161 protein-coding genes and 1 pseudogene (1 of these 162 only partly in view) are annotated in these 190,660 nt (G+C 71.2%); 74 read left to right on the plus strand and 88 right to left on the minus strand.

What is annotated here, in order from left to right; translation table 11 throughout:
* The 6 genes from ACGFNH_RS11105 to ACGFNH_RS11130 all read right to left on the minus strand — a co-directional run.
* Positions 1-71 carry the 5' end (the start) of an ABC transporter permease gene (locus ACGFNH_RS11105; protein ID WP_393652749.1) on the minus strand. Its footprint begins 865 nt before the window's first position, so only the first 71 of its 936 coding nucleotides appear in the window; it begins with the start codon at positions 69-71; its stop codon lies beyond the left edge, outside the window.
* Positions 64-987: an ABC transporter permease gene (locus ACGFNH_RS11110; RefSeq protein ID WP_393652750.1), complete on the minus strand. Its 924-nt coding sequence runs from the start codon at positions 985-987 to the stop codon at positions 64-66. Before ACGFNH_RS11110 ends, ACGFNH_RS11105 begins: the two co-directional genes overlap by 8 nt.
* A 4-nt stretch (positions 988-991) precedes the next feature.
* Positions 992-2,608: an ABC transporter substrate-binding protein gene (locus tag ACGFNH_RS11115; protein WP_393652751.1), complete on the minus strand. Its 1,617-nt coding sequence runs from the start codon at positions 2,606-2,608 to the stop codon at positions 992-994.
* Positions 2,609-2,800: 192 nt separating this feature from the next.
* Positions 2,801-3,910 (minus strand): PP2C family protein-serine/threonine phosphatase, encoded by a 1,110-nt coding sequence (locus ACGFNH_RS11120; RefSeq protein ID WP_393652752.1) that lies wholly within the window; start codon positions 3,908-3,910, stop codon positions 2,801-2,803.
* A 204-nt stretch (positions 3,911-4,114) separates the two neighbouring features.
* Complete coding sequence (gene typA / locus ACGFNH_RS11125) at positions 4,115-6,022, minus strand: translational GTPase TypA (protein WP_393652753.1); 1,908 nt, start codon at positions 6,020-6,022, stop codon at positions 4,115-4,117.
* A gap of 216 nt (positions 6,023-6,238) precedes the next feature.
* Positions 6,239-8,290 (minus strand): ABC transporter family substrate-binding protein, encoded by a 2,052-nt coding sequence (locus ACGFNH_RS11130; protein ID WP_393652754.1) that lies wholly within the window; start codon positions 8,288-8,290, stop codon positions 6,239-6,241.
* Between the two features lie 312 nt (positions 8,291-8,602).
* On the opposite strand from ACGFNH_RS11130, the gene ACGFNH_RS11135 reads away from it, so the two are divergent.
* From ACGFNH_RS11135 to ACGFNH_RS11150, 4 genes are all read left to right on the plus strand, one after another.
* Positions 8,603-8,899, plus strand: coding sequence for a hypothetical protein (locus ACGFNH_RS11135; protein ID WP_393652755.1), 297 nt, complete (start codon positions 8,603-8,605; stop codon positions 8,897-8,899).
* Positions 8,900-9,007: 108 nt separating this feature from the next.
* Positions 9,008-9,850 carry a hypothetical protein gene (locus ACGFNH_RS11140; protein ID WP_393652756.1) on the plus strand — a complete coding sequence of 281 codons (843 nt, stop codon included), beginning with the start codon at positions 9,008-9,010 and terminating at the stop codon, positions 9,848-9,850.
* 27 nt (positions 9,851-9,877) lie between these two features.
* On the plus strand, positions 9,878-11,824 hold the full coding sequence (locus tag ACGFNH_RS11145; protein WP_393652757.1) for a fumarate reductase/succinate dehydrogenase flavoprotein subunit: 1,947 nt from the start codon (positions 9,878-9,880) through the stop codon (positions 11,822-11,824).
* Positions 11,821-12,621, plus strand: coding sequence for a succinate dehydrogenase/fumarate reductase iron-sulfur subunit (locus ACGFNH_RS11150; RefSeq protein WP_393652758.1), 801 nt, complete (start codon positions 11,821-11,823; stop codon positions 12,619-12,621). The genes ACGFNH_RS11145 and ACGFNH_RS11150 overlap by 4 nt, the downstream gene beginning before the upstream one ends.
* A 282-nt stretch (positions 12,622-12,903) precedes the next feature.
* Here the strand turns inward: ACGFNH_RS11150 and ACGFNH_RS11155 are convergent, their stop codons facing one another.
* The 7 genes from ACGFNH_RS11155 to ACGFNH_RS11185 all read right to left on the minus strand — a co-directional run bounded on the left by ACGFNH_RS11155 (position 12,904) and on the right by ACGFNH_RS11185 (position 22,401).
* The gene (locus ACGFNH_RS11155) at positions 12,904-13,713 is read right to left on the minus strand and encodes a methyltransferase domain-containing protein (protein ID WP_393652759.1); all 810 of its coding nucleotides are present in this window, start codon (positions 13,711-13,713) and stop codon (positions 12,904-12,906) included.
* A 58-nt stretch (positions 13,714-13,771) separates the two neighbouring features.
* Positions 13,772-16,417, minus strand: coding sequence for a SpoIIE family protein phosphatase (locus tag ACGFNH_RS11160; protein WP_393652760.1), 2,646 nt, complete (start codon positions 16,415-16,417; stop codon positions 13,772-13,774).
* A 202-nt stretch (positions 16,418-16,619) separates the two neighbouring features.
* Positions 16,620-17,063, minus strand: a complete 444-nt coding sequence (locus ACGFNH_RS11165; protein ID WP_393652761.1) for an ATP-binding protein — start codon at positions 17,061-17,063, stop codon at positions 16,620-16,622.
* Positions 17,064-17,191: 128 nt separating this feature from the next.
* Positions 17,192-17,581 carry a (deoxy)nucleoside triphosphate pyrophosphohydrolase gene (locus tag ACGFNH_RS11170; RefSeq protein WP_393652935.1) on the minus strand — a complete coding sequence of 130 codons (390 nt, stop codon included), beginning with the start codon at positions 17,579-17,581 and terminating at the stop codon, positions 17,192-17,194.
* 372 nt (positions 17,582-17,953) lie between these two features.
* Entirely contained in the window at positions 17,954-18,136 is a 183-nt protein-coding gene (locus ACGFNH_RS11175) for an SPOR domain-containing protein (protein ID WP_393652936.1), read from the minus strand.
* Positions 18,137-20,356: 2,220 nt separating this feature from the next.
* Complete coding sequence (locus ACGFNH_RS11180; protein ID WP_393652762.1) at positions 20,357-21,109, minus strand: GntR family transcriptional regulator; 753 nt, start codon at positions 21,107-21,109, stop codon at positions 20,357-20,359.
* A 98-nt stretch (positions 21,110-21,207) separates the two neighbouring features.
* Positions 21,208-22,401, minus strand: a complete 1,194-nt coding sequence (locus ACGFNH_RS11185) for an alpha/beta hydrolase fold domain-containing protein (RefSeq protein ID WP_393652763.1) — start codon at positions 22,399-22,401, stop codon at positions 21,208-21,210.
* A gap of 347 nt (positions 22,402-22,748) precedes the next feature.
* On the opposite strand from ACGFNH_RS11185, the gene ACGFNH_RS11190 reads away from it, so the two are divergent.
* Positions 22,749-23,048, plus strand: coding sequence for a hypothetical protein (locus ACGFNH_RS11190; RefSeq protein WP_393652764.1), 300 nt, complete (start codon positions 22,749-22,751; stop codon positions 23,046-23,048).
* 54 nt (positions 23,049-23,102) lie between these two features.
* On the opposite strand, the gene ACGFNH_RS11195 is transcribed toward ACGFNH_RS11190, so the two are convergent.
* Entirely contained in the window at positions 23,103-26,207 is a 3,105-nt protein-coding gene (locus tag ACGFNH_RS11195) for a SpoIIE family protein phosphatase (RefSeq protein ID WP_393652765.1), read from the minus strand.
* A gap of 382 nt (positions 26,208-26,589) precedes the next feature.
* Positions 26,590-27,048 (minus strand): annotated as a pseudogene (locus tag ACGFNH_RS11200) (ATP-binding protein).
* A 160-nt stretch (positions 27,049-27,208) separates the two neighbouring features.
* Here ACGFNH_RS11200 and ACGFNH_RS11205 point away from each other — a divergent pair.
* The 12 genes from ACGFNH_RS11205 to ACGFNH_RS11260 all read left to right on the plus strand — a co-directional run bounded on the left by ACGFNH_RS11205 (position 27,209) and on the right by ACGFNH_RS11260 (position 42,388).
* A complete protein-coding gene (locus ACGFNH_RS11205) occupies positions 27,209-28,096 on the plus strand; it encodes a helix-turn-helix domain-containing protein (RefSeq protein ID WP_393652766.1) in 888 nt (295 codons plus the stop codon).
* The gene (locus ACGFNH_RS11210; RefSeq protein ID WP_393652767.1) at positions 28,093-28,338 is read left to right on the plus strand and encodes a DUF397 domain-containing protein; all 246 of its coding nucleotides are present in this window, start codon (positions 28,093-28,095) and stop codon (positions 28,336-28,338) included. Before ACGFNH_RS11205 ends, ACGFNH_RS11210 begins: the two co-directional genes overlap by 4 nt.
* Before the next feature lie 350 nt (positions 28,339-28,688).
* Positions 28,689-28,958: a hypothetical protein gene (locus tag ACGFNH_RS11215; RefSeq protein ID WP_393652768.1), complete on the plus strand. Its 270-nt coding sequence runs from the start codon at positions 28,689-28,691 to the stop codon at positions 28,956-28,958.
* A gap of 124 nt (positions 28,959-29,082) precedes the next feature.
* Positions 29,083-30,438: a type VII secretion integral membrane protein EccD gene (gene eccD / locus ACGFNH_RS11220; protein ID WP_393652769.1), complete on the plus strand. Its 1,356-nt coding sequence runs from the start codon at positions 29,083-29,085 to the stop codon at positions 30,436-30,438.
* Positions 30,439-30,491: 53 nt separating this feature from the next.
* On the plus strand, positions 30,492-31,733 hold the full coding sequence (locus ACGFNH_RS11225) for a MinD/ParA family protein (RefSeq protein WP_393652770.1): 1,242 nt from the start codon (positions 30,492-30,494) through the stop codon (positions 31,731-31,733).
* 134 nt (positions 31,734-31,867) lie between these two features.
* A complete protein-coding gene (gene eccCa, locus ACGFNH_RS11230) occupies positions 31,868-35,893 on the plus strand; it encodes a type VII secretion protein EccCa (RefSeq protein ID WP_393652771.1) in 4,026 nt (1,341 codons plus the stop codon).
* A gap of 27 nt (positions 35,894-35,920) precedes the next feature.
* On the plus strand, positions 35,921-37,339 hold the full coding sequence (locus tag ACGFNH_RS11235; protein WP_393652772.1) for a DUF6177 family protein: 1,419 nt from the start codon (positions 35,921-35,923) through the stop codon (positions 37,337-37,339).
* A gap of 156 nt (positions 37,340-37,495) precedes the next feature.
* Positions 37,496-37,828, plus strand: a complete 333-nt coding sequence (locus ACGFNH_RS11240) for a hypothetical protein (protein WP_393652773.1) — start codon at positions 37,496-37,498, stop codon at positions 37,826-37,828.
* Between the two features lie 21 nt (positions 37,829-37,849).
* Entirely contained in the window at positions 37,850-38,161 is a 312-nt protein-coding gene (locus ACGFNH_RS11245; RefSeq protein ID WP_393652774.1) for a pore-forming ESAT-6 family protein, read from the plus strand.
* 93 nt (positions 38,162-38,254) lie between these two features.
* A complete protein-coding gene (locus tag ACGFNH_RS11250) occupies positions 38,255-38,611 on the plus strand; it encodes a DUF6507 family protein (protein WP_393652775.1) in 357 nt (118 codons plus the stop codon).
* Positions 38,608-41,511: a hypothetical protein gene (locus ACGFNH_RS11255; protein ID WP_393652776.1), complete on the plus strand. Its 2,904-nt coding sequence runs from the start codon at positions 38,608-38,610 to the stop codon at positions 41,509-41,511. The genes ACGFNH_RS11250 and ACGFNH_RS11255 overlap by 4 nt, the downstream gene beginning before the upstream one ends.
* A gap of 13 nt (positions 41,512-41,524) precedes the next feature.
* Entirely contained in the window at positions 41,525-42,388 is an 864-nt protein-coding gene (locus tag ACGFNH_RS11260) for an immunity 49 family protein (RefSeq protein ID WP_393652777.1), read from the plus strand.
* Positions 42,389-42,731: 343 nt separating this feature from the next.
* Here the strand turns inward: ACGFNH_RS11260 and ACGFNH_RS11265 are convergent, their stop codons facing one another.
* From ACGFNH_RS11265 to ychF, 3 genes are all read right to left on the minus strand, one after another.
* Complete coding sequence (locus tag ACGFNH_RS11265) at positions 42,732-43,199, minus strand: hypothetical protein (protein ID WP_393652778.1); 468 nt, start codon at positions 43,197-43,199, stop codon at positions 42,732-42,734.
* Positions 43,196-43,720, minus strand: a complete 525-nt coding sequence (locus ACGFNH_RS11270; RefSeq protein WP_393652779.1) for an ArsR family transcriptional regulator — start codon at positions 43,718-43,720, stop codon at positions 43,196-43,198. The genes ACGFNH_RS11265 and ACGFNH_RS11270 overlap by 4 nt, the downstream gene beginning before the upstream one ends.
* 270 nt (positions 43,721-43,990) lie before the next feature.
* Positions 43,991-45,079 carry a redox-regulated ATPase YchF gene (gene ychF / locus ACGFNH_RS11275; protein ID WP_393652780.1) on the minus strand — a complete coding sequence of 363 codons (1,089 nt, stop codon included), beginning with the start codon at positions 45,077-45,079 and terminating at the stop codon, positions 43,991-43,993.
* Between the two features lie 236 nt (positions 45,080-45,315).
* Between ychF and ACGFNH_RS11280 the strand changes: the two genes are divergently transcribed.
* The gene (locus ACGFNH_RS11280; RefSeq protein WP_393652781.1) at positions 45,316-45,888 is read left to right on the plus strand and encodes a DUF6542 domain-containing protein; all 573 of its coding nucleotides are present in this window, start codon (positions 45,316-45,318) and stop codon (positions 45,886-45,888) included.
* 203 nt (positions 45,889-46,091) lie between these two features.
* On the opposite strand, the gene ppgK is transcribed toward ACGFNH_RS11280, so the two are convergent.
* The gene (ppgK, locus tag ACGFNH_RS11285; protein WP_393652782.1) at positions 46,092-46,859 is read right to left on the minus strand and encodes a polyphosphate--glucose phosphotransferase; all 768 of its coding nucleotides are present in this window, start codon (positions 46,857-46,859) and stop codon (positions 46,092-46,094) included.
* Between the two features lie 132 nt (positions 46,860-46,991).
* On the minus strand, positions 46,992-48,074 hold the full coding sequence (locus tag ACGFNH_RS11290) for a 4-hydroxy-3-methylbut-2-enyl diphosphate reductase (RefSeq protein WP_393652783.1): 1,083 nt from the start codon (positions 48,072-48,074) through the stop codon (positions 46,992-46,994).
* A gap of 93 nt (positions 48,075-48,167) precedes the next feature.
* Here ACGFNH_RS11290 and ACGFNH_RS11295 point away from each other — a divergent pair, with 93 nt between their 5' ends.
* The 4 genes from ACGFNH_RS11295 (at position 48,168) to ACGFNH_RS11310 (ending at position 52,010) form a co-directional block, all read left to right on the plus strand.
* Positions 48,168-49,592: an APC family permease gene (locus ACGFNH_RS11295; protein ID WP_393652784.1), complete on the plus strand. Its 1,425-nt coding sequence runs from the start codon at positions 48,168-48,170 to the stop codon at positions 49,590-49,592.
* Positions 49,593-49,601: 9 nt separating this feature from the next.
* Entirely contained in the window at positions 49,602-50,810 is a 1,209-nt protein-coding gene (gene xseA, locus ACGFNH_RS11300) for an exodeoxyribonuclease VII large subunit (RefSeq protein WP_393652785.1), read from the plus strand.
* A gap of 35 nt (positions 50,811-50,845) precedes the next feature.
* On the plus strand, positions 50,846-51,154 hold the full coding sequence (locus ACGFNH_RS11305; protein WP_393652786.1) for an exodeoxyribonuclease VII small subunit: 309 nt from the start codon (positions 50,846-50,848) through the stop codon (positions 51,152-51,154).
* Positions 51,155-51,416: 262 nt separating this feature from the next.
* Positions 51,417-52,010 carry a malonic semialdehyde reductase gene (locus ACGFNH_RS11310; protein WP_393652787.1) on the plus strand — a complete coding sequence of 198 codons (594 nt, stop codon included), beginning with the start codon at positions 51,417-51,419 and terminating at the stop codon, positions 52,008-52,010.
* A gap of 213 nt (positions 52,011-52,223) precedes the next feature.
* Here the strand turns inward: ACGFNH_RS11310 and ACGFNH_RS11315 are convergent, their stop codons facing one another.
* Positions 52,224-52,751, minus strand: coding sequence for a DUF4245 domain-containing protein (locus ACGFNH_RS11315; protein ID WP_393652937.1), 528 nt, complete (start codon positions 52,749-52,751; stop codon positions 52,224-52,226).
* A 255-nt stretch (positions 52,752-53,006) separates the two neighbouring features.
* Here ACGFNH_RS11315 and glpX point away from each other — a divergent pair, with 255 nt between their 5' ends.
* Complete coding sequence (gene glpX / locus ACGFNH_RS11320; RefSeq protein WP_393652788.1) at positions 53,007-54,038, plus strand: class II fructose-bisphosphatase; 1,032 nt, start codon at positions 53,007-53,009, stop codon at positions 54,036-54,038.
* Positions 54,039-54,122: 84 nt separating this feature from the next.
* Here glpX and ACGFNH_RS11325 read toward each other — a convergent pair whose 3' ends face one another.
* Together ACGFNH_RS11325 and ACGFNH_RS11330 are read right to left on the minus strand one after the other, a co-directional pair.
* Positions 54,123-54,497, minus strand: coding sequence for a WhiB family transcriptional regulator (locus tag ACGFNH_RS11325; protein WP_360851750.1), 375 nt, complete (start codon positions 54,495-54,497; stop codon positions 54,123-54,125).
* A 149-nt stretch (positions 54,498-54,646) separates the two neighbouring features.
* Positions 54,647-55,372: a DUF1707 domain-containing protein gene (locus tag ACGFNH_RS11330; RefSeq protein ID WP_393652789.1), complete on the minus strand. Its 726-nt coding sequence runs from the start codon at positions 55,370-55,372 to the stop codon at positions 54,647-54,649.
* Positions 55,373-55,657: 285 nt separating this feature from the next.
* Here ACGFNH_RS11330 and ACGFNH_RS11335 point away from each other — a divergent pair, with 285 nt between their 5' ends.
* Positions 55,658-57,361, plus strand: coding sequence for a fumarate hydratase (locus tag ACGFNH_RS11335; protein WP_393652790.1), 1,704 nt, complete (start codon positions 55,658-55,660; stop codon positions 57,359-57,361).
* An 81-nt stretch (positions 57,362-57,442) separates the two neighbouring features.
* On the opposite strand, the gene ACGFNH_RS11340 is transcribed toward ACGFNH_RS11335, so the two are convergent.
* Complete coding sequence (locus ACGFNH_RS11340; protein WP_393652791.1) at positions 57,443-58,708, minus strand: cation diffusion facilitator family transporter; 1,266 nt, start codon at positions 58,706-58,708, stop codon at positions 57,443-57,445.
* Between the two features lie 18 nt (positions 58,709-58,726).
* Between ACGFNH_RS11340 and ACGFNH_RS11345 the strand changes: the two genes are divergently transcribed.
* Positions 58,727-59,083: an ArsR/SmtB family transcription factor gene (locus tag ACGFNH_RS11345; protein WP_393652792.1), complete on the plus strand. Its 357-nt coding sequence runs from the start codon at positions 58,727-58,729 to the stop codon at positions 59,081-59,083.
* Positions 59,084-59,177: 94 nt separating this feature from the next.
* Here the strand turns inward: ACGFNH_RS11345 and ACGFNH_RS11350 are convergent, their stop codons facing one another.
* Entirely contained in the window at positions 59,178-60,704 is a 1,527-nt protein-coding gene (locus ACGFNH_RS11350) for a ricin-type beta-trefoil lectin domain protein (RefSeq protein ID WP_393652793.1), read from the minus strand.
* 109 nt (positions 60,705-60,813) lie between these two features.
* Here ACGFNH_RS11350 and ACGFNH_RS11355 point away from each other — a divergent pair, with 109 nt between their 5' ends.
* The 5 genes from ACGFNH_RS11355 (at position 60,814) to ACGFNH_RS11375 (ending at position 68,309) form a co-directional block, all read left to right on the plus strand.
* Positions 60,814-62,214 (plus strand): class II fumarate hydratase, encoded by a 1,401-nt coding sequence (locus tag ACGFNH_RS11355; RefSeq protein WP_393652794.1) that lies wholly within the window; start codon positions 60,814-60,816, stop codon positions 62,212-62,214.
* Between the two features lie 153 nt (positions 62,215-62,367).
* The gene (locus ACGFNH_RS11360; protein ID WP_393652795.1) at positions 62,368-63,054 is read left to right on the plus strand and encodes a DUF402 domain-containing protein; all 687 of its coding nucleotides are present in this window, start codon (positions 62,368-62,370) and stop codon (positions 63,052-63,054) included.
* 190 nt (positions 63,055-63,244) lie between these two features.
* Positions 63,245-63,976 (plus strand): class I SAM-dependent DNA methyltransferase, encoded by a 732-nt coding sequence (locus ACGFNH_RS11365; protein ID WP_393652796.1) that lies wholly within the window; start codon positions 63,245-63,247, stop codon positions 63,974-63,976.
* A 288-nt stretch (positions 63,977-64,264) separates the two neighbouring features.
* A complete protein-coding gene (locus ACGFNH_RS11370; RefSeq protein WP_393652938.1) occupies positions 64,265-66,478 on the plus strand; it encodes a SpoIIE family protein phosphatase in 2,214 nt (737 codons plus the stop codon).
* A gap of 370 nt (positions 66,479-66,848) precedes the next feature.
* Positions 66,849-68,309 (plus strand): catalase, encoded by a 1,461-nt coding sequence (locus tag ACGFNH_RS11375; protein WP_393652797.1) that lies wholly within the window; start codon positions 66,849-66,851, stop codon positions 68,307-68,309.
* Positions 68,310-68,387: 78 nt separating this feature from the next.
* Here the strand turns inward: ACGFNH_RS11375 and ACGFNH_RS11380 are convergent, their stop codons facing one another.
* The gene (locus tag ACGFNH_RS11380) at positions 68,388-70,625 is read right to left on the minus strand and encodes a transglycosylase domain-containing protein (protein ID WP_393652798.1); all 2,238 of its coding nucleotides are present in this window, start codon (positions 70,623-70,625) and stop codon (positions 68,388-68,390) included.
* A 231-nt stretch (positions 70,626-70,856) separates the two neighbouring features.
* Between ACGFNH_RS11380 and ACGFNH_RS11385 the strand changes: the two genes are divergently transcribed.
* The 5 genes from ACGFNH_RS11385 to ACGFNH_RS11405 all read left to right on the plus strand — a co-directional run bounded on the left by ACGFNH_RS11385 (position 70,857) and on the right by ACGFNH_RS11405 (position 76,015).
* The gene (locus ACGFNH_RS11385; protein ID WP_393652799.1) at positions 70,857-71,777 is read left to right on the plus strand and encodes an SPFH domain-containing protein; all 921 of its coding nucleotides are present in this window, start codon (positions 70,857-70,859) and stop codon (positions 71,775-71,777) included.
* Between the two features lie 10 nt (positions 71,778-71,787).
* Entirely contained in the window at positions 71,788-72,096 is a 309-nt protein-coding gene (locus ACGFNH_RS11390) for a hypothetical protein (protein WP_393652800.1), read from the plus strand.
* A 330-nt stretch (positions 72,097-72,426) separates the two neighbouring features.
* Positions 72,427-72,951 (plus strand): PadR family transcriptional regulator, encoded by a 525-nt coding sequence (locus tag ACGFNH_RS11395; protein WP_393652801.1) that lies wholly within the window; start codon positions 72,427-72,429, stop codon positions 72,949-72,951.
* Complete coding sequence (locus ACGFNH_RS11400; RefSeq protein WP_393652802.1) at positions 72,948-73,634, plus strand: ABC transporter ATP-binding protein; 687 nt, start codon at positions 72,948-72,950, stop codon at positions 73,632-73,634. Before ACGFNH_RS11395 ends, ACGFNH_RS11400 begins: the two co-directional genes overlap by 4 nt.
* Positions 73,635-73,642: 8 nt before the next feature.
* Entirely contained in the window at positions 73,643-76,015 is a 2,373-nt protein-coding gene (locus tag ACGFNH_RS11405; protein ID WP_393652803.1) for an FtsX-like permease family protein, read from the plus strand.
* 122 nt (positions 76,016-76,137) lie between these two features.
* On the opposite strand, the gene ACGFNH_RS11410 is transcribed toward ACGFNH_RS11405, so the two are convergent.
* A complete protein-coding gene (locus ACGFNH_RS11410; protein WP_393652804.1) occupies positions 76,138-76,818 on the minus strand; it encodes an esterase/lipase family protein in 681 nt (226 codons plus the stop codon).
* A gap of 349 nt (positions 76,819-77,167) precedes the next feature.
* Positions 77,168-78,097, minus strand: a complete 930-nt coding sequence (locus ACGFNH_RS11415; protein WP_393652805.1) for a LysR substrate-binding domain-containing protein — start codon at positions 78,095-78,097, stop codon at positions 77,168-77,170.
* A 181-nt stretch (positions 78,098-78,278) separates the two neighbouring features.
* On the opposite strand from ACGFNH_RS11415, the gene ACGFNH_RS11420 reads away from it, so the two are divergent.
* Together ACGFNH_RS11420 and ACGFNH_RS11425 are read left to right on the plus strand one after the other, a co-directional pair.
* Positions 78,279-78,833 carry a peroxiredoxin gene (locus tag ACGFNH_RS11420; protein WP_393652806.1) on the plus strand — a complete coding sequence of 185 codons (555 nt, stop codon included), beginning with the start codon at positions 78,279-78,281 and terminating at the stop codon, positions 78,831-78,833.
* Between the two features lie 2 nt (positions 78,834-78,835).
* Positions 78,836-79,369, plus strand: coding sequence for an alkyl hydroperoxide reductase (locus tag ACGFNH_RS11425; RefSeq protein WP_393652807.1), 534 nt, complete (start codon positions 78,836-78,838; stop codon positions 79,367-79,369).
* A gap of 165 nt (positions 79,370-79,534) precedes the next feature.
* Here ACGFNH_RS11425 and ACGFNH_RS11430 read toward each other — a convergent pair whose 3' ends face one another.
* The 4 genes from ACGFNH_RS11430 to ACGFNH_RS11445 all read right to left on the minus strand — a co-directional run bounded on the left by ACGFNH_RS11430 (position 79,535) and on the right by ACGFNH_RS11445 (position 85,640).
* The gene (locus ACGFNH_RS11430; RefSeq protein WP_393652808.1) at positions 79,535-80,971 is read right to left on the minus strand and encodes an AI-2E family transporter; all 1,437 of its coding nucleotides are present in this window, start codon (positions 80,969-80,971) and stop codon (positions 79,535-79,537) included.
* Positions 80,972-81,094: 123 nt separating this feature from the next.
* Positions 81,095-81,814, minus strand: coding sequence for a transglycosylase SLT domain-containing protein (locus tag ACGFNH_RS11435; RefSeq protein ID WP_393652809.1), 720 nt, complete (start codon positions 81,812-81,814; stop codon positions 81,095-81,097).
* Between the two features lie 443 nt (positions 81,815-82,257).
* Positions 82,258-83,595 carry a PhoH family protein gene (locus tag ACGFNH_RS11440; RefSeq protein WP_393652810.1) on the minus strand — a complete coding sequence of 446 codons (1,338 nt, stop codon included), beginning with the start codon at positions 83,593-83,595 and terminating at the stop codon, positions 82,258-82,260.
* Between the two features lie 1,283 nt (positions 83,596-84,878).
* Positions 84,879-85,640, minus strand: a complete 762-nt coding sequence (locus tag ACGFNH_RS11445; protein ID WP_393652811.1) for an isoprenyl transferase — start codon at positions 85,638-85,640, stop codon at positions 84,879-84,881.
* A 121-nt stretch (positions 85,641-85,761) separates the two neighbouring features.
* Here ACGFNH_RS11445 and mgrA point away from each other — a divergent pair, with 121 nt between their 5' ends.
* Positions 85,762-86,799, plus strand: coding sequence for an L-glyceraldehyde 3-phosphate reductase (gene mgrA, locus ACGFNH_RS11450; protein WP_393652812.1), 1,038 nt, complete (start codon positions 85,762-85,764; stop codon positions 86,797-86,799).
* A 255-nt stretch (positions 86,800-87,054) separates the two neighbouring features.
* Here mgrA and ACGFNH_RS11455 read toward each other — a convergent pair whose 3' ends face one another.
* Complete coding sequence (locus ACGFNH_RS11455) at positions 87,055-87,963, minus strand: prepilin peptidase (RefSeq protein WP_393652813.1); 909 nt, start codon at positions 87,961-87,963, stop codon at positions 87,055-87,057.
* A 375-nt stretch (positions 87,964-88,338) separates the two neighbouring features.
* On the opposite strand from ACGFNH_RS11455, the gene ACGFNH_RS11460 reads away from it, so the two are divergent.
* Complete coding sequence (locus ACGFNH_RS11460) at positions 88,339-88,707, plus strand: DUF192 domain-containing protein (RefSeq protein WP_393652939.1); 369 nt, start codon at positions 88,339-88,341, stop codon at positions 88,705-88,707.
* Positions 88,708-88,787: 80 nt separating this feature from the next.
* Here the strand turns inward: ACGFNH_RS11460 and ACGFNH_RS11465 are convergent, their stop codons facing one another.
* The 20 genes from ACGFNH_RS11465 to ACGFNH_RS11560 form a co-directional block, all read right to left on the minus strand.
* A complete protein-coding gene (locus tag ACGFNH_RS11465) occupies positions 88,788-89,603 on the minus strand; it encodes an SDR family oxidoreductase (protein WP_393652814.1) in 816 nt (271 codons plus the stop codon).
* 162 nt (positions 89,604-89,765) lie between these two features.
* Entirely contained in the window at positions 89,766-90,143 is a 378-nt protein-coding gene (locus tag ACGFNH_RS11470; protein ID WP_393652815.1) for a peptidase inhibitor family I36 protein, read from the minus strand.
* 355 nt (positions 90,144-90,498) lie between these two features.
* Positions 90,499-91,488 (minus strand): hypothetical protein, encoded by a 990-nt coding sequence (locus ACGFNH_RS11475; protein ID WP_393652816.1) that lies wholly within the window; start codon positions 91,486-91,488, stop codon positions 90,499-90,501.
* A 146-nt stretch (positions 91,489-91,634) separates the two neighbouring features.
* Positions 91,635-92,396: an OmpA family protein gene (locus tag ACGFNH_RS11480; RefSeq protein ID WP_393652817.1), complete on the minus strand. Its 762-nt coding sequence runs from the start codon at positions 92,394-92,396 to the stop codon at positions 91,635-91,637.
* Positions 92,397-92,404: 8 nt separating this feature from the next.
* On the minus strand, positions 92,405-93,013 hold the full coding sequence (locus tag ACGFNH_RS11485) for a hypothetical protein (protein WP_393652818.1): 609 nt from the start codon (positions 93,011-93,013) through the stop codon (positions 92,405-92,407).
* Between the two features lie 32 nt (positions 93,014-93,045).
* Entirely contained in the window at positions 93,046-93,786 is a 741-nt protein-coding gene (locus ACGFNH_RS11490) for a pilus assembly protein TadG-related protein (RefSeq protein WP_393652940.1), read from the minus strand.
* Entirely contained in the window at positions 93,783-93,968 is a 186-nt protein-coding gene (locus tag ACGFNH_RS11495) for a hypothetical protein (RefSeq protein ID WP_393652819.1), read from the minus strand. The genes ACGFNH_RS11490 and ACGFNH_RS11495 overlap by 4 nt, the downstream gene beginning before the upstream one ends.
* A 132-nt stretch (positions 93,969-94,100) precedes the next feature.
* Positions 94,101-95,018, minus strand: a complete 918-nt coding sequence (locus ACGFNH_RS11500; RefSeq protein ID WP_393652820.1) for a response regulator — start codon at positions 95,016-95,018, stop codon at positions 94,101-94,103.
* Positions 95,015-96,793: a sensor histidine kinase gene (locus ACGFNH_RS11505; RefSeq protein WP_393652821.1), complete on the minus strand. Its 1,779-nt coding sequence runs from the start codon at positions 96,791-96,793 to the stop codon at positions 95,015-95,017. The genes ACGFNH_RS11500 and ACGFNH_RS11505 overlap by 4 nt, the downstream gene beginning before the upstream one ends.
* Before the next feature lie 108 nt (positions 96,794-96,901).
* Positions 96,902-97,786, minus strand: coding sequence for a DUF5936 domain-containing protein (locus ACGFNH_RS11510; RefSeq protein ID WP_393652822.1), 885 nt, complete (start codon positions 97,784-97,786; stop codon positions 96,902-96,904).
* A gap of 13 nt (positions 97,787-97,799) precedes the next feature.
* Positions 97,800-98,747, minus strand: a complete 948-nt coding sequence (locus ACGFNH_RS11515; protein ID WP_393652823.1) for a type II secretion system F family protein — start codon at positions 98,745-98,747, stop codon at positions 97,800-97,802.
* 6 nt (positions 98,748-98,753) lie between these two features.
* Positions 98,754-100,091 carry a CpaF family protein gene (locus ACGFNH_RS11520; RefSeq protein WP_393652824.1) on the minus strand — a complete coding sequence of 446 codons (1,338 nt, stop codon included), beginning with the start codon at positions 100,089-100,091 and terminating at the stop codon, positions 98,754-98,756.
* Positions 100,092-100,194: 103 nt separating this feature from the next.
* Complete coding sequence (locus tag ACGFNH_RS11525; RefSeq protein ID WP_393652825.1) at positions 100,195-100,575, minus strand: TadE/TadG family type IV pilus assembly protein; 381 nt, start codon at positions 100,573-100,575, stop codon at positions 100,195-100,197.
* 123 nt (positions 100,576-100,698) lie between these two features.
* Complete coding sequence (locus ACGFNH_RS11530; protein ID WP_393652826.1) at positions 100,699-102,339, minus strand: CpaE family protein; 1,641 nt, start codon at positions 102,337-102,339, stop codon at positions 100,699-100,701.
* Positions 102,336-103,052, minus strand: coding sequence for a Flp pilus assembly protein CpaB (gene cpaB / locus ACGFNH_RS11535; RefSeq protein ID WP_393652827.1), 717 nt, complete (start codon positions 103,050-103,052; stop codon positions 102,336-102,338). Before cpaB ends, ACGFNH_RS11530 begins: the two co-directional genes overlap by 4 nt.
* A gap of 109 nt (positions 103,053-103,161) precedes the next feature.
* Positions 103,162-104,028: a hypothetical protein gene (locus ACGFNH_RS11540; protein WP_393652828.1), complete on the minus strand. Its 867-nt coding sequence runs from the start codon at positions 104,026-104,028 to the stop codon at positions 103,162-103,164.
* Positions 104,029-104,605: 577 nt separating this feature from the next.
* Complete coding sequence (gene tgmC / locus ACGFNH_RS11545) at positions 104,606-105,829, minus strand: ATP-grasp peptide maturase system methyltransferase (protein WP_393652829.1); 1,224 nt, start codon at positions 105,827-105,829, stop codon at positions 104,606-104,608.
* On the minus strand, positions 105,735-106,694 hold the full coding sequence (gene tgmB, locus ACGFNH_RS11550) for an ATP-grasp ribosomal peptide maturase (protein ID WP_393652830.1): 960 nt from the start codon (positions 106,692-106,694) through the stop codon (positions 105,735-105,737). The genes tgmC and tgmB overlap by 95 nt, the downstream gene beginning before the upstream one ends.
* A gap of 10 nt (positions 106,695-106,704) precedes the next feature.
* Complete coding sequence (tgmA, locus tag ACGFNH_RS11555; RefSeq protein WP_393652831.1) at positions 106,705-106,944, minus strand: putative ATP-grasp-modified RiPP; 240 nt, start codon at positions 106,942-106,944, stop codon at positions 106,705-106,707.
* 292 nt (positions 106,945-107,236) lie between these two features.
* On the minus strand, positions 107,237-107,485 hold the full coding sequence (locus ACGFNH_RS11560; RefSeq protein ID WP_393652832.1) for a hypothetical protein: 249 nt from the start codon (positions 107,483-107,485) through the stop codon (positions 107,237-107,239).
* A gap of 145 nt (positions 107,486-107,630) precedes the next feature.
* Between ACGFNH_RS11560 and ACGFNH_RS11565 the strand changes: the two genes are divergently transcribed.
* On the plus strand, positions 107,631-108,992 hold the full coding sequence (locus ACGFNH_RS11565; RefSeq protein WP_393652833.1) for a hypothetical protein: 1,362 nt from the start codon (positions 107,631-107,633) through the stop codon (positions 108,990-108,992).
* Between the two features lie 141 nt (positions 108,993-109,133).
* On the opposite strand, the gene ACGFNH_RS11570 is transcribed toward ACGFNH_RS11565, so the two are convergent.
* Complete coding sequence (locus ACGFNH_RS11570; RefSeq protein ID WP_393652834.1) at positions 109,134-110,438, minus strand: Nramp family divalent metal transporter; 1,305 nt, start codon at positions 110,436-110,438, stop codon at positions 109,134-109,136.
* A 248-nt stretch (positions 110,439-110,686) separates the two neighbouring features.
* Complete coding sequence (locus ACGFNH_RS11575; RefSeq protein ID WP_393652835.1) at positions 110,687-111,076, minus strand: VOC family protein; 390 nt, start codon at positions 111,074-111,076, stop codon at positions 110,687-110,689.
* A gap of 660 nt (positions 111,077-111,736) precedes the next feature.
* Here ACGFNH_RS11575 and ACGFNH_RS11580 point away from each other — a divergent pair.
* Positions 111,737-112,765, plus strand: coding sequence for a chitinase (locus ACGFNH_RS11580; protein ID WP_393652836.1), 1,029 nt, complete (start codon positions 111,737-111,739; stop codon positions 112,763-112,765).
* A gap of 230 nt (positions 112,766-112,995) precedes the next feature.
* Positions 112,996-114,270 (plus strand): APC family permease, encoded by a 1,275-nt coding sequence (locus ACGFNH_RS11585; RefSeq protein ID WP_393652837.1) that lies wholly within the window; start codon positions 112,996-112,998, stop codon positions 114,268-114,270.
* Between the two features lie 99 nt (positions 114,271-114,369).
* Here ACGFNH_RS11585 and ACGFNH_RS11590 read toward each other — a convergent pair whose 3' ends face one another.
* A complete protein-coding gene (locus ACGFNH_RS11590; RefSeq protein WP_393652838.1) occupies positions 114,370-115,263 on the minus strand; it encodes a trypsin-like peptidase domain-containing protein in 894 nt (297 codons plus the stop codon).
* A 186-nt stretch (positions 115,264-115,449) separates the two neighbouring features.
* On the opposite strand from ACGFNH_RS11590, the gene ACGFNH_RS11595 reads away from it, so the two are divergent.
* Complete coding sequence (locus ACGFNH_RS11595) at positions 115,450-116,778, plus strand: M14 family metallopeptidase (protein WP_393652839.1); 1,329 nt, start codon at positions 115,450-115,452, stop codon at positions 116,776-116,778.
* A gap of 96 nt (positions 116,779-116,874) precedes the next feature.
* Here ACGFNH_RS11595 and ACGFNH_RS11600 read toward each other — a convergent pair whose 3' ends face one another.
* From ACGFNH_RS11600 to ACGFNH_RS11615, 4 genes are all read right to left on the minus strand, one after another.
* Entirely contained in the window at positions 116,875-118,350 is a 1,476-nt protein-coding gene (locus ACGFNH_RS11600; RefSeq protein ID WP_393652840.1) for a GntP family permease, read from the minus strand.
* 190 nt (positions 118,351-118,540) lie between these two features.
* A complete protein-coding gene (locus ACGFNH_RS11605; RefSeq protein WP_393652841.1) occupies positions 118,541-118,954 on the minus strand; it encodes a RidA family protein in 414 nt (137 codons plus the stop codon).
* A 79-nt stretch (positions 118,955-119,033) separates the two neighbouring features.
* Complete coding sequence (locus tag ACGFNH_RS11610) at positions 119,034-119,780, minus strand: IclR family transcriptional regulator (protein WP_393652842.1); 747 nt, start codon at positions 119,778-119,780, stop codon at positions 119,034-119,036.
* Positions 119,777-120,913 (minus strand): sugar kinase, encoded by a 1,137-nt coding sequence (locus ACGFNH_RS11615; protein ID WP_393652843.1) that lies wholly within the window; start codon positions 120,911-120,913, stop codon positions 119,777-119,779. The genes ACGFNH_RS11610 and ACGFNH_RS11615 overlap by 4 nt, the downstream gene beginning before the upstream one ends.
* Positions 120,914-121,162: 249 nt before the next feature.
* Between ACGFNH_RS11615 and ACGFNH_RS11620 the strand changes: the two genes are divergently transcribed.
* The 4 genes from ACGFNH_RS11620 (at position 121,163) to ACGFNH_RS11635 (ending at position 126,247) form a co-directional block, all read left to right on the plus strand.
* Positions 121,163-122,443: an amino acid deaminase gene (locus tag ACGFNH_RS11620; protein ID WP_393652844.1), complete on the plus strand. Its 1,281-nt coding sequence runs from the start codon at positions 121,163-121,165 to the stop codon at positions 122,441-122,443.
* 95 nt (positions 122,444-122,538) lie between these two features.
* Entirely contained in the window at positions 122,539-124,152 is a 1,614-nt protein-coding gene (locus tag ACGFNH_RS11625) for an amidohydrolase family protein (protein ID WP_393652845.1), read from the plus strand.
* Positions 124,153-124,249: 97 nt separating this feature from the next.
* Positions 124,250-125,461 carry a pyridoxal phosphate-dependent aminotransferase gene (locus tag ACGFNH_RS11630; protein WP_393652846.1) on the plus strand — a complete coding sequence of 404 codons (1,212 nt, stop codon included), beginning with the start codon at positions 124,250-124,252 and terminating at the stop codon, positions 125,459-125,461.
* A gap of 279 nt (positions 125,462-125,740) precedes the next feature.
* Positions 125,741-126,247, plus strand: a complete 507-nt coding sequence (locus ACGFNH_RS11635) for a hypothetical protein (protein ID WP_393652847.1) — start codon at positions 125,741-125,743, stop codon at positions 126,245-126,247.
* Between the two features lie 108 nt (positions 126,248-126,355).
* On the opposite strand, the gene ACGFNH_RS11640 is transcribed toward ACGFNH_RS11635, so the two are convergent.
* Positions 126,356-128,173, minus strand: coding sequence for a phosphoenolpyruvate carboxykinase (GTP) (locus ACGFNH_RS11640; RefSeq protein ID WP_393652848.1), 1,818 nt, complete (start codon positions 128,171-128,173; stop codon positions 126,356-126,358).
* Positions 128,174-128,452: 279 nt separating this feature from the next.
* Here ACGFNH_RS11640 and ACGFNH_RS11645 point away from each other — a divergent pair, with 279 nt between their 5' ends.
* Both ACGFNH_RS11645 and ACGFNH_RS11650 read left to right on the plus strand, forming a co-directional pair.
* Positions 128,453-129,199, plus strand: a complete 747-nt coding sequence (locus ACGFNH_RS11645) for a hemolysin III family protein (protein ID WP_393652849.1) — start codon at positions 128,453-128,455, stop codon at positions 129,197-129,199.
* Between the two features lie 660 nt (positions 129,200-129,859).
* The gene (locus ACGFNH_RS11650; RefSeq protein WP_393652850.1) at positions 129,860-130,483 is read left to right on the plus strand and encodes a TetR/AcrR family transcriptional regulator; all 624 of its coding nucleotides are present in this window, start codon (positions 129,860-129,862) and stop codon (positions 130,481-130,483) included.
* 325 nt (positions 130,484-130,808) lie between these two features.
* Here ACGFNH_RS11650 and ACGFNH_RS11655 read toward each other — a convergent pair whose 3' ends face one another.
* Positions 130,809-132,872 (minus strand): thioredoxin domain-containing protein, encoded by a 2,064-nt coding sequence (locus tag ACGFNH_RS11655; RefSeq protein ID WP_393652851.1) that lies wholly within the window; start codon positions 132,870-132,872, stop codon positions 130,809-130,811.
* Between the two features lie 132 nt (positions 132,873-133,004).
* Between ACGFNH_RS11655 and ACGFNH_RS11660 the strand changes: the two genes are divergently transcribed.
* Positions 133,005-136,295 (plus strand): tetratricopeptide repeat protein, encoded by a 3,291-nt coding sequence (locus ACGFNH_RS11660; protein WP_393652852.1) that lies wholly within the window; start codon positions 133,005-133,007, stop codon positions 136,293-136,295.
* 387 nt (positions 136,296-136,682) lie between these two features.
* Here ACGFNH_RS11660 and ACGFNH_RS11665 read toward each other — a convergent pair whose 3' ends face one another.
* Positions 136,683-137,015: a hypothetical protein gene (locus ACGFNH_RS11665; protein WP_393652853.1), complete on the minus strand. Its 333-nt coding sequence runs from the start codon at positions 137,013-137,015 to the stop codon at positions 136,683-136,685.
* A gap of 4 nt (positions 137,016-137,019) precedes the next feature.
* Positions 137,020-137,871 (minus strand): mycothiol conjugate amidase Mca, encoded by an 852-nt coding sequence (gene mca / locus ACGFNH_RS11670; RefSeq protein ID WP_393652941.1) that lies wholly within the window; start codon positions 137,869-137,871, stop codon positions 137,020-137,022.
* A gap of 150 nt (positions 137,872-138,021) precedes the next feature.
* Here mca and ACGFNH_RS11675 point away from each other — a divergent pair, with 150 nt between their 5' ends.
* Both ACGFNH_RS11675 and greA read left to right on the plus strand, forming a co-directional pair.
* Complete coding sequence (locus ACGFNH_RS11675) at positions 138,022-138,432, plus strand: DUF4307 domain-containing protein (RefSeq protein WP_393652854.1); 411 nt, start codon at positions 138,022-138,024, stop codon at positions 138,430-138,432.
* Positions 138,433-138,598: 166 nt separating this feature from the next.
* Positions 138,599-139,096 carry a transcription elongation factor GreA gene (gene greA, locus ACGFNH_RS11680; protein WP_393652855.1) on the plus strand — a complete coding sequence of 166 codons (498 nt, stop codon included), beginning with the start codon at positions 138,599-138,601 and terminating at the stop codon, positions 139,094-139,096.
* A 227-nt stretch (positions 139,097-139,323) separates the two neighbouring features.
* On the opposite strand, the gene ACGFNH_RS11685 is transcribed toward greA, so the two are convergent.
* The 3 genes from ACGFNH_RS11685 to ilvA all read right to left on the minus strand — a co-directional run bounded on the left by ACGFNH_RS11685 (position 139,324) and on the right by ilvA (position 142,861).
* A complete protein-coding gene (locus tag ACGFNH_RS11685; protein ID WP_393652856.1) occupies positions 139,324-140,187 on the minus strand; it encodes an ABC transporter permease in 864 nt (287 codons plus the stop codon).
* Entirely contained in the window at positions 140,184-141,233 is a 1,050-nt protein-coding gene (locus ACGFNH_RS11690) for an ATP-binding cassette domain-containing protein (protein ID WP_393652857.1), read from the minus strand. The genes ACGFNH_RS11685 and ACGFNH_RS11690 overlap by 4 nt, the downstream gene beginning before the upstream one ends.
* A gap of 377 nt (positions 141,234-141,610) precedes the next feature.
* Positions 141,611-142,861, minus strand: coding sequence for a threonine ammonia-lyase (gene ilvA, locus ACGFNH_RS11695; protein WP_393652858.1), 1,251 nt, complete (start codon positions 142,859-142,861; stop codon positions 141,611-141,613).
* Positions 142,862-142,986: 125 nt separating this feature from the next.
* Here ilvA and ACGFNH_RS11700 point away from each other — a divergent pair, with 125 nt between their 5' ends.
* The 3 genes from ACGFNH_RS11700 to ACGFNH_RS11710 all read left to right on the plus strand — a co-directional run bounded on the left by ACGFNH_RS11700 (position 142,987) and on the right by ACGFNH_RS11710 (position 144,358).
* Positions 142,987-143,517: a MarR family winged helix-turn-helix transcriptional regulator gene (locus ACGFNH_RS11700; protein WP_393652859.1), complete on the plus strand. Its 531-nt coding sequence runs from the start codon at positions 142,987-142,989 to the stop codon at positions 143,515-143,517.
* Positions 143,518-143,651: 134 nt separating this feature from the next.
* Complete coding sequence (locus tag ACGFNH_RS11705) at positions 143,652-144,110, plus strand: sigma factor-like helix-turn-helix DNA-binding protein (RefSeq protein WP_393652860.1); 459 nt, start codon at positions 143,652-143,654, stop codon at positions 144,108-144,110.
* On the plus strand, positions 144,107-144,358 hold the full coding sequence (locus ACGFNH_RS11710; protein WP_393652861.1) for a hypothetical protein: 252 nt from the start codon (positions 144,107-144,109) through the stop codon (positions 144,356-144,358). The genes ACGFNH_RS11705 and ACGFNH_RS11710 overlap by 4 nt, the downstream gene beginning before the upstream one ends.
* A gap of 355 nt (positions 144,359-144,713) precedes the next feature.
* On the opposite strand, the gene ACGFNH_RS11715 is transcribed toward ACGFNH_RS11710, so the two are convergent.
* Entirely contained in the window at positions 144,714-145,880 is a 1,167-nt protein-coding gene (locus tag ACGFNH_RS11715) for a cystathionine gamma-synthase (RefSeq protein WP_393652862.1), read from the minus strand.
* A gap of 126 nt (positions 145,881-146,006) precedes the next feature.
* Here ACGFNH_RS11715 and ACGFNH_RS11720 point away from each other — a divergent pair, with 126 nt between their 5' ends.
* The 3 genes from ACGFNH_RS11720 to msrA (ACGFNH_RS11730) all read left to right on the plus strand — a co-directional run bounded on the left by ACGFNH_RS11720 (position 146,007) and on the right by msrA (ACGFNH_RS11730) (position 148,786).
* Positions 146,007-147,122 carry a hypothetical protein gene (locus ACGFNH_RS11720; RefSeq protein WP_393652942.1) on the plus strand — a complete coding sequence of 372 codons (1,116 nt, stop codon included), beginning with the start codon at positions 146,007-146,009 and terminating at the stop codon, positions 147,120-147,122.
* A gap of 106 nt (positions 147,123-147,228) precedes the next feature.
* A complete protein-coding gene (gene msrA, locus ACGFNH_RS11725; protein WP_393652863.1) occupies positions 147,229-147,891 on the plus strand; it encodes a peptide-methionine (S)-S-oxide reductase MsrA in 663 nt (220 codons plus the stop codon).
* Between the two features lie 223 nt (positions 147,892-148,114).
* The gene (gene msrA, locus ACGFNH_RS11730) at positions 148,115-148,786 is read left to right on the plus strand and encodes a peptide-methionine (S)-S-oxide reductase MsrA (RefSeq protein ID WP_393652864.1); all 672 of its coding nucleotides are present in this window, start codon (positions 148,115-148,117) and stop codon (positions 148,784-148,786) included.
* Between the two features lie 34 nt (positions 148,787-148,820).
* On the opposite strand, the gene ACGFNH_RS11735 is transcribed toward msrA (ACGFNH_RS11730), so the two are convergent.
* From ACGFNH_RS11735 to ACGFNH_RS11750, 4 genes are all read right to left on the minus strand, one after another.
* Positions 148,821-150,152 carry an MFS transporter gene (locus ACGFNH_RS11735; RefSeq protein ID WP_393652865.1) on the minus strand — a complete coding sequence of 444 codons (1,332 nt, stop codon included), beginning with the start codon at positions 150,150-150,152 and terminating at the stop codon, positions 148,821-148,823.
* A gap of 347 nt (positions 150,153-150,499) precedes the next feature.
* A complete protein-coding gene (locus tag ACGFNH_RS11740) occupies positions 150,500-150,931 on the minus strand; it encodes a DUF4186 domain-containing protein (protein ID WP_393652866.1) in 432 nt (143 codons plus the stop codon).
* Positions 150,932-151,028: 97 nt separating this feature from the next.
* Positions 151,029-151,379: a hypothetical protein gene (locus ACGFNH_RS11745; RefSeq protein ID WP_393652867.1), complete on the minus strand. Its 351-nt coding sequence runs from the start codon at positions 151,377-151,379 to the stop codon at positions 151,029-151,031.
* A 229-nt stretch (positions 151,380-151,608) separates the two neighbouring features.
* A complete protein-coding gene (locus ACGFNH_RS11750) occupies positions 151,609-152,835 on the minus strand; it encodes a PP2C family protein-serine/threonine phosphatase (RefSeq protein ID WP_393652868.1) in 1,227 nt (408 codons plus the stop codon).
* Positions 152,836-153,160: 325 nt separating this feature from the next.
* On the opposite strand from ACGFNH_RS11750, the gene ACGFNH_RS11755 reads away from it, so the two are divergent.
* The gene (locus ACGFNH_RS11755) at positions 153,161-153,613 is read left to right on the plus strand and encodes a lamin tail domain-containing protein (RefSeq protein ID WP_393652869.1); all 453 of its coding nucleotides are present in this window, start codon (positions 153,161-153,163) and stop codon (positions 153,611-153,613) included.
* Positions 153,614-153,746: 133 nt separating this feature from the next.
* Here ACGFNH_RS11755 and ACGFNH_RS11760 read toward each other — a convergent pair whose 3' ends face one another.
* The 3 genes from ACGFNH_RS11760 to ACGFNH_RS11770 form a co-directional block, all read right to left on the minus strand.
* Positions 153,747-155,660: an LCP family protein gene (locus tag ACGFNH_RS11760; RefSeq protein WP_393652870.1), complete on the minus strand. Its 1,914-nt coding sequence runs from the start codon at positions 155,658-155,660 to the stop codon at positions 153,747-153,749.
* Between the two features lie 233 nt (positions 155,661-155,893).
* Positions 155,894-157,972 carry a bifunctional polysaccharide deacetylase/glycosyltransferase family 2 protein gene (locus ACGFNH_RS11765; RefSeq protein WP_393652871.1) on the minus strand — a complete coding sequence of 693 codons (2,079 nt, stop codon included), beginning with the start codon at positions 157,970-157,972 and terminating at the stop codon, positions 155,894-155,896.
* Positions 157,969-158,262, minus strand: a complete 294-nt coding sequence (locus tag ACGFNH_RS11770) for a hypothetical protein (protein WP_393652872.1) — start codon at positions 158,260-158,262, stop codon at positions 157,969-157,971. Before ACGFNH_RS11770 ends, ACGFNH_RS11765 begins: the two co-directional genes overlap by 4 nt.
* A gap of 1,164 nt (positions 158,263-159,426) precedes the next feature.
* Between ACGFNH_RS11770 and ACGFNH_RS11775 the strand changes: the two genes are divergently transcribed.
* The 3 genes from ACGFNH_RS11775 to ACGFNH_RS11785 all read left to right on the plus strand — a co-directional run bounded on the left by ACGFNH_RS11775 (position 159,427) and on the right by ACGFNH_RS11785 (position 160,632).
* Positions 159,427-159,603 (plus strand): DUF6191 domain-containing protein, encoded by a 177-nt coding sequence (locus ACGFNH_RS11775; RefSeq protein ID WP_393652873.1) that lies wholly within the window; start codon positions 159,427-159,429, stop codon positions 159,601-159,603.
* Between the two features lie 113 nt (positions 159,604-159,716).
* On the plus strand, positions 159,717-160,127 hold the full coding sequence (locus ACGFNH_RS11780; RefSeq protein WP_393652874.1) for a hypothetical protein: 411 nt from the start codon (positions 159,717-159,719) through the stop codon (positions 160,125-160,127).
* An 85-nt stretch (positions 160,128-160,212) separates the two neighbouring features.
* On the plus strand, positions 160,213-160,632 hold the full coding sequence (locus ACGFNH_RS11785) for an acyl-CoA thioesterase (RefSeq protein ID WP_393652875.1): 420 nt from the start codon (positions 160,213-160,215) through the stop codon (positions 160,630-160,632).
* A gap of 98 nt (positions 160,633-160,730) precedes the next feature.
* Here ACGFNH_RS11785 and ACGFNH_RS11790 read toward each other — a convergent pair whose 3' ends face one another.
* The 3 genes from ACGFNH_RS11790 to ACGFNH_RS11800 all read right to left on the minus strand — a co-directional run bounded on the left by ACGFNH_RS11790 (position 160,731) and on the right by ACGFNH_RS11800 (position 166,397).
* Positions 160,731-164,108 carry a S8 family serine peptidase gene (locus tag ACGFNH_RS11790; RefSeq protein ID WP_393652876.1) on the minus strand — a complete coding sequence of 1,126 codons (3,378 nt, stop codon included), beginning with the start codon at positions 164,106-164,108 and terminating at the stop codon, positions 160,731-160,733.
* A 247-nt stretch (positions 164,109-164,355) separates the two neighbouring features.
* Complete coding sequence (locus tag ACGFNH_RS11795) at positions 164,356-165,633, minus strand: Ig-like domain-containing protein (RefSeq protein ID WP_393652877.1); 1,278 nt, start codon at positions 165,631-165,633, stop codon at positions 164,356-164,358.
* Positions 165,634-165,995: 362 nt separating this feature from the next.
* Positions 165,996-166,397: a hypothetical protein gene (locus tag ACGFNH_RS11800; RefSeq protein ID WP_393652878.1), complete on the minus strand. Its 402-nt coding sequence runs from the start codon at positions 166,395-166,397 to the stop codon at positions 165,996-165,998.
* Between the two features lie 106 nt (positions 166,398-166,503).
* Between ACGFNH_RS11800 and ACGFNH_RS11805 the strand changes: the two genes are divergently transcribed.
* Entirely contained in the window at positions 166,504-166,848 is a 345-nt protein-coding gene (locus ACGFNH_RS11805) for a hypothetical protein (protein ID WP_393652879.1), read from the plus strand.
* 233 nt (positions 166,849-167,081) lie between these two features.
* Here ACGFNH_RS11805 and hutH read toward each other — a convergent pair whose 3' ends face one another.
* From hutH to ACGFNH_RS11830, 5 genes are all read right to left on the minus strand, one after another.
* A complete protein-coding gene (gene hutH, locus ACGFNH_RS11810; RefSeq protein WP_393652880.1) occupies positions 167,082-168,650 on the minus strand; it encodes a histidine ammonia-lyase in 1,569 nt (522 codons plus the stop codon).
* Between the two features lie 797 nt (positions 168,651-169,447).
* Entirely contained in the window at positions 169,448-170,566 is a 1,119-nt protein-coding gene (locus ACGFNH_RS11815) for a diguanylate cyclase domain-containing protein (protein ID WP_393652943.1), read from the minus strand.
* Positions 170,567-170,796: 230 nt separating this feature from the next.
* Positions 170,797-171,597: an enoyl-CoA hydratase/isomerase family protein gene (locus tag ACGFNH_RS11820; RefSeq protein ID WP_393652881.1), complete on the minus strand. Its 801-nt coding sequence runs from the start codon at positions 171,595-171,597 to the stop codon at positions 170,797-170,799.
* Positions 171,598-171,797: 200 nt separating this feature from the next.
* On the minus strand, positions 171,798-172,889 hold the full coding sequence (locus tag ACGFNH_RS11825) for an adenylate/guanylate cyclase domain-containing protein (RefSeq protein ID WP_393652882.1): 1,092 nt from the start codon (positions 172,887-172,889) through the stop codon (positions 171,798-171,800).
* A 172-nt stretch (positions 172,890-173,061) separates the two neighbouring features.
* Positions 173,062-173,952, minus strand: coding sequence for a biotin--[acetyl-CoA-carboxylase] ligase (locus tag ACGFNH_RS11830; protein WP_393652883.1), 891 nt, complete (start codon positions 173,950-173,952; stop codon positions 173,062-173,064).
* Between the two features lie 260 nt (positions 173,953-174,212).
* Between ACGFNH_RS11830 and ACGFNH_RS11835 the strand changes: the two genes are divergently transcribed.
* From ACGFNH_RS11835 to ACGFNH_RS11850, 4 genes are all read left to right on the plus strand, one after another.
* Positions 174,213-175,820 (plus strand): acyl-CoA carboxylase subunit beta, encoded by a 1,608-nt coding sequence (locus tag ACGFNH_RS11835; RefSeq protein WP_393652884.1) that lies wholly within the window; start codon positions 174,213-174,215, stop codon positions 175,818-175,820.
* A gap of 52 nt (positions 175,821-175,872) precedes the next feature.
* A complete protein-coding gene (locus ACGFNH_RS11840; RefSeq protein WP_393652885.1) occupies positions 175,873-176,079 on the plus strand; it encodes an acyl-CoA carboxylase epsilon subunit in 207 nt (68 codons plus the stop codon).
* A 110-nt stretch (positions 176,080-176,189) separates the two neighbouring features.
* Positions 176,190-176,318, plus strand: a complete 129-nt coding sequence (gene mmpB, locus ACGFNH_RS11845) for a morphogenic membrane protein MmpB (protein ID WP_393652886.1) — start codon at positions 176,190-176,192, stop codon at positions 176,316-176,318.
* A gap of 101 nt (positions 176,319-176,419) precedes the next feature.
* A complete protein-coding gene (locus ACGFNH_RS11850) occupies positions 176,420-177,037 on the plus strand; it encodes a nucleoside triphosphate pyrophosphatase (protein ID WP_393652887.1) in 618 nt (205 codons plus the stop codon).
* Positions 177,038-177,173: 136 nt separating this feature from the next.
* Here the strand turns inward: ACGFNH_RS11850 and ACGFNH_RS11855 are convergent, their stop codons facing one another.
* Positions 177,174-177,608, minus strand: coding sequence for a hypothetical protein (locus ACGFNH_RS11855; protein WP_393652888.1), 435 nt, complete (start codon positions 177,606-177,608; stop codon positions 177,174-177,176).
* Positions 177,609-177,998: 390 nt separating this feature from the next.
* Between ACGFNH_RS11855 and ACGFNH_RS11860 the strand changes: the two genes are divergently transcribed.
* Both ACGFNH_RS11860 and ACGFNH_RS11865 read left to right on the plus strand, forming a co-directional pair.
* Positions 177,999-179,765 (plus strand): acetyl/propionyl/methylcrotonyl-CoA carboxylase subunit alpha, encoded by a 1,767-nt coding sequence (locus ACGFNH_RS11860; protein WP_393652889.1) that lies wholly within the window; start codon positions 177,999-178,001, stop codon positions 179,763-179,765.
* A 379-nt stretch (positions 179,766-180,144) separates the two neighbouring features.
* Positions 180,145-180,708, plus strand: coding sequence for a TetR/AcrR family transcriptional regulator (locus ACGFNH_RS11865; protein ID WP_393652944.1), 564 nt, complete (start codon positions 180,145-180,147; stop codon positions 180,706-180,708).
* A 194-nt stretch (positions 180,709-180,902) separates the two neighbouring features.
* Here ACGFNH_RS11865 and ACGFNH_RS11870 read toward each other — a convergent pair whose 3' ends face one another.
* Together ACGFNH_RS11870 and ACGFNH_RS11875 are read right to left on the minus strand one after the other, a co-directional pair.
* Positions 180,903-181,919, minus strand: a complete 1,017-nt coding sequence (locus ACGFNH_RS11870) for a DeoR/GlpR family DNA-binding transcription regulator (protein ID WP_393652890.1) — start codon at positions 181,917-181,919, stop codon at positions 180,903-180,905.
* 98 nt (positions 181,920-182,017) lie between these two features.
* Complete coding sequence (locus tag ACGFNH_RS11875) at positions 182,018-183,466, minus strand: NAD(P)H-quinone dehydrogenase (RefSeq protein WP_393652891.1); 1,449 nt, start codon at positions 183,464-183,466, stop codon at positions 182,018-182,020.
* Between the two features lie 247 nt (positions 183,467-183,713).
* Here ACGFNH_RS11875 and ACGFNH_RS11880 point away from each other — a divergent pair, with 247 nt between their 5' ends.
* From ACGFNH_RS11880 to ACGFNH_RS11900, 5 genes are all read left to right on the plus strand, one after another.
* On the plus strand, positions 183,714-184,151 hold the full coding sequence (locus ACGFNH_RS11880) for a gamma-glutamylcyclotransferase (RefSeq protein ID WP_393652892.1): 438 nt from the start codon (positions 183,714-183,716) through the stop codon (positions 184,149-184,151).
* Positions 184,152-184,401: 250 nt separating this feature from the next.
* Positions 184,402-185,217, plus strand: a complete 816-nt coding sequence (locus tag ACGFNH_RS11885) for a purine-nucleoside phosphorylase (protein WP_393652893.1) — start codon at positions 184,402-184,404, stop codon at positions 185,215-185,217.
* Between the two features lie 105 nt (positions 185,218-185,322).
* Positions 185,323-187,023, plus strand: coding sequence for a phospho-sugar mutase (locus ACGFNH_RS11890; protein WP_393652945.1), 1,701 nt, complete (start codon positions 185,323-185,325; stop codon positions 187,021-187,023).
* 231 nt (positions 187,024-187,254) lie between these two features.
* Positions 187,255-187,866, plus strand: a complete 612-nt coding sequence (locus ACGFNH_RS11895) for a TetR/AcrR family transcriptional regulator (protein WP_393652894.1) — start codon at positions 187,255-187,257, stop codon at positions 187,864-187,866.
* A 29-nt stretch (positions 187,867-187,895) separates the two neighbouring features.
* Positions 187,896-188,858: a phytanoyl-CoA dioxygenase family protein gene (locus ACGFNH_RS11900; protein WP_393652895.1), complete on the plus strand. Its 963-nt coding sequence runs from the start codon at positions 187,896-187,898 to the stop codon at positions 188,856-188,858.
* 32 nt (positions 188,859-188,890) lie between these two features.
* Here the strand turns inward: ACGFNH_RS11900 and ACGFNH_RS11905 are convergent, their stop codons facing one another.
* Together ACGFNH_RS11905 and ACGFNH_RS11910 are read right to left on the minus strand one after the other, a co-directional pair.
* Positions 188,891-189,532, minus strand: a complete 642-nt coding sequence (locus ACGFNH_RS11905; protein ID WP_393652896.1) for a PH domain-containing protein — start codon at positions 189,530-189,532, stop codon at positions 188,891-188,893.
* Positions 189,529-190,185, minus strand: a complete 657-nt coding sequence (locus tag ACGFNH_RS11910; protein WP_393652897.1) for a hypothetical protein — start codon at positions 190,183-190,185, stop codon at positions 189,529-189,531. Before ACGFNH_RS11910 ends, ACGFNH_RS11905 begins: the two co-directional genes overlap by 4 nt.
* Positions 190,186-190,660 lie beyond the last annotated feature (475 nt).

Raw genomic sequence — 190,660 nt, forward strand, 5'->3', positions numbered from 1 at the left:
GGCCCGGCCGCATCGGGACCGCCCGGGACGTCGGCGGGGCCGGTGGGGCGCTCGAGCGTCTCCTCAGGCATAGCGGATCCTCGGGTCGAGTACGGCGTAGAGGGCGTCGACGAGAAGGTTCGCCAGCAGGAAGACGATCACGAGGATGGTGACGAAGCCGACGACGGTCGGCGCGTTGTTGCGCAGAATGCCCTGGTAGAGCTGGAAGCCGACGCCGTGGATGTTGAAGATCCGCTCGGTGACGATCGCGCCGCCCATCAGCGTCCCGATGTCGGTGCCGATGAAGGTGACCACCGCGATCAGCGAATTGCGCAGCAGATGGCGGGTGATGACACGGCGCCGCGGAAGTCCCTTGGCCACGGCGGTCCGTACGTAGTCGGCCCGGACGTTCTCGGCGATCGAGGTCCGGGTGAGCCGGGTGACGTAGGCCAGTGAGACCAGGGCGAGGACGAGGCCCGGCAGCAGCAGCTCGCCGACCGGCGCCTCGGGGGACACCGACGGTCGGATGAGCCCCCACTGGACGCCGAAGACGAACTGCAGCAGATAGCCGGTCACGAAGGTCGGCACCGAGATGACGACCAGCGTGAGGAAGAGGACACCGGTGTCCACGGTGCGCCCGCGCCGCAGGCCGCCGACGACGCCGAGGACGACGCCGATGGTCAACTCGATGGCGACGGCGACGAGGGTGAGCCGCAGGGTGATGGGCCAGGACTCGGCGATCAGTTCCGTGACCGGCTGGCCGTTGAACGCGGTGCCGAACCGGCCCTGGAAGATCTGGCCCATGTAGTGCACGTACTGCCGCCACAGCGGCTGGTCGAGAAAGAGTTCGTGGCGGATGCGGGCGGCGGTGGCCGGGTCGGGGGCCCGGTCGCCGAACAGCGCGGCGACCGGGTCGCCGAGCGCGTAGACCATGAAGAAGATCAGGAAGGTGCTGCCGATGAACACCGGGATCATCTGCAGCAGCCGCCGGATGACGTAGCGCCCCATGCGCTCAGCCGACCTCGATCTCTTCGTAGACGGGGACGCTGAACGGGTTGAGGATGACGCCGGAGAGCCGGTCGGTGTAGCCGGCGCTGCCGTTCTGGTACCAGAGCGGGATGGCGGGCATCTTCTCGGCGAGGATCTTCTCGGCGTCCTGGAAGGTGGAGACCGCCCGGTTCTGCACGCTGTGCGCGTTGGCGTCGTTGACGAGCCGGTCGAACTTCTCGTCGCTCCACTTGCCGTCGTTGGACGAGGCGTCGGTGTAGTAGAGCGGCTGGAGGAAGTTCTGGATGAGCGGGTAGTCCATCTGCCAGCCGGTGCGGAAGGGCCCGGACATCCTGCCGCTGTGGATCCGGTTGCGGTAGTCGGCGAAGGTTCCCACCGGATTGACCGTGCAGGCCCGGTCGTTGCCGAGGGCGTTGTTGATGCTGTTGCAGACGGCGTCCATCCAGGTGCGGTGCGAGCCGGTGTCGACGTTGGAGGTGAGCGTCATCCTCCCGCGGGGCAGGCCGCCCGCCTCCTTGATCAGCCGCTTCGCCTCGGCCGGGTCGTACTCGCAGGCCTCCCCGCACAGGCCCGCCTTGTACCCGCCCTGTCCGCCGAGGACGGGTGAGGTCCAGTCGCTGGCAGGGGTGCGGGTCTTCTGGAAGATCTGCTCGGTGATCTGCTTGCGGTCGATCGCCTTGGAGAGGCCGATGCGCAGCTTCTCCTTCCCCGCACCCCAGTTCTTGTCGTAGAAGGGGAAGGCCAGGGTCTGGATGATGCCGGCCGGCTGGTTGATGTAGCGGTTGCCCAGGTCGCGGCGGACGTTCTTGAGCTGGGAGGCCGGGATGTCGTCGGCGAGGTCGAGGTTGCCGGCGAGGAGGTCGGTGTACGCCGCGTTGTTGTCGGTGTAGACCCTCAGATCCACTCCGGCGTTCTGCGCCTTGTCCTCACCCGGATAGTCCTCCCACTTCCGCAGCCGCATCGCGGAACCCTTGGCGTAGGACTGGATCGCGTACGGGCCGTTGCCGACGGGCTTGTCGAGCCAGGCGTCGTGGTCGTCGAAGAAGGCGCGGGGCAGCGGCGCGAAGGCCGGGTAGCCGAGGGTCTCGGGCCAGGTGGAGAACTTCTGGGTGAGCTTGACGGTGAAGGTCCGGTCGTCCTTCACGCGCAGCCCCGACAGCGTTCTGGCGCTCGCCTTCCCGGACTCCGGGTGGACCCGGTCGTAGCCGTCGATGTACTCGAAGAAGTACGCGTTCTTCTGCTGGTTGTCGATGAGCGCCCCGTAGTTCCAGGCGTCGACGAACGAACGTGCCGTGACCTTCTCGCCGTTGCTGAAGGTCCAGCCGTCCTTGACGGTGACGGTGAAGTTCTGCGCGTCGGAGGTCTCGATGCGCTCGGCGAGCATGTCCTTCGCCTCGCCCGTCCTCGGGTCGTACCGTTTGAGCCCGCGGAAGACCATGTCGAGGACCTTGCCGCCCTGCACCTCATTGGTGTTGGCCGGCTCCAGCGGGTTCTGCGGGTCGCCCCAGGAGGAGCTCAGGACCGCCGAGCCGCCGCCTGAACCGGCGCCGCCGCACGCGGTCACGGTGAGAGCGAGGGCCACCGCACCGGCGGCCCGTGTGGCATAGGTGGCTCGGCGCATGGTGGTGCCTCCTCGGAAGACCGGTCACTGATCTCCAAATAACACCCCGAGATGCCGCATACCGCCCTTGGCCGTGGCGCCCCGCGCGGGTCGCGACCCAGAACCCCCCGGATGCGGGAGCGGTCGTCCCCCGCACAGGCCACGGGGAGCGCGCGGGACGACCGGCGGGATCGCCCGGACCCGGCCGCCGGGTTACGACGTGATGCTCTGCAGGCGCCGGACGACGAGCACCGCGATGTCGTCCCGCTGCTCCCCCTCCGTGTACCGGAGCACATCCGCGCGCAGCGTCTCGGCCAGCCGGTCCGGCCTCAGCCCCCGCCAGCCGTCCAGGCGCTCACCGAGGGGATAGAACGCGCCGTCCGGATTCCGTGCCTCGGTGATGCCGTCCGTGCACAGCACCAGGCTCGCGTCGTCGGGGAACGCCAGCCACTGGACCGTACGGGGCACCGGGGACAGCGAATCCAGTCCCAGCGGCACCCCGGCCTCGTCGAGCGGGACCGGGCCGCAGCGGTCGCGCATCATCAGATACGGCTCCCCGTGGCCGCAGTTGACCGCCTGGGCCGCCGCACCGGAGTCGACGCTGAGGACGAGCGCGGTGACGAACCGCTCGGGCTCGCCGGTCGCGGTGGCGAACTCGTTGTGCCGGACCACCGCGCTCTCCATGGCGTCGACGACCGCCGACAAGGTGGGCTCGCGCTGCGCCGCCTCCCGGAACGCGCCGAGCACCGCGAACCCGGCCCCGATGGCGGGCAGTCCCTTGCCCTGCACGTCACCGATGAGCAGCCGCGTCCCGTACGGCGAGGAGACCGCCTCGTAGATGTCCCCGCCGACCAGCTTGTCCTCCTCCAGCGGTGCGTAGAGCCCGCACACCAGTACCTGGTCGGTGCGCAGCGGAAGGGGTCGCAGGATCTGGTGCTGGAGCGCGACGGCGGCGGTGCGGACACGGGTCAGCTCGGTCTCCCGGCGTACGCGCTCCGCGGCGGTGGCGACGGCCAGCGCCCCCAGCCCGCCGGTGATGAGAAACGCGGTGACGGTGTTGGTCTCGTCCCCGCGCGGGCCGACGAAGGACCCCGACACCAGGAGCGTCACCCAGACGGCCGCGACGGCGGTCTGCCGCACGGTGCCGACGCCGGCGGCATAGGCGGGCAGGAAGACGAGCACGGTGGCGAGCCGCGAGACATGGCCGAGCGCGTAGCCGACGACGATGATGACGGCGCTCAGCCCGATCATCCACAGGACGAACGTGCGCGGGCTCGGCAGGTACTTCCGCGTCTGCCGCGGAATGATCGCGCTCTGGGCCACCGCCCCAGTCCACCGCAGCGCCCGTACGCCTGCATGCGGAAGGACTCCGGTTGGGCGTGCCTCGGGAACGGGACGCCCGGCGGCAGGCGATGTCCGGGAACGACGGTGGGCCCGCCCGGCAACCGGTGCCGGACGGGCCCACCGAGGTCTCTGACGGGCCGTTCGCCCGAGCCGCGCGTCAGGCGGGCCCGGGCGGGCGGGGGATCAGCCGTGCTTGGCCCGGGAGGCGGCGCGGGCACGCTCCCGCTGGTCCAGGGCGACCTTGCGGATGCGCACGGACTCCGGCGTCACCTCGACGCACTCGTCGTCCCGGCAGAACTCCAGCGACTGCTCCAGCGAGAGCTTGCTGGGCGGGACGATCGACTCGGTCACATCGGCGTTCGAGGACCGCATGTTGGTGAGCTTCTTCTCCTTGGTGATGTTCACGTCCATGTCGTCGGAGCGGGAGTTCTCCCCCACGACCATGCCCTCGTACACCTCGGTGCCCGGCTCGACGAAGAGGGTGCCGCGCTCCTGGAGGTTGGTCATCGCGAAGGCGGTGACCGCGCCGGAGCGGTCGGCGACCAGGGAGCCGGACGCGCGGGTGCGCAGGTCGCCGAACCACGGCTCGTGGCCCTCGTGGATGGAGTGCGCGATGCCGGTGCCGCGGGTCTGGGTCAGGAACTCGGTGCGGAAGCCGATCAGGCCGCGGGAGGGAACGACGAACTCCATCCGCACCCAACCCGAGCCGTGGTTGGACATGTTGTCCATCCGGCCCTTGCGGATGCCCATGAGCTGGGTGACCGCGCCCATGTGCTCCTCGGGCACGTCGATCGTCATGCGCTCGACGGGCTCGTGGACCTTCCCGTCGACCTCCTTGGTGACCACCTGCGGCTTGCCGATGGTCAGCTCGAAGCCTTCCCGGCGCATGGTCTCGACGAGGATGGCCAGCGCCAGCTCGCCGCGGCCCTGCACCTCCCAGGCGTCCGGGCGCTCGGTGTCCAGGACGCGCAGCGAGACGTTGCCGATCAGCTCGCGGTCGAGGCGGTCCTTGACCTGACGGGCGGTGACCTTGCGGTCCTTCACCGCGGCCTTGGCGTCCGCGCCCTTGCCCGTACCGCCGCGGCCGACGAGCGGCGAGGTGTTCGTACCGATGGTCATGGAGATGGCGGGCTCGTCGACCGTGATCAGCGGCAGCGCCACCGGGTTCTCCGGGTCGGCCAGGGTCTCACCGATCATGATGTCGGGGATGCCGGCGACGGCGCAGATGTCGCCGGGGCCCGCCACCTCGGCCGGCTTGCGGGTGAGCGCCTCGGTCATCATCAGCTCGCTGATGCGGACGCTCGCGATGGTGCCGTCGCGCTTGATCCACGCCACCGTCTGGCCCTTGCGCAGCTCGCCCTGCTCGACGCGGAGCAGCGCGATACGGCCGAGGAAGTTGTCCGCGTCCAGGTTGGTGACGTGCGCCTGGAGCGGGGCCGACTCGTCGTACTGCGGCGCCGGGACGGTTTCCAGCAGCGTGGTGAAGAACGGTTCGAGGCTGTCGCTGTCGGCCGGGACGGTGCCGTCCTCCGGCTTGGTCAGCGAGGCGATGCCGTCGCGGGCGCAGGCGTAGACGATCGGGAACTCGATCTGGTCCTCGTCCGCGTCCAGGTCGAGGAAGAGGTCGTACGCCTCGTTGACGACCTCGTCGATCCGGGAGTCCGGGCGGTCCGTCTTGTTGATGCACAGGATGACCGGCAGCCGGGCCTGGAGGGCCTTGCGGAGCACGAACCGGGTCTGCGGCAGCGGGCCCTCGGAGGCGTCCACGAGCAGCACGACCGCGTCGACCATCGACAGGCCGCGCTCGACCTCACCGCCGAAGTCGGCGTGGCCGGGGGTGTCGATGATGTTGATCGTGACCGGCTCACCCCCGGACTTGGGGTGGTACTTGACCGCGGTGTTCTTCGCGAGAATGGTGATGCCCTTCTCGCGCTCCAGGTCGTTCGAGTCCATCATGCGTTCGTCGAGGTGCTCGGCGGCGTGGGCGGCGAAGGCCCCCGCCTGCTTCAGCATGGCGTCGACGAGGGTCGTCTTTCCGTGGTCGACGTGGGCGACGATGGCGACGTTGCGGATGTCGTGGCGCGTGGGCATGGGTCGCTTGCGCTTCTCTCGGATCGTGGGATGCGGCGTCTCATTCCTCGTACGCCCCGCCGGGCGGACCCGCCTCGGCTCATCCCATGGTACGGGCCCGGCCCGCGTCCCCTCCCGGCGGCCATGTACGGCAGCGCTCCCGGCCGGTCCGTGGACCCGCCGGGAGCGCTGGTGCTCCGTCGTTCCCGCGCCCGGCGACGACGCCGGGCGGACGGGTCACTTCTTGAAGCCGATGTCCTCGTAGCGCGGGGTGGCGAAGCCGAAGGCACCCACGTTCACCAGCTTCGAGTCGACCGCCACGAGCTGCGGCCGCTGGTAGAGCGGGATCGATCCGGCCGCGGCCCAGATCCGGGCGTCGGCGCGGCGGACCAGGGCCCTGGACGCCGCCGAGTCCAGCTCGGTGACGGCCTGGTCGAAGAGCTGGTCGATGTGGTCGGTGCCGACCCGGGTGTAGTTCTGCTCGACGATCAGGGAGCCGTCGGGCGCGGGCTGCGGCTTGGCGAAGATCGGGCGGGCGTCGGTGGCCGGGTAGGCGCTGGCGGGCCAGGACCAGAGAGCGAGGTCGTAGTCGCCGGAGGCGATGTGGTCCTTGAAGTAGCTCTCGTCGGCGACCTTGGTGACCTCCGTACGGATACCGATCTTCTCCAGCATCGTGGAGATACGGTTCCCGGCCGTGCGCAGCGGCTCGGTGCCGGGCCCCGTCGGGAGGACGAAGCGCAGGGTCAGGGGCTTGCCGTCCTTCTGCAGGGTGCGGACGTCGGCGGGCTTGGCGTTGCCCGCGCCCTTCTCCCCCGTGTCACCCTTCTCGTCCTTCTCGCTGCCCCTGTGCCCGGCGAGCCCGCCGCGGCTCTCGCGCCAGCCCGCCGAGGTGAGCAGGGCCTGGGCGGCGGCGGTGTCCCGGCTGCCGAGGGCGGCGCTGTTGTCCCGGTACCCCTGCTGCCCGGCCATCATCACGTGGCTGCCGAGCGTCTGCACGGGCAGGCCCAGCGGCTGGAGCACGGCCTTGGCGATGGCCTGGCGGTCGATCGTACGGGCGATCGCGCGCCGCACCCGCTCGTCCGCGAGCGGACCGGTGGAGCCGTTCAGCGCGAGCTGGGTGTAGGCGGGCTCCAGCGACCGGCGGACCGCGTAGCCGCGGAGCGCCGCCGCGCGGGCCTGACCGGCCTGGCGGGCGTTCTCCTGGCGCTTGCCCTCCGCCCTCTTCTCGGTCCTCTCCTCTTCGTCCCCGTCGGCCTTGCCGTCCGTGCGCTCGTGCGCGTCGCGGGCCCGGTCCTCGGCCCCGGCCGCGCCGCGCTCGCTCTTCGGGATCTGCTGGCCGCCGCCCTTGGGCTTGGACGCGCCTTCGATCTGCTCCACGACCGGCCGGTCGACCTCGGCGACGTCCAGCCGCCCCTTGGCGAGCTCGTCGGCCCGCTTGTCACGCGGGACGGCGGCGAAGACGAGCTTGTCGAGCCTGGCCTTGTCGCCCCACCAGTCCGGGTTCCGTACGAGCGTGACCGAGCCCTTCGCCTTGCTCTTCAGCTCGAAGGGGCCGGCGGTGGCCTCCAGCTTCTTGCGGGCGCCGTCGTTGAAGGCGTCCGGGCTGCCCATGACGGCCTTCGGATAGAGGGGGGTGAAGAGCGAGCGCCAGTCGGTGTACGGCTTGGCGAAGGTGACCCGCACCTCCTGCGGGCTCTTGCCCCGCTCGATGCTCTCGATCCGGTCGTAGCCGGCGTTGCGCGCGGTCCAGTAGGCGCGGTCCTTGCCGCTGAGTGCCTTCCACTGGGCCACGAAGTCGGCGGTGCCGAGCTTCCGCCCGTCGCTCCAGGTGGCCTCGCGGTTGAGGCGGTAGGTCACGATCTGCTTCGGCTCACGCTCGGTGACCTCGGCGGCGCTGAGGTAGTTCTCGTTCCGCGCCGGCTTGCCGTGCTCGTCCAGGGTGAACAGCGAGGGCAGCACGGCACCCGCGATGCGGTCGCTCGCGGCGTCGGCGTCCGACTGGAAGGTGTTCAGCGTCGCGGGCACCGCGTCGATGGCCCAACGCAGGGTCCCGCCGTCCTCGACCCTGCCGCGCCCCGTCATGGCGACGTCCTTCGGTACGGCCGTGGCAGTCGGCGTGCTGGGGGAGTCGCTGCACCCGGCCAGGACGGGCAGCGGGACCAGCACACCCGCGGCGAGCAGTGCGATCGTGCGGCGCCGGAGACGTGCGTCCGGCCCTGATCGCGATGCGCGTGATGCACGTGGGGTACGTGATGCCGCCCGGCCGCCGCTGACGCCGTAGATGGACATGACCTGAAAACCTCCGTGCCGCACACTTTTGGGTGCTTATGCCGCTCATCACATCTATTCCTGGACCACTGAAATCGACTGGTTCCACTCGGGCACGGCGACACGGCACGGAAGCCCGGATTCCCACCCGTACGGCGGCAGGCGGCACATGTGTCGCATCGGCTCACAGGGGGCGCACGGCAGCGCCCGTTCCCGACACGAAAGGGCAATGTTTGTAGATCCCTAGCCAAGGCAGGATGTGACGCGCGACACTCACAGGCGCATCAGCGTTGGCAAGCGTTGGCCCGCAAGCGCGGAAGTGGAGGGCAATCCATGTCCGTATCGGACGATCTGAAAGCCGCACAGCGCTCGCTCGACGAGCTGACTCGATCCTTGGGCCGGCTGGAACAGCAAGTCGGTGGCAGCCTCGAAGTCCGCCGCGTGCGCACCGACGCGGCCCACCTGCGCGAGAGCCTCGCCCTGCTGCGTGACAGCGCGGGGCAGGGGCGGACACAGGCGCCGGCCCGCCACCCGGAGATGGTCACCATCCCGGACACCCCGTACAACAGCGCCCTGTGGACCGATGCCGAGGACGAGGGCCTCGGCGCACGCGACCGTCACGCGCCCTAGCGCGTCCCGTGGTGGTGCGACGGGCCCGCGCCGGGTCCGTCGCACCACCGCGTCACCGCCGTCGCACGCGTTCACAGCCGACCCTCACTCCTACTCGGAGTCATTGAATTGGCCACTGGTACCGAACCCCGAACGGGCACCGACGAACCCAGTGACGCGCGTGGCGGAGTGCACTCCGCCACGCGCGCCGCCATCCCCGCGCGCCATCTGCGGACCGACCGCTGGTGGCTGACACCGGCCGTCACCGCCGCCGGGCTGCTCGCGTTCGTCGTCTACTCGTCATGGCGCGCCTTCGCGAACAGCGACTATTACGCGGCGCCGTACGTCTCGCCCTTCTACTCGCCCTGCCTCGCGGAGAACTGCGAGACGATGCGGGGCGGACCGAACTGGGAGATCCTCGGGAGCTGGTGGGGTCTCTCCCCCGCCCTGCTGATCCTGATCTTCCCGCTCGGCTTCCGCCTGACCTGCTACTACTACCGGAAGGCGTACTACCGCGGCTTCTGGGCGTCGCCCCCGGCCTGCGCGGTGGCCGAGCCGCACCGGAAGTACTCGGGCGAGACGCGCTTCCCGCTGATCTTCCAGAACATCCACCGGTACTTCTTCTACGCGGCGCTGCCGGTGGCCGGGATCCTCACGTACGACACCGTGCTGGCGTTCCGGAACTCCGACTACGAGTGGGGCCACATGGGCCTCGGCACGCTGGTCTTCCTGGCCAACATCGTGCTGATCTGGGCGTACACCCTGTCCTGCCACTCGTGCCGGCACATCGTCGGCGGCCGCCTGAAGCACTTCTCGAAGCACCCGGTGCGCTACCGGATGTGGGGCTTGGTCGGACGGCTCAACGAGCGGCACATGCAGCTCGCCTGGGCCTCGCTGATCAGCGTGGCAATCGCCGATTTCTATGTCTATCTGCTCGCCACCGGCGCCTTCGCCGACCCGCAGATCTTCTAGACCGCTTCTGAGAGGGATCCAAAGACGATGACGCAAGTCGACCGGCAGGCGTGGGACGTGGTCGTGGTCGGCGCCGGCGGCGCGGGCCTGCGCGCCGCCATCGAGGCCCGCGAGCAGGGCATGCGCACCGCGGTCATCTGCAAGTCGCTGTTCGGCAAGGCCCATACGGTCATGGCCGAGGGTGGCATCGCGGCGAGCATGGGCAATGTCAACGAAGGCGACAACTGGCAGGTGCACTTCCGCGACACGATGCGCGGCGGCAAGTTCCTGAACCAGTGGCGCATGGCCGAACTGCACGCGCGCGAGGCGCCGGACCGCGTGTGGGAGCTGGAGACGTGGGGCGCGCTCTTCGACCGTACGGCCGACGGGAGGATCTCCCAGCGCAACTTCGGCGGCCACGAGTACCCGCGCCTCGCGCACGTCGGGGACCGTACGGGCCTGGAGTTGATCCGCACCCTGCAGCAGAAGATCGTCTCGCTGCAGCAGGAGGACTTCAAGGAGTTCGGCGACTACGAGGCGCGCCTCAAGGTCTTCCAGGAGTGCACGATCACCCGCGTGCTGAAGAACGACGGCAAGGTCGCCGGAGTCTTCGGCTACGAGCGGGAGTCCGGACGGTTCTTCGTCATCGAGTCTCCCGCGGTCGTGCTCGCCACCGGCGGCATCGGCAAGTCGTTCAAGGTGACCTCGAACTCCTGGGAGTACACCGGCGACGGGCACGCGCTCGCGCTGCTGGCCGGAGCCCCGCTGATCAACATGGAGTTCGTGCAGTTCCACCCCACCGGGATGGTCTGGCCGCCGTCGGTGAAGGGCATCCTCGTCACCGAGTCGGTGCGCGGCGACGGCGGGGTGCTGCGCAACAGCGACGGCAAGCGCTTCATGTTCGACTACATCCCGGACGTCTTCAAGGACAAGTACGCGCAGAGCGAGGACGAGGGCGACCGCTGGTACGAGGACCCGGACAACAACCGGCGTCCTCCCGAGCTGCTCCCCCGCGACGAGGTCGCGCGCGCCATCAACTCCGAGGTGAAGGCGGGCCGCGGATCCCCGCACGGCGGGGTGTTCCTGGACGTGTCGACGCGTATGCCCGCCGAGGTCATCAAGCGCCGACTGCCGTCCATGCACCACCAGTTCAAGGAGCTGGCGGACGTCGACATCACCGCCGAGGCGATGGAGGTCGGCCCGACCTGCCACTACGTCATGGGCGGCGTGGACGTCGACCCGGACACGGCGGCCGCGAACGGCGTACCCGGCCTCTTCGCCGCGGGCGAGGTCGCCGGCGGCATGCACGGCTCGAACCGGCTGGGCGGCAACTCGCTCTCCGACCTGCTGGTGTTCGGCCGCCGTGCCGGGCTCCACGCGGCGGAGTACGCGGCCGCGCTCAGCGGCGGCGAACGGCCCGCCCCGTCCGACCTGGACATCGATACGGCCGAGGCGGAGGCGCTCCGGCCGTTCAGCGCGGAGGGCCCGGACGCCTCGCACCCGGACGGGCGCCCGGCCGAGAACCCGTACACGCTCCACCAGGAGCTCCAGCAGGCGATGAACGACCTCGTCGGGATCATCCGGCGGGAGGGCGAGATGGGCGAGGCACTGCACCGGCTGGGCCGGCTGCGCGCCCGGGCACGCGTCGCCGGTGTGGAAGGCCACCGCCAGTTCAACCCGGGCTGGCATCTGGCCATCGACCTGCGGAACATGCTGCTGGTCAGCGAGTGCGTGGCACGTGCGGCCCTGGAGCGCACCGAGAGCCGGGGCGGCCACACCCGCGACGACCACCCGCAGATGGACCGCGACTGGCGGCGGGTCAACCTGGTCTGCTCGCTCGCCGACCCCACGGGTTCGGTCGCCGCCTCCGACCCGGAGCGTGGCCAGATCCGGCTGGAGCGGCGCGAAATGCCGCCGATCCGCGCCGACCTGCTGGGCCTCTTCGAGAAGGAAGAGCTGGTGAAGTACCTGACGGACGAGGAGCTGACCCAGTGAGCGCGGACACCACCCCCCAGCAGACCGCAACAGGCGCGTACCAGGCGCACTTCAAGGTCTGGCGGGGCGACACGGACGGCGGCGGTCTGGAGGACTTCCGCATCGAGGTGAACGAGGGCGAGGTCGTCCTCGACATCATCCACCGGCTCCAGGCCACCCAGACCCCCGACCTCGCGGTCCGCTGGAACTGCAAGGCGGGCAAGTGCGGTTCGTGCAGCGCCGAGATCAACGGGCGGCCGCGGCTGATGTGCATGACGCGTATGTCGGTCTTCGACCGCGACGAGACGATCACGGTGACGCCGCTGCGGGCCTTCCCGGTCGTACGGGACCTGGTGACGGACGTGAACTTCAACTACCAGAAGGCGCGCGAGGTTCCGTCCTTCGTCCCGCCACCGGGGGTGGCGCCGGGCGAGTACCGGATGCAGCAGGAGGACGTCGGGCGTTCGCAGGAGTTCCGGAAGTGCATCGAGTGCTTCCTGTGCCAGGACACCTGCCATGTGGTGCGCGACCACGAGGAGAACAAGACCGCGTTCGCCGGTCCGCGCTTCCTGATGCGGATCGCGGAGCTGGACATGCATCCGCTGGACGCGGCGGCGGAGTCCGGCCTCGACCGCAAGGCCACGGCGCAGGAGGACCATGGTCTGGGCTACTGCAACATCACGAAGTGCTGCACGGAGGTCTGCCCGGAGGGCATCAAGATCACGGACAACGCCCTGATCCCGCTCAAGGAGCGGGCCGTGGACCGTAAGTACGATCCGCTGGTCTGGCTGGGCAACAAGATCCGCCGCCGGACCTGACGGCACGGCGAGGCCGCGTCGTTCTCCCTGGCGCGTGAGGGGGACGACCGCACAGCAGCGGGAGGATCGGCGGTGTCCGACCGGGCGAAAGCCCGGCAGGGCACCGCCGATCCGCGTCGGGGCGGGGGGGCGGGGCGCGGAGTGCGGGGGCGGGGGGCGGGGTGCGGGGTGCGGCTCGCACCGGCGGCGAACATGGCTCCCGCGCCGTGGCATGGAGCTGTACGGTCCGCTGCTCGGGCGGAGCGCCCTTCAGACCGCGGCTCAGCGGGAACCGGTGGCGCGCTACGGTCCGTCGTCGAAGGGGCGGCGGCCCCAGGCCGAGATCATGGGCGCGGTGGCGAGATCGAGGCGGCCGGCCGCGATGTTGGCGAGGTGCCGCTCGATCTCCTCGTCCGTGGCGAGGCCCGCGGCGGTGAGCTTGTCACGCACCTGGTGGACGGTGGCCGCCTCCAGGACGTCGCACTGCGGCGAGGTGATCGGGAAGTAGGCGTCGGCTTCGACCTCCGCGAGGCCGGCCTCGCGGAGCAGCCGGGGCAGCTTGCGTCCGTAGGCGAGGTCGGCGCCGCGCTGTTGCAGCAGCTGACGGAAACCGCGGCGCAACCGGTTGGCGAGCTCCTGCTCGGGGCCGTACTCGTCGGGGCAGATCAGCGGCTGCAAGGCGGGGTCGGCGTCCTCGATGAGCAGCCGGCCGCCGGGGCGCAGCGCCTGGACCATGGAGCGCAGCGCGGCATCGCGGTCCGCGACGTGGACGAGGAGCAGGCGGGCGTGGATCAGGTCGAAGGGCCCGGCGGGAGGTTCGTCGAGGGCCACGTCGTGGCGGAGCACCTCGACCCCGTCGGCAGCGGCCCTCTCGGTCCAGGAGACGTCGATGTCGGTGGCGAGCACGCGCCCCCGGGGCCCGACGCGCTCGGCGAGCCACGCGGGGACGGTCGGCCCACCTGCGCCGACCTCCCAGCACTGCCACCCCTCGTCGATCCCGACGGCCTCGAAGTGGCGGAAGGTGGAGGCGTCGAAGAGGGCCGACAGCGCGTCGAAGCGTGCGCCCGCCTCGGCCTGCCGGTTGTCCAACAGGTATCCCTCGTCCTGGCCCATGAGCCGATCCTGTCACGGCCGGAGGGTGGTGCGGTTGCGCGTCGGTCGTGCCCGGGACCTAGTACAGGCTCAGCAGGGCTTCGACAGGGTCCGCCGCCGGGGTCTCGCCGTCGGGGAGGGCGAGTTCGAACCAGACCGTCTTGCCGCGCGGGGTGCGGCGGCTGCCCCAGCCCGCGCTGAGCAGGCCGACCAGTTGCAGCCCGCGGCCGCCCTCGTCCGTGTCACGGGCGCGGCGGCGGCGGGGCTGGACCAGGCCGCCGTCCCACACCTCGCACACCAGCGTGGTGTCGAGCAGCAGACGCAGACGGATCTCCCCGCCCGGCTCCCCGAGGGGGATTCCGGCGCCGTACCGCAGGGCGTTGGTGACCAGTTCGCTGACGAGCAGTTCGGCGGTGTCGACGAGTTGCTCGTGGCCCCAGGCGGTGAGCTGTTCCCGCGTCAGTTCGCGGGCGCGGGCGACCGACTTGGGCTCGGTGGGCAGCTTCCAGTCGCCGACCGACTCCGCGGGCAGGCCCTGGACGCGGGCCATGAGAAGCGCGATGTCGTCCTCGCCGTGGCGGGTGTCGAGGCTGGCGAGCACCCGGTCGCAGAGGTCCTCCAGCGGGCTGGAGTCCTCCGTTTCGGCGGACGGCGGCCGGTCCGTGAGAGCCGTACGGAACGCCTGGAGGCCCTCGTCCAGCGGATGGTCGCGGGACTCGACGAGACCGTCGGTGTAGAGCGCGAGGAGCGCGCCGTCCGGGAGCTCGACCTCGATCTCCTCGAAGGGCTCGCCGCCGACGCCCAGCGGCATGCCGGTCGGGACCTCCAGCATCAGCGCGGACTCGCCGGGCTCGACGAGGACGGGCGGCAGGTGGCCTGCGTTGGCGAACGTACAGCGCCGGGTGACCGGGTCGTAGACCGCGTACACGCAGGTGGCGAGGTAGACCTCGGAGAGGTCCGAGGAGCGCGAACCGGCGGTGGTGCTGCGCTTGGTACGGGTGTCACCGTACGCGCCGGCAGGGGAGCCGAGGCCGCGCGCGATCTCGTCGAGCTGCGAGAGCACTTCCGCGGGCTCCAGGTCGAGGAGCGCCAACGTCCGTACGGCGGTGCGGAGTTCGCCCATCGCCACGGCCGCGCGCAGGCCGCGGCCCATCACGTCGCCGACGACCAGGGCGGTGCGGTGGCCGGGGAGCTGGATGACGTCGAACCAGTCGCCGCCGACCTCGGTGGCGGTGTTGCCCGGCAGATAGCGGCAGGCGATGTCGAGCCCCGCGGCCTCGGGGTCGCCCGGCGGCAGCAGGCTGCGCTGGAGTATCAGCGCGCGCTCGTGCTCGCGGCGGTAGAGGCGGGCGTTGTCGATGCAGACCGCGGCACGGGCGGCCAGGTCGACGGCGAGGGCGGTGTCGCGCTCGCCGAACGGCTCGCTGCCCTTCGTACGGGAGAACTGGGCCAGTCCGACGACGGTGTCGTGGGCAACCATCGGGACGGCAAGGGTCGACTGCACCACGGCGGCGCCCAGTTCGGGCGCCTCGTCGCCGTCGCGGCCGGGGACGACCTTGGGGTGCGCGGTGCGCAGGGCGTCGGCCCAGGCGGAGTTGAAGGGGAAGCGGTGGACCGCGCCGACCTCGATGGCGTGCGGCTCGCAATTCTCGCCGCTCGCGCGGGTGGGGAGGGTGACCGGGGCGTCGGCCACGGCGCTGGCGAAGGCGACGCGGCGCAACTCCGCGCTGCCGTCGGCGAGTCCGGGCGGGGTCTCATCTCCGGTGAGCAGCCCCTGGTAGAGGTCGACGGAGGCGAGGTCGCAGAACTGCGGCACGGCGACGTCGAGGAGTTCGCGTGCGGTGGTCTCGAGGTCGAGGGAGTTGCCCATCCTGGCGCCGGCGGCGTTGAGGAGGGCGAGGTTGCGCCGGGCGCTGGCGGCTTCGCGCTCGGCGTTGCGGCGCCGGGTGACGTCGGTGGCGAGACCGGCGACCCCGATCGGGCGGCCGCTGCCGCTGTGCAGGCGGTAGAGATTGACGGACCATCGGCGGCGCTCCGATTCGCCGGGGACGGTTCCCATCAGCTGAAGGTCCGTCACCGAGCTTCCGGTGTCGAGGACTTTGCGCAGTGCCCCGTTGAGGCGGTCCGCCTCGACCGGGGTGAGGTAGTCGTGCGGGGCCGCGCCGCGGTGGGACTCGGCGGTGCCGCCGAACACGGCCGCGAAGCGTTCGTTCGCGCGGAGGATCTTCAGGTCCGTGCCGAACAGCAGGAATCCCATGGGAGATTGGCCGAAAACTGCCTGCGAGGCGGCCAGGTCCGTCTCGATGCCGCGCAGGACCCGGGCGTCCACGACGATGCAGACCGCGCCGCGGCCGCCGCCTTCGGCCTCGGCCGGCATCACGTAGACCTCGGCGAGGCCGTGGGGCCGGGCGCCCGCGCTCGTACGGAAGGGGAGGAGGCCGACCCACTCGCGTCCGTCGAGGATCTCGGCGACCTTGCGCTGGCCGTGGTCGCGCAGCTCGGGCGGGACGAACGCTTCGACGGGGTCCTTGCCGATGGCTTCGGGGGCGGATATCCCCAGGAGCTCGGCGGCGCGCTCGCTCCACTGGTCGATGCGACCGTCGGGGCCGAGGGCGAAGGAGGCGACCCTGATGTAGTCGTATATCGACCCGGGCGGGCTGCTCTGCCACACGGGGGCATCTGCCGACTCATCGGGCGTCCCCGCCCCGGCTGGTATGTCGCTCACGCGCCCGTCCCCTCCAGCTCACCTTGCCCGGACCGGCCTCCGCCGAGTATCCAGCACCTCAGCCATCCGGAACACGGCCTTCACGATCACAGCACTGTCTCATTCGAGGGTCAGCGGACAGCCCCCGGAAGGTCACAGCCATGCATCACGTCGGAGAAGCTGCGGCCCGAATCAGTCCCGTGATCAGCACTACTCCTTTCTTCTAACCGGGTAGACCGAGCTCGAACCACACCGTCTTTCCCGCGCTTTCCCGTCGCGTCCCCCAGCGACGGGACGTACGCGACACGAGCTGCAGACCGCGCCCCCCTTCGTCGTCGGGCCTCGCGTCCCGTTCCCTGGGCAGATCGGGCATCGGGTCGGACACCTCGACGAGCAGTGCGTCGTTGCGGATGCGCCGGATGCGGACACCGATCGGCCCGGTCGCATGGCGCAGCGCATTGGTGACGAGTTCACTGACCAGCAATACGGTCACGTCGCTGACTGCGTTCAGACCCCACTCATTGAGGGTTGAACGGACCAGGGCTCGGGCGGCCCGGACGGCCCCCGCCTCGGCCGGAAAGCTCCACGAGGCCGCAGGCTCGGGCGTGGTGTGCGCAGCAGGAGGTCTCGCTCGGGGAACCCCTGCAGAGTCGCTCACGCCGACCACATCCAGATCACTGGCAGACCCCGGTGTCCGGTTTCGGGGGATTTTGGTACGCCTACAGACGGCATACCCGATATCGAGGTCCGCTATAGACGCATTTGGCGCACTGTGGCATGAAATGACTTATCGGACTAGCCTGCGGCTCGCCCGAGCAGACGCACTGCTTCCGCCACCGCGGGCCGGTCCTGGTCCAGCCAGTCGACCTCGTCCACCCGGTCGGGTGTGAGCCAGCGGAGTTCGTCGTGGTCCTCCAGCGGCCGCGGCTCGCCCGCGACCAGACGGGCGGTCCAGACCCACAGCACATAGCCCGGCTTGAGGGGCCATGCGCCGGGAACCCGTACGAGGGGCTCGACTTCGACGCCCAGCTCCTCGCGAAGCTCGCGGACCAGAGCCGCCTCGGGCGTCTCGCCGGGTTCCAGCTTGCCGCCGGGCAGTTCCCACCGGCCGGCCAGCTCGGGCGGCGCGCTGCGCCGCGCGGCCAGCAGCCGCCCGCCGTCCAGTACGGCGCCGCCGACCACGATCCGCGTCTCGTCTCCGGTCACCCGGGAACCCTACGACGGTGGTACGGCTCGCCGGTGCGGGGCAGCCTCACGGGCGCAGCAATCCCGTCGGCGTACGGCTCAGGTCGGGCCGGAGCCTCGCGTGGGTCCTGAGGCCCGAGGCACCATCAGGGACCGTCCACCCAGGGGCGGGAGGGGGACAAATCTGGTGCGCGGAGGTGCGGTCCGATGCGCAGGGGTGCGGCCGGTGCACGGAGGTGCGGCCGGTGCACGGAGGTGCGGCCGGTGCACGGAGGTGCGGCCGGTGCGCGACTGCGGGTCCCCGCCGCAGCCCGGCGGAGGGGAGGGTTCCGATATGCGACTGCGACGCCCGCGGCGGGGCGGGGCCGACGCTCAGGACGGGGTGCGGCGGCCTATGCGCTCGACCGAGTAGAGCTGCTTGTGGCCCTTTGCCTCCAGGCCGGCGGCCACCCGCTCGGCCTCGGCCCTGGTGGCGTAACGACCGACGCGATAGCGATTGCCGTTCTCGTCCTGGCGTATGACGAGCCATGGCAGCACGGCGCCGCTGTCGCTCATCGCCTCGCCCCTCGCGCCGTCGCGCATTTCCACGCGCGCAGCGTTCTGACCTGTGAGGAAATCGCGATCCGCATATGCCGAGCCTACGCCCGACCTTCACGCAACGGATACGTCTTTTCACAAAGAGGTACCGTTCCGGCCACGCGTTCGGGCTCGGGCCGCTCCGTCCCGGCAGAACCGGCCGCACCCGGGCACCGGCAGGCACCGCAGCGGCGGAGGTCGCGTCGGGATGATCGTGAGCGCGGGACACAGTACCGGGTGCGGCGGACCGCGCCTCAGGGGGTGCCGCCCACCCACCGGTGAGCGACCGGGCGACGCGTAGAGCGGTGGGACTGCCGCTTGAAGTCCCCACTGCCCGGCAGGTCGTACGCGATACCGCGTACGACACGGGCACGGCCACGGGTGCCACGTACCGCGCGGGCCCCGTGATGTACCGCCGCGCAGAAAACGTAGGCTCTGGCGGCCCGACAGCCCGACGGCACGGCGGATTTCGCGCCGCGGTGGTGGTCGCGGTCGAGGTGCGGCGACTCTCGCGGCGCGGTGGCGTTCGCGGTGTGGTGGCTTTCGCGGGCGGTGGCCCCTCACCGTGCGGCGCTGTGGCTTTCTGGGACACGGCGGCGTTCGCAATGCGGCGGATCTTGCGGTCGGTGGCTCTCGTGGAGCGCGGTGGTGGGGCGGTCGCTCGGCTCGGGTGGGGATTGATGTCCTGGTGGCGACCCGGTGGTGGGTGTTTCAGCATCCGGGCGGCCGGGGACGTGGCTGCGCCGGGTACCGGAAGTACGGCCGTCGTCCGGTTCCGCGACAGACCGGGCATGGCACCCCGCCTGGGTCGTTGATTGAGCCCGACCCCGGGAACTCGTTGTCGAAATGCTTGACCGGAGGCAAGCAACTCCACAACGGGCGCCGCAGAAGAGCGCGCGGACCCTGGGCGCCTGCTGGAACCTGCCGTGTCACCGTCCCCTGCCGCGGACACGGACTTCGGCCGTGCCCCCTGCCCGCCCCGATGCTCGCTCCGAGCGCCGCAGGCGCGAGACGAGACCGGTGAGCCGATGGAGCCGTTGTGCATCGTGATGGTGGGGCGGTCTGCCTGTTCGTGGGGTGGGGACGTTGCCCGGATGGCGGCCATGGTGTGGGTGGTTGAGCATCCGGGCGGCCAGGGACCCGGCTGGGCCGGGCACCCGGAGGTGCGGACGTCGTCCGGTCGCACGACAGACCGGGCAAGGCATCCGGCCCAGGTCGGCGATTGAACCGGACCCGGGAACCCGTTGCCGAAATGCTTGACCGGAGGCAAGCAACTCCACAACAAGTGCCGCACACGCGCAGGACCCCCAAGCGCGTCTATGAGAACCCCACCGTCACACCCCCCGCCCGCGGACCTCGGCCGCGCCCCTGCCGCCAGATGGTGGTGGGCGGGCCTGCCTGATTGGGGTGGGGTGTCCGGGTGGCGGCCCGGTGGTGGGTGGTTGAGCATCCGGGCGGCCAGGGACCCGGCTGGGCCGGGCACCCGGAGGTGCGGACGTCGTCCGGTCGCACGACAGACCGGGCAAGGCATCCGGCCCAGGTCGGCGATTGAACCGGACCCGGGAACCCGTCGTCGAAATGCTTGACCGGAGGCAAGCAACTTCACGACGAGTTCCGCAAACGAGTGCAGGACCCCCGAGCGCCTGCCGGAACCCACCGTGTCACCGTCCCCCGCCGCGGACACGGACCTCGGCCCCGACCCGCGCTACCCCGATGCTCCATCTTTGCGCCGCAGGCGCGAGACGAACCGGCAGCCGACGTCCGACGGAACTCCGGCCACCCATGCGGGAACCCGCCGTGCCCCCTGCCACGGACACGAACCTCGGCCCCGACCCCCGCCACCCCGATGCTCCATCCCTGCGCCGCAGGCCGGACGAGACCGGGAGCCGGTGGAGCCGTGGGACAACCGTGGTGGTGGGGCGTCTGCCTGCTTCGATTGGCGGGTTTTCTGTCCGGAAGTCAACACCCTTGCCGCTGGAGCGACTTGGCGGGTCGCCGATCGACAGCGGGCAGCCCACCGGGCACGGACGGCAGCAGGCAGCAGGCAGCAGGCAGCAGGCAGCAGGCAGGAGGCAGGAGGCAGGACGGATGATGGACCGTCACAGGTCCGTCATCCGACACGCGGTCAGCTCTCCTGACGGACGGCCGACTCCCCCTGCGCCACAGAAGCCGGCGCGCGCGAGACGGCCGTCGCCCGCGTCAGCGCACCGGCAGGTGGTACGCGATGCGGTATCGATCCGCCGGAGCGACGACGTCCGCCGTCTCGACCGGCCTCCCGGAGGCGTAGAACGTCCGGGCCACCACCAGCACCGGGTGCCCCGGCACACCGCCCAGCGCAAGCGTTTCCTCAGCCAGCCCGGGCCGGGCGCCGATCTCCTCCAGCACGTTGTCCACGATCACGTCGATCGCGGCCATGCGCTCCACCACCCCGCGTCCGGCCAGCGGCCCCTCCTCGGGCAGCATCACGGGCGTGCGGCCGGTGACCGAGAGCGGCTCCCACGACGTGGAGATCATGGCCGGCTCACCCTCGGCCCGGAAGAGGTAGCGGGTGCGCATCACCCGCTCACCCGGCTCGATGTCCAGCCGGGCTGCGATCGCCCGGCTCGCCCCTTCCTGCTCGCTGCTGGACTCCCAGGTGCCCTTGACCCGTTCATCGGCCTGTTCCTGACGGAACGGGGTGGAGTCGGCGGCGGACTGGTAGCCGGAGCGGGCGATCCGCCGCGGCACGGGCCGCTCCCTCACATACGTCCCCGAGCCTGAGCGCCCCTCGACGAGGCCCTCGGCCATCAGCACCTTGCGCGCCTCCAGGGCGACCGTGTCCGAGACGCCGTAATCCTGACGGATGCGGGCTTGGGACGGGAGCCTCGTGTGCGGCGGCAGGGAGCCGTCGACGATCTTCTGCCGCAGGTCACCGGCGACCCGAAGGTACGCAGGCTGCTCACCGAAAGGCACGTGCCCCTCCCACAGGTTGACAGACTGCAACACCCTGGCAACCGAGGGTTGTCGACCGCAAGTAGGGGCCAATGATTCACTCGAAGTGATGATCTTGATCAGCGCTCGGCATGAAGCCGCAGGAAGCGGGCCAGAACCGGCCGCGCGATCTGGGTGCCCCAATTGCCCCAGTTGTAGTCGAACGCGTGGTCCGCCCAAGGGATCTCGACGTACTCGTGCACCGCACCCGCCCGCGTCAGACGCGTATTCAGCTCACGCGCCTGCTCGACCGGGACGAGCCGGTCGTGGCTGCCGTGCAGCAGCAGGGTCGGCGGCACATCGCGCCGTACGAGCCGGACCGGCGAGCCCAGCCGGAAGCCCGCGGACGCCGTCATCAGCGAACCGCCCATGAAGCGGCGCACCCTGGGGTCCGTGCGGTTCGCGCCGCCCGCGATCATCCCGGCCATGTCGGTCGGCCCGTAGAACGACACCACCGCACGGACCGAGGTGTCGCCCAGGGTGCCGCAAGAGGGACGGGGCCGGTTGTCGTGGGCGGTGTAGGCGGCGGACAGGGCGAGGTTCGCACCGGCGGAGGTGCCCGCGAGAACGATCCGTGAGGGGTCGACGGCGTACCGCTCGGCGTTGCGCCGCACCCAGCCGATGGCGCACTTCACGTCGCCGATCTGCTGGAGCTGGGTGGCCCGGGGCGCGAGCCGGTACTCGATGTCGAAGACGGCGTACCCGCGGTCGTTGAGCCACTCGTTCCAGCGGGGGGTCTGGCTGCGGTGGCCCGACTCCCATCCCCCGCCGTGCACCCAGACGACGGCGGGGCGCGCGGCCCGCTGCCGTCGGCCGTCCGGGAGCCATACGTCCATCTTCATCCGGTGCTTGCCCACGCGCGCGTACACCAGGGTGCGGTCGCGCTCCGGCTCCCGGGAGTAGTTGAGACCGGCGAACTGCCCTGCCAGGGACAGCCCTTCACCGTGGACGCGGGCCGTCGCCAGGGCAGCGGCGTACGGCGCCAGCGCGCTCGCCAGAGCGATGGCCGACATGGACAGCGCGATCCAGCCGGCCCAGCGGGTGATGCGGACGGCCCGGGTCCGCCACAGCGCGCGGACGACCCCGAGGCCGAGCAGGGCGGGAATGCCGAGGACCGCCGTGCACCAGGACGTGGCGAGCACGGAGGCGGCGGCGACGAGCGGTCGCCGGGGCAGCGGTACGAACACCAGCACCAGGAGCAGGACTTCCAGGGCGGCGAGCAGGAGTAGCAGCGCGACGATCAGCCATCGTCCGATCCCTCGCGCCACTGGCATGACCGACCTCCTCGCACAGGCCCACCACGGCCCAGCACTTCCCGGCCGGACCGAAGTCGTCCCGCCGACTGGGCCGTTCGGCGCAGCGGAGCGTCGTCGGAGGGGGACGCCGGGCTCCGGCGCGAGGTCCGCCGGGCGTGCCGGGGCGCCCGACGCGCGGTCCGCCGGGAGCCGGCGGGTGTGGCGCTGGACCGAGCGCACGGCGCCGTGCCGGTCAGGTGTCACGTCCGCGGCTTTTGCGACGCCGTCCGCGCGGAGGGACGCTGGAGGGGAGAGCGCGATCGAGGCCCATCCTGAGCGCGTACGGCATGCGCCCGACCCCGGTCCGCCCGGGAGAGGTGAGGGGCATGCGCATGCTCATGAAGGCCCGGATGAACACCGAGCTGGCGAACCAGGCGATCAAGAACGGCACGCTGGAGAAGACCCTGCTCTCGGCGCTGGAGGGGCTGAAGCCGGAGGCGGCCTACTTCGTCACCGAGGACGGCGACCGCTGCGCCGTGGTGGTGTTCGACATGCAGGAGTCCTCGCAGCTCCCCAGCGTCTGCGAACCGTTCTTCCTCGAACTCGGCGCAAAGATCGACGTCGTACCGGCGATGAACGTGGACGACATGCAGAAGGGCGTCACCGACGTCATGTCCCGGCGCTGACTGCCACGGGACAAGGACCGGAGGGCTTCGCCCCGCTCAACCGCCGAGCCCCGCTCAACCGCCGACGAAGCCGGTTCCGGCGCTGCCGCCGCCGCGGAAGGACTCGTCGGCGGCTCCGGTGTCGCCGACCCGAGCGGTGTCGTCGGCCCGGGCCGTGTCGCCCGCCTGAGCGGTCTCGTCCACCTCGGCCGTGCCGCCGACGTACGCGGTGAGCAACAGCGCGACGTCGTCGGGCCGCTCCGGGGCGATACGGGCCTGCTGGACGACACTCTCCGCCATCTCCTCCAGGGCATCGGCCCCGGTACCGGCGAGGACGGCCCGCATCCGGTCGACGCCCGCGTCGATGTCGTGGCCCGGCTGCTCGACGAGACCGTCGGTGTAGAGGGCGAGGACACCGCCGACCGGCAGCGTGAACCGCGTCACCGGGTACGTGGCCCCCGGATCGACGCCGAGCAGCGTTCCGCCCGGCAGGTCCAGCACCTCGGTCGACCCGTCGGGGTGGCGCAGCACGGGCTGCGGATGACCCGCGCGTACGGCGCTGGCCGTCCCCGTACGCGGATCCAGTTCGATGTAGCAGCAGGTCGCGAAGACGCCGGCTTCGAGCTGGGCGAGCATCCGGTTGGTGCGGCAGACAACGTCCTCGGGGGAACTGTCGCTGGAGGCGAACGCGTTGACGGCGCTGCGGAGCTGCCCCATGACCGCGGCCGCAGCCACGCTGTGGCCTTCGACGTCGCCGATGACGAGCGCGACGCCCCGGCTCGTCTCGATCACGTCGTACCAGTCGCCGCCGATCTCCATGCCCTGGGTGCCCGGGAGGTAGCGGCCGGCCGTGCGGAGTCCCTCGACCGGGGGCAGCCGGTGCGGCAGCAGCGCGTCCTGGAGACCGCGGGCCAGGGTGAACTCGGCGTCGTAGAGCCGGGCGCGTTCCAGCGCCTGCGCCACCAGTCCGCCGAGGGCGGTCAGCGCGGCGCGCTCGTCGGCGGTGAACACGTGCGGGGCGTCGTAGCCGAGGATGAGCGAGCCGACGGGGTGGCTTGAGGCGATCAGCGGCAGGAAGGCCCAGGAGTGCATCCGGTCCAGGGCGATGCCGGGGTAGGCGGCGGACAGGTGGCCGGGCGACTCCAAGAAGATGGGGACGCCGGTGGTGAGGGCCTCGACGCCGGGGAGGTGGGCGTCGAGGGAGACGCCCTCGAAGCGGTCGAGGAAGCCCTCGGGATAGCCGGACTCCCAGGCCAGATACATGCGCCGGTCGCGGACGACGTACAGCGCGAGCTCCTGACCGCCGAACGCGGGCAGGAGCTGCTCCGCGACGGCCACGCACACCTCGCGTACGGACACGGCCTCCGTGAGCACGCTGGCCATCTGGACGACGTGGTAGAGGACGCCGGGTCGGGTGAGCGCGACGGGCGTGTCGCGCGGCACATGGAACCGGGGTTCCGGGACGGCCTCCTCCTCGCCCTCGGCGGCGCGGGGCGGCGGATCGCTGGGGAAGATCCGGCCGGTCAGGCCGTGCACATCGGGATAGAGGACGAATCCCAGCCATTCACCGGCGGGGTGGTGCACGAGGAACGACGAGGGCTCCTGCGACAGCATGGCGGCGCGATAGCGGTCCTCGTACGCCGGGTCCGACAGCCAGGTCAGGACGTGCCACGGGTGGCGGCCGAGCAGCTCCTCGCGGTCGCAGCGGAGCAGTTCCTCGCAGTGGTGGTTGACGTAGGTGACGCGGCCGTCCTGGTCGAGCGAGAAGACACCCTCGGGCAGGCGCTCGGCCGCCTCGGCGGCGGTGCTGCCGGACGCGGCGTCGAAGACGACGCCGACGAGGCGGACGGTGGCGGCGGGCAGGCCGCCGGGCTCGGACGGGGCGAGGCCGGGGGTGGGCGAGGCGACACCGGGGGTGGGGACGCCGGGCGTGAGCGCGGCGAAGTCCTGCTCGTCGGCGGGCGGGGTCGGTGGCGCGGCCGTCCCGGCGGGGGTGCGGGGGGCCGTGGTGCCCGGGCCGGCGGCGGGGTGGGGGACGCCGGGCGGACGGGCGCCGGGGGGCGAGGCGGCGGGGGGCGAGGCGGCGGTGCCGGGGTGACGGGCGGCCGGTGACGTCCTCGGAGGTACGGCCCGTGGCGTGCCCGGCGGCGGGGCGAGGGGGGCCCTACCGGGTGCGGGGCCCTCCACGATGCGCCCCCACAGCTCGACGGGCCGGTAGCGGACCTCGTTCTCCGTGGCGTCCTGCAGATCGCGCACATCGCGGACCCGGAACTTCCGCGCCCGGACCCAGCCCTTCTCGTCGGCATCCGCGGCGCAGGAACGCAGCTCATGCAGATCGTCGGCGATGATCAGGTCCTCGACGTCGGCGACCGTGCCGCCGAAGGTCGCCGGGGTGGTGCCGAGCACCGCACACGCGTCGTCGTCGGCGGCGAAGGCGCCGGTGCCGAGGTCCCAGTCGACGAGCCCGACGCGTATCCCCGTGGTGAGGGCGGCCGGGGGCCGTACGCCGACCGGCTCGTCGTCGTACTCGACCCGGCGGTCGTGGGCGTCCAGCTCCCCCAGGGCGGCACTGATCGAGTCGACGGCTTCGAGGAGCGGCTCATGGTTTTCCGCGAACGCCCCGCTGTCCTGATCGCTACGGCGGCCGCCGGTATCGGTGTCGCCGATGCCCGCCTCGCCGATGCCCGTTTCACCAGTGCCGGCTTCGCCGGTGCCCGTGACGCCAGCGCCATGGTCCGCGAGGGACTTCAGGACGACCAGGACGCCGACGACCTCGCCGTGGGCGCGTACGGGGATGTAGGCGGAGGCGAAGGCGTACGGCAGCCCGGCCGCCATCTGCGGAAAGCGGCGCATGGTCTCGCCCTCGTCCGACAGATGGACGGGCTTCTCGGTGCGGTACGCCTCGGAGGTCGGGAGGGCACCGCTGACCGGCATCCGCCACCAGGACTTGATCAGCGAGCGCGGCACCCCCGCGACCATGGCGAGCACCAGGGAGCGGCGGTCCCGCGAGCGCAGGTAGATCCCGCCCCCGTAGCCGCCGCCGGCCCGGATGGCCTCGGTCAGGACGGGTGCCAGGGCGGCGGCAAGGGCACTCTCGGTCCCTGCCCCGCGATCACGGGAACCGGTGCCGGGGCCCATCGGCCCCGTCCCGGCCCCCGTCGGGGCTTCCTCGCCCACCATGTCGCGTCCTCCCGCTACGGACGCCCGCACGTCGTATCACCAGGATGTGCCAAGCCGCGCCCAAAGGCGCGGTGGGCGGACCGGCGAATTCGGCAGCGGGGTCCTGTTCCTCAGGCAGGCCATGTCGCCTCCCGGCACATGCCTTCCTGCTCGGCGGAGGGATTGCTCGGCCCGACTCCGAGCACCCGGGGGCGATACGAGCAGCGGGCGATCGATAGCGCACCGACCGGCGGCCACCGAGGGACAGGCCATACGGGGACGGAGAGCGGTGGGTCGATGACCGACGGTGTTCAGCCCCGGGGAACATCAAGCCGCCTGGCTGCCGTCCTGTGCCCGCGGGAGGCGGCGGAGCTCGGCCGGGGTCCACGCGGGCACGGGGCGGTCAGCATGGCTGGGGCGGCAGATCCAGCTCGGCACGGACGGTTTTGCCGACCGGTACGCGGTCCAGCACTGCCACCGGTCCGCGAGCGCTTCGACGAGGACGAGTCCGCGGCCGGACTCCGCGAGGTCCTGCAAGGGCGAGACCTCTCCCGGGGGGGGAGGGCGGGCGCCGCTCGGTACGGGTGTCGGAGACCTCGATCCGCAGGGTGTCCGCGCCGATGTCGATCCGCAGCTCGAAATCCCGGCCCGGCACGCGGCCGTGGGTCACGGCATTCGCCGCCAACTCGGCGACGGGAACGGCCGCCGTGTCGGAGACCTCCGTGCCGTGCGGGATGCCCCAGCCGTGCAGCTGGTTCTGCGCGAGGTGCCGGGCGAGCCGGGCACCTCGCGGGGTGGAACTGAAGCGCTGGATGAACGCACGTACGGTGACGGGCCGTTGGTGGGCGGACGGTGCTGTCATACGGCCAATGTGGCGTGCGGAAGAGGCCGTTCACCAGCTGGGACCCGCGTACGCTGCGTCAGCGTACGGGCACGAGGGAGTGGACCGTACCCGTAACCGAACGTGACGCTGGCCAGGTTGAGTGTGTGTCGCGGAGGGCACGTGCGGGAGGGGACCGGAGATGGCCGATGACACGGTCGGTACGGATGGCGGGGCGAGCACCGACGGGCTGCCACCGGGCGGTCCGCCGCCGGGCAGTGGCGAGCCGGATCCGTCGGACAGTCTGCGGATGTTCGGGGCGGTGGTTCAGGCCCTGCGCGAGCACGCGCGGCTGAGCCGGGAGCAGTTCGCCCCGCTGGTGCGCTTCTCCAGGCACACGGTCGCGTCGGTCGAGCAGGGGCGGCGCATGCCGGATCCTTCGTTCGTGGAACGGGCGGAGGAGGCGCTGGGGAACACCGGGGCGTTGCGGAACGCGGTACGGCACATCGCCCGGCGGCCGGGACTGGCGGCCTGGTTCCGCCAGTGGGCTCGGCTGGAGGCGCTGGCGATCACCCTGTACACATACGAATGCCGCCTGATTCCTGGTCTGTTGCAGACGGAGGCGTACGCGCGGACGCTGTTCACGAACCAGTTGCCGCCGCTGGCCGACGACCAGATCGAGGCCCAGTGGGCAGCGCGGTCGGAGCGACAACGGCTGCTGTGGGAGCGGCCGAACACGGCCTACAGCTTCATCCTGGAGGAGCAGTTGTTCCTCCGGCGCACGGGTGGGGTGGAGGTGACGCGGGCTCTCATGGACCATGTGCTGGAGGTCGCCGAACTGCGGAACGTCGAGATCCAGGTCATGCCGCTGGTGCGGGAGAAGCATGCGGGGCTGGACGGCCCCATGCAGCTGCTGGAGACCCCTGAGAACCGTTGGTTCGCCTACAACGAGGGCCAACGTGGCGGGCTGTTCATCTCCGACCCGAAAGAGATCAGCGTGCTCCAGAGGCGGTATGCCAGGATGCGCTCACAGGCTCTCACCCTTGAGGATTCCGTGAGCCTCTTGCAGCGGATGCGAGGAGCGCTATGAGCACCAGCGAACTGGTCTGGTTCAAGTCCAGCCACAGCAGTGGCGGCGACGGCGACTGCGTCGAGGTCGCCCTCCCCTGGCTCAAGTCCAGCCACAGCAGCGGCTCCGGCGATGACTGCGTCGAGGTGGCCGCATGCCCCGGTACGGTCCACGTGCGCGACTCCAAGGACAAGCAGGGCCCGCAGCTCACCTTCTCCCCCGCCGCCTGGTCCAGCTTCGTTTCGTTCGCCCGCGAACTCTGACGCCTCGGCGCGGCGCCCGGCACCGGTCCGGATCCGGTATAGGGCACCTGCTTCGTCCAGGCGGGGAACGTTCCGTCAGCCGGCGAGGGCAGACCTCCTGCGACACGCGTGACTCGCCCATGCTTTATGTTGCGGAGGGGCGGGAGCCGCGCTTGCACACGCCGGGGAGACGGAGCAGCCATCGGTGGAGCACAGCAGCCGTTGGGCCGTAACCGGCAGCGCCGTGCACGGGGCAGGGGCAACCGACTCGTCCCGGCTGCGGGGCTTCGGGAGTGGCGCGGCCCGGCAGCCGATGCGTGACCGCCGGCGACCGGCGGTTCACCGGCGAGGACGGAGGCAACGGAAGGCGCATGGCACGGGATTACGACAGTCAGCTGCTGGAGTCGGTGGCGGTACGCCGGCACAGGATGAGGGACGCGCTGCTGTTCGGCGCGCAGCGGGCGCGGCGCGTGGCGGACGAGCGGCTCGGGAAGGTGTTCGCGGGAATCGCCATCGCGGCCGTGATCTGCGCGGGGTGCGTCGGGTGGTCTTTCGTGCAGCACACCCTGGCGAAGCAAGAAGCCGAGCAGCAGAAACAGCAGCAGCGGTACGAACAACCGGCGAAGAGGCCGGGGCCGTAGGGACTCATCGGTCCGGCCCGACGGTCCGGTCCGACGGTCGGGCCCGACGATCCGGGGGGCGACGAAGCTCAGCCATGTCCGATTACCCGAAGGTTCCGGGCGCCGCGATGATAGGTTCCCGCAAGTGGTGAGCACAGCAACGACTTCCCGGGCGCGGCTGAGCAGAGTGACCCTGGTGGGCGAGCGGCGCCGGGCCGACATCGTTCTGCCGTCCGACACTCCTCTTGGGCAACTGCTCCCGGACATCCTGCATTTGCTGGACGACCGGGCGGCATCACGCCCGATGACCCGGCAGTTGATCACGTTCGACGGTTCCGTCCTGCCGCACGGCAGCACGCTGGCCTCGGCGGAGATCGCCGACGGTGCCGTGCTCCGGCTCGTCAGGACGCACGCCGCGCCGCCCGCCCCCGTGGTGCACGACGTCACGGACCAGGTGGCCGACGATCTCGACCTGCGAGCCTGGCGCTGGCGTCCCGCTGCGCGCCGGGTGAGTGCGGGCGTGGCGACCGTGGCCTTCGCGGTGACCGCCGCGCTGCTCGCACGCCGTGAGTTCGCGCTGGACTCCCTCGCGGGCGCTCTCGGGGTCGTGACGCTCGTCCTCCTGGGGGCAGGTGCGCTCGTCACCCGGATCGGCCAGGGCAACCGGGGCCTGGCGACCGCACTGCTGCTGACGGCCGGCGGGCTCGGCGTGCTCAGCGCGTGGACGGCCGCCGATGCCTACGACTGGCCGGGGGCGGCGCGGATGGGCGGCGTCGCGGGCGCGCTGGTCCTCACGCTGGTTCTGCTCGGCTGCTTCTCGCCGCTCGGCCGCGGAGGGCTCATCGGTGGAGCGGCCACCGCCGCAATCAGCGTCGTGTGGGAGGCCGTTGCCGCCGTCCAGGCCGAACCGGCCCGGCTCGGTGCGGTCATGGCCGTCCTCTCCGTCGTGCTGCTCGGTCTGCTGCCACGGCTCGCCCTGATGGCGTCCGGGCTCACCGCACTCGACGACCACCGCTCGTCGGGCGTCTCCGTCAGCCGTCACCAGGTGGACAACGCGCTCGCGGCCACGCACCGGGGTCTCGCGCTGGCGACGGTGGTCACCGCGGCCTCCGCGGCCGCCGCCGGCTGGCTGCTCACCCTGGCCGGGAAGCCGACCGCATGGACCGTGGTGCTGTCGTCGCTCGTTGCCGTGGTGCTCCTGTCCAGGGCACGGGCCTTCCCGCTGGTCGCCGAGGTCGTGGCGCTCCTCGTCGCCGCGGCGTTCCTCGTCGTACGGCTGGTGATGCTGTGGATGGAGCACGCCGGGGGCGCGAGGCCGCTCACCGTTCTGTGCGCGGCCGCGGTGCTGCCGCTGCTGGTTCTGGCGGTGCAGCCGCCCGAGCATGTGCGCGTGAGGCTGCGGCGCACTGCCGATCTGGTCGAATCCATCGGCATGGTGGGGCTCTTCCCGCTCGCCGTGGGGGTGTTCGGCGTGTACGGACAACTGCTCAACAAGTTCTGAGCCGATGCGCGGGTGCTCCGGAAGGAGCCGTGGGGCGGACGAGAAGGACACACATGCCGAACGGAGACAACAACTGGCAGGGCGATCTGCTGCGCGACCTGAGGGACGGCCCTCAGGGTGCGCAGGGCGCCGGCGGGCAGGCACACGGCACGCCGGTGCCGAACCCCGGCCTCCCCGCGCAGAGCCCGCCGCCCGCCCCTCAGGGGGAAGGCGCGCCCGGGCAGGGGGAAGGCGCGCCCGGGCTGGCCGGTCACCCGTACTCGCCGGAGGAGCCGGAGGTGGTTTCCCCCGGCAGTCACCCGTACCCGAGCGGCTCCCGGAACTCTGCACAGCCGCCCCGGGCCCAGGCCGCGTACTCCACGGGCACCCGGCACACGCCCGATTCCCTTCCCGTGGTCGACCACGAACTGGCCGGCGCGGCACGCAAGCCGCCGCACGGCGAGCCGTTCACCGCGCGTGCCGTGCGCGCCCTGCGCCGGGCCGTTTCCTCGTCGGCCGCGCGCGAGGTCGCCGAGGCCACCAGCACCGCCCAGGCACTCAAGGGACCGGTGACGACGGGCCGGCAGATCGCCGTCACCTCCATCCGGGGCGGCGCCGGCAAGTCGACCGTCGCCGCGCTGCTCGGCACCACCTACGCGCACTACCGCCAGGATCCGGTCCTCTTCGTCGAGGCCGATCCGGCGCTGGGTTCGCTGCCCTTGCGGCTCGGGGCGGAGAGGCTGCGCTGGACCACCAGCGATCTCGCGGACATCGTCCAGCCGCAGATGTCGCTGCTGGACATCACCGGCTACCTCGTCCAACTCCCGGGCAATGCCTGGCTGCTGCCCGGCAGTCAGGGCCGGATCGGCGCCATGCTCGACATCGGGACGTACGAACGCGTCATGGTCGCGCTGCGCCGCTACTTCGGTGTGACGGTCGTCGACTGCGAGACGCTGCCCGCCGAAGTCGCCCGGTCCGCCCTCTCCGCCGCCCACGCCCGCGTCCTGGTCGCGCCCGCCAGCCTGGAAGGCATCACGAGCACGTACGCGGTGCTCCAGTGGATGCGAGGGCTGCCGCCGCACGTGATCGCCGGCACGGTCGTCGTCCTCACCGAACTGGTGCCGCGCTCGGGCGTCGACCTGAGCAAGGCCGCCCGTACCCTCACGACGAGCGGGGCGACCGTCCATGTCCTGCCGTACGACCGGCATTTGGCGGCCGGGGGCACGATCCGTACCGAACTGCTCGCGGAGCCGACCAGCAAGGCCGCCGCCCGTCTCGCCGCGGACGTCTTCCAACTCTCCCAGAAGCGCCGCTGACCCCGGGGGCCCGATGCCGAATCAGGCCGTGAACGACCGACGACGCAGACGCCACGAACAACGCGAACAACGCGGACGACACGGACGACACGGACGACACGAACGATGAGCGGATCGACGATGAGCGGACCACGATGAGTGCCCGAATGATCCACCGCCCGGCCAGGACCACCAGGCCCCCTGCCGTCCCCGAGGCACGCGTCATCGAGGCCCCGCCCAACCTTCCCGAGGGGAAGGGGGGCAACATCGCCATGTCGCTGCTGCCCGTGGCCGGTGTCATGTCGTCGGTCGTGATGATGACGGTCATCCGCAGCAGCCAGTTCGCCGCGCTCGGCGCGATCATCCTCGTGGTCACCATCATCGGCTCCGTCGTGCTCGTCTTCTCGCAGCGCGGCAAGGCCCAACGCACCCGCCGCACCCAGCGCGAGGCCTACCTCGCCTATCTGGAGGATCTGCGCGAGGACCTGGCCGCCGAGGAGCGTGAACGGCGCGAGCGGGCCGACGTCCTCAACCCGCCACCGCAGGCGCTGTACGACATCGTTCGCGATCCGGCCCGGCTGTGGGAGCGCCGCCGGCTGGACGGGGACTTCCTGCGGATACGGGTCGGCACCGGCGAGATGCCCGTACGCGATGTGACGATCGCTCAGCAGGGCTCGACGGTCCTCACTCCCCCCGACCTCTTCATGCTCAACGAGGCGTCTGCGCTGAGGGCCCGCTTCCGCACCGGATCCGAACTCCCGCTCACCGTCCCCCTCGACCGCGTCGGCAACATCAGCGTCATCGGCGCCCGCGAGGACTGCCTGCGCATCGCACGCGCCCTGCTCGTCCAGACCGCGACCCTGCACGCACCCGACGACGTGGGCGTCGCGCTCGCCGTGCCGGGCGACCGGCTCGCCGACTGGGAGTGGGCCAAGTGGCTGCCGCATCTGCTGGACACCGAGCAGTTCGACGGGCCCGTCGCCGCGCGCCGCACCGCGCCTTCGGTACCGCAGCTCGCCCGGCAGCTCGGCCCCGAACTGCGCCGCCGCGCCTCGTACGCGGCCGAGGTGCGCCGCGGTCTGTCCGGCAACGACGCCCTGTCCATGACGTCCCGGCTGCTCGTCGTCGCCGACGGGCACGGCGAGGACGCGATCGACCTGCCGCGTCCCGACGAGGCGGTCGGGCTGCGGGAGATGGGCGTCACCGTCCTCCACCTGCTGGAGCGGCGGGTCCAGGAGCCGGGACACGTCGGCGTCCGGATCACGGTCGAGGGCGACCGGGTGGCCATCGAGGACCTGCGCGAGCGGGAACCCATCGGCGCGCACGGCACCGTGGACGAGGTCGCCGTCCCCTTCGCCGAGGGCCTGGCCCGGATGCTGGCGCCGCTGCGCCTGTCCGCCGAGTCGCTCGCCGACGCCCCGCTGTCCGGGCCCGTCGACTTCGCCGAACTGCTCGGCATCGAGGACGTGGCGCGGCTGGACCTGGCACGTCTGTGGGCACCCCGCGGCGAACGCGCCTTCCTGCGCGTGCCCATCGGCATCAACGACGCCCATGAGCCGGTGCTGCTGGACCTGAAGGAGTCCTCCGAACTCGGCATGGGCCCGCACGGCCTGTGCGTGGGCGCCACGGGCTCCGGCAAGTCCGAACTCCTGCGCACCCTCGTCCTCGCCCTCGTGGCCGGGCACCCCCCGGAGGACCTCGCCCTGGTCCTGGTCGACTACAAGGGCGGGGCCACCTTCGCGCCGTTCGCGAACCTCCCCCATGTCGCCGGTGTCATCACCAACCTGGAGAACCAGGCGGGCCTCGTCGAGCGCGTACACGCCTCCCTCGCCGGCGAGGTCAAGCGGCGCCAGCAAGTCCTGAAGGACGCGGGCAACGTCGCCGACATCGGCCACTACGACGCGCTGCGCACCGAGAAGCGGCCCGACCTGGACCCGCTGCCGCACCTCTTCATCGTCATCGACGAGTTCGGCGAACTCCTCACCGCCAAGCCGGACTTCATCGATCTGTTCCTGTCCATCGGCAGGATCGGGCGCTCCATCGGCGTCCACCTGCTGCTGTCCAGCCAGCGCATCGAGGGCGGCAAACTCAAGGGCCTGGACACCTATCTCTCGTACCGGCTCGGCCTGCGCACCTTCTCCGCCGACGAGTCCCGTACGGTCCTGGACACCACGGACGCCTTCCACCTGCCGCCGCTGCCCGGGTTCGGCTACCTCAAGGTCGACACCAGCCACTACGAGCGCTTCAAGGCGAGCTATGTCTCGGGCACCTACCGGGGTCCCGTACGGCGCGAGGACGAGGACACCGGGCCCCTCGCCCTTGCGTACGAGGCCTACAACACCCTGGCGGAACCGGATGATCCGGGCACGGGCGAGCCGCTGGTACGCCGCCGCGAGACCGGGCCGACCGAGCTGGGCGTCATGGTCGGACAGCTGGAGAGCGCGGCCACCGACCGGGTGCGCCGGATCTGGCTGCCCCCGCTGCCCGACGCCGTGGCCCTGGACAGGATCGCCGGTCCCCTTGGCGTCGGCCCCAGCGGCATGCAGTTCTCCCGCCCGTCGCCCGACCGCCACCCCCCATCGAGCGCTGCGCGCGCCCCTGCCGACGGCCGCGGCCCGCTCCAGGTGCCGCTCGGTCTCCTCGACGACCCGACCAAGCAGTGGCAGGGCCAGTGGTACCTGGACCTCACCGTGGCGGGCGGCCACGTCGCCGTCATCGGCGGCCCGCAGTCCGGCAAGACGACCCTCCTGCGCACGCTCGTGCTGGCGCTCGCGCTGACCCACACTGCGCAGGAGGTCGGCGTCTACGGCCTCGACCTGGTCGGCGGTGGCCTGGCTGCCCTCTCGTCCCTGCCGCATGTCGGCGGTATCGCGGGCCGGGCCGACCGGGAGCGCGCGGCGCGCACCGTCGAAGAGGTGCGGACCATGCTCGCGCTGCGCGAAGAGCTCTTCCGCGAGCACGGCATCGACTCCGTCGAACAGCTGCGGTCCCTGCACGCGGCGGGCCGGTTGCCCGCTTTGGTCTCGGCGGAGATCGTGCTCGTCATCGACGGCTTCGGCGCGCTGCGCGACGACTTCGAGGAGCTGGACGACGCCGTCGTCGACATCCTCAAGCGCGGCGGCGGATACGGCATCCACGTCGTCGCCGGCATGCTCCGGTGGAACGACGTCCGCATCGCCACCCAGTCGAATTTCGGCACCCGCATCGAGCTGCGCCTCAACGACCCCACCGAGTCCAGCATCGACCGCAAACTCGCCGAGACCCTGTCGCCCGACGAGGCCGGCCGCGTCCTCACCGACGCCAGGCTCTTCGCGCAGGTTGCGCTGCCCCGCACGGACGGGCTCGCCGACGACTCGGAGCTGGGCGCGGTCCTGGAGCGCACGGCCCGTACGATCCGCGCCACCTGGAACGGCGAAGTCGCCCAGCCCGTACGGGTGTTGCCGCACGTCCTGGAGCCCGGCCTCCTGCCCGGACCGGTCGCGGAACCCACGCGGGTGCCGGTCGGACTGGACCAGACGGCGCTCGAACCCGTGCTGCTCGACCTGTTCCAGCACGATCAGCACCTCCTGGTCATGGGCGACAGCGAGTGCGGCAAGACGAACCTGCTGAAGGCAGTCGTCGGCGGCCTCATCGAGCGCCACGGCGAGGACGACCTGGTCTTCGCCGTCATGGACCCGCGGCGCGGTCTGCGCGGCGTGGTGCCCGAGGAGTTCCTCGGCGGCTACGCGTACAACGCCAAGCTGTGTGCCGGTCTCTCCGCCGGGATCGCCACGGAGCTGGAGAAGCGGCTGCCCGACGACGGCGCCCGCCCCGAGGACCTGGAACCCGGAAGCTGGGGAAGCGGTCCGCGGATCGTGGTCCTCGTCGACGACTACGACGTGCTCACCACCGCCGGCCAGGCACCGCTCACCCCCTTCCTGCCGTACATCCCGTCCGCGATCGACATCGGGCTCCACTTCGTCCTGACCCGTCGGGTCGCGGGCGCGTCACGCGGCATGTACGAACCGCTGGTGCAAGGACTTCGCGAGTCGGGCGCCACCGCGATAGTGATGGCGGGCGACCGCGGCGAGGGCCAGCTCTTCCCCGGCGTGTACGCCTCCCAACAGCCCCCGGGCCGTGGTGTGCTCGTCCGCAGGGGCCAGTCGAGCCGCCTGATCCAGACCGTGTACGCCTCCGGGTGACGCCGACGACGAAGGACCGGACGACCCATGACCAAGGACGTCATAGCCCTCACCCCCCGCATGCCCGACCCGTGGAACGTGCTCGCGGGCCTGCTCTCCGGAGGTCCCGACAAGCTGGTGGGCGCGACCGGTGAAGGCGCCGTCGTACAACTCTGCGACCAGGAGGGCCGGCCCCTTGTCTCCGTCGAGGCACCCCTGTTGGTCCAGGTCGAGGGCGAGGCCGAGCGGCTGCTCGGGCCCGGCGCACCGCAGGTCCCGTTCTGGTGGACCGAGGCCCGCGCCACCACCGGCGTCGAGGAGGCCGAGCGGCTGGCCGGCACCTTCGCCGCCAGGCTGACCTCCCTCGCCGGCGGCTCCGCCTGGCCGCCGGAGGCCGCGCGCTCCCTCGCCGTGGTGAAGACCGACGGGGTGAGCATCGCGCCCGCGCCCGCCGCGGCTCAGCCCGCCGTCGACGTCCTCACCGACAGGACCGCCGTCGTCATCCAGGACCGCCCGGTGGTCGCCATGACGGCCTGGCTCTCCGATGCGTTCCGGGCCGCCGCCGAGGCAGGTATCGGCCTCCAGGTCGTCAGCCCGGCGGGCAGCAGGCTCTCTCCGGCCGTACGCAGCAGCCTGGGCGGCTGGCCGTCGCGCTGGGTCGTGCAGGACGAGAGGGACGGCTACTACGACGGCCTGTCCGGCGCCGTACTGCGCTGGCAGGAAGGCATGTTCGCGCCGGTGGCGGGGGCCGACGCGACCGAGGACGACCCGCGCACCCCGGTGGCCGCCTCGTATCAGGAGGTCGCGGACACCGGCGAACGCCAACTCGCCCTCTCCTTCCGCACGGTGCACCCCGCCGATGACCGGCTGGTGCTCGGCGGTGCCCTGGAGACGGTGTGGCGCGAACTCACCGGCGGCCCCCCGGCCGGGTGGGGAACCGCGGAGCCGGCCAACCTCCCCTGGTCGCTCCGTGCACTGACCGACGTCGCCCATGAGCGGTCGCCCGAGCCGACCTGGACGGTGGTGGTCGGCAACCCGGCCAGGCCCGGCCTGGCCACGGTCCGCATCAGCCGTACGACGGCGGGCGTGGAGGAGGACGTGACGCTGGCGTTCGGCTACGGAGCGGACGAGGAACCGCCGCTGGACGCCCTCACCCGGGCCGCCGAGGTGCTCGCGACACGCCACCACCTGCAGTCGATGCTCGTACAACTGCGCAAGGCACGCCGCGACCTGGCGGTACCGCCCCGCTTCGAAGGGCCGGGCGTCCCGCTGGCGTTCGTGCTCGGCGCGGAGGAGGTCCGCGAGATGCCCGGCGACCGCGCCCGGCGCACCCCGCTTTCCGAGGCACCGGTCCAGCTCGGCCCGAAGACCCGTCCCGCGCTGTACTACCCGCTGCCGGGCGACCCGTCGGATCTGTCGGGCTGGCAGGACTTCGAGCGCCTGATGCGGCATCTCAAGGGCGCGTGACCAGTCGCTGCCGGACCTGCCCCGGAACCTGTGAACCTTCAACTCCTTTGACTTTGTTATGAGTTGGTCACGGCTCGAGAAGCGGATTGCGACAGCGACGGGAAAACGGAGAGCATGGGGGGCACACCATCGACCGTTCTCGCCGGGGGAGTTGAGATGAAGTTCGACATGGGATCGCAGGTTCTGTCGAACCTGATGTCGCAGTCGCGGGGGTCGAGTGACGATCTCGGCTCACTGATCCGCCAGCTGATCCAGGCGGCGCAGCCGCTCGAGGGGAAGTTCAACGGCTCGGGCAAGGCCGCCTTCGACCAGTTCAAGATGAACAGCGATGAGATCACGGCGGCGCTGAACGGCTCCCTGGGCGCGATCCTGGGAGGCCAGTCCGGGATGGAGACGTCGTTCGGCACGGGCGACCAGGAGTCGGCGGACAACGCACGCTCGAACATGGCCGCCGCCAACTTCGACGCCGCCCGCTTCGGCGGCCGCTGAATACCAGGGGGATGAGGACACATGGCCGGCAACGCTGACCGCCGCTCCTACGACATCGGCGCCTCCTCGGACGCGCAGGGCAACATCCAGGCCGTGATCGCCCGCCTGGAACAGGTGATCACGGATCGCGACCGCCAGGTCAAAGCGGCAATGACCGACTTCCAGGCCGACGGCGTCTCCGACGCGTACCACGACAAGGAGCTGCGCTGGAACCGCGCCTCCCAGGAGGTGCGCAGCATCATCCAGCTCCTGAAGACCACGCTGGAGAAGAACGACGGCACCGCCCAGCACACCCTTTCCCGGGCCAAGTCCGCCGTCGACGGCATCGGCTGACACACCGGCACGCGGACAAGGACCGGCGAGGCGATCGGATCACAGGGGGAACGCATGGGCGGGTGGGATCTTCAACCCCAGGGCATTCAGGGTGTGTTGAAGACGACCGGTGAGGTCGCCGGGCACTTCGAGGGCCAGCTGAAGGCGTACAGCACGCACCTGGAATCGGCCGCGACCCACGCCGGAACCATCAGCGGCGAAGGCGAGGGCGGGGGTGGCGGCGGAGAGAACGGCGGCAAGGGCCTGGTGGCGCTCGCTCTCGCCGAGTTCGCCAAGGCCACCACCGGCGATCTGAAGTTCATCGCCGCACGCGCCGGCAAGTCCCTCGCGGGCGCGGTGGAAGCCACCACCGCCTATCTGGACGGTGACATGGAGATGGCCGCCGAGGCGCAGCGCAAGGCGCTGGCCGAGCCGAAGATCGACATGCCCAAGGGCGGAGGGCAGAAATGATCAGCCCGGGTGCGATCCCCCAGTTCACCGGCAAACTCGAGGAGTTGGAGAGCGACGCGGGCGGCCTGAAGGGCGACGCCGGAAAGATCCGCAAAACCGGCTCGGACATTCACTCCAAGTTCCAGGGGCTCTCGGCGTACTACAAGGCGCCCGAGGCCGAGCAGTTGTTCGCGACCACCAAGCCGGTGGCCGACAAGGCGGACGCCTTCGCCGACGACCTGGAGAAGGTTTCGTCCGCGCTCACGGAATACGCCACCGAAGTCCGGCCGATCAAGGCGAAGCTCGAGCAGCTGAAGAACGACGCCACCAACTTCGTCGAGATGACGAAGGAGGACGACGAGTGGCAGTACGACGGCGACAAGGTCGAGGAGCACAACCAGCTCCGCGACGACATCACCGCCGCGGTCGCTGCGTTCTGGGCCGCAGAGCGAAGCTGCCACAACAAGATCACAGCACTGGTCAACGGCACCCAGATGGTCGCCGGGGACGGATCCGACCGCAAGAACCAGTACGGGTTCGACGCGGAGGACATGAAGAACGCCAAACTGCCGTGGGGCGACCCGGTCGACGAGAAGCACCACTGGTACGAAGTCGGCCACTGGGTCAAGTCCTTCGTCTGGGACGGCGTGATCGTCGACGGCGTCTGGGGCACCCTCAAGGGCCTGGGCACCCTGGTCGGCTTCGGCGGCTGGGAAGCCTTCAAACAGTCCTGGACCGGCCTGGCCAAACTCGCCACCGGCCTCGCGCTGACGGCCATCCCCGGCGTGGGCACCGCGTTCCTGACGCTGCCGGACGACAAACTCCCCTCCTGGATCCGTGACTCGCGCACCGCGATGAAGGAGACCGGCAAAGCCCTGGTCGCCTGGGACCAGTGGGGCAAGAACCCCGGACGGGCCGCGGGCGCGGTCACCTTCAACGTGGTCACCACCGTCGTCACGGGCGGAGCGGGCGCCGGCGTATCCGGCGCGGGCAAGGCCGGCGCGGTCGCCAAGGTGCTGTCCACGGCGGGGAAGGCCGGCCGGTTCATCGACCCGATGACGTACATCACCAAGGGCGCGGGCGCGGGCCTGTCCAAGATCGGCGATGTGATGGCCGGCCTGAAGGGCGTCGGCAACATCGAGGTGCCGACGCTGCCCGAAGGCGCCATCTCGCTGCCCGAGGGTGCGGTCAAACTCCCTGAGGGCACCGTCAAGTTGCCCGAGGGAGCCACCCTTCCCGAGGGTGCGGTCAGGATCCCCGAGGGCGGCGCGATCAAGCTCCCCGAGGGCACACCCATCCCGGCGGGCGCGACCGACCTGGGCAACGGCGCGGTCAAACTCCCGGAGGGCACCCCGATCCCGGAGGGCGCGGTGAAGCTGCCCGAGGGCACGGTCAAGCTGCCGGAGGGCGCGACGGTGGTCCCGGAGGGCGCGGTCAAACTGCCCACGGAGGCGGGCGCCCCGGCCCAGTACCTGGACAACCAGGGCAACATCCTCGACGACCAGGGCAACCTCATCCAGCACGCGGACGGGGCACCGAGGGGCGCCGATGACGCGAACGCCAGGCCGCCGGCGGAGATGCCGCGCGTGGAGACACCGGTACGGGAGCCGGCCTTGGTGGGCGCCCATGTGTCCGACAACGCGGCCCACATGGGCGACAACGTCGGCGACTCCGCAGGCCGTTTCGACGACGCGCTGGGTGGGTTCGCCAATCACACCCCCGGCGGCGGTGTTACCGACCTGCCAACCAAGAACCTGGACAACGCCGTTCCGGGCGGCAGGGCCCACGCGCCGTCCAACGGCCTGGACAATGCCGTGCCCAGCGGCGCCGCGGACACTGGCCTGCGCCCGGGCGGGCCCGGCGGTCCCCTCCTCCCCAGCAACCTGGACGACCTCGCCGGCCGCTTCGGCGATGACGCCTTTGGCGACGCTGGTCGGTTCGGCGACGATGCTGTGGGCGACGCGGGCCGGATCGGCGACGAGGCAGGCACGCCCGCGAACCAGGCGGACGAGGGCAGCGGTACCGCCGAAAACGGGCAGCGGGAACGGACGGCCGCAGAGCAGGAGCGGGTGGTCGAGGAGCAGATCCTCAAGGCCAACGAAGACCCCACCTGGTTCGAGAAGCACTATCGCCCCGACGGTCACCGTTGGAGCATCAAGGCCGTTGACGAGAATCAGAATCCCCTTCCCATACTTGCGAAGGACTCGGACGGGAACTGGATCGCCCGGGACTCCATGCCCTCTAGGCCGGGCGAAACCAGGCTGGCTCCGGCGACTCCCCTGGGACGGGACTCAGTCCCCACCCAGCACCTCAGTCACCTGGATGACGTGGCGATGAACCGCAGGGTGGCCCTGGACCTGGAGAGCGCCGAGCGGGCCTTCAAGAACGACTCATCCCATGAGATGGGGGACACCCTCAAGGACGCGCAGGATGCGTACCACGCGCAGCTCGGCGACACACCCAACAACAGCTCTATATCCGAGCAGCTCGGTGAAGACGCCGCGAAGTTCCACGTCATCCCCGAGAAGTTCCCAGATGCCCAACCGATCCCGCTCCCCAAGACGCCGAACGGCGCCAATATGTTCGACCAGTTGTACAAGCTGGATGACGGGAGCTACCTCGTCGTCGAGGCCAAGGCTCCCTCCGGGAACCTCATCTGGCGCCAGGGAGCCGGCTCTGCCAAGGGCTTCATGGTCCAGCAGGGCACCAAGCATTACGTTCACGCGATCATCGCCGAGATGCAGCTGCGCTCCGGTCTCAAGACGACCGATGCCGTAGGAAACACAATCATGAACGGCGATTTGGCGCGCGACCTGCTTGACGCTCTCGACAGTGGCAAGCTGAAGTACGTCCTGGTCAAGGCCAACGACAACACGGGCACCTACGCTGGGGCTAGCCTGGAACACTTCAAGATCGGCTAGAAGGAGAGAGCCAGTGGTCACGAGCGTCGCCCGCCATGGCTACCCCACGGACGTCGCATCCGACGGATTGGCGTCTCTCGACAAGACCGCGGACTGGGTGCTCAAGCGCATCGAGGGCTCGGAGGTCGCCCGCACCCAGGCGCTGGACACCATGCTCGCCCTTGCCACATCACGCTGCGCGACGGATACCGAGGCGGTGCAGTTCGAAACCTGGGAAGCGTGGATCATGGCCATGCAGACCGGGTCCGCGCTCTTCGCGGCGGCCACCGCAGCCGAAGGAACCAGCGTGACATGCCGGATCAGAGAGCAGGAGAAGATCATTCCTGCCACCGGCGCGCAGCCCCATGTGAACGCGGGCACCTGGATCACCGCCTTCTACCTGGCGATGATCTGCCGCGAGAACGAGCGCCTGAAGCAACTCGCCGACGTGCCCGTCTCACTGCTGCGCGATTCCGGCGCGGTCTTCGACGAATACATCTACTCCTGGGTGGAGACCCTGCAGAGCTTCTGGCTCGGCCGCCAGGACATCGGCGACAAACTCGTCGCCGCCGTCGACGGCACCGCCCCTGAGGCGGCCCGACAGTCCGACGCGGAGTTGATGTCGAAGATCCTTTATCCGCCGATCATCCTGTTCTACCGCTACCTGCGACAGGACCACGAACAGTTCAACATCGCGCTCAGCGACGCGCTGCGCTGGCACAAGGACTACTGGAGCGCGACCGAGGACCGCGCCATGAGCAGCGACGGCCTCGTCGCCCTCGGCCCCCTTGCCATCGCCTGCCTCGCTCGCGATCAGGGCTTCCCCATCGAGATCGAGTCCGAGTACCTGCCCAAGGCGCTCCTGGAGTACGCCTGGGTCGACGAGATCGGCACCTGAACCGCCATCGAGCCGTCGGTGCGGGCGCGCAGGCTGCGCCCGTAACCAGGATGCTCCCGCGTCACCTGTTGAAGCGGCACATCGACGACTCCGCTGTGACCAGGAACTGGCCCATGAAGCCCGCCCGGCCTTCGATCTGGCTACCCAGCCCATCGACCTGGCCTCGTCCGTAGCGACCGTGAACGGACCTCTCGCGATCCGTCTCGCCATGGGCATCCTCAACTCGACCGATCGCCCTCGCGCGCTGACCTACGCGGTCCTGATTGTCCAGCACTCGCAGGCACCGGAGAATCGCCCCCGTGACGTTCTCAAAGGTCTGGATGCCGAGAAGACGATCGAGGCCTCAATAGCGTGGCATGTTCGGGATCGCCTTCTCCGCGAGCTCGATGAGCGCCTCCACCTTCTTCAAGTCGGCCGCAACCTCCTCCGGCGTCACGGTAGGGGCCTCCGACGACCGGTACTCGACTTCGTTGCGCCGGGCTCGCATGCGGTTGAAAGGCCGCAGTACAGACCCGAGCGGCGGATCGAGCTGTGCTCGCAGGGCCTCGTAGATGACGGTGTGGCCGCCGCGGCTGGTGCCGCGTAGTCCCTGGTTCTGCAGTACCGCGGCCAGCGCTCTGCGCGCGGCGTCATAGGCCAGCGTGTACGCGCCCTCCGGGTCCGTCGCCAACAACTGCCCCGCAGAGCCGACATGTGTACGCGCCCGGACGAGTTCCGCTTCCGCGGCCTGCCGGGAGGCGGGTACCCGTTCGAGATGGCCACTGCCGATGAGTGCGTCGACCGTCGACCGCCCTTGATTCCAACGCGTCATTCCGACTCCAGGTCAAGGTTCAACCGCACCAGCGGACGTTCGCGAACGCTGGTGAGGAACGGATCATCCCTGCCGGTCTCCCACGCCTCCACGGAGACCCGATGGACGTTGACCTCACGACGCAGTCGGCGAGACGCCTCCTCGGCAAGGTCGAAGAGCGCGTCGGCATCGGGCTCACCCACCACGAGGACATCGACATCAGCCGGCGGCGGCCCTGCCTCGCCGTTGTACCGGGCAGCCCAAGAGCCGTAGATGTAGGCCTGCTTCACACCTTCGAGGCCCAACAGTGCGTCGGTGAGCACTGACAGGGGGCCGAACGAGACGGACATGAGATCGCTCAAGGGACGGTACAGCGGCGTATCCGTACGCGCCTTGACGAGGCGACTGCGTCCGACTCGCCGATCGGTCAGGATGCCACCGCCGGTCAACCGGTCGACCTCGCGCAAGACAGCTGTGGGCGTCACTCCGACGTCAGTGGCCAGCTCAGTGATGCTGTATTCGCGCTCCGGATGCAAGAGCACGAGTGCGAGGAGCTCTCCTTGCATACGGGATCGGAGAATAGGAAGCAGACTCGGCGATACTTTCATTGGACGCAGGTTATCAAGCGCCCAATGAAAGTAACAATCAGCAGCAGGACCATCACTACGGCCACATAGGCGCCTCCCGCGAGGCGCAGCCGGGGCCGGCGCCACATCTCCCTGGGAACGGCGAAGGGGTCAGGCCCGCAAGAGCCTGACCCCTTCTGCGCGCACGCGTCACGGGCCTACCTGACGCTCGGCATGCACGCAGGGTCACACGTTGAAGCGGAACTCCACCACGTCCCCGTCCTGCATCACGTATTCCTTGCCCTCCATCCGGGCCTTGCCCTTGGCGCGGGCCTCCGGGATGGAGCCAGTCTCGACCAGGTCCTCGTACGAGACGATCTCGGCCTTGATGAAACCCTTCTGGAAGTCGGTGTGGATCACACCGGCCGCCTCCGGGGCCGTGGCGCCCTTCTTGATCGTCCAGGCTCGGGCCTCCTTCGGGCCCGCCGTGAGGTACGTCTGGAGGCCGAGGGTCTCGAAGCCGACGCGCGCCAGGGTGGCGAGGCCCGGCTCCTCCTGGCCCATGGCCTGGAGGAGCTCCAGCGACTCCTCGTCGTCGAGCTCGATCAGCTCGGACTCGATCTTGGCGTTGAGGAAGATCGCCTCGGCCGGGGCGACCAGCGCGCGCTGCTCCGCCTTGAAGGCCTCGTCCGTGAGCTCGTCCTCGTCGACGTTGAAGACGTAGAGGAACGGCTTGGTGGTGAGCAGGAAGAGTTCGCGGAGCAGCTGTCCCTGCTCGGTCTCCTTGGTGATGCCCGCGGAGAAGAGCGTGCGGCCCTCTTCGAGGATCGCCTTCGCCGATTCCACGGCGCCGAGGACGGCGGCCTTGTCCTTCTGGAGGCGGGCGTCCTTCGTCAGCCGCGGCAGGATCTTCTCGACGGTCTGGAGGTCGGCGAGGATCAGCTCGGTGTTGATCGTCTCGATGTCGCTCTTGGGCGAGACCTTGCCGTCGACGTGGACGACGTTCTCGTCCTCGAACGCGCGGATGACCTGGCAGATCGCGTCGGACTCGCGGATGTTCGCCAGGAACTTGTTGCCCAGGCCCTCGCCCTCCGAGGCGCCGCGCACGATGCCCGCGATGTCGACGAAGTCGACGGTGGCCGGAAGCTTGCGCTCGGAGGAGAAGATCTCGGCCAGTTTGTCCAGACGCGGGTCGGGGAGGCCGACGACGCCGACGTGGGGCTCGATGGTGGCGAACGGGTAGTTGGCCGCCAGCACGTCGTTCTTGGTCAGGGCGTTGAACAGGGTCGACTTGCCGACATTCGGCAGACCGACGATTCCGATCGTGAGCGACACGTGGCGACTTCCCGTAGCGAGAATGTGTGAAGGGACCCGGCCCGGCGTGCGGGCACGGTCATCCAGTCTACGGGCGTCGCCGAGGGTCTCTCGTACGCGGTGGGGACAGGCCGCTCCGGGCGGGCGAGCGGCGCCGCGGCCGGGGCGGACGGGCCGCGGTCGAACGCAGGATCAAGGCCCGGCCAACGGCGTGTCCATATGCTGATTCCACCTGCGCCGCGACCTACGTTGTTCCCGTGGATCATCACAGGACCCGTAAGCCCCAGGGCGAACCCCGCCTGCCCGAGCAGGAGTCGGCGACCGTCTACCGCGCCGCGCCCCCGCGGTCCGCGCCTCCCGTACTGGCCGCGCTGCGGCGGCTGCGACGGCTCGAGCGCGTGCCCGGCCCCCGCTTCACGGGGCTGGGGTGCGGCCTGCTCTCCATGTTCATCATGTTCACCACGGGTGCCCTGGACGAGTGGCTCCTCGACGGATCGCCCTTCGTCTACGGCCTGGTCTTCGTCCTCCTCGGCGTGGCCGCCGGCCTCTGGGTGCGCCCCGCCGACCTCATCGGGGCGCCGGTCAGCGCGCCGATCGCCTTCACCGCAGGGCTGCCGCCGATCAGTGGGGGCGAGGGCGGCCTCGGCGGCCATGTGATGGCGGTGTTCACGCAGCTCGCCCTGCATGCGGGGTGGCTGTACGGCGGAACGCTGGCGGCCTGCCTGACCGTCGGCGCGCGCAAGGTGCTGCGCATGGGGGACAGAGCGGCCCAGCAGGCGCAGAGCACCCCCGCGGGCGCCCAGTCCACCGAGCGCGCCCAGCGCGCCTGAGCGGGCGCCGGATCTGCACGGACACCGGGACTGAGTGAGGCACCGAGCTGAGCGGGCGCCGCGCCTGAGCACGGCGCCCGGCCTGCACCTGCATCGGGCCTTCACTGGCACCGGCACCGGCACCGGCACCGAACGAGCACTCGGCCTGGGCAAGGCACCAAGCCCGTACCAGTACCGGTCCCGGTCCGGCTCCCCGCCGTCCCCTACGCCACCCGCGCCGCCGGCGCCGCATCGCCCCGTTCCGCCGCCGCCATCGCTGCGCCCACGATCCCCGCGTTGTTCTGGAGCTGCGCCGGTTCGATCGCGGCCCTGATGCCGTTGATGTGCGGCAGGAACTTCTCCGCCTTGCGGCTCACCCCGCCGCCGAGGATGAACAGCTCCGGCGAGAAGAGCATCTCCACATGCGCCAGGTACTTCTCGACCCTGTGCGCCCAGTGGTGCCAGCCGAGGTCCTCGTCCTCCTTGGCCTTGGTGGACGCGCGCTTCTCCGCTTCGTGCCCGCCCAGTTCCAGATGGCCGAGTTCGGTGTTCGGCACCAGCCGGCCGCCGGTGAAGACCGCGCTGCCGATGCCCGTACCGAGGGTCAGCAGGATCACCGTTCCGTTGCGGCCGCGGCCCGCCCCGAACGCCATCTCGGCGACCCCGGCGGCGTCCGCGTCGTTCAGCACGGTGACGGGGAGCCCGAGCAGGTCGGCGAGCATGCCTTCCGCGTCCCGGTCCACCCAGCCCTTGTCGACATTCGCGGCCGTACGGGTCGTGCCGCCGGTGACCACGCCGGGAAAGGTCACGCCGACCGGGCCCGACCAGCCGAAGTGGTCCACGACCTCCTTGACGCATCCGGCCACGGCTTCCGGGGTCGCCGGATGCGGGGTGAGCACCTTGTGCCGTTCCTCGGTGAGGCGGCCCCGGTCCAGCTCGACCGGGGCGCCCTTGATGCCCGACCCTCCGATGTCCACGCCGAAAACATTCATGTGCTCAACGCTACGGCGAGGAGCGCAGGCGCACGTGCCGGACGCGGAGGAACCCCGGGATGAGGCCGGGGAACCCCCGGGGACCAGACGGAGCGACCCTTGCGCTGAGGTGTGGCCGGGCTCGGCCGAAGCCTAGGAGGACGAGGGCGAGGGCGACGAGCCCGGCGAGGACTGCGCGTCACCGGCCCGGGCCGTCAGCGCCGCCGCCTCGGACCGCAGGTCCCGCCGCAGCTCCTTCGGCAGGGAGAACGCGATGGACTCCTCGGCGGCCGTCACCGTCTCCACGTCCTCGTAGCCGCGCAGGGCGAGCCACTCCAGCACACCCTCGACCAGGATCTCGGGGACGGAGGCGCCGGAGGTGACGCCTACGGTCCTCACGCCCTCCAGCCAGGACGCGTCGATCTCGTCGGCGAAGTCGACCAGGTGCGCGTCCTTGGCGCCCGCACCGAGCGCGACCTCGACCAGGCGGACGGAGTTCGAGGAGTTCTTGGAGCCGACGACGATGACGAGGTCGGCCTCGGCGCCCATCTGCTTGACGGCGACCTGCCGGTTCTGGGTGGCGTAGCAGATGTCGTCGCTGGGCGGGGAGAGGAGGTTGGGGAAGCGGCCCTTGAGGGCGTCGACCGTCTCCATGGTCTCGTCGACCGAGAGCGTGGTCTGGGAGAGCCAGACCACCTTGTCCGGGTCGCGGACCTCGACGTTCTTCACGTCCTCCGGGCCGTCGACGAGCTGGATGTGGTCCGGGGCCTCGCCGCTGGTGCCGATGACCTCCTCGTGGCCCTCGTGGCCGATGAGGAGGATGTCGTAGTCGTCACCGGCGAAGCGGACGGCTTCCTTGTGGACCTTGGTGACGAGCGGGCAGGTGGCGTCGATGCTGGCGAGCTTGCCGCGCTGGGCCTCCTCGTGGACCACCGGCGCGACGCCGTGGGCCGAGAAGATCACGATGTTGCCCTCGGGGACCTCCTCCGTCTCGTCGACGAAGATGGCGCCCTTCTTCTCGAGGGTCTTGACGACGTACTTGTTGTGGACGATCTCGTGGCGCACATAGACGGGTGCGCCGTACTGCTCCAGGGCCTTCTCGACCGCGATCACGGCACGGTCCACGCCCGCGCAATAGCCCCGGGGGGCTGCGAGCAGGACGCGGCGCCGGTCATCGCGGTGCGAGACGTCTCCGCTGGGGGCACTGGCGGGCGACGGGCTGGGCGTAGCAGTCATGCGCACCATCGTAAGGCCGTGCCGCCGAGCAATTCGTTCGGCTCGTGCCCAGACTGGGACCGGGTCGCCACCGGTGGCCGACGAGGAGGAACGATGGCCGGCGGGCAGAGCGGCAGCGGCCCGGACCGGCAGGGGGGCGGGGGGCTGCGGCGGACACTGGGGGTCCGCGACCTCGTCGTCTACGGGCTGCTGTTCATCGCGCCCATGGCGCCGGTCGGCATCTTCGGCACGCTCGACGCCAGGAGCCACGGTGCGGTCGCGCTGGTCTACGTGGTGGCGACGGTCGCGATGGCGTTCACCGCATTCAGCTACGCCCTGATGGTCCGGGTGGTCCCGCGGGCGGGCTCGGTGTTCGCGTACGCCCGGGCGGCCCTCGGCGAGCTGCCGGGCTTCGTGGCCGGGTGGATGGTGCTGCTCGATTACCTCCTGATCCCCGCGGTCGCCTATCTCTTCTCCGGCATCGCGATGGAGGCGTTGGTTCCGGAGGTGGACCAGTGGGTGTGGACGGCGATCGCGGTCGTCCTCACAACGGCGCTGAATCTGTCGGGCGTATGGGTCGCTGCGCGCGCCGGTCTCGCGGTGCTGGCCCTGGAGATCGCGGTGCTGTGCGTCTTCGTCGTCTCGGCGCTGGTGGTGCTTGCCGGGGGCGGGGCGCAGCGCGGCTGGCTGTCGCCGCTGACGGGCGACGGAACGCTGGGCTTCTCCGCGGGCGCGGTGGTGGGGGCGGTGTCGGTGGCGGTGCTGTCGTATCTGGGCTTCGACGCGATCGCCTCCTTCGCGGAGGAGGTACGGGGAGACGGGGCGCGGGGGAAGGGGGCGCCCGGGGTGGCGGCCGGTGGTGCGGAGCGGGTGGGGCGCGCCGTGCTGTTCTGTCTTGCGCTGGCGGGCGCGCTGTTCGTGCTGCAGACCTATCTGGCTGCTCTGCTGACGCCGGTGTCCTCGGCCGAACTGGCCGCGGACCCGGCCCTCCAGGGGCCTGCCTTCTACGCGGCGGTGGACGCCGGCGTCGGCGACTGGCTGCACGATCTGATCGCGGTCGGCAAGGCGATCGGCGCGGCCTTCGCGGCGCTGGCCGGGCAGGCGGCCGCCGGGCGGCTGCTGTTCGCGATGGCCCGTGAACGGCGGCTGCCGGCCGGGCTGTCGGCGGTGGAGGGCCGGACGGGCGTACCGCGGCGGGCGCTTCTGCTCTCCGCGGTGGTGACGCTGGGCGCGGCCGTGTGGGCGGCCCGGGAGGACGACGGGCTCGACCACCTGGTGTCGGTGGTGAACGTGGGCGCCCTGTGCGCCTTCACGCTGCTGCACGCCTCGGTGATCGGCTGGTTCGCCGTACGGCACCGGGGCCCCGGGTTCGGCGTGCTCCGGCACCTGGTCGTCCCGTTGCTGGGCATGACGGTGACGACCGCGGTGATCGTGGAGGCGTCCGGGTTGGCGCTGGCGGCGGGCGCGGCCTGGCTGGCGGCGGGGCTGCTCGGGTACGGGTTCCAGCGGGCGCGCCGCGGTGTCGGCGGGGGCGGCTAGCCTGCCGGTATGGGTCTCAACACCTCGCCGGACGCGCCCATCCCCGTGGGCCAGGTGTCACGGCTGATCGGCGGATGGATCGACCGGCTCGGCTCGGTATGGGTCGAGGGTCAGATCACGCAGCTCTCGCGGAGGCCGGGCGCGGGTGTGGTGTTCCTGACCCTGCGCGACCCCTCGCACGACATCTCGCTCTCGGTGACCTGCTATCGCCTGGTCTTCGACCGGGTCGCGGACATCATCTCCGAGGGCGCGCGGGTCGTCGTGCACGCCAAGCCGGAGTGGTACGCGCCCCGTGGCCAGCTCTCGCTCCGCGCCACCGAGATCAGGCCGGTCGGCGTCGGCGAGCTGCTGGCCCGGCTGGAGCAGCTCAAGAAGGCGCTGGCGGCGGAAGGGCTGTTCGCTCTCGACCGGAAGCGGTCGCTGCCCTTCCTGCCGCAGCTCATCGGGCTGGTCTGCGGGCGGGCCTCGGCGGCGGAGCGGGACGTGCTGGAGAACGCGCGCCACCGCTGGCCCGCGGTCCGCTTCGAGATCCGCAATGTGGCGGTGCAGGGTGTGCACGCCGTCCCCCAGGTCGTCCAGGCGGTGAAGGACCTGGACGCACGGCCGGACGTGGACGTGATCGTCGTGGCGCGCGGCGGCGGCAGCGTGGAGGACCTGCTGCCGTTCTCGGACGAGCAGCTCGTACGCGCGGTTGCCGACTGCCGTACGCCCGTGGTCTCCGCCATCGGGCACGAGCCGGACGCCCCGCTGCTCGATCTGGTCGCCGACCTGCGCGCCTCCACCCCGACCGATGCCGCGAAGAAGGTCGTGCCGGACGTCGGCGAGGAGTTGATCCGCATCCGGCAGCTCCGCGAGCGGGCGCTGCGCACCGTCACCGGGCTGCTCGACCGCGAGGAGCGGGGCCTGGCGGCCGCCCGCCACCGGCCGTGCATGGAGCGGCCGCAGCGCATGGTCGAGGACCGGGAGGAGCAGGTCGAGGCGATGCTGCACCGCGGCCGCAGGACGCTCGGGCACCTGCTGGACCGGGCCGACTCGGAGCTGGCGCACACCCTCGCCCGGGTGGTGTCGCTCTCCCCCGCCGCCACGCTGGAGCGGGGGTACGCGGTACTGCAGCGGCCCGACGGCACGGTGGTGAGGGCCGCGGACGAGGTCACGGCGGATGAGAAGCTGCGGGCGCGGGTGGCCGACGGAGAGTTCACGGTCCGCGTCACGCCGTGACCGGTCCTGTCACAGGCCGCCTCTAGGCTGGACGCATGACCACTACGGACGAGAAGGCCGGCGGCGCGGGTGGGCCGGCCGCGCCGCCCGACTCGACGCTCGGCTACGAGCAGGCGCGGGACGAGCTGATCGAGGTCGTGCGCAAGCTGGAGGCCGGAGGGACGACCCTGGAGGAGTCCCTCGCGCTCTGGGAGCGCGGCGAGGAGCTGGCGAAGGTCTGCCGCCGGTGGCTGGAGGGTGCGCGGGCGCGGCTCGACGCGGCCCTCGCGGAGTCCGGGGAGGGCGACGGGGACGGCGCCGGGGAGACGGGCGGGGACGACGAGGCCGGTCCGGGGAACGGCTGAGCCGGTTCGGCGCCACCGGCCGACCGGCCACCCCTCAGCGCGGCGCTCGTCGCGTGTACGGCGATCATGCCCGTCCGGCGAGTACGTCCCGTACAGCGTCCGCCCCGGTGCCTGCAACCTGCGTCGCCGATGACCCTCGATGGTGAAGACGGCCCTCGATTGTGAAGCCGGTCACAGATCGCGCATTGGTTGAATATTCACCCACCCCCCGTGGTTACACGGCTCAGCAAGGAACACCGCGCCAGCCTGGAGAGATGCCCCCATGACCCTCGCCCTCGACACCACCGCGCAGGACCTCCTCTTCCGTGAGGCCCGGACCGCCAACACGTTCACCGACGAGCCGGTGAGCGATGAGCAGATCCAGGCGGTCTACGACCTGGTGAAGTACGCGCCGACCGCGTTCAACCAGTCCCCGCTGCGCATCGTGCTGGTCCGCTCCCCCGAGGCCCGCGAGCGCCTCGTCCAGCACATGGCGGAAGGCAACCGGCCGAAGACCTCCACCGCGCCGCTCGTCGCGATCCTGGCCGCGGACCATGAGTTCCACGAGGAGCTGCCCCGGCTCTTCCCCAAGTTTCCGCAGGCCAAGGACGCCTTCTTCAGTGAGCGCCCGGCTCGCGAGAAGTCCGGTTCGTTCAACGGCGCGCTGCAGGTCGGCTACTTCATCATCGGCGTCCGCGCCGCCGGCCTGGCCGCGGGCCCGATGAGCGGCTTCGACGCCGAGGGGATCAACAAGGAGTTCTTCCCCGAGGGCGACCACGCGGTGCTGGCCGTGGTGAACATCGGCAAGCCGGGCGACGACGCCTGGCAGCAGCGCAGCCCGCGCCTGGCGTACGACGAGGTCGTCACGACCGTCTGACGGAGCCGTCGCGACCGCCACGACCGTCACGACCGCCACGACTGTCCGGCGCGTCCGGTGCCGGTCCGGTGCCGGGTCAAGCCGAGCCGAGCCGCCGGGCCGGGCCGGGCCCCCACAGGATGTCGGGGCTGGCGCACAGGAAGTCGGGCCATCGCCCGCGGACAAGACCGGAGGGCTCTCGCCTCGCGAGAGCCCTCCGGCTTGTCCGATGCGTCAGCCCGCGCCCTGCGACGTCTGCAGCGCGGCCGCCATCTTCGCGAGCTGCCCGTACGACGCGGTGCCGGTCACGACCGTGGTCACCCCGCGCTCCTCCCGCACCAGCGCGTCGTACTTCTGCCCCTCGTACCGGTCCCAGCTCGTGTCGCCGATCCGTTGCTCCCGGCCCGTCTTCTCGGCGCCGTGGCTGACCTTGGTCACGAACTTCGACGCCCGGCCGTTGCTCTGCTCCACGGCCACGTACTGGTCGTCCGGGTCCAGGAAGCCCAGGTGCCACGCGGCGCCGTCCGGGTTGCCGCCGTCGTACCGGACCGAGGTCGCGCGCCAGGGCTTGGGCAGGCCCTCGGGGGCAGCCACCGGATAGGGCGCGGCGCGGCGGGCCGTGTCCAGCTCGACCCGGTAGCTGATCGGCTTGACCGGGTCCTTCGAGGGGTCGTGCGGGATGAAGAGATAGATCCCCGCGACGACGGCCCCGATGACCGCCATGGAGAGCACCATGTCCCGAACCGTCTGCGTACCGCGCATGCCTGCCACGCGGCCCATGGTCCCTCATCGCCGGAGGCACGATTCCGGCACCCCCCGCGGGGCACTCGGTCCTCACCATCCCGAACCATCCGGAACCACCCCGACCGCACCCGTGACCCGACCCACCGCCGCGCTTCCGGCCGTCCCCCCGAGGCCGCTCATGCGTGGGGCCCTCTGCTCACATTCGCGATGAACGGATAAAGTCACAGGCACCCTCTTCATTCCGGCCGTCGTCGTACAGAAAGGTGCGCTCCGATGACCGATCATTCTCTGCCGTCCCAGCTCGAGGTGAGCCCGGAGGCTCCCGACCGCAACCTCGCCCTGGAGCTCGTCAGGGTCACCGAAGCCGCCGCGATGGCCGCGGGGCGCTGGGTGGGCCGCGGCGACAAGAACGGCGCCGACGGCGCTGCCGTGAACGCCATGCGGACCCTCGTCAGCACCGTGTCGATGAACGGCGTCGTCGTCATCGGCGAGGGCGAGAAGGACGAAGCCCCGATGCTCTACAACGGGGAGCGGATCGGCGACGGCACCGGTGCGGAGTGCGACATCGCCGTGGACCCGATCGACGGGACCACGCTCACCGCCAAGGGCATGCCCAGCGCGATCGCCGTCCTCGCCGCCGCCGACCGCGGCGCGATGTTCGACCCGTCCGCGGTCTTCTACATGGACAAGCTGGTCACGGGCCCCGAGGCCGCCGACTACGTGGACATCACCGCTCCCCCGTCGGTCAACATCCGCCGCGTCGCCAAGGCGAAGCACGGCGCGCCGGAGGATGTGACGGTGGTCATCCTGGACCGGCCGCGCCACGAGTCCCTGATCAAGGAGATCCGCGAGACAGGCGCCCGGATCAAGTTCATCTCGGACGGCGACGTCGCGGGCGCGATCATGGCCGTGCGGGAGAGCGGCGGCATTGACATGCTCATGGGCGTCGGCGGGACGCCGGAGGGCATCATCGCCGCCTGCGCCATCAAGTGCCTCGGCGGCACCATCCAGGGCAAGCTGTGGCCGAAGGACGACGAGGAGAAGGCGCGGGCGCTGGACGCCGGCCACGACCTCGACCGGGTGCTGCACACCGACGACCTGGTCAAGGGCGACAACGTGTTCTTCGTGGCCACCGGCATCACGGACGGCGAGCTGCTGCGCGGTGTGCGGTACCGCGCGGAGACCGCCAGTACGGAGTCGCTGGTGATGCGCTCGAAGTCCGGCACGATCCGGAAGATCGACTCCACGCACCGGCTGTCGAAGCTGCGCGCCTACAGCTCCGTCGACTTCGACCGGGCACGCTGACCGCAGCGGCGACAGGCCGGCGCAGAAGCGCCGGCATACGCCGGGGACGCCCCTGCATCGGCAGGGGCGTCCCCGGCGTATGTGTCACCCGGCCGCTGCGATGTGCGGAACGGCGGCGGAGCGCGCAGCCTTCTGCAGCTCCACCTCCCTGCGCCGGCGACGGGCCAGCACGACCCGGCGCTCGGCCGCGGTCAACCCGCCCCACACGCCGTACGGTTCCGGCTGCAGCAGTGCGTGCTCCCGGCACTCGACCATCACCGGGCACCGGGCGCAGACCCGCTTCGCGGCCTCTTCACGCGACAGCCGGGCGGCTGTCGGTTCCTTGGAGGGGGCGAAGAAGAGCCCGGCCTCGTCGCGGCGGCACACCGCCTCCGAGTGCCAGGGCCCCGCTTGATCCCGAGCGGGGATGCGCTGCGGCGGCACGGCGGCCTGCAGGGGCTGATGCGGCGGTTGCAGCACGGTCTACTCCTGACGACGGCATTCGCGAAAGAGTCACCCTTGCCCGTCTCCCCCACGCACGGCCGTGTCCCAACCCCCATGCCGCACAAGAAGACGATGGGGCAGTCCCTACCCGCTGTACGCGCGCCTATGCACACCGTTGCATTTTGCTAGTGCCCGAGATGTTTGCGCGGCGAACCATCCACCCGTTCGTGGGAGTTACCCCTGAGGCGGGCGTGCAGATCACGCAGGCGTTTGCCCCTCTTGGGGCGCGCCTCGATGCTGCCGAACACCGCCCAACCGGAGACCACGACGACGGGAGCGCCAGGTTCCGCCGACTCCTGGGTGTCGACCTCCACATTGCCGAAGACGCCCGTGCCCGAGCCGCGCAGCGTGACATTCTCCGGGACCCGGATCTCCACGCTCCCGAAGACCGACGTCGCATTGATGACGACCTGCTGCTGCTCGAAGACCGCCTCGGTGAGGTCGATCTCGACGCTGCCGAAGCAGGAGAAGGCGTTCGTACGGCCGCCGACCCGCCAACGCCCCCGGCGCACCGAGGCGCTGAAGACGGCGACCAGGTTGACGGTCGGCACCGGAAGACCGTCCTGCACCGGGTGGGCGGGGCCGGGGGCGTGCGTACGCGGGTCTGCGGTCGGCAAGTCCCGTACCAGCGGCTCGAGTTCGCCCAGCGTCTTGGCGCGGTAGACCCCGTCGATCCGGTCGGAGTGCTCCTCCGCGGTCAGCCGCCCCTCGGCGACGGCCTCGCGGAGGATGTCCGCGAACCGGTCGCGGTCCGCGTCGGACGCGCGGATCTCCCCCTCGGCGACAGGCTTGGCCGCGGGGGCCGTCGCGGGCTTGGTCAACGGCACCGGCTGCTGCTCAGGCTGATTCACCGGCCCAGCGTACCGAAACGCGATAGATCGCGACCAGGGTCCGGCCCCCACGACCTGCCGGACCGTGCGCCGCAGCGCCGACCGCGACGCCCGCGACGCCTGCCGGCCAGTGCCGGCGCCCGGCGCCCGGCGCCCGGTGCCCGCAGCCCTCAGCCCTCAGCCCTCAGCCCTCAGCCCTCAGCCCGCTGAGCCTTACCTCACAGACTCGGCCGCCCCGGCTCGTTCTACGCTTGTCAGCGCTGTCATCGAAGCCAGCCGCCGTCTGCCGAGTGAGGAATGGCAATCATGCCCCCTGCCCCCCGCCCGACCCGCCCAGAGTTCGCCTACACGGATCTGCTGCCCCTGGGCGAGGACACCACGCCGTACCGCCTGGTGACCTCGGAGGGCGTGAGCACCTTCGAGGCCGACGGGCGCACGTTCCTCAAGGTCGAGCCGGAGGCGCTGCGCGCGCTGGCGGCCGAGGCGATGAAGGACATCTCGCACTATCTGCGCCCGGCTCACCTCTCCCAGCTCCGCCGCATCCTGGACGACCCCGAGGCGTCCTCGAACGACAAGTTCGTCGCCCTGGACCTGCTGAAGAACGCGAACATCGCGGCGGCGGGCGTGCTGCCCATGTGCCAGGACACCGGCACCGCGATCGTCATGGGCAAGCGCGGCCAGAACGTGCTGACGCAGGGCGGCGACGAGGAGGCCCTCTCGCGCGGCATCCACGACGCGTACACGGAGCTGAATCTGCGCTACTCGCAGATGGCCCCGCTGAACATGTGGGAGGAGAAGAACACCGGATCCAACCTCCCGGCGCAGATCGAGCTGTACGCGACCGACGGCGGCGCGTACAAATTCCTCTTCATGGCCAAGGGCGGCGGCTCGGCCAACAAGTCCTTCCTCTACCAGGAGACGAAGGCCGTCCTGAACGAGTCCTCCATGATGAAGTTCCTGGAGGAGAAGATCCGTTCGCTCGGCACGGCCGCCTGCCCGCCCTACCACCTGGCGATCGTCGTCGGCGGCACCTCCGCCGAGTACGCGCTGAAGACCGCCAAGTACGCCTCCGCGCACTACCTCGACGAACTGCCCGCCGAGGGCTCCCCGACCGGTCACGGCTTCCGCGACAAGGAGCTGGAGGAGAAGGTCTTCGAGCTGACGCAGAAGATCGGTATCGGCGCGCAGTTCGGCGGCAAGTACTTCTGCCACGACGTACGGGTCGTGCGCCTGCCGCGGCACGGCGCCTCCTGTCCCGTCGCCATCGCCGTCTCCTGCTCCGCCGACCGCCAGGCCGTGGCGAAGATCACCGCGGAGGGCGTCTTCCTGGAGCAGCTCGAGAAGGACCCGGTGAAGTACCTGCCGGAGACGACCGACGAGCAACTCACCGAGGGCGCGGGCCCCGACCTGGATGCCGTCGCCGTCGACCTCGACCGCCCGATGGACGAGGTGCTCGCCGAGCTGACCCGGCACCCGGTCAAGACCCGGCTGTCGCTGACCGGCACGCTCGTCGTCGCCCGTGACATCGCGCACGCGAAGATCAAGGAGCGGCTGGACGCGGGCGAGGGCATGCCCGAGTACCTGAAGAACCACCCCGTCTACTACGCGGGCCCCGCCAAGACCCCCGAGGGCTACGCCTCCGGCTCCTTCGGCCCGACGACGGCCGGGCGCATGGACGCCTACGTCGAGCAGTTCCAGGCGGCCGGCGGCTCGAAGGTCATGCTCGCCAAGGGCAACCGTTCCCAGCAGGTCACCGACGCGTGCAAGGCGCACGGCGGCTTCTACCTCGGCTCGATCGGCGGCCCGGCCGCACGCCTGGCCCAGGACTGCATCAAGAAGGTCGAGGTCCTGGAGTACGAGGAGCTGGGCATGGAGGCGGTCTGGAGGATCGAGGTCGAGGACTTCCCGGCCTTCATCGTCGTGGACGACAAGGGCAACGACTTCTTCCAGGACCCGTCCCCCGCCCAGCCGTTCGTGACGAGCATCCCGGTCCGCGGCCCCGGCCGGTAGGCAGCTCTCGGCTCCTCCGGTGGACACCCGCAGGCCCTGACGGGCGGCACCCGCCGCGGGTCCTCCCGGGTGCGGGAGGGCCTACGCCGTGGTGTGGTGCGCCAGGGGTGCGTGCGGATCCGGCTCGCCGTGGACGGCGGCCGGGTCCGCGTGCACCAGGGCGGCGGTCAGCCGCGGTACGGCGTGCAGCAGGGTGTGTTCGGCCTCGACGGCGACGTGGTGCGCGGCGCGTACGCTCAGCTCGCCGTCCACCACGATCGCGACCTCGGCCCGGAGCCGGTGCCCGATCCAGCGCATCCGCAGCTCGCCCACCGCCACCACGCCCGGCACCCCGAGGAGCGCCGCCGCGGCCGCGTCCACCAGTGCCGGGTCGACGGCGTCCATCAGGCGCCGGAACACCTCGCGGCCCGCGTCCTTCAGAACCAGCAGGATCGCGGCGGTGATGAGCAGGCCAACGACGGGGTCGGCAAGCTGCAGGCCGACGGCCGCACCACCTGCACCGAGCAGGACGGCCAGCGAGGTCAGCCCGTCGGTACGGGCGTGCAGCCCGTCGGCGACGAGGGCCGCGGAGCCGATACGGCGGCCGGTGCGGATGCGGTAGCGGGCCACCCACTCGTTTCCGGCGCAGCCGATGAGGGCCGCGGCGGCGACCGCGGGGATATGGGTGACCGGCCGCGGGTCGAGCAGCCGGTCGACCGCCGCCCAGCCCGCCAGGACCGCGGAACCGGCGATGGTCATCACGATGACGATCCCGGCGAGGTCCTCCGCGCGCCCGTACCCGTAGGTGAAGCGGCGTGTGGCGGCACGGCGGCCGAGCAGGAACGCGATGCCCAGCGGCACGGCGGTGAGCGCGTCGGCGGCGTTGTGGACGGTGTCGCCGAGCAGCGCCACCGAGCCCGAGACGACGACCACGACGGCCTGGAACACGGCGGTCAGGGCCAGAACTCCCAAGGAGATCCACAGCGTTCGCATGCCCTCGGCGGAGGTCTCCATCGCGGAGTCGACCTTGTCGGAGGCGTGGTGGCTGTGCGGGGTGAGGACATGCGCGACCCGGTGCCGCATCCGCGCCCAGGCGCCGGGGGTGGTGCGGTGGTGCGCGGGGTTGTGCGGATGCGCGTCCGGGTGTGCGTGGGCATGCGAGTCCCGGTGCGCGGTGCCCGGATCCCCGTGACCGTGCGGATCCCCGTGACCGTGCGGATCCCCGTGACCGTGCGGGTGTGCCGCCCGCGCGGTGCCGGGGTCCCCGTGCGGGCGCGCGTGCGCATTGCCCGGATCCCCATGCGCGTGCGGATCCCCGTGGGCATGGGGACGGCCGAGCGGCATCTCGTTCCTCGGGTCATGACTCACGCCGTCTATTATGTGCGTATGAACGCACGCATGCACCTACCACATGCGCATGGTGCGCGGATACCGGATGACCGCGAACGCCTGACCGTCGCCGCCGAGGTCCTCGGCCTGCTCGCCGACCGCACCCGCCTGGCGCTCCTCTCCCGCCTCTCCGAGGGCGAAGCGGACGTGTCGACGCTGACCGATGCCTGCGGCGCGGCGCGCCCCTCGGTCAGCCAGCACCTGGCCCGGCTGCGCCTGGCAGGACTGGTGACGACCCGCAAGGAGGGCCGCCGGGTGGTGTACGCGCTGGGTCACGGCCATCTGCGGCGGCTGGTGGAGGAGGCCCTGAGCGTCGCCGACCACCGGATCGGCCGGCTCCCGCCCCACGACTGACGGCGGCCCCCTCTCCCGCGAAACCCAAGGCGGGCGGCGCATGCGCCGCCCGCCTCGTTCCTTGCGTCCATACGGCCTGCCCCTGCCGTACGGCCTAAGCGAAGCGCTGGTTCGCCGAGTTGTCGCACTTCTGGAGGCGGAGGCGGTCCTGCGCCGACGCCAGCGTCAGGCACAGATCGGCCGCCGCAGCCGGGCGGATCGTGTCACCGGCCCGCGTGAACTGCTGGTTGGTGCCGCCGTGGCAGTTCCACAGCACGAGCTCCGCGCCCGCCTCGTAGCGGCTGCCGGACACGTCCAGGCAGCGGTCGTGGGTGAGTTCGGTGCGGAGCGACCCGCGCTCGCTCTCGTACCACCACGCCTGGTTGCGCCCGCCGTGGCAGTCGTGGCCCGTCACCGCGCTGCCGTTGCCGGTCTTCGCCTGGGTCACGTCGACGCATGCGCCCGTGCCCGCGTTCTTCAGGGGCTTGAACCGGTCGTCCCACGCTCCCTCGTACAGCACCGGCTTGTTCGTGCTCGCCGGGTCGGCGCAGCTCGCCTCGCGCCAGTCGGTCGCGTAGAGCTGGGTCAGGCAGGAGGCGAAGGCCTCGTGGCCGCGGGCGTTGGGGTGGAAGGACTGGCGCAGGGAATTGGAGTCCGGCGGCCAGGGGTTGGTCAGGTCGACCCACAGCCCCCGCGCCCAGGCGTCCTCCATGCACACCTCGTGACCGTGGAAGAGGCGGGAGTTGTCGAGGTAGGTCGCACCGGTGCGCTGGGCGACCTGCCGCATTCCGCTCTCGAAGCGGGGTACGGCGTAGTTGCGGCCCCAGACGGCGTCCGAGTCGTAGCCGGTGCAGCCACCGGGGATCTTGCCCCAGAAGCCGGGGTTGTCGCGGAAGTCGGGGCCGATGGGGCTCGGGTAGCCCATGACGACGAGTCTGTAGTCGCCCTCGGCGTACCCGGCACCGCTCATGACGGTCCGCAGATCCCGTACGGTCTGCTCGACCTTGGGGACGAGGCCGTCGACGCGAGCCTGCCAGCCCGGGGCGTACTTGGGTTCGCAGGCTCCCTGGAAGAGGAACCAGCGCACGACGCAGTCGGTCATCACGGACCCGAACTGCAGGTCGTCGTTGGCACCGGCGACGAGCAGGATCATCTTGATCCGGGTGTTCCGGGCCTTGATGGCCAGATTGTCGCTCTGAACCAGCTCGTCCGCGTGCTGCTTGGCACCCCCGATGCGGATGTTGTCCGTGCCGGCGCCCGAGCAGGCGACGTTGTACGTGACGTCGGCCGGGATGGCGGTGCGGTGGACGGCGGCGTCGGGCGAGCGGTGGCACCAGTTGTCGGGGCCGCTGGTGCCGGGGTCGTACGTGCCGACGCCCTCACCGGAGATCTCGCTGTCGCCGAGCGAGATCAGGGAGGACTTGCGCTGGTCGACCGGGCGCTCCGCGGGGTCTCCGTAGAGTTTCGTCGCCTCGGTCGCGCGGATCTTCTCGAGGTCGGGTGGGAGGGGTGTCGATGCTGTGGCGGTGCGGGTGGTGCTCGCGGCCGCGGCGGGTGCCGTGGCCGTGAACCCGCCGAGTGCCGCCGCGAGGGCGGCGGTGACCGCGACGCTGCATCGCACCCAGGGTCTTCCGGGTCGCATGGCGCCTCCCGTGTCTTTTGTTGTTACCCGCGGTATTTACTGGCACGGGGAGCCGCTTGGGAACATCGTGATCCGGACAAACGCTGTGGATGCCAGGAGGTGCGTGACGATGACCGACGCAGACGCGGACGACTATCGCGTCGAGCACGACTCGATGGGCGAGGTGCGGGTCCCCGCCGCCGCGAAGTGGCGCGCGCAGACCCAGCGGGCGGTGGAGAACTTCCCCGTCTCCGGGCAGCGCCTGGAGCGCGCGCACATCGAGGCGCTGGCCCGTATCAAGGCGGCCGCGGCCAAGGTGAACGCCGAACTCGGGGTGCTGGAGCCGGATCTGGCGACCGCGATCCAGGAGGCGGCGGCGGAGGTCGCCGGGGGCGCCTGGGACGACCAGTTCCCGGTGGACGTCTTCCAGACGGGTTCGGGCACGTCCTCCAACATGAACACCAACGAGGTCGTCGCGACGCTGGCGAGCGAGCGCCTCGGCTCCCCCGTCCACCCCAACGACCATGTCAACGCCAGCCAGTCGTCCAACGACGTCTTCCCTTCCTCCGTCCACATCGCCGCGACGGCGGCCGTGACCCATGACCTGATCCCGGCCCTGGAGCACCTCGCCGCGTCCCTGGAGCGCAAGGCGGCGGAGTTCGCCGAGGTCGTGAAGTCCGGCCGTACGCATCTGATGGACGCGACTCCGGTGACGCTGGGTCAGGAGTTCGGCGGCTACGCGGCCCAGATGCGCCACGGCGTGGAGCGCCTGAACGCCTCCCTCCCCCGCCTCGCCGAACTCCCCCTGGGCGGTACGGCGGTGGGCACCGGCATCAACACCCCGCCCGGTTTCTCCGCCGCCGTGATCGCCGAGATCGCCCGGACCACCGGGCTGCCGCTGACCGAGGCGCGCGACCACTTCGAGGCCCAGGGCGCCCGGGACGGGCTGGTGGAGGCCTCGGGCCAGCTCAGGACCATCGCGGTCGGCCTCACCAAGATCGCCAACGATCTGCGCTGGATGGCCTCGGGCCCGCGCACCGGGCTCGCCGAGATCAACCTGCCCGATCTCCAGCCCGGTTCCTCGATCATGCCGGGAAAGGTCAACCCGGTGATCCCGGAGGCGGTGCTCATGGTGGCCGCCCAGGTCATCGGCAACGACGTCACGGTCACCACGGCGGGCGCCTCCGGCAACTTCGAACTGAACGTGATGCTCCCGGTGATGGGCAAGAACCTGCTGGAGTCCATCAGGCTGCTCACCAATGCCACCCGCCTGCTGGCCGACCGCACCGTGGACGGCATCACGGCCAACGCCGACCGGGCCCGGCAGTACGCCGAGTCCTCCCCGTCGGTCGTCACCCCGCTCAATCGGTACATCGGCTATGAGGAGGCGGCGAAGGTCGCCAAGAAGTCGCTTGCCGAGCGGAAGACCATCCGCGAGGTCGTGCTCGAGTCGGGCTATGTGGACCGGGGAGATCTAACGCTCGAACAACTGGACGAGGCGCTTGACGTCCTGCGCATGACACGCCCGTAGGGGACACCCGGGACGCGGGCCCCAGGAGGCCCTGCAGGCCCGTCAGCACCGCGCCGGTGGGGACCCGGAGGCCGTGGCCGGTCCCCGCGCGACGGCGTCCCCCCGATGCCCGGGGTCACGGCGCGAACGCGGGACCGCACCTAAGATCTGCCCATGACAGCGGAGACGACCGGAACGACGGGCGCGGCGGAGACCGGATCCTGGCAGCCGGGGGACCACATCCTCTGGCGCTACCGGAGCAACGGCACCGACCAAGTCCACATCTGCCGTCCCGTCACCGTCGTCGAGGACACCCCCGAGCTGCTGGCGGCGTGGATGGCGCCGGGCACGGTCTGCGTGAAGCCGGTGCTCAGCGACGGCACACCCGTGCACCGCGAACCGCTGGCCACCCGCTACACCAAGCCGCGTTCCACCACGCTCTCGCGGTGGTTCGGCACCGGCGTGCTGAAGCTCGCCCGCCCCGGCGACCCCTGGTCGATCTGGCTGTTCTGGGAGAACGGCTGGCGCTTCAAGAACTGGTACGTGAACCTGGAGGAGCCGCTGCGGCGGTGGGCGCGCGGCGTCGACTCCGAGGATCACTTCCTGGACATCTCCGTGCACCCGGATGGCGGGTGGGACTGGAGGGACGAGGACGAGTTCGCACAGGCCCAGCAGGCCGGCCTGATGAATGCGGGGCAGGCCGAACGCGTACGGGCCGCGGGCCGCGCGGCCGTCGAACTCATCGACGCCTGGGGGTCCCCGTTCCGCGACGGCTGGGAGAACTGGCGGCCGGATCCTGCCTGGTCGGTGCCGGACCTTCCGGCGGACTGGGACAGTGGGGCGACGAGATCGCGGCCATGACGCCGCCTGCGGAAGGAATCTTCCCGAAGGAGACCCTTGATGTGCCCCTGGACACCAACCGTAGGATCGTCCTCCGCGAGACTGCGCGCTGCGGGACTGGGACAACTGCTCAATCTCCGGAAAGGTTTGACCGGACGTCACAGTCACACGTCACACTCACTGGAGTGCTGGAGGGTGGAAAGGTGAAGTCGTGAGCGGAGACGGCTACGACGGGTACGACCGGTTACGGATCGACCGGACCGGGCAGGCAGAGGCATTCGACGCGATCGGAGACCGCTACGACGAGGCGTTCCCGCACAAGGAGGGGCAGCTCATATCCGGCCGCACGCTGGCCGAGCAACTCCCCGCGGGCTCGCGCGTCCTCGATGTCGGATGCGGCACGGGGCTGCCCACCGCGGCGCAGCTGACCGAGGCGGGGCACCGGGTCGTCGGCATCGACCTGTCGCCCGCCATGGTCAAGCTCGCCCGTGACAACGTCCCTGCCGCCGAGTTCCATGTGGCGGACCTGGCGGATCTGTCCGGTCCGACGGACTTGGCAGACCTGGCGGACCCGGCCGTTCCGGCGGACGGCGAGGCCCAAGGACCCCCGGGACCGGGCCTGTTCGACGGCATCGCGGCCTACTTCTCGCTTCTGATGCTCCCCCGTGCGGAGATCCCGTACGCCCTGCGCACACTGCACGGACTGCTGCGGCCCGAAGGGCTGCTCGCCCTGTCGATGGTCGAAGCCGATGTGGACGACTTCGCAATTCCGTTCCTGGGCCGCACGATCCGGGTATCCGGTTACGTGAGGGACGAATTGCGCCAGGTCGTACTCGATGCGGGATTCGAGGTCGCCGGGGAGGACTCGTACTCGTACGCCCCGGCCAGCACGGACGTACCGCCCGAGATCCAGCTCTTCCTCAACTGCCGACGACGCGCCTGACCAAGCGCGCCCGACGCGCAGCCCCGGACGGATGGAACCCTACGCGTGACGGAGTACCCGACCTCGCACAGCGGCCGCCAGGCCGCTGCCCCAGCCGCACCCGCGGCGGGCCAGGCCCCGCGGGCCCACGAGGATGCCCCCAGCACGGCCGCCCCCGACCCTCGCCGCGCCATGCAGCAGGCCGCGAGCGGCACCCCGGCCCCGGAGTCCGGGAGCCGGCGGCGCACCTCACGCCGCTCCGCGGAGCGGGACGGCACCATAGGCAGGCCCCGGCCGCCGGCCGACGGCATCGCCGCGGCCGCCGACGGCCGGGGGCACAGCCCCGCGGCGGAGGACACGCCCGCAGGACGGTCCGAGACGGACTCGGGTGGCTCACCGCACCCGACCGAGCCGGACGGTTCCAGCGCGGACCGCAACGCCGCACGGAGCGCCGCCCGGCGCTCCGGCCGCGCCCAGGGCGGCGGAGCGGCCCGCCAGGAGCGCGGCGCAGGCGCGGCGTCCTCGGTGGCCAACCGCCGCAGCCGCGCGACCGCTTCGGCCTCCGCGGCCGACCCGTCGCAGGGCGCGCCGCACCCCACCGACGCAGACGGCCGCCGGGCCCCGGAGCGCAAGACCACCGCGGCCGCGTCCCGGCGGTCGGCGCGTGCGAAGGCGGCCGAGCCGGGCGGTTCGCTCGGCCATCAGCGGCCCGCGTCCGAGCCGATGACCGGTACCGCGAGCGGAGGCGGGCGGTCCGAAACGGTCGCCCCGGACCCGGTCGAGCCCGTGGCGGACCGGCCGCACGTGGAGACCGGAACCACCTCCCGTGCCGGGGACCGGCTGCGGTTCGTCGGCGCGGCGACGCGCCGGATCGCCCGCGGCATCGACCTGGACGAGATCGTGCTCGGCCTGTGCCGGGCCACCGTCCCCACGTTCGCCGACGTCATCCTCGTCTACCTCCGCGACCCGCTGCCCGTCGGCGACGAGCGGCCGGTCGCCCCGGTCGTGCTCCGGCTGCGCCGCACCGACCGGATCCCCGAGGAGCAGGACACCGACGGCGGCCGGATGCCGTCGCTCAATCTGCAGACCGAGTTCCCGCAGGCCGCCGAGCTCGCGGAGGTGCGGCCCGGCGGGCCGCTCGCCGAAGTCCTGCGCGGTGTACGACCGGTGTTCGGCGACTCGGCCGCGGCCCGCGCGGCGCTGCCCGAACTCCTGGGCCCGCACCACGCGATCCCCGACCACCAGCGGGCCATCCTCGCGCCACTGCGCGGCCGGCGCCGGGTGATCGGCGCCGCCGTCTTCTTCCGGCGCCCGGAGCGGCCGGCGTTCGAGGCCGACGACCTGCTGGTCGCCGCGCAGCTCGCGACGCACACGGCGCTGGGTGTCGACAAGGCGGTGCTGTACGGGCGTGAGGCGTACATCGCGGACGCGCTGCAGCGCACCATGCTTCCCGAGACGCTGCCGCAGCCCACGGGCGTACGTCTGGCCAGCCGCTATCTGCCGGCCGCCGAGACCGCACGGGTGGGCGGCGACTGGTACGACGCGATCCCGCTGCCCGGCAGCCGGGTCGCCCTCGTCGTCGGCGACGTCATGGGGCACTCCATGACCTCCGCCGCGATCATGGGCCAGCTCCGTACGACAGCCCAGACCCTGGCCGGGCTCGACCTGCCGCCGCAGGAGGTGCTGCACCACCTCGACGAGCAGGCGCAGCGGCTCGGCAGCGACCGCATGGCCACCTGCCTCTACGCGGTCTACGACCCGGTGGCGCACCGGATCGTGGTGGCCAACGCCGGTCATCCGCCGCCCGTTCTGCTGCACTTGGGCGGCCGGGCCGAGGTGCTGCGCGTACCGCCGGGCGCGCCGATCGGTGTCGGCGGTGTCGACTTCGAGGCCGTCGAACTGGACGCCCCGGCGGGCGCCACGCTGCTGCTCTACACCGACGGACTCGTCGAATCCCGGATGCGCGACGTCTGGACCGGGATAGAGCAGCTCCGCGAGAAGCTGACGGCGACGGCCCGGTTGACCGGGCCGGACCACCCGCCGCCGCTGGAGCCGCTGTGCGACGAGGTCCTCGACATGCTCGGCCCGGGCGACCGGGACGACGACATAGCGCTGCTGGCCGCCCGGTTCGACGGCATCGCGCCGAGCGACGTCGCGTACTGGTTCCTGGACCCGACCGAGCAAGCGCCGGGCAAGGCACGGCGGCTGGCCCGGCGGGCGCTGGACCGCTGGGGTCTCTCGGACCTCAGCGACTCCGTCGAACTGCTCATCAGCGAGGTGGTGACCAACGCCGTGCGGTACGCCGAGCGGCCGATCACCCTGCGCCTGCTCCGTACGGACGTGCTGCGCTGCGAGGTCGGCGACGACGTGCCGCAGCTGCCGCGGCTGCGGCAGGCCCGCCCGTCGGACGAGGGCGGGCGCGGGCTGTACCTGGTCAACAAGCTGGCGCGGCGCTGGGGCGCGACGCGGCTGAGCACCGGCAAGGTGGTGTGGTTCGAGCTGGGCAGTCCGCCCCGGAGCTGAGGGAGGGGCCGGCCGTCATGGTCGGCCTTCCCGCCGGGCCTCCGAACCCGGGCCGTCGCGGCCTTGCGCTCATGACCGCGGCGGCCCGGTCGCATGTCCGGAAGCCACCGGGCCGCCGAACCGGGGGCGGATCGCCCCGTGATCCCTGCGATCCACTGCGCAGGGGCGCGCCGCGTGGACGGCCGGGTGCGCGCGGCGCCCCGCCGCGGCGCCCCCGCGTGAAGGTCGGCCACGCCACGTGGCCCGCTTCGCCGCGTGTACGACATTCAGCTCTGGACACTCGGTCCAGATGGTTGCCGACGTGACGTCGGCAGAGTTGACTGCGAAACGGACACAAGGGCATAAATCCCTACGCACTGCGAGGCGCTCCATGACCGAGTCCACCCGGTACCCGTACACGACCAACAACGCCGGCGTCCCCGTCGGGAGCGATGAGCACTCGCTCACCGTCGGAGACACCGGACCGATCCTGCTGCACGACCACTATCTGATCGAGAAGATGGCCCAGTTCAACCGCGAACGGGTCCCCGAGCGGGTGGTGCACGCCAAGGGCAGTGGCGCGTACGGCGTCTTCACCGTGACCAACGACGTCAGCCAGTTCACCAAGGCGGACCTCTTCCAGCCGGGCAGGACCACCGAGATGCTGGCCCGGTTCTCCACGGTCGCCGGTGAGCAGGGCAGCCCCGACACCTGGCGCGATCCGCGCGGCTTCGCCCTGAAGTTCTACACCGAGGTCGGCAACTACGACCTGGTCGGCAACAACACCCCGGTCTTCTTCGTCCGGGACCCGATGAAGTTCCAGGACTTCATCCGCAGCCAGAAGCGCCGCCCCGACAGCGGGGTGCGCGACCACGACATGCAGTGGGATTTCTGGACGCTGTCACCGGAGTCGGCCCACATGGTCACCTGGCTGATGGGCGACCGCGGTGTCCCGAAGACGTACCGCAACATGAACGGCTACGGCTCGCACACCTACATGTGGACCAACGCCGGTGGCGAGCGCTTCTGGATCAAGTACCACATCAAGACCGACCAGGGCATGGACTTCCTCACCCAGTCCGAGGCCGACGCCCTCGCGGGCGAGGACGGGGACACGCACCGGCGCGACCTCTTCGACTCCATCGCCGCCGGCGACGCCCCGTCCTGGACGATGTACGTCCAGGTCATGCCGTTCGACGACGCGCCGGACTACCGCTTCAACCCGTTCGACCTGACGAAGGTCTGGCCGCACGGCGACTACCCGCTCATCGAGGTCGGCCGGATGACGCTCAACCGGAACCCGGAGGACTTCTTCGTCCACATCGAGCAGTCCGCGTTCGAGCCTTCCAATCTCGTGCCCGGCATCAGCGTCTCGCCGGACAAGATGCTGCTCGGCCGGATCTTCTCCTACGCGGACACCCACCGCTACCGCATCGGCCCCAACTACGCCCAGCTGCCGCCGAACCGGCCGCACGCCCCCGTGCACTCCTACGCCAAGGACGGGCCGATGCGGTACGAGCCCAACCGGGTCGGCGCGGTCTACGCCCCCAACTCGTACGGCGGACCGGCCGCGGACACCACACGCTTCGGGGACCCGGAAGGCTGGCACACGGCGGGCGAGATGGTGCGCGAGTCGTACAGGCTCCACCGCGAGGACGACGACTGGGGCCAGGCGGGCACGATGGTCCGCAGCGTGCTCGACGACGCGGCGCGGGACCGGCTCGTCTCCAACATCTCCGGCCACCTCAAGGACGGCGTGAGCCGCCCGATCCTGGAGCGGGCGATCCAGTACTGGCGCAATGTCGACAAGAACCTTGGCGACCGCGTCAACAAGGCGGTCAACGGCGGCTGATCCGGGACCGGATCAGCAATCCGTGGCCGACAAACGGGAGCGCCCGGGGCTTCAGAGCCCCGGGCGCTCCCGTTCGTGTCACTCCTCCAAGGACTGCGGCGGCGGGTCGTCGCCGTCACCCGGGCCCGGCGGTTCCGACGGGCGGGGGGTCGGCTTCGGCGGGCGCGGGCTCTCCGGCGGCGGGCTGGACGGCGTGCTCGGCGACGGGTCGTCCGGCGAGGGGTCGCTGGGCGACGGCTCGTCCGGGGACTCCGACCCTTGCGAGGCGGACGGCTCCGGGTCCGGGTCCGGATCGGTCGTGCCGGAGGACGTGGAGGGCACGGGGGTGACGGCTGCGCCCTGGTCGGTGTCCAGGTCGAACTTCGCCGGTTCCTCCCCGCTCAGCGCGGTCTTGGTGTACGCGGCCCAGATCTCGGCCGGATACTTGCCGCCGTCGACGCGGCCGCCGCCGCCCGCACCGCTGAGCGACACCTGCCGGCCGTTCTTCGACTCTCCGAACAGGCCCACGGAGGTCACCAGGTCGGGGGTGTAGCCGGTGAACCAGGCGGACTTGTTGTCGTCCGACGTACCGGTCTTGCCCGCGATCTCCAGTCCGGCCGAGGCCGCGGCCGCACCCGTACCGTCCTCGACGACGCCCGTCAGGACGGAGGTGAGAGAGTCCGCGGTCGTACGGTCGACCACCTGTTCCTTGTCGGGCTCCGGCAGTTCGACCTTCTCCTCGCCCCGCTCGGCGGACTTCACCAGCCGCGGGGTGACCTTCTGGCCGTGGTTGTCGAGGGACGCGTAGACGCCCGCCATGTCCAGCGGGCTCGCGCCCATGACACCCAGCGACATGGATGGACGTATGACGAAGCCGCCCGCCTTCTCGTTCATGCCGAGGCCCACCGCGGTGTCCTTGACGTCCTGGAGGCCGACGTCGACGCCCATCTGCGCGAAGACGGAGTTGATGGACTTGTTCATGGCCCGCTGGACAGTGACCTGGCCGTAGCTGACGTTGTCCTCGTTCGGCGGGGCGAACGGGGTCGGGCTGCCCTTGACGGGCCGCTTGTTCGTGCCGTCGTACATGGTGTTGGCGGCGATGGGGACGCCGTCCTGGGTCTTGGCGCTGTTCTCCAGGGCCGACGCCAGGACGAGCGGCTTGAACGTGGACGCCGCCTGGTAGTCGCGGCGGGTGGCGTTGCTGATCTGGTGTTTGACGAAGTCCCGGCCGCCGTAGAGCGCGAGCACCCGGCCGGTCTTCGGGTCGACGGACGCGGCACCGGGCTGGACGTGGCCGTCGGCCTTCCGCTCCTTGGGGTCGAGGTCCGCCAGGAGGCTGCTCTTGACGGCCTTCTCCAGGGCCCGCTGCTTCTTCCGGTCGATGTTGAGGGTGATGTCGTACCCGCCGCCCGCCTCGAGTTCCTGCTCGTCGACGCCGGAGGCGATCAGTTCGGCCTTCGCTGCCTGGACGAGATAGCCGGCCTGACCCTCCAGGCCCGGGGCGGACTTGGGGGCGATCGGCTCGGGGAACTTCAGGCCCTCGCGCCTGCCGCGATCGAGCCAGTCCATCTCGACCATGTTGTCCAGGACGTAGTTCCACCGCTGGAGGACCCGCTTGCGGGCGGTGTCGTCGGACTTGGCGTTGGTCCAGTCGTACTGGTTCGGGGCCTGGAGCAGCGCGGCCAGGTACGCGCCCTGCTCCACGGTCAGATCGTCGGAGTCCACGCCGTAGTACGCGCGGGCCGCGGCCTGGATCCCCCAGGCGCCGCGCCCGTAGTAGCTGGTGTTGATGTACCCGGCGAGGATCTCGTCCTTGCTCTTCTCCCGGTCGACCTTGAGCGCGATGATCAGCTCCTTGGCCTTGCGGCTGACCGTCTGCTCCTGCGTCAGGAAGTAGTTCTTGACGTACTGCTGGGTGATCGTGGAGCCACCCTGTTTGCCCTTGCCGGTGACGGTGTTGAGCAGGCCGCGGGCGGTGCCCTTCATGTCGACGCCGGAGTCGCTGTAGAAGGTCTTGTTCTCGGCGGCGACGAAGGTGCGCTGGACGCTCTTGGGAACCTTGGTCAGCGGTACGAGCTCGCGGTTGACCTGGCCGCGGCGGGCGATGACGGTGCCGTCGCTGTACCGGTAGGTGTTGCTCTGCAGTTGGGCCTGGGCGTTGGCACCGGGGACGTCGACGTAGAGGTACAGCGCGACGAAGGCTCCGATGAAGAGGGAGCACACGGTGAGGAAGGTGCCGAGGAGCTTCCTCCACGTGAAGAAGCGGCGTATGCCGCTCTTGGACTTCGCGCGGCGTGCGCCGCGTTCCCGCGCCCGACGCGCGTCAGCTCGTCCCATTTCCGCCAAAGCTCCAGTTCCGTCGCCTGCACAAAACTCAACGACGCTAACACCGCAACTCGGGTGAAACATCGATCGATCTAGGTTTTTCCGGACGTGACAATCAGCACCCGCCTTCATAGGGACTGACATGTGAACCGCCCGGAGGGTTGCCTTGGCGGCGTAAAGTGATATCACTTTGCTAGAGAACGCGGCACCGGCCGCGCCGCACGCCATGAGACGGGGGACACCATGTCCGACGCACCGCAGATGCCGAAACCACAGGTCCGCGAGGTCGCGGCACACGACATCGGCGGCGGGCTCGCCCTGCTGCTGGGACTCGTGGGGCTGATCGTCGGAGTGGGCACCGTCATCGGCGGCGCCGCCGTCTCCAGCGACGGCTCACCCGCGATCGGGGTGCCGCTGATCGCCCTGGGCGTGGTGATCGGCATCACCGCGCTCTTCGCGATGAGCGGACTGAACATGGTGGCGCCGGGCGAGGCCCGCGTGGTCCAGCTCTTCGGTCGCTACGTCGGCACGATCCGCACCGACGGCCTGCGCTGGGTGAACCCACTGACCTCGCGCGAGAAGATCTCCACCCGGGTCCGCAACCACGAGACCCCGGTCCTCAAGGTCAACGACGCGTACGGCAACCCGATCGAGCTCGCCGCCGTCGTCGTCTGGCGGGTCGAGGACACCGCGCAGGCGGTCTTCGAGGTGGACGACTTCCTGGAGTTCGTCTCCACCCAGACCGAGGCCGCCGTCCGGCACATCGCGATCGAGTACCCCTACGACGCGCACGACGAGGACGCCCTGTCCCTGCGCGGCAACGCCGAGGAGATCACCGAGAAGCTCGCCGCCGAACTGGCCGCCCGCGTCGAGGCCGCCGGCGTACGGATCGTGGAGTCGCGCTTCACCCACCTCGCGTACGCCCCCGAGATCGCCTCGGCGATGCTCCAGCGGCAGCAGGCGGGGGCGGTCGTGGCCGCCCGGCGCCAGATCGTCGACGGCGCGGTCGGGATGGTCGAGGCGGCGCTGACCCGGATGTCCGAGCGCGACCTGGTGGAGCTCGACGAGGAGCGCAAGGCCGCGATGGTCAGCAATCTGATGGTGGTGCTGTGCGGCGACCGGGCCGCCCAGCCGGTCCTCAACACGGGCACGCTCTACCAGTGACGGACATCCAGTGACCGACGACGAACTCCCCCGCGACACCGGGGGCGGCGACGGGCACCGGAAGCGCCGGCCGCAGCAGCGCAAGCAGGTGCTGCTGCGGCTGGACCCGGCCGTGCACGACGCGATCACACGCTGGGCGGAGTCCGAACTGCGCAGCACCAACGCCCAGATCGAGTACCTGCTGCGCCGGGCGCTGGCGGAGACCGGCCGCCTGCCCCGCGCGGCGGGCCCGATGCCGCGGCGCGGCCGTCCGCCGATGGGCACCGGCCCGGCGACGGAGCCGGGCGGGGAGCGGGGCGCCGGGCCTCGGCCCGAGTAGCCCGGGCCCGGCCCGAGTAAGCGGCCCGAGCGACTGCGGACCCGGCCCGAGCAGCTGCCGGCCCGAGTGGCAGGGAGCCCCGAACGCCGCGGACCCGAAGCGGTCCCGGGGGGTGAGCGCAGCGGCCCCGGACGGCCGGGTGTCCCGAACGACGCGGGCCTCGATCGTCCGGCACCCGAGGACCGGACCTGTCGGCCGAACGGATCGCGCCGGGCCGCCCACGGCCACAGCACCGCCGACGACAGCGTTCCTCAACCGCCTGACCTGCGGCAACAGACTATCCCCCCCGTCTATACACTACGCGTATACGCATGGTGTAGAGTCACGCCCATGTCCATTGGCCACACTCTGCTCGGACTCCTGGAGTCCGGCCCCCGCCACGGCTACGACCTGAAGCGCGCCTTCGACGAACGCTTCGGCCACGACCGCCCGCTGCACTACGGGCAGGTCTACTCGACCATGTCGCGCCTGCTGAAGAACGGACTCGTCGAAGTCGACGGCATCGAGCCCGGCGGCGGCCCCGAGCGGAAGCGGTACGCCATCACCGACGCCGGGATCACCGACGTCGAGCAGTGGCTCGCACAACCCGAGAAGCCCGAGCCGTATCTGCAGAGCACCCTCTACACCAAGGTCGTGCTCGCCCTGCTGACCAGCAGGAGCGCCGCGGATCTGCTCGACTCCCAGCGCTCCGAACATCTGCGGCTCATGCGGGAGCTGACCCGCCGCAAGTCCTCCGGCGACATCGCCGACCAGCTCATCTGTGACCACGCCCTGTTCCATCTCGAAGCGGATCTGCGGTGGCTCGAGCTGACCGCCGCCCGACTCGACCAGCTCGCGAAGGAGGTCCGCTCGTGACCCCCACCGGCGCCCTGCTCTCCGCCTCCGCCCTCCACAAGGCGTACGGCCCGACACCCGCCCTCGACGGCGCGGACTTCGGCATCCACCCGGGCGAGGTCGTCGCCGTCATGGGCCCCTCCGGCTCGGGCAAGTCGACCCTCCTGCACTGCCTGGCCGGGATCGTCCGGCCCGACTCGGGTTCGGTCCACTTCCGCGGCCGTGAGCTCTCGGCGCTGTCCGACTCCGAGCGGAGCGCGCTGCGCCGCGGCGAGTTCGGCTTCGTCTTCCAGTTCGGCCAGCTCGTCCCCGAGCTGACCTGTGTGGAGAACGTCGCCCTGCCGCTCCGGCTGAACGGCACCAAGCGCAAGGAGGCCGAGGCCCGTGCGCTGACGTGGCTGGAGCGGCTCGAGGTCGACGATGTGCGCGCCAAGCGCCCCGGCGAGGTCTCCGGCGGTCAGGGCCAGCGGGTCGCGGTCGCCCGGTCACTGGTCACGGAACCGAGCGTGCTGTTCGCGGACGAGCCGACCGGCGCCCTGGACTCCCTCAACGGCGAGCGCGTGATGCAGCTCCTCACGGAGGCGGCGAGGACCACGCGCGCCGCTGTCGTACTCGTCACCCACGAGGCGCGCGTCGCCGCCTACTCCGACCGCGAGGTCGTCGTACGGGACGGCCGGGCGCGGGACATGGCGGCCGTCGGATGACCGGCACCATGACCGAGCGCCCGACGGGCACACCCACCGCGGCGACGGAGGAGACCCCGCGGGCCGGACTCGCCCGCTGGGTCGCCGACCTCGCGATGGGGGCCCGGTTCGCCCTCACCGGAGGGCGCGAGAGCTGGACGCGCACCCTGCTCACCGCGATAGGCGTCGGCCTGGGCGTGGTCCTCCTGCTGGGGGCGACCGCCGCCCCGGCCATGGTCACCTCCCGGGAGGCCCGCACCGACGCACGCGCCACGGCCAGCGGCTGGGGGACGGACATCAAGCGGGGTCCGGACACGCTCCAGGTCCTCGACCACTCCACCACCTTTCACGACAAGGACATCGGGGGGATGTCCGTCCGCCCGGACGGCGACAAGGCGCCCGTGCCGCCGGGCGTCTCGAAGCTCCCCGGTCCGGGCGAGATGGCCGCCTCGCCCGCTCTCCAGGACCTCCTGAACTCGCCCGAGGGCAAGGTGCTGCGGGAGCGGCTGCCCGACCGCGTCACGGCAACGATCGGTGACGAAGGGCTGAGCGGCCCGGGCGAGCTGATCTACTACAAGGGCATGAAGGGGAAGGCGCCGAAGGACGCGACCTATCGCATCGATCACTTCGGAACGCCGAACGAGAGCGAGGAGCTGCCGCCCCAACTCCTGCTGCTCGTCATCATCGCCTGTGTCGTCCTGCTGCTGCCTGTGGCGATCTTCATCGCGACCGCGGTGCGCTTCGGTGGTGAGCGGCGGGACCGGCGCCTGGCCGCCCTCCGGCTGGTCGGGGCGGACAGTCGCATGGTCCGCAGGATCGCCGCCGGTGAGGCGATGGTCGCCTCGGCTGCCGGATTGGCACTGGGCAGCGCGTTGTTCCTGGTGGCCCGGCAGTTCGCCGGCTCGGTGTCGATGTGGGACATGACCGTCTTCCCCTCCGATGTGACGCCCTCCCCGGTTCTTGCGCTGCTGATCGCCGTCGGGGTCCCCCTCTCCGGGGTACTCGTCACGTTGTTCGCGCTCCGCGGCGTGACCATCGAGCCCTTGGGGGTCGTACGGATCAGCACAACGCGGCGCCGGCGGCTGTGGTGGCGGTTGGCCATTCCCGCGCTCGGGCTTGCCCTGCTGCTTCCGATGGTGGGGGGCTTCAAGGGGAGCGGCGACCTGGAGATCTACCAAGTCGCCACGGGTGCCGTGCTGTTGCTCATCGGCGTCACTGCCGTACTCCCCTGGCTCGTCGAGGCCGTCGTCAACCGTTTCAGCGGCGGTCCGCTGCCCTGGCAGCTGGCGACGCGCAGGCTCCAGCTCAGCAGCGGTACGGCGTCCCGTGCGGTCAGCGGCATCACCATCGCCGTCGCCGGTGCGATCGCCATCCAGATGCTCTTCGCCAGCGCGGAACAGAACAACACCAGGCCCACCGGGCGGGACACGAGCTGGGCCCAGATGAACGTGTCCGCTCCCGTCGCGAGCCGGGACGGGGCCGACCGGATCTTCGACAAGGTCCGGGACACGCGTGGTGTGGAGAAGGTCTTCCCCGAAGTCCACGGCTATGTCTCGGAGGTGCGGAAGCCGAAGAACGCCGAGGCCCGGGGCGACGAACTCACCGTCTCGGACTGCTCGGTGCTGCGACGGGTCCTCCGGATCTCCTCCTGCCGGAACGGCGATGTCTTCGTCGTGCCGTCGGACGCCGACTACGGCTTCGCCAAGCCGGGCCGGACGGCGGACCTCACCGGCCAGCCGGATGCCTCCGGGGAGCCGGAGCTGTGGAAGATCCCCGCATCCGCCCGCGTGGTGACGAGCAAGGACAGTCCCCTCGGGTACGCGCCCAGCGGCATCTTCGCGACGCCCTCCGCCCTGGACATCGCGAGGATCACCGACGCCTCCGCGTCAGCTCTGGTGAAACTCGATCCCGATGAACCGGAGGCGAAGGAGTACGTCCGCAACACCGCTGCCGCGATCGGCCCGACGACCCAGGCGATGACGCTCAGCGAATCCGAGGTGACGTCGCAGTTCGCCACCATCCGGCGCGGGCTGTTCATCGGCGCAACCGTGACGCTGGGGCTGATCGGGGCCAGCATGATCGTGTCGATGCTGGAGCAACTCCGTGAACGCAGGCGGCTGTTGTCCGTCCTGGTGGCCTTCGGAACCCGCCGCCCGACCATCGGCTGGTCGGTCTTCTGGCAGACGGCCGTACCGGTCGCCCTCGGCCTCGGCCTGTCGGTCGCCGGCGGGGTGGCGCTGGGGGCGGTGCTGCTGAAGCTGGTCGACGAACCGGTGGCCATCGACTGGTGGAGCCTCTCCACGATGACGGGGTTCGGGGCGGGCGTGATCCTGCTGGTCACCGTGGTCAGCATGCCGCCGCTGTGGCGGATGATGCGCCCGGACGGCCTCCGCACCGAGTAGCCGTCCCGCCGTGAACGACGAACGCGCCCCCGCCGCAATGGCGGGGGCGCGTTTTCGTGCCCGTTGCGCGTACGGGCCGTGTCAGCGCGCGCGTTCCGTGCCCGCTGCACGTACGGGCCGTGTCAGCGCACGAAGTCCCGTGTCACCTGGGACGCGGTGTCGCTCACCAGCAGCCAGGCGTGCTCGATGCAGCCGATGTCGGTGTTGGTGGCGCCGGACAGGATCGTGCTCTCGTCAGGGTTGATGATCTCGTCGCAATGGGACCAGAACGCCCCGTAGTCGACGTCTCCGGGAGTCTCGTCACCGGCGTTCAGCTCGGACAGGAACGCGCTGTCCTCCTTCATCTCCTTGCAGGAGGTGATCGCCCACGAGCAGACCCCGGCGATGGACGTGCCGTGGTTGGGGCCGCCCAGGGAGACCCAGTCGTCGACGTACTGGTCGCCGCCCAGGAACTTGATGTAGTAGCGCGACCCGAGGCCGCCCATCGAGTGGGTGACGATGTCGACCTTGTCCGCGCCGGTGCGGGCGCGCAGGGCGTCGACCTCGTCGCGGATCTCCTCCGCGGTGGTGACGTTGGACTGGAAGACGTCGTACGACATGGCCTGCAGCCGGTCGGCCGGGTAGCCGGCGTCCTCGAAGTCGCTCTTCATGTCGAACCAGTTCCACGCACCGCCCTTGTAGCCGTGCACGAAGAGCACGGGGTCCGGTTCGTCCGCGTGGGCCGAGGGCGCGGCTGCCAGCGGGGTGAGGACCAGGGCGAGTGTCGCGGCGAGGGTGGAGGCGGTGCGTCCGCGGATGCGCATGGGGGCTCCAAGTCTGCTCGGAGTGCAACCGAAGGCTGACGGCGCACACCGGACGTGGGTCCCGGATGGTCGGTCCCGGACCCGTCCCCGTTTGCCGCCGGCCACACCGGTCCGCCGTCCCGAGCGGGCCGGTGTGACACCGATTACTCTCGATCGCTGGCCACGCCCTCACAAGGAGTAGCGATACTCAACTTGGCGCATCCCAGGGCGTGATGACGCCTGCGGGAGTGCGCGCCACGGGCCCGTGAGCGGGCGCGAGAGCCGTACACAAGGGGGCGGGCAAGCGCCGGTGGCACAGGGGAGCGCGCGGGCGCGAGAGTCGTACGGCGGTGAGCCGCCGGGCTGTGGCCTACGCGCCGCAGATCTGCACGGGCAGCGCCCGGAGCGCCTCCCGCAGCGCGGCCGCGAGCATCCCGAACTCGTCCGCACGCGCCGCCCCCGAGCGCATGGCCAGGGCTATACGGCGTGACGGGGCGGGGTCGGCGAAGGACCCCGTGGCCAGGCTGTCGTTGCCGGAGGTCTCGACGCGCAGCGCCGTGCGCGGCAGCAGTGTCACCCCGAGCCCGCCCGCGACGAGCTGGACCAGGGTCGAGAGCCCGGCCGCGCTCGTGGCCACCGGAAGCCCCTGCTCCCGTCCGGCCTCCCGGCAGATGTCGAGGGCCTGGTCGCGCAGGCAGTGCCCCTCGTCCAGGAGCAGCAGGTCGAGTTCGCGCAGCGCCTCGCGCGGAATGTCGTCGCGCCCCGCGAGCCAGTGGTCCTGCGGCGTCGCCAGCACGAAGTCCTCGTCGAAGAGCGGGAGTTCGGTGACACCGGGCGCGCCGAGCGGTACGGCGAGCAGCAGGACGTCCAGCCGCCCGTGCGCGAGCCCGTCGAGCAGGGAGCCGGTCTGCTCCTCGTGCACCTGGAGCTCAAGCTCGGGATAGCGGTCACGGACCGTACGCAGCACGGTCGGCAGCAGATACGGCGCGACGGTCGGGATCACGCCGAGCCGGAGCACGCCGGTGAACGGCGCCCGCGCCGCCTCGGCCTCCTCCAGCAGCCCGCCGACGGCCTCCAGCACGGCACGGGCGCGGACCGCGAGCCGCTCCCCCGCGGGAGAGAGCAGCACTTTGCGCGTCGTACGCTCCAGCAGCTGCACGCCGAGCACATCCTCCAGCGCGGAGACGGCTCCGGAGAGCGCGGGTTGACTCATGCCGATGGCCGATGCGGCGTCCCGGAAGTGGAGATGCTCGGCGACCGCGGCGAAGGCGCGGAGCTGGGCGAGGCTCGGCTGACGCACGCCTCCCGCGTTCCGCCGGGGAGTCCTTCCGTTCACACCACTCACAGCCACTGATAACCACCTCCGATCAACATCAACAAGTCTACCGATTTCCGCGATCAATCAGCCTGTGGAAAGGTATGAGACGTCCAACCCCCAACGGAAGACCCCAAAAGGGACTTCCGAGCAACAAGGAGAGCGCGTGCTCACTGTCGGTGACAAGTTCCCCGAGTACGAACTGACCGCCTGCGTCTCGCTGGAGGCCGGCGAGGAGTTCGAGGAGATCAACCACAAGTCCTACGAGGGCAAGTGGCGCGTCGTCTTCTTCTGGCCCAAGGACTTCACCTTCGTCTGCCCGACCGAGATCGCCGCGTTCGGCAAGCTGAACGAGGAGTTCGCCGACCGCGACGCGCAGATCCTCGGCGTCTCCGGCGACTCCGAGTTCGTCCACCACGCCTGGCGCAAGGACCACGACGACCTGCGCGACCTGCCCTTCCCGATGCTCGCGGACTCCAGGCACGAGCTGATGAGCGACTGCGGCATCCAGGGCGAGGACGGCTTCGCGCAGCGCGCGGTCTTCATCGTGGACCCCAACAACGAGATCCAGTTCACGATGGTGACGGCCGGCTCCGTCGGCCGTAACCCCAAGGAGGTCCTGCGGGTCCTCGACGCGCTGCAGACCGACGAGCTCTGCCCCTGCAACTGGAGCAAGGGCGAGGACACCCTGGACCCGGTCAAGCTGCTGGCCGGTGAGTGATCATGGCACTGGCCGAGCTGAAGTCCGCGATACCGGACTACGCCAAGGACCTGAAGCTGAACCTCGGTTCGGTGATCGGCAACTCCGAGCTGCCGCAGCAGCAGCTCTGGGGCACGGTGCTCGCCTGTGCCATCGCCGCGCGCTCGCCGCGGGTGCTGAAGGAGCTGGAGCCGGAGGCGAAGGCCAACCTGTCGGCCGAGGCCTACACCGCCGCCAAGTCCGCCGCCGCGATCATGGCGATGAACAACGTCTTCTACCGGACCCGGCACCTGCTGTCGGACCCGGAGTACGGCACGCTGCGCGCGGGCCTGCGGATGAACGTCATCGGCAACCCGGGCGTCGAAAAGGCCGACTTCGAGCTGTGGTCGCTCGCCGTGTCGGCCATCAACGGCTGCGGCCAGTGCCTCGACTCGCACGAGCAGGTGCTCCGGAAGGCGGGCGTGGACCGCGAGACGGTCCAGGAGGCCTTCAAGATCGCAGCCGTGATCCAGGCGGTGGCCACCACGCTGGACGCCGAGGCCGCCCTGGCCGAGTAGGGGCGCGACGCCCGGTGCGGTCACGCACGTACGCGCACATCGCGCGTCCGCACCGGGGTGCGTCACCTGCGTCATGAGCAAGGGCCCCGCGGACCTGGTCCGCGGGGCCCTTTCTCATGGCCTGAGGGGGGTGTGCCGCCGGCACCTGCACCGGGAACACCGTGCTTACGAGGCGGCCTCGGGCTGCGCCGTGGTCGAAGAGGCCGCCGCCGGGGCCTGTTCGGTGGGTGTGCCGGTATCCGCACCGGTGGGCGTCCCCGTGGGGTTGACCCGGCCGACCGGCTGCGGGACCACGGCCGTACGCATCGCCTGTTCACGGGCGTACGCCCGCAGATAGCCGAAGACCGTGTTCGTCACCGCGACCAGCGGCACGGCGACCACCGCTCCCCCGATGCCCGCCACCAGGCTGCCCGCGGCAACCGACAGGACGACGGCCAGCGGGTGCACCCGTACCGCGCGGCCCAGGATGAACGGCTGCAGCACATGGCCCTCGATCTGCTGCACCGCCAGCACCACGATCAGGGCCATCAACGCGGTGAACACCCCCTGGGTGACCAGGGCGACGATCACCGCCAGGGCTCCCGAGACCACCGCACCCACCAGCGGGATGAACGCGAAGAGGAAGATGAACACGGCCAGCGGCACGGCCATCGGGACGTCGAGGACGTAGAGCCCGAGCCCGATGAAGATGGCGTCGATCAGTGCCACCAGAACCGTGCCGCGCACATACGCGGTGAGCGTCCGCCATGCACGCGGGCCCGCGCCCGCGACCCCGGGCCTGGCCGCGCTCGGTACGAGCTTGAGCACCCACTCCCAGATCCTGCGCCCGTCGTAGAGCAGGAAGAGCGTGCTGAACATCGCCAGCAGGATCCCGGAGAGCCCCTCGAGGATCACCGTGACGCCTTCGAGCCCGGCCGAGGTGAGCTCCTCGGTGTTGGAACCGATCGCGTCCCGCAGGCTGTTCGCGATGTCGCTGATCTGGTCCTCGGTCACATGGAACGGGCTCTGCAGCAGCCACGCCTGCAACTCGTCGATGCCGTCCTGGACCCGCTTGGCGAGCGTGTCGACGTTCTCCATGACCTGCCAGACCACGAACCAGCCCACCAGGCCCATGATCACGAAGCCGGTGATGAACGTGAGCGCGGTGGCGAGGCCGCGCGGCAGCCCCACCCTGCGGAGCCGGGTCACGGTGGGCTGCAGCAGCGCGGTGATGAGCAGCGCGGCGACGAACGCCAGCACCACGAGCTGCACGGCGCTGATGACGCGCATGAGCACCCAGAGCGTGCCGGCGAGGACGAGCAGCCGCCAGCTCGCCTCGGCCGCCACCCGGAGACCCCAGGGAACGGCGGCGGACGGCTCGGGCTTCGCGGCGACGGCGGGCGCGTACGAGGGCGGGGCCGGTACGTGGTCCGCGGCAGTGCGCGCGCCGTCCGCGTCCTCGCCCGTGCCCGGGGAGCCGCCGCCCGTCGCGCCTGCCGCCGAGTCCCCGTAGTCGTCCTGCTCGGCCGAGGCCGCCGCGGCGGCACGGCGCTCATCCAGGCGCTTCGCGGCACGGCCCAGACGCGAGCCCCAATCACCCAGCATCTGCGGCAATGTGGCCATCTCTTCCTCAACCCCCAGTCCCCGGCGTCGTACCGCACGACGGTACCCCGGAGGGAGGACACGACGGAGCCCCCGGCCCGTCGAAGGGCCGGGGGCTCCGGTCGTACGCGATGCCGCCGGGGGTCAGTACCAGTGGTTGGCCTGCCAGAAGTCCCATGCGCCGCACGGGCTGTCGTAGCGGCTGTTCATGTAGTTCAGGCCCCACTTGATCTGGGTCGCGGGGTTGGTCTTCCAGTCCGCACCCGCCGAGGCCATCTTCGAGCCCGGCAGTGCCTGGACGAGACCGTACGCGCCCGAGGAGGGGTTGCTGGCCGTGTAGTCCCACCCGGACTCGTGGTCCACTATGTTGCTGAAGCACTGGAACTGGTCCGCCGCCATCATCTGGCGGGCCATGCTCCGGACCTCTTCACGGGTGTACGAGGCCTGCTGGGGGAAGTCGGTACGCGATGCGGAGCGGGCCGCCTTCAGCGACTCCGTGCGTTCCTTCGCGGCCTTCGCCTCGGCAGCCTTCTTCTCCGCCTCGGCCTTCTTCTCCGCCGCGTCCTTCGCTGCCTGCTTGCGAGCGGCTTCCTCGGCGGCCTTCTTCGCCGCCGCGTCGGCAGCGGTGGACTGCGCGTCCGCCTGCTCAGTGAGCGACGCGGTCTGGGCCTGCGTCTGGTCCCCCGCGGAAATGTCCGCAAGGAGCGTCGCGTCGGCAGCGGTCGGCTCGGCGGCCTCTGCCGCCCCGCCCTGAGTGCTGCCCGAGGCGACGCCGACGACGGCGCCGACTGTGGTGACCGCAGTGGCGGATGCCACCGCGAATCCCCGGACCGAGATCCGGCTCACACGGTTTCCTTCCAGCATCGCCCGCTTCAGGTGACCTCGCGGACGCAATCGTGCCCCTGGCGCTGGTCTCCCCTTGTTCCGGCCCGGGTCGCGATGACAAGGACCGGCTGGTCACGGGAGGCACTGGCCCGGTGCGAACTCCCGTGGGAGTTCCGCGTGGTGCTCGGGCGGCATACGGCGAACGCCTGTTGAGTTGTGTGGTGCAACACCGCTGGGGGTGCTGGTGTGCCGTATGCGGGGCCTGACAGGACCCACACACTGCCCGAAGCCCGCGTCCCGAGGCAATTCCACGTTGGGTGGGAAAGCTCACACCCGGTTTACCCCTGGGGTTTTACGGAAACCCCGGCACAACACAGCGCCGCGCAGCTAAGCTCTTTGGCTTACTGCGCGGCGCCAAGTGGCCCCAGATCAGGACCTAGTGGGATTCGGCCGCACGAATGCGCCCTCCGTGCCGTCCCGGTCTAAATACGGGTCTCTTCCAGCATTTCGGTCACCAGAGCCGCGATCGGCGAACGCTCCGAGCGGTTGAGCGTGACGTGCGCGAACAGCGGGTGCCCCTTCAGTTTCTCGACGACCGCGACCACGCCGTCGTACCGCCCGACCCTGAGGTTGTCGCGCTGCGCCACGTCATGGGTCAGCACCACCCGCGAGTTGGCACCGATCCTGGACAAAACGGTCAGCAGTACATTGCGTTCCAGCGACTGCGCCTCGTCGACGATCACGAAGGCGTCGTGCAGCGAACGGCCGCGGATGTGCGTGAGCGGCAGTACCTCGAGCATGCCGCGGCCCACGACCTCCTCTATGACGTCGCGCGTCGTCACCGCCGAGAGCGTGTCGAAGACGGCCTGCGCCCAGGGGCTCATCTTCTCGGCCTCGGTGCCGGGCAGGTAGCCCAACTCCTGCCCGCCCACGGCGTACAGCGGCCGGAAGACCATCACCTTCTGGTGATGACGGCGCTCGAGCACGGCCTCCAGGCCGGCGCACAGCGCCAGCGCGGACTTGCCGGTGCCGGCCCGGCCGCCCATCGAGACGATGCCGACGTCCTGGTCCAGCAGCAGATCCAGGGCGATCCGCTGCTCGGCGGACCGGCCGTGGATTCCGAACACCTCGCGGTCGCCGCGGACGAGACGGATGCCGCCGTCGGCCGTGACCCGGCCGAGCGCCTTTCCACGCTCGGACTGCAGCACCAGACCGGTGTGCACGGGAAGCTCGGCCACCTCGGGCACATGCACGACCTCGGATGCGAAGAGCTCGTCCACCTGCTCGGCCGTGACGGTCAGTTCCGACATTCCGGTCCAGCCGGAGTCGGTGATGGCGAGCTCTGCGCGGTACTCCTCGGCGAGCAGACCGACGGACGACGCCTTGATACGCAGCGGCAGATCCTTGGAGACGACAGTGACGTCGTACCCCTCGGCCTGCAGGTTCCTCGCCACGGCGAGGATCCGCGTGTCGTTGTCGCCCAGGCGCCCGCGCTCGTTCAGGAACGAGGCCGGGAGAACGGTGGGGTCGGAGTGGTTCAGCTCGACCCTCAGCGTGCCACCCAGCTCCCCGATCGGGATCGGCGCGTCGAGCCGCCCGAACCGGATGCGGTAGTCGTCGAGCAGGCGCAGTGCCTGCCGGGCGAAGTACCCGAGCTCCGGATGGTGCCGCTTGGCCTCCAGTTCCGTGACCACGACAACGGGAAGCACGACTTCGTGCTCCTCGAAACGGGCCATCGCCATTGGGTCGGCCAGCAGAACGCTGGTGTCGATGACATAGGTGCGCCGGTCGTGCGTGCGGCGCTTTGTGCTGGTCACCACGGGTGGACGAACCCCCTCGCATGAGGTCGGGGCGCGACGGCGTCGCCGGGGAATGGACCGGGCTCGGGCCGCAATGCGCGGGCCGTGCTCCGGCCCTCGGCGTGGTCCGCACGAAACGCGCGGTCGTCCGTGTGCAAAGGGCCTCCCGGGCGGGCGACCCCATGCCACCCGCTGGTGTGCCGGACGCCCGTGGACCGGGCGTCGACTTGCAAGGGATATTCCCTCGAAGTGAGGCCACCATGCCACGGCATATGACGGCCCGTATGTGAACTTTTCGCAACGCCAAGGGCTCCCTGGCGCATGATTCCAGGGCAGAAAACGGGATGTATTCAGACATTCCGATCTGCGCCATTGGAGCTACCCCTCAAGGTCGCGCGCCCCGAACGGGAGGACGGCGCGCGCCCCCTGGCGCCCTCGCCATGGGTGGGTGCACGGGGGCGGGCGGACGCTCGGTGGGGTGCCGGTCGGTGGGGTACCGGTCGGTGGCTCGGGGGCGCCGCGCTCGTGGGGTTCGCGTTACAGCGGTGGGCTCGCGTTGCTGCGGCGGCCGCGTTGCTTCGATGGGGCAAGGCGGAGCGCGGTGTGCGGTCCGCCCCGGCCGGTGAGGTCCGCGCCGAGGCGTCCCGGTGGGCCTGCACTCGGCGCGGCTACGGCAGGCGCGCCGGGGCGGGCGAGCCGGGCCACGGGCCCTGACACCCGAGGGGCAGCGGAACGGGTCCATGGCGCGAGGGCACGGTGCCGGGGCCACGGTGCCGGGGCCACGGCGCCGGGGCCACGGCGCCGGGGTCCATGGCGCCGGGGTCCATGGCGCCGGTGCGCACCCGGGAGCCGGGCCCAGCGCGGCTGCGGTCGGGGCTCGGCCCCACCGGACCCGACGCGGGGAGCCGGGGCGACCCGGCTACGGCATGGCACGCCCCTGCGAGGTCAGGATGCGGGTGGGTGGAAAGCAACCGCTGTGCGGCCACGGAGGTCCGCCCCGGTCGCGGACCGGAGGGGGGAACCGCCCGTGCGGAGGAGCGGACGAGGGGCGCACACCCGTATGACCGGGGCCTCGCCGCGGGGCCGGAGGGGATCGGGGCCGGAGCGGATCGGGCCGGAGGGGATCGGCGCCGGAAAGGATGCAGACGTCGCCGCCGTACAGATCGCCGTGCAGAGGGAGCCCGGCGAGAGCGGCGCGAAGGCGGGGGCCCTGCAGAGGAAAGGCAGCGCCGGCGCGAGGCAGCGGAAGGTCAGAGGGTCGTACAGAGAGGACCGCCCGCGGGGAGCGCCTTCCCGGCGAGGGGTCAGCCTCCGTACCGCCGGTGCCGCGCCGCGTAGTCCCGCAGCGCGCGCAGGAAGTCGACCTTGCGGAACGCGGGCCAGAAGACCTCGCAGAAGTAGTACTCGGAGTGGGCGCTCTGCCAGAGCATGAAGCCGGAGAGGCGCTGCTCGCCACTGGTGCGGATGACCAGGTCCGGGTCGGGCTGGCCCCGTGTGTAGAGGTGTTCGGCGATGAGGTCGATGTCGACGATCTCCGCGAGCTCCTCGAAGGACGTGCCCTTGCGCGCGTGGTCGAGAAGGATCGACCGCACCGCGTGGGCGATCTCCTGGCGGCCTCCGTAGCCGACGGCCACGTTCACGAGTATCCCGTCGATGCCGGCCGTCGCCTGCTCTGCCTCCTTGAGGACCGACCGCGTACGGTCCGGCAGCAGGTCCAGCGTCCCGACGTGGTGGACGCGCCAGCGGCCGTCCGCCGCGAGGTCGCGCACCGCGTCCTCGATGATGCCGAGCAGGGGTACGAGCTCGTCATCCGGCCGGTCGAGATTGTCCGTCGAGAGCAGCCAGAGCGTGACCACCTCGACGTCGGTCTCGGCGCACCAGCCCAGCAGCTCGCGGATCTTCTCCGCGCCCGCCTGGTGACCCTGTTCGGTGGTGCCGCCCGCGGCACGAGCCCAGCGCCTGTTGCCGTCCAGGATCACGCCGATGTGCTTGGGCACCTGGGCGTGGTCGAGGCGGCCTTCCACCCGGCGTGCGTAGAGCCTGTACACCAGGTCGCGCAGGTTCATTGCCTTCTCCAGCCCCTCCGTACTGACGGCCCCCAGGCTTTGCACCTTACTGCCGTCTCCGGTGCCTGGCCCAACCCGGGGACCGGGAGGTATGTCATCGTCGCGTGATAGGGAAGAAGCTGTGACAGACACCTTTCCCTACTGCGCCGCCGACGAGCGCTACGACTCCATGGAGTACCGGCGCTCGGGCCGCAGCGGCCTCAAGCTGCCCGCCGTCTCGCTGGGCCTGTGGCACAACTTCGGCGACGACCGGAGCCTGCAGTCGCAGCGGTCGATCCTGCGTCGCGCCTTCGATCTCGGCGTGACGCACTTCGACCTGGCGAACAACTACGGGCCCCCGCCCGGCTCGGCCGAGCGGAACTTCGGCACGCTCTTCGCCCAGGACTTCCGTCCGTACCGGGACGAGCTCGTCCTCACCACCAAGGCCGGCTACGACATGCACCCCGGCCCGTACGGCGAGTGGGGCTCGCGCAAGTATCTGCTGTCCTCGCTCGACGCCTCGCTGCAGCGGATGGGCGTCGACTACGTGGACATCTTCTACTCGCACCGCTTCGACCCCGAGACGCCGCTCGAGGAGACGATGGGCGCGCTGGCGTCCGCCGTCCAGCAGGGCAAGGCGCTGTACGTCGGCGTCTCCTCCTACACCTCCGAGCAGACGGCGGAGGCGGCGCGGCTGCTGCGCGGGATGGGCGTGCGCCCGCTCATCCACCAGCCCTCGTACTCCATGATCAACCGCTGGACCGAGGACGACGGGCTGCTCGACACCCTGGAGGCCGAGGGCATGGGCTGCATCGCCTTCGCCCCGCTCGCCCAGGGACTGCTGACGGACAAGTACCTGGAGGGGATCCCCGAGGGTTCGCGGGCCTCGCAGGGCAAGTCGCTCGACCCGGGGCTGCTGACCGACGAGATCGTACGGCGGCTGCGCGGCCTCAACGACATCGCGCGGCGCCGCGGGCAGTCGCTGGCCCAGCTGGCGCTCAACTGGGTGCTGCGCGACGACCGGATGACCTCCGCTCTGATCGGTGCCTCGAGCGTGGCTCAGCTCGAGGCCAACGTCGCGGCCCTCGCCGCGCCTCCGCTCACGGCCGATGAGCTGAAGGACATCGACGAGTTGGCGCGGTCGACGGAGGGCGTCAACATCTGGGCCGGCCGGAGCTGATCTCCTGGCGCCGGGGACGCACCGACGCGGGGTGGCTCGCACCGAGCCGCCGCCGCGCCGCTCCGCGGCTCACGCGGGCACGAAAAACGGGCCGGTTCGTGGGGGGGATGACGAACCGGCCCGAGGGGGGGTCCCCACCATAACCGCTGGGCCGCGCCGATCCCGGTAGCCACGGGGGTGACAGCGAGTGGCGCATGCTGACGCCGGGCTCGCCGCTTCCGTTCGTCTGTCCGAACCGTCGGACGCGCGGGCCTCTCAGCCCGCGCCGAGTCCGCCGAGCATCAGAGCGAGCAGGGTCCCGGCCATCATGAAGGGGCCGAAGGGCAGAGCCGTCTTTCGGCTCGCACGCCGGGCCACGAGCAGCCCCATCCCGTAGAGCGCCCCGAAGAGAAATCCGGCGAACGCGCCCGCGAACAGCAGCGGCCAGCCGTACCACCCCAGGGCGACCCCGAGCGTGAGCGCCAGCTTGACGTCCCCGAACCCCATGCCGCTGGGGTGGATCAGAAACAGCACCAGATACGCAGCGCCGAGTCCGAGTCCGCCGAACAGCGCGCCCGTCCAGGAGCCCGCGTGCCCGGGCAGCAGCGCGGCGGCGCCGAGGAGGGCGACCGCTGCCGCGGGCATGGGCAGCGTGAGGACGTCGGGCAGCCGGTGCACGGCGAGGTCGACCAGCGCCAGGACGCAGAGGAAGGGGACGAGCAGCAGCCACACCGCCAGTTCGGGCCGCGCGCCCGTGGTGGCGGCGAGTCCGCCGCACACAAGGGCCACCACCGTGGCAGCCATGGCGCCGGAGGGTCCGTAGCGCCCGCCGGGCCGCACAGGCCACGGGCCGCCGGAAGCGGTACGGGGATCGGCGCCGGGGGGCCGGACCGTGTCCGCTCCGGAGACCGGCGGCGCGACATCCGCCGACAGGGTTGACCCGTCCTGGGCCGCGACGGCGCCCGGCGACGGCGCGGCTCCGGTGGGCAGTGCCGTTCCCGCACACTCCCGGCACCGGGCGGGGCCCAGCCAGCCGCGGGCGGTCCCGGTGAGGGGGTGCCCGGACGGACACCGGGTGCGCCATGGCTCCTCGGGCTCCACGGCCAAGCGGAACACGGCCCGGGGAACAAGCAGTCCGCAGAGGGCGCCGTGGACGACGGCGAGAGCTGTCAGCAGCAGGTGCACCCCCCGACCTTACGGACTGCCGTCGCCGCGGTCACCGTCCAGGTCCTCGACCGACCGGCCCGACCCGGCGGGCGGTGTCCACAGGTCGGTGGTCCCGTGCGGCAAGCTGTGGACAGCGCGCACAACCGGGCTCGTGCAGAGGCGAGTTGGCCCCGGACCGGCATGCCCGGCCTGAGCGGACTCGACCGTCTTGCCCGCGGTCGCCTCTCGTAGAAGGCTCGTCGCGGAGATCCCGGGATGCGTGACCGCACAGGGGAGTTGGGGACAAGGGGAGGCATGGGAAAGCGCATGAACGACGGCGTCGGGCTGCTGCGGATCGCCGAGAGAGCGGCCAAGAGCCCGGCCGGGGCCGATCCCGAGGCAGTGGCAGCCGCAATGGCAGCCGCGGCGGCGGTGGCGGAGTCGGTGCCGGGCACACGCCCCGGTGACGGGATTCCGCTGGAGATCGCCGCCTCCTACCGAACCCGTACCCGCGGGCTGCTGGGGCGGGACGGCCTCGACGGGGCGATCCTCCTCACCCCCGCCGCGAGCGTGCACACGTTCCGGATGCGGTTCGCGATCGACGTCGCGTATCTCGACCGCCGCCTGCGCGTCCTGGCCGTACGGACCATGCCGCCCGGCCGTCTCGGGCTTCCGCGGCTGCGCTCGCGGCATGTGCTGGAGGCGGAAGCGGGGGCGATGGAGCGGTGGGGGCTGCGGGCGGGGCTGCGCGTCGAGGTCGTGGCCCCCTCCCCAGCGCGCTGATCGCGCTTCCGCCCGCAGCGCCCTGGCTGCGCTCCCTGCCCCGCCCCGCCGCGCGGCAGCCGCGCTCCGGCCGCAGCGCCCTAGCCGCGCTTCCGTGGTGACGGGCCGGCGCCCGACGCCGCCGCCCCACTCGCCCGGGCCGCGAGGAAGTCCTCGAACGTGCCGTGTCCGACGGCCCGTTCAGGAGTCAGGTTCGCTCCCCGCCGCACGGCGCGCATCATCCTGCCGGGCAGCCACAGCGGTACGACCCTGCGGCGCCGCCCCACAGACGCGAGAAAGCTGCGGGCCAGGTCGGTGTGCGTACGGACCTCCGGGCCACCCATCTCGGGGACGTGGCCCGCCGGTTCCCCGGCGGCGAGTTCGATGAGGCGGTCGGCCACTTCACGGACCTCGACCGGCTGGATGCGGACACCCGACAGCGACAGGGTGACCGGGAGCCTCCGCTGCGCTTCCGTGATCATGGCGATCAGGTCGTGGAACTGGGTCGTGCGGAGGACCGTCCACGGCAGTCCCGACGCCTCGATCAGCCGCTCCGCCTCCAGCTTGGCCCGGTAGTAGCGGAACGGGATCCGGTCGATACCGACGATCGAGATGTAGACGATGTGCGGCCTGCCGCCGTGCCTGCTCGCGGCCTCCAGCAGCAGTCGGGTGCCCTCGGCGTCGCCCCGCCCGCCGGTGGTCGCGCAGTGCACGATCGTGTCCGCGCCCGCCACGGCGCGATCGATCCCGGCGCCGGTGCGGATGTCGCCGGTGGCCCACTCGTACGGGGCGGTGTCGTCGGCCGGTCGCGGTCGCCGGCTCAGCACCCGTACGGTCCGGCCGTCGTCGAGGAGCCGCCGGACGACGGCCCGCCCGAGCGTTCCGGTACCGCCGGTCACGAGAATCGGTCCGTTCACGGATTCACTCCTCCTGGCGGGTCGTCGCGCGCGACGCCCGTCCGTCCACGGGGCCGGGGGCCGCTCGGCCGGCCCGGCCGCTCCGTACGCATGTCACCCGATGAGGACGAGGCTCACCACCCGGGTGTGACACCCGGGTGGTGAGCGGGCCTCTCAGTGGGTTCAGCAGCCCGTGGTCCAGGTGTGGGAGTCGCCCCGGTCGTTGGCACCGGAGTCGTAGCCGACCTCCTGGCCGGGGGTCAGGCAGATGGTGACGCCGCCGCCCTGCCAGGCGCTGGCGTAGACCTTGACGTGGTCCTTGACGCCCGGGCCCGAGATGCCGTGGTTGGCCCACGAGCTGTCCTGGTCGGCGATGTTGCCCTCCCACCAGCCGTCGTCGCCGGTCCAGCCCACGGCCAGGCCGCCGAAGTTGGCGTCGGTGAAGGCGCAGAAGCTGCCGGAGGAACAAGGGGCGGCGGCCTGGGCCGTACCGGGTACGGCGACCAGGGCGGCGCCGGCGGCGAGGACCATGCCGGCCGCGGTGATGAGGGTCTTGCGCATGATGTCGATCCCTTCGATGAGGTGAGGCGAGATTCCGTGATGCCGGTGATCTCGGTGAGTGAGGCCGAGTGGCCCCGAACGGGGACGCACTCGCCGAACCCGGTGGCCTGCCGGCCGGTCGGCCGGTCCTGGCTCCGGGAGTCTGTGGATGGGGGGGGCGGGCCGCGGCGCGGTGCGGCCGGGAGTGACGAGGCGAACGGCCGGGCGCGGCCCGCGGAGGCAGGGCACTGGCCGGAAAGGAGGCCTCGGAGGTGGAGAGCCGGACCCGGGGCGCCGATCCCGATGGCCCGCGACGCATGCCCCCGGTGGCGCGGGCAGGACGCCTACGCGGCGGGTGGCGCGGCTGGGAGTGGCGCTAGAGGCCGTGCCGTACGGCGATGCGCAGGCCCCGCTCGCGCATCCGCCGGTGGTCGGCGATCTGCCCGGCGTACTCGGCGCGTACGTCGGCCGCTCGGCGCTTCTCCAACGCCGCGCCGGTGCGGGCGAGGTCCGTGCTCCGTACGCACCGCGCCTCGGCCACGGCATAGCGCTGCTGCAGGGCGGTGGCCTCACGGGGTTCGAGGTCGTGGGCGCGGCGCTGCCATGCGCTGCGCAGTTCCCCCGGGTCCTCGGCCTTCTCAACCGGGGCGATACAGCGCGACCAGCGGGCCAGCACGGCGCGGTACGCGGTGTCCCGGGTCACGCGCCGGTGGGTGACGGCCTGGAGGTTGTTGACCGCGACCGATGCGCGGAACCAGCGCGCCTGGTCGCCGTAGAGGGTGCGCTGGGCCGCGGCGAGGCAGCCGTCGCTGTTGGCCCTGACGACATATCCGGTCGCTGTCCGGGTGGAGAGTTCACGGCGTCCGGTGCCGAACAGCGCGTCGGCCAGCCGCCGTTGCTGCTCCGCCGCCCTCTTCCCGGTCATCTGCCCCTGCGGAGCCTGCCGTGCCTGCCGGGTCTGCTGCGCCCGTGGCGCCGAAGGCGCGTCCCCGGCGCCGGCACCGCGCGCCGGGCCTGCGTTCCGTGCCGCGCCGCCGAAGCCGTGCTCGGCGGCCCAGACCGGGTCGTCGATCCCGTACGGGAACTCGCGCCGCGGTGCGGATCCCCGGTCCTCAGCGGCACCGGCCCCGGTCCCGTTCGCCGACCCGGACGGTGTCGGCGGCGGCGTCACCTTCCGCTCCGTCAGGCATCGCCGTACGAGTGCGGATTCGGCGCTCTTCAGCAGATCGTCCTGGGCTCGGGCCGACCGCGGTACGGGCCGCGACTCCCCCGCATCGTTCCGGCCCGCGCCGTCCGCGCAGCCGGCCACCGTGGCCGCCACGCACATCGACAGCGCCACCGTGGAAACGAACCTCGCAGTCCGCACCGTGGCCACCCCCTGCCCCTCCGGTCGCAATGGACCGGATCAGCCGTCTTCCGACTCCCCCGTCGGCTTGACTCCTATTAGAGGGGAGAGGGAGGCAGTTGTGACCCTCGGACATCAGAGGGCGGAGCCGGACCGGGCGCCCGGGGTCAGTCGCCGCGGGGGAAGGAGACCTCGACGCGCCGGTTCTTCTTGCGGCCTTCTTCGGAGTCGTTGTCCGCGATCGGGTACTGCTCACCGTAGCCGCGGATCTCGAAGGCGATTCCGGCGCCCAGGCTCTTCGCGAGCTTCTTGTGGACGGCGTTGGCGCGGCGCTTGGACAGGACGTCGCCGTGGGCCGAGGACCCCAGGTTGTCGGTGAACCCGAAGATGCGCACCTTCTCCGCGTCCTGCGCCTTGATCTCGTCGGCGATGGTCTCGATGCGCCGGTGGGCCTCGTCGCCCAGCTTCGCGCTGTCCTTGCCGAAGAGGACCTCGGCCTGGAGCGCGAATTTGACGTCCGAATTGGTGTCCTCGCGCCGCTCCTTGCCACCGAGGTCCTCGACGACGGACTTGATGTCGAGCACCTTGGCGGGCGCCAGGGACCCGCCGTCGACCATCTTCAGATCGGGGTCGTTCCCGTCGATCTCCACGGGCGCTGCCGGTTTGGTGATACTGCCCGGCGGCACGTTCGGCTCGTCGTCGGCGTACGCGGGGGTGGCCGGCAGGCCGGTGACGACACCCGTGAGGAGTACGGCACCGGCGACGACGGTCGCGGCGGCGCGCGGTAGCCGTCCCGTGCGCGCTGCCCGCGCCGGATGCCCCGGGGACGCGGGAGCGGCAGCGGCAGCGGCAGCGGAGTGGGCACGGGCATCCGTGGCGATGGGCTCAGGGGCCGAACGGTACGCGGAATGCGGGGCGTTGGCAGTCATCGGCCCGCTCACCCCGAAACCTTGATCGGGGTGCTGGGGAAGGTCGGCATCTGGAAGTCCACCTCCGTGGTGGACTCCGGCGGCGCCGGGAACTGCATGAAGACGGCGAGCGACTTGCCCGCCTCGACCTTGGTCAGCCCGGTGGTGCACAGGCAGCGACCCTCGGTGTCGCGCAGCACGTAGTAGCGCTTCTTGCCCTTCTGGTCGACGAGCATCGCGCCTCCCACCGACCGGCCGCTGCTCCGGACGATCTCCTGCTCGTAGCCGCGCCAGGCACTGACGCCGTAGAACGACTCGTTCCCGTCGTTCTTCACCTCGGCGTTGACGGTGACGAAGCCGCCGGAGTCCCGGCGGGCCGAGTGGACGGTGAGCACCAGGTCGTCGGTCCCCTTGATGACGGCCAGCGTCTCGCTCGCGTCCGGCACCTCGTTCGGGGCGGGGTCCTCGCGGTCGGCCTCGCCCTTGCCGCGATCGGCGGAGGACGAGGCGGCCGGGGCGCGTTCGTCGCCGTTGCCCTCTCCACCGTCACCGCAGCCGACGGCCGTGCATGCCAGTACGGCGGCGACGGCCACCGCGGCCGCTTCCCTGCGGGCCGTCCTGAAGTGTCGGGTCCTCATCTGTACTGCTTCCTTCGGTCGTCGCTCTCGGCTCAGTCGGTCAGATGCACGGAGAACAGGTCGGACGCGCTGGGCAGGAGACCGCTGTCGTCACCGGGGTCGACGGTCCAGTCCCTGCCGTCGCAGGTGAATGCGGCCCGGGGTGCGTCCTCACTGCCGTCGGCATCCTCACCACCGTCGCCGCCGTCACCGCCGTCGGGGCCCTCGCCGTCGCTTCCGCCCGGTTCGCTCCCGCCCGCGTCATCACCGGTGTCGCCGGTGTCGCCGGTGTCGCCGGTGTCGCCGCCGTTCCCCTCGCCGGTCGTGAGACGGCAGCGGGGTTCGATGACCGCGGTGGCCTTGGCCGTGCCGTACGTGCTCTCGGTACCGGGGATCACCGACCGGCCCACCGGGTACTGGGTACGGACCCCGACGGTGAACTCGGGCAGCGGCCCGAGGTCCGCGCCGCAGGAGGTGACATCTGCTCTGTTGCGGTCCGCGAAGTCATGGGCGCCGGGACAGTCCGCCGCGGCGAAGGGGCCCTCGCCGTCCAGCCAGCCCTCCCATGGCTCGCCGTTCTCCACGGCGTCGAGCAGCCCTGTTCGCAGCTCGTCCCGGACGTCCTGCGCCCAGGCCAGGGAGGCCGCGTCCGCCGCGGTCTGCGCCCCGTTGCGCGTCGCCGACGCTTGCCCGACTGCAAAGAATGCGAACGCGAGAAAGAGCAGGGCCCCCACCACGGTCACGTAGATGGGGAACGCCTGCCCTCGGTCGCCGCAGTGGCGTGGAGCGCTCAGCCCGCCTTGACCTTGTCGATCTGCTCGATGATCTTGTCGGTGATGTTCCCGCCGATATCGGTGCCCACGATCGCGCCGATGATCACGACGACCACCATGATGATGCCCAGATACTCGAACGCCGTCTGCCCCCGGTCCGAACGGACGGTCATCGCCCTGACGGCGGTGTTCTTCCAGAACATCGGGTTCCTCTCCCGGGTCGGCCGACTCGATACCTGGAACGTACGCCCGGGCGGTCCGCCGCGAATTGGGCCCCGGGGCCCAATTCCGGGCCCAAAGTCCGAGTCGGGCCCACCATAACGTCCGCCGCCGCCTCATGACCGCCCCTCGCTCAACCACGTCAGTATGGCTGCACTGCGGCTGCCCGAACCGAGCTTCGCAAAGATCCGGTTGATGTGGTTCTTCACGGTCTTCTCGCTGATGAAGCAGGCGGCGGCGATCTGCTGATTCGTCATACCCGATGCGATCAGGTCCATGACCTCCCCCTCCCGCCGGCTGAGCCCGAACTCCTCCCGGGCGCAACCCCGTTCACCTCTCGACTGTCCCACAGCGGATTGCGTTTGCGAAGAGGTTGGGTGAATTTGCGCCGGGGGTGCGAGCCGGGCGTGGGCCGGAGGTGTGACGGCGTTGCGCACCCCGGGCGGGACGGGTGCGGCAGCCGGGGCGGCGCGTACATGTGCGACCAGTGCGTCGACGGCGGTGGAGGTCAGGTGGGCACGGCCCGCCGTGATGTCCCGTACGGCCCGGGCGAGTTCGTCGGCGGTGAACTCGCCGTGGACGAGATAGCCGCCCGCCCCCAGACGCATGGCCTCCTGGACGATCTCGTTCTCGCGGCTGTAGGTGAGCATGAGGACGGGCGCGTACCTGACGAGGTGGGGCAGGGCGGTGAGGCCGTCGACGCCGGGCATGCGGACGTCGAGCAGCACCACGTCCGGCCGTGTCTCGCGGGCCGCGAGCAGCGCCTGTTCGCCGTCCGCCGCCTCCCCCACGACGTCGATGTCGTCCCGGCCGCCGAGGAGCGCGGTGAGCCCGGCCCGGACGACCGGGTTGTCGTCCGCGACGACCACGCGCAGCACCGCGCCCCCGGGGGCCGCCGGGCGTTCGCGGTCAGCGGGGCGTTCACTGTCAGCCGGACGTTCGCGGTCCGCCGGTCGACCGGAATACGCAAGGTCCCGGAGATCCGCCGGGCCCCGGAGATCCGGCGGGTCGCGGGGATCCGGCTCCCGCGTCATCGGGCCCGTCCTCGTCGCGACAGCAGTGCCGACACGGGCAGTTCGAGCCGCACTTCGGTGCCCGAGGCCCGGGGCCCGGCTCCGATACGGATGCGGGCCCCTATGGCCGACGCCCGCTCGACCATGCCCACCAGGCCGAAGTGCCCGGCCTTGCGCAGCTGTTGCAGGTTCGTGCCCGCCGGCAGCCCGCGGCCGTCGTCGACGACACTGACCAGTAGCGTGCCGTCGGTGATGCCCGCCTCGACGCTGACGTGGGTGGCCCGGGCGTGGAGGTGCGCGTTGTCCAGCGCCTCGGACACGATGGTCAGGAGCTGACGGGCCACCGCGTGCGGAACGGACGGCACCGGCGCGGTGCCCAGGCGTTCGAAGACCGCGGGCAGGCCGGTGCGGCGCGAGAAGTCGGCGACCCGGGCCGGGAGTTCATCGGTGACCTGGACGCCCGCACCGTCGAGACCCGACTCCCGCCGCAGGTCCGAGAGCAGCTCCCGGGTCTCGGCGGCGGCCCGGCGGGCCGAGCGCGCGACGAGCCCGGCCTGGCGGCGTACGGTCGCGATGTCCGTGCGCGCATCCGGAACGGTACGGCTGTCGCCGAGGGACGCGCCCACCGCGTCGTCCCGGCGCGTCCCACCGTCGCCCCGTCCCCGTTCCGCGCCGCGCGCGTCACCGCCGTCGCCCCGGGGCCGTTCCCCGTCCTCGGCGGTCCGTGCATCGCCGTCGCCCCGTACCGCGCCGCCGGCGCCGCCCGGACCGGCCGCGTGTTCCGGTCCGGCCCCGCTCCCGGGTTCTGTCCCGTGCCTCGCCCCCGGCCCGTGCTCCGCCGCGGCCGCCCGCTGTCCCGCCTCGGCCCGAACGGCCGAGGCCGCCAGGCCGTCCGCCGCGAGCGCCAGTCCGTGCAGGGTCTTGGCGACGGAGTCGTGCATCTCCCGTGCCAGCCGGGCGCGTTCCTCCGCGACGGCCTCCGCCACCGCGAGCCGGGCGCGTGCCTCGGTGAGCGCCTGCGTCGCCGTGCCGAAGCGGAACATCAGGTTGCGCAGGGAGACCCCCACGGCCCCGGCGACCACGCAGAAGCCGGGCAGCAGCAGGAACCCCAGGCCCGTCGCGTCCAGTTCGGGGTCGGCCGCGTAGACGCCCGCGAGGATGAGTATCTGCAGTCCGGCGAAGAACCCGGCACCGGTCCACCCGTAGACGAGTCCGGCCAGCAGGGGTGTGCAGACGGTGACGAAGGCGAGCGTGGACTCGGGTGTCGCGGTGATCAGCAGCAGCGCGCCGAAGAGCATGTCCGCGGCGAGCAGGGACGGATGCCGCAGCAGCATCGGCCCGAACCGCTCCCAGTCGCGGAACAGCACGTACGACACCATGAAGGTGACCACGACCGCAGACCCGACCAGCCATGTCGAAGGTCCGGGCTCGGTCCGGCCCAGCGCGATCGGCGCCGCCAGCGCGATCATCGCCAGCCGGAAGCCGAAGACCTGACGGCACAGTGCCTGAAGGGCGTTGAGCTGGATCTTCAGTGTCGGCTCGTCACGCGCCCCGCCCGCCGCCGGGGCGACGTCCGCCGCCCCGCCCTGGACGAGGCCGCGCCGCCCGAAGCCCCGGAGCCGGGCGTCCCACGGCCGCCGCTCACCGGGCGGGCGGGGACCGCCGCGCAACCGGTTGAGCCCCGGCAGGTTCGGCAGCCCCGGCAGACCGCGCACCCCGGCCGCGGACGGCGGCCCGTACGACCGCCCGTACGACGGCCCGTAGGTCACCACCGCGGCCTGACGCCCCGGCGTCATCGCACCACCCGGCAGCACCGCCGGGCCCGGTAATCCGGACCGGCCCGTCACCCCCGGCCGTCCTCCCGAGCCCCACTGCATGGCCATACGTCCCTCCCCTCGCCCCCGTCAGCCCGCAATCGATCCGAAGTCCACGTCCGCGCCGAACACGAAGCCCACCACCAGCAGCAGCAGAGTGCCCGGGAGCATGAACGTGGTGATGGTCAGCGTCGCTTTAGGGACCGCGCGCGCCGCCCGCCTCCGGGCGTTCTGCGCGTCGGCCCGCCGCATGTCCGCGGCGATCTGGATGAGCGTCTCGACGATCGGCGCGCCGAGGTCCTCGCCCTGCTGGAGCGCGGTGACGAACATGGCCACCTGCTCGGAGTCGTTGCGCCGGCGCAACTCCTCGAACGCCTGGCGCCGGCTCACACCCATGTCCATCTGCCGCAGGGTGATGCGCAGTTCGTCCGCCCACGGGCCCTCGTACTTCTCCGCGACCCGGTCCAGTGCCTGCCGGAACCCGAGGCCGGCGCTGACGACCACGGCGAGGACGTCGAGAAAGTCCGGGAGGGTGCGCTCGATGGCGGCCTTGCGCTGCTGGACGGCCGCCCAGATGCCGACCTCCACCCACAGGAAACCGAACGCCACGAGCAGCGCGGCCAGGACGGCCTGGCCCCGCAGGATCAGGACGAACGCCCCGAAGAAGCCGAGGAATCCGTAGACGGCCCGGCGGGCGGCGTACCGGTTGAGGGTCAGGCCGCCGGGATTGCCCGCGAGGTCGATACGGCGCCGGACCCTCCCCGCACGCTGCGGGCCCATCATCCGCAGCACCGCGGGTGCGTAGCGCATACCGAGGCGGTCGATGAGCGAACCGACGGCGCCGGTGCGGGTCGCCCCGACTTCGAGCGCGAGGGCGAGGTCGCCGGGGAGCTTGGTGTCGCGGCGGTAGAGCGCGATGCCGTGGGCGACGCCGGCGACGCAGAGGCCGGTGAGCAGAGCGAGCAGCAGTCCCATGTCCGTGCCCTCCTCAGACGTCGATCTTCGACAGGCGGCGGACCAGGAAGAAGCCCACCGCGTAGAGGCCGATGGCCACGATCACGGCAGCCTGCCCCAGGAGCGAGCCGGTCATCCGGTCCAGCGCGCCCGGCATCACGCGGTCGAGCAGCAGCAGCGCGCCGACGCCGAGCGCGGGGACGGCGTACGCGGTCACGGTCACCTGGGAGAGCTGGGTGCGGATCTCCCGCCGGGTCTCCTTGCGCTCCTCCAGGGTCCGCGTGAGATTCCGCAGGGACTCCACGACCGTGCCTCCTGCCCGGTTGGAGAGGACCAGCGTGGTGACGAGGACGACGAGTTCGCGCGAGGGCAGGCGTTCGGCCATCTCGTCGAGGGCCTCGTCGATGGAGTGGCCGAGGGCCAGCCGGTCGCTGACCCGGGCGAGTTCGGATCCCGCAGGGTCGTCCAGCTCCTCGGCGGCCATGCCGAGAGCGGTCCGGAGGGCGAGCCCGGCCTGGGTGGCGTTGGCCAGCACCCGGGAGAGCTCCGGGAGCTGGTTGATGAACTTCTCGATCCGCTGGGAACGCTGCCAGTTGAGGAAGGCGACCGCCCCCCAGAGGCCGATCAGGGCGGCCACGGGGCCGAAGAAGGCGGCGAGGAAGGAGCCCGCGATGAGCCACATCCCGGCCGCTCCGGCGATCGTCCAGACCACGAACTCGCCGGGGGTGAGGTCGAGTCCGGTGGCCGCCAGGCGCAGTTCGAGCCGACGGCCCCACCGCGTGCCCCGCAGCCGGCGGTCCACCCCGGCGAACCGCCGCCGCTGCAGCTCGGGGGGCGGGCCGGCCAAGGAGAGCCGGTCGACCAGGGCCTGGCGCTGTGCCCGGCCGGATGCGTACGCCTGCACTCCCGCCACCGCGAGCGCCCCGCACAGCAGCGTCACGCCGAGCGTCAGCATCGGCAGGGAGCCGTCGAAGGTGTCCATGGACTGCTACTTCGCCTCTCTCGTGGCGAGCTGTTCGTCGGAGTCGGCGACACCGAAGGCCTGCGGCACGGGCTCACTCGCCAGACGGAGCCGTTCCGCGATACGGCGGGGCAGCGGGAAGTACGCGTACTGGCCGTGCACGACGCGGTCCGCGTCCCGGGGCCGGGCGTTGAACCGGCAGACGGTGGCGATCCGGTAGGTCTCGCGGCCGCGCGAGGCGAGGATCACGATCTCGCTGATCCTGCGGGAGCCGTCGGCGTTCCGGGTGAGCTGGACGATGCAGTCCACGGCGCTGTTGATCTGGTCCCGCAGCGCCTCGAAGGGGATCTTGACCTCCGACATGGACGCCAGCGTCTGGAGCCGCATCAGGGCGTCCTCGGCGCTGTTGGCGTGCACGGTGGCCAGCGAACCGTCGTGGCCGGTGGACATCGCCTGGAGCATGTCGAGGGTCTCGCCGCCGCGGACCTCGCCGACGATGATGCGGTCGGGGCGCATGCGCAGCGAGTTGCGCACCAGGTCCCGTACGGTGATCCGGCCCTTGCCCTCGACGTTGGGCGGGCGGGTCTCCAGCCGGATGACATGGTTCTGCTGGAGCTGGAGTTCGGCCGCGTCCTCGACGGTGATGATGCGCTCGCCGTCGGGGATCAGCCCGGAGAGGGCGTTGAGGAGGGTGGTCTTGCCGGAGCCGGTCGCGCCGGACACGATCACGTTGAACCTCGCCCGGACCAGGCCCGACAGCAGCATCAGCATGTGCTCGTCGAGCGTACCGAGCCCGATCAGCTCCTGGAGGGTGTACGAGCGGGGGAAGCGGCGGATGGTGAGCGTCGCGCCGGTCAGGGACAGCGGCGGGATGATGACGTTGACACGCTCACCGCTGGGCAGGCGGGCGTCGACCATCGGATTCGCCTCGTCCACACGGCGGTTGACGGTGGAGACGATGCGCTCGATGGTCTGCATGAGCTGGTCGTGGGAGGCGAACCGTACGGGCACCTGCTCGACGCGGCCGCCGCGCTCGACGTAGACCTGATCGGGCCCGTTGACCATGATCTCGGTGACGGAAGCGTCCTCCAGCAGCGGTTCGAGCACACCGAGGCCGAGTGCCTCGTCGACCACGCGCCGGATGAGCTGGGCGCGTTCGGCGGTGGAGAGGACCGGGCCCTCGCGGCTGATGATGTGGCCGAGGACGCGTTCGAGCCGGGCGCGGCGCTCCGCGGTGGCCAGCGCGGACATCTCGGCGAGGTCGATCTCCTCGAGCAGCTTGGCGCGGTAGACGGCGACGAGATGGCCGTCCTCGCGCATCCCGCCGCTCTCCTCGGGGGCCGTGACGCGGGCCCGCAGACTCATCGCACGCTCCCCGCGCGGTGCCCGAACGCACCGTCGGCCGGGGCGGGGCACGCGCGGCCCGCCGGGGCGTGGCCCGTGCCGCCCGCCGGATGGCTGGTCGTGCTCATGGTGTGCTCTCCTCGTCACGCGGCATGACGGCAGACCGCTCGGCCGTGCCGAAGTTCCCGACGCCCGGGACGATCGACGGGATCTCGACCCGTGCGGTGGCCGTGGCCTCCCCGGCGCCGCCTCCCACGGTGATGTCCGCCCGGTCGGCCATCCAGTCGCTCATCGCCGCACGGCCGGCGCTCGCCCCGTCGGTGTCCGACTCCTCGTAGGACTCGGTACGTGCCGCGGCGCGCGCGGCCGTGCCCGCCTGCGAGACGGCGTACGCGGCGACGCCGAGCTGGATGGTGGCCAGGCCCAGAAGCAGCAGGATCGGCACGAAGCCGATCAACTCCAGTGCCACCTGGCCGCGTTCACGAGGGTGCGGTCCTCCGCGCACGGTGGCCCTCCGGAGGAGTCCCGCGCCGCCGGGGACTCGCACCCGCCGCGCCCTGCCCGGCGCGTGCGGTGGCGTGCCGGGGCCGGGTCGTAACGGTCGCGCCGTCGAGCCCGCAGCCATGGGTCACCCCTCCTCCGCCGCTCCGGCCTCGCCCCAGACGGTGACGGGGAAGTCCACCGCCCCCGGGAAGAGCACCGGAACTTTCAGCCCGACCTCGGCCTTCCACAGGCCGGGCTCCGGGAAACAGTTGATCTCCGGGCCGCTCTCCCGCCAGCCCTGCGGCAGTTCCTTCGTCGCCACGTCCGCGCAAGGGCCGGCACCGCCTGCCGCGGTCGCGGCCCGTGCCGCCTCGTCGGCCGCGTTCCCCGCGAGGGTGTAGGTGTAGCCGAGCAGCACGCACTGCCACACGAGGATCAGCACGAGCGCGATGAGCGGCACCATCCCCAGGAATTCGACGGCGACCTGGCCGCTGTCACCGCCCGCGCCCCGCCGCAGCAGACCGGGCGCCCCGCCGCGGAGCTTGCCCCCCCGTCCGCCCCGCGCGCCCCTCTCACCGCGGCCCGCGCGGTGGCCGCGCTGCCCGTCGGCCTCCGCCCCGCCGAGCAGGCCGAGTTCGCCCGCCAGCGCCCCGACCGCCTGCTTGACCGTGGACCGGCCGTCCAGGTCCTGCATGCGGCCCGAGTTCACCACGGGCTGCAGCTCCTTGAAGTTGGCCGGGACCGCGGCCCGCGCCACCCGGGTGCCGGTGATCTTCTCGATCAGCGAAGGCTGGATCTCGCTGTGCCGGGTGTGCCGGTTGACGACGGTGACGGTCTCCTCCGCCTTGCGGATCTGCAGCCGGTCCCACAGCCGTACGAGCCGCTTGGCCGCCCGTACGGCCACCACGTCCGGGGTGGTGACCATCAGGGGGGCGTCCGCCATCTCGATGGCGGCGGCGTTCGCGCTGTTCATCTGCGAGCCGCAGTCGATGACCACGACCTCGTAGCGGCTCCGCAGGGCGCTGACGATCTGGCGCACGACCCGGTCCGGGACGTCCTCGCCCCGCTCCCCCTCGGCCGGCGCCAGCAGCAGCGCGAGCCCGGTGGGATGGGCGAACAGCGCGTCCTGGAGGACGCGCGGCGAGATGTCGCTGATCCCCGCGAGGTCCGCGATGGAGCGCCGGAACTGCACATCCAGGTACGAGGCCACGTCCCCGGACTGCAGGTCGAGATCGACCAGGGCCGCGGTCCGGCCCGACGCCCGTGCGGCGAGGGCGAGTTGGACGGCGGTGATCGTGGTGCCGACGCCGCCCTTGGCGCCGCTGAGGGTGACCACCGTGCCCCCGGGTCCGCTGAACGGGTCGGCGCCCGCGCCGAGATGACGGCGGACGCCCGCGGACCACTGGGCGGCCCCGTGGACGCGGGCCGCCAGTTCCTCGTACGACAGCGGCAGCGCGATGAGACCGCGCGCTCCGGAGTCCATCACCGCCGAGAACAGCCCGGGGCTGGAGTCGGCGGTCACCAGCACGACGCCGACCGCGGGGAAGCGCAGCGCCACTTCCCTGATGAGTTCGAGGGCGGGCACCGGGCCGATGCGCTCGTGGACCAGGACGACCTCGGGCAGTTCGTCGACGGACTCGGCGGCGAGGCGGGCGAGCATGTCCAGCAGGGTGGTGGAGTCGGCGACCGGAGGGCCGGGCTCGGCGTCCGGGAGCTGGTTCAGCAGGGTGGTGATGGAACGGACGGCGTCCGGCTCACCGGCGGCGGTGAGGATTCTGGTCGTCATCCGTTGCCCCCCTTGTCCCCGTCGAGGGTGTAGCTGCGGTCGGCCGGGGGGACCGAGCCGCCGCCGGGAGCGACCAGGGCCAGGCGTACGTGCGAGGCGAACGACTCGGCGTAGGCGACGCGTTGGGCGTCGAGCGTGCCGAGGCCGAAGGTGATCGGCACGGCCTCGGTCGTACCGCGCCGGCGCTCGTCCTGGTCGGGGTCGAGCGGGGTGAGGCGGCCGACGTCGATGACCTTGGCACCGGTGACGATGACCTTCGACTGGGGCCTGGTGCCTCCGGTCTCGCGGTCGAACGTGGCGTAGATGTTGACCGTGGCGCCGGGGCGGATCTTGCCGGCCACCCCTGTCGCGGCGTCGATCATGATGGCGATCTCCTGCTCGCCCTTCTTCAGCGCCGGGCGGTCCACGACCATGTCGCTCTGCAGCAGGGAACCCTTGCGCAGCGGGGTGACGGCGATCTTGCCGTCGATGCCGCGGAGGTCGGTGACCGCGGTCTCGGGGATCCAGCGTTCGGGTATCTCCACCTTCTTGAACTGGCTCTCGCTCAGCTCCTCGTAGGGCTGCACATCGGCCGCGAGTTCGTACGCCGTCGTCTCCGGCCCCACCTTCGACTCCACGTCGCTGATCACCGAGAGCACCCCGGCGAAGGCGCCGAGCGCGCACAGGACGGACAGCAGGATGAGGATGACGCCGCGGCGCTGGCGTGAATTCATGTGACGGACAACCTCGTTCAGGAACGTATCCGGGTCAGGACGGACAGTAAGCGATGAACGTTACGGCGGTGCGCCGGCCCGGGGGCGGGGGCGAGGGCCGGGCGGGCGGTCAACGCGCGGTGAGCGCGAGCCGGGCCGACGGGGCGGGCGGTGGTGCGACGGGCGCGGAGCAGAACGCGCAGCGGTCGCCGATGAGTTGGAGCCCGCACCAGCGGCACTCGTCCCTGCGGACCGAGGCGACGACCTGGTAGAGCACGGAGAGGTCACCGATCGCGGCGGCGAACTCCACGAGCCGGGACGTGCCCCACCATCGCGCCGACTCCGCGGGCAGGCCCACCTCTCGCACGTCCCGCACCCGCCAGGCGGGGGCGAGTCCGGCCCTGACCCAGTCGGACTGGAGCCGGCCGCGGGCGAGCAGCAGCTCCGTCGCGAACTCGGGCCCCCGCAGGGGCTCTTGGGGGGTACCGCCGACTTTGACGAGCTGCCGCGCCGGATTGAGCAGAACGCCGAACTGACTGCCCGGCACCCAGGACGTGGCGTGGGAGGCGAGGCTGACGGGGATGCGGTCGAGCCGTGACACGGAACCGAGCAGCGCACCCGCGTAGACGTAGTGCGCGAGCAGCCGGGTCGCGGAGGCGAGCACACCGGGGCTGAAGTCGCAGACGGAGAGGCGGCGGAGCTGCAGGGCGAGCACGGCGACGGCGAGAGGCGGCAGCTCCAGACCGAGCAGGGCGATGCGGTCGCTCTCCAGGACGGAGCGGATGGTGTGGAGCCGCTGGTGGGTCTCGCTGTGCGCATCGCTCGCGGGATAGAGCACGATCAGATAGCCGTGCTGCTCCAGGAGCCGGTGGGTCTCCGCGAGCGCGGCCTCCAGGGGCTGGGCCTGCGGTGGCGGGATCACGGCGGCGGGCGGAGTCTGCGGGTCGGGGGACGGAAGCACCAGATCCGGGCTGGTGACTGCGATGGCGATGGGCACGTCGGTTCCCCGTTCCCCTCCGGTCGCCGGTCGCCGGGGCCGGCGGCCGCAGATCGACACTCCGCTGCGCTCCTGCACGAGCACTGTATCCACCAGTTGAGATGGAGTGAACAGTTCGCCGGTATCAGCGGAGTTGATCCCGGGAAGACCGGTATCCAGAGGTCTTGACCTTCCCCTTGTCCTGGACCAAGGGCCCCTGTGCTGCGCAGGCCGGTCCTGAAGAGTGTGACGGGCCGGGAAGAGACGCCCCCGAGAACACCGAACACTCGGAAACGCAGAACCACCGTGAAGCGTTTCGCCGCCATCATGGCCGGCGCCGCACTCGCCGTCGCAGCATTGCATTCGCAGTCCCACAGCACACCCCTGGCCCCACACCGCGGCGTCGTTCCCGGAGCTCGACGACTTGCCCTGCGGCTTCCTCGACCCGTACTGCACCAACTCCGGCGCCCCCACGCACGATGATCCCTTGGACGAATACTGACCCGTCAAAGCCCGTGCGTCGCTGTCTGCCGGCCATGACAAAGCCCCGTTGCTGTCCGTTCAAGGACAGCAACGGGGCTTCGGAGCTGACGCGGGCTCAGCGGCGAGAGGTGCCCCACATGAGGCAATGGCCGTTCGGACCTACCTCCAGACGCATGCTCAGAGCGGGTGGTTCACCCGCTGCACGCCATTCCTCGATCCGTTGCGTGATCTTGTCCCACAGACGCGCTCGCCCTCCCTGCCGGACCATCCATCGTCCGTCGTGCTGGAAGACGCAGGCCCACGTCTCGGCTTCCACATCAATGATGATGTGGTCCGTTCTTCCGTCCCGAGGAAGGGTCAGGCGTTGGGCGCGGGGTGCGACGAACTGGGCGACAAAGCGCGCCGTCCAGTCATCGAGGGCGTCCGCGCCCAGCGATGCGGGCTCTGCCTCCGCCTCGTCGAAGTTGGGCAGGATGCCGAGCGGCGGTGGCGTCTGGGGACGGGCCATCATGAAGGAGACATGTCCCCCGAGGACGGGCCCGCGAGCTGTGCCGTCATCGGCGACGGTGAGACGTACAAGCTCGGAGGCGTGCATCCACCCGCCTACCGTGACCAGGATTTCTCCGCCGGGCCGGGTTTGCTCGATCCACGCAGGCGGGACGGTATGTACGCCGCAGGTGGCAATGACGCGGTCGTACGGACCCTTGTCCGCGTGTCCGACGAGACCGTCCCCGACCACACGCAATGGGTGGCACCCGACGCCGGCCAGAGCCATCCCGGCACGAGCGGAGACTTCCGGGTCCACCTCCACCGTGGTCACGTTGTCCTCACCCACAGTATGGGCCAGCAGGGCGGTGGAGTAGCCGGTCCCGGTGCCGATCTCCAGAACACGCGAGCCGTGCGTGACGCGGAGTTCTTCCAGCATCCGCACGACCAGGCTCGGGAGAGTGGAGGAGGAAGAGGGGGCGCCCGTAATACGGCCTTCGACCTGGTCGGGGAAGATCGCTCCTGCAACCTGGGTCACCAGCGTGTCGTCCTCATAGACCCGAGCCAGCCCGGCACTGGAGTCAGCCGGGAAGACGGGCCGGTACCAGCCGCTGCCGTCGTACTCGAACCAGCCGCGCGCGAGGAACGCCTCGCGGGGCACAGAGGTCACGGCCTCTTCCCACGCCCGGGTTCGCAAGGCACCTGACGCGGTGAGGCGTTGCGCGAGTTCAGCCCGCAAGTGCTCGGCGGATGCCGTGTCAGTCACGTCGTGCCTCTCCGTTCTCCAAAAGGTCTGCCATAGCTGCTGTGATGGGCAGATCCGCCGCCGCTTCCAGCCATGCCCACTGGCCATTGGGGTTGCACTCCAGAAACCACCAGGCGCCCTCAGCAGTCACGGCGAAGTCGAAGGCTCCGAATCCGAGCCCGAAGTCAGCGAGGAACCGGAGGAGTCCGCTTCTGATCTCCTCCGGGCACGCCATGGCCTCATAGCTCAGATTGCGATAATGCGCGCGCCAGTCCACCACCCCGGGAGGGGACTTGATCCGGACACAGAAGACGCGATCGCCCACCACGACAGCCCTTACGTCGGCGGTCTTCGGCACCTGGGCCTGAAAGAGGTGGGCGCAGCGGCTCACAGCATGGTCGAGTTCACCTGGTTCCACAGGAGCGGCCCAGATTCCGGCGGGTTCCCCGCCCACGTCGTAGTCAGCGGCGTGCAACGGTTTGTAGAGGGTGGGCTGTTCAGCGGTGAAGGTCTTCGCCTCGGCTGGATCGCTGGTGATCAGGGTGGCGGGGACCATGAAGCCGAATCGGCGGGCGGTGGCCAGCTGGACAGGCTTGTACTCGGCGCGGGCGATGGACTGGGGGTGGCTGAGGTAGAGACAGCCGGGGAGCGAGGCGAGGACTCCGCCGAGGCCGCGCCGGTTCTCTTGTGCGGCGAACTTCGACGACTGGCTGTCGTCGTCCGGGGCGTAGACGTTGGGGCGCCGGTGATAGAGAGCTCGCACACTGCCGAGATCGACCGTGCGTTGCCCGACGGTCAGGACCCCGCTCCATCCGTCCGGGCCCATGCGTGCCGACAAGACTGCCGGGTCGGGGAAGTCCCTGCCAGGATCGAGCCGAAGGACGGGTACCCGGCGCTGGTTCAGCTCCGTGATGACCAGGTCCGCGGTCGCGTCTTCGACTTGGGTTGAGACCAACACCGGGCGTCCGTCCACGGCTTTCCTCCTAATCCTGCTGGGCGTCGTGGCCGGAGTCAGCGTCTACCTTGCCGTCCTTGCCCACCTGCGTAGCCGGGTACGTGTTGACGGAGGTCCCGTGCTTGCCGAGTTCCGCCGGCGTCATCTGGCCGTCCCCTCCGATCCATCGGCCTGTCTGGGTCTGTTGGTCAATTCCCGCGTACTGCCACGGCGAGGGCTCCCCGTTGCGCAGGGGAGCCATACGGCGGATGCCCCAAGGTGCCGACATCGTCCGAGCGCTGATTCCTTGCAAGGTTCCTCCTAAGACATGTGAACAGAGCACTTGCTGACCCGTTCCGGCCGCCGGGTGTTCACCAATGCACGGGGCAGACGGAACGGGGGGTGAGGGTCCGCCCTGGACAGAACGAGGGATCACTGCCCGCCGGGTGGTCGCGGCCCTCGCCCAAGACGGAACGGTCTAGGGCGGTGAGCGGCGGCCACAGAGAGCCCGATCACCAGACCGCAGGAGACGCTGACTCCGATGATGAACAGAACCCCGGCGTACCGGCCGATGACGCGCATCATGTGCCCCACCGAGACCACTCGTTGCGCTCGGCGAGACGAACGCTCAGCTCCTCGCGGGCCGTCAGGGGGCGAACCTGGCTGGGCACGGCGTCCCATTCCTTGCCACCGCTAACGGGCCGCAGCTGCACATACGGCCCCTCGTAGCCCATCACGATGCCGATGCCGTTCGGCTCCCCGGTGTCCTTGACGATGGTGCCCAGCTGAGGAGTCCGGGCCGCCGGGCCTGTCTCCCGTGTATTGCTCATGAGGCCGCCTTGATCTCCTGGTCTTGTTCGTGGGTTGATCACCTCTGTGGCACTACGCAACCGCACGGATACGCAGAGCGGTACCGTTGCAACTGGTCGGGGACTTGAAAGACTTGAAAGTTCGAGTTCGCGGGGAGTGGCCACCATGCCGAATCGCAAGCCGAACGACGCTCTGCTCCGCCTTGTTGATGAAGCGGACTGGACCTATCGCCAGTTCGCGGCGGCTGTGAACCGGGTAGGCGCTGAGACGGGGGTGCAGCTCCGTTACGACGAGTCCGGGGTGAAGCACTGGCTCGACGGAACCATGCCCCGGAAGAAGGCACGGCCGGCCGTCGTCGAAGCGCTGTCACGAAGGATCGGGCGTCCCGTAACCCAGGAACAAGCGGAGTTCGGCCCCTCACCAGCAGTGGCCGAATTGACGGCAGAAACCCCCGGCGAACCCATGAACACTGTTGAGGGACTCGTCGATACGGGAAGGGCGGATATGGACCCATCGCGCCGCAAAGTGCTGACAAGCGCGCTCTACTCTGCCGCGCTTGCCGTCCCCAGCTATGACGATGTCCTGGGACGATTGGAGCACCAAGCCACGGGCCGGACGCTGAAGATCGGTGCGGGCGAAGTCGCCACCGTACGCACCATGACCGATCGCATCGCCGACATCCTCGACGAGTTGGGTGGAGGGCACGCTCGCCCGATGGCCGCCGCCTTCCTCGTCAACACGGTGGCGCCCTACTTGCATGCGGACGCGTCCGTAGCTGTGAAGAAAGACATGCTGGCCGCCGCTTCGGATCTCGTGTACCTCACGGGGTGGATGGCCATGTACGAGAAGGCTCACGGTCTGGGCCAGCGGTACTACCTTCAGGCTCTCGAACTCGCGGGGGCGGCAGAGGACTACGTGACCTACTGCCGCACTCTTCGGGGCATGGCACTCCAAGCGGCCAACCTCAAGCACGCCAACAAGGCACTGGACCTGGCCGACTCCGCTGCCGAAGCAGCCCCGAATGCGGGACCCCGCTTGCAGGCGTTCCTCCGGGGCCAACAAGCACAGGGCGCCGCCCTCGTGGGGGATCGCGCCCTGGCCTTCAGGCGCCTCGCGGAGACGGAGACCGCTCTTTCGAAAGCCGATAACCGGCGCGAAGCCGTGGGCGGGTACGACCAATCGGCATACCTCTTCCACGTGTCCAGTGTGCTCTACGCCCTGCGCGACGTTCCCGGTTCAGTCGAGGCGATGAAGCAATCGAACCGCGCTCGCCCACCCATGGAACGCCAGGGCAGCGCTCACGCAAACGGCTTGCTCGCTCAGCGACAGCTCGAAATGGGCCACCTGGAAGCGGCCTGCTCGACATGGAGCAGGTTCCTCGACGACTACGCGAGCCTGTCCTCGGAGCGGGCAGACGAGCACTTCAGCATCATGCGGCGCCGTATCCGGCCACACCTGGCGAACCATCACGCGCGTGAATTGAATGCACGATCCCACGAAGTGGCGCGGCAGAAGGCCGCTGCCTAGGGGGCGGCTGTCCGCGCCCTTCGTGTCGTGCCTGCCGCGGCTGTGGGACCGGCTCAGCGGCGATGCAAGGACGAGCAGCGCCGCCGCTTTCGCGGCGGCGCTGCCTGCCCAACTGTCACAGGGCCCTTGAAGTGCCCCGCGTCACCAGGGCAGTTCGCGCACCTGCTGCACGCACAGCGCGATGAACAGCAGCCCGGCCGCCGCCAGCATGCCGTTGCTGAGCAGGCCGTTGCGCCACTGCTTCGGTGTGCGGTCGGAGTTGAGCAGCCAGATCAGCGTCAGCGCCAGGAAGGGCATGAAGAACGCGCCGAGGACGCCGTAGGCGATGACGAGCCCGAAGGGCTGGTCGAGCCAGAGGAGACCGATCGGGGGGAACGTCAGCCACAGCATGTACGCCCGGAAGGGCCAGGACTTCTCACGGCGGCCCTCCGCGACCTCCGCCACGGGGTTCTCGGACTCGCCCTTGCGAGCCCGCTGAACACGCTCGTAGAAGTCGGCGAAGAGCAGGCTGACGCCGTGCCAGACGCCGACGAGCGCGGAGAAGGAGGTCGCGCAGAAGCCGACGAGGAACAGCTTGGCGGTGAACACGCCGAAGCGGTCCTCGAGGACGGTGCCGAGCTCGACCAGGCCCTTGTCGCCGGAGGCGAGCGCGATGTGGGACGAGTGCAGCAGCTCGGCGCCGACGATGAGCATCGCGACGACGAAGACGCCGGTGGTGAGGTAGGCGACGCGGTTGTCGAGCCGCATCATCTTCATCCACGAGGTGTCGGTCCAGCCCTTGGCGTTGATCCAGTAGCCGTACGCGGCCATGGTGATCGTGCCGCCGACACCGCCGATCAGGCCGAGGGTGTAGAAGAACGAACCGTCCGGCAGGACGGGCACCATGCCGGCGAGGGCGGCCGGGAGGTCGGGCGCGACGCGGATGGCGACGTAGACGACGATCAGGAACTTGATACCGATCAGAACGGTCATCAACTTCTCGAACCCGGCATAACGGTTGAACCACACCAGCGTGAGGCCGAGGAGTCCGGCGATCACGGCGAATGCCTTGAGGCCTCCGGGGAAGTCCGGGAAGAGGGCGGCGAGCGGGAGGGCGGTGGAGGACATCGCCGTCGCGCCGTAGACGAATCCCCAGATCACGACGTAGATGCCGAAGTAGACCGAGGTCCAGGCGCCGAGGCTGCGCCAGCCGTCGAACAGCGTGCGCCCGGTGGCCAGATGCCAGCGGCCCGCGGCCTCGGCGAGCGAGATCTTCACGAGGCAGCCGACGACGGCGGCCCACATGAGGGTGTACCCGAACTTGCTGCCCGCGATCAGCGTCGCTACGAGGTCACCGGCGCCGACGCCGGTCGCCGCGACGACGATCCCCGGCCCGATGTACCGCCAACTGGCTTTGCGCGGTTCCCCTACGACCTCACCGGTACCGCGCTCACTGGTCTCCGCCATGGGCTGCCTCCGCTCTCGTCCCCGGGGCCGACCTGCGGAATTGAATCTTCCCGGCACCGCGCCGCACAAGGGGCTGGACCGAGTGGGATCAGGGAGGCGCCGGGCCGCGGCGGGTGGGCCGCGGGCCCCAGGATCCCCGGACGCCCGGGAGCCGTACAGGTGAGCCGTACGCGGTACGCGGTACGCGGTACGCGGTACGCCGCGAGCCGTACGCCGTACGCCACGGGCAGCGCGCCGAGGGCGGGCGGTCAGACGTCCTGCGGGTACCACCGCAGCTCCACCGTGTTGCCGTCCGGGTCGCGGACGTACAGCGACTGCGCGTTGCCCCGGGCGCCGAAGCGTTCGCCCGGGCCGTCCAGGACCGTGAACATGCCGGAGTCGACGACCTGTTCCCAGTCCAGCGGCTCGACGACCAGGCAGATGTGGTCCACGTTGGAGCCCTGCGGGGAGTCCTCGGGCCGCTGGACGACGTCGATGATGGTCGACGGGCTCACCCGGACCGAGGGGAACGGCGCCTTGCCCGCGCGCCACTCCTCGACGCGGACCGGCTCCAGGCCGAGCGGGCCGCAGTAGAAGTCCAGCATGCGCTCGATGTCGGCGACACTGAGGACGAGATGGTCGAAGTCGATCACGCGCATGCTTTCCTCCACAGGGTGCCGGGTCGCGCTCGCAGGCCGTCCGCTCGGGGGCCGTGCCTGCTGTACTGGCCGTGCGGTGGCCCACCGAGCGGTCAGGTGACAGTCTCGGCCACCCCGGGCCGCAGGGGCGGCACCATCAGCTCGCGTCGCGCCGTGATCGCACCAACCCGCCGGACAGCTCCCCGCGCCGCCCGGCCGTCCGCCGCGCGGCAGCCTCGTTGCCGCAGCCTCGTTGCCGCACCCTCCCCCGACCCCCGACCGCCCCTCGCGCACACGGGCAATGACGGGCGCACGTCGTCGGTTCCGCCCCCAGCACCTCTTCCGGAGGTCTGCGCCACGGCCGGTGGCGGGGCCTCGGCCTCCGGGTCCGCCGCATCGGTGCCGGCGTCGAAGAAGAGCAGCCCCGCGCCGCTCCGCGCGAGACGGTCGACGAAGGGCAACGCGCCTTCGGCCGCGGCCACCGGCCTCCCGACCGGTCGCGACGCCATGGCCGAGATCCGGCCTGCGGACCGCCGTACGGGCGCCCATGGGCCCGTCGTGCGATTCCGCGCGAAGCCTTGACAAGGCCATTGGTCTGGACCACGTTGTACCGCAACAACGCAGGGGCCCCCGCGTTCACCACGCACCACTCCCCCAACTCCCCCCACCCCGGAGGCAGTCGTGGCACGCGCACGCACACATCGGTCGTCCTGGAACAGATCCCGGCTCGCGGCAGGACTGGCCGCCGCGGCGATCGCGGCGGGCGGGCTCACCGGGCTCGGGACCGGGCTCGGGCTCGGGACCGCCAACGCGGCCGAGGAACCGGCCGCCGTCCCCCAGCACGCGGTCACCGGCTACTGGCAGAACTTCGACAACGGCGCCACCGTGCAGAAGCTGCGGGACGTCCAGGACGAGTACGACATCATCGCGGTCGCCTTCGCCGACGCCACCGGCACCCCGGGCGCGGTCGACTTCACCCTCGACCCGGCGCTCGGCTACGGCTCCGAGGACGAGTTCAAGGCCGACATCGAGGCGAAGCAGGACGCGGGCAAGTCCGTCATCATCTCCGTCGGCGGCGAGAAGGGCGCTGTCTCGGTGAACGACCCCGCCTCCGCCTCCGCCTTCGCGGACTCCGTCACCGGGCTCATGAGCGAGTACGGCTTCGACGGCGTCGACATCGACCTGGAGAACGGCCTCAACTCCACCTACATGACCCAGGCGCTCAAGGCCGTCCACGCCGAGGCGAACGACGTGGTGGTCACGATGGCCCCGCAGACGATCGACATGCAGTCGACGTCGAACGAGTACTTCAAGACGGCCCTGGCCATCAAGGACTTCCTCACCGTCGTCAACATGCAGTACTACAACAGCGGTTCGATGCTCGGCTGCGACAGCAAGGTCTACTCCCAGGGCTCGGTGGACTTCCTCACCGCTCTGGCCTGCATCCAGCTCGAAGGCGGCCTCGACCCGTCCCAGGTCGGCATCGGCGTCCCCGCCTCCACCCGGGGCGCGGGCAGCGGCTACGTCGAACCCTCCGTCGTCAACGCGGCCCTGGACTGCCTCGCCAAGGGCACGGCCTGCGGCAGCTTCAAGCCCGACAAGACCTACCCGGGCATCCGCGGCGCGATGACCTGGTCCACCAACTGGGACGCGAGCAACGGCAGCGCCTGGTCGAAGGCGGTGGGCCCGCACGTCCACGGCCTCCCGTAGAGCCGCCCGCCGAAGACCCGACTCCCGTAGAACCGGCCCCCGCAGAGCCGTACGCCGCCGCCGGCCTCCCGTATGCCGCCACCGGCCTCCCTCAGGCCGTGCGGCCACCGCATCCGCCTGCTGAGGCCACACATACGCGCCCACGCCCGGCCGCCGCCGTCCCGTACGGCGGCGGCCTCCGCGTGCCAGGCCCCGTACGGGACGGTGCCCGCCCTGTAGCGTCGGCGGACGTGAGCGCTCCATCCCCCGACGAGGGCTCCCCGCTGCGGCGACGTCTCGGGCTCTTCGACGCCGTCGTCATCGGTCTCGGCTCGATGGTCGGAGCCGGGATCTTCGCCGCACTCGCGCCCGCCGCCGCGGCCGCCGGGTCGGGGCTGCTGCCCGCGCTCGCCGTGGCCGCGGTCGTCGCCTACTGCAACGCCACCTCCTCAGCACGGCTCGCGGCCCGCTACCCGGCCTCCGGCGGCACCTACCTCTACGGGCGCGAGCGCCTGGGCGAGGCGTGGGGCCATCTGGCGGGCTGGGCCTTCGTGGTGGGCAAGACGGCCTCGTGTGCGGCGATGGCGCTGACCGTGGGCGCGTACGTGTGGCCTCAGCAGGCGCACGCGGTGGCCGTCGCCGCCGTCGTCGCGCTGACGGCCGTGAACTACGCGGGAGTACGGAAGGCCGCGTGGTTCACCCGGGCGATCGTCGCCTTCGTATCGGCAGTCCTCGCCGCGGTCGTCACGGCCTGCCTGGCCGGAGGCACGGCCCGCGCCGTACGGCTCGAACTCGGCGGGGACGCAACGGCGTCCGGGGTGCTCCAGGCCGCGGGTTTGCTGTTCTTCGCCTTCGCGGGCTACGCCCGCATCGCCACGCTCGGCGAGGAGGTCCGCGACCCGGAGCGCACCGTTCCGCGCGCGATCACCGTCGCGCTGGGCATCGCTCTCGCGGTGTACGCGGCGGTGGCCGCGGCCGTCCTCGCCGTGCTCGGCCCGGAGGGGCTGGCGGACGCCGCGGCGCCGCTCACCGACGCGGTCCGCGCCTCGGGCGTCCCCGAACTGGCCCCCGTCGTACGGGCGGGTGCCGCTGTCGCCGCCCTCGGCTCGTTGCTCGCCCTGATCCTCGGCGTCTCACGCACCACGCTCGCGATGGCCCGCGACCGCAACCTGCCGCACACGCTGGCCGCGGTCCACCCGCGCTTCGGGGTTCCGCACCGCGCCGAGCTCGCCGTGGGCGCCGTCGTCGCGGTGGTCGCGGCGACGGCCGACGTGCGCGGGGCGATCGGCTTCTCCTCGTTCGGCGTGCTGGTCTACTACGCGATCGCCAACGCCTCGGCCTCGACACTGTCCCGGGGGGAGGGCCGCCCGCCGCGGGCCGTACCGGTCGTCGGGCTGGCCGGCTGTGCGCTGCTGGCCTGCACCCTGCCGCTCCCGTCGGTCGTCACGGGAGCGGCGGTGCTGGCGGCCGGTGCCGCGATCCATCTGCTGCGGCGGCGCTTCGGGCACCCGCGGGGGTCGGGCTAGCGGGCGATCCGCCGCCCGGGAGCACCCGGCGCGGCGTCCGCCCTGTGGACCCCGCCGTCGTCCACAGGGCGGTCACGGCGCGCCCGTTCGCCGGGACTCCTACTGGGGCTTGGGCAGTTCGCACCCCGGCAGACCGAGGTCGACCTTGTTGCCGGTGCCGATGCACTTGGTGATGCCGTACGTCTGCTGGGCGTAGTTGATCCCCTCCCGCACGGTCACCTTGCCGTTCTCGTCCACCTCGCAGGGGTTGTTCATCGTGCACTCGCCGCCGCTCTCGTTGCCCGTGTTGTTCACGGCGACGACCTTGCCGCTCGCGCTGTCGACGACCGGTGAGCCGGACGTGCCACCGATGGTGTCGCAGGCGGGGGTGTAGCGGACCGAGTCCTTCCAGGTCCAGTCGGCCTCGCGCAGTTCATGGACGAATCCGTCGATCTCGCAGCTGTAGATCCGCTTCCAGTAACCGGAGACGACGTCGATGGCCTTGCCCTGCTCGGGGTGGTCGGCCGACAGCTCCAGAGCCTTGATCCCGTGCTCGGACTCGATGTCCGCGTAGGTGGTGCCCAGTTCGTAGAGCGATATGTCGGTGTCGGTCATCGTCGCGTACGCGATCTTGGTGGCTTTCAGGGAGGCGATCTCGCCGCCTTCGGCGTTCAGCAGGTCGAAGGTGCGGCTGGACGGCTCGTCGACCACGACGTCGCCTGCGCCCGGCATCCCGCTCTCCAGGCAGTGGCCGTTGGAGAGCACGAGAGCCGGGTCCTGGTCCTGGGAGTCCGGCATACGCACCACGGAGCCCGAGCAGTTGGAGAGCGCGACCGTGCCCGCGAAGTCGGCGGCCCTCGCGTTCTTCGGGTCCTTCGCGAGCTTTGCCGCCGAGGTCGACGGGGCCTGCCGGGCGGTCTGCGCGGGTTCCTCGGTCGCCGTGAGGGCTCCTGCGGGAGCCGTACCGGCGGCCAGGAAGAGCGCGGCGAGCGCACCGACGAGAGGCTTGTTCATGTGGGGGGTTCCTCTCCGTACCGAAGTTCTTTCGGCATTGACATGCGCATTGTGGACGGACCGCGCACAGAGGACAAGCATCCGACGAACTATTGACCTATCCATGCCAGTTCCCGAGCATGGGGCGAACAACCGCACCAGCCAGTCGCCTTGAGCACCCCCCACACTGGAATCCCAGGAGACTCCATGCGACTTCGCATACGCGGCAGAAGGACGACAGCCCTCGCCGCGCTTCTCACCCTTGCCCTCGCCGTGCCCATCACGGCCCAGGCGGAAGACCCCACGCCCTCGCAGGTGGCGGCAGCCACCGATGAGCAGCTCAAGCAGTACGAGATCCATGGCCCGGCCACCGTCGCCGAGCGCACCCGGATCGCCGGCACCGGCGTCAGCATCGACGAGACGCACGACCACACCGTCGTCGTCACCGCCGACCCCGCCCAGGCGAAGAAACTCCGCTCCCTGGGCTACGAGCTGAAGGCCCGCCCCGCGCCCCCGGACCGTTCGCAGGGCCGCGCGGCCGAGCCGTTCGACTTCCCCTCCGACGACTCCGGCTACCACAACTACGCCGAGGCCGCGAAAGAGATCGACGACCGGGTCGCCGCGCACCCGGACATCATGAGCAAGAAGGTCATCGGCAAGTCCCACGAGGGCCGCGACATCGTCGCCGTCAAGATCAGCGACAACGTCGGCGACGACGAGGACGAGCCCGAGGTCCTCTTCACCCACCACCAGCACGCGCGCGAGCATCTGACCGTCGAGATGGCGCTGTACCTGCTGCGCGAGTTCGGCGACGACTACAAGAAGGACGAGCGCATCACCAAGGCGGTCGACGGGCGCGAGATCTGGATCGTCCCGGATCTGAACCCGGACGGCGGCGAGTACGACATCGAGTCCGGCGACTACCGCATGTGGCGCAAGAACCGGCAGCCCAACGAGGGCACGTCCGAGGTCGGCACCGACCTGAACCGCAACTGGGACTACAAGTGGGGCTGCTGCGGCGGCTCTTCGGACGACCCGGGCTCCGAGACCTACCGCGGTGAGTCCGCCGGGTCCGCTCCCGAGGTGAAGGTCGTGTCGGACTTCGTGCAGAGCCGCGTCGTCGGCGGCAAGCAGCAGATCAAGGCCGCGATCGACTTCCACACGTACAGCGAGCTGGTGCTCTGGCCCTACGGCTGGACCGAGGACGACACCGCCGAGGGGCTCACGCAGGACGACCGCGACGCGTTCGCGGCCGTCGGCGAGAGCATGGCGAAGAGCAACGGCTACACCCCGGAGCAGTCCAGCGACCTCTACGTCACGGACGGTTCGATCGACGATTACCTGTGGGGCACCGAGAAGGTCTTCGCCTACACCTTCGAGATGTATCCGTCGGGCGGCGGTGACGGCTTCTACCCGCCGGACGAGGTCATCGAGCGGGAGACGGACCGCAACCGGGACGCGGTGCTGCAACTGCTGGAGAACGCCGACTGCATGTACCGCTCCATCGGCAAGGAGGAGCAGTACTGCAAGAGCTGAGCCGGAAGGGCTGAGCCGGAAGTCCCCGGGACCGCGGTCCCGGGGACTTCCCCATCTCCGGTACGGGCGGGGTACGGGGGTGGCGCCGGCCCGGGGTCAGACGACCAGGCTCAGCGCCCCCGTCACCGCGAAACCGGCCACCGAGAGGACCGTCTCCAGGACCGTCCAGGACTTGAGGGTGTCGCGCTCGGAGATGCCGAAGTACTGCGACACGATCCAGAATCCGCCGTCGTTGACGTGCGAGGCGAAGATGGATCCGGCCGAGATGGCCATGATGACCAGGGCCAGGAACGCCTGCGAGTGATGGCCGCCCTCGACGAGTGGCAGCACGATCCCCGCGGTGGTCACGATGGCGACGGTCGCCGAGCCCTGCGCGACCCGGAGTGCAACGGAGATCAGCCAGGCCAGCACGATGACCGGCAGGCCGACGTCGTGGAAGGTGTCGGAGAGCGCCTGGGCCACACCGCTCCCCTTCAGCACGGCGCCGAAGATGCCGCCTGCGCCGACGACCAGCAGGATGCTGCCGACCGGCTTCAGCGAGGACGTGGACACGCTCTCCAGCGACTTGCGCGACCAGCCGCGGCGGATGCCCAGCAGGTAGTACGCCAGCAGCAGGGCGAGGGTGAGCGCCACGAACGGGTTGCCGAAGAACTCGATGACGCTGCGCACCGTACTGGGGTCCAGGGCGATGGAGGAGAACGTCGCCGCGAGGATCAGCGCCAGCGGGGTGCCGATGATCAGCAGCACCGTGCCCAGCGGGACGGGCGCCTCGCCCCCTCCACGTCCGGCCTTCGCCTGCTCGGCCGCGACGGCCGCCTTGGCCTCCTCCGCGGCCTCGACCATGTCCTGCGGTACGGCGACGAAGAGGCGCTTGCCGATCCACGCGGCGTAGGCCCAGGCGGCGAGAACCGAGGGGATGCCGACGAGGACGCCCATGAGGATCACCCAGCCGAGGTCCACCTGGAGCAGCCCGGCGGCGGCCACGGGCCCTGGGTGCGGGGGCAGGAAGGCATGGGTCATGGACAGCCCCGCGAGTAGCGGCATGCAGTAGAGCAGAATCGATTTTCCACTGCGCTTGGCGGCCGCGTAGACGATCGGGGCGAGCACGAACACACCGACGTCGAAGAAGACCGGGATACCGAAGATCAGGCCGGTGAGCCCCATGGCGAGCGGGGCCCGCTTCTCGCCGAAGAGACCGAGCAGGCGGGAGGACAGGACCTCGGCGCCGCCGGAGACTTCGAGGATCGCGCCGAGCATGGTGCCGAGACCGATGATGATCGCGACATGGCCGAGGATGCCGCCCATACCGCTCTCGATGAGCGAGACGACATCGGATTTCTGGACGGTGCCGAAGAGTTCGGTGACGGAGAGCCCGGCGCCGAGGCCGACGGCTATGGACACGGCGAGCAGGGCGACGAAGGGCTGCAGCCGGATCTTGATGATGAGGACCAGCAGCAGGGCGATACCGAGGGCCGCGACGGTCAGCAGACCGGCGGTGCCGGGTATCAGTGCGAGCAGACCACCGGTGTGGGGTGGTGGTGGCGGGGTGGGTGGTGCGGCGGCGAGCGGCATGGGGGAACTCCGGTCTCTGGCAAGGGGATTCCAGGCAGGGCTGATCGCGGCACGGCGCCCCGTAGGGGACTCGCAGGGGGCGGGACGCCGCGCCGTGGGCAGGGGGTTCGACGAACGGTGAGCGGGCGGACAGGGGTCGGGGACGGTTGCCGGGCGCCGAGGGGGATTCGGCCGGGGCCCGGGGTGCGCCTCAGCCGAGGACGGCCAGGGCGTCGATCTCGACGAGCAGCCCGGCCGGCAGACCCACGTACACGGTCGTACGCGCCGACGGAGCCTCCTTCAGTTCGGCGAAGAACTCGTCGTAGACGGCGTTGAATTCGGCGAAGTGGCTGGTGTCGGTGAGGTAGACGCGGACCATCATCACGTCCTCCCAGCTCGCGCCGCCCTCTTCGAGAACGGCCTGCACATTGCGCAGCGTCTGCACGGACTGCTCGCGCAGCCCCGGGCCCACGGCGGCGGGCGCCTGGCCGGGCTGCGCCGGGCCGAACCCGACCTGCCCCGCGACCTGGAGGATGTTGCCCTTCCTGACGCCGTGCGAGAACTTCGCCGGCGGGGTGGTGTGGTGGGCCGGGGTGATGGCGGTCTTCCGAAGCGTGTCGCCCATCAGGCTTGCTTCCTTCCCTGGGTCGTACGAGCGGGTGGGTGAGGGAGTCGGTGGCCGGTCCCGGGCCGGCCGGGTGCGGCTAGGAGGTTCTGCCCGAGTAGTCGTGGCTGATCGCCTCCGCCGTTCGGCGTACCAGCGGGAGGAGGGCGAGGAGTTCATCGGCGCTGACGACCACGTTCGGTGCCGAGACGGAGCAGGCGGCGGCGACGCGCCCGTCCGCCCCGCGGATGGGCGCCCCGACGCAGTTGATGGACTCCTCGTGGCCGCCGAGGTCGGTGGCCCAGCCCTGTTCCCGTACGGCCGCGAGTTCCTTGAGGAAGGCGCCGGCGTGGGGCGTCGAACGGGCCGTGTAGAGGGGGTAGTCGAGCCGCTCGGCGACCGCGCGCCGCTCCGGCTCCGGCAGGTCTGCCAGGAGCAGCTTGGCGACGGCGGCGACGGTTATCGCGACGGGCTTGCCGATCCGCGAGTACATCCGGACCGGGTAGCGGCTCTCGACCTTGTCGATGTAGAGGACCTCGTTCTCCTCGTAGACCGCGAGATGGACGGTGTGGCCGCACTTCTCGTTGAGCTCGACGAGGTGCGGGTGGGCGATCTCGCGGATGTCGAGGTTCTCCATCGCCTCCTGCGCGAGGGCGAAGAGGCGGGCGCCGAGCCGGTAGCGCTGGTCCTGCTGGCGGTAGACGATGCCGTGCTCGTGCAGGGTGCGCAGCAGGCGCAGCGCGGTCGACTTGTGCACGCCGAGCCGCTGTGCGACCTGCTCGAGGTTGGCGGGTCCCTCGGCGAGCAGCGGCAGGATGCTCAGTGCGCGATCGACGGTCTGACTCATGGTGTGCGTACCTCCACCCGTCCGGTGCCCGCCCCGTCCGCCGTCCAGCCGGGGCCGAGACGCAGTGTCTCCCACTGGGCGGGGTCGAGAGCGGCCAGACGGTCGGCATGGCTGCGGGCGGGCGGGACGGCGAGGTCGCCCGGAACGGTGAGCGCGGCGGCCGCCATCAGGTGGCCGTGGCGGAGCCGCGCCGCCGTGGGCAGGCCGCGCAGGGTGCCGGAGAGGAAGCCGGCGGCGAAGGCGTCACCGGCGCCGACCGGGGCCACGACATCGACGTCCAGGGCCGGTTCGCAGGTGATGGTGTCGGTGCCGTCGGCCTGGCGGGTGTACGCGGTGGCACCCGCGGCGCCCTGCTTGACGACGAGGATCCCGGGCTCGGGGAGCGCGTCCCGTACGGCATCGGGGCCGCGCAGATCCCAGGCGGCTCCGGCCTCGTCCTCTCCGACGAAGACGATGTCGCTGCCCCGGGCGAGGTCGAGGAGCACGGCGGGGCCCGGCGCACCGCCCGTGTTCCGTTCCCCCGTCCCGGCCGGCTCGTCGGATTCCGCAGGACCGTCCTTCCACAGCCCCAGGCGGTAGTTGACGTCGAAGGAGACCAGAGGGCGGCCGGGGACGCGTGTGGTGATCATCCGCAGGACGTCGAGGCAGCCCGGTGAGAGAGCGGCGGTGATGCCCGTGATGTGGAGGATCCGGGTACTCCACAGCGAGCGGCTGTCGAGCAGGGCCGGTGTCATGGCGGAGGCCGCGGAACCCGCCCGGTAGTAGAGGACTTCGGCGTGGCCGGGCTCGGCGCCGTCCGCGCCGTCCGCCGTGGTCGCGATGGTCGCGCGCTCGCCCGCCGTACGGAAGTAGACGCCGGTGGGACGGTGCGGATCGCGCTGGACGGACGAGGTGTCGACACCGTGCGCCTCGATCTCCGCCAGCAGGTGGTCGCCGAAGCCGTCGGCGCCGACGCGGCTGACCCAGCGGGTGGCGTGACCGGAACGGGCCAGGCAGCAGGCGACGTTCGACTCCGCTCCGCCGATGCCGCGTTCAAAGGCGGGCACGTCGGCGAGACGGCCGGGGAGGGAGGGCACGAACGTGACCAGGGACTCGCCCAGGCAGACGGCGTCGGCGTTCGGCAGTGCGGTCACGGTCCTGCGCGCTCCTCGCTGTGTCTCGCTGTTGCGGCGGTGCGGCCGTGCCGCGTTACGGCGGTGCGGCCACCGACCCGCGCGGCTCCGGTGGCGTCCGTTACGAGCCCCTTTCGGAGAGCCGGAAGGGCTCCCGCCGGGGGCCTCCGTACACCATTGACCCGGTGGTTGCGTGGATGTTAGACAGCCATCAGCGACATACGCAATGAGGGTTGCAGATGATGCAACGAGGGAACCGGAGGAGCCTCCATGGCCGCCGACACCGCCGCCGGACGACTCGCGGACGAGCCGATCGACCACCGCTTCAAGGCGCTCCCGCCCGACGCGGACGGACTCACCGTCGGCGAACTGGCCGCCCAGCGGCGTGATCTGTTCACCGGCGGCTTCACCACCCCGGTCCTCGCCCTCTCGGCCGAGGCCATGGAGCACAACCTCGCCCTGATGGAGCGCTACGCGACCGAGCACGGCCTCGCGTTCGCCCCGCACGGCAAGACCTCCATGTCCCCCCAGCTCTTCGAGCGCCAGATCGACCGCGGCGCCTGGGGCATCACTGCGGCCGTGCCCCATCAGGCGCGCGTCTACCGGGCGTTCGGCATCCGCCGGATCTTCCTCGCCAACGAACTGGTCGACGCCGCCGCACTCCGCTGGCTCTCCGGCGAGCTGGACGCGGACCCCGACTTCCGCTGCATCACGTACGTGGACTCGGTGCGCGGCGTGGAGCTCATGGACGAGGCGCTGCGCGCCTGCGGCGCCCGCCGCCCGGTGGAGGTGGTGGTCGAACTGGGCGCGGGCGACGGGGCGCGCACGGGAGCGCGTACGGACGCCGACTGCGCTGCGGTGGCCGACGCCGTCGCGGACGCCCCCTCGCTGCGGCTGGTCGGAGTGGCCGGATACGAGGGCGAGGTGCCCGAACCGGACAGCGAGCGCGTCCGCGCCTGGCTGGACCGGCTCGTCGCCCTGACCGCCGCCTTCGACAAGGCCGGGCGCTTCGCGGACGTCGACGAGATCGTGCTGAGCGCGGGCGGCAGCGCCTGGTTCGACACGGTGGCGGAGGTCTTTGCGGACGTTCCCGCGCTGTCCCGGCCGGTACTGAAGCTGCTGCGCTCCGGCGCGTACGTCTCGCACGACGACGGCCACTACCGCCGCATCACGCCCTTCAACCGCGTACCGCAGGAGGGCGCACTGCACCCCGCCTTCCGGCTCTGGGCACAGGTCGTCTCCTGCCCCGAACCGGGCCAGGCGTTCGTCAACGCCGGGAAGCGCGACGCCGCGTACGACCTCGACCTCCCCGCACCCCAGGTGGTCCGCTCCGCCCGCGACGGCTCCTTCCGCCCGGCCACCGGCATCACCGTCTCCGGCCTGTCCGACCAGCACGCGTGGCTGCGGCTGGAGGAGGGCGTGGAGCTGGAGGTCGGCGACTGGGTGGGCATGGGCCTGTCGCACCCCTGTACGTCCTTCGACAAGTGGCAGTTGATCCCCGTCACCACGGATCAGTCCACCGTCACCGACTTCATCCGCACCTTCTTCTGAACCCTTCTCCCCCGGACCCGTCGGCCGCAAGGGAAGCCACCGGCCGCCGGCGCGCACCGGCAGCACGGCACGAACGGACAGGAAGAGACACCCGCATGGATCTCGTGTTCCGCGACGCACGCGTTATCGACGGGACCGGCGGACCCTCGTACCGCGCCGACGTCGGCATCGACGCGGGCCGCATCGCGTCCATCGCGCGGGAGGGCGAGCCCCGCCCCACCGCGGCCCGCGTCGTCGACGCCGACGGGCTCGCCCTCTCCCCCGGCTTCATCGACATGCACGCCCATAGCGATCTCGCCCTCCTGCGCGACCCCGCGCACGAGGCGAAAGCCGCCCAGGGCGTCACCCTCGAAGTCATCGGCCAGGACGGCCTGTCGTACGCGCCCGTCGACGACCGGACGCTGGCCGAGGTCCGCACCCAGATCACCGGCTGGAACGGTGACGGCTCCGACGTCGACATCTCCTGGCGCAGCGTCGGCGAGTACCTCGACCGCCTGGACCACGGGTTCGACGGCGAGGGCATCGCCGTCAACGCCGCCTACCTCGTCCCGCAGGGCACCGTCCGGATGTTCGCCGTCGGCTGGGACGACCGCCCCGCGACCACCGCCGAGCTGGCCCGGATGCAACTGCTCGTCGCCGAAGGGCTGGAGCAGGGCGCCGTGGGACTGTCCTCCGGCCTCACCTACACACCGGGCATGTACGCCTCGGACGCCGAACTGACCGATCTGTGCCGGGTGGTGGCGCAGTACGACGGCTACTACTGCCCGCACCACCGCTCGTACGGCGCCGGGGCCCTCGAAGCGTACGAGGAGATGGTCGCGCTCACCCGCGACGCCGGCTGCGCCCTGCACCTCGCCCACGCCACCCTCAACTTCGGTGTGAACGAGGGCCGGGCGCCCGAGCTGCTCGCGCTGCTCGACCGCGCGCTCGCCGACGGCGCGGACATCTCGCTCGACACCTATCCCTATCTGCCGGGCTGCACGACCCTCGTGGCGATGCTGCCGAGCTGGGCGAGCGAGGGCGGTCCTGACGCCGTGCTGGCCCGCCTGCGGGACGACGCGACCGCCGAACGGATCCGGCACACCCTGGAGGTCGAGGGCGCCGACGGCTGCCACGGCGTCCCCATCGACTGGGACACCATCGAGATCTCGGGCGTCTCCGACCCGTCCCTGAAGGACCACGTCGGCCTCACGGTCGCCCGCATCGCGGCCGACCGCGGCGAGGAGCCCTTCGTCACGGCCCGCAGTCTGCTGCTCGGCGACCGGCTCGGGTCGACGATCCTCCAGCACGTCGGTCATGAGGAGAACGTCCGGGCGATCATGAAGCACCGCGTCCACACCGGCGGCAGCGACGGCATTCTGCAGGGCGACAAGCCGCACCCGCGGGCGTACGGGACGTTCCCGCACTACCTCGGCCGCTACGTCCGCGAACTCGGTGTGCTGACCCTGGAGGAGTGCGTGGCACATCTCACGTCGCGCCCCGCGGCCCGTCTGCGCCTGCCGGACCGGGGCCTCGTACGCGAGGGACACCGCGCCGACCTCGTCCTCTTCGATCCGGAGACGATCGCGGCCGGCTCCACTTTCGAAGATCCGCGGACCCTTCCCACCGGCATTCCGCATGTGCTCGTCGACGGCCGCTTTGTCATCGAAGACGGGCGGCGCACGGATGTGCTCGCAGGGTGCTCGGTGCGCCGCACGCGCGGGGAGTGATCCGCAAGATCCACCACCCCGTCACGGCATCCGGGACGCCGCCCACGTGGCGGAAAACATCGCGCCGCCCCGGTCGCCCGGCCGTATCGTGTCGGACATGCAGGTGATCCAGTCAACCAAGCTCGCCAATGTCTGCTACGAGATCCGTGGCCCGGTCCTCGAGGAGGCAATGCGGCTGGAAGCGGCAGGTCATCGCATCCTCAAGCTCAACACGGGCAACCCGGCACCGTTCGGCTTCGACTGCCCTCCCGAGATCCTCGAGGACATGGTGCGCAACGTGGGTTCGGCCCACGGCTACGGCGACGCCAAGGGCCTGCTGTCGGCCCGGCGCGCGGTGATGCAGCACTACCAGACGCAGGGGATCGAGCTGGACGTCGAGGACATCTACCTCGGCAACGGCGTCTCCGAACTGATCCAGATGTCGATGCAGGCACTGCTCGACGACGGCGACGAGGTACTCGTCCCGGCACCCGACTATCCGCTGTGGACGGCCGCCGTCTCCCTCGCGGGCGGCACCGCGGTGCACTACCGCTGCGACGAGCAGGCCGACTGGATGCCCGACCTCGCCGACATCGAGCGCAAGGTCACCGACCGCACCAAGGCGCTCGTCGTCATCAACCCGAACAACCCGACGGGCGCGGTCTACGACGACGAACTGCTGCGCGGCCTCACCGAGATCGCCCGCCGCCACAATCTGATCGTCTGCTCCGACGAGATCTACGACAAGATCCTCTACGACGGCGTCACGCACACCCCGACCGCCTCCCTCGCCCCGGACCTGCTGACGCTGACGTTCAACGGGCTGTCCAAGGCGTACCGGGTGGCGGGCTACCGGAGCGGCTGGATGGCGGTCTGCGGCCCGAAGGAGCACGCCGCCAGCTACATCGAGGGCCTGACGATCCTCGCCAACATGCGGCTGTGCGCCAACATGCCCGCCCAGCACGCGGTGGCCACGGCCCTCGGCGGACGTCAGTCGATCAACGACCTGGTCCTGCCGGGCGGGCGACTGCTGGAGCAGCGCGACACGGCGTACGAACTGCTGACGCAGATCCCGGGCGTGACCTGCGTGAAGCCGAAGGGCGCGCTGTACGCCTTCCCACGGCTCGACCCGAAGGTCTACAAGATCAAGGACGACCGGCAGCTCGTCCTGGACCTGCTGCGCGCCGAGAAGATCATGATCGTGCACGGTACGGGCTTCAACTGGCCCGAGCCCGACCACTTCCGCCTCGTCACGCTGCCGCACAAGGAGGACCTGGCGGACGCGGTGAGCCGGATCGGCCGGTTCCTGGACGGCTACGGGCAGCCGTAGCGCGTAGCGGCGGCGCCGGGCGGGCCGTATCCCTCGGCAGCCCGGCCCGGCCCGGCCCCGGAACAGCTCCTCGGACCCGGCCCGGCACGAACGTTGCGTGCCGGGGCGGGTTTTCGCGTCATTCTCCTGTGCCCTCTCACGGCGTCTCGCGCGTTCACGGGGGGCTTTCGCAGCCATGCATGCTCGGGCCGCCCCTTTCACCGGGCCCCGCCACGACTGGGCTGAACTTTAGACTGCGTCCAATGTAGGATGGACTCCTGAACATGGCTGGAGGCCACCATGTACGAGCCGATCCGCACCAAGTCGGTCCACTCCACCGTTGAGCAGGAGTTTCCGCACCGCTCCCGGGAAGAGGAACTGGACATCCAGCTCGCCGGCCATCTGGCCGCGCTCCTGACGGTGACCGATGAGCTGCGGGCCACCACGCCGACCGCGGACCCCGGCCTCGACCGTGCGGCGAAGCGCATTGCCGAGCAGGTCGCGCGGCTGCGGAGAACGCCGAGTCCGGTGCGCGTCCCGGACCCGTCGCCGGCACCCGGTTCCGTGGCGGGCTCCGCCGGTGCGGCCCGTACCGCCACCGTCGACGGCCGTACCGCGGCTCTGCACCGGCGGGCGCACGCGCTCGCCGGCCGCGCGCTGGTCGTCGCCGCGTCCCGCGCCGACACCGCGGCCGCGATCCTCGCCGCCCAGCAGATGGACGTCCACGCCGCGGCGCTGGACGGAGCCGGGGACCTCGAAGCGACATCCGCCGCCCCGGCCTCGCCCGCGCTGAGCGCGGCCCACTGAACGGCCCTGGGCCGCGCACCTGCGAGGTGCGCGGCCCAGGAGCCATCGATGCGGTTGTCGGCCGGTGCTCACCGAAGCGCCGGAGCGCCGCGGTGAGCACGCCCGGCGTCAGCCGAGGCGCTCGACCAGCGAGCGGTACTCGTCCCACAGCTCCTTGGGCGTGTGGTCACCGAAGGTGTTGAGGTGCTCGGGGACCAGAGCGGCCTCCTCGCGCCACACCTCCTTGTCGACGGTCAGCAGGAAGTCGAGGTCGCCGTCGGAGATGTCGAGCCCCTTGGTGTCCAGGGCGTCCTTCGTCGGCAGAACGCCGATCGGCGTCTCGACGCCCTCGGCCTTGCCCTCCAGCCGCTCGACGATCCACTTGAGCACGCGGCCGTTCTCGCCGAAGCCGGGCCACACGAAGCGGCCGCCGGCGTCCTTGCGGAACCAGTTCACGTAGTAGATCTTCGGCAGCTTGGACTGGTCCTCCTGGCCGACCTTGACCCAGTGGCCCATGTAGTCGCCCATGTTGTAGCCGCAGAAGGGCAGCATGGCGAACGGGTCGCGGCGCAGCTCGCCGACCTTGCCCTCGGCCGCCGCGGTCTTCTCGCTCGCGACGTTCGCGCCGAGGAAGACACCGTGCTGCCAGGTGAAGGACTCGGTCACCAGCGGCACGGCCGAGGCGCGGCGTCCGCCGAAGAGGATCGCCGAGATCGGCACGCCCTTGGGGTCCTCCCACTCGGGCGCGATGGTCGGGCACTGGGCGGCGGGGACGGTGAAGCGGGCGTTGGGGTGCGCCGCCGGGGTCCCGCTCGCCGGGGTCCAGTCGTTGCCCTTCCAGTCGGTGAGGTGCTCCGGGGTCTCCTCGGTCATGCCCTCCCACCAGACGTCGCCGTCGTCGGTGAGGGCGACGTTGGTGAAGACCGAGTTGCCCCACAGCGTCTTCATGGCGTTGGCGTTGGTGTGCTCGCCGGTCCCGGGCGCGACGCCGAAGAAACCGGCCTCGGGGTTGATCGCGTAGAGGCGGCCGTCCTCGCCGAAGCGCATCCAGGCGATGTCGTCGCCGATGGTCTCGACGGTCCAGCCGGGGATGGTGGGCTCGAGCATGGCGAGATTGGTCTTGCCGCAGGCGGACGGGAAGGCCGCGGCGACGTACTTGGGCGCACCCTGCGGCGGGGTCAGCTTCAGCACGAGCATGTGCTCGGCGAGCCAGCCCTCGTCGCGGGCCATGACGGAGGCGATGCGCAGGGCGTAGCACTTCTTGCCGAGCAGCGCGTTGCCGCCGTAACCCGAGCCGAACGACCAGATCTCACGGCTCTCGGGGAAGTGCGAGATGTACTTGGTGCTGTTGCACGGCCACGGCACATCGGCCTGACCGGACTCGAGCGGGGCGCCGAGGCTGTGCACGGCCTTCACGAAGAAGCCGTCCTCGCCCAGCTCGTCGAGAACGGCCTGTCCCATGCGGGTCATGGTGCGCATGGCGACGGCGACGTACGCGGAGTCGGTGATCTCCACGCCGATGGCGGACAGCGGCGAACCCAGCGGCCCCATGCAGAACGGCACGACGTACATCGTGCGACCGCGCATCGAGCCCCGGAAGACACCCTTGTCCCCGGCGAAGATCTCCCGCATCTCGCCGGGAGCCTTCCAGTGGTTCGTGGGGCCCGCGTCCTCCTCCTTCTCGGAGCAGATGAAGGTGCGGTCCTCCACGCGCGCCACGTCACTGGGGTCGGACGCGGCGTAGTACGAGTTGGGGCGCTTGATCGGGTCGAGCTTCTTGAACGTGCCCTTGGCGACAAGCACCTCGCACAGGCGCTCGTACTCGGCCTCGGACCCGTCACACCAGACAACCTCGTCGGGCTGGGTCAGGGCGACGATCTCGTCGACCCAGGTCACCAGTTCCTGATGGTTGGTGGGGGGCTTGGGAGCCGCATTGCTGCGCGCCACGATCGCTCCGTTCCACGCCGGGACCGCGCGCCCCAGCGACAGGTATGAGGGTTGTACGGACGCCCCTGAGCTGGGGTCCCACCGCCGGAGAGGCGGAGGGAGTCCGTTCTATGGAAGTAGTTGCCCCGTGGGGGCTGCGACCCGGATGCTTCGTGACCGCTCATCCGGTGCCGACCGTACTCATTTGATCATCCGACCCCGGCGAGATTCTGTCCAGAGGGCACCCTCGTGAGCATCGCCACTTGATACCTGGGCGTAACTTACGGACCCGTAGGTAGCATGTCGCCCATGACTGCCGCCGCGCCCGACGCCGTACCCGACGCCGCGTCCGACGACTCCCCCGCCTCCTCGGAATCCCGCTCCGGCACACACCCTGTCCACCTGCCGATACCGGCCAAACCCCGGCTGCGCGGCTGGCTGCACGCCGGCATGTTCCCGGCCGCCCTGATCGCGGGCGTCTTCCTGACGGCACTCGCGGGCAGCACCCGCGGGCGGATCGCCTGCGCTGTATACACGCTGAGCGCCTGCCTGCTCTTCGGGGTCAGCGCGCTCTACCACCGGGGGAACTGGGGTCCGCGGGCCACGGCGGTCCTGCGGCGCCTGGACCACGCGAACATCTTCTTGATCATCGCCGGAACGTATACACCGTTCACGATCCTGCTCGTCCCGGACGGCCGCGGTCGGGCCCTGCTGTGGGCGATCTGGGCCGCGGCCGTTGCCGGAATAGCGTTCCGGGTCTTCTGGGTGGGGGCGCCGCGCTGGCTCTACACCCCGTGCTACATCGCCATGGGCTGGGCGGCCGTCTTCTTCCTGCCCGACTTCTTGCAGAAGGGCGGCGTCGCGGTGCTCGTCCTGGTGGTCATCGGGGGCCTCCTCTACAGCGCCGGCGGCGTGATCTACGGGATCAAGCGGCCGAACCCCTCACCGCGCTGGTTCGGCTTCCACGAGGTCTTCCACTCCCTCACGCTGGCGGCCTTCATCGTCCACTACGTAGGGATCTCCCTGGTGGCGTACCAGCACGGGTGAGCACTGGTGGGCACGGGTGGGCACGGGTGAGCACGGGTGGGCACTGGTGGGCACTGGTGGCGCTGGCGTAGCGGCACGGGTGAGCCCTGGCGACGTAGCAGCACGGGTGAGCAGCGGCGTGATCAGCACTTGGCCGGGGCGGCAGCGGCGCGGGGCGGCACAGACACGGGCGAGCACCGGATGTGGAGCGGCACAGGCGACTGAGGAGCGCGCGGCTCGGTGCGGTACAGGCGAGGCACGGGCGAGCACCCGGCGCGGGACGGCACAGACACGGGCGGGCACCGGGAGCGGCGCGGCACAGGCGACCGAGGAGCGCGGGGGCGCAGTGGGCGTGGCCTGCCTGGTGACGGTGTGTGACAGGCCGGGGCCAGGGGTGACTGGCGGGTGGCAGACGACGGCATGCGGCCTACGGGCCGGGCGGCCGCCAGGTCCGGCCGGGCGCGGGTACCGGGCGCGGGTACCGGGCGCGGGTACCGGGCGCGGCGCGATGGTGACGATCAAGGCCTCGCGGAAGACGGTGAGAGCGCGGTCACGCTGGGCAGGGTGCCCGGCAATCCTGATCATGCGCGATGGCATGATCAGCCGCATGCATGGTCGTAGCCACCGGCGTTCCGGATCATGCATGGCCGAGGACGGCTCCGATCCCGGACAATGATCCCCATGGCTCCCGCGCGCACCCTTCACGGCACCGCCTCCGGCCCCAAACTCGGGCTGCGTGAGCGGAAGAAGATCAAGACGCGGCAGGCCATCCGCGCCGCCGCCTACCGGCTCTTCGCCGAGCAGGGCTACGACGCCACTCCGGTCGAGCAGATCGCCGAGACCGCCGAAGTCTCCCCCAGCACCGTCTTCCGCTACTTCCCGTCGAAGGAAGACATCGTCCTGACCGACGAGTGCGACCCGGTCATCGAGAAGGAGTTGCGGAGGCGCCCGGCCGATGAGCCTCCGCTCGAGTCCATCCGGCACGTGATGACCGAGACCGTCCGCCTCTTCGCCGCCCGGGGGCAGAACGAGATGCTGCTGCGGGCACGCCTCCTGCGCGATGTGCCGGCGATCCGCGCGAGGATGGCGGAGAGCCATGTGGCGACCGGGCGGATGCTCTGCGAGGTGCTGGCCGAGCGCACCGGCCGTTCTGTGGACGACCTGGAGCTGCGGCTGTTCGCCGCGGTCGTGCTCACCGCCGTCGAGGAAGCGGTGCTCCACTGGATCGACCGCGAGGCGAAGGACGACCTGGTGGACCTTCTGGACCGGACGCTGGGGACGCTTGGACGCGGCCTGCCTCTTTGACCGTCCGGCCACCTGCCGCCTCTTTGCCCACCCGGCTACCGGCCACCGCCACCTGCCACCTGCCACCTGCCACCTGCCCGTCAGGGTCCCGGCACCGAGAACTCCTCGGCCGTCAGCTGATTGAGGCGGAGGCAAGTCGCCGCCCTCCTCACAGAGTTGGGCCGCCGACCCGCACCCTGCGCCCTGTGCTCCATCGCCCGGTCGTGGTCCCGGGTGACCGGCACCGCACCCGCCGCGGCATGACCCTACGAGCGGCGGCCCCGTGGGCTCGGCCTGCTCAGTCGCCAGCCCCCCGTCAGGCACATCCGTCAGCCTCCCGCGGCCGTCAGCCCTCCCGCGCACCGACCTTCCCTGCCAGCACCGTTGGGTCGGGGGTCGGCGCGTCACAGGTGAAGTTCCGGCACACGTAAGCGGCCGGGCGTCCGTCCACCAGCGGGCGGTCACGCAGCAGCGGCACGCCGTCGTCCTCCTCACCCGGCCCGCCGACCGCCACCACGGCCCCGGGCGCCGTACCCAGCAAGGCCGTACGGTGGAGCGCGGCGGTTCCCGGATCGTCCTGCGGGCCGACGACGGCCACCTCGCGCGGCCCGTCCAGGGCGGCTTCGGCGGCGGCCAGCCCCCAGCCGATGAACCGCGGGGCCCGCGGTCCGAGCACCTTGACGACGCCCAACGCCCGCTCGGCGGCAGTGCGATGGCGGCTGTCGCCCGTAAGCGCCGCGTACGACATCAGCGCACCGGCCGCCGCGGACCAGCCGGACGGCACGGCGTTGTCCGTCGGGTCCTGCGGCCGCCGGATGAGCACCTCACCGTCGTCGGGGGTGTCGTACAAGTCGCCCTCCCCGCCCGCGAAGTGGCGCAGGACGGTGTCCAGCAGCAGGCCCGCGAATTCGGTCCACACACCTTCGCCGGTGACCGCGGACAGGGCGAGGAAGCCCTCGGCGGTGTCGGCGTAGTCCTCCAGGACACCGGAGTTGTCTCCCGCAGTGCCGTCGCGCGAGGTACGGGTGAGGCGGCCTGCCGGGTCCATGTGGACACGGACGATCAGATCGGCCGCGTCGAGGGCCGCCTCGGTCAGATCGGGGCGGTCGAAGTAGGCGCCGGTCTCCGCGAGGGCCGCGACGGCCAGGCCGTTCCACGCGGTGACGACCTTGTCGTCCCGCCCCGGCCGCGGCCGGGTGTCGCGGGCGGCCAGAAGGCGCTGCCGGATCGACTCGGCGCGGGCGGCGTCGGCGAGCCCGTCCCCGGGCAGTTGGAGCACCGAAGCGCCCTTCTCGAAGGTGCCCTCCTCGGTGACGCCGAAGTGCCCGGCGGCGAGCACGGCGTCCTCCTCGCCGAGGACCGCGCGGAGTTGCTCCGGCGTCCAGGCGTAGTACGCGCCCTCCACATGCTTGCCCGTGGCGGCATCCTCACCCTCGAACGCGGGGCTGTCCGCGTCGAGCGCGGAGGCGAACCCGCCCTCCGGGGTGCGGAGTTCACGCACCATGAAGTCTGCGGTCTCCAACGCAACGCGCCGGGCGAGATCCGACCCCGTGGAGCGCCACAGATGTGCGTACACCCGACAGAGCAGGGCGTTGTCGTAGAGCATCTTCTCGAAGTGCGGCACCGTCCAGGTGCGGTCGACCGAGTACCGGGCGAAGCCGCCGCCGAGCTGGTCGTAGATGCCGCCGCGAGCCATCCGCTCGCAGGTGTCCTGCGCCATCTGCAGGGCGCCCTCGGAGCCGGTGCGCGCGTGATGGCGCAGCAGGAACTCCAGCACCATGGACGGCGGGAACTTCGGCGCGCCGCCGAATCCGCCGTACGAGGTGTCGTATTCCCGGGTGAGCGCGAGCAGCGCCGCGTGCAGCTCCTCCTCGCCCGGCGGCTGGCCCCCGCCGGAGCTCAGCGCCTCCGAACGGGAGGACAGCTCACGGACAATCCGCCCGGCGACATCGGCGACTTCGCCTCTGCGGTCGGCCCACGCGGCCTGCACGCCCTCCAGGATCTGACGGAACGACGGCATGCCGTGTCGCGGCTGGGGCGGGAAGTAGGTGCCGAAGTAGAAGGGTTCGGCATCGGGGGTGAGGAAGACGGTCATCGGCCAGCCGCCGTGGCCCGTGGCCGCCTGCACCGCTTCCATGTAGACGGCGTCGACGTCGGGCCGCTCCTCGCGGTCCACCTTCACCGGCACGAAGTGCGCGTTGAGATACGCGGCGGAGTCGTCGTCCTCGAACGACTCGTGCGCCATCACATGGCACCAGTGGCAGGACGAATAGCCGACGCTGAGCAGCACGGGCACATCGCGCCGCCGCGCCTCGGCGAACGCCTCCTGCGACCAGGGAAACCAGTCGACGGGGTTGTCGGCGTGCTGGAGGAGATAGGGCGAGGTCTCGTGAGCCAGTCGGTTCGGCATGCCTCCCATCCTGTCTCATCCGATCGGCTTCCCCGAGTTTGTCCACAGGTCGAGTTATCCACAGGGCTGACGGAAAACCTTGAGAGGCGGAAGACTTGGCATACGAGACATCGCTGCTGGAGGGGGAAGCCCATGTCGGGCTCATTGGCGATCCTTCGGGACATCCATCGTGCGGAGGCCGAGCGGCTGCTCGAGCGCGCCATCGAAGAGGAGGTGCGCCGGTCGGGAGGGCGTGCGGACACCGCTCTGCTCACGGGGCGGGCGCGCGAAGCCTTGCCGGAGATGGCCGAGACCGCGGCCGAGGAGTACGGCGCCTACATCCGTGCGCTGGACGAGTCGGAGGCGGACCGGGAGCCGCTGGGGCGCCGTCTCTCGCGCGAGCGACTCGGCACGCCCGCGCTGGTGACGCTCGCCGCCACCGTGACCGCCTTCGGCGCGGACCTGGGGTTGGGGACGTCGGTGGGCACGGCGCTGGGCGCGGCCGGCACCGTCGCGGTCGTCGGGTCGGCGACCGCCCTCATCAAGCTCACCGCGGGGCACTGGCCGTCGGCACACCGCCGCGCCGGGCTGCGGAACCAGCCGGGTGGCGCCGAGCAGTTGAGGCTGGAGTGGCTGACGGCGTTGGAGGTGCGGGGCATCCGGCCCTTCCTCGACCAGCAGCGCATGCTGGCCGCCGCGACGCGCGGCGGCAGCGGCGCGGCGGCCTCCCCTGCCCGCGGGCAGGCCGGCGCGTCGGCATCGGGGCGTGGCCCGAAGCTGCGGGGCAATGACAAGAGCGCGGCGGCGCGACGCCGGAGCGTGCTCCAGCGGTCGTTCGGCCATCTGCCCGAAGGGGACGGCCCCTTCGTGGGGAGGCGAGCGCAGCTTCTGCAGATCGCGCAATGGGTGCAGGCCGCCCGCGCGAGCACGGAGACCAGGCCCACGGTCGTCGTGCTCCACGGCGCCCCCGGATCCGGCCGGACCACCCTGGCCGTGCGGGCCGCGCACCATCTGAAGGACCAGTTCCGCGGTGCGTGCGTGGTGGACCTGCGCGGCGACAGCCCCGGCGAGCCTCCGCTGCCCACGCGGGACGCCCTGCTGCATCTGCTCAACCGTCTCGGGGCCCCCCGCGAGCAACTCCTGTTCCGGGAGCGCTCCTCCCCCGAGCAGCAGGTCAAGCGGCTGAGCGAGCTGTACCACCAGCATGTGACGGGGGTTCCCGTCACCGTCGTCCTCGACGACGCGTCGGACCCGGAGCAGGTGCGGGTGCTGCTGCCCGAGCGTTCCGAGAGCCTGCTGCTGATCACCGCCCGCAGCCCGCTGGAGCTGCCGGAGGACCTTCCCGCACATGTCCATGAGCTGGGCGTCGAACCGCTGGAGGCGGCCGGGGTCGAGGAACTGCTGAGGGCCGTGGCGCACGAGGAGGCCGGGCCGTACGACATGGAGGCGGGCGAGGCGATCCGCGACCTGTGCGGCGGACTGCCACTGGCGATCCGCATCGCCGGCTCCTCCCTGGGCGCCCGAACGCCCGGCGTCCTCGCCGCCGATCTGGCCACCCATGTGGCGGCGAGCCCTGTCGAGCGCGCCCTGTCCCTGCGGTACGCCGATCAGCAGGACGCGGCCCGCAGGCTGCTGCGCCGGCTCTCTTTGGCGGGGCGGGCCAGCCTGGGCGCGGCCGCGGCGGCGGCCCTGCTGGCCACGGACGAGCAGGAGGCGGACCGGCAACTGACCGCCCTGGCCCGGGCCGGTCTGATCGAGCACGTCCGCGGCAGCCGGTACCGGCTGCACGACCTGGTGCGCGGCTTCGCCCTGGCCCGGCTCCTCGACGAGGAGGAGCCCGCCGAGCGCTCGGCGGCGCAGGAGCGGCTGATCCGCAGCTACGCCGAGCTTGCCGACTCGGTCATCCGCCTCGTCGACGGCAAGACATCCACGCGCGCAGATGCCGCGTTCCGGAAGGGTGCCGTGGGCCCGCACGGCTTCACCTCGCTCGACGCGGCACTCCGCTGGCTGGACGACGAGTCGAGCTTCATCACGGCGGAGTTGCGGCACGCGGAGGACGTGGACCAGTCCGCGGTATTGCATCTGCTGGGCGCCCTGTGCGACTACTGCCTGCTGCGCGGCGACCTCTACCGCCTCGGGGAGCTCAGCGAGCTCACCAAGGCCGCGGACCGCGGCCTGCTGATGCGCTCGGTGCAGTGGCGCACCGGTGTGGCGGCACGCCAACTCGGCGAGTTGGACAAGGCCCGTACGACGCTGTCCTCCGTGGTCGACCTCTACCGGGAGGCCGATCACGCGGCGGGTGTGGCCCGCGCCCTGCGCGACCTCGGCATCACCCTGCACCACCAGGGCAATCTGACGGAGGCTGCGGCCAAGCTCCGCGAGGCGCTGGAGATGCAGTCCGGGGACGAACTGCGCGGCGACCGCGCCTGGACGCTGCACGCCCTGGGCGCGGTGGAGCGGGACCGGGCCCGCATAGCGGAGGCACTGCGGCTGCTGCAGGAGGCACTGGAGCTGCACCGTGCCAACGAGAGCCTGCACGGCCAGGCTTGGACGCACTTCCAGCTCGGCCAGGTCTATCTGCGGTTGGGCGAGGTGCCGGAGGCGGAGAAGCAACTCCGCCGCGCCCTCGACCAGTACGGCAGCACCCGCGACAACCGAGGCGAGGCCTGGGCGCTCACGGAGCTCGCCCGGGCGCGGCTGGTCGACGGCGATGTGGGCGCGGCGAAGGACGACCTCGATCAGGCCCTGTCTCGGCACCGGGACAACGAGGACGCCCGGGGTGAGGCATGGACCCGCTACTACCTGGGCCAGGCCCTGGAGGAGCGCGGCGAGCACGGCGCCGCGGTCCGTGAACTGGAGCGGGCCCGCACGATGTTCAGCCGCATGCGGGACGTCTACGGGCTGGCCTGCGCCCGGCACCACTCGGCACGGGTCACCCGCGACCAGCGGGCTGCCCAGACCGGATCACTGCGCAACAGCGGTTTCGCCCGCCAGCTCCTGCAGGATGCGCGACAGGACTTCCACCGGGTGGGCGTCGCACACGGCGAGGCCTGGTCGTGCATCGAACTCGCGGTGATCGACGCGGGCAACGGCCGCGCGGCCCAGGCCCTGGCACTGGCCGAGGAGGCGGGCCGGCTCTTCACGGGCTACGGCGACCTGCGCGGCGAGGACTGGGCGCGGTTCCTGCGCTGCACACTTCTGCCGTTCTCCTCCGCGGGCGGATCGGTCGTCGGCACGGCGGTGGCACAGGAGGAACTGGCCCAGCTTCTGCGGGATACGCACGCACGGCGCGACAGCAAGCTGGAGGACTGCGCCGAGGCGTACGCGCTGATACTCGAGCGCGGCGTCGAGCCGGAAACCGGCTGGCAGGCCTGGAACCTCGGCATGGTGCCCAGCCGCCACTCCCGCGAGGTGATGGGCATCAACCTGCCCTCCCCCGACTGACGGGCGCGAGTCAGCGGTCTGGGACGGTCGGACGCGAAATCCACACCACCCACCGGCCCGCGGCGGTCGCACGGACTGCTACGGGGTGCGCGCCACGGGCATGCGCTTCACGGGCCGGCGCGGGAGCCCACTGCGAGAGCCCTCCGCGGGATGTCCCTTGCGCGATGTCCCTTTGCGGGCAGGCGTGGGAGGCCACCGCGGGATTCCCTCACGGGCGGGCGCCGGGGCCCAACGCGGGGAGTCCCTGTCGGGCAGGCGTGGGAGGCCCACCGCGGGATGTCCGTCACGGGCCGGCGCGGGAGGCGCGTAGCCGACCGGTGCCGGATCGCCCAAGCACGGTCGCCGCCGCTGCCCTGTGCCGGATCGCCCAAGGCCCTTCGGGTGCGCCTAGTCGCCCTTGGGGTCCGCGGGACGGCCGGAGGCGGAACCCGCCGGGCGGCCGGAGGTGGAGTCCGCGGGACGGCCGGAGGTGGAGTCCTCCGGCCGCTCCGCTCCGCGCTCGGCCTTGCCGGTGGAGCCTCCTGCAGGGGAGGCCACGGACGCGGCCGGCGACTCTTCGAAGTCGATCTTCTGGAACTGCTTGTTCATGCTCTTCATCAGCAACCACACAGCCCCGCCGAGCAGCGCGAAGACGATGAAGCCGAGGACGCCGGGCGTCACCTTGTTCTCGTCCAGCTCCTTGGCGAGGGGCACGAGCTGCGTCATGGTTGCGATCGTCATGGGTTCAATTCTGGCGGATGCCTGCGAAGAGGTCGTCCTCGGGTAGCGAGGTATCGACGAGCGACTTCGTCAGCTCGTACTCCTCCGTCGGCCAGACCTCCTGCTGGATCTCCATCGGAACCCGGAACCAGCCGCCGTCGGGGTCGATCTGGGTGGCGTGAGCGATCAGCGCTTTGTCCCGTACCGGGTAGAACTCGGCACAGGGCACGTGTGTGGTCAGATTCCGCTCGGTCCTCTGGATCTGCTTCCACCGGTCCAGCCACTCGCCGTACGGGGACTCCATCCCGCGGGAGATCAGCGCCTCGTGCAGGGCAAGGGTGCGGGGGCGGTTGAACCCCTGGTTGTAATAGAGCTTCAGCGGCTGCCAGGGCTCCCCGGCCTCCGGGTACTTGTCCGCATCGCCCGCGGCATCGAAGGCCACCATCGAGATCTTGTGGGTCATGATGTGGTCGGGGTGGGGGTATCCGCCGTTCTCGTCGTATGTGGTGATCACGTGCGGCCGGAATTCGCGGATCAGCTTCACCAGGGCGCCGGCCGCCTCGTCGACATCCTGCAGCGCGAAGCATCCGTCAGGAAGCGGCGGCAGCGGGTCGCCCTCGGGCAGACCGGAGTCCACGAACCCCAGCCACGCCTGCTTCACGCCCAGGATCTGCCGGGCCTCCTCCATCTCTTTGGCGCGCACCTCGTGGATGTGCGCCTCGATGTAAGGGTCGTCCTGCAGCTTGGGGTTGAGGATGGAGCCGCGCTCCCCTCCCGTGCAGGTCGCGACCAGCACGTCCACCCCCTCGGACACGTACTTGGCCATCGTCGCCGCGCCCTTGCTCGACTCGTCGTCGGGGTGGGCGTGGACTGCCATCAATCGCAGTTGCTCGGTCTCGGTCAAGACTTGATCCTCAGATCCTCAGTCACTGGTCGCGGCCCCCTCCGCCATCCGGAGAAGGCGCCTTCTATAGTGACCGAAACCAAGGGCCGTACATTCCGCGGTCCGTATTGCGGGAGGAACACGATGGCCGCCACGGGCGAGAAGAGCGCTGCCGGACGCTACGGCCGCAGCGTCGACGCCCGCGCGGACCGCAAGCTCAAGATCATCGGCGGGGTGCTCGGAGCGGCGATGCTCGGGGTGACCGGCTGGTTCGGTTTCAGCTATGTCACCGGCCAGAAGGTCAGCGGAGAGCTGATCAAATTCAAGGTCGTCTCGGACTCGGCCGCCGAGGTGCATCTGGAGGTCCGCAAGGACGCCGGGACGCCCGGAGTGTGCACCTTGCTCGCGCAGGCCGAGGACGGCTCGGAGGTCGGCTGGAAGGACCTCCGTTTCGACGAGCACCGGAGCCGGGTGGACAAGGTCGGCACCATCCGCACGACGCAGCGCGCGACGGCCGTGGAACTGATCGGCTGCAAGCCCGCGACCGGCGGGTGAATGGCGTTCACCACGCACCCTGACCTGCACTTATATGCGTTTAGGGGTATTCCTCCTCCCCGTTTCCGCTCGCAATTGTTAGGCTCGTGGTTTCGCCCACCTGTGACGGCGTAATGCTCCGGGGTAGGGCGTTGCTTTGTATTCCCAGTACCGACGAGGAGCACCTGTGACCCAGACCAGCGAGAACGTCACCTGGCTCACCCAGGAGGCGTACGACCAGCTCAAGGCCGAGCTGGATTACCTGTCGGGTCCCGCACGTGTCGAGATCGCCAAGAAGATCGAGGCGGCTCGGGAAGAAGGTGACCTGCGGGAGAACGGCGGGTACCACGCCGCCAAGGAAGAGCAGGGCAAGCAGGAGCTTCGCGTGCGCCAGCTCACTCAGCTTCTGGAGCACGCCAAGGTCGGCGAGGCCCCGGCGGACACCGGTGTGGTGGCCCCGGGCATGGTCGTGACCATCGCCTTCGACGGCGACCCGGACGACACCCTGACCTTCCTCCTCGCCTCCCGTGAGTACGCCAGCGCGGACGTCGAGACCTACTCGCCGCAGTCGCCGCTGGGCACCGGCGTGATGGGCAAGAAGATCGGCGACGCCGCCGAGTACGAGCTGCCGAACGGTGCCAAGGCCGCGGTGAAGATCCTGGAGGCCAAGCCGTACTCCGGCTGAGCAGCGCATACGCGTGAGCCCCCGGCCGGTCTCCCGGCCGGGGGCTCCGTCGTGCAGCACGCACGAGGTGCGGGACTGCGTCGTGCGGCGCGCATCTTGCAGTGCGCGTCTCGCGGGCGTGCAGTGTGCGTCGCCTCGGAGCCGCCACGCACCTGGCACCTGATACCTGGCACGGCGGCCTCGCCGGGCCAGGCGGCGGCCTCGCCGGGCCGCGCGGCCTGGTGGGGCTACGCGGTCGCCGAGCGGTACTTGCGCACCGCCAGGGTGCGGAACGCCGCGATGATCGCGATCGACCAGAGGACCGAGGCGAGCACCGGGTGCTGCATCGGCCAGGCGTCCGGCACCGGATAGTTCGCCGGAAGGTTGCCGAACAGTTCACGGCAGGCCTGCACCGTCGCGCTGAACGGGTTCCACTCGGCGATGTGGCGCAGCACGGTGGGCATGTTGTCCGCCGGCACGAAGGCGTTCGAGATGAACGTCAGCGGGAACAGCCAGATCAGACCGCCCGAGGTGGCGGCTTCCGGTGTCCGGACGGACAGACCGATCAGCGCGCCGATCCACGAGAAGGCGTAGCCGAGCAGGAGCAGCAGTCCGAACCCGGCCAGGGCCTTGATGAATCCGTCGTGGATCCGCCAGCCCACGATGACCGCGACCACGGCCAGGACGACGACGGTCAGTGCGGTCTGCACGAGGTCGGCGAGCGTACGGCCGGTGAGGACCGCGCCGCGCGCCATGGGCAGTGAACGGAAGCGGTCGATCAGCCCCTTGTGCATGTCCTCCGCGATGCCCGCACCGGCGCCTGCCGTGGCGAAGGTGACGGTCTGCGCGAAGATGCCCGCCATCAGGAACTGCCGGTAGGCGTTCGCGTCGAGTCCGGCGCCCGGGACATTGATCGAGCCGCCGAAGACGTAACTGAACAGCACCACGAACATGATCGGCTGGACCAGCCCGAAGATCACGACCTCGGGGATCCGGGCCATCCGGATCAGATTGCGCTGGGCGATGACCAGCGAGTCGCGGACGGACTGCCCTATGGCGCCGAACGTCCTCGGGCTCGCTGCGGGCGTACTGGTGGTCGTCGCGGCGGTCACTTGGCAGCCTCCTCTTGCCCGGACCCCGTCTTGGGCGCCCGGGCCTTCTTCCCTCCGGATGCGGACCCGGACTGTCCGTCCCGCCCGGCTTCGGCGTCCTCCTCGGCCTCCGCGGCATGCCCGGTCAGGGAGATGAAGACGTCGTCCAGAGTCGGCCTGCGCAGGCCGATGTCGTCGATTTCGATGCCGCGGGTGTCGAGCTCGCGGATGACCTCGGCAAGCAGCTTGGCGCCGCCGCTGACCGGGACGGTGACCTTCCGGGTGTGGTTCTCGACGCTGGCCTCGCCCTTGCCGAAGCCGCGCAGCAGCTCGGTGGTGTCGGCCAGACGCCCGGAGTCGTGGACGACAACCTCGACGCGCTCGCCGCCCGTCTGCGCCTTGAGCTGGTCGGAGGTGCCGCGCGCGATGACCTTGCCGTGGTCGATGACGCAGATGTCGTGCGCCAGGCGGTCGGCCTCCTCGAGGTACTGCGTGGTGAGCAGCAGCGTCGTGCCGCCCGCCACCAGCTCCTGGATGACCTCCCACAGGCCCTGCCGGTTCCGCGGGTCGAGACCGGTGGTCGGCTCGTCCATGAACATCACGGGCGGGCTGACGACCAGCGCCGCGGCCAGGTCCAGCCGCCGCCGCATGCCGCCGGAGTACGTCTTGGCGGTCCGGTCGGCCGCGTCGGCGAGGTTGAACCGCTCGAGCAGTTCGTCCGCGCGGGCTTTCGCGGCGCGGCTGCTCATCTGGTAGAGCTGGCCGACCATCCGGAGGTTCTCACGCCCGGTGAGGTACTCGTCGACGGCGGCGAACTGGCCGGAGAGGCCGATGGCCCGCCGGACCTCGTTGGGCTGCTGGACGACGTCGAGGCCGGCGACCACGGCCCTGCCCCGGTCGGGCTGCAGCAGTGTCGTCAGGACCCGTACGGCGGTGGTCTTGCCCGCGCCGTTCGGCCCGAGCAGACCCAGCACGGTGCCCTCGGGTACGTCGAGGTCGACGCCGTCCAGAGCCCTCACATCGCCGAAGGTCTTCACCAGACCTTCGGCGTAAATGGCGCCTGGCATGGAAGCAACTCCTGGATTTATGGGGTGATTTCGGATGTGTACGTGTGGGGAGTTTGCGTCCGGCATGGGCCGGCGGCGAAGCCTGGGTCGAAAGCTGTCGAGAGGACCGTACCGCAGACGCGATATGTCGCGATACTCCTGGAGGTTCAGAAAGTGCGCGGTTCACCACGGGCGGGAGGGAGTTCACGACATGTCGCGAGCGGCCGTCGAGAGATCCTCACCCGTCATGGCGCCGACGAACAGGGCACGAAGCACGAGGCACCAGGCACGCGGCTTGATGCGCTACAGGGCGCCACGTCACAGATGACGCGATGTGGCAGATGACACGACGCCGCCGCGCGGAACGCGAGATGTGGCGGGAACGCCTCGCAGAAACGTCACGCCATCACGGTGTAGCCCGCTTCACGCAGTGCCTTCCTCACCTCGGTGCAGTGCTCCGGACCCTTGCTCTCCAGGTGCAGCTCGACCTCCGCTTCCGCGAGCCCGAGCCGGGGATCGGTCCGTACATGGCTCACGTCGAGGACGTTAGCGTCGACCACTGACAACACCCCGAGGAGCGTCGCGAGCGCCCCAGGCCGGTCCGTCAGCCTCAGCCGCAACGACAGGTAACGCCCAGCCGCCGCCATACCGTGCCGCAGGATCCGCTGCATCAGCAGCGGATCGACGTTTCCGCCGGACAGCACCGCCACCACGGGACCCTCGAACGACTCGGGCCGCGACAGCAGAGCCGCCACCGGGCTCGCCCCGGCCGGTTCGACCACCAGCTTCGCGCGCTCCAGGCACAGCAGCAGTGCGCTGGAGAGCTCGTCCTCGGAGACGGTACGGACCTCGTCCACCAGATCGCCAATGATTTTGAACGGCACGTCCCCGGGTCGTCCGACCTTGATGCCGTCCGCCATCGTCGCCAGCGACTCCAGCGACACCGGCTCCCCGGCCTGCAGCGACGGCGGGTACGCGGCCGCACCCTCCGCCTGCACCCCGACCACCTTCACGTCCGGGCGCAGCGCCTTAACCGCCACCGCTATCCCGGCCGCGAGTCCCCCGCCGCCGATGCCGACGACGATCGTCCGCACCTCCGGGCACTGCTCGAGGATCTCCAGGCCCAGCGTGCCCTGCCCGGCGACCACGTCACGGTGGTCGAAGGGGTGGATGAGGACGGCTCCGGTCTGCTCCGCGTACTCCTGGGCCGCGCGCAGCGTCTCGTCCACGACCTGCCCGTGCATCCGCACCTCGGCGCCGTAGTCCCGGGTCGCGGCGACCTTGGGCAGCGGTGCGCCGACCGGCATGAAGACGGTGGAGCGCACCCCGAGCAGGGACGCGGCGAGCGCGACGCCCTGGGCGTGGTTGCCGGCGCTGGCCGCGACGACGCCCCTGGCGCGCTGCTCGGAGTTCAGGCCGGCGATCCTCACGTACGCGCCGCGCACCTTGAAGGAGCCGGTGCGCTGAAGGTTCTCGCACTTGAGGTGCACCGGGGCACCGACCAGGCCGGAGAGGTAGCGGCTCCCCTCCATGGCGGTGATCCGGGCGACCCCGGAGAGCATCTTGTGCGCCGCGCGCACGTCGTCGACGGTGATGTCGGACAGGGGCGGGGGCGCCGGAGCGGGGGTGTCGCCGTGCGATGGTGCCATGTGGCCAGTCTCGCAGTTCCCGCCCGTCCCGGCGGTCACGGGATTGTCGCGAGCCGGTACGGGTCGGGCCGAGGCCGCGTACCCTGTGCGCATCCACGACCGTCCTCACGAAGTGAGCTCAGGCCATGCCCACCACTCCGGACATGACGACCGCTCCTCCGCCCCCCGGCCGGGTGGCCTCCCTGGAGAGCGGTCTTCTCGACGACCTGCAGCACCAAGTGGCGCTCTTCGCCCGGCGAGCGGAGCAGACCCGTCTCGGCGGCATCGGACAGGTCCGCAACTCGATGGACCGCGCCGCGTATCTGCTGCTCAACCGCCTTGATCGGGAGGGGCCCATGGGCGTCAAGGCCCTCGCCGCCGGGATGGGCATCGACTCCTCCACGGTCACCCGCCAGGTCGCGCCGCTGGTCGACACCGGCCTGGTCAAGCGGACCTCCCACCCCGAGGACGGCCGAGCCGTCGTCCTCCAGCTCTCGGCCCGCGGCAAGGCCCGTCTCGACGAGGTGCGCTCGTCCAGGCGCCAGCTCATGGCGCTGCTGACGGAGGACTGGGCGGAGGAGGAGCGTGAGTCCTTCTGCGACCTGCTGACCCGCTTCAACGACGCGCTGTCGGCACGGATGGCGGCCGCGCCGCTGCAGGAGCCGCAGGCTTCCTGACGGGATCGGGCACCCGCCCGCCCCCACCGGCCCCATCGTGCCCATCCGGCACATGCGTCCGCCGTGTTGTCGTGCTGTCCCGACCCCTTGACCTGGGCCCGTCCCTGCCGTCTATTGAAGACGAGGAGGGCACGGTGCGAGAGCGGCGCGCGGAACAAGATCGCCGCCGGGCCCGGGAGTTCGAGGCATTCGTCGCGGGCGCGGCAGGCAGGCTCCTCCATGCCGCCACCCTGCTGACCGGCGACGCCGACGCCGCGGAGCGTCTGCTCACGGCGGCCCTGGCCAGGACGTACGCCGCGTGGGACGGCCTCCACGGCGAGGATCCGTACGAGCGCACCCGCCAGGAGCTCGCCACCCGCTTCGCCCGTACGCACTGGCGCCACCGCCGCCCTCGCGGCGGCGCGCTCGACCGACTCACCCCGCAGGAGCGCCTCGTCCTGGTGTTGCGGCTCTACGAAGGGGTGGCCGAGGAGCAGGCCGCGGCGCAGCTCGGTCTGCCGACCGAGCGGGTCCGCGCGATCTGCCTGCGGTCGGTGTCCGCGATGCGCAGCCGTCCCACGCCGCCGCCCCGGCCGGAGGTGGCCACCCCATGAGCCTTCCCGACCGCAAGCAGGAGGAGGTCCGCCGGATGCTGGACGGGCCGCATCCGGTGGTGCCGCCGGATCTCGCGGCACGGGCGGCCGACCGCGGACACCGGCTTCTCGCCCGCCGCCGGGTGGTACGGACCGTGGCCTGGATGGTTCTGCTGGCCGCGGTCGTGGCCTTCGCGGTGTGGGCGATCGTGGCCCAGCCCTGGATCGTGTCGCCGTCGGACACCACGCCGCCGCTGGACGGCTGGTAGCGGGGTCGCCGCGCACTCGGGCCGGACGGCGCCGACCGCGGTGGGCGTACGGCAGTTGACGGTCCGTCGCCGAGGAGCATCGGCCCGACGGCGCCGACCCAACGGCATCGGCCCCAGCAACGCCGACCCAACGGCATCGGGCCAGCAACGCCGACTCAACAGCATCGGCCAACGCCGTTGGGCCGACAGGCACTTCGCATCCCTCGTACGGCAGAGAGCCCAGGCGCACTGCCGCACGGGCGGCACCGGTCCTGGGCTCTCGCCGACGCGTGCCCCGCGACCGGCTCACGCACCCGACGCGTGCCCCGCGACCGGCTCACGCACCGACGCGGGCTCGGCGAACAGGGGGCGGCGATCAGCCCAGCGCCTGCGCCAGGTCCGACAGCAGGTCGTCCACCGCCTCGATGCCGACAGACAGCCGCACCAGATCCGCGGGCACCTCGAGGGCCGATCCGGCCGCCGACGCGTGCGTCATCCGTCCCGGGTGCTCGATCAGCGACTCGACGCCGCCCAGCGACTCGCCGAGGGTGAACAGCCGGGCCCGGTTGCAGACCTCCACCGCCGCCTGTTCCCCGCCGGTGACCCGGAAGGACACCATCCCGCCGAAGGACCGCATCTGCTTCGCCGCGATCTCGTGGCCCGGGTGCTCGTGCCTGCCCGGGTAGTAGACCTGCGTCACCTTGGGGTGGGCGACGAGCAGTTCGGCCACGCGCTCGGCGTTCGCACTGTGCCGGTCCATCCGGACGGCCAGGGTCTTGATGCCGCGCAGGGTCAGCCAGGCGTCGAAGGGGCCGGCGATCGCGCCCATCGCGTTCTGGTGGAAGGCGAGTTCGTCGCCGAGCGCGTCGTCGTTCACGACCAGGGCGCCGCCGACGACGTCGGAGTGCCCGCCCATGTACTTCGTCGTGGAGTGCACGACGATGTCCGCGCCGTGCGCCAGCGGCTGCTGGAGGTAGGGGCTGGCGAAGGTGTTGTCGACCACGAGCCGGGCGCCGGCGCCGCGCGCCAGGTCCGCGACCGCCCCGATGTCGGTGATGCCCAGCAGCGGGTTGCTGGGCGTCTCGACCCAGATCACCTTGGTGCGCGGGGTGAGTGCGGCCCGTACGGACGCCAGGTCGGTGGTGTCCGCCACCGACCACTTCACTCCCCATCGCTCGGCGACCTTGGAGAAGAGCCGGAAGGTGCCGCCGTAGGCGTCGTCGGGGATGACCACGTGGTCGCCGGGCACGAGCAGGGTGCGCAGCAGGCAGTCCTCGGCCGCCAGTCCGGAGGCGAAGGCCAGTCCGCGCCGGCCGCCTTCCAGGGCTGCGATGTTCTGCTCGAGAGCGGTACGGGTCGGGTTGGCGGAGCGGCTGTACTCATAGCCGCCGCGGAGCCCGCCGACACCGTCCTGCTTGTAGGTCGACACCTGGTAGATCGGCGGGACGACGGCGCCCGTGAGCGGGTCCGCCTCCTGTCCGGCGTGGATCGCCCGGGTCTCGAAGCCGTGGTACTCGTGCTGCTGCTGGTACTCGTCGGTCATGAGCCGAGCGTAATGCGCCACACTGACTGTGCGCTCATTCCTCGGACGACAGACCTCGGAAGACCTCGGACGAGGGCCCCGCACAAGGCCCTCGTGCACGACCGGACTCAGGACACGGACCTCTTCATGGACATAATGATCATCCTGCTCGGCCTGGTCATGATCGGCGGAGTCCTCGTGGTGCCCGCCCTGCTGCGTCAACGCGGCGGCCGGCAGGCGCTGCGCGGCCACGACAGCGCCGTCGACCCCTACGCGGGGTACGGCTTCGCGCCGCCGGAGCGTCTCGACGTCACGCTGCCGGGCCCCGACCCGGAGCTGGCCGAGGTCCTGGAGGAGATCCGGCGCACCCAGGACTGGCACCCGGCCGCGCAACTGCTGGCCACCACCGCCTCGGCCGAGGACCGGGAGCTGCGCTGGCAGCGCGTCCAGACCCTTGCGGGCGCGGCGGCCGTCGAGCTGGCGCAGGCGCCGGGCGAGGGCGGCAAGTGGCTGCGGACCTGGCGGGTGGACGCGCCCAAGGAGGCGGGCGGCGCGGTCGTGCACGCGGAGTTCCTGGTGCGGCAGGCGCGGCAGTCGCAGGCCGGGCCGGGTTCGGAGGAGTACCGGATCATCCTGGAGGAGGCGCGGACGGTGTGCGGCGAGGCCGCGCTGCTCGCTCCGGGCGACCCGACGCCGTACATCGTCGAGCTGGCCGTGGCGCGCGGGCTCGGCTACCGGGAGGCCGACTTCGAGGAGCTGTGGACCAAGATCACCTCACGCGCCCCGGATCACATGGGAGCGCACCTGGCCGCCCTGCACCACTGGTGCGAGAAGTGGCACGGCTCCAAGGAGAAGGCGGATGCCTTCGCCCAGGGCGCGGCGGCGACCGCGCCCGAGAAGAGCCTGCTCCCGGCGCTGCCGCTGTTCGCGGTCTTCGAGCATCTGCCCGAGGTGAACATGGTCCAGGGCCTCTACCGGAGCGAGGTCGTCACCCGCGCCGTCCAGGGCGCGCTCTTCGCGGCCCGCTCCGTGCCCGCCGACCATGCGGTGCTGCCGCACGTACGCCATCTGCTCGTCTGGTTCCTGGTGCGCGCCGAGCACTACGGCGAGGCGATGGAGCAGCTCGGGCACGTGGACGGGCATGTGGGCGCGGTGCCGTGGTCGTACCAGCCGGACCCGGCGGCGGCGTACGTGGTCTACCGCGCGCAGGCGGTCGCGGGGTGGGAGCAGTCGGGCGGAAGCCCGGCGACGATGCCGCGCTGAGAACACGGCCGATGCCGGAGGGACGCCATCGAGCCCCGGAGCGTGGAATTCCGGGACCCGTACGGACGTTGTCATGGGCGGACGCACCATGCCGAGGAGTCGCCCCATGTTCCTGAACCGCAAGCCGCAACTGCCCACCGCCGAGGAGACTCTGCGCGGCCGTGAGACGCCGGAATTCACCGTTCCGGAGCGCCACACGGTCCTCGGCAACCCGCTGCTGGGCCCCTACCCCCAGGGCCTGGAGGTGGCCGACTTCGGGCTGGGCTGCTTCTGGGGCGCGGAGCGCACGTTCTGGCAGATCCCGGGGGTGTGGACCACCCTGGTCGGCTACCAGGGCGGGCACACGCCGAACCCGGCGTACGAAGAGGTGTGCAGCGGTCTGACCGGGCACACCGAGGCGGTCCGCGTCGTCTTCGACCCCGAGGTCCTCTCGTACGACGCCCTGCTCAAGGCCTTCTGGGAGGCGCACAACCCCACCCAGGGCTTCCGCCAGGGCAACGACGTCGGCACCCAGTACCGCTCGGCGGTCTACACCCACTCCCCCGAGCAGCAGGCGGCGGCGGAGGCCTCCCGCGACGCGTACCAGCCGGTGCTGACGAAGGCCGGGCACGGCGAGATCACCACGGAGATCCTCCCGTCGCAGGACCGCCCGTTCTACCCGGCAGAGCCGTACCACCAGCAGTACTTGGACAAGAACCCGAACGGCTACTGCGGCATCGGCGGCACGGGCGTCTCCTGCCCGGTCGGGGTCGCCAGGGCGGACGGGTGACCGCACCGCCCTCCTGACGCGGGTCCCTCCCGCTGCCCGACCGGACCATGTTCCGCGCACCAACGCCCGCGCATCTGCGCGGAGTTGTGACAACCACCGGACGGCGCGTCATGCTTGGACCATGACGGAGGGGCGGCGTGCGCCGGACAGGCCGCCCCCGTCACGGGACGGCTCGACGCGCCAAGCGCCGGGCTCGGCGCCCACCGGGGACGAGGAGGCCGCGTTGCCGTTCGGACGGAGCCGTGATCTGCGTCTGCCCACACCCGAGGAGGCCCCGCCGGGCCGGACCGCGCCCCCGTACGAGGTGCCCGGGAAACACAGCGTGCTCGGGACGGCGTTGCAGGGCCCCTACCCCGAGGGCTGCGAGGTCGCCGACTTCGCACTGGGCTGCTTCTGGGGCGCCGAGCGCCGGTTCTGGCAGCTCCCGGCGGGCATCTGGACGACCGTGACCGGCTTCCAGGGCGGCCGCACCCCGCACCCGGTGGACGATGAGATCCGCACCGGGCTGACGGGGCACGCGGAGACGGTGCGAGTGGTCTTCGACCCCGCGAAGACCACGTACGAACGGCTGCTCCGGCTCTTCTGGGAGTCCCACGACCCCACCCAGGGCTTCCGCCAGGGCAATGACGTGGGCACCCACGTGAGGTCGATCCTCTTCACCCACTCCCCCGCCCAGCGCGCGGCGGCCGAGCAGTCCAGGACGCGCTACCAGCATGCCCTGTCCGCCTCGGGATACGGCGAGATCACCACGGAGATCCTCCCTGCCGAGGACCACCCGTTCTACCCGGCGCGGGGGTACCACCAGCAGTACCTGGACAAGAACCCGGGCGGATACTGCGGCCTCGGCGGTACGGGCGTCTCCTGCCCGACCGGTGCTACCGGGGCGAGCGACTGAACACGGGCCGGATTCAGCACACTTGCCGCGCCGCTCACGTCCTTGCGCTCCTTTCCCGCCTCGGCGGTACGCACAGCCACGCCAGGCCCGCCGCCATCAGGTACGCGAGTGCCCCGGCGGCCATGCTGGTGCGCACGCCCGCCGTGTAGTCGGTGGCTGTGGCGAGCAGGGTGCCGCCGAGTGCCACGCCGGTGGCGCTGCCGATCTGGCGGGTGGTGTTGAAGAGGGCGGAGGCGGTCCCCGAGTACCCCGCGGGTGCGGCTCCCATCACGGTGGTGGTCGAGCCGGTGAGCGCGAACGAGGTACCGAACCCCGCGGCCATCATCGGGGCCACGAGCAGCACGTAGGCGGGGTCGTCTCCCGCCGCGGCCCAGCCGGCCAGTCCCAGGGCGGCCAGGAGCATGCCGGTGACCACCAGCGGGCGATCGCCGGTTCTGCGGGCCAGGCGCCCGGACAGGACGGAGGCGAACATCGTCATCGCCACCGCGGGGAACAGCGCAAGCCCGGTGCCGAGGGCGCTGTACCCGCGCTGGTGCTGGAAGTACAGGCTGGCGGTGAACACCATGCCGTAGAAGCCGAAGTTGAACAGCAGACCGATGACGGCTCCCCCGCTCATCGCACGCGAGTGCAGCAGGTTCAGGGGAAGGGCGGGGTCCCGGGCCAGCCGCTCGCGTACGGCGAACGCGGCGGCGGCCGTCACCGCGAGGCCCGCCGCCGTCAGGACTGCCGGATCGGTCCAGCCGCTCCGGCCGGCCTCGTTGAGCGCGGCGGTCAGCAGGGCCACGGCCGCCACGACCGCGCACTGCGCGGGCCAGTCCAGGGCGCGGGCGGCGTGCCGCGGCGAGGGCGCCACGTACCGGCGTGTCAGCAGCAGGCAGGCGATGCCGACGGGCAGGTTGATGAGGAACACCCACCGCCAGCCGACCGTCGAGACGAGCAGCCCGCCCAGCAGCGGCCCGGCGGAGGCCGCGATGCCCGCCATCGAACCCCATAGCCCGAAGGCCCACGAGCGCGCGGCCGGAGCCGTGTAGGCCTGCTGGAGCAGCGCCAGGGAACCGGGCACGATCAGCGCCGCACCGATGCCCTCGACCAGTCGGGCGGCCACCAGGGTCGGGACGTTCTGCGCGAGCGCACACACGGCCGAGGACGTGGTGAAGACCGCGACACCGGTACAGAAGATCCGCCGGTTTCCCAGCCGGTCGCCCAGTGCGCCACCGGTCAGCAGCAGTCCGGCGAAGGCCATCGTGTACCCGTTGGTGATCCACTGGATCCCGGTGAGCGAGGCGGACAGCTCACGGCCCACCACCGGTACGGCGACGTTGATGATCGTCACATCGAGGATCACCATGAAGTACCCGGCGCACACGGCCAGAAGCGGTCCCCGGAACCGCTGCCGACCGGACCCCGGGGACGGCGCAGGAGAGGGCGCGGGTTCACCACTCCCGGCCGGATCCGCGAACGGCACGTCCTCAACTCCATCCCGTACGCGGACGCTCGGCACCGAAAATTCACCATACGGAGCATAAGGTGCAGATCGCCGAGTCCCGCGGGATGTCGATGTCGACGGTCCTCAGGTCGTGCGCGCCGACGCCCCGGACGTGGACGGAGGGGGCGGTCGAGTCGTTCTCATGATGAGCCCTGACGTTGCGCGATCGCGGCGGCCGGGAGGGCGGTTCGCCGCCCGGGCCGGGCCGGGGACGCGCCTCGCCATGCCTAACCGCCTCCCGGCCCGTCCGCTTCCGGCGTGCCCGGGTACGGCGGTGCCTCTCCCGACGGCCCCGCCAGTTCGCGTTCGATCCAGCGGCAGATGACGTCCACGACATAGGCCCGCTCCGCGCGGCCGAGGGCTCTTCCCTCGGGGATGTGGTGGCAGCGCAGGAGACAGGTGCGGCAGCACGTTCCCGTCGCGTGCTGGGCGACGAAGACGGGGTGGCCGCGATACGGGGTCTGCTTGCCGTCCTTGTACGGCTCGGCCGGGGCCAGGCGCTTGTTGACGAGGTCGTACGCGTGCCAGCGCAGCGTGGACGGGCCGTTGAGTTCGGCGATGGCACGCTCGCGGCCACGCAGACGGAACTTCGCGCGGAACGGATGCCGCGCGATCGTGTCCAGCCGAACGTCGAGCGCGTCCGGCCTCGGTTCGGGCATCGCACACTCCGGATGAGGACGGTGCGGGAGGGCCCCTACCCGGGACCCGGCGGCCGGGATTCCTTGCCCGGGGAGGACTCCCTCGCGGCCTGCACCGCTATGTCAACCGGTCGAGCATGCCGCGCAGTCGGCCGACGGCGGCTTCGATGTCCACGTACTTGTACTGCCCTGCCTGTACTTCCGCGGACAGCACACCGCAGCGGTGCGCCCGGGCGAAATCGCCGTAGGGGAACTCGTACCGGCCTTTGCCGTCGTCGGGCTGCTCGTCGTCGATGCCCAGGTACCACTTGGCGTACTCACCGGACCCGTGCCGCTCCAGGAACTCGTCCTCCCGGGCCGCGCTGGGCCGGTGCTCGCTCCATGCGTCGCGGTCGTCGAGGACCGCTTCCTCGGCCTGGATCAGCTTCTTGGCGTGGCCGTACGCCCGCTCGTTGAGGGTGACCGCCATGCGTTCTCACCTCCGCCGGCTCCGGTCTTCCGCGTCCGTGCCGATGACGGTCGGCGTGCGTGATGACCGGGTTCGCCCGACCGGACTTCGGCTCCTCATCAGCCGTTTCGGGGGCTGATGGGGTTCTCCGACCCAGCCTACGCTTCGGCCCGGGGCGCTCTCCGGTGCCGCCCGCCGACCGCGGGCGCCGGGGGCCGGGGCCGGGGGCCGGGGGCCGGGGGCCGAGTGGTCATTCCCGGTCCGGTGACGGTGGCAGTGCGGCCTCCGCGTCCAGCGCGCCGGCGGTGGCGTGGTGGAGGCCGTCGCTGTCGATGATCTTCCTGAGCGGGTTGGCGGGCAGGAGCCTGGGCGAGCGCTGGATCACCACCATGGCCGCGTCGTCCCCCAGGGGTCCGCCGACGTGCGCGAGGAGGTCGTCACGGATGTGCTGCAACAGCGCCTCGGGTCCGCTGCCGGACCATTGGGCGACGCGTTCGGCGAGCGGGTAGAAGGACCGGTCGGGCGCCCGCGCCTCGGTCACACCGTCGGTATGGAGCAGGAGGGTGTCGTCGTCCTCGAAGGCGAAGGTGTCGAGGGTGAGACCGGTCCGGGGCAGATCGCACAGGCCGAGCGGGGGCTCGGCGTCACGGGCGTACAGGGCGGTCACGCGGCCCTCGCGCAGCAGCAGGGGCGGCGGATGGCCGCAGTTGACCATCTGCGTCCTCGGGTCCCCGTCGGGGATGTCGAGCATCAGCGCGGTGACGAAGTGCTCGTGCAGGTCACCCGGCGCCTCGAAGTGCGCGCCGTGATCGGCCAGATGCCGGCAGATGCTGTTCTCCAGGGTCCCGGCGAGTTCGAGCAAGGTGGCGCAGCGCGGCGCGGCCTCCCGGAAGGCACCCATGAGCACGGATGCGTCGCTGATGGAGGTCAGGCCCTTGCCGCGGACGTCGCCGATGATCAGGCGCGCCCCGGTCGCCGTCCGGGTGGCCGCATACAGGTCCCCGCCGATGTGCGCCTCGTCCTCGGCGGCCATGTACAGCGAGGCGATCCGCAGCGGGCCCATACGGTGCGGCAGCGGGCGCAGCACCACCCGCTGTGTCGCCTCGGAAACCGAGCGCACCCGGGCCAGTTCCCGGGTACGGCGCTCACGCTGGGCGCAGAAGATCACCAGGAGGAGCGAGATCACCGTCAGGGCGGCGATCTGGACCTGGTGGTTGGCGGTCAACCCGCCGCGCAGCATCGCGATCACGGTCTGGGCGATCACGGCCAGCGCGCCGACCAGCGCGGTCATGCGCGGGCCGGCGAACGAGGGCGTGATCGCGGGGGCGACGACCAGGAGCGGACCGAGATGGATGTGGGCCGGGGCCAGGACGCCCGCGACCGTGATCGCCACGATCAGCGCGAGAGGAATCGCCAGCAGCGCGTGGCCCGGCTGCCATGGTCGCCGCAGATCCGCGATGCGCCTCCGGAGGCCCATACAACCACTGTGCACCCCTGCCGTGGCTCCGTCAGGCGGAAGCGCACGGCACCGCCCGCGACCGGGACGGGGACGGGGACGGGGACCTCAAGGTGCGCGGCCGGACTGCGGTCGGTCTGCGGTCTGTCGGTCGGCGCTCGGCCTGCACTCGGCCGGCCGGGACGAGTGGGGATCACCCCGATACAGGAGGCGGGCGTCCACCGTTTTGACCGGCACATCCCCCATGTCGCTGTTTCGTAATACCAGACAGTACAAAGCACCCCCTTCCGTACTGTGAACGATCTCGCCGCGCGAACCGTGCGCGGCCGTCCCGAGGGGGGACCCCATGAACCGTGTCCGCACCATAGCCGCGGCTGCCGTTGCCGCCGGCCTGGCCACCGCCGTGCTCGTGCCGGCCCAGGCGCAGGCCGCCGGCTCCGTGCATCTGTACAAGGTCCATTACGACAGCCCGGGCTCGGACACCGGCAGCAACTCCAGCCTGAACGGCGAGTACGTGCAGATCCGCAACACCACCAGCCGGGCCGTCAGCCTCAAGGGCTGGACGGTGACGGATGCCTCCAACCACAAGTACACCTTCGGCACGTACTCGCTCGGTGCCGGCAAGACCGTCACCGTCCGCACCGGCAAGGGGACCAACTCCTCGTCGACGCGGTACCAGAACCGCGGCTCGTACGTCTGGAACAACACCAGCGACAAGGCCACCCTGCGCAAGTCGACGGGGACGAGCGTCGACACCTGCTCGTACAACTCCTCGCGCGCCGACTACAAGATGTGCTGACGCGGGAGCCACGACAGGGGGCAGCCCCTCCGCGGACTGCGCGGAGGGGCTGCCCCTTCGGCCTTCGACCGTCCGGACCTCAGGCCGTTCGGCACATTGGCGGGCTCGGCCGTCGGTCCTGCGGACCTTCTGCTCAGCGGCGACCGGCCTTCTTGGGCGGAACCGTCACCGGACGGTCGTCCTTCAGCTCGCCGAAGAGCTTCTTGGCCTGGGACTCGTTCCACTGCACGGCGCTGCCCTTGGACGTCTGCAGCGCCAGGTTGGAGACGGGGACGTTGAGTCGCTTGCCGTTGCCGCTCGATACGCCCTTCATCGCCCGGAACATGGACGTGAGGTTCTCCAGCCCGGTGTCCTTGTCCACGATGAGCGTGTCCAGACCGGCTTCCATGGTCGAGTAGAGCTTGGACGGGCTGAGCATGGTGTCGGACTCCCCGGCCTTGCGGGCGAGGGCGGCCAGGAACTTCTGCTGGTTCTGGGAACGGCCCAGATCGCCCTCGGCCTCCTGGTGGCGCTGCCGGACGAACGCGAGCGCATTCTGCCCGTTGAGGGTCTGGCAGCCCTTCTTCAGATCGGCGCCCGACTTCTTGTCCCTGATGTCCCGGTCGAGGCAGACGTTCACGCCGCCGACCGAGTCGACGATGTTCACGAAGCCCGCGAAGCCGATCTCCGCGTAATGATCGATCTTCAGGCCGGTGTTGAGCTCCACGGTCCGTACGAGGAGTTCGGGTCCGCCGATCGAGAACGCCGCGTTCAGCTTGTTCTTGCCCTTGGGCACGTGCTTGCCCGTCTCGGGGCGGAGATACCCCGGGACGGTGACCCAGGAGTCGCGGGGCAGGCTCATCATCGTCGTGCCCTCCGCACCCACGTGCATGAGGATCATCGAGTCGGTGCGCCGCCCCTCGGCCGTCCCGGTGTGCAGGTTCTTCCGGTCGTCGTTCGACAGGCCGTCGCGGCTGTCGGAGCCCACGATCAGGTAGTTGGTCCCCTTGCCGCCCGAGGGACGGTCCTGGACCTTGCCGAGATCGACCTCGCGGTTGAGCTTGGAGTCGGCCCAGGCGTAACTGGACACGGAGGCGACGGCCGCCACCGTGACCACGCCGATCACCGTCTTCCTCAGCCGGCGGCGCGGACGGCTGCCGTTGTCGGCGTTGCGTACGCGCCGGGGCGGCAGATGGCTTCCGCCGCCGATGCCCTGGCCTTCGAGGTGGGCGAACCGCGGATGGCTCCGGCCGTCGTCCTCGGGGCTCGCGAACCCGTGCGCGGGTGTGGTCGCACCGTCGGGTACGGGTATGGGCAGCCGCGGATCGGTAGCGGGTCCGGCCGTCCCCTGCTCGGGGGTGTCGTGCTCCGACGGCGTGTGCTGGATGATCCGCACCGGCTGTGCGGGGGTGCCGCTTCCGGGAGCGCCGGTCCCTTCATCCGGGGTGCGGGGATCCGCGAAGAGCGCGTCCGGATCCACGTACCCGGCCTGCGGGGCCGGGAAGACGGCGTCCGGATCCACGAAACCGCCCTGCGGGTCCGCGAAACCACCCTGCGGGACGGCGAAGTCCGTCTGGGGGTCGGCGAAGCCCGTCTGGGGGTCGGCGAAGCCCGTCTGCGGGTCGGCGTACACGGCCTGGGAGTTCACGTATGCGGTGTGGGGGTCCGCATACGTGAAGTCCGCGCCCGTGGCCGCGTAGCCGTCGAAGGGGTCCGCGTAGCCCGTCTGTGCGTCGGCGTAGCCGGTACCCGGACCGGCATACGCGGTGTGGGGGTCCGCGTAGCCGCCGTACGGGTCGCCGTAGCCGGTCTGCTGCGGGGCGGCGTGGCCGCCGTACGGGTCAACGGACCCGCCGTAGCCGTCGGTGGCCCCTCCGTAGGGGTCCGCGTAGCCGACGTGGGCCGCCGCATGGCCGGCGTTCGGGTCGGCGTAGGCGCCGTACCCGTCCGCGTAGCCGCCGTGCGGAGCCGCGGAACCGCCGTAGGCGTCACGGGAGTCCGCGTAGGGGTCCGCGAAGCCGCCGTACGGATCGGCGGTGTTGGTCCAGTCTTCGTGCCAGTCGTTCATGTGGGGTGTGGGGTCGGGTGTGGGGGGAGGGCCAGAGTGACCTCCGGACGCCGCGGCGAGCGGGTCCGAGGGTCCGGCCGTGTACCTATTCATCTGCGGTTCCAGCGTTCCGAACAGCGGTGAGGAAAGGGAGTTCCATCACGATGACGTTCCTTCCATGCCGGTGGGGGGTTGTTCGGCAGTAGAGGGCGTCGCTACTTATTGCCCTTCTTTCTACGGTCGGAGGCCGTGGGTCAGTTCAATGACAACGGTTCACCGACCGGTTCTTCCAGCCGGTACTGGTCTGCGGTACCGGAGCGGTGCATGCGATGCCACTTCAGCCGGCTGCCGAGCAGCGCGGTGACCACGGACTGAATGGTCACCAGGTACATCAGCTGCCGGTAGACGATCAGTTGGAGCGGCATCACCCATAGTGTTCTCAATTTCTCGCCGTCCAGACGCAGCGCGTAGCCGGCACCGAACATCTGGACACCCAGGAAACCGAGCCACACCGCGACCCAGAGGGCCGAGTCGAGGAACAGCGCCCCGTACAGGGCGAAGAGGTCCACGATCGGCGCGAACAGCGGCAATATCACCTGGAAGACCACCAGATACGTCAGCCCGCGGCGGCCGAAGCGACCGGGCGGACCCATCTCCAGGACCGCCCTGCGGTGCTTCCAGATGGCCTGAAGTGTGCCGTAGCACCAGCGGTAGCGCTGGCGCCACAACTGGCTGAGTTTCACCGGTACTTCGGTCCAGGCGATGGCGGACTCCTGGTACACCACCCGCCAGCCCGCACGCCACAGAGCCATCGTGAGGTCGGTGTCCTCGGCGAGGGTGTCCTCGCTCACACCGCCGACGCCCATGAGGGCGTCCCGGCGGTAGGCACCGATGGCTCCGGGGACCGTCGGCATGCACTCCAGCACCTCGAACATGCGGCGGTCGAGGTTGAACCCGAAGACGTACTCCAGGTGCTGCCACTTGCCGAGCAGACGCCGCCGGTTGCCCACCTTGGTGTTGCCGCTGACCGCGCCGATGGCCGGGTGGGCGAGCGGCTGGATCAGGTGGTACATGGCGTCCGGCTCGAAGACGGTGTCGGCGTCGACCATCACGACGATGCCGTACTCCGCGTAGACCAGGCCGGTGTTGAGGGCCGCCGCCTTGCCCGCGTTGGGCTGGCGGACCACCATGACGCGCGGATCGTCGATCGCGGCGGCGATCTCCGCCGTCGCGTCCGTCGAGCCGTCGTCGATCACGATGATCTGCAGGTACGGGTGGGTGGAGTCGAGGAGCGAGAGCACGGTCGACTGGATGCCGGCCTCTTCGTTGTACGCCGGGATGAGGACGGTCACCGGCTCGGTGATCTCCCGTAGCCAGGGCGATCCGGGGCGGAAGCGGCCGATGCGCCGGACATGGGCCCGGGCGAAGACCATGAGCAGCACCAGGCGCAGCAGCGCGAGCCCGCCGCCGATCCCGAGCACCCACGTCATGGTGTCGACGAAGAAGTGCCCGATCGTCTGCACCGTGATCAGGCCCTCGCCCTGCCAGCGACTGGCCGCGGACGCACGGGCGTCGGTCCGGCGCTCCCCGAGGCCGTCCGACACGGTGGTGAACCGGACCTTCTGATTACGGAGCAGCTTTTTCGTCTCTTGGTACGCGATGTCCGTATTGCTGAACTGCCGGATCAGGCCCTGCTCCGGCTTCCGGAACGGCCGGTCGGCCGCGACCAGGGTGTAGCCCTCGGCGGCCACCCGCTCCGCCGCCGTCCACTCGCCGCCGCACATCGTGTCGGCCTGCGTCGTGAGCGGAAGGCGCGCCAGGTCGGTCTTCACACCCCCGGCGCCGGCCAGCGCCGACTGCGTGAGCGACATCTCGAGCCGGGTGCGAGCGGCCGACACCTGACCGAGGTCGACCCCGGTGTAGGTGTACGAGCCGATCTCGTGGCCCTCGTCGCGGATCCGCTCCACCAGGTCGGGATGCCGGGCCACTTGAGCGCCGGAGAGGAAGAACGTCGCCCGCGCCTTGTGGTGGCGCAACAGCTCGAGCAGGCGCGGCGTCCAGACCGGGTCGGGCCCGCCGTCGAAGGTGAGCGCAACGGTACGGGGCGGCATGGCCGCCGTGGTCACCTTGCCGCCCTTGATGCGCACGACCGGCTTCCCGCTGTCCGCGGCCTTGGGCACGGGTGTGCTGCAGGCACGCTTCGTCTGGGCCGCACCGACCTCGTAGGTGGTCCAGCCCTCGAAGAGCAAGGCAGCGGCAACCGCGGTGATCGCGACGATCAGCAGCAGCCAGTGCCCGCGCGGGTCACGACTCCGCGCGTGGCGTGCGCTCACGTGGCATTGCCTCCCCCTGGGGCCGACAGGACGTACGCCGGGACCGGCGCGGTTCTGTCATGGCCCGGGGACGGGACGACTGCCGGGGAACCCTCGCCGTGGGGGGCGGACGGCGAGGAGTCACCGCGCGTAGCGTCACTGCGCGCGGGAGTGGCGGTGGGGGTCGTGGCGGAGACGCCGGACGGCTCGTAGCGCGGATGCGGCTGCGACTGGGACTGCTGCTCCAGCACTCCGGAGAGCGCGGCGATGAGCAGCAGCAGGTAGCCGGCGCAGGCACATCCCACCGCCATGGCCACGAACCACAGAAACCGTCTGCGCCGACCGGAAGAATCCACAAATATCTGGACCTGACTGCGCGCTCCCCGGCGCCCGCTTCGTTTCCGTCCCGTCGTAGCCATAGCGGGCGAGTGTAGTCAGCCTCGAACAGGAGTGTGCAACGAAGAGTAAAGCTTGCTCATCGGACACCCGTGTCGGTACTTGACGTCATCGCCCCGTTCATCTGCCAACCCCATGCAATCCCCCCTTCTGAGCTGGAGATTCGAAGGAGCGGAGGCCGTCACGTCATCGACTGTTCCACCGGAGGACACCAGTCCGTGATCTCCGCTACACCTGCCGGACGGCCCTCATCACCGCTGGTTTGTCTAGGCCTTTTGCGGGTTCGAAGCCCGGAATCCGGGTGGAATACGGGCGTTGAATGCGGGAAAGCGGGCGGTGAGGAGCGAGTGCGCGAAAAACGCATCGGCCCCGACTCAGAGGCGTGCCCTGAACCGGGGAAGTGCGCCGGGTTGTGACGCGCGGCACGGGCACGCAGCGAACGCGGCGAGCGCGGAGCCGTTCGGGAGAGGAGCCCGGACCCGTACCTGCGCAAGGTTCCGCTGGTCGCGGTCTCCTCCGTCAGCGCGCCGCGCTCGGCATCCGCATCGCCGTACCGGGTGGGCATGTTGCGGTTGGACGAGGCGTCCGTGTCCGCACAGTGAGCGTCGTTCGGCCGTCGCTCGACGGGGCGTTCGCTCGACAGGGCGTTCCCCCCTGGCGAACAAGGCGGTGGGGCTTGCGCAGTTGCTGTCGAGCCGCCCGCGCTGCGCGACGTTCCACTGGATCAGCTCACCACCCGTCGACCCACCCCCGCCATCGCCGCGGGCCCGTCCGCGACTGCGGCCCGGCACCCAGCGACGCCAAGGGCTCGCCGCCGGGACCACCATCGCCGCGGTCGCGATCTTCTGAACCCGCATGTCCGTCTCCCGGAGACGGAGTGAGAGACCTTGAACCACTCCGGCAACGGCGTGCGCCGGCGTACAGGCATGCACACGCGCGGCATCCCCCCGCGCACCGCGCATCGCGTGGCCACGACACGGATTGCAAACGATCATCGACAACCCATGTCTTTTCGGGGCAGCCCTATCTACGCTCGGACGTACCGGGCAGGCCCGGCCCGGTACGTTCTGGGAGGCCTCTTGTTCAACGTCGCCGAAGAGCTCTTCTCACCCGGTCGTCAGCACACGGAGGAGGAGCGGCAGCGGCACGAGCTGTGCATCGACGACGTCGGTGACAGCGATCCCGCCCGCGGACCGATCGATCTCTCCTCCGGCAAAGTCGTCGTGCGGCAGGCCCGCGACGACGACAGCGGCTGACTTCCCTGGTCAGCGCAGGGGCCCGCCCGGACCTCGACCGGCTCCGGTTGCCGCTGCGCCCTGTCGGGTGTGCGCTGGTGGTGGGAGAGAGCCCCCACCGGGAGGAGCCCGCCATGGCCGCGTCCGCGCACCCCTCGATCACGGCGAGGTCCACCCCCGCCCTGCCCGCCGGGCGCCATCACTCCAAGGCGTTCGTGGGCGTTCCGCTGGTGCTCGGCATCTGCTACGGCCTCTACGCCGCTTTTCTGACCAGCAACAACGGTGCGTCCAATACGCGGATCATGGTGGAGTCGTTCGTCGGCGGCGCGGTGGTCGCCGTACTGTGCTTCGCCGTCGCAGCGGTCCAGAGCCGCCTGCCGCGGGAGCTGCGCGGCGCCGCGTACGGGGTGCTCTTCGGCTGCGCGATGGGCTACCTGCTGTCCCTCAGTGACGAGACCTGGCTGAAGTCCGTCTTCCTCGGCCTGTTCCTCGGCGCCGCGATGGGCGTGATCGTCTTCTACGTTCGCTACACGCGCGAGACCTGACCGGCCGCAGGGTTCGGACGCCGCCGGGCGCGCAGGCGGAAGGGCCACCCATGACGCTGTCGGTGTCATGCGCAAGGATGGCGGGATGACTCAGCCATTCACCGTTCGGATCACCGTCCGTGGCTACGAGACGGACTCGCAGGGCCACCTCAACACCGGCGTGTACATGCAGTACGGGGAGCATGCTCGCTGGTCCCTCGTCCAGGCCTCCGGGATCCGGCAGAGCGAGCTGGTCGAGAAGTCCGTGGGCCCGGTGAACCTGGAGAGCACGATCCGCTTCCACCGGGAGCTGCGCGCCGGTGACGAGGTGGATGTGACCTGCACGTTCGTCTGGGGCGAGGGCAAGACCTTCCGCGTCGAGCAGACCTTCCTCCGGGACGGGGAGCTCGTCGCGGAGCTGACCAGCGTCGGCGGGATGATGGATCTCCGTGCGCGGCGGCTGCTGCCCGATCCCCGCGCCACCTTCCGCGAGTTCGCCTCCGACCCGGCGGTCCTCGGCCTCTGACGCCCGGGCACGACAGCGAAGCCGACGGGCAGCATGGCAGCGGCGGCCCGCCGGAGCGATGCGCTCCGGCGGGCCGCCGTCGTTCACTGTGTCGAGGGCTACCTGCCCCGGTAGGCGTTGTGAAGCGTCTGCGTCAGGGTGTTGCCCTTCCCGTCCTCGACGAGAGCCCGGAGCGAGACGCCCTGGCCGGCCGCCGGGTTCTTCAGCGTCACCTTGCCCTGGCTGACCTTGGCCTTCTTCCAGTGCTCACCGCCGTCGTACGACGCGTACACGGTCAGTGACCGGATGGTGCCGGCGCCGCCCGGTCCTTCGACGGACACCGGGACCCGCGCCGTCGCTCCGGCCTTCGCCGTGCTGTCGGCCGCGAGGGCCGGGCTGAAGCGGACCGCGTAGGCCGGAAGCGCGGTCTCCTCGCCGACCTTCTTCGAGCTGAACGTCCAGCTCGCGGTCAGCTTGGTGGTCACCGAGGCGACCTTGCTGCGGGTGACCGTGGTGGTGAGCCGGTAGTCGGCCTTGGCCGCGGGCACGGTGAACACCTCGCCGGTCACGGGGTCGTCGTTGGTGCCGACCTTCTTGCCGTTCCGGTAGAGGGTCGTGACCGCCTTGTCGTACTTCGAGCCGCCGACGTGGCCCTTGCCGTCCGCGAACACCGGCAGATAGCCGAACAGCTCGTTCCCGTCGCGGAAGATGCCGTAGCCGCCGCGGACCTTCGGCCCGAAGACACCGACGTTGAAGACCTTCTCGTAGCGCTTACCGGCCTTGTACCGCTTGGCGTCGAGCGAGTAGGTGGCGTCGGGCTCCCAGGGGTCCTCGCCCTCCTGCTCGAAGTCGAACGCCCAGTCCACACCTGCCGCGTTGACGTAGGAGGTCTTGGTGCCGGGCAGCCGGAAGGCGCCGGAGTAACCGGAGCCGCTGGTGCTCCCCGGGATGTAGCCGAACGCCCACAGGCGGCCCTTCCTGCCCGGTACCGAGGCGCCCAGCCGCGAGGTGACCGTGGCCAGTTCGGCCTTCTTCACGTGCTTGGTCCAGCCGGTGGCCAGCTTGTTCACCCTGCCGCCGTACGCCAGGTCGTACTGGCTGCTGCCCTTCGTCCAGGAGCCCGTCCACTGCTGGAACAGCTCACCGGCGGCCGGCTCGGGGCCGAGGTGCGCCGTGCGGAAGCCCTCGTACGAGTCGAGCCACCAGCCGTAGTCGTAGACGGCGTCATCGGTCTCGACGTAGAAGTCCGGGGCAGCGGTCTTCGGCTTCGCCGCTCCGTCCGGGACGCGGATGTCGACCGGCTTCGCGGTGCGCGCGTCGACGGTGACGGTGGTCTTCTTGGTCAGGTCGAGCCGGGGCTGGTTGATCCAGTCGATGCCCTTGGTCATGTCGTCCTCGTCCACCAGCACGCTGGCGTTGAGGATGTAACGGCCCTTGGGCACACGGATCTTGACGCTGCCGCTCCCGTCGTGCGGTTCGAAGGACTTCCCGGAGGCCAGGCCGCCGACCCCGTCCAGATTCGTCCCGTACAGGCCGGTCGGCTTTCCGTCGCGCCCCAGCGTCTTCAGCGTCAGGTCGTACGACTCGACCTCGCGGTCCACGGCCGCCGTCGTACGGACGGTCTGCCCGCCGCCGGTCGCGGTGATCACCGCGGTGTACGCCCCATCGAGCGTGCCGCCGGGCCGGGTGTCCGCGGTGAGCGGCACCTCTGCCTCGCCCTGGGGCCGGACGGTGATCCGCTGCGCGCCGAGGGCGAACATCGCGGCCGGGGCGGGCTTTCCATCGGGTCCGGCGCCCTTGACGGCGAGGTCCAGCGTGACGGGCTCGCTGCCCAGGTTGCGGTAGGTGACGGCCTTGGTCACCGGCTTGTCGTCGGTGTGCGGCCACGCCTGCGTGCCGAAGCTCACCGACACCGGGTCCGCCACGACGGACTGCTCGATGGCCCGGGTGACGTCGACCCGGCCCGAACCCTGCTCGAAGGGGGTGTACTTGCCGGGCTTGGTGGATGCGGTGAGCGCCGCCTTGAGCTGCGCGCCGCTCCAGTCGGGGTGCTGCTGGGCCAGGATGGCCGCGGCACCCGCGACATGCGGGGTGGCCATGGACGTACCGGAGATGGCCACGTATCCGTCCGCGACGGGCGTGCCCTCCTCGGCGATGGTGCTGCCGGGGGCGGCGGCCGCGCCGATGTCCACGCCGGGCGCGGTCAGATCGGGCTTGACGGCCCCGTCCCCGACGCGCGGGCCCGTGCTGGAGAAGTCGGCCAGCTTGTCCCTCTTGTCGACGGCTCCGACGGTGAGCGCGGAGTCCGCGCTGCCCGGCGAACCGACGCTGCCCGGACCCGCCTCGCCGTCGTTGCCGGCGGCGATGACGAACAACGTGCCCTTCTCGGCGGAGAGGCGGTCGACCGTCTCCTCCAGCGGGTCGGTGCCCGGCGAATCTGCGCCGCCGAGGCTGAGGTTGACGATGTCGGCGCCCTGCTCGGCCGCCCACTCCAGACCCGCGATGATGCCGGAGTCCTCGCCGGAGCCCTCGTCGTTCAGGACCTTGCCGTCGAGGAGGCGGGCGCCCGGTGCGACGCCCTTGTACTTGCCGGACGACTTGGCGCCCGTACCGGCCGAGATGGACGCGACGTGCGTGCCGTGCCCGTAGCGGTCCTTGCTGTCGGCGGCATCGGAGAAGTTCCTCTCCGCGGTCTCCTGGCCGGCCAGGTCCGGGTGGGTCTGGTCGACTCCCGTGTCCAGCACGGCGATCGTCGTGCCCTTGCCGTCGAAGCCCTTCTTCCAGGCGGCGGGCGCGCCGATCTGCGGCACGCTCTTGTCGAGGCTGGCGCGGTGGACCGCGTCCAGCCACACCCGGTCCAGCCCGGAGGCGGCCGTACGGAACGGGGCGGCGCCGCGCGGCGCCTTGGTCAGCGCCTCCCAGACGGCGGGCGCCGACTGACGACCGGCCTTCAGGGCCTCGGCGTTGAGGCGCGGGAAGCTGCGGCGCACATCCGTGCCTCGCGCGGAACGGAGCCCGGCCTTTGCGGCGGGGCGGGCGCCCCGGTAGCCGACGATCAGGCGAAGACCGTCGCCGTGGGCCTTGCGGTACTCGGGGCGGCTGAGCAGGCTCACGTCGAACAGCCGCTGGTCGACCCGCCCGGTGCGGATCAGCTCCCGGGCGTCCCAGGGGACGACGTAGGTGTGTGTGCGCCCGTCGCCCCCCGCGCCGGAGGTGGCCCGGGTGCGCTGGATCTGGACGGGTATGTGCTCGCGCCCCTGGGCGCGGTCGAGAGCCATGGGCCGGCCGTGGGCGTCGACGGCGACGCGGTCGCCGGTGAGGAGCGTGACCCAGTGCTTGGCCGGGCCGCCCTTCATGGTCGTGGACAAGGACGGCTGAGCGGCCGCTGCCTGCTCCCCGGCCACCGACGGCGAGGTGGTCATTCCCGCCGTGAGCGCTATGGCCGCGGCCATGGCGATCGTGGTGGCACCAGCCCTTTTGAGTTGTTTGTGCACCATTCCCCCTGGTGATGTCTGTCACCGTGCAGGGAGCCCTCGGCTCCTTGGAACACGGAGTATGCAGGGGGTAGCACATCCGTTCAACAGCCCGGTGACGACCCGGAATTGGGACGGGCGGGGACGGTGGGGCGAGCGGACCCGGTTCCGGGCCGCTTTTCCCGTACCGCGCCGGCACCCAAAAGCCGCCGGGCGGCGGTCGGTTCGCACCGACCGCCGCCCGGCGGCGGGAAAGCATGGGGACCCGGTGTCAGGCCCCGGTCGCGCTGCCCGCGACCCACTCGCTCCACGACATGTTCCAGCCGTTGAGGCCGTTGTCGGCGGAGACGGTCTTGTCGGGCGAGTTCGTGACGACCACGACGTCACCGAGCATCGAGTTGTCGTAGAACCACGCACCGGGCTGCTTGGGGTCGCCCGCGCCCTTGGCATCATTCAGGCCGACACAGCCGTGGCTGGTGTTCACATTGCCGAAGATCGAGTCCGCGCCCCAGTAGTTGCCGTGGATGAAGGTGCCGGACGAGGACAGGCGCATCGCGTGCGGCACGTCCTTGATGTCGTACTCGCCCTTGCCGTTCTTCTTCTTGAAGCCGACGGTGGAGCCGTCCATCCGGGTCTCCTTGAACTTCTCGGAGATCACCATCTGACCGTTGTACGTGGGGTTCTCCGGGTTGCCCGCGGAGATCGGCACGGTCTTGATCACCTTGCCGTCGCGGACGACCGTCATCTGACGCGTCTTGGTGTCGACGGTGCTGACCTGGCTGCGGCCGACCTTGAAGGTCACGGTCTTGCTCTGCACGCCCTTGACGCCCGGCGCACCCTCGACGCCGTCGAGCGCGAGCTTCATCGTGACGGTGGAACCGGCCTTCCAGTACTCCTCGGGACGGAAGTCCAGGCGCTGCCCGTTGAACCAGTGGCCGACGACCTTCTGGCCGCTGCTCGAGGTGACCGTGATCCCCTTCTGGACATCGGCCTTGTCGGAGATGGCCTTGTCGAAGTTGATCGACACCGGCATGCCCACACCGACGGTGGAGCCGTCCTCGGGCGTGAAGTTGCCGATGAAGCTGTTCTCCGGCGACACGGTGGTGATCGTGGAGTTCTCGTGCGCCTCGCGGCCCTCGGAGTCCTTGGCCTCCGCTGTGATCTTGTACTTGGTGGAGCGCTCGAGCTGGGCGTCCGGCTTCCAGGCCTTCCCGCCCCCGGCGATGGTGCCCGCGACCTCGGTGCCGGACTCGACGGCCTTCATGGTCACCTTGGTGAGCTTGCCGCCCGCCACCTTGACCTTGACATCGCTGTTGATGCCGGCGTCGTTGGAGCCGTCCTTCGGCGAAATCGCTATTCGGGCGTCCGAAGCGTCCTTGGCGGCCGCCTCGTCGACCTGCTCCTGCGACTTGCCGCGGCCGTCGCCCGCGTTGCCGCCCTTGCCGTCGTCGCCGCCACAAGCCGTGAGCGTGAGCACACCGCCGAGCAGCACGGCCATGAAAGCCAGCCCCTTGCGGTGCTTACCGTCCGTCATCACACGCTTCTCCATTGCTACTGGTTTCCCCTGATCCCCGGCCCGGCCACGGGGCGCACGTGTCCCGGTACATCCGAGAAGAACACGGATTCCCATTCGTCCGGTTCCCTCACCCCTGGAAGTGTGGGATATGCCACGTACGAGGCGGGTGAGTCCCGCCCGTGTCCAGGGGCGCCCGGGTATCCGGTTTCGCCTGGCGCGCGCCGTCCTTGGCGCCGCCTTCCCGACAGGGCGGTCTTCATCCTCGACGATGTCGTCCGATCCGTCGAGGTCCCCACGCGGATCCTTCGTCCGATCCCCTCCTCCTCCCCACGCTTCCCGTGGTTCTCACCTGTCACAGCCGTTTCGTGGCGTCCCACACACACCTTCGTGGCGTCTCACACCCTCCGCGGAGTGCCCTCCCCCTCGCGCCCGGCCCCGGTCTCGTCGTCCACGTCCCCTTCCCGGCCGTCCACGTCCTCCTCGTGGTCGTCATCGAGGCCGAGGTCCCATTCCTCCGAGGCGGGGTCGTACGCGATGCTCTCGCTGCTCCAGGACGCCTGGGCCAGTTCGACCCCAGGGACGCCCTCCACGACCGAGAACGGGTCGATGAGGTACGCCAGCGCCTCCGCCTCGTCCTCCTCGACGGCGGCCCTGGCGTGCGCGCGCTCCTCCTGCGGCATGTACGTGTCGGAGTCGATGTGGTCGAGGGCGGCGCCGGTGAGGTCCTCCGGGCCGGCGACCTCCAGCACCAGCTCCACCCGAAGCCGTACGAACCGGGATGTCTCATCAGTGGTCATGCGCGGAGCGTAAGGGGCCGCAACGGCGAGACTTTCCTGCGACCCGCGGCTGTCACTAACATCAGTCCGACGGCCAAGTCTCCAGTGCCACAAGGGGGTCCGTTCCGTGTACGCACGTCGCCCGCTGCTGACCGCCACTGCCGCGGGTTCTCTGCTCTGCGCCCTGTGGTTCGTCCCGTCGGCGAACGCGACGATGGACCACGGCAAGGCGGAGGCGCAGACGCTGACCGGGACTCAGAACTCCTCGTCCGCGGGCTCGTCGGAGTCCGGTCCGGGCCTCCCGGGGCCGGGCACGGCGAGGGCGCAGGGCTCGGCCGCGGACCTCGACAACCTCGCGGACACGGGCAGCGTGGACACCACGCCGTATCTCGTCGGCGGCACGCTCTTCCTCGGGTTCGGCGCGGGCATGGTGGCGGTCGCCGCGCGCCGTTCCCGTACGACCGCGATCTGACGCGACGTTCCGTACGAGCACACACCGTCCGTACGAGCCGTCCCGGCGTGCCCTTGCCGTCATGCGAGCCGCTCCGGCGCGCCGTTCCCGCCGTATGAGCCGCTCCTCCCGCCGTATGAGCCGCTCCGGCGCCGGTTCACGTCCTACGACTGCGCATTGACCCGCCCGGCCCGGTGCGCCGACCGACGCACCGGGCCCGCGACGTCGACGGCGCCTCCGCGGCCTCCGGCGGGTCAGGCCAGCGGGCCGGTCACCCGCTCCACGACGCGCTCCAGCGCCCCCGAACGTACGAAGGACTCTGCCGCCTCCAGGTCCGGCGCCAAGTAGCGGTCCGGACCCGCCCCTTGGACTCCCGCCTCGCGCGCCGCCGCCAGCACCGCCTGTGCCGCCGGTCCCGGCACGAGCCCGGTGCGCAGCTCGATCCCGCGTGTGGCGGCGACGAGTTCGACGGCGACGACGCGGCCGAGGTTGTCCACGGCGTGCCGCAGCTTGCGCGCCGCGGACCAGCCCATCGAGACGTGGTCCTCCTGCATCGCGGAGGAGGGGATGGAGTCCACCGACGCCGGTACGGCCAGCCGCTTCATCTCGCTGACGAGCGCGGCCTGCGTGTACTGGGCGATCATCAGGCCGGAGTCGACGCCGGGGTCGTCCGCGAGGAAGGGCGGCAGCCCGTGCGAACGGTTCTTGTCGAGCAGCCGGTCGGTGCGGCGCTCGGCGATCGAGGCGAGATCGGCGGCGGCGACGGCGAGGAAGTCCAGGACGTACGCGAGGGGGGCGCCGTGGAAGTTGCCGTTGGACTCGACGCGGCCTCCCCCCGAGCCTCCGGCATGATCCCCAAGGAGGACGACGGGGTTGTCCACGGCGGAGGCGAGTTCGCGGCCGGCGACCAGGCGGGCGTGGTCGAGGGTGTCGCGGCCGGCGCCCGCGACCTGCGGGGCGCAGCGCACGGAGTAGGCGTCCTGGACGCGCGGCGCGTCGTCCTGGTGATGCCCGGTCAGTCCCGAATCGGCAAGGACCTTCAGCATGTTGGCGGCGCTCGCGGCCTGGCCGGGGTGCGGGCGGATCGCGTGGAGCTCGGGAGCGAGGACCTTCTCGGTGCCGAGCAGCGCCTCCAGGGTGAACGCGGCCGTGATGTCGGCGGCGGTGAACAGGCGGGCCAGGTCGGCGCAGGCCATCACCAGCATGCCGAGCATGCCGTCGGTGCCGTTGAGGAGGGCCAGGCCCTCCTTCTCGCGGAGGACGACGGGCTCGATGCCGTGGGCGTCGAGGAGTTCACGCGCGGGACGCACGACGCCGTCGGGACCCTCCGCGTCGCCCTCGCCCATCAGGGTCAGGGCGCAGTGCGAGAGGGGCGCGAGGTCGCCGGAGCAGCCGAGGGAGCCGTACTCGTGGACGAGAGGGGTGATCCCCGCGTTGAGGATCGCGGCCATGGTCTCGGCGACGAGCGGACGGACGCCCGTACGCCCGGAGCACAGGGTCTTCAGCCGCAGGAACATCAGGGCGCGCACGACCTCGCGCTCGACACGCGGGCCCATGCCGGCGGCGTGGGAGCGCACGATGTTGCGCTGCAGCTGGGTGCGCAGCTCGGGGCTGATGTGGCGTACGGCGAGGGCACCGAAGCCCGTCGAGACGCCGTAGACCGGGTCGGGCTTGGCGGCCAGCGATTCGACGACCTCGCGTGCGTGGGCGAGCCCCTCGAGCGCGTCCCCGCCCAGCACGACCCGTGCTTCACCGCGGGCGACGGCGATGACGTCCTCCGCCGTGGTCCCCGACGTCCCCACCACCACATTGTGCATATCCATATTCAGGCACCCTAGAGAGTGAATCGCCGAATGTCACCAGCCGGTCCCCTCGCCGGGGAGGCCGCTCCGCGCCGCACCCCGCCACCGGACGCGGCGCCAGCATGGCGCATACCTGTCCGAGCGGTGTGCACGCGACCGGTGGTGGCAATCCCTGTCGGCTCGACGGCGGCCGGGCGAAGCCCGCCACCGCCGCGGAGAGGCGGGGGCAACACCGCCGCGGAGGGGCCGGGGGCGCAACGCCGTCGCGGACAGGCCGGGGCAACGCTGCGGCGGACAGGCCGGGGGCGCAACGCCGTCGCGGACAGGCCGGGGCAACGCTGCGGCGGACAGGCCGGGGCAACACCGCCGCGGAAAGGCCGGGGCGCACCCGTAAACGGCTCACGGCGAGCGATCTCCAGCCCCGGCCGCTTGTGCTGCGGCAACGCGGCCGTGCGGGACACCGCAACGACCGATTGTCCCGAACACACCCACGCCAACCGGCCCGGCGAGCACGGCTCCGCAACCTGGCGCCGCAGCACGTGCACACCGGCCCCGCGGCCGTAATCCGCCCGGCAGTCGGCCCCGGGGCGCCGAACCCGGACACGTCTCGCGAAGACGCCGGGCCCGGTGCGAGCCGGCCTCGGGGCCGCTCGGGCCTCCGACGGTCCGCGAGCTGCGCTGGTCGCCACGCAACCGCTCCCGGAGCGAGCCCCTTCCGTACCGGGGAGCCGGAGCCGCGTCGGTGCGCGGCAGCGCACTCAGCCGTCATGTGCACGGCGGTGCGCTCGGCCGTCGTGTGCGCGGCAGCGCGCTCGGTGTCAGGCGTCGCGGCGGTTGCGGAAGCGGCGGCGTTCCGGTCCGGCGTCCGGGGGCGATTCCGCGAGGCGGACGACCGGGTCGTCCGCGCCCTCGCGGCCGGCGACGACCGGCTTCTCCGAGCGGGCCGCCTTCGCCCGGTACTGCGCCGCGTCCGCGAGCCGGAACAGGCGGCGTGCCGACCGTACGGGTCCGATCTGCTCGCCCGTGGAGGCGACACCGCAGGCCACGCCCTCGCCCAGGTCCAACTCGGCGGCGCGGCGGCACAGTTCGTCGGCGGCCTGCACGACCTCGTCGGCCGGCGGACCCACGGCGAGCAGGCAGAACTCATCGCCGCCCAGCCGTGCCACCAGCGCGCCCGGCAGCATCGCACCGCACAGCGAGAGCAGCGAGCCGAAGCGTTCCAGCAGTCGGTCGCCGACGGCGTGCCCGAGCGAGTCGTTGACCCGCTTGAGGCCGTTCAGGTCGCAGACGACCAGGCTGACGACCGTGCCGTCGGCGTGGTGGCGGTCCACGGCCTCGTCGAGCCGCATGTCGACGAGCCGGCGGTTCGCCAGGCCCGTGAGCGGATCGGTGAAGGCGAGGCGGCGGGCCTCCTCCAGGCGCTCCGTCTGCGCGATCCCGGCCGCCGTCACGGCCGCGAGGACGGTGGCGAAGTCCGCGTCGTCGCGGTCGAACACCGGCTCCCCGACCCGCCGTGCCACGTACAGCTCGCCCCACGCCCGCCCGTGCAGCACGATCGGCGCCACCACGCAGCAGCCGCGGACGCGTCGGCGCAGAGCCGCGGCCCTGCCCCAGCTTCCGCCGCGGTGCGCGTCCGGGTGGGCGTACGCGCCGGGCTCGGGGCCGTCCGCCGTCTCCACCCAGGCGTTGGGCTCACCGTCGCCGACCCAGCGGTCGTGCAGGATCTCGGCGATCTCCGGGAACTCGTGCACCGGATACGACTCGTCCTCGGGGAACTCCTCCTCCCCTTCGGCGAGTTCGCCGGTGTTGACGAGCACCCGGAGCCGCCCCAGCTCCCGCTCCCAGACGGACAGCGCGGCGAAGGTCCCGCCGAGCGCCGTCATGGCACCGGCCGCCGCGGCGTGCACGGATTCGCGCGGGGTCTGCGCGGCGGCCATGGCCTGAGCCAGGCCCACCACCGCGCGCAGTCGCGCATCGCTTCCGCCGCCGTCGCCCGACACCGGCACCTCGCATTCCGTAGCCGTGTGCCCACCTCGCACCCAGCCTAGGAACATTCCACCCCCTTTGCCCTGTTCGTGGGGGCGACATTCAACTATTCGCCCGGCCGTCCGGCGGCCGTCCGGCGGCCGTCCGCCCGTCTCTCCGCCCGTCGCTCCGCCCGCCCCGTCTATTCGCCCGGCCAGTCCGGCGTCCGCTTCTCGTTGAAGGCCGCGACGCCCTCCGCACGGTCCCCCGAGAAGGCCACGCTGCGCCAGGCGGCGTCCTCCACCTCCAGCCCGGCCCTCAGGTCCAGGCCGTGCCCGAGGCGCATCGCGCGCTTGGCGGCCCGCAACCCGACGGGGGAGTTCCCGGCGATCCGGCCGGCCAGCGCCAGCGCCTCCTCGCGGTCGGCGCCCTCGTCGACGAGCTGGTCCACCAGCCCCAACTCCCGCGCCTCCGCGGCCGCCACCCGCCGCGCGGTGAACACCAGCTCGGCGGCGCGGGCCGCGCCCACCCGCCGCGGCAGGAGCTGCGTACCGCCGCCGCCCGGGATCACGCCCACCGAGACCTCGGGCAGGCCCACGACCGCGGTGCCGTCGGCGACGATGAGATCGCAGGCGAGCGCGATCTCGAAGCCTCCACCGAGGGCGAAGCCGTGCACGGCGGCGATCGTCGGCATGGGCAGTTCGAGCACGGCGGTGTACGCGCCACGGGTCACCGGGCGCTGCCGCAGCAGCTCCGCGTCCGTGAAGGAGTTGCGCTCCTTGAGGTCGGCGCCGACGCAGAACGCGCGGTCGTGGCTGGAGGTCAACACGACGGCCCGCGCCGACCGGTCGGCAGAGAGCGCCGCGCAGGCGTCCGTGAGGGCCCGGGCCATCTCCGTCGAGACGGCGTTCATCGCCTTGGGGCGGTCCAGGACGAGCTCGGCCACGTGCGCGCCGTGCCGCCGTACCGCGACCCATTCCCCGTACCGCTGCTCGCTGCCCATACACCCTCCCGGTTAACGACCGTGAACCTCTGGCGTCAGGCATCATCGCACCGGCGGACGGCGGCCGTCGCCGGGGCCCGTCGCGGGGACCGCTGCCGCGGGAGTGCTCACCGGGGCGCGGCGGCGCGTTCGCACTGCTCACCGGGGCAGGGCGGCATACGAGCAGGGGGCGGAGGCGCGTAGGAGCAGGGAAGGGTCCGTCAGCCGCGACGGGTCAGCAGCCACGGCTCCACGACCCCGAGCCCACGGACGGGCCGCTGCCACATCGGCTGGAGGGCGAAGCGGTACGGATGCCCGCCCTTGCCCTCCTTCTCCGCCTTCGCGGCCTCCGCCTCCGACTCGGGCGCCTCGCCCGTCCGCATCAGTTCCTCGGCGAACGCGCCGTCGACCAGCACCGCGTCCTTGGGCGCTATCGACGTCAGGCGGCTCGCCAGGTTCACGGTCGTCCCGAAGACGTCGCCCATGCGCGTCGTCACGGTCCCGAAGGCCATGCCGACCCGCAGCTCCGGCATGGTCTCGTCGTGGGTCATCGTCTCGATCAGCCGCAGCCCGATCTCGCCCGCGATCCCGGCGTCGTCCGCCGCGAAGAGGACCTCGTCGCCCAGGGTCTTGATCAGCCGCCCGCCGTGGGCGGCGACCAGATCGGCGGCCGTGGTCTCGAACGCCTCGACCAGCTCGCCGAGCTCCTCCTCCTCCAGCCGCCGGGTCAGCCGCGTGAAGCCGACGAGGTCCGCGAAGCCGACGGCCAGCCGACGGTCGACCATCTCCTCGTCGTCCCCGGCCTGCACCACGCGCCCGGTGGCGGCCGCGAGCTGCCGCCGCCACACATAGACGAGGAACTCCTCCAGCTCCGGAAGCAGCAGTTCGACCAGCGGATAGGTGACTTCCGTACGGGTCATGCCGGGCTCGGGCGGCTCGGTGAGCCCCTCCAGGAACGAGTCGATCTGCCACTCCGCGAGCCGGGCCGTGGTCTGCCCCGTCGAGCGCGCGACCTGCACGGCCATCGCCTCGCTCAGCAGTCCGGCCTCGACCAGACCCGCGAGGCGGCGCAGTGCGAGCACATCGGCCTCGGTCAGCGCCTTGGCCTGACCGATGTCCGCGAACCCCATGGCCCGCCAGAAGCGGGAGGCGAGCTCCATGGACACTCCGGCGCTGCGCGCCGCCTGGAAGGGGGTGTAGCGGCGTTCCGAACCGAGGATGAGCTGTTCGATCCGGAGCGCGAGCGGATTCTCCTCGTCCGGGGCCGGGTCGTCGTCGGGAGAGAGGTCGGGAGAGGGGTCGTCCACGGTCACGGCCCGCCCCCAGTCCGATCCACCCATAGCCTCCGGCAAGGGGGACCCCACCCTAGCCTTCGACACGGGGGACCCCAGCTCACAGCCAGTCCGCTCACTTCTCGCCCGCTCCGCCCACTCGGCCCGCTCTGCCTGGTCCGGCCCGACAACGATACGGCAGGTGTGCCGTGGCTCACTCTCCCCTGGCGGCTCGCAGATGGACGATGTCCCCGGCTCCCACCGGCTTCTGCACACCGTCCTCGGTGGCCAGCACGAGCCGGCCGTCGCTGTCGACGGCCACGGCCTCGCCCGTGATCTCCCGGTCGCCGGGCAGCACCGCGCGCACCGTCCTGCCGAGCGTCGCGCAGCCCGCCGCGTACGCCTCCTGCAGACGGCTGGCCCCGGGGTCTCCGCCGGCGCCCCGCCAGTCCTCGTACCACTGCTCCAGCGAGCGCAGGATCGCCCGCAGCAGCGGATCCCGGTCCGCCGCCGGCGCCCCGGCGAGGGTGAGGGAACCCGCCTCCGGTACGGGCAGTTCGTCCGCGTGCAGCGACACATTGAGCCCGATGCCGACGACGACGCCGTCCCCGGCCCGCTCGGTGAGGATCCCGCCCGTCTTGCGCTCCTCCTCCCCCACGTGCACGAGCAGGTCGTTGGGCCACTTCAGCGCCGTGTCCACGCCGGCGGCGCGGGAAAGGGCGGTGGCCGTCGCCACCCCGGCCAGCAGGGGCAGCCAGCCCCACCGTTCGACCGGGACGTCGGGTTCGAGGTAGACGGAGAAGAAGAGGCCCGAGCGGGGCGGCGCGGTCCAGGTCCGTTCGAGCCGTCCGCGCCCCGCCGACTGCTCCTCGGCGACCAGGATCGCGCCTTCGCCGACCTCGCCCTTCACGGCGCGCGCGGTGAGGTCGCTGTTGGTGGACCCGGTGATCTCGACCACGTCGAGGCTGCTCCACAGGGTGCCGGGCCGCACGAGCGCCTTGCGCAGCGCGGTGGCGTTCAGCGGTGGCCGCTCGAGGTCGGACCAGCGGCCGGAGGAGGGATCGGGCTGCGGGGTGCCGGGCGTTCCGGGCGGCATCGGCGTCATGCGGCCAGCGTAGGCCCGGGTGGCGCGAGGGGAGCGGGTCGGGAACCGGTGGGGCGCCAAGATCACCCGGCGCCCGTACGGGAGGGCCCGGGACCCGGCCGGCACCCCCCGTACCACTTTGACCTGGGCCTTGCGAAGGGCGGGAGGTGTGGCCAACGCCGCACTGCCATAGCGCAGCGTCGCCGATACGCTACGAGTCGGTAGCCCATCCAGCAGGTAGCCCACCCAGCACTTCCAGGACGAGCAGGAGCCGCATCCCGATGTCCGAGCCGGAATTCGCCGCAGAGAACAACCGAAGCGCCCAGACGACCGCGGGGAAGATCGCGGATCTGAAGCGGCGGATCGAGGAGGCGACGCATGCCGGGTCGCAGCGCGCGGTAGAGAAGCAGCACGCCAAGGGCAAGCTGACGGCCCGTGAGCGCGTGGACCTCCTGCTCGACGAGGGCTCGTTCGTCGAGCTCGACGAGTTCGCCCGGCACCGCTCCACCAACTTCGGCCTGGACGCCACCCGCCCGTACGGCGACGGCGTCGTCACCGGTTACGGCACGGTCGACGGACGCCCGGTGGCCGTCTTCTCCCAGGACTTCACGGTCTTCGGCGGCGCCCTCGGCGAGGTCTACGGCGAGAAGATCGTCAAGGTGATGGACTTCGCGCTGAAGAACGGCTGCCCGGTGATCGGCATCAACGACTCCGGTGGCGCCCGTATCCAGGAAGGGGTCAGCGCGCTCGGCCTCTACGGCGAGATCTTCCGGCGCAACACCCACGCCTCCGGTGTCATCCCGCAGATCAGCCTGGTCGTCGGCCCGTGTGCGGGCGGGGCCGTCTACTCCCCCGCGATCACCGACTTCACGGTCATGGTCGACAAGACCTCGCACATGTTCATCACAGGACCGGACGTCATCAAGACCGTCACCGGTGAGGACGTGGGCTTCGAGGAGCTCGGCGGCGCCCGCACCCACAACACCACTTCCGGTGTGGCGCACCACATGGCGGGCGACGAGAAGGACGCCATCGAGTACATCAAGTCGCTGCTGTCCTACCTGCCGTCCAACAACCTGAGCGAGCCCCCGGTCTTCCCCGAGGAGGCCAACCTCGAGACGGGCGACGAGGATCTCGAGCTGGACGCGATCATCCCGGACTCGGCGAACCAGCCGTACGACATGCACCGGCTCATCGAACACGTCCTGGACGACCACGAGTTCCTGGAGACGCAGGCGATGTTCGCACCGAACATCGTCACCGGCTTCGGCCGCGTCGAGGGCCACCCCGTGGGCATCGTCGCCAACCAGCCGATGCAGTTCGCCGGCTGTCTGGACATCGCCGCCTCGGAGAAGGCCGCGCGCTTCGTGCGCACCTGCGACGCCTTCAACGTCCCCGTCCTGACCTTCGTGGACGTGCCCGGCTTCCTGCCCGGCACCGAGCAGGAGTTCAACGGCATCATCCGGCGCGGGGCCAAGCTGATCTACGCGTACGCGGAGGCGACCGTCCCGCTCATCACGGTCATCACCCGCAAGGCGTTCGGCGGCGCGTACGACGTCATGGGCTCCAAGCACCTCGGCGCCGACCTCAACCTCGCCTGGCCGACGGCGCAGATCGCGGTCATGGGCGCGCAGGGCGCGGTCAACATCCTGCACCGCCGCACGATCGCCGCCGCCGAGACGCCCGAGCAGGCCGAGGAGGTCCGGGCGCGCCTGATCGCCGAGTACGAGGACGCGCTCCTCAATCCGTACGTCGCCGCCGAGCGCGGCTACGTCGACGCGGTGATCATGCCGTCCGAGACCCGGCGCCACATCGTCCGGGGCCTGCGCACTCTGCGGAACAAGCGCGAGTCGCTGCCGCCGAAGAAGCACGGCAACATCCCGCTCTAAAGCGGGGGCTGCCCGGGTATCAGAGCCGCGAGGACCATCGAGGAGGCCGCGCATGTACAAGGTCGTACGGGGCAACCCCACCCCCGAGGAGCTGGCCGCCGCCCTTGCGGTGGTCCAGGCGCGCGCCGCGGCGGCGGGCGCCGCCCTCGCGGCGCAGGACGATCTCGACGAGTGGGCCGACAAGGAGCGGACCGTGCCGCGGCGCGCGCTGCCGCAGCCGGGCCCGAAGGCATGGCGCAGTTCGAGCTGGCCCAGGTGACCCGGACCGCCTGACGCCGGGCCCGGACGAGCGGATTGGTCCCTCAGGACCGTGCCGCCTGAGTACGCGTACTCAGGCGGCACGCCCGTTTCCGCCGGAGTATCGAAAGCATGCTCTGGTCCGACCCCCCCGACGAGACGCCGCAGGAACTGCGCGACACGGAGGCCATGCTCCGCCGTGCGGGATGGGTGCTGGCGGTCGTCGCCCTGGTCGTGATGATCATCGTGCTCGGCCGCTGACCGCGGGGCGCATCAGGGTCGTTGCGGTCGAGGTCCGGGCCCGCGAACGGGAGCGGCCCTCTCGGGCGTACGGCAAGGAGGCCCCCGATACCCTGGGCCCCATGACCGAGCATTCCGCCTCCGCCCGGCGTCACCTCGTCCTCGCCTCCGCCTCCCCCGCCCGCCTCGGGCTGCTGCGTCAGGCGGGCCTCGCGCCCGATGTCGTCGTCAGCGGGGTGGACGAGGACGCGATCAGCGCGGACTCCCCGGAGGAGTTGGCCCGGCTGCTGGCCGAGGCCAAGGCCGCCGCGGTGGCCGCACGGCCCGAGGCCGCGGGCGCGCTCGTCGTCGGCTGCGACTCGGTGCTGGAACTCGACGGCCAGGCGTACGGGAAGCCGACCGACGCCGAGGACGCGACGGCGCGGTGGAAGTCGATGCGCGGGCGTTCGGGCATCCTGCGCACCGGGCACTGCGTGATCGACACGGCGACGGAACGGCGGACCTCCGCCACCGCCTCGACGACGGTCCGCTTCGGGGAGCCGACGGACGCGGAGATCGCGGAGTACGTCGCGAGCGGCGAACCGCTGCACGTGGCGGGCGCGTTCACCCTCGACGGGCGGTCCGCGCCGTTCATCGACGGCATCGACGGGGACCCGGGCAATGTCATCGGGCTGTCGCTGCCGCTGCTGCGGCGGCTGCTCGCGGACGTGGGCACGGGGATCACGGAACTCTGGGCGTAGGACCGTCCGTTCGCCCCCGCCCGCGGCCCCCGCTTCCCGGTGGGCGGAGGCGTACGGAACTTCTCGGCGGGCCGGCGCACCCATCCGCGTACGGGCCTGCGGACGCGGTGGCGAACGTACGGACGCGGGGGCGGGCCTAGGACTCGGCCGGGGCCGGGGGCGCCGCCGGGGCTTCGCGACGCTCGGCCGGGAAGGCGACCAGCGTCAGCACGATCAGCCCGAAGACGACCATCATGAAGGCGAACGCGGCCCAGCCGACCAGCCCGACGGTGAGCGCACCGAGCACGCCGTGCACCACCGCGCAGGTGATGAGCAGGATGCGGGCGAAGCGCCCGGGGGCGCGGCCGGTGAGCGCGCAGCGGACCAGCACGACCGCGCACGCCGCCAGATAGAGACCGAAGACGCCACCCATGATCCAGGTGGAGAGGCTCATGGCGTCCGGATCGAGCCCGCCCAGCGACATCTTCTGCCGGTCCACGGATATCCCGAGGATCATGTTGACCAGGACGATGCCGGCTGCTTCCAGGAACAACAGCACAGCCGCCACCGCGGCCACGGGTCTCCGAGCCACCCCCCACCCACCCCACTTCACGTCGTTACCGCCAGTTCGGACAGAGACTAGTCACGCTACTAACCGGTAATCCGCTAAAACAAGGGTTCTGCAGGCTCCGGGCGCGCATCACCCGGCAGGACGGATCCGTTCAGCAAAGATTCCGCCCGGCGTTGGTAGGGATCCCACAAAGGAAGCCTCCTCGCGGCTGGTTCGACCGACAGAGATCTTGACCACACCAGATCGCGAGAATTCCTTGAGACTTCCGGGCGTACCGTGGGACGACAAGGAATTTCGGCACTCCCTCCGCACCCGGATGACGCTCTGTGTGGGCAAGGTCACCCCCGAGTGCGGCTCGGCAGGCCGTGTCGGTAGTCCCTAAACTCGCCTTGTTTCAAGGAGGGAGCCATCGTGCGCAAGGTGCTCATCGCCAACCGTGGCGAAATCGCTGTCCGCGTTGCCCGAGCCTGTCGGGACGCCGGGATCGCGAGCGTAGCCGTCTACGCCGACCCGGACCGGGACGCTCTGCACGTCCGCGCGGCCGACGAGGCCTACGCGCTGGGTGGTGACACCCCCGCCACCAGCTACCTGGACATCGCCAAAGTCCTCCAGGCCGCCGCCGATTCGGGTGCCGACGCCGTCCACCCCGGGTACGGATTCCTCTCGGAGAACGCCGAGTTCGCCCAGGCGGTCCTGGACGCGGGCCTGATCTGGATCGGCCCCCCGCCGCAGGCCATCCGCGACCTCGGCGACAAGGTCGCCGCCCGCCACATCGCCCAGCGCGCCGGCGCCCCGCTCGTGGCCGGCACCCCGGACCCGGTCAACGGCGCGGAGGAGGTCGTGGCCTTCGCCGAGCAGCACGGCCTGCCCATCGCCATCAAAGCCGCCTTCGGCGGCGGCGGACGCGGCCTGAAGGTCGCCCGCACCCTCGAAGAGGTCCCCGAGCTCTACGACTCCGCCGTCCGCGAGGCGGTCGCCGCCTTCGGCCGCGGAGAATGCTTCGTCGAGCGCTACCTGGACAAGCCGCGGCACGTGGAAACCCAGTGCCTGGCCGACCAGCACGGCAACGTCGTCGTGGTCTCCACCCGCGACTGCTCACTCCAGCGCCGCCACCAGAAACTCGTCGAGGAAGCCCCCGCCCCGTACCTGAGCCAGGCTCAGAACGACGAGCTGTACGCCGCGTCCAAAGCCATCCTCAAGGAGGCGGGCTACGTCGGCGCGGGCACCGTGGAGTTCCTCGTCGGCACGGACGGCACGATCTCCTTCCTGGAGGTCAACACCCGTCTCCAGGTCGAGCACCCGGTGACCGAGGAGGTCACGGGCATCGACCTCGTCCGCGAGATGTTCCGCATCGCCGACGGCGAGGAACTCGGCTACACCGACCCGCCGGTGCGCGGCCACTCCTTCGAGTTCCGCATCAACGGCGAGGACCCGGGCCGCAACTTCCTGCCCGCTCCCGGAACCGTCGCCCTCTTCAGCGCACCCGCGGGCCCCGGCGTCCGCCTGGACGCGGGCGTGGAGTCCGGCTCGGTCATCGGCCCGGCCTGGGACTCCCTGCTGGCGAAGCTGATCATCACCGGCGCCACCCGGCAGCAGGCCCTGCAGCGCGCCGCCCGGGCCCTGGCCGAGTTCCAGGTGGAGGGCATGGCCACGGCGATCCCCTTCCACCGCGCAGTGGTCGAGGACTCGGCGTTCGCCCCCGAACTGACCGGCTCCTCCGGACCGTTTACGGTCCACACCCGGTGGATCGAGACCGAGTTCGTCAACGAGATCAAGCCCTTCGCCGCCCCCGAGTCGGAGGAGGCGGAGGGAGAGACCCGCGAGACCGTGGTCGTCGAGGTCGGCGGCAAGCGTCTTGAGGTCTCCCTGCCGTCCTCGCTGGGCGTCTCCGCGGCGCCGGCCGCCACGGGCACCAAGAAGCCCAAGCGCAAGGCGTCCAAGAAGGCGGGCTCCGCCGCCTCCGGCGACGCCCTGGCCTCCCCGATGCAGGGCACCATCGTCAAGGTCGCCGTCGAGGACGGCCAGGAGGTCAAGGAGGGCGACCTCGTCGTCGTCCTCGAGGCCATGAAGATGGAGCAGCCGCTGAACGCCCACCGCTCCGGCACGATCAAGGGCCTGACGGCCGAGGTCGGCGCCGGCATCTCCTCGGGCGCGGTCATCTGCGAGATCAAGGACTGACGGCCGGCCGCTGCAACGGCCTTCCCGACCGTGAGTACCGCGGGGCCCCACCGTTTCGACGCTGGGGCCCCGCTGCCGTGTCGTGGGCCGTCCCCTCGTGTGGGTTGCCGAGTGCCCGGCCCATGAGGGCTGCCGAGTGCCCGGCCCGTGCGGGCTGCCGAGTGCCCGGCCCGTGCGGGCTGCCGAGTGCCCGGCCCGGGTGGTGTGTGGTCGCCGTACCCGTTCGGAGCTGCTCGGAGGCGTCCTCCGGATGGCGGTGGCATGCTGGACGCAACGGCTGGCCGGGCAAGGACGGGACGGAGGACGGGCGATGGCGACGGAGACCGGACGCGTGGCCGAGCGGGAGCCCCGGGACCCGGAGCAACCGCCCCTACGCCCCATGCGGGCTGACGCGCGGCGGAACTATGAGCGGCTTCTCACCGAGGCGCGAACGGCCTTCACCGAGCACGGCACGGACGCGTCGCTCGAGGACATCGCCAAGCGCGCCGGCGTCGGCATCGGGACCCTCTACCGCCACTTCCCGAACCGGTACGCCCTCATGTGCGCCGTCTTCCAGGGAGAGGTCGACGGACTGCTGGCGCGTTCGCGGGAGTTGCTGGGGGCCGAGCAGCCGTGCACCGCGCTGGTGGAGTGGCTGCGGGCGATCATCGCGCACGCCAGTACGTATCGCGGCCTGGCGCGGGCGCTGATGAGCGCCTCGCACGACGCGCATTCGGCCCTGTCGCGGTGCAGTGTGCCGATGGGCGAGGCGGGCAGCGCGCTGCTCGTGCGGGCCCAACAGGCCGGCGCGGTGCGGCCGGGCGTCGAGATCGGCGATCTGATGCAGCTCACCAATGCCATCGCCCTGGCCGTCGAGGAGAGCCCGGGTGATCCGGAGCTGGCGGACCGGCTGCTGGCGCTGACGCTCACCGGGCTCAAAGGGGCGGGCGAGACGACCGGTTGAGCCCGGGGCTGTACGAACCGCGGGCCGAGCGGCACGCGCGCGCCCGACGGGCGTCCGCACCTCACGCCCGGCGCTTGCCCCTGCCCCTGCCCGCGGGACGGTTGGGTCTCCCACCGCCACCGCACGACGCGCCCGGCCCGGCCCGGCTGGTCCCCCGACCCGCCGGGCCGGTCCGCGGGTGAGGCGCGGGCAGGCTATCTGCGCCGCGGCGAGAGGTCCGCGACCCTGCCGTTGCTCATCGCGGCCTGCTGATCCGCCAGGCCGCCCGCACTGCGCAGTTGAGGGCCGCCGTGTCCCGGCGGATGGTTCCTCCGCTGCCCCGGCAACGGCAGCTCCTCGGCGTTCTTCGCGCCGGGCGGGCCCATACGACGCGGGCTGCGCGCCACCGGACCGTTCCCCTCGGAGCTGCCCTGGCCCTGAGCCCCCGAGCCCGGGCCCGCGACCGCGATCTGCACGCCCTGGTCTGCGAGGGCCTGCAACTCGGTGGCGGCGCGGTCGTCGTGGAGCGGCGGCTCGTCGGTGACCAGCCGCGTGATCACATCGGTGGGCACCGTCTGGAACATGGTGTCGGCGCCCAGCTTCGTGTGGTCCGCGAGGACGACGACCTCGCCCGCGGCCTGGACGAGTGCCCGGTCGACGCTTGCCGACAGCATGTTGGACGTGGACAGCCCGCGCTCGGCGGTCAGTCCGCTTCCGGACAGGAAGGCCCGGGAGACCCGCAGCCCCTGAAGGGACTGCTCGGCTCCGCTGCCCACCAGGGCGTAGTTGGAACCGCGCAGCGTGCCACCGGTCATGACGACCTCGACCCGGTTGGCGTGGGCGAGGGCCTGGGCGACCAGCAGCGAGTTGGTGACCACCGTCAGGCCCGGAACCCGCGCGAGCCGGCGGGCCAGCTCCTGCGTGGTCGTCCCCGCACCGACGACGATGGCCTCGCCCTCTTCGACGAGTCCGGCCGCGAGGTCGGCGATCGCCGTCTTCTCGGCGGTCGCTAGATGGGATTTCTGCGGGAAGCCGGACTCCCTGGTGAAACCGCCCGGCAGCACCGCACCGCCGTGGCGGCGGTCCAGCAGTCCTTCTGCCTCCAGCGCGCGCACGTCTCGCCGTACGGTCACTTCTGAGGTCTGGACGACGCGGGCGAGCTCACGGAGCGACACGGCTCCGTTCGCTCGCACCATTTCGAGGATCAATTGGCGACGTTCTGCAGCGAACACGAAACTGACAGTAACGCCAACGACCGTCTTGTTTCAGCAGTTTGCGCCGAATGGCAGAAGTTGGCCGCAACAAGGGGCGCGGAATGGTATAGAGCGGGTCAGGCTTCGCGCTGTGTCTTACGGGTGTGCAATTGCCGCGCGGTTTCGGCGATCGAGCCGGACAGCGAGGGGTACACCGTGAAGGTGTTGGCGATCTGCTCCACCGTCAGGTTGTTGTCGACGGCGATCGCCATCGAGTGGATCAGCTCGCTCGCGCGCGGCGAGACGACGACGCCGCCCACGATGATGCCGGTGCCCGGACGGCAGAAGATCTTCACGAAGCCGTCCCGGATGCCCTGCATCTTCGCGCGCGGGTTGCGCAGCAGCGGCAGCTTCACGACGCGGGCGTCGATCAGGCCGCTGTCCACGTCCGCCTGCGAGTAGCCGACCGTGGCGATCTCGGGGTCGGTGAAGACGTTCGCCGAGACGGTCTTGAGGTCCAGCGGTGCGACCGCGCTGCCCAGGAAGTGGTACATCGCGATGCGGCCCTGCATCGCCGCGACGGACGCCAGCGGCAGGATGCCGGTGCAGTCACCGGCCGCGTAAACGCCGGGCGCGCTCGTACGGGAGACCCCGTCGGTCCAGATGTGCCCGGACTCCTTGAGGCGGACGCCGGACTCCTCCAGGCCCATGTCGGCCGAGTTGGGGATCGAGCCGACCGCCATGAGGCAGTGCGACGCGCCGATGACACGGCCGTCGGAGAGCGTGACCTCGACCCGGTCGCCGACGCGCTTGGCGGACTGGGCGCGGGAGCGGGCCATCACATTCATGCCGCGCCGCCGGAAGACGTCCTCCAGTACGGCCGCGGCGTCCGGGTCCTCGCCGGGCAGCACCCGGTCGCGGCTGGAGACCAGGGTGACCTTCGTGCCGAGCGCCTGGTACGCGCCGGCGAACTCGGCACCGGTCACACCCGAGCCGACCACGATCAGCTCTTCGGGAAGCTCCTCGAGGTCGTAGACCTGCTTCCAGTTGAGGATCCGCTCGCCGTCGGGCAGGGCGTCCGGGATCTCGCGCGGGTTCGCGCCGGTCGCGATGAGGACGGCGTCGGCGGTCAGCGTCTCCTGGGATCCGTCGTCGGCCGTCACGGTCACCTGCCGCGACCCGTCGGGCGCCTGGGCCGGCTCCAGCCGACCGCGGCCCCGCATGACGCGTCCGCCGGCGCGGGTCACGGAGGCGGTGATGTCGTGGGACTGGGCGAGCGCGAGACGCTTGACGCGGCGGTTGACCTTGCCGAGGTCGACGCCGACGATGCGCGCGGGCGTGTCCACGTACGGGGTGTCGTCCGCGACGATGATCCCCAGCTCCTCGTGGGAGGAGTCGAAGCTGGTCATCACCTCGGCCGTGGCGATCAGGGTCTTCGACGGGACGCAGTCGGTGAGGACCGACGCACCGCCCAGACCGTCGCGGTCGACGACGGTCACCTCTGCGCCGAGCTGTGCACCCACCAGCGCTGCTTCGTAGCCGCCGGGTCCGCCACCGATGATCACGATCCGAGTCACATGCTCCATTGTCCCGCACGGCTCCCGGAGCCACTCAGTGGGGGCTCGAAAGACGTTCGGACGGCTTGGCGATCACGCTCCGACGGGTGTTCGGGCGCGGGACGCGGGGGCGGGGTCGTGACCGGTCGAGGGGCGGGCGATCGGTTCGCCGTACGGCCGGACGGCACGGGCGCGTTGTGCGCGCCGCGGCCCAGCGCGTCATCCGTACGACCGGGCACCCCGGGAAACCCCGGAGCCACTCCCGTACTCTCGAAACATGTCGCTCTACGCCGCGTACGCCGGCAACCTCGACGCGCGGCTGATGTCCCGCCGCGCACCCCACTCGCCGCTTCGCGGCACGGGCTGGCTCTCCGGCTGGCGACTGACGTTCGGCGGCGAACAGATGGGCTGGGAAGGCGCGCTCGCGACGATCGTCGAGGCACCGGCCTCCCAGGTCTTCGTCGCGCTCTACGACATCGCGCCCATGGACGAGGACTCCATGGACCGCTGGGAGGGCGTCGGACTGTCCATCTACCGGCGCACACGGGTGCGGGTGCACACGCTGGACGGCGACTCGACCGCGTGGACGTACGTGCTCAACGGCTACGAGGGCGGGCTGCCGTCGGCGCGCTACCTCGGCGAGATCGCCGATGCGGCGGAATCGTCGGGCGCACCGCACGACTATGTGATGGGGCTCCGCAAGCGGCCCTGCTGACGCCGCTCCCCCGATGCCGCCGAGGGCGGCCCACGGATCTCGGCATCCGGACCCGCAGCCCGGCATCCGGACCGGACACACACGCCTCCGGGCTGCGTTCGACACTTGCGTCACACCCTGTGCGCACCTTGCGCCGCACCCCCCGCACCCCTTGCGCCCCAGGGCGGAAACCGGTTTCCGCCAGAGTCGGGGTGTCCACTGTCCGGAGTACGTCTACGCGCGTAGGCGTTTAGCGGCTACGCTCGTGCGCGTGAACGCATCTGTTTCTTCGGACATCCCCGGCGCCCCCGACGCCGATGCAGCCGCCGCCCGCCTGCGGGAACTCACCGGTGCCGACACCCATGACGTCGCGCTCGTCATGGGCTCCGGCTGGGTCCCCGCCGCCGAGGCCCTCGGGGCGCCCGAGCACGAGTTCCCGGTCACCGACCTGCCGGGCTTCCCGCCGCCCATCGTCGAGGGCCACGCAGGAAAGGTGCGCTCGTACCGGATCGGCGAGAAGCGCGCCCTGGTCTTCCTCGGCCGCACCCACTATTACGAGGGCCTCGGCGTCGCCGCGGTCGCGCACGGCGTACGGACCGCCGTCGCCGCCGGCTGCAAGACCGTCGTGCTGACCAACGGCTGCGGCGGCCTGCGCCCGGGCATGCGCCCCGGACAGCCCGTCCTCATCAGCGACCACCTCAACCTCACGAGCACGTCCCCCATCGTCGGCGCCAACTTCGTCGACCTCACCGACCTCTACTCCCCGCGCCTGCGCGCGCTCTGCAAGGAGATCGACAGCTCTCTCGAAGAGGGCGTCTACGCGCAGCTCCCCGGCCCGCACTACGAGACCCCGGCCGAGATCAACATGCTCCGGGTCATGGGCGCGGACCTGGTCGGCATGTCCACCGTCCTGGAGGCCATCGCGGCCCGCGAGTCCGGCGCCGAGGTCCTGGGCATCTCACTGGTCACCAACCTCGCGGCCGGCATGACCGGTGAACCGCTCAACCACGAAGAGGTGCTCCAGGCCGGGCGCGACTCCGCGGCTCGCATGGGCAGCCTGCTGGCGCAGGTCCTCGGACGGATCTGAGCCGTACCGAGATTCCTCCCCGGGGGCCGGGTACACATCCGGCACCCGCGAAATCCGACACAGGAGCGCATCACCGTGGCAGTGGCACGCGACACAGCGGAGCTGATGGGCCGGGCCCGCGCCTGGCTGGCCGAGGACCCGGACCCGGAGACCCGCGACGAACTGGTCAGGCTGCTCGAGAGCGTGGACCCCTCCGACGTCGAGGACGACGTGGAGACGAAGGCGCTCGCCGAACTGGCCGACCGGTTCGCCGGCACCCTGCAGTTCGGCACCGCCGGACTCCGCGGCGAACTCGGCGCGGGTCCCATGCGGATGAACCGGGCCGTGGTCATCCGTGCCGCCGCGGGCCTCGCCGCGTACCTCCGCACCAAGGGGGCCGCGACGGGTGGCGACGGGCCCGGCCTGGTCGTGATCGGCTACGACGCCCGCTACAAGAGCGCCGACTTCGCACGGGACACCGCCGCCGTGATGACCGGTGCCGGACTGCGGGCCGCGCTGCTGCCGTACCCGCTGCCCACCCCCGTGCTCGCCTTCGCCGTACGGCACTTGGGCGCGGTCGCCGGCGTGGCCGTCACCGCCAGCCACAACCCGCCGCGCGACAACGGCTACAAGGTCTACCTCGGCGACGGCTCGCAGATCGTGCCGCCCGCGGACGACGGGATCGCCGCGGAGATCGCGGCCGTCGGCAGCCTGCACGACGTACCGCGGCCCGACACGGGCTGGGAGACGCTGGGCGACGAGATCGTGGACGCGTACGTGGCCCGTACGGACGCGGCGATGACCGAGGGCACACCGCGCGATGTCCGCGTGGTCTACACGCCTCTGCACGGCGTCGGCCGCGACACCTTCGTCGCCGCCTTCACCCGCGCGGGCTTTCCCGCCCCCGTCGTCGTGGCCGAGCAGGCCGACCCGGACCCGGCGTTCCCGACCGTCGCCTTCCCCAACCCGGAGGAGCCGGGCGCGATGGACCTCGCGTTCGCCACCGCACGCTCCGAGCGCCCGGACATCGTCATCGCCAACGACCCGGACGCGGACCGCTGCGCCGTCGCCGTGCCGGACGCCTCCGCCGAGGCGGGCTGGCGGATGCTGCGCGGCGACGAGGTGGGGGCTCTGCTCGCCACCCACCTCGTGCACAAGCGGGCACGTGGCACGTTCGCGACGACGATCGTCTCCTCCTCCCTGCTCTCCCGGATCGCGGCCGCGGCCGAGGTCCCGTACGAGGAGACGCTGACCGGGTTCAAGTGGCTGGCCCGGGTCGACGGGCTGCGCTACGCGTACGAGGAGGCGCTCGGCTACTGCGTCGACCCCGTCGGTGTCCGCGACAAGGACGGCATCTCGGCCGCGCTGCTCGTCGCCGAGCTGACCGCCGAACTCAAGCAGGCCGACCGCACGTTGCTCGACCTGCTCGACGACATCGCCGTCGAGTACGGGCTGCACGCCACGGACCAGCTCTCCGTACGGGTCGAGGATCTCGCGCGGATCGGGGCGGCGATGGAGCGGCTGCGTGAGCAGCCCCCGGCCTCCCTCGCCGGACTGACCGTCACCTCGGGCGAGGACCTCTCCAAGGGCACGGACCGGCTGCCGCCGACGGACGGCCTGCGGTACCGGTTGGCCGGGGACGACGACCGGGGCGTGGAGGGCGCGCGGGTGATCGTCCGCCCGAGCGGCACCGAGCCGAAGCTCAAGTGCTACCTGGAGGTCGTGGTTCCGGTGGGCGGTCAGGACGCCCTGGACAGGGCGCGGGCCACGGCCCGTTCGGTCCTGGCCGAGCTGAAGAGGGACGTGGCGACGGCAGCCGGTATCTGACAACGGGGCCCGGCATCCGACGCCGCATCTCCCTATCCGGCATTGCCGACCTGGTTCGCCTGCGCCGCCCTCCGTCCCGCCCGCACCGCGGCGGACGACGGGGGGCGGTGGTCTGTCCGATGGGCACGCCCTGCCCGCGGACAAAGGGATACGCGGGATCGGATACGTGGGAGCGGTTACGCGGGAGCGGCCCTCTTGACTGTTGAGTTGAACTCAACTTAGATCGGCTGAGTGAGCCCATCCGACACACCCCGCAGCGCGGCGGCACGGGAGCGGCTGCTCCGGGCAGCCGCGGAGGAGCTGAGCGAGACCGGCGCCCTGGAGGTCGCGGCCGTGGCGCGGCGGGCAGGGGTGAGCACCGGCCTTCCGTACCGCTATTTCGGCACCCGCAGCGGCCTGCTCATCGCCGTTCTCGACGCCTTCCACCAGCGCCTCGGGGAGGCCTGCGCCCTGCGCGAGTACGCCGCTCCGACCTGGGCCGAGCGGGAGGAACAGCGCATCCGCGACTGGGTGACGTTCCTGTACGACGAGCCGCTGGCACCGCTCGTGCTCGGCGGGCTGGTCGGCGAGGCCGAGGTGGCCGCGTCGCACGCCGCCCGGCTCGACGCCCTGATCGAGCTGGGCGCCCGCAACATCGCTCATGCCCAACGCGCGGGTGAACTCCCCGCAGGCCGTGACCCGGAGTTCCTGGCCGCCGCCGTGCTCGGCGGGACGAACTCCCTGGTCTCGGTCGCGCTCACCCGTACCCCGCGGCCGCCCGCGGGCACCGTGACGGACGCGATCCGGTCCTTCGTCTCCGGCGCCGTCGGCCTCTCCGGCGGCCCGCTCGCGCCCTCCTCGTAACCCGACCCTCCTCGCAGAAGGGCCCCGACATGCCCCTCGCCCCGAACGAGCCGCTCGACGACGACGCCCGCGCCGATGCCGCCGGAGCGGGCGGTGCTGCCGTTGCTGCCGGTAGCGCCGGTGCTGCCTCTGCCGCCGGCGCCGTGGGCACCATCGCCTCGGTCGACGCTCTGGCCACGGATCTGGCACGGCGTCACCGGACCACGGAGGGCGGCGGTTCGGCCGTCGACCCCGCTGTCGTGGACGCCGACCTCGCGGCCGTCGAACGCGACGGGTACGTGGTCCTGGAAGGTCTCCTCGACGCGGCCGCGTGCGAGGACGTCAGGGCCGCGGTGACGCCGCTGCTGGACCGGCGCGGCCGCAACACCTTCGAGGGCCACCGCACCCAGCGCGTCTACAGCGTGCTGAACAAGACCCGCGCCTGCGACCGGCTCGTCGACCACCCCCGCGTCCTGGCCCTGCTGGACCGGCTGTTCCTTCCCAACTACCTGCTCTCCCAGCTCCAGGTGATCGACATCAATCCCGGCGAGGACGCCCAACTCCTGCATCCCGACGATCTGATGTACCCGGTGCCGCGGCCCCGTCCGCCGCTCGGTGCCGCGACGGTGTGGTCCATCGACGCGTTCACCGAGGAGAACGGAGCCACGGTCGTCCTGCCGGGCAGCCACCGCTGGGGCGACGACCGCAGACCCGCGGAGGACGACCCGCGGGTGGCCGCCGTGATGCCGCCGGGCTCCTGCGTGTTCTTCGTCGGGACGCTGTGGCACGGCGGCGGGGCCAACCGTTCGGCCCGCTCCCGTCTCGCGGTCACCGCGCAGTACTGCCAGCCCTGGCTGCGGCCACAGGAATCGTTCACCCTCTCCACGGGCCGGGAGACCGTACGAGCGGTGTCGGAGGACATCCGCCGCATGCTCGGCTACAGCATCCACCCGCCGTTCATGGGGATGGTCGACGGCATGCACCCCGTGCGGCTGCTGGACGCACCCTCCTGAGCCCCCGCCGACGGAGGCGGCCCGGGCACCGGTCAGCCGGTGGCGAGGAGGATCGCCAGCAGGATCGCGCCGGCCACGGCCGGCGCGATGACCTCGTACGCCCAGCGCCCCACCGGCTCGCCCTGCGCGGCTTCGTCCGCGGCGTGCCGCTCGGCGAGTTCGCGCAGTTCGTCCATGGCCTCGTCGACCGGCGCCCTCCGCCCCTCGGACTGCGCCTCTGCGCCGTATGTGTCCTGGGCCGCGGCGCGGTCCGCGTGACGCACCGCCTTCTTGCGCGCCCGCAGGGAGACCGGGATCGCCCAGAGCTGGTACTTCCGTCCGCCCGCGAAGACCTCGCTGGTGAACGACGCCCGTACGTCCTCCACCGAGGCCCAGGGCAGCGAGACGGTGCGGAGCGGGTTGCGCACGCGGAGCATGCGGGTGCCCGCGAAGACCGCCGGCCGCACCGTGTACGCCGACACCAGCGGCACGACGAACAGCAGCCCGGCCAGCGCCAGCCACGGCGTACGGCCCTCACCGTGGACCAGTGCGTCGATGCCGAGCCAGCCGATGAGAGCCAGCATCAGCGCGCCCCCGGCCATCCCGGCGGGCGAGCGATAGATGCGGTCGGCGTACTGCGGCTCCTCCTGCGCGGGCGCGGGCTCGGGGGAGGTGGAGTCGTCGGGGCTCGTCATGGGCCCGATTCTGCCTGATCGTCCGGATGCCGGAGATTGCGGTCCGGTCTCGGATTGCGTACCGCGACCGCCACCAGCCATGCGAACCCGAGCGCGAAGCCCAGCATCGTGACGACGCCGCGCGGCCAGAAGATGTGGCTGTCGGTGAACGACCAGCAGCAGACGAGCAGGACGGCGGTGGCGGGCAGCACGCGTGCCCCGTGGCGGAGGAACAGGGCGAGGGACGCGGCGACGACGGCGACGCCGAGCGCGTACGCACCCGCGGCACCGAGCGCGTCGCCGGTCCGGTAGAGCGGATGGACGACACCTGCGGGATGCGGCCCCGCATGCTCCCGGACCGTCCCGGCCGCGATGCCGGCGACCGCGTCCAGACCGGTGTAGAAGGCGGCGTAGCCGAAGGCCCCGGCCCAGGCGAGGACCGTGGCCAGCCCATCGGCGTCCCTTCCCGGACGCCGCCCCCGCAGCGGCACGACCACGCCGAGCGCCAGCAGCGGGAACACGGGCAGCAGCCAGATGTGCAGAGTGGCCCAGTGCACCGCGCTGTCCCGGGTGAGTGCCTGCGGGTGCACGAGGCCGACAGCGGCGAGCAGCAGGGGCGCGGCCGCGACGAGGACGACCCTGCCGAGGTACGAGGATCCGGTGGTCGTGGGCATGCGGGGGATCGTAGGAGCGGCACGGCGCCGACGGGACCGCCCGTGCCCCGGCGTCAGGGATCCGTAAGACACGGGGCCGTTGGACACGGGGCATCGGGCGCGGAGCGTTGGGTGCGGGGCCGTTGGGTGCGGGGCACGGGGCCTCGGCCCGGACGTCGGGCCCGCCGCACGGCGTTGTGGATTCAGGGCGCGGTGGTGGTCGCGGTGCGGCGGATCTCGGTGCGGCGCTGTGTTTTCGGGGCGCGGTGGGGCGGTCTGCCTGGTTCGGGTGGGGGTTGTTGCCCGGATGGCGGCCCGGTGGTGGGCGGTTGAGCATCGGGGCGAGCCCGGGGCGTGGCTGGGCCGGGCGCCCGCGGGTGCGGCCGTCGTCCGGTTGCGCAACAGACCGCCCACGGTGTCCCGCCCGAGCCATCGATTGCGCCAGTCCCGTAGACCCGTCGTCGAAATGCTTGACCGCAGGCAAGCAATCCCACAA

Source organism: Streptomyces sp. NPDC048639 (assembly GCF_043199075.1).
Classification (GTDB): domain Bacteria; phylum Actinomycetota; class Actinomycetes; order Streptomycetales; family Streptomycetaceae; genus Streptomyces.

Bases quoted from the DNA above. Each gene is read 5' to 3' on its own strand.
- ACGFNH_RS11110 (WP_393652750.1), bottom strand. From the start codon at position 987: ATGGGGCGCTACGTCATCCGGCGGCTGCTGCAGATGATCCCGGTGTTC.
- ACGFNH_RS11115 (WP_393652751.1), bottom strand. From the start codon at position 2,608: ATGCGCCGAGCCACCTATGCCACACGGGCCGCCGGTGCGGTGGCCCTC.
- typA (WP_393652753.1), bottom strand. From the start codon at position 6,022: ATGCCCACGCGCCACGACATCCGCAACGTCGCCATCGTCGCCCACGTC.
- ACGFNH_RS11130 (WP_393652754.1), bottom strand. From the start codon at position 8,290: ATGTCCATCTACGGCGTCAGCGGCGGCCGGGCGGCATCACGTACCCCA.
- ACGFNH_RS11135 (WP_393652755.1), top strand. From the start codon at position 8,603: ATGTCCGTATCGGACGATCTGAAAGCCGCACAGCGCTCGCTCGACGAG.
- ACGFNH_RS11145 (WP_393652757.1), top strand. From the start codon at position 9,878: ATGACGCAAGTCGACCGGCAGGCGTGGGACGTGGTCGTGGTCGGCGCC.
- ACGFNH_RS11155 (WP_393652759.1), bottom strand. From the start codon at position 13,713: ATGGGCCAGGACGAGGGATACCTGTTGGACAACCGGCAGGCCGAGGCG.
- ACGFNH_RS11175 (WP_393652936.1), bottom strand. From the start codon at position 18,136: ATGAGCGACAGCGGCGCCGTGCTGCCATGGCTCGTCATACGCCAGGAC.
- ACGFNH_RS11185 (WP_393652763.1), bottom strand. From the start codon at position 22,401: ATGCCAGTGGCGCGAGGGATCGGACGATGGCTGATCGTCGCGCTGCTA.
- ACGFNH_RS11190 (WP_393652764.1), top strand. From the start codon at position 22,749: ATGCGCATGCTCATGAAGGCCCGGATGAACACCGAGCTGGCGAACCAG.
- ACGFNH_RS11195 (WP_393652765.1), bottom strand. From the start codon at position 26,207: ATGGTGGGCGAGGAAGCCCCGACGGGGGCCGGGACGGGGCCGATGGGC.
- ACGFNH_RS11205 (WP_393652766.1), top strand. From the start codon at position 27,209: ATGGCCGATGACACGGTCGGTACGGATGGCGGGGCGAGCACCGACGGG.
- ACGFNH_RS11210 (WP_393652767.1), top strand. From the start codon at position 28,093: ATGAGCACCAGCGAACTGGTCTGGTTCAAGTCCAGCCACAGCAGTGGC.
- ACGFNH_RS11215 (WP_393652768.1), top strand. From the start codon at position 28,689: ATGGCACGGGATTACGACAGTCAGCTGCTGGAGTCGGTGGCGGTACGC.
- ACGFNH_RS11225 (WP_393652770.1), top strand. From the start codon at position 30,492: ATGCCGAACGGAGACAACAACTGGCAGGGCGATCTGCTGCGCGACCTG.
- eccCa (WP_393652771.1), top strand. From the start codon at position 31,868: ATGAGTGCCCGAATGATCCACCGCCCGGCCAGGACCACCAGGCCCCCT.
- ACGFNH_RS11235 (WP_393652772.1), top strand. From the start codon at position 35,921: ATGACCAAGGACGTCATAGCCCTCACCCCCCGCATGCCCGACCCGTGG.
- ACGFNH_RS11240 (WP_393652773.1), top strand. From the start codon at position 37,496: ATGAAGTTCGACATGGGATCGCAGGTTCTGTCGAACCTGATGTCGCAG.
- ACGFNH_RS11245 (WP_393652774.1), top strand. From the start codon at position 37,850: ATGGCCGGCAACGCTGACCGCCGCTCCTACGACATCGGCGCCTCCTCG.
- ACGFNH_RS11255 (WP_393652776.1), top strand. From the start codon at position 38,608: ATGATCAGCCCGGGTGCGATCCCCCAGTTCACCGGCAAACTCGAGGAG.
- ACGFNH_RS11265 (WP_393652778.1), bottom strand. From the start codon at position 43,199: ATGACGCGTTGGAATCAAGGGCGGTCGACGGTCGACGCACTCATCGGC.
- ppgK (WP_393652782.1), bottom strand. From the start codon at position 46,859: ATGAATGTTTTCGGCGTGGACATCGGAGGGTCGGGCATCAAGGGCGCC.
- ACGFNH_RS11290 (WP_393652783.1), bottom strand. From the start codon at position 48,074: ATGACTGCTACGCCCAGCCCGTCGCCCGCCAGTGCCCCCAGCGGAGAC.
- ACGFNH_RS11295 (WP_393652784.1), top strand. From the start codon at position 48,168: ATGGCCGGCGGGCAGAGCGGCAGCGGCCCGGACCGGCAGGGGGGCGGG.
- xseA (WP_393652785.1), top strand. From the start codon at position 49,602: ATGGGTCTCAACACCTCGCCGGACGCGCCCATCCCCGTGGGCCAGGTG.
- ACGFNH_RS11305 (WP_393652786.1), top strand. From the start codon at position 50,846: ATGACCACTACGGACGAGAAGGCCGGCGGCGCGGGTGGGCCGGCCGCG.
- ACGFNH_RS11310 (WP_393652787.1), top strand. From the start codon at position 51,417: ATGACCCTCGCCCTCGACACCACCGCGCAGGACCTCCTCTTCCGTGAG.
- ACGFNH_RS11315 (WP_393652937.1), bottom strand. From the start codon at position 52,751: ATGCGCGGTACGCAGACGGTTCGGGACATGGTGCTCTCCATGGCGGTC.
- glpX (WP_393652788.1), top strand. From the start codon at position 53,007: ATGACCGATCATTCTCTGCCGTCCCAGCTCGAGGTGAGCCCGGAGGCT.
- ACGFNH_RS11335 (WP_393652790.1), top strand. From the start codon at position 55,658: ATGCCCCCTGCCCCCCGCCCGACCCGCCCAGAGTTCGCCTACACGGAT.
- ACGFNH_RS11345 (WP_393652792.1), top strand. From the start codon at position 58,727: ATGAACGCACGCATGCACCTACCACATGCGCATGGTGCGCGGATACCG.
- ACGFNH_RS11350 (WP_393652793.1), bottom strand. From the start codon at position 60,704: ATGCGACCCGGAAGACCCTGGGTGCGATGCAGCGTCGCGGTCACCGCC.
- ACGFNH_RS11355 (WP_393652794.1), top strand. From the start codon at position 60,814: ATGACCGACGCAGACGCGGACGACTATCGCGTCGAGCACGACTCGATG.
- ACGFNH_RS11360 (WP_393652795.1), top strand. From the start codon at position 62,368: ATGACAGCGGAGACGACCGGAACGACGGGCGCGGCGGAGACCGGATCC.
- ACGFNH_RS11375 (WP_393652797.1), top strand. From the start codon at position 66,849: ATGACCGAGTCCACCCGGTACCCGTACACGACCAACAACGCCGGCGTC.
- ACGFNH_RS11380 (WP_393652798.1), bottom strand. From the start codon at position 70,625: ATGGGACGAGCTGACGCGCGTCGGGCGCGGGAACGCGGCGCACGCCGC.
- ACGFNH_RS11385 (WP_393652799.1), top strand. From the start codon at position 70,857: ATGTCCGACGCACCGCAGATGCCGAAACCACAGGTCCGCGAGGTCGCG.
- ACGFNH_RS11395 (WP_393652801.1), top strand. From the start codon at position 72,427: ATGTCCATTGGCCACACTCTGCTCGGACTCCTGGAGTCCGGCCCCCGC.
- ACGFNH_RS11405 (WP_393652803.1), top strand. From the start codon at position 73,643: ATGACCGAGCGCCCGACGGGCACACCCACCGCGGCGACGGAGGAGACC.
- ACGFNH_RS11410 (WP_393652804.1), bottom strand. From the start codon at position 76,818: ATGCGCATCCGCGGACGCACCGCCTCCACCCTCGCCGCGACACTCGCC.
- ACGFNH_RS11425 (WP_393652807.1), top strand. From the start codon at position 78,836: ATGGCACTGGCCGAGCTGAAGTCCGCGATACCGGACTACGCCAAGGAC.
- ACGFNH_RS11430 (WP_393652808.1), bottom strand. From the start codon at position 80,971: ATGGCCACATTGCCGCAGATGCTGGGTGATTGGGGCTCGCGTCTGGGC.
- ACGFNH_RS11435 (WP_393652809.1), bottom strand. From the start codon at position 81,814: ATGCTGGAAGGAAACCGTGTGAGCCGGATCTCGGTCCGGGGATTCGCG.
- ACGFNH_RS11445 (WP_393652811.1), bottom strand. From the start codon at position 85,640: ATGAACCTGCGCGACCTGGTGTACAGGCTCTACGCACGCCGGGTGGAA.
- ACGFNH_RS11460 (WP_393652939.1), top strand. From the start codon at position 88,339: ATGGCAGCCGCGGCGGCGGTGGCGGAGTCGGTGCCGGGCACACGCCCC.
- ACGFNH_RS11470 (WP_393652815.1), bottom strand. From the start codon at position 90,143: ATGCGCAAGACCCTCATCACCGCGGCCGGCATGGTCCTCGCCGCCGGC.
- ACGFNH_RS11480 (WP_393652817.1), bottom strand. From the start codon at position 92,396: ATGACTGCCAACGCCCCGCATTCCGCGTACCGTTCGGCCCCTGAGCCC.
- ACGFNH_RS11485 (WP_393652818.1), bottom strand. From the start codon at position 93,013: ATGAGGACCCGACACTTCAGGACGGCCCGCAGGGAAGCGGCCGCGGTG.
- ACGFNH_RS11495 (WP_393652819.1), bottom strand. From the start codon at position 93,968: ATGTTCTGGAAGAACACCGCCGTCAGGGCGATGACCGTCCGTTCGGAC.
- ACGFNH_RS11500 (WP_393652820.1), bottom strand. From the start codon at position 95,018: ATGACGCGGGAGCCGGATCCCCGCGACCCGCCGGATCTCCGGGGCCCG.
- ACGFNH_RS11505 (WP_393652821.1), bottom strand. From the start codon at position 96,793: ATGACGCCGGGGCGTCAGGCCGCGGTGGTGACCTACGGGCCGTCGTAC.
- ACGFNH_RS11510 (WP_393652822.1), bottom strand. From the start codon at position 97,786: ATGGGACTGCTGCTCGCTCTGCTCACCGGCCTCTGCGTCGCCGGCGTC.
- ACGFNH_RS11515 (WP_393652823.1), bottom strand. From the start codon at position 98,747: ATGGACACCTTCGACGGCTCCCTGCCGATGCTGACGCTCGGCGTGACG.
- ACGFNH_RS11520 (WP_393652824.1), bottom strand. From the start codon at position 100,091: ATGAGTCTGCGGGCCCGCGTCACGGCCCCCGAGGAGAGCGGCGGGATG.
- ACGFNH_RS11530 (WP_393652826.1), bottom strand. From the start codon at position 102,339: ATGACGACCAGAATCCTCACCGCCGCCGGTGAGCCGGACGCCGTCCGT.
- cpaB (WP_393652827.1), bottom strand. From the start codon at position 103,052: ATGAATTCACGCCAGCGCCGCGGCGTCATCCTCATCCTGCTGTCCGTC.
- tgmC (WP_393652829.1), bottom strand. From the start codon at position 105,829: ATGGCCAGTGGGCATGGCTGGAAGCGGCGGCGGATCTGCCCATCACAG.
- tgmA (WP_393652831.1), bottom strand. From the start codon at position 106,944: ATGTCGGCACCTTGGGGCATCCGCCGTATGGCTCCCCTGCGCAACGGG.
- ACGFNH_RS11560 (WP_393652832.1), bottom strand. From the start codon at position 107,485: ATGAGCAATACACGGGAGACAGGCCCGGCGGCCCGGACTCCTCAGCTG.
- ACGFNH_RS11565 (WP_393652833.1), top strand. From the start codon at position 107,631: ATGCCGAATCGCAAGCCGAACGACGCTCTGCTCCGCCTTGTTGATGAA.
- ACGFNH_RS11570 (WP_393652834.1), bottom strand. From the start codon at position 110,438: ATGGCGGAGACCAGTGAGCGCGGTACCGGTGAGGTCGTAGGGGAACCG.
- ACGFNH_RS11575 (WP_393652835.1), bottom strand. From the start codon at position 111,076: ATGCGCGTGATCGACTTCGACCATCTCGTCCTCAGTGTCGCCGACATC.
- ACGFNH_RS11590 (WP_393652838.1), bottom strand. From the start codon at position 115,263: ATGAACAAGCCTCTCGTCGGTGCGCTCGCCGCGCTCTTCCTGGCCGCC.
- ACGFNH_RS11595 (WP_393652839.1), top strand. From the start codon at position 115,450: ATGCGACTTCGCATACGCGGCAGAAGGACGACAGCCCTCGCCGCGCTT.
- ACGFNH_RS11600 (WP_393652840.1), bottom strand. From the start codon at position 118,350: ATGCCGCTCGCCGCCGCACCACCCACCCCGCCACCACCACCCCACACC.
- ACGFNH_RS11605 (WP_393652841.1), bottom strand. From the start codon at position 118,954: ATGGGCGACACGCTTCGGAAGACCGCCATCACCCCGGCCCACCACACC.
- ACGFNH_RS11610 (WP_393652842.1), bottom strand. From the start codon at position 119,780: ATGAGTCAGACCGTCGATCGCGCACTGAGCATCCTGCCGCTGCTCGCC.
- ACGFNH_RS11620 (WP_393652844.1), top strand. From the start codon at position 121,163: ATGGCCGCCGACACCGCCGCCGGACGACTCGCGGACGAGCCGATCGAC.
- ACGFNH_RS11625 (WP_393652845.1), top strand. From the start codon at position 122,539: ATGGATCTCGTGTTCCGCGACGCACGCGTTATCGACGGGACCGGCGGA.
- ACGFNH_RS11630 (WP_393652846.1), top strand. From the start codon at position 124,250: ATGCAGGTGATCCAGTCAACCAAGCTCGCCAATGTCTGCTACGAGATC.
- ACGFNH_RS11635 (WP_393652847.1), top strand. From the start codon at position 125,741: ATGTACGAGCCGATCCGCACCAAGTCGGTCCACTCCACCGTTGAGCAG.
- ACGFNH_RS11645 (WP_393652849.1), top strand. From the start codon at position 128,453: ATGTCGCCCATGACTGCCGCCGCGCCCGACGCCGTACCCGACGCCGCG.
- ACGFNH_RS11650 (WP_393652850.1), top strand. From the start codon at position 129,860: ATGGCTCCCGCGCGCACCCTTCACGGCACCGCCTCCGGCCCCAAACTC.
- ACGFNH_RS11655 (WP_393652851.1), bottom strand. From the start codon at position 132,872: ATGCCGAACCGACTGGCTCACGAGACCTCGCCCTATCTCCTCCAGCAC.
- ACGFNH_RS11660 (WP_393652852.1), top strand. From the start codon at position 133,005: ATGTCGGGCTCATTGGCGATCCTTCGGGACATCCATCGTGCGGAGGCC.
- ACGFNH_RS11665 (WP_393652853.1), bottom strand. From the start codon at position 137,015: ATGACGATCGCAACCATGACGCAGCTCGTGCCCCTCGCCAAGGAGCTG.
- mca (WP_393652941.1), bottom strand. From the start codon at position 137,871: ATGGCAGTCCACGCCCACCCCGACGACGAGTCGAGCAAGGGCGCGGCG.
- ACGFNH_RS11675 (WP_393652854.1), top strand. From the start codon at position 138,022: ATGGCCGCCACGGGCGAGAAGAGCGCTGCCGGACGCTACGGCCGCAGC.
- ACGFNH_RS11690 (WP_393652857.1), bottom strand. From the start codon at position 141,233: ATGCCAGGCGCCATTTACGCCGAAGGTCTGGTGAAGACCTTCGGCGAT.
- ilvA (WP_393652858.1), bottom strand. From the start codon at position 142,861: ATGGCACCATCGCACGGCGACACCCCCGCTCCGGCGCCCCCGCCCCTG.
- ACGFNH_RS11700 (WP_393652859.1), top strand. From the start codon at position 142,987: ATGCCCACCACTCCGGACATGACGACCGCTCCTCCGCCCCCCGGCCGG.
- ACGFNH_RS11710 (WP_393652861.1), top strand. From the start codon at position 144,107: ATGAGCCTTCCCGACCGCAAGCAGGAGGAGGTCCGCCGGATGCTGGAC.
- ACGFNH_RS11715 (WP_393652862.1), bottom strand. From the start codon at position 145,880: ATGACCGACGAGTACCAGCAGCAGCACGAGTACCACGGCTTCGAGACC.
- ACGFNH_RS11720 (WP_393652942.1), top strand. From the start codon at position 146,007: ATGGACATAATGATCATCCTGCTCGGCCTGGTCATGATCGGCGGAGTC.
- msrA (WP_393652863.1), top strand. From the start codon at position 147,229: ATGTTCCTGAACCGCAAGCCGCAACTGCCCACCGCCGAGGAGACTCTG.
- ACGFNH_RS11740 (WP_393652866.1), bottom strand. From the start codon at position 150,931: ATGCCCGAACCGAGGCCGGACGCGCTCGACGTTCGGCTGGACACGATC.
- ACGFNH_RS11745 (WP_393652867.1), bottom strand. From the start codon at position 151,379: ATGGCGGTCACCCTCAACGAGCGGGCGTACGGCCACGCCAAGAAGCTG.
- ACGFNH_RS11750 (WP_393652868.1), bottom strand. From the start codon at position 152,835: ATGGGCCTCCGGAGGCGCATCGCGGATCTGCGGCGACCATGGCAGCCG.
- ACGFNH_RS11755 (WP_393652869.1), top strand. From the start codon at position 153,161: ATGAACCGTGTCCGCACCATAGCCGCGGCTGCCGTTGCCGCCGGCCTG.
- ACGFNH_RS11760 (WP_393652870.1), bottom strand. From the start codon at position 155,660: ATGAACGACTGGCACGAAGACTGGACCAACACCGCCGATCCGTACGGC.
- ACGFNH_RS11770 (WP_393652872.1), bottom strand. From the start codon at position 158,262: ATGGCGGTGGGATGTGCCTGCGCCGGCTACCTGCTGCTGCTCATCGCC.
- ACGFNH_RS11780 (WP_393652874.1), top strand. From the start codon at position 159,717: ATGGCCGCGTCCGCGCACCCCTCGATCACGGCGAGGTCCACCCCCGCC.
- ACGFNH_RS11785 (WP_393652875.1), top strand. From the start codon at position 160,213: ATGACTCAGCCATTCACCGTTCGGATCACCGTCCGTGGCTACGAGACG.
- ACGFNH_RS11790 (WP_393652876.1), bottom strand. From the start codon at position 164,108: ATGGTGCACAAACAACTCAAAAGGGCTGGTGCCACCACGATCGCCATG.
- ACGFNH_RS11795 (WP_393652877.1), bottom strand. From the start codon at position 165,633: ATGGAGAAGCGTGTGATGACGGACGGTAAGCACCGCAAGGGGCTGGCT.
- ACGFNH_RS11800 (WP_393652878.1), bottom strand. From the start codon at position 166,397: ATGACCACTGATGAGACATCCCGGTTCGTACGGCTTCGGGTGGAGCTG.
- hutH (WP_393652880.1), bottom strand. From the start codon at position 168,650: ATGGATATGCACAATGTGGTGGTGGGGACGTCGGGGACCACGGCGGAG.
- ACGFNH_RS11815 (WP_393652943.1), bottom strand. From the start codon at position 170,566: ATGGCCGCCGCGCAGACCCCGCGCGAATCCGTGCACGCCGCGGCGGCC.
- ACGFNH_RS11820 (WP_393652881.1), bottom strand. From the start codon at position 171,597: ATGGGCAGCGAGCAGCGGTACGGGGAATGGGTCGCGGTACGGCGGCAC.
- ACGFNH_RS11830 (WP_393652883.1), bottom strand. From the start codon at position 173,952: ATGACGCCGATGCCGCCCGGAACGCCCGGCACCCCGCAGCCCGATCCC.
- ACGFNH_RS11835 (WP_393652884.1), top strand. From the start codon at position 174,213: ATGTCCGAGCCGGAATTCGCCGCAGAGAACAACCGAAGCGCCCAGACG.
- ACGFNH_RS11840 (WP_393652885.1), top strand. From the start codon at position 175,873: ATGTACAAGGTCGTACGGGGCAACCCCACCCCCGAGGAGCTGGCCGCC.
- mmpB (WP_393652886.1), top strand. From the start codon at position 176,190: ATGCTCTGGTCCGACCCCCCCGACGAGACGCCGCAGGAACTGCGCGAC.
- ACGFNH_RS11850 (WP_393652887.1), top strand. From the start codon at position 176,420: ATGACCGAGCATTCCGCCTCCGCCCGGCGTCACCTCGTCCTCGCCTCC.
- ACGFNH_RS11865 (WP_393652944.1), top strand. From the start codon at position 180,145: ATGCGGGCTGACGCGCGGCGGAACTATGAGCGGCTTCTCACCGAGGCG.
- ACGFNH_RS11875 (WP_393652891.1), bottom strand. From the start codon at position 183,466: ATGGAGCATGTGACTCGGATCGTGATCATCGGTGGCGGACCCGGCGGC.
- ACGFNH_RS11880 (WP_393652892.1), top strand. From the start codon at position 183,714: ATGTCGCTCTACGCCGCGTACGCCGGCAACCTCGACGCGCGGCTGATG.
- ACGFNH_RS11890 (WP_393652945.1), top strand. From the start codon at position 185,323: ATGGGCCGGGCCCGCGCCTGGCTGGCCGAGGACCCGGACCCGGAGACC.
- ACGFNH_RS11900 (WP_393652895.1), top strand. From the start codon at position 187,896: ATGCCCCTCGCCCCGAACGAGCCGCTCGACGACGACGCCCGCGCCGAT.
- ACGFNH_RS11905 (WP_393652896.1), bottom strand. From the start codon at position 189,532: ATGACGAGCCCCGACGACTCCACCTCCCCCGAGCCCGCGCCCGCGCAG.
- ACGFNH_RS11910 (WP_393652897.1), bottom strand. From the start codon at position 190,185: ATGCCCACGACCACCGGATCCTCGTACCTCGGCAGGGTCGTCCTCGTC.